Origin of the sequence: Streptomyces sp. NPDC093221 (assembly GCF_044753885.1) — a bacterium.
GTDB lineage: Bacteria > Actinomycetota > Actinomycetes > Streptomycetales > Streptomycetaceae > Actinacidiphila.
This window is the reverse complement of record NZ_JBIVOA010000002.1, coordinates 1-230686: the sequence shown is the minus strand read 5'-3', so window position 1 is coordinate 230686 and position 230686 is coordinate 1. Positions and strand designations below refer to the sequence as shown.

The 230686-nt window shown below is 72.2% G+C and carries 197 protein-coding genes, 3 tRNA genes, 3 pseudogenes and 1 riboswitch (1 of these 204 cut by a window edge); of the genes and pseudogenes, 142 read left to right on the top strand and 61 right to left on the bottom strand.

Annotated elements, in window-relative coordinates; translation table 11 throughout:
• The 12 genes from ACIQCJ_RS07195 to ACIQCJ_RS07140 all read left to right on the top strand — a co-directional run.
• On the top strand, positions 1-296 hold the end of the coding sequence (locus tag ACIQCJ_RS07195) for an SDR family oxidoreductase (protein WP_355348071.1). Its footprint begins 394 nt before the window's first position; the window shows 296 of its 690 coding nt (coding positions 395-690); the start codon falls outside the window, past its left edge; its stop codon occupies positions 294-296.
• A 363-nt stretch (positions 297-659) separates the two neighbouring features.
• Positions 660-1874, top strand: coding sequence for a hypothetical protein (locus ACIQCJ_RS07190; RefSeq protein ID WP_391044745.1), 1215 nt, complete (start codon positions 660-662; stop codon positions 1872-1874).
• 58 nt (positions 1875-1932) lie between these two features.
• On the top strand, positions 1933-2943 hold the full coding sequence (locus ACIQCJ_RS07185; RefSeq protein ID WP_355348077.1) for a methionine synthase: 1011 nt from the start codon (positions 1933-1935) through the stop codon (positions 2941-2943).
• Between the two features lie 25 nt (positions 2944-2968).
• Entirely contained in the window at positions 2969-5275 is a 2307-nt protein-coding gene (gene ligA / locus ACIQCJ_RS07180) for an NAD-dependent DNA ligase LigA (protein WP_402710933.1), read from the top strand.
• Between the two features lie 222 nt (positions 5276-5497).
• On the top strand, positions 5498-7636 hold the full coding sequence (locus ACIQCJ_RS07175) for a putative bifunctional diguanylate cyclase/phosphodiesterase (protein ID WP_402710932.1): 2139 nt from the start codon (positions 5498-5500) through the stop codon (positions 7634-7636).
• A gap of 210 nt (positions 7637-7846) precedes the next feature.
• Entirely contained in the window at positions 7847-8143 is a 297-nt protein-coding gene (gene gatC / locus ACIQCJ_RS07170; protein WP_355348086.1) for an Asp-tRNA(Asn)/Glu-tRNA(Gln) amidotransferase subunit GatC, read from the top strand.
• Positions 8144-8147: 4 nt separating this feature from the next.
• Complete coding sequence (gene gatA / locus ACIQCJ_RS07165; RefSeq protein WP_355348089.1) at positions 8148-9641, top strand: Asp-tRNA(Asn)/Glu-tRNA(Gln) amidotransferase subunit GatA; 1494 nt, start codon at positions 8148-8150, stop codon at positions 9639-9641.
• Positions 9638-9862, top strand: coding sequence for a hypothetical protein (locus ACIQCJ_RS07160; RefSeq protein ID WP_355348092.1), 225 nt, complete (start codon positions 9638-9640; stop codon positions 9860-9862). The genes gatA and ACIQCJ_RS07160 overlap by 4 nt, the downstream gene beginning before the upstream one ends.
• Before the next feature lie 29 nt (positions 9863-9891).
• Complete coding sequence (gene gatB, locus ACIQCJ_RS07155) at positions 9892-11400, top strand: Asp-tRNA(Asn)/Glu-tRNA(Gln) amidotransferase subunit GatB (protein ID WP_355348095.1); 1509 nt, start codon at positions 9892-9894, stop codon at positions 11398-11400.
• Between the two features lie 216 nt (positions 11401-11616).
• On the top strand, positions 11617-12261 hold the full coding sequence (locus tag ACIQCJ_RS07150; protein WP_402710931.1) for a hypothetical protein: 645 nt from the start codon (positions 11617-11619) through the stop codon (positions 12259-12261).
• A gap of 161 nt (positions 12262-12422) precedes the next feature.
• Positions 12423-12644, top strand: a complete 222-nt coding sequence (locus ACIQCJ_RS07145; RefSeq protein ID WP_355348101.1) for a hypothetical protein — start codon at positions 12423-12425, stop codon at positions 12642-12644.
• Between the two features lie 161 nt (positions 12645-12805).
• A complete protein-coding gene (locus ACIQCJ_RS07140) occupies positions 12806-15817 on the top strand; it encodes an AAA family ATPase (RefSeq protein ID WP_402710930.1) in 3012 nt (1003 codons plus the stop codon).
• Between the two features lie 15 nt (positions 15818-15832).
• Here the strand turns inward: ACIQCJ_RS07140 and ACIQCJ_RS07135 are convergent, their stop codons facing one another.
• A complete protein-coding gene (locus tag ACIQCJ_RS07135; RefSeq protein WP_401306191.1) occupies positions 15833-16987 on the bottom strand; it encodes a PQQ-dependent sugar dehydrogenase in 1155 nt (384 codons plus the stop codon).
• Between the two features lie 163 nt (positions 16988-17150).
• On the bottom strand, positions 17151-18143 hold the full coding sequence (locus ACIQCJ_RS07130) for an aldo/keto reductase (protein ID WP_355348110.1): 993 nt from the start codon (positions 18141-18143) through the stop codon (positions 17151-17153).
• 92 nt (positions 18144-18235) lie between these two features.
• On the opposite strand from ACIQCJ_RS07130, the gene ACIQCJ_RS07125 reads away from it, so the two are divergent.
• The 6 genes from ACIQCJ_RS07125 to serA all read left to right on the top strand — a co-directional run bounded on the left by ACIQCJ_RS07125 (position 18236) and on the right by serA (position 28060).
• A complete protein-coding gene (locus tag ACIQCJ_RS07125) occupies positions 18236-19180 on the top strand; it encodes a 2-hydroxyacid dehydrogenase (protein ID WP_401723107.1) in 945 nt (314 codons plus the stop codon).
• A gap of 418 nt (positions 19181-19598) precedes the next feature.
• Entirely contained in the window at positions 19599-22427 is a 2829-nt protein-coding gene (locus ACIQCJ_RS07120) for an EAL domain-containing protein (RefSeq protein ID WP_355348113.1), read from the top strand.
• A gap of 216 nt (positions 22428-22643) precedes the next feature.
• Complete coding sequence (locus tag ACIQCJ_RS07115) at positions 22644-24521, top strand: acetolactate synthase large subunit (RefSeq protein ID WP_355348116.1); 1878 nt, start codon at positions 22644-22646, stop codon at positions 24519-24521.
• Between the two features lie 36 nt (positions 24522-24557).
• Positions 24558-25085 carry an acetolactate synthase small subunit gene (ilvN, locus tag ACIQCJ_RS07110; RefSeq protein WP_188284938.1) on the top strand — a complete coding sequence of 176 codons (528 nt, stop codon included), beginning with the start codon at positions 24558-24560 and terminating at the stop codon, positions 25083-25085.
• A gap of 117 nt (positions 25086-25202) precedes the next feature.
• On the top strand, positions 25203-26201 hold the full coding sequence (gene ilvC, locus ACIQCJ_RS07105) for a ketol-acid reductoisomerase (RefSeq protein ID WP_355348120.1): 999 nt from the start codon (positions 25203-25205) through the stop codon (positions 26199-26201).
• A 266-nt stretch (positions 26202-26467) separates the two neighbouring features.
• On the top strand, positions 26468-28060 hold the full coding sequence (gene serA, locus ACIQCJ_RS07100; protein WP_355348123.1) for a phosphoglycerate dehydrogenase: 1593 nt from the start codon (positions 26468-26470) through the stop codon (positions 28058-28060).
• 73 nt (positions 28061-28133) lie between these two features.
• On the opposite strand, the gene ACIQCJ_RS07095 is transcribed toward serA, so the two are convergent.
• Complete coding sequence (locus ACIQCJ_RS07095) at positions 28134-29330, bottom strand: helix-turn-helix domain-containing protein (protein ID WP_355348126.1); 1197 nt, start codon at positions 29328-29330, stop codon at positions 28134-28136.
• A gap of 132 nt (positions 29331-29462) precedes the next feature.
• On the opposite strand from ACIQCJ_RS07095, the gene ACIQCJ_RS07090 reads away from it, so the two are divergent.
• The 3 genes from ACIQCJ_RS07090 (at position 29463) to ACIQCJ_RS07080 (ending at position 32487) form a co-directional block, all read left to right on the top strand.
• Positions 29463-30392 carry a proline dehydrogenase family protein gene (locus ACIQCJ_RS07090; RefSeq protein ID WP_402710929.1) on the top strand — a complete coding sequence of 310 codons (930 nt, stop codon included), beginning with the start codon at positions 29463-29465 and terminating at the stop codon, positions 30390-30392.
• Between the two features lie 85 nt (positions 30393-30477).
• Positions 30478-32109: an L-glutamate gamma-semialdehyde dehydrogenase gene (gene pruA / locus ACIQCJ_RS07085; RefSeq protein WP_355348131.1), complete on the top strand. Its 1632-nt coding sequence runs from the start codon at positions 30478-30480 to the stop codon at positions 32107-32109.
• A gap of 234 nt (positions 32110-32343) precedes the next feature.
• Positions 32344-32487 (top strand): hypothetical protein, encoded by a 144-nt coding sequence (locus tag ACIQCJ_RS07080; protein WP_188284990.1) that lies wholly within the window; start codon positions 32344-32346, stop codon positions 32485-32487.
• Between the two features lie 94 nt (positions 32488-32581).
• On the opposite strand, the gene ACIQCJ_RS07075 is transcribed toward ACIQCJ_RS07080, so the two are convergent.
• On the bottom strand, positions 32582-34195 hold the full coding sequence (locus ACIQCJ_RS07075) for a fibronectin type III domain-containing protein (RefSeq protein WP_402710928.1): 1614 nt from the start codon (positions 34193-34195) through the stop codon (positions 32582-32584).
• Positions 34196-34360: 165 nt separating this feature from the next.
• Here ACIQCJ_RS07075 and ACIQCJ_RS07070 point away from each other — a divergent pair, with 165 nt between their 5' ends.
• From ACIQCJ_RS07070 to ACIQCJ_RS07050, 5 genes are all read left to right on the top strand, one after another.
• On the top strand, positions 34361-35404 hold the full coding sequence (locus ACIQCJ_RS07070) for a 3-isopropylmalate dehydrogenase (RefSeq protein WP_391161487.1): 1044 nt from the start codon (positions 34361-34363) through the stop codon (positions 35402-35404).
• Positions 35405-35647: 243 nt separating this feature from the next.
• Positions 35648-36736, top strand: coding sequence for a branched-chain amino acid aminotransferase (locus ACIQCJ_RS07065; protein ID WP_355348140.1), 1089 nt, complete (start codon positions 35648-35650; stop codon positions 36734-36736).
• Between the two features lie 363 nt (positions 36737-37099).
• Positions 37100-38713 carry a citramalate synthase gene (cimA, locus tag ACIQCJ_RS07060; protein WP_355348143.1) on the top strand — a complete coding sequence of 538 codons (1614 nt, stop codon included), beginning with the start codon at positions 37100-37102 and terminating at the stop codon, positions 38711-38713.
• Between the two features lie 219 nt (positions 38714-38932).
• On the top strand, positions 38933-39451 hold the full coding sequence (locus tag ACIQCJ_RS07055) for a hypothetical protein (protein WP_355348146.1): 519 nt from the start codon (positions 38933-38935) through the stop codon (positions 39449-39451).
• Positions 39452-39768: 317 nt separating this feature from the next.
• A complete protein-coding gene (locus tag ACIQCJ_RS07050; RefSeq protein WP_402710927.1) occupies positions 39769-40707 on the top strand; it encodes a hypothetical protein in 939 nt (312 codons plus the stop codon).
• 21 nt (positions 40708-40728) lie between these two features.
• On the opposite strand, the gene ACIQCJ_RS07045 is transcribed toward ACIQCJ_RS07050, so the two are convergent.
• The 3 genes from ACIQCJ_RS07045 to ACIQCJ_RS07035 are packed head-to-tail and all read right to left on the bottom strand — an operon-like array spanning position 40729 to position 43912.
• Positions 40729-41469, bottom strand: a complete 741-nt coding sequence (locus tag ACIQCJ_RS07045; RefSeq protein WP_402710926.1) for an ABC transporter permease — start codon at positions 41467-41469, stop codon at positions 40729-40731.
• Complete coding sequence (locus ACIQCJ_RS07040; RefSeq protein ID WP_402710925.1) at positions 41466-42968, bottom strand: ABC transporter permease subunit; 1503 nt, start codon at positions 42966-42968, stop codon at positions 41466-41468. The genes ACIQCJ_RS07045 and ACIQCJ_RS07040 overlap by 4 nt, the downstream gene beginning before the upstream one ends.
• Entirely contained in the window at positions 42965-43912 is a 948-nt protein-coding gene (locus ACIQCJ_RS07035) for an ATP-binding cassette domain-containing protein (RefSeq protein ID WP_402710924.1), read from the bottom strand. The genes ACIQCJ_RS07040 and ACIQCJ_RS07035 overlap by 4 nt, the downstream gene beginning before the upstream one ends.
• Positions 43913-44074: 162 nt before the next feature.
• Between ACIQCJ_RS07035 and ACIQCJ_RS07030 the strand changes: the two genes are divergently transcribed.
• The 6 genes from ACIQCJ_RS07030 to ACIQCJ_RS07005 all read left to right on the top strand — a co-directional run bounded on the left by ACIQCJ_RS07030 (position 44075) and on the right by ACIQCJ_RS07005 (position 50415).
• Complete coding sequence (locus tag ACIQCJ_RS07030) at positions 44075-44566, top strand: hypothetical protein (RefSeq protein WP_402710923.1); 492 nt, start codon at positions 44075-44077, stop codon at positions 44564-44566.
• Positions 44567-44655: 89 nt separating this feature from the next.
• Positions 44656-45789, top strand: a complete 1134-nt coding sequence (locus ACIQCJ_RS07025) for a sensor histidine kinase (protein ID WP_402710922.1) — start codon at positions 44656-44658, stop codon at positions 45787-45789.
• On the top strand, positions 45786-46583 hold the full coding sequence (locus tag ACIQCJ_RS07020; protein ID WP_402710921.1) for a response regulator: 798 nt from the start codon (positions 45786-45788) through the stop codon (positions 46581-46583). Before ACIQCJ_RS07025 ends, ACIQCJ_RS07020 begins: the two co-directional genes overlap by 4 nt.
• 238 nt (positions 46584-46821) lie before the next feature.
• Complete coding sequence (locus ACIQCJ_RS07015) at positions 46822-49245, top strand: polysaccharide lyase 8 family protein (RefSeq protein WP_402710920.1); 2424 nt, start codon at positions 46822-46824, stop codon at positions 49243-49245.
• A 156-nt stretch (positions 49246-49401) separates the two neighbouring features.
• Positions 49402-49860: a GNAT family N-acetyltransferase gene (locus ACIQCJ_RS07010; RefSeq protein ID WP_355348151.1), complete on the top strand. Its 459-nt coding sequence runs from the start codon at positions 49402-49404 to the stop codon at positions 49858-49860.
• A gap of 51 nt (positions 49861-49911) precedes the next feature.
• On the top strand, positions 49912-50415 hold the full coding sequence (locus ACIQCJ_RS07005) for a YfbM family protein (protein WP_402710919.1): 504 nt from the start codon (positions 49912-49914) through the stop codon (positions 50413-50415).
• Here ACIQCJ_RS07005 and ACIQCJ_RS07000 read toward each other — a convergent pair.
• From ACIQCJ_RS07000 to ACIQCJ_RS06970, 7 genes are all read right to left on the bottom strand, one after another.
• Positions 50408-50908, bottom strand: a complete 501-nt coding sequence (locus ACIQCJ_RS07000) for a hypothetical protein (protein ID WP_402710918.1) — start codon at positions 50906-50908, stop codon at positions 50408-50410. The two genes, ACIQCJ_RS07005 and ACIQCJ_RS07000, sit on opposite strands and share 8 nt — an antisense overlap.
• Positions 50909-50934: 26 nt before the next feature.
• Positions 50935-51882: an RHS repeat domain-containing protein gene (locus tag ACIQCJ_RS06995; RefSeq protein ID WP_402710917.1), complete on the bottom strand. Its 948-nt coding sequence runs from the start codon at positions 51880-51882 to the stop codon at positions 50935-50937.
• A gap of 67 nt (positions 51883-51949) precedes the next feature.
• Positions 51950-52477 carry a hypothetical protein gene (locus tag ACIQCJ_RS06990; RefSeq protein ID WP_402710916.1) on the bottom strand — a complete coding sequence of 176 codons (528 nt, stop codon included), beginning with the start codon at positions 52475-52477 and terminating at the stop codon, positions 51950-51952.
• A 69-nt stretch (positions 52478-52546) separates the two neighbouring features.
• Entirely contained in the window at positions 52547-53125 is a 579-nt protein-coding gene (locus ACIQCJ_RS06985; protein WP_355349367.1) for an RDD family protein, read from the bottom strand.
• Between the two features lie 82 nt (positions 53126-53207).
• Positions 53208-53684 carry an SRPBCC domain-containing protein gene (locus tag ACIQCJ_RS06980; protein WP_391050378.1) on the bottom strand — a complete coding sequence of 159 codons (477 nt, stop codon included), beginning with the start codon at positions 53682-53684 and terminating at the stop codon, positions 53208-53210.
• 78 nt (positions 53685-53762) lie between these two features.
• Positions 53763-54101, bottom strand: a complete 339-nt coding sequence (locus ACIQCJ_RS06975; protein WP_402710915.1) for a DUF397 domain-containing protein — start codon at positions 54099-54101, stop codon at positions 53763-53765.
• Positions 54098-54922: a helix-turn-helix domain-containing protein gene (locus ACIQCJ_RS06970; RefSeq protein ID WP_402710914.1), complete on the bottom strand. Its 825-nt coding sequence runs from the start codon at positions 54920-54922 to the stop codon at positions 54098-54100. The genes ACIQCJ_RS06975 and ACIQCJ_RS06970 overlap by 4 nt, the downstream gene beginning before the upstream one ends.
• A 140-nt stretch (positions 54923-55062) precedes the next feature.
• On the opposite strand from ACIQCJ_RS06970, the gene ACIQCJ_RS06965 reads away from it, so the two are divergent.
• Genes ACIQCJ_RS06965 through ACIQCJ_RS06955 form a run of 3 tightly spaced genes read left to right on the top strand, consistent with a single transcriptional unit; the run spans position 55063 to position 56911 of the window.
• Complete coding sequence (locus ACIQCJ_RS06965) at positions 55063-55314, top strand: hypothetical protein (protein ID WP_355349376.1); 252 nt, start codon at positions 55063-55065, stop codon at positions 55312-55314.
• Positions 55311-55874: a sigma factor-like helix-turn-helix DNA-binding protein gene (locus tag ACIQCJ_RS06960; protein ID WP_391161472.1), complete on the top strand. Its 564-nt coding sequence runs from the start codon at positions 55311-55313 to the stop codon at positions 55872-55874. The genes ACIQCJ_RS06965 and ACIQCJ_RS06960 overlap by 4 nt, the downstream gene beginning before the upstream one ends.
• Positions 55871-56911, top strand: a complete 1041-nt coding sequence (locus ACIQCJ_RS06955; RefSeq protein ID WP_402710913.1) for a hypothetical protein — start codon at positions 55871-55873, stop codon at positions 56909-56911. Before ACIQCJ_RS06960 ends, ACIQCJ_RS06955 begins: the two co-directional genes overlap by 4 nt.
• 34 nt (positions 56912-56945) lie before the next feature.
• On the opposite strand, the gene ACIQCJ_RS06950 is transcribed toward ACIQCJ_RS06955, so the two are convergent.
• Positions 56946-57368 carry a PIN domain nuclease gene (locus ACIQCJ_RS06950; protein ID WP_402710912.1) on the bottom strand — a complete coding sequence of 141 codons (423 nt, stop codon included), beginning with the start codon at positions 57366-57368 and terminating at the stop codon, positions 56946-56948.
• Complete coding sequence (locus tag ACIQCJ_RS06945; RefSeq protein WP_355349388.1) at positions 57365-57580, bottom strand: type II toxin-antitoxin system VapB family antitoxin; 216 nt, start codon at positions 57578-57580, stop codon at positions 57365-57367. Before ACIQCJ_RS06945 ends, ACIQCJ_RS06950 begins: the two co-directional genes overlap by 4 nt.
• A gap of 211 nt (positions 57581-57791) precedes the next feature.
• Here ACIQCJ_RS06945 and ACIQCJ_RS06940 point away from each other — a divergent pair, with 211 nt between their 5' ends.
• The 4 genes from ACIQCJ_RS06940 to ACIQCJ_RS06925 all read left to right on the top strand — a co-directional run bounded on the left by ACIQCJ_RS06940 (position 57792) and on the right by ACIQCJ_RS06925 (position 61788).
• Positions 57792-58946, top strand: a complete 1155-nt coding sequence (locus tag ACIQCJ_RS06940; RefSeq protein ID WP_402710911.1) for an HpcH/HpaI aldolase/citrate lyase family protein — start codon at positions 57792-57794, stop codon at positions 58944-58946.
• On the top strand, positions 58943-59812 hold the full coding sequence (locus ACIQCJ_RS06935; protein ID WP_355349394.1) for a CoA ester lyase: 870 nt from the start codon (positions 58943-58945) through the stop codon (positions 59810-59812). The genes ACIQCJ_RS06940 and ACIQCJ_RS06935 overlap by 4 nt, the downstream gene beginning before the upstream one ends.
• A 168-nt stretch (positions 59813-59980) precedes the next feature.
• A complete protein-coding gene (locus tag ACIQCJ_RS06930; protein WP_402710910.1) occupies positions 59981-61564 on the top strand; it encodes an acyl-CoA carboxylase subunit beta in 1584 nt (527 codons plus the stop codon).
• Between the two features lie 14 nt (positions 61565-61578).
• The gene (locus ACIQCJ_RS06925) at positions 61579-61788 is read left to right on the top strand and encodes an acyl-CoA carboxylase epsilon subunit (protein WP_391050371.1); all 210 of its coding nucleotides are present in this window, start codon (positions 61579-61581) and stop codon (positions 61786-61788) included.
• Positions 61789-61890: 102 nt separating this feature from the next.
• On the opposite strand, the gene ACIQCJ_RS06920 is transcribed toward ACIQCJ_RS06925, so the two are convergent.
• From ACIQCJ_RS06920 to ACIQCJ_RS06885, 8 genes are all read right to left on the bottom strand, one after another.
• On the bottom strand, positions 61891-62490 hold the full coding sequence (locus ACIQCJ_RS06920; RefSeq protein WP_355349403.1) for an ATP/GTP-binding protein: 600 nt from the start codon (positions 62488-62490) through the stop codon (positions 61891-61893).
• A complete protein-coding gene (locus ACIQCJ_RS06915) occupies positions 62471-63049 on the bottom strand; it encodes a DUF742 domain-containing protein (protein ID WP_401722915.1) in 579 nt (192 codons plus the stop codon). Before ACIQCJ_RS06915 ends, ACIQCJ_RS06920 begins: the two co-directional genes overlap by 20 nt.
• A gap of 94 nt (positions 63050-63143) precedes the next feature.
• The gene (locus ACIQCJ_RS06910) at positions 63144-63557 is read right to left on the bottom strand and encodes a roadblock/LC7 domain-containing protein (protein WP_033173109.1); all 414 of its coding nucleotides are present in this window, start codon (positions 63555-63557) and stop codon (positions 63144-63146) included.
• A 9-nt stretch (positions 63558-63566) separates the two neighbouring features.
• On the bottom strand, positions 63567-66668 hold the full coding sequence (locus ACIQCJ_RS06905; protein ID WP_402710908.1) for a nitrate- and nitrite sensing domain-containing protein: 3102 nt from the start codon (positions 66666-66668) through the stop codon (positions 63567-63569).
• Positions 66669-67157: 489 nt separating this feature from the next.
• A complete protein-coding gene (locus ACIQCJ_RS06900; protein WP_391050368.1) occupies positions 67158-67766 on the bottom strand; it encodes an ATP/GTP-binding protein in 609 nt (202 codons plus the stop codon).
• Complete coding sequence (locus ACIQCJ_RS06895; RefSeq protein ID WP_093717892.1) at positions 67747-68154, bottom strand: DUF742 domain-containing protein; 408 nt, start codon at positions 68152-68154, stop codon at positions 67747-67749. The genes ACIQCJ_RS06900 and ACIQCJ_RS06895 overlap by 20 nt, the downstream gene beginning before the upstream one ends.
• A gap of 73 nt (positions 68155-68227) precedes the next feature.
• On the bottom strand, positions 68228-68641 hold the full coding sequence (locus tag ACIQCJ_RS06890) for a roadblock/LC7 domain-containing protein (RefSeq protein ID WP_317452960.1): 414 nt from the start codon (positions 68639-68641) through the stop codon (positions 68228-68230).
• A 9-nt stretch (positions 68642-68650) separates the two neighbouring features.
• On the bottom strand, positions 68651-72760 hold the full coding sequence (locus ACIQCJ_RS06885) for a nitrate- and nitrite sensing domain-containing protein (protein WP_402710907.1): 4110 nt from the start codon (positions 72758-72760) through the stop codon (positions 68651-68653).
• A gap of 580 nt (positions 72761-73340) precedes the next feature.
• On the opposite strand from ACIQCJ_RS06885, the gene ACIQCJ_RS06880 reads away from it, so the two are divergent.
• The 6 genes from ACIQCJ_RS06880 to ACIQCJ_RS06855 all read left to right on the top strand — a co-directional run bounded on the left by ACIQCJ_RS06880 (position 73341) and on the right by ACIQCJ_RS06855 (position 75529).
• Entirely contained in the window at positions 73341-73544 is a 204-nt protein-coding gene (locus ACIQCJ_RS06880; protein WP_188284971.1) for a hypothetical protein, read from the top strand.
• Positions 73545-73579: 35 nt separating this feature from the next.
• Positions 73580-74395, top strand: a complete 816-nt coding sequence (locus ACIQCJ_RS06875; protein ID WP_401306154.1) for a fumarylacetoacetate hydrolase family protein — start codon at positions 73580-73582, stop codon at positions 74393-74395.
• 22 nt (positions 74396-74417) lie between these two features.
• Positions 74418-75137 (top strand): HAD family hydrolase, encoded by a 720-nt coding sequence (locus ACIQCJ_RS06870; RefSeq protein ID WP_401722926.1) that lies wholly within the window; start codon positions 74418-74420, stop codon positions 75135-75137.
• A gap of 86 nt (positions 75138-75223) precedes the next feature.
• Positions 75224-75295, top strand: a tRNA-Gln gene (locus ACIQCJ_RS06865).
• Between the two features lie 27 nt (positions 75296-75322).
• Positions 75323-75395: transfer RNA gene (locus ACIQCJ_RS06860), tRNA-Glu, on the top strand.
• A gap of 61 nt (positions 75396-75456) precedes the next feature.
• Positions 75457-75529, top strand: a tRNA-Glu gene (locus ACIQCJ_RS06855).
• Between the two features lie 155 nt (positions 75530-75684).
• Here ACIQCJ_RS06855 and ndgR read toward each other — a convergent pair.
• On the bottom strand, positions 75685-76401 hold the full coding sequence (gene ndgR / locus ACIQCJ_RS06850) for an IclR family transcriptional regulator NdgR (RefSeq protein ID WP_188284974.1): 717 nt from the start codon (positions 76399-76401) through the stop codon (positions 75685-75687).
• 183 nt (positions 76402-76584) lie between these two features.
• Here ndgR and leuC point away from each other — a divergent pair, with 183 nt between their 5' ends.
• The 4 genes from leuC to ACIQCJ_RS06830 all read left to right on the top strand — a co-directional run bounded on the left by leuC (position 76585) and on the right by ACIQCJ_RS06830 (position 79816).
• The gene (gene leuC / locus ACIQCJ_RS06845; protein ID WP_355349424.1) at positions 76585-78009 is read left to right on the top strand and encodes a 3-isopropylmalate dehydratase large subunit; all 1425 of its coding nucleotides are present in this window, start codon (positions 76585-76587) and stop codon (positions 78007-78009) included.
• Between the two features lie 6 nt (positions 78010-78015).
• Positions 78016-78621, top strand: coding sequence for a 3-isopropylmalate dehydratase small subunit (gene leuD / locus ACIQCJ_RS06840; RefSeq protein ID WP_355349427.1), 606 nt, complete (start codon positions 78016-78018; stop codon positions 78619-78621).
• A 220-nt stretch (positions 78622-78841) separates the two neighbouring features.
• Positions 78842-79066 (top strand): hypothetical protein, encoded by a 225-nt coding sequence (locus ACIQCJ_RS06835; RefSeq protein WP_188284977.1) that lies wholly within the window; start codon positions 78842-78844, stop codon positions 79064-79066.
• A 132-nt stretch (positions 79067-79198) separates the two neighbouring features.
• Entirely contained in the window at positions 79199-79816 is a 618-nt protein-coding gene (locus ACIQCJ_RS06830) for an HU family DNA-binding protein (protein WP_355349430.1), read from the top strand.
• 224 nt (positions 79817-80040) lie between these two features.
• Here the strand turns inward: ACIQCJ_RS06830 and ACIQCJ_RS06825 are convergent, their stop codons facing one another.
• Entirely contained in the window at positions 80041-80268 is a 228-nt protein-coding gene (locus ACIQCJ_RS06825; protein WP_355349433.1) for a hypothetical protein, read from the bottom strand.
• Positions 80269-80339: 71 nt separating this feature from the next.
• Positions 80340-80993, bottom strand: a complete 654-nt coding sequence (cofC, locus tag ACIQCJ_RS06820) for a 2-phospho-L-lactate guanylyltransferase (RefSeq protein ID WP_355349436.1) — start codon at positions 80991-80993, stop codon at positions 80340-80342.
• A 151-nt stretch (positions 80994-81144) separates the two neighbouring features.
• On the opposite strand from cofC, the gene ACIQCJ_RS06815 reads away from it, so the two are divergent.
• The 3 genes from ACIQCJ_RS06815 to ACIQCJ_RS06805 are packed head-to-tail and all read left to right on the top strand — an operon-like array spanning position 81145 to position 84113.
• Positions 81145-81867 carry a lysophospholipid acyltransferase family protein gene (locus tag ACIQCJ_RS06815; protein ID WP_355349439.1) on the top strand — a complete coding sequence of 241 codons (723 nt, stop codon included), beginning with the start codon at positions 81145-81147 and terminating at the stop codon, positions 81865-81867.
• Positions 81864-82865, top strand: a complete 1002-nt coding sequence (locus ACIQCJ_RS06810; protein ID WP_355349442.1) for an NAD(P)H-dependent glycerol-3-phosphate dehydrogenase — start codon at positions 81864-81866, stop codon at positions 82863-82865. The genes ACIQCJ_RS06815 and ACIQCJ_RS06810 overlap by 4 nt, the downstream gene beginning before the upstream one ends.
• Positions 82866-82877: 12 nt before the next feature.
• Positions 82878-84113, top strand: a complete 1236-nt coding sequence (locus tag ACIQCJ_RS06805) for a D-alanine--D-alanine ligase (protein ID WP_391050363.1) — start codon at positions 82878-82880, stop codon at positions 84111-84113.
• Positions 84114-84170: 57 nt separating this feature from the next.
• Here ACIQCJ_RS06805 and ACIQCJ_RS06800 read toward each other — a convergent pair whose 3' ends face one another.
• Positions 84171-84617, bottom strand: coding sequence for a DUF3515 domain-containing protein (locus ACIQCJ_RS06800; RefSeq protein ID WP_355349448.1), 447 nt, complete (start codon positions 84615-84617; stop codon positions 84171-84173).
• A gap of 51 nt (positions 84618-84668) precedes the next feature.
• A complete protein-coding gene (locus tag ACIQCJ_RS06795) occupies positions 84669-84902 on the bottom strand; it encodes an Lrp/AsnC family transcriptional regulator (RefSeq protein WP_188284985.1) in 234 nt (77 codons plus the stop codon).
• A gap of 179 nt (positions 84903-85081) precedes the next feature.
• Between ACIQCJ_RS06795 and ACIQCJ_RS06790 the strand changes: the two genes are divergently transcribed.
• Together ACIQCJ_RS06790 and thiD are read left to right on the top strand one after the other, a co-directional pair.
• A complete protein-coding gene (locus tag ACIQCJ_RS06790) occupies positions 85082-86047 on the top strand; it encodes a thiamine-phosphate kinase (protein WP_391050361.1) in 966 nt (321 codons plus the stop codon).
• Positions 86048-86178: 131 nt separating this feature from the next.
• Positions 86179-86967 carry a bifunctional hydroxymethylpyrimidine kinase/phosphomethylpyrimidine kinase gene (gene thiD, locus ACIQCJ_RS06785; protein ID WP_402711267.1) on the top strand — a complete coding sequence of 263 codons (789 nt, stop codon included), beginning with the start codon at positions 86179-86181 and terminating at the stop codon, positions 86965-86967.
• Between the two features lie 120 nt (positions 86968-87087).
• Here the strand turns inward: thiD and rpmB are convergent, their stop codons facing one another.
• Positions 87088-87273, bottom strand: a complete 186-nt coding sequence (gene rpmB, locus ACIQCJ_RS06780) for a 50S ribosomal protein L28 (RefSeq protein WP_028426177.1) — start codon at positions 87271-87273, stop codon at positions 87088-87090.
• A 278-nt stretch (positions 87274-87551) separates the two neighbouring features.
• On the opposite strand from rpmB, the gene ACIQCJ_RS06775 reads away from it, so the two are divergent.
• The 9 genes from ACIQCJ_RS06775 to mutM all read left to right on the top strand — a co-directional run bounded on the left by ACIQCJ_RS06775 (position 87552) and on the right by mutM (position 96650).
• A complete protein-coding gene (locus ACIQCJ_RS06775) occupies positions 87552-89201 on the top strand; it encodes a DAK2 domain-containing protein (RefSeq protein WP_355349455.1) in 1650 nt (549 codons plus the stop codon).
• A 76-nt stretch (positions 89202-89277) separates the two neighbouring features.
• Positions 89278-91509 carry an ATP-dependent DNA helicase RecG gene (gene recG / locus ACIQCJ_RS06770; protein ID WP_402710906.1) on the top strand — a complete coding sequence of 744 codons (2232 nt, stop codon included), beginning with the start codon at positions 89278-89280 and terminating at the stop codon, positions 91507-91509.
• 62 nt (positions 91510-91571) lie between these two features.
• Complete coding sequence (gene rsmD / locus ACIQCJ_RS06765; protein WP_402710905.1) at positions 91572-92150, top strand: 16S rRNA (guanine(966)-N(2))-methyltransferase RsmD; 579 nt, start codon at positions 91572-91574, stop codon at positions 92148-92150.
• 70 nt (positions 92151-92220) lie between these two features.
• A complete protein-coding gene (gene coaD / locus ACIQCJ_RS06760; protein WP_355349488.1) occupies positions 92221-92700 on the top strand; it encodes a pantetheine-phosphate adenylyltransferase in 480 nt (159 codons plus the stop codon).
• Between the two features lie 10 nt (positions 92701-92710).
• A complete protein-coding gene (locus ACIQCJ_RS06755) occupies positions 92711-93889 on the top strand; it encodes an ATP synthase F0 subunit B (protein WP_355349464.1) in 1179 nt (392 codons plus the stop codon).
• 175 nt (positions 93890-94064) lie between these two features.
• Positions 94065-94673, top strand: a complete 609-nt coding sequence (locus tag ACIQCJ_RS06750) for a YceD family protein (protein WP_355349491.1) — start codon at positions 94065-94067, stop codon at positions 94671-94673.
• A 2-nt stretch (positions 94674-94675) separates the two neighbouring features.
• Positions 94676-94849, top strand: coding sequence for a 50S ribosomal protein L32 (rpmF, locus tag ACIQCJ_RS06745; protein WP_188281855.1), 174 nt, complete (start codon positions 94676-94678; stop codon positions 94847-94849).
• Between the two features lie 19 nt (positions 94850-94868).
• The gene (rnc, locus tag ACIQCJ_RS06740) at positions 94869-95609 is read left to right on the top strand and encodes a ribonuclease III (protein ID WP_188281856.1); all 741 of its coding nucleotides are present in this window, start codon (positions 94869-94871) and stop codon (positions 95607-95609) included.
• Positions 95610-95783: 174 nt separating this feature from the next.
• Entirely contained in the window at positions 95784-96650 is an 867-nt protein-coding gene (mutM, locus tag ACIQCJ_RS06735) for a bifunctional DNA-formamidopyrimidine glycosylase/DNA-(apurinic or apyrimidinic site) lyase (protein ID WP_402710904.1), read from the top strand.
• On the opposite strand, the gene ACIQCJ_RS06730 is transcribed toward mutM, so the two are convergent.
• Together ACIQCJ_RS06730 and ACIQCJ_RS06725 are read right to left on the bottom strand one after the other, a co-directional pair.
• Positions 96623-97048 (bottom strand): winged helix-turn-helix transcriptional regulator, encoded by a 426-nt coding sequence (locus ACIQCJ_RS06730; RefSeq protein ID WP_402710903.1) that lies wholly within the window; start codon positions 97046-97048, stop codon positions 96623-96625. The genes mutM and ACIQCJ_RS06730 overlap by 28 nt on opposite strands.
• A gap of 199 nt (positions 97049-97247) precedes the next feature.
• A complete protein-coding gene (locus ACIQCJ_RS06725) occupies positions 97248-98132 on the bottom strand; it encodes a CAP domain-containing protein (protein ID WP_402710902.1) in 885 nt (294 codons plus the stop codon).
• 145 nt (positions 98133-98277) lie between these two features.
• Here ACIQCJ_RS06725 and ACIQCJ_RS06720 point away from each other — a divergent pair, with 145 nt between their 5' ends.
• The 4 genes from ACIQCJ_RS06720 to ACIQCJ_RS06705 all read left to right on the top strand — a co-directional run bounded on the left by ACIQCJ_RS06720 (position 98278) and on the right by ACIQCJ_RS06705 (position 104669).
• Positions 98278-98559 carry an acylphosphatase gene (locus ACIQCJ_RS06720; protein WP_355349478.1) on the top strand — a complete coding sequence of 94 codons (282 nt, stop codon included), beginning with the start codon at positions 98278-98280 and terminating at the stop codon, positions 98557-98559.
• A gap of 296 nt (positions 98560-98855) precedes the next feature.
• Complete coding sequence (locus ACIQCJ_RS06715) at positions 98856-99059, top strand: hypothetical protein (RefSeq protein ID WP_188281861.1); 204 nt, start codon at positions 98856-98858, stop codon at positions 99057-99059.
• 210 nt (positions 99060-99269) lie between these two features.
• The gene (locus ACIQCJ_RS06710) at positions 99270-103145 is read left to right on the top strand and encodes an AAA family ATPase (RefSeq protein ID WP_402710901.1); all 3876 of its coding nucleotides are present in this window, start codon (positions 99270-99272) and stop codon (positions 103143-103145) included.
• 108 nt (positions 103146-103253) lie between these two features.
• Entirely contained in the window at positions 103254-104669 is a 1416-nt protein-coding gene (locus ACIQCJ_RS06705) for a sugar porter family MFS transporter (RefSeq protein ID WP_355346347.1), read from the top strand.
• A gap of 121 nt (positions 104670-104790) precedes the next feature.
• On the opposite strand, the gene ACIQCJ_RS06700 is transcribed toward ACIQCJ_RS06705, so the two are convergent.
• Positions 104791-105777, bottom strand: coding sequence for an LLM class flavin-dependent oxidoreductase (locus ACIQCJ_RS06700; RefSeq protein ID WP_188281234.1), 987 nt, complete (start codon positions 105775-105777; stop codon positions 104791-104793).
• A gap of 327 nt (positions 105778-106104) precedes the next feature.
• Between ACIQCJ_RS06700 and ftsY the strand changes: the two genes are divergently transcribed.
• A complete protein-coding gene (gene ftsY, locus ACIQCJ_RS06695; RefSeq protein ID WP_391050355.1) occupies positions 106105-107313 on the top strand; it encodes a signal recognition particle-docking protein FtsY in 1209 nt (402 codons plus the stop codon).
• A gap of 147 nt (positions 107314-107460) precedes the next feature.
• Here the strand turns inward: ftsY and ACIQCJ_RS06690 are convergent, their stop codons facing one another.
• Entirely contained in the window at positions 107461-108159 is a 699-nt protein-coding gene (locus ACIQCJ_RS06690; RefSeq protein WP_402710900.1) for a bifunctional DNA primase/polymerase, read from the bottom strand.
• 311 nt (positions 108160-108470) lie between these two features.
• Between ACIQCJ_RS06690 and ACIQCJ_RS06685 the strand changes: the two genes are divergently transcribed.
• The 6 genes from ACIQCJ_RS06685 (at position 108471) to ACIQCJ_RS06660 (ending at position 116973) form a co-directional block, all read left to right on the top strand.
• Entirely contained in the window at positions 108471-109955 is a 1485-nt protein-coding gene (locus tag ACIQCJ_RS06685) for a hypothetical protein (protein ID WP_355346356.1), read from the top strand.
• A gap of 373 nt (positions 109956-110328) precedes the next feature.
• Positions 110329-111666: an ammonium transporter gene (locus ACIQCJ_RS06680; protein ID WP_391050352.1), complete on the top strand. Its 1338-nt coding sequence runs from the start codon at positions 110329-110331 to the stop codon at positions 111664-111666.
• Positions 111663-112001, top strand: a complete 339-nt coding sequence (locus tag ACIQCJ_RS06675; protein WP_355346362.1) for a P-II family nitrogen regulator — start codon at positions 111663-111665, stop codon at positions 111999-112001. Before ACIQCJ_RS06680 ends, ACIQCJ_RS06675 begins: the two co-directional genes overlap by 4 nt.
• Before the next feature lie 247 nt (positions 112002-112248).
• Entirely contained in the window at positions 112249-114684 is a 2436-nt protein-coding gene (locus tag ACIQCJ_RS06670; RefSeq protein WP_391161456.1) for a [protein-PII] uridylyltransferase, read from the top strand.
• Between the two features lie 132 nt (positions 114685-114816).
• The gene (gene ffh, locus ACIQCJ_RS06665; protein WP_391050350.1) at positions 114817-116376 is read left to right on the top strand and encodes a signal recognition particle protein; all 1560 of its coding nucleotides are present in this window, start codon (positions 114817-114819) and stop codon (positions 116374-116376) included.
• Between the two features lie 72 nt (positions 116377-116448).
• On the top strand, positions 116449-116973 hold the full coding sequence (locus ACIQCJ_RS06660; protein ID WP_391161455.1) for a GNAT family N-acetyltransferase: 525 nt from the start codon (positions 116449-116451) through the stop codon (positions 116971-116973).
• A 64-nt stretch (positions 116974-117037) separates the two neighbouring features.
• Here ACIQCJ_RS06660 and ACIQCJ_RS06655 read toward each other — a convergent pair whose 3' ends face one another.
• Together ACIQCJ_RS06655 and ACIQCJ_RS06650 are read right to left on the bottom strand one after the other, a co-directional pair.
• Positions 117038-117544 carry a DUF402 domain-containing protein gene (locus ACIQCJ_RS06655; protein WP_355346374.1) on the bottom strand — a complete coding sequence of 169 codons (507 nt, stop codon included), beginning with the start codon at positions 117542-117544 and terminating at the stop codon, positions 117038-117040.
• Between the two features lie 253 nt (positions 117545-117797).
• The gene (locus ACIQCJ_RS06650) at positions 117798-118673 is read right to left on the bottom strand and encodes an SAM-dependent methyltransferase (RefSeq protein WP_355346377.1); all 876 of its coding nucleotides are present in this window, start codon (positions 118671-118673) and stop codon (positions 117798-117800) included.
• 212 nt (positions 118674-118885) lie between these two features.
• Here ACIQCJ_RS06650 and proS point away from each other — a divergent pair, with 212 nt between their 5' ends.
• The 18 genes and pseudogenes from proS to ACIQCJ_RS06560 all read left to right on the top strand — a co-directional run bounded on the left by proS (position 118886) and on the right by ACIQCJ_RS06560 (position 133919).
• The gene (gene proS, locus ACIQCJ_RS06645; RefSeq protein ID WP_355346380.1) at positions 118886-120298 is read left to right on the top strand and encodes a proline--tRNA ligase; all 1413 of its coding nucleotides are present in this window, start codon (positions 118886-118888) and stop codon (positions 120296-120298) included.
• Between the two features lie 198 nt (positions 120299-120496).
• Positions 120497-121087 carry a hypothetical protein gene (locus ACIQCJ_RS06640; RefSeq protein WP_402710899.1) on the top strand — a complete coding sequence of 197 codons (591 nt, stop codon included), beginning with the start codon at positions 120497-120499 and terminating at the stop codon, positions 121085-121087.
• 149 nt (positions 121088-121236) lie between these two features.
• Positions 121237-121689: a 30S ribosomal protein S16 gene (gene rpsP / locus ACIQCJ_RS06635; protein ID WP_355346383.1), complete on the top strand. Its 453-nt coding sequence runs from the start codon at positions 121237-121239 to the stop codon at positions 121687-121689.
• 2 nt (positions 121690-121691) lie between these two features.
• Entirely contained in the window at positions 121692-121931 is a 240-nt protein-coding gene (locus ACIQCJ_RS06630) for an RNA-binding protein (protein ID WP_355346386.1), read from the top strand.
• Positions 121932-122045: 114 nt separating this feature from the next.
• Positions 122046-122672: a ribosome maturation factor RimM gene (rimM, locus tag ACIQCJ_RS06625; RefSeq protein ID WP_402710898.1), complete on the top strand. Its 627-nt coding sequence runs from the start codon at positions 122046-122048 to the stop codon at positions 122670-122672.
• Between the two features lies 1 nt (position 122673).
• Positions 122674-123495: a tRNA (guanosine(37)-N1)-methyltransferase TrmD gene (gene trmD / locus ACIQCJ_RS06620; protein WP_402710897.1), complete on the top strand. Its 822-nt coding sequence runs from the start codon at positions 122674-122676 to the stop codon at positions 123493-123495.
• Positions 123496-123635: 140 nt separating this feature from the next.
• On the top strand, positions 123636-123986 hold the full coding sequence (gene rplS / locus ACIQCJ_RS06615; protein WP_093716565.1) for a 50S ribosomal protein L19: 351 nt from the start codon (positions 123636-123638) through the stop codon (positions 123984-123986).
• 32 nt (positions 123987-124018) lie between these two features.
• Positions 124019-124780 carry a signal peptidase I gene (gene lepB, locus ACIQCJ_RS06610; protein ID WP_402710896.1) on the top strand — a complete coding sequence of 254 codons (762 nt, stop codon included), beginning with the start codon at positions 124019-124021 and terminating at the stop codon, positions 124778-124780.
• Positions 124773-126059: a signal peptidase I gene (gene lepB, locus ACIQCJ_RS06605; protein ID WP_402710895.1), complete on the top strand. Its 1287-nt coding sequence runs from the start codon at positions 124773-124775 to the stop codon at positions 126057-126059. Before lepB (ACIQCJ_RS06610) ends, lepB (ACIQCJ_RS06605) begins: the two co-directional genes overlap by 8 nt.
• Positions 126060-126165: 106 nt before the next feature.
• Positions 126166-126930 (top strand): signal peptidase I, encoded by a 765-nt coding sequence (gene lepB / locus ACIQCJ_RS06600; RefSeq protein ID WP_391050382.1) that lies wholly within the window; start codon positions 126166-126168, stop codon positions 126928-126930.
• Positions 126931-127027: 97 nt separating this feature from the next.
• The gene (gene lepB / locus ACIQCJ_RS06595; protein ID WP_355346404.1) at positions 127028-127792 is read left to right on the top strand and encodes a signal peptidase I; all 765 of its coding nucleotides are present in this window, start codon (positions 127028-127030) and stop codon (positions 127790-127792) included.
• A gap of 5 nt (positions 127793-127797) precedes the next feature.
• Positions 127798-128277: an NUDIX hydrolase gene (locus ACIQCJ_RS06590; protein ID WP_355346595.1), complete on the top strand. Its 480-nt coding sequence runs from the start codon at positions 127798-127800 to the stop codon at positions 128275-128277.
• 40 nt (positions 128278-128317) lie between these two features.
• Positions 128318-128644: a DUF2469 domain-containing protein gene (locus ACIQCJ_RS06585; RefSeq protein ID WP_188281213.1), complete on the top strand. Its 327-nt coding sequence runs from the start codon at positions 128318-128320 to the stop codon at positions 128642-128644.
• Positions 128645-128806: 162 nt separating this feature from the next.
• Positions 128807-129191 (top strand): annotated as a pseudogene (locus ACIQCJ_RS06580) (YraN family protein).
• The gene (locus ACIQCJ_RS06575; protein WP_402710894.1) at positions 129191-130822 is read left to right on the top strand and encodes a YifB family Mg chelatase-like AAA ATPase; all 1632 of its coding nucleotides are present in this window, start codon (positions 129191-129193) and stop codon (positions 130820-130822) included. The pseudogene ACIQCJ_RS06580 and the gene ACIQCJ_RS06575 overlap by 1 nt, the downstream one beginning before the upstream one ends.
• Positions 130823-131016: 194 nt before the next feature.
• Positions 131017-132183, top strand: a complete 1167-nt coding sequence (gene dprA, locus ACIQCJ_RS06570; RefSeq protein WP_402710893.1) for a DNA-processing protein DprA — start codon at positions 131017-131019, stop codon at positions 132181-132183.
• A 281-nt stretch (positions 132184-132464) separates the two neighbouring features.
• Positions 132465-133301: an RNA polymerase sigma factor WhiG gene (whiG, locus tag ACIQCJ_RS06565; RefSeq protein WP_355346480.1), complete on the top strand. Its 837-nt coding sequence runs from the start codon at positions 132465-132467 to the stop codon at positions 133299-133301.
• A 30-nt stretch (positions 133302-133331) separates the two neighbouring features.
• Entirely contained in the window at positions 133332-133919 is a 588-nt protein-coding gene (locus tag ACIQCJ_RS06560; protein ID WP_355346483.1) for a helix-turn-helix domain-containing protein, read from the top strand.
• Here ACIQCJ_RS06560 and ACIQCJ_RS06555 read toward each other — a convergent pair.
• Positions 133882-134535: a peptidoglycan DD-metalloendopeptidase family protein gene (locus tag ACIQCJ_RS06555; protein ID WP_402710892.1), complete on the bottom strand. Its 654-nt coding sequence runs from the start codon at positions 134533-134535 to the stop codon at positions 133882-133884. The genes ACIQCJ_RS06560 and ACIQCJ_RS06555 overlap by 38 nt on opposite strands.
• A 265-nt stretch (positions 134536-134800) precedes the next feature.
• Between ACIQCJ_RS06555 and rpsB the strand changes: the two genes are divergently transcribed.
• From rpsB to ACIQCJ_RS06510, 9 genes are all read left to right on the top strand, one after another.
• The gene (gene rpsB / locus ACIQCJ_RS06550) at positions 134801-135718 is read left to right on the top strand and encodes a 30S ribosomal protein S2 (RefSeq protein ID WP_402710891.1); all 918 of its coding nucleotides are present in this window, start codon (positions 134801-134803) and stop codon (positions 135716-135718) included.
• A gap of 173 nt (positions 135719-135891) precedes the next feature.
• Positions 135892-136728: a translation elongation factor Ts gene (gene tsf / locus ACIQCJ_RS06545; RefSeq protein ID WP_391050340.1), complete on the top strand. Its 837-nt coding sequence runs from the start codon at positions 135892-135894 to the stop codon at positions 136726-136728.
• A gap of 166 nt (positions 136729-136894) precedes the next feature.
• Positions 136895-137653: a UMP kinase gene (gene pyrH / locus ACIQCJ_RS06540; RefSeq protein ID WP_355346495.1), complete on the top strand. Its 759-nt coding sequence runs from the start codon at positions 136895-136897 to the stop codon at positions 137651-137653.
• A 145-nt stretch (positions 137654-137798) separates the two neighbouring features.
• Positions 137799-138356, top strand: coding sequence for a ribosome recycling factor (frr, locus tag ACIQCJ_RS06535; RefSeq protein ID WP_188281238.1), 558 nt, complete (start codon positions 137799-137801; stop codon positions 138354-138356).
• A 177-nt stretch (positions 138357-138533) separates the two neighbouring features.
• On the top strand, positions 138534-139559 hold the full coding sequence (locus ACIQCJ_RS06530; RefSeq protein ID WP_391161444.1) for a phosphatidate cytidylyltransferase: 1026 nt from the start codon (positions 138534-138536) through the stop codon (positions 139557-139559).
• Between the two features lie 85 nt (positions 139560-139644).
• The gene (gene rlmN / locus ACIQCJ_RS06525; RefSeq protein ID WP_355346501.1) at positions 139645-140751 is read left to right on the top strand and encodes a 23S rRNA (adenine(2503)-C(2))-methyltransferase RlmN; all 1107 of its coding nucleotides are present in this window, start codon (positions 139645-139647) and stop codon (positions 140749-140751) included.
• A 91-nt stretch (positions 140752-140842) separates the two neighbouring features.
• Positions 140843-140954, top strand: a riboswitch (TPP riboswitch).
• Positions 140948-142045: a thiamine ABC transporter substrate binding subunit gene (locus ACIQCJ_RS06520; RefSeq protein ID WP_402710890.1), complete on the top strand. Its 1098-nt coding sequence runs from the start codon at positions 140948-140950 to the stop codon at positions 142043-142045. (Overlaps the previous riboswitch by 7 nt.)
• Before the next feature lie 176 nt (positions 142046-142221).
• Positions 142222-143859, top strand: a complete 1638-nt coding sequence (locus tag ACIQCJ_RS06515; protein ID WP_402711266.1) for an ABC transporter permease — start codon at positions 142222-142224, stop codon at positions 143857-143859.
• The gene (locus tag ACIQCJ_RS06510) at positions 143859-144899 is read left to right on the top strand and encodes an ABC transporter ATP-binding protein (RefSeq protein WP_402710889.1); all 1041 of its coding nucleotides are present in this window, start codon (positions 143859-143861) and stop codon (positions 144897-144899) included. The genes ACIQCJ_RS06515 and ACIQCJ_RS06510 overlap by 1 nt, the downstream gene beginning before the upstream one ends.
• Positions 144900-145022: 123 nt before the next feature.
• On the opposite strand, the gene ACIQCJ_RS06505 is transcribed toward ACIQCJ_RS06510, so the two are convergent.
• The 5 genes from ACIQCJ_RS06505 to ACIQCJ_RS06485 all read right to left on the bottom strand — a co-directional run bounded on the left by ACIQCJ_RS06505 (position 145023) and on the right by ACIQCJ_RS06485 (position 150289).
• Entirely contained in the window at positions 145023-146165 is a 1143-nt protein-coding gene (locus tag ACIQCJ_RS06505; RefSeq protein ID WP_402710888.1) for an LOG family protein, read from the bottom strand.
• A gap of 26 nt (positions 146166-146191) precedes the next feature.
• Entirely contained in the window at positions 146192-147349 is a 1158-nt protein-coding gene (locus tag ACIQCJ_RS06500) for a hypothetical protein (protein ID WP_402710887.1), read from the bottom strand.
• A gap of 109 nt (positions 147350-147458) precedes the next feature.
• Complete coding sequence (locus ACIQCJ_RS06495) at positions 147459-148202, bottom strand: ATP-binding cassette domain-containing protein (protein ID WP_391161438.1); 744 nt, start codon at positions 148200-148202, stop codon at positions 147459-147461.
• A 216-nt stretch (positions 148203-148418) separates the two neighbouring features.
• A complete protein-coding gene (locus ACIQCJ_RS06490; RefSeq protein WP_355346519.1) occupies positions 148419-149810 on the bottom strand; it encodes an aspartate aminotransferase family protein in 1392 nt (463 codons plus the stop codon).
• Positions 149811-149812: 2 nt separating this feature from the next.
• Entirely contained in the window at positions 149813-150289 is a 477-nt protein-coding gene (locus ACIQCJ_RS06485) for an Lrp/AsnC family transcriptional regulator (protein ID WP_355346522.1), read from the bottom strand.
• 192 nt (positions 150290-150481) lie between these two features.
• On the opposite strand from ACIQCJ_RS06485, the gene ACIQCJ_RS06480 reads away from it, so the two are divergent.
• Entirely contained in the window at positions 150482-151918 is a 1437-nt protein-coding gene (locus ACIQCJ_RS06480; RefSeq protein WP_401306106.1) for a gamma-aminobutyraldehyde dehydrogenase, read from the top strand.
• A gap of 48 nt (positions 151919-151966) precedes the next feature.
• Here the strand turns inward: ACIQCJ_RS06480 and ACIQCJ_RS06475 are convergent, their stop codons facing one another.
• A complete protein-coding gene (locus ACIQCJ_RS06475; RefSeq protein ID WP_402710886.1) occupies positions 151967-152659 on the bottom strand; it encodes a glycerophosphodiester phosphodiesterase in 693 nt (230 codons plus the stop codon).
• On the bottom strand, positions 152650-153693 hold the full coding sequence (locus tag ACIQCJ_RS06470) for an adenosine deaminase (RefSeq protein ID WP_402710885.1): 1044 nt from the start codon (positions 153691-153693) through the stop codon (positions 152650-152652). The genes ACIQCJ_RS06475 and ACIQCJ_RS06470 overlap by 10 nt, the downstream gene beginning before the upstream one ends.
• A gap of 330 nt (positions 153694-154023) precedes the next feature.
• On the opposite strand from ACIQCJ_RS06470, the gene ACIQCJ_RS06465 reads away from it, so the two are divergent.
• The 8 genes from ACIQCJ_RS06465 to ACIQCJ_RS06430 all read left to right on the top strand — a co-directional run bounded on the left by ACIQCJ_RS06465 (position 154024) and on the right by ACIQCJ_RS06430 (position 163449).
• Positions 154024-155538: a gamma-aminobutyraldehyde dehydrogenase gene (locus tag ACIQCJ_RS06465; protein ID WP_402710884.1), complete on the top strand. Its 1515-nt coding sequence runs from the start codon at positions 154024-154026 to the stop codon at positions 155536-155538.
• A gap of 16 nt (positions 155539-155554) precedes the next feature.
• Positions 155555-156787, top strand: a complete 1233-nt coding sequence (locus ACIQCJ_RS06460; RefSeq protein ID WP_355346537.1) for a spermidine/putrescine ABC transporter substrate-binding protein — start codon at positions 155555-155557, stop codon at positions 156785-156787.
• Positions 156788-156834: 47 nt separating this feature from the next.
• Positions 156835-157998, top strand: a complete 1164-nt coding sequence (locus tag ACIQCJ_RS06455; RefSeq protein ID WP_188280859.1) for an ABC transporter ATP-binding protein — start codon at positions 156835-156837, stop codon at positions 157996-157998.
• Positions 157995-158942, top strand: coding sequence for an ABC transporter permease (locus tag ACIQCJ_RS06450; protein WP_355346541.1), 948 nt, complete (start codon positions 157995-157997; stop codon positions 158940-158942). The genes ACIQCJ_RS06455 and ACIQCJ_RS06450 overlap by 4 nt, the downstream gene beginning before the upstream one ends.
• Entirely contained in the window at positions 158942-159742 is an 801-nt protein-coding gene (locus ACIQCJ_RS06445; RefSeq protein ID WP_188280861.1) for an ABC transporter permease, read from the top strand. Before ACIQCJ_RS06450 ends, ACIQCJ_RS06445 begins: the two co-directional genes overlap by 1 nt.
• A gap of 57 nt (positions 159743-159799) precedes the next feature.
• Entirely contained in the window at positions 159800-161194 is a 1395-nt protein-coding gene (locus ACIQCJ_RS06440; protein WP_391161432.1) for an FAD-dependent oxidoreductase, read from the top strand.
• A 201-nt stretch (positions 161195-161395) separates the two neighbouring features.
• Complete coding sequence (locus ACIQCJ_RS06435; RefSeq protein ID WP_355346550.1) at positions 161396-161848, top strand: hypothetical protein; 453 nt, start codon at positions 161396-161398, stop codon at positions 161846-161848.
• 68 nt (positions 161849-161916) lie between these two features.
• Positions 161917-163449, top strand: coding sequence for a CoA-acylating methylmalonate-semialdehyde dehydrogenase (locus ACIQCJ_RS06430; protein ID WP_391050328.1), 1533 nt, complete (start codon positions 161917-161919; stop codon positions 163447-163449).
• Here ACIQCJ_RS06430 and ACIQCJ_RS06425 read toward each other — a convergent pair.
• Together ACIQCJ_RS06425 and gabT are read right to left on the bottom strand one after the other, a co-directional pair.
• Positions 163421-164410 (bottom strand): phosphatase PAP2 family protein, encoded by a 990-nt coding sequence (locus ACIQCJ_RS06425; RefSeq protein ID WP_402710883.1) that lies wholly within the window; start codon positions 164408-164410, stop codon positions 163421-163423. The two genes, ACIQCJ_RS06430 and ACIQCJ_RS06425, sit on opposite strands and share 29 nt — an antisense overlap.
• Before the next feature lie 158 nt (positions 164411-164568).
• Positions 164569-165900 carry a 4-aminobutyrate--2-oxoglutarate transaminase gene (gene gabT / locus ACIQCJ_RS06420; RefSeq protein ID WP_355346559.1) on the bottom strand — a complete coding sequence of 444 codons (1332 nt, stop codon included), beginning with the start codon at positions 165898-165900 and terminating at the stop codon, positions 164569-164571.
• A gap of 278 nt (positions 165901-166178) precedes the next feature.
• Between gabT and ACIQCJ_RS06415 the strand changes: the two genes are divergently transcribed.
• Both ACIQCJ_RS06415 and ACIQCJ_RS06410 read left to right on the top strand, forming a co-directional pair.
• The gene (locus tag ACIQCJ_RS06415; RefSeq protein WP_402710882.1) at positions 166179-168521 is read left to right on the top strand and encodes an ATP/GTP-binding protein; all 2343 of its coding nucleotides are present in this window, start codon (positions 166179-166181) and stop codon (positions 168519-168521) included.
• Between the two features lie 261 nt (positions 168522-168782).
• Positions 168783-170330, top strand: a complete 1548-nt coding sequence (locus tag ACIQCJ_RS06410) for a PucR family transcriptional regulator ligand-binding domain-containing protein (RefSeq protein WP_355346565.1) — start codon at positions 168783-168785, stop codon at positions 170328-170330.
• 15 nt (positions 170331-170345) lie between these two features.
• Here the strand turns inward: ACIQCJ_RS06410 and ACIQCJ_RS06405 are convergent, their stop codons facing one another.
• From ACIQCJ_RS06405 to ACIQCJ_RS06385, 5 genes are read right to left on the bottom strand one after another with little or no spacing between them, the layout of a single operon-like run.
• Complete coding sequence (locus ACIQCJ_RS06405) at positions 170346-175496, bottom strand: SAV_2336 N-terminal domain-related protein (protein WP_402710881.1); 5151 nt, start codon at positions 175494-175496, stop codon at positions 170346-170348.
• 12 nt (positions 175497-175508) lie between these two features.
• A complete protein-coding gene (locus ACIQCJ_RS06400; protein ID WP_355346571.1) occupies positions 175509-176609 on the bottom strand; it encodes a MoxR family ATPase in 1101 nt (366 codons plus the stop codon).
• 54 nt (positions 176610-176663) lie between these two features.
• Positions 176664-178391, bottom strand: a complete 1728-nt coding sequence (locus ACIQCJ_RS06395) for a hypothetical protein (protein WP_402710880.1) — start codon at positions 178389-178391, stop codon at positions 176664-176666.
• A 4-nt stretch (positions 178392-178395) separates the two neighbouring features.
• A complete protein-coding gene (locus ACIQCJ_RS06390) occupies positions 178396-179358 on the bottom strand; it encodes a trypsin-like peptidase domain-containing protein (protein WP_355346577.1) in 963 nt (320 codons plus the stop codon).
• Positions 179355-179897 (bottom strand): CU044_2847 family protein, encoded by a 543-nt coding sequence (locus ACIQCJ_RS06385; protein WP_402710879.1) that lies wholly within the window; start codon positions 179895-179897, stop codon positions 179355-179357. The genes ACIQCJ_RS06390 and ACIQCJ_RS06385 overlap by 4 nt, the downstream gene beginning before the upstream one ends.
• 591 nt (positions 179898-180488) lie before the next feature.
• Here ACIQCJ_RS06385 and ACIQCJ_RS06380 point away from each other — a divergent pair.
• From ACIQCJ_RS06380 to ACIQCJ_RS06345, 8 genes are all read left to right on the top strand, one after another.
• The gene (locus ACIQCJ_RS06380) at positions 180489-181949 is read left to right on the top strand and encodes an aldehyde dehydrogenase family protein (protein WP_391050319.1); all 1461 of its coding nucleotides are present in this window, start codon (positions 180489-180491) and stop codon (positions 181947-181949) included.
• A gap of 170 nt (positions 181950-182119) precedes the next feature.
• Positions 182120-184060 carry an acyl-CoA dehydrogenase family protein gene (locus tag ACIQCJ_RS06375; protein WP_391050318.1) on the top strand — a complete coding sequence of 647 codons (1941 nt, stop codon included), beginning with the start codon at positions 182120-182122 and terminating at the stop codon, positions 184058-184060.
• A 29-nt stretch (positions 184061-184089) separates the two neighbouring features.
• Positions 184090-185400: a 1-deoxy-D-xylulose-5-phosphate reductoisomerase gene (dxr, locus tag ACIQCJ_RS06370; protein ID WP_355346589.1), complete on the top strand. Its 1311-nt coding sequence runs from the start codon at positions 184090-184092 to the stop codon at positions 185398-185400.
• Complete coding sequence (locus ACIQCJ_RS06365) at positions 185397-186713, top strand: site-2 protease family protein (protein WP_391050317.1); 1317 nt, start codon at positions 185397-185399, stop codon at positions 186711-186713. The genes dxr and ACIQCJ_RS06365 overlap by 4 nt, the downstream gene beginning before the upstream one ends.
• Positions 186714-186813: 100 nt before the next feature.
• Positions 186814-187968, top strand: a complete 1155-nt coding sequence (ispG, locus tag ACIQCJ_RS06360; RefSeq protein ID WP_402710878.1) for a flavodoxin-dependent (E)-4-hydroxy-3-methylbut-2-enyl-diphosphate synthase — start codon at positions 186814-186816, stop codon at positions 187966-187968.
• A gap of 172 nt (positions 187969-188140) precedes the next feature.
• The gene (locus ACIQCJ_RS06355; protein ID WP_401306076.1) at positions 188141-188986 is read left to right on the top strand and encodes a GNAT family N-acetyltransferase; all 846 of its coding nucleotides are present in this window, start codon (positions 188141-188143) and stop codon (positions 188984-188986) included.
• 43 nt (positions 188987-189029) lie between these two features.
• Complete coding sequence (locus tag ACIQCJ_RS06350; RefSeq protein ID WP_355350329.1) at positions 189030-189563, top strand: GNAT family N-acetyltransferase; 534 nt, start codon at positions 189030-189032, stop codon at positions 189561-189563.
• 99 nt (positions 189564-189662) lie between these two features.
• Positions 189663-191360 carry a proline--tRNA ligase gene (locus ACIQCJ_RS06345; RefSeq protein WP_402710877.1) on the top strand — a complete coding sequence of 566 codons (1698 nt, stop codon included), beginning with the start codon at positions 189663-189665 and terminating at the stop codon, positions 191358-191360.
• Between the two features lie 234 nt (positions 191361-191594).
• Here the strand turns inward: ACIQCJ_RS06345 and ACIQCJ_RS06340 are convergent, their stop codons facing one another.
• The 3 genes from ACIQCJ_RS06340 to ACIQCJ_RS06330 are packed head-to-tail and all read right to left on the bottom strand — an operon-like array spanning position 191595 to position 193544.
• A complete protein-coding gene (locus tag ACIQCJ_RS06340) occupies positions 191595-192539 on the bottom strand; it encodes an aminoglycoside phosphotransferase family protein (protein ID WP_355350323.1) in 945 nt (314 codons plus the stop codon).
• Between the two features lie 43 nt (positions 192540-192582).
• Positions 192583-193002, bottom strand: a complete 420-nt coding sequence (locus tag ACIQCJ_RS06335) for a ferritin-like domain-containing protein (protein ID WP_355350320.1) — start codon at positions 193000-193002, stop codon at positions 192583-192585.
• Positions 192999-193544: a hypothetical protein gene (locus ACIQCJ_RS06330; RefSeq protein WP_402710876.1), complete on the bottom strand. Its 546-nt coding sequence runs from the start codon at positions 193542-193544 to the stop codon at positions 192999-193001. The genes ACIQCJ_RS06335 and ACIQCJ_RS06330 overlap by 4 nt, the downstream gene beginning before the upstream one ends.
• A gap of 147 nt (positions 193545-193691) precedes the next feature.
• Between ACIQCJ_RS06330 and rimP the strand changes: the two genes are divergently transcribed.
• The 14 genes and pseudogenes from rimP to ACIQCJ_RS06260 all read left to right on the top strand — a co-directional run bounded on the left by rimP (position 193692) and on the right by ACIQCJ_RS06260 (position 211884).
• Positions 193692-194279 (top strand): ribosome maturation factor RimP, encoded by a 588-nt coding sequence (gene rimP, locus ACIQCJ_RS06325; RefSeq protein ID WP_402710875.1) that lies wholly within the window; start codon positions 193692-193694, stop codon positions 194277-194279.
• Between the two features lie 2 nt (positions 194280-194281).
• Positions 194282-195268, top strand: coding sequence for a transcription termination factor NusA (nusA, locus tag ACIQCJ_RS06320; RefSeq protein WP_188279440.1), 987 nt, complete (start codon positions 194282-194284; stop codon positions 195266-195268).
• 138 nt (positions 195269-195406) lie between these two features.
• Complete coding sequence (locus ACIQCJ_RS06315; protein WP_402710874.1) at positions 195407-195685, top strand: YlxR family protein; 279 nt, start codon at positions 195407-195409, stop codon at positions 195683-195685.
• 157 nt (positions 195686-195842) lie between these two features.
• Positions 195843-198989 carry a translation initiation factor IF-2 gene (gene infB / locus ACIQCJ_RS06310; RefSeq protein WP_366823806.1) on the top strand — a complete coding sequence of 1049 codons (3147 nt, stop codon included), beginning with the start codon at positions 195843-195845 and terminating at the stop codon, positions 198987-198989.
• A 116-nt stretch (positions 198990-199105) separates the two neighbouring features.
• Positions 199106-199399 (top strand): DUF503 domain-containing protein, encoded by a 294-nt coding sequence (locus ACIQCJ_RS06305; protein ID WP_355349778.1) that lies wholly within the window; start codon positions 199106-199108, stop codon positions 199397-199399.
• A 34-nt stretch (positions 199400-199433) separates the two neighbouring features.
• Positions 199434-199943 carry a 30S ribosome-binding factor RbfA gene (gene rbfA / locus ACIQCJ_RS06300; RefSeq protein WP_391050311.1) on the top strand — a complete coding sequence of 170 codons (510 nt, stop codon included), beginning with the start codon at positions 199434-199436 and terminating at the stop codon, positions 199941-199943.
• A complete protein-coding gene (truB, locus tag ACIQCJ_RS06295) occupies positions 199940-200878 on the top strand; it encodes a tRNA pseudouridine(55) synthase TruB (RefSeq protein ID WP_355349784.1) in 939 nt (312 codons plus the stop codon). The genes rbfA and truB overlap by 4 nt, the downstream gene beginning before the upstream one ends.
• 291 nt (positions 200879-201169) lie before the next feature.
• Positions 201170-205363 carry a serine protease gene (locus ACIQCJ_RS06290; protein ID WP_402710873.1) on the top strand — a complete coding sequence of 1398 codons (4194 nt, stop codon included), beginning with the start codon at positions 201170-201172 and terminating at the stop codon, positions 205361-205363.
• 318 nt (positions 205364-205681) lie between these two features.
• A pseudogene (locus ACIQCJ_RS06285) lies at positions 205682-206032 on the top strand (PEP/pyruvate-binding domain-containing protein); the annotation flags it as partial.
• 219 nt (positions 206033-206251) lie between these two features.
• Positions 206252-208243 carry a PEP/pyruvate-binding domain-containing protein gene (locus tag ACIQCJ_RS06280; RefSeq protein WP_402711265.1) on the top strand — a complete coding sequence of 664 codons (1992 nt, stop codon included), beginning with the start codon at positions 206252-206254 and terminating at the stop codon, positions 208241-208243.
• Positions 208240-209196 (top strand): hypothetical protein, encoded by a 957-nt coding sequence (locus ACIQCJ_RS06275; protein WP_402710872.1) that lies wholly within the window; start codon positions 208240-208242, stop codon positions 209194-209196. The genes ACIQCJ_RS06280 and ACIQCJ_RS06275 overlap by 4 nt, the downstream gene beginning before the upstream one ends.
• A 154-nt stretch (positions 209197-209350) precedes the next feature.
• Positions 209351-210181 (top strand): dual specificity protein phosphatase family protein, encoded by an 831-nt coding sequence (locus ACIQCJ_RS06270; RefSeq protein WP_402710871.1) that lies wholly within the window; start codon positions 209351-209353, stop codon positions 210179-210181.
• Positions 210182-210475: 294 nt separating this feature from the next.
• Complete coding sequence (locus ACIQCJ_RS06265) at positions 210476-211501, top strand: bifunctional riboflavin kinase/FAD synthetase (RefSeq protein WP_401852049.1); 1026 nt, start codon at positions 210476-210478, stop codon at positions 211499-211501.
• A 50-nt stretch (positions 211502-211551) separates the two neighbouring features.
• Positions 211552-211884, top strand: coding sequence for a DUF664 domain-containing protein (locus tag ACIQCJ_RS06260; RefSeq protein ID WP_391161410.1), 333 nt, complete (start codon positions 211552-211554; stop codon positions 211882-211884).
• Between the two features lie 36 nt (positions 211885-211920).
• Here ACIQCJ_RS06260 and ACIQCJ_RS06255 read toward each other — a convergent pair whose 3' ends face one another.
• The 6 genes and pseudogenes from ACIQCJ_RS06255 to ACIQCJ_RS06230 form a co-directional block, all read right to left on the bottom strand.
• Positions 211921-212541: a response regulator gene (locus ACIQCJ_RS06255; protein ID WP_391161731.1), complete on the bottom strand. Its 621-nt coding sequence runs from the start codon at positions 212539-212541 to the stop codon at positions 211921-211923.
• 134 nt (positions 212542-212675) lie between these two features.
• Positions 212676-213926, bottom strand: a complete 1251-nt coding sequence (locus tag ACIQCJ_RS06250) for a sensor histidine kinase (RefSeq protein ID WP_402710870.1) — start codon at positions 213924-213926, stop codon at positions 212676-212678.
• 165 nt (positions 213927-214091) lie between these two features.
• Positions 214092-214934 (bottom strand): ABC transporter permease subunit, encoded by an 843-nt coding sequence (locus ACIQCJ_RS06245; protein ID WP_391050295.1) that lies wholly within the window; start codon positions 214932-214934, stop codon positions 214092-214094.
• Positions 214931-215866: an ATP-binding cassette domain-containing protein gene (locus ACIQCJ_RS06240; RefSeq protein ID WP_391161405.1), complete on the bottom strand. Its 936-nt coding sequence runs from the start codon at positions 215864-215866 to the stop codon at positions 214931-214933. Before ACIQCJ_RS06240 ends, ACIQCJ_RS06245 begins: the two co-directional genes overlap by 4 nt.
• Positions 215867-216123: 257 nt before the next feature.
• Complete coding sequence (locus ACIQCJ_RS06235; protein WP_402711264.1) at positions 216124-219117, bottom strand: AAA family ATPase; 2994 nt, start codon at positions 219115-219117, stop codon at positions 216124-216126.
• Positions 219118-219768: 651 nt separating this feature from the next.
• Positions 219769-219885, bottom strand: a pseudogene (locus ACIQCJ_RS06230) (SCO5717 family growth-regulating ATPase); the annotation flags it as partial.
• Between the two features lie 411 nt (positions 219886-220296).
• On the opposite strand from ACIQCJ_RS06230, the gene rpsO reads away from it, so the two are divergent.
• From rpsO to ACIQCJ_RS06205, 5 genes are all read left to right on the top strand, one after another.
• A complete protein-coding gene (gene rpsO / locus ACIQCJ_RS06225; protein ID WP_033173003.1) occupies positions 220297-220584 on the top strand; it encodes a 30S ribosomal protein S15 in 288 nt (95 codons plus the stop codon).
• A 346-nt stretch (positions 220585-220930) separates the two neighbouring features.
• On the top strand, positions 220931-223150 hold the full coding sequence (locus ACIQCJ_RS06220; protein WP_355349816.1) for a polyribonucleotide nucleotidyltransferase: 2220 nt from the start codon (positions 220931-220933) through the stop codon (positions 223148-223150).
• Positions 223147-224523 (top strand): M16 family metallopeptidase, encoded by a 1377-nt coding sequence (locus ACIQCJ_RS06215; protein ID WP_402710869.1) that lies wholly within the window; start codon positions 223147-223149, stop codon positions 224521-224523. Before ACIQCJ_RS06220 ends, ACIQCJ_RS06215 begins: the two co-directional genes overlap by 4 nt.
• 75 nt (positions 224524-224598) lie before the next feature.
• Complete coding sequence (gene dapB, locus ACIQCJ_RS06210) at positions 224599-225378, top strand: 4-hydroxy-tetrahydrodipicolinate reductase (RefSeq protein ID WP_355349822.1); 780 nt, start codon at positions 224599-224601, stop codon at positions 225376-225378.
• A gap of 33 nt (positions 225379-225411) precedes the next feature.
• Positions 225412-225870, top strand: coding sequence for a hypothetical protein (locus ACIQCJ_RS06205; protein ID WP_355349825.1), 459 nt, complete (start codon positions 225412-225414; stop codon positions 225868-225870).
• Between the two features lie 90 nt (positions 225871-225960).
• Here ACIQCJ_RS06205 and ACIQCJ_RS06200 read toward each other — a convergent pair whose 3' ends face one another.
• Complete coding sequence (locus tag ACIQCJ_RS06200; RefSeq protein ID WP_355349828.1) at positions 225961-226506, bottom strand: hypothetical protein; 546 nt, start codon at positions 226504-226506, stop codon at positions 225961-225963.
• A 241-nt stretch (positions 226507-226747) separates the two neighbouring features.
• Here ACIQCJ_RS06200 and thyX point away from each other — a divergent pair, with 241 nt between their 5' ends.
• The 3 genes from thyX (at position 226748) to ACIQCJ_RS06185 (ending at position 230451) form a co-directional block, all read left to right on the top strand.
• Positions 226748-227494: an FAD-dependent thymidylate synthase gene (gene thyX / locus ACIQCJ_RS06195; RefSeq protein WP_355349831.1), complete on the top strand. Its 747-nt coding sequence runs from the start codon at positions 226748-226750 to the stop codon at positions 227492-227494.
• Between the two features lie 188 nt (positions 227495-227682).
• Entirely contained in the window at positions 227683-228582 is a 900-nt protein-coding gene (gene dapA / locus ACIQCJ_RS06190) for a 4-hydroxy-tetrahydrodipicolinate synthase (RefSeq protein WP_355349834.1), read from the top strand.
• Between the two features lie 183 nt (positions 228583-228765).
• Entirely contained in the window at positions 228766-230451 is a 1686-nt protein-coding gene (locus ACIQCJ_RS06185; protein WP_355349837.1) for a ribonuclease J, read from the top strand.
• The last annotated feature ends 235 nt before the right edge of the window (positions 230452-230686 follow it).

The window sequence follows — 230686 nt, the reverse complement described above, 5'->3', positions numbered from 1 at the left end:
GCGCCGGACTCGACGCGCACGCGCAGTGGGGCCCGTACGCGGCCAGCAAGCACGGCCTCAAGGCCCTCGCGGACGCCCTGCGCCGCGAGGAGCACGCCAACGGCCTGCGCGTCACCTCCGTCTTCCCCGGCCGCACCGCCACGCCCATGCAGGCCAAGGTGCACCAGCAGGAGGGCAAGCAGTACGACGCCGAGCGCTGGATCGCGCCCGAGTCGGTCGCCACCACGGTCCTCACCGCGATCGACCTGCCCCGGGACGCGGAGATCACCGACCTGACGGTCCGACCGGGCCGGTAACGCCTCGGGCGCGCCTGGCGGCAGCGGTGTGCCGCCTCCGGCACGGCTGACGGCGACGGCTGACGGCGACGGCGGGGTGCGGGCTGTGGCGGGTGGCGCGCGCCGCGCGTGAGGCAGCCGGGCGCCCCGTCGTACGTCGGCCCGGCCCGTCGCGTCGCGTCTCGGCGGCCGGGGGCGCGTCACGTTTCGGGCGGGCGGCCCCCCGCCCCGCCGGTTTCGCTGGGCTTCCCGCAGGGGGCGGTCGCCCAACCGTGTACTTATGCCGGTCGATTGCTCCGGCGCAGCCGATATCCGACCGCTTTCGTCACTTCCGCACCTTAAGGTCATCCGCGCCCCACCCCGATCCGAGGGAGCGGACCGACCATGGCCTCTGCCACCGCAGTACCCCGGCCGAGCAGCGCCGGGCGGGACGTACGGACCCGCGCCGAGGCCGCCCTGCGGCTCGCCGCCCCCGCGCTGCTCGGCTACGGCGCCGCCCGCGCCCTCGGCATCGTCCTGCTCTGCTACTTCGCCGAGCGGCGCGGCCGTTCACCCGGCACGGTGCTGTACGGGTCCTGGGACTCGCGCTGGTACCAGGACGTGGTCGAGCACGGCTACGACCGTACGGTCACCGGAGTGCCCAACGCCTGGCACGGCTGGAGCAACCTCGCGTTCTTCCCGCTGTACCCGGCGCTCTGCCGCGTCGCGGACGCGGTCCTGCCGGTCGGCGACGCCAAGGCGTCCTGGCTGGTCTCGCTGACCGCCTCGATGGCCGCGGCCTGGCTGATCTTCCTGGTCGGCAACCGCCTCCACCGGCGGCGTACCGGCGTCATCCTCGCGGTGCTGTGGGGCTGCCTGCCGCACGCGCTGGTCGAGAGCATGGCGTACACCGAGTCGCTGTTCACCGCGCTCTGCGCCGCCGCCCTCTACGCCACGCTGGCCAAACGCTGGGTGTGGGCCGGGACGTTCGCCGCGCTGGCCGGACTCACCCGGCCCACCGGCGTCGCCATCGCCGCGGCCGTCGGCCTCACCGCCGGGCTCGCCGCGGTCCGGGCACTGCGGCAGCCGCGCGAGGGACCCTGGTGGGGGCCGGTCTGGCGGCCCGCGCTCGGCATGCTGCTCGCGCCCGCCGGATGGCTGGCCTTCGTCGTCTGGGTGGGCGTGCGCGTGCACCGCGCCGACGGCTACTTCGCCGTCCAGGAAGCCTGGGGCAACCGCTTCAGCAAGGGCGGCTACCTGCTGCGTCGCTTCCGCTGGGTCTTCCTCGGCCCGCGCGGCAGCGACGTACCCGTCGCCTTCGTCGTCGTCACCCTCGTCGTCGTGGCCTGCTTCGCGCTCTTCGCCTTCAGCCTCGTCCAGCGCCAGCCGCTGCCGCTGCTGCTCTTCAGCGGCGCGCTCCTCGCCGTCCTCACCCTCGGCGCGGGCGTCTACATCGCCCGCGCCCGTTTCCTGCTCCCCGGCTTCCCCCTGCTGATCCCGCTGGCCCGCGTCCTCGCCCGCACCCACCCGCGCACCATCGCCTGCACCCTCTCCTTCGCCGCCGTCGCCTCCGCGATCTACGGAGTCCACCTGTCGCTGGTGTGGAACGGCCCGCCGTAGGGGAGGGCGACCGCCGCGAGGGAAAGCGACCGGCCGCGGAGCGCATACGCTTTCGGACGTGAGTACCCAGACTGACTTCTCCCTGCCCGCGGGCACCGCGACCGGTGTCGGGTCCATGCCGGGCGGCGACGCCCGGGAGGCGGCGCGGGTGGCCGTGGAGGCCACGGCGGGCATGGCCTTCCTGCCCGAGCTGCCCGGCCGGGGCCCCGGCGCCGACATGATCGGCCGGACCCTCGGCATGCTCGTGGACCTCTACGCCCGCGTGGAGCCCAGCGGCTGGCGCTTCGGCGACCGGCCGGGACGGGACTCGAAGCGGGCCACGTCCTGGCTCGGCGAGGACCTGGACGCGCTGGAGGAGTTCACCCAGGGCTACGAAGGGCCGCTCAAGATCCAGGCGGTCGGCCCGTGGACGCTGGCCGCCGGGGTCGAGACCCGCAACGGCGAGGCCGCGCTGCGCGACCACGGGGCCGTACGCGACCTGGCGGGATCGCTCGCCGAGGGCCTGCGGCTGCACGTCGAGGAGGCGCGGCGCCGGGTCCCCGGCGCCCAGATCGTGCTCCAGCTCGACGAGCCGTCGCTCACCTCCGTGCTGCACGGCAGGATCAGGACGGCCAGCGGCTACCAGACCTACCGCGCGGTGGACCGCGCCGTCATCGAGTCGACGCTGCGCGACCTGATCGCGGCGGTCGGCGCACCGGCCGTCGTCCACTCCTGCGCCCCCGAGGTGCCCTTCGGTCTGCTGCGGCGCGCCGGGGTCGTCGGCATCTCCTTCGACTTCGACCTGCTCACCGAGCGTGACTGGGACGACTTCGGGGAGGCCGCGGAAGGCGGCACCGCGCTCTTCGCCGGTGTCGTCGCCGGCAAGGATGCCCCATTGTCAGACCCTGGCGGTAGCGTCAGTGGTGTTCGGGCGCTGTGGCGCAGGCTGGGGCTGGCGCCGGGGGCATTGGGCTCCTCGGTCGCGGTCACCCCTTCCTGCGGTCTGGCGGGGGCCTCTCCGGCCTATGCCCGTGCCGCCCTGGTGCACTGCGCGAAGGCGGCGCGATCGCTCGTCGACAACCCTGAGTGAGGGAAGGGACAGTTTCGTGGCAGCCGTGGACGACGACGCAAGCCGGGGCGAGGCGAGCTCGGCGGAGATCCCCGCCGAGGCACGCGAGGAGCACGCACGCCTCGCCGAGCAGATCGAGGAGCACCGCTTCCGCTACTACGTCAACGACGCGCCCGTCGTCAGCGACGCCGAATTCGACACGCTGCTGCGCCGACTCGAAGCGGTCGAGGAGGAGCACCCGGGCCTGCGCACCCCCGACTCGCCGACCCAGAAGGTCGCGGGCGCGTACGAGACGGAGTTCACCTCCGTCCAGCACCGCGAGCGGATGCTGTCGCTCGACAACGCCTTCGCGCCGGAGGAGCTGGCCACCTGGGCCGAGCGCGTCGCCGCGGAGCTGGGCCCGCCGGACAACACGCACAGCCCGTACCACTTCCTGTGCGAGCTGAAGGTCGACGGCCTCGCGGTCAATCTGACGTACGAACAGGGCCGCCTCACCCGCGCCGCCACGCGCGGCGACGGCAGGACCGGCGAGGACATCACGCCCAACGTACGGACGATCGCCGACATCCCCGACCGGCTCGCGGGCGACCGCGTGCCCGAACTGGTGGAGATCCGCGGCGAGGTGTACTTCCCCGGCGAGAAGTTCGAGGAGCTGAACGAGCGGCTGGTCGAGGCGGGCGACAAGCCCTTCGCCAACCCGCGCAACGCGGCGGCCGGTTCACTGCGGCAGAAGGACCCGCGGATCACCGCGAGCCGCCCGCTGCGCATGGTGGTGCACGGCATCGGCGCCCGCCAGGGCTTCGACATCGACTGCCAGTCGCACGCGTACGAGCTGCTGCGCGAGTGGGGCCTGCCGACCGCCCGCTACAACAAGGTGGTCGACTCGCTCGCCGAGGTCTCCGACGTCATCGCCTACTACGGCGAGCACCGGCACGACGTCGAGCACGAGATCGACGGCGTCGTGGTCAAGGTGGACGAGATCCCGCTCCAGGGACGGCTCGGCTCCACCTCGCGGGCGCCGCGCTGGGCGATCGCCTGGAAGTACCCGCCCGAGGAGGTCAACACCAAGCTGGTGGACATCCGCGTCGGCGTCGGCCGCACCGGGCGCGTGACGCCGTACGCGGTCGTCGAGCCGGTGACGGTGGCGGGCTCCGAGGTCGAGTTCGCGACGCTGCACAACCAGGACGTGGTGAAGAAGAAGGGCGTCCTGATCGGCGACACCGTCGTGCTGCGCAAGGCGGGCGACGTCATCCCGGAGATCCTCGGGCCGGTCGCGGACCTGCGGGACGGCAGCGAGCGGGAGTTCGTGATGCCCGCCGAGTGCCCGGACTGCGGCACCGCCCTCCAGCCCATGAAGGAAGGGGACATCGACCTGCGGTGCCCCAACGCCCGCTACTGCCCTGCCCAGTTGCGCGAGCGGATCTACTACCTCGCGGGCCGCAAGTGCCTCGACATCGAGAACTTCGGATACGTCGCCGCGACCGCTCTGACGCAGCCGCTGGAGCCTTCCGAGCCGCCGCTGAAGGACGAGGGCGACCTGTTCGGCCTGGAGATCGAGGAGCTGCTGCCGATCCGCTCCTACGTACTCGACCAGGACACCGGCCTGCCCAAGCGGGACGCGGACAGCGGCGACGAGAAGATCGTCACCTTCTTCGCCAACCAGAAGGGCGAGCCGAAGAAGAACGCGCTGGCGATGCTGGAGCACATCGCCGCGGCCAAGGAGCGCCCGCTGGCCCGCATCCTCACCGGTCTGTCGATCCGTCATGTCGGCCCGGTGGCCGCCGAGGCGCTGGCCCGCGAATTCCGCGACCTGGACCGGATCAAGGACGCCGCAGAGGAGGAACTGGCCGCGGTCGACGGCGTCGGCCCGACCATCGCCGCGTCGGTGAAGCAGTGGTTCGCCGAGGACTGGCACCTGGAGATCATCGAGAAGTGGCGGGCCGCGGGCGTCAAGTTCACCGAGGAGGGCTCGGACGAGGGACCGCGTCCCCTCGAAGGACTCACCGTCGTCGTGACCGGAACACTGGCCGGACACACCCGGGACGGCGCCAAGGAGGCCCTGGTCAGCCGCGGTGCGAAGGTCACCGGCTCGGTCTCCAAGAAGACGAGTTTCGTCGTCGTCGGCGACAACCCCGGTTCCAAGTACGACAAGGCGCTCCAGGTGAAGGTGCCGGTGCTGGACGAGCCGGGCTTCGCCGTCCTGCTCGAACAGGGGGCCGAAGCCGCCAGAGCCGTGGCGGTGAATCCGCCGGAGGCGGCGGAAACGGAGGAAGGTGCCGCGGACAAGCCGGTGGCCGAAGACGCGGAAGCGGCGGACGCCGACGGCACAGAAACGGCCGCCGAATCCGGCTGAATGGCCCTGGGATGTCACCCGTTCGGCCTATATCAGAATACGGCGATCGCCCAGGTCGCATTCCGGGAACCCCTGCCGATCGGTGCCCGAGGTGGCGTGTCGCGGCCTACTGTTGAGAAGCGCGCCCGCCGGGCATGAACCTTCCAGCGGCCTCAGCGGGTCCCACCGCGGGCACCGGCGCGGTGGACCTGCTTGCCACACCAGGCTGCGAGAGGGACGGGCATGGAAACGACGGAGGGCGTCGTAGCGGCGCCGCTGCCCAGCAGCCAGGCCGCGACACCGCTCCCGTGCGCGACCCGGCCGTCGATCCGGATAGGGGTGCCGGCGGTGGCCGGTGCCGCGCTCGTCGCGGGCGTCGTCCGCATGGTCGTCAGCGGCCACGCGCTGTTCCCCGGCGGCACCATCGGCTGGGCCCTGGCCGTACTCACCGGCATCGTTGTCGGCCACCTGGTCGCGATGGGCCGCGACCGCTGGTGGGGCGGCACCGGATCCGGCGCCGCCCTCACCCTCGCCATGCTCCTGCTCTACGGCTGGGTGCCCGCCGTCCTCGTCAGCCTCGCCGTGGTCGTCCTGGTCGGGGCCGCCCGCAGGCACCGCTGGCGGGAGGCCGCCCTGCACGGCGCCATCGACATCCTCGGCATCGGCGCGGGCGTGCTCGCCCTCTACTGCTTCGGCGACCACCCCTCCGTCGAGGGCCCCTGGCGGCCCGCCGCCTGGACGCTGTCCGCCGCCCCGGCCATCCTCGTCACCGCGTTGGCCTATCTGACCGCGACCCGGCTGCTGCTGTGGCTCGCGTTCGCCCCGCGCGGCGGCGGCCTGCCCACGGTCGCGCGCACCGCGCTCATCCGGCAGGGCATGGTCGGCGTCGCCCTGCTCGGCATCTCCCCGCTGATCCTGGTCGTCGCCTGCGACATGCCCGTCCTGCTGCCGCTGTTCTCCGTCCCGCTGATCGCGCTGGACTCCACCTTGTGGATCGCGCACGCCCGCGCCGAGGAACAGCTCCGCGACCCGCTCACCGGCCTGCCGAACCGTCAATGGCTCCTGGAACGCGTCCGGTCGGCGCTCGACATCGCCCAGGGACGCGGCGAGCGCAGCGCCCTGATCCTCATCGACCTCGACAAATTCCGCTCGGTCAACGACACGCTCGGGCACCTCGCGGGCGACCGGCTGCTCCTCCAGGTCGCCGACCGGCTGCGGCTCGCGCTGCCGCGCGGCGCCGAGGCCGCCCGGCTCGGCGGCGACGAATTCGCCGTCCTGCTGCCCATCTGCGACTCGCCGACCCGCGCCCAGCGCGTCGCCCGCGCGCTGGCCCTGGCGCTCGGCTCCCCGATCAGCCTGGACGGCCTGACCCTGGTGCTGGAGGCCAGCGCCGGGGTCGCCGTCTTCCCCGACCACGCGGTGGACGCCGAAGGGCTGCTGCGCCGCGCCGACGTCGCGATGTACCAGGCCAAGCTGGACCGCAGCGGCGTCGAGGTCTACGAGGCCAAGCGCGACGGCAACACCCCCGACCGGCTCGGCCTGCTCGGCGACCTGCGCCGCGCCCTGGACGCCGGGGACGTCCAGCTCCACTACCAGCCCAAGGTCCGCTTCGACGGCCAGGTCGCCGGACTCGAAGCGCTGGTGCGGTGGGAGCACCCGGAGCGCGGCCGGGTGAACCCCGAAGAGTTCATCACGATGGCCGAGACGTCCGGGCTCATGCCGCAGCTCACCGAGTACGTCCTCGACACCGCCCTCGCGCAGGTCGCCCGCTGGCGCCGGATGGGCCTCGAAGTCCCCGTCGCCGTCAACGTCTCGCCCCGCGACGTCCACAGCCCCGGCTTCGCGGGCGCCGTCGCCGCCCGCCTCGCCCGGCACCAGGTCCCGCCGGGCTCGCTCCAGTTGGAGATCACCGAGCACGTCCTGCTCGAAGACCCGCAGCGCGCCGCCGACACCCTCAACGGGCTCACCGGACACGGCGTCAAGATGTCCCTCGACGACTTCGGCACCGGCTACTCCTCCCTGGTCCACCTGCGACGGCTCCCCGTCAGCGAACTCAAGATCGACCGCTCCTTCGTCGCCCGCCTGGTCATCGACAACGAGGACGCCGAGATCGTGCGCTGCACCATCGACCTCGCCCACTCCCTCGGCCTCCTCGTCGTCGCCGAGGGCGTCGAGGACGACGAGACCTGGGAACGCCTTCGTGACCTGCGGTGCGACGCCGTCCAGGGGTGGCTCGTCGCCGCCGCCATGCCTCCCGACGAAGCCACGGCGTGGCTGCGCGCCCGCGGTGAACGAGGGTGGCAGCGGCCTGTCGCCGCGCTGGCGGCGACGCCCGAACCCGAGCCCGAGCATTCGGCTCTGCCGGAGATCCGCCGACCCTGACGCGCCCACGGGCACGGCCCTTGTGCGTCCGCTTGCGCAGGTGGGTACGCCCCTGAAAAGCAGGGCCCCGCGTCAGCGCACCGTACCGGGGCCGCGCCCCTGAAGATCGGGTTGCCGCGCGCGGGAGGGAAATGGGGTCTGGGGGCGTGCCCCCGGGCCCGTAGGATGAGGGGTCCACCGACATCTCACCCCGCAGAGGATCGCAATCGCATGCCTGGCATCACGCGCGAGGAGGTCGCCCACCTCGGCAAGCTGGCACGGCTGGAACTGTCCGCCGACGAGCTGGACCACTTCGCCGGACAGCTCGACGACATCATCGGCGCGGTAGCCCGCGTGTCCGAGGTGGCCGGCGAGGACGTACCGCCGACCTCGCACCCGCTGCCCCTGACCAACGTCATGCGCCCGGACGACGTCCGGCCGTCGCTGACCCCGGAGCAGGCCCTGTCGGGCGCCCCGGCGCAGGAGCAGCAGCGCTTCAAGGTGCCGCAGATCCTGGGGGAGGACTAAGACCATGACGGACATCATCAGGCTGACCGCCGCTCAGACGGCGGAGAAGATCGCGTCCGGCGAACTGACCGCGGTCGAGGTCACCGAGGCGCACCTGGCCAGGATCGAGGCCGTCGACGAGAAGGTGCACGCCTTCCTGCACGTCGACCGTGAGGGCGCGCTCAAGCAGGCCCGCGCCGTGGACGCCAAGCGCGCGGCGGGCGAGCCGCTCGGCCCGCTGGCGGGTGTGCCGCTGGCGATGAAGGACATCTTCACCACCGAGGGCGTGCCCACCACCGTGGGCTCGAAGATCCTCGAAGGGTGGATCCCGCCGTACGACGCGACCGTCACGAAGCGGCTGAAGGCCGCCGACGTGGTGATCCTCGGCAAGACCAACATGGACGAGTTCGCGATGGGCTCCTCGACGGAGAACAGCGCGTACGGCCCGACCGGCAACCCGTGGGACCTGACCCGTATCCCCGGCGGCTCCGGCGGCGGTTCGGCCGCGGCGCTCGCCTCGTACCAGGCCCCCCTGGCCATCGGCACCGACACCGGCGGCTCCATCAGGCAGCCCGCCGCGGTGACCGCGACGGTCGGCGTGAAGCCCACCTACGGCGGCGTCTCGCGGTACGGCATGGTCGCCTTCTCGTCCTCGCTCGACCAGGGCGGCCCCTGCGCCCGTACGGTGCTGGACGCCGCGCTGCTGCACGAGGTGATGGCCGGGCACGACCCGCTCGACTCCACCTCCGTCGACGCGCCGGTGCCGCCGGTCGTCGAGGCCGCGCGCAACGGCGGCGTGGCGGGCCTGCGGGTCGGCGTCGTCAAGGAGTTCGGCGGCGAGGGCTACCAGGCCGGTGTCGTCCAGCGGTTCAACGAGTCGGTGGAGCTGCTGCGCGACCTGGGCGCCGAGATCGTGGAGATCTCCTGCCCGTCGTTCACGTACGCGCTCGCCGCGTACTACCTGATCGCGCCGTCGGAGTGCTCCAGCAACCTGGCCCGCTTCGACGCCATGCGCTACGGCCTGCGGGTCGGCGACGACGGCACGAAGTCGGCCGAGGAGGTCACCGCGCTGACCCGTGACGCGGGCTTCGGCCCCGAGGTCAAGCGCCGCATCATGCTCGGCACGTACGCGCTCAGCTCCGGCTACTACGACGCGTACTACGGCTCGGCGCAGAAGGTCCGCACGCTGATCACCCGGGACTTCGAGAAGGCATTCGAGAGCGTCGACGTGATCGTCTCGCCGACGACGCCGACCACCGCCTTCCCGATCGGCGAGCGCGCCGACGACCCGATGGCGATGTACCTCGCGGACCTGTGCACCATCCCCGCGAACCTCGCGGGCAACGCGGCGATGTCGCTGCCCTGCGGACTGGCCCCCGAGGACGGGCTGCCGGTGGGACTCCAGATCATCGCACCCGCACTCAAGGACGACCGGCTCTACCGGGTCGGCGCCGCCGTCGAGGCCGCCTTCGTGAAGAAGTGGGGCCACCCCTTGCTAGAGGAGGCACCCCAGCTATGAGCACCGTGAAGAAGAAGGGCAAGCCGGGCACGTACCTGGCCATCGGCAGCACGCTCTTCGCGGCCTTCAGCAACATCAAGAAGGTCCGCACCGCCCGCGGCGAGCAGGACACCCTCCAGTTGGTCGACGGCCTGATCCGGGTGGCCGCGGTGGCCACCGGCGTCGCCCTGCTCATCCGCGAGCTGCGCCAGGCGAACGACGACGACATCCTGACCGGCTGACCGGACGGACTGAGAAGGTAGAGGGAACTGTGACCGTCACGGAGCTGCTGTCCTACGAGGACGCGCTGGCGTCCTACGACCCGGTGATGGGCCTCGAGGTCCATGTCGAGCTGGGCACCAGGACCAAGATGTTCTGCGGCTGCTCGACCGAACTGGGCGCCGACCCCAACTCGCAGACCTGCCCGACCTGTCTTGGCCTGCCCGGCGCGCTGCCGGTGGTCAACGCGGTCGGCGTGGAGTCCGCGATCAAGATCGGCCTCGCGCTCAACTGCGACATCGCGCAGTGGTGCCGCTTCGCCCGGAAGAACTACTTCTACCCGGACATGCCGAAGAACTTCCAGACCTCGCAGTACGACGAGCCGATCGCGTACAACGGCTATCTGGACGTCCAGTTGGAGGACGGCGAGGTCTTCCGGGTGCAGATCGAACGCGCCCACATGGAGGAGGACACCGGCAAGTCGCTGCACGTCGGCGGCGCCACCGGGCGGATCCACGGCGCCTCGCACTCGCTGCTGGACTACAACCGCGCGGGCATCCCGCTGATCGAGATCGTCACCAAGCCGATCGAGGGAGCGGGCGCGCGCGCCCCCGAGGTCGCCAAGGCGTACGTCGCCGAGCTGCGCGAGCTGATCAAGGCGCTGGGCGTGTCCGAGGCCCGGATGGAGCAGGGCCAGATGCGCTGCGACGTCAACTTGTCGCTGCGCCCGCACGGGCGGGAGAAGTTCGGCACCCGCAGCGAGACCAAGAACGTCAACTCGCTGCGCAGTGTGGAGCGGGCGGCCCGCTTCGAGATCCAGCGGCACGCGGCGGTGCTGTCCTCCGGCGGCACGATCCTCCAGGAGACCCGGCACTTCCACGAGGAGGACGGGTCGACGACCTCCGGCCGGATCAAGGAGGAGGCCGAGGACTACCGGTACTTCCCGGAGCCCGACCTGGTGCCGGTCGCCCCGGCCCGTGACTGGGTCGAGGAGCTGCGCGCCGGGCTGCCCGAGCTGCCGCGGCTGCGCCGCAAGCGGCTCCAGGAGAGCTGGGGCATCGCCGACCACGAGATGCAGTCGGTGCTCAACGCGGGCGCGCTCGACCTGATCCTCGCCACCATCGACGAGGGCGCGGACGCGGCGGCGGCCCGTAAGTGGTGGATGGGCGAGCTGGCCCGGCACGCCAACGAGTCCGGCACCGAGCTGGCCGATGTGCCGATCACCCCGGCGCAGGTGGCCAGGGTCGCGGCGCTGGTCTCGGCGGGCGACCTCAACGACAAGCTGGCCCGCCAGGTCATCGAGGGCGTTCTCGCGGGCGAGGGCGACCCCGACCAGGTGGTCGACAAGCGCGGCCTGAAGGTCGTGTCCGACGACGGCGCCCTGGGCGCGGCCGTGGACGAGGCCATCGCGGCCAACGCGGCGATCGCGGACAAGATCCGTGGCGGCAACCTGGCCGCGGCGGGCGCGCTGATCGGCGCCGTCATGAAGCTCACGCGCGGGCAGGCGGACGCGAAGCGGGTCCGTGAGCTGGTGCTGGAGAAGCTGGGCGTGCAGGGCTGAGGCCAGGCCGCCCGCGCGTGCCCGGACGGTTATACGAGGGCGGTTCCCGGTGGCGGGGGCCGCCCTCGGCCGTGGGCGGTCCCTTCGCGCCGTGGGCGGCTCACGTCGCCGGGGGCGGCCTCGGCCGGGATGTGGACAGTGGATCTCACAGGTTGAGGCGGGCACTCTCAGACGACTCTCAGTCCGCTCTCAGAAAGCATCCCTACGGTGCGGACCATGGAGACCACCAAGCCCCCCACAGTGACCGACGCCGAGACCGAGAGCGGGATTGAGAGCGGGACCGCGAGCGGGACCGAGACCGAGAGCGGGACCGCGTCCGCGCAGGAGAAGCCCGGCACCCCCGCCGCGGAGACCGCGGCCGACCTCGAAGTCGTGGACGAGACCGACTACGAGGTGATCGGCGACGGAGCCGACGCCGAGGAGGAGGACGACGCCCTCGCCGCGGAGCCCGCGGCGCCGTCCGCCGCCTCCGCCATCGTGACCGGCGCCGCCGCCGTCGCGGGCGCCGCGCTCGCGCTGTCCTCGCTCACCGGCACCTGGCTCAGCAACGTCGTCTCCCAGCGGCAGGGCCTGATCGGCCAGATCAAGACGTCCAGCGGCACCGCCAAGCAGCAGATCGCCGCCGGATACGGCACGCCCTGGCACGCGATCGCCCTGGTCAACGGCATCTTCGCGGTCGTCGCGCTGATCGTCTGCGGCGGAGTGCTGCTGCACCCGGCCTCCCGGGCCCGCGCCGCCCGCGGCCACTGGAGCCAGGCGCTGGCCTGGGGCGGTGTCGTCCTGGCCTTCATCGGCCTGCTCATCGCGGGCGCCATGTGGTTCGACGTGTTCGCCGACCTCCCTACGGTCCCCGCGTCCTGACCCCCGCGCGGTGAGCGTCTAAGGCACCCGCACCCCGTACGGGGCGGCCGTCTAAGGCCCCCTGGGGCCGAGAGTTGCGGCAACTGCCCGATGTGGCGGGACCCCCTTGGAGACGAAGCTTGTGGCAGCGGAACAAGCACATCATCCAAGGGGAGAGACCGATGTTCGCTTACGAACTCCAGCAGGCCCGCCGTGACGACCTCCAGCACCGCGCCGACGCCTGGCGGCTGGCCCGGGACGCCAAGGCCGCCCGCGACGCCGCCCGCAGGAACCGCAGGACCACCAGGACCGCCGCCCGCACCGGCACCGAGGCGGACTCGGCCGCGGAGGCCCCCGCCTCCCCGCGCCCGTCCCGCGGCCGAGCCCGCCACCAAGCCGCATGACTGCGCCGCACCCGGCGCCGGCCCGTACCACCGCGACCGCGCTGCCGGGTGCGCGGGCGCAGGGGCCGCCCCCGGCGGGCGGCCCCTCTCCCGCGCCCGGCGGGAGGGACGGGCAAGGCGCCGCCCGGGTAATCGGTGTCGGGGGAAGGCGTGGGCGTGCGATGCTCGGCAGCGTGCAGACGCAGTCGCTGAGTCCCGAGTTCATTGGCCGTGACGCCGAGCTGGCGAAGCTCGGCGCCGCGCTGGCCGCCGCGGCGGCGGGGGAGCCGCAGGCGGTGCTGATCGGCGGGGAGGCGGGGGTCGGCAAGACCCGGCTGACCGAGGAATTCGTGGCCGCCGCGCGGGCGGCCGGCGCGGTCACCGCGGTCGGCGGCTGCGTGGAGATCGGCGCGGACGGACTGCCGTTCGCCCCGATCTCGACGGCGCTGCGCGCCCTGTACCGGGCGCTCGGCGCCGAGCTGACGGCCGCCGCGGCCGGGCAGGAGGCCGAGCTGGCCCGGCTGCTGCCCGAGCTGGCCGAATCCGGCGGCGGCCTGCCGCGCGACCCGCACGACGAGGACGGCCGGGTCCGCCTCTTCGAGCTCACCGCTCGCCTGCTGGAACGGCTCGGCGCCGACCGTACGCTCGTCGTCGTCCTGGAGGACCTGCACTGGGCCGACCGCTCCACCCGCGAGCTGCTGGCGTATCTCTTCCGCTCCCTCCAGCGCGCCCGCGTGCTGATCGCGGGCACCTACCGCGCCGACGACATCCACCGCAGGCACCCGCTGCGGCCCTTCCTCGCCGAGACCGACCGGCTGCGGACCGTCAAGCGCATCGAGCTGCCCCGCTTCAGCCGCGCCGAAGTGCGCCGTCAGCTCGCGTCGATCCTCGGCGCGGAGCCCGCGGACGCCGTCGTGGACGAGGTCTTCACCCGCTCGGACGGCAACCCCTTCTTCGTCGAGGAGCTGGCGTGCAGCATCACCCGCGGCTGCGCCACCGGCATCAGCGAATCCCTCCGCGACCTGCTGCTGGTCCGCGTCGAGGCGCTGTCCGACGACGCCCAGCGGGTGGCGAAATTCGTCGCGGAAGGCGGCAGCACGGTCGAGTACCGGCTGCTCGAAGCCATCACGGGACTGGACGAGGACGCCCTGCTGGACGCGCTGCGCACCGCCGTGGGCGCCAACATCCTGCTGCCCTCCGACAGCGGTGAGGGCTACCGCTTCCGGCACTCCCTGGTCCGCGAGGCCGTCGGCGACGACCTGCTGCCCGGCGAGCGCAGCCGGATCAACCGGCGGTACGCGCGGGCCGTCGAGGCCGACCCGACGCTCGTCCGCGCCGACGAGCGGGCCGCGCGGCTCGCCAGTTACTGGTACGCCGCCCACGACCCGGCCAAGGCGCTGCCCGCCGTCCTGCGCGCCTCCGTCGAGGCCAGGCGGCGGCACGCGTACGCCGAGCAGTACCGGCTGCTGGAACGCGCGCTCGAACTGTGGGACGACGCCCCCGAGGAGACCCGCGCCGAGCTGCGGCCCGCCGACTACGCGGAGGCGTACCCGGCGTGCGGCTGCCACCCCGACACCCCGCTGAGCCTGCTGGACCTGCTCGCCGAGGTCACCGTCGCCGCCCGGCTCGGCGGCGAGCGGGAACGCGCGCACGCGATGGCCAAGCGGGCACTGCGGCTGATGGACCGCGACGACAGCGGCGACGACCCGCTGCGCGCCGCCTGGTTCTGGGCGCAGCGCTCCCGTGTCACCGAGGCGCTCGGCCGCGGCGACGGCTGGGACGAGCTGTCGCGCGCCCGCGAACTGGTCCGCGGCCAGCCGCCGTCCGCCGCGCACGCCGAGGTCCTCACGATGATCGCGAGCTGGATCATGGTGCACAAATCCGGCGCCGAGGGCGTCGACATCGGGCGCCGCGCCGTCGAGTACGCCCGGCAGGCCGGCGCCCGCGACACCGAACTGCACGCCCGCGTCACCCTCGGCCTGCTCCAGGCCGACGGCGGTGACATCGACGGCGGCATCGCGGAGGTCGAGGAGGTACGGCGGCTGCTCAGCGGCGACCACGCGGTGCCCGGCGCCATCGCCCGCACCTACGGCAATCTGTCCTCCGTCCTGGAGGGCGCGGGCCGCTCCCGCGAGGCCGTCGCCGTCGCCCGCGAGGGCCAGCGGCTGATCGGCGCGCGCGTCTCGCTCGGCATCCGCTCGTGGCTGCTCACCAACGAGGGCGAGTCGCTGATCTCGCTCGGCCGGTACGCGGAGGCCGCCGTCGCCCTCGCCGAGGCGCTGCGGTACGCCGACGGCTCGTATCCGCGCGCGGGCATCGAGATGCACCACGGATTCCTCGCCCTGCTGCTCGGCGACACCGAGGCCGCCGTCCGCTACCAGTCCGCCGCCCGGTCCGGTCTCCTCCACGACACGCAGCCGCAGCACCTCATCCCGAGCCGCACCCTCGCGCTCCAACTGGCCTCGGCCCAGGGCCGGTACGACGACGCGCGCCGCGAACTCCTCGGCGCGATCGACAGCGGCTTCGCCACCGGGACCACCCGCTTCGCCTGGCCCCTGCTCGCCGCGGGAGCCGCCGCCGAGGCCGACGGCGCCGCCGAACCGCGCGTCCTGGAACGTATCCGCGCCGCCGCCCGCGAACTGTCCCGGCCGACGCCGCTCGCCGAGGCGTACGCCCTAGTGGTCGACGCCGAACTGGCCCGCGCCGAAGGCCGTACGGAGCCCGACCTGTGGGCCGCCGCCGCGCTCGCCTTCGCCCGCCAGGAACGGCCGTACGAACTGGCCGCCGTACGCCACCGGCACGCCGAGGCGCTGCTGGCCGCGGGGCCCGAGGGCCGTGAGGAGGCCGGGTGCCTGCTCGCGCAGGCGTACGCGACGGCGGACGCCTTCGCCGCGCGCCCCCTGCGCGACCGGATCACCCGACTGGCCCAGCGCGGTCGCCTGCCCCTGGACAGCCCCGCGCCCCCCGCCGCGGACCCCGGCGAATCCCTCGGGCTCACCGCCCGTGAACGCGACGTGCTCCGCCTGGTCGCCGACGGCCTCACCAACCGTCAGGTCGCCGAAGTCCTGTTCATCTCACCCAAGACGGCGAGCGTCCACGTCTCCAACATCCTCGCCAAGCTCTCGCTGTCCACCCGCGGTGAGGCCGCCGCGCTGGCCCACCGGCTGAACCTCTTCGCCCCGGCGGCGTCCTGACGCCGCCCGCGCGGGTCAGCTCACCGTGAGGTGCAGAATGCGGTCGTCGCCCTTGGCGGGGGTGCCGCGGCCGTCGGTGTTGCTGGTCGTCAGGTACAGGGTGCCGTCGTCGGCGGCGACGACGGTGCGCAGGCGGCCGTAGACGCCGGTGAAGAAGGACTGCGGCGCGGCGGCGGCGTGGACGCCGTCGAGGGGGATGCGCCACAGGCGGGCGCCGTGGAGGGCGGCCATCCAGATGGACCCGGCGGCGTAGGCGATCCCGCTGGGCGACGCCTGGTCGGTGTGCCACTGGACGACGGGGTCGACGTACCCCGCGCGGTGCGCGATGCCCTCGACGACCGGCCAGCCGTAGTTCTTGCCGGGCTCGATGAGATTCAGCTCGTCCCAGGTGTCCTGGCCGAACTCCGAGGCCCACAGGCGGCCCTTGTCGTCCCAGGCCAGGCCCTGCACATTGCGGTGGCCGTCGGAGTAGTCGAGGGAGCCGGGCGTGGGGTTGTCCTTCGGCGGCTGCCCGTCGGGCGTCATCCGCAGGATCTTCCCGGCGAGCGAGGACTTGTCCTGCGCGAGCCCGCGCTGGTTGGTCTCGCCGGTCCCGGCGTACAGCATCTTGTCGGGGCCGAAGGCGATCCGCCCGCCGTTGTGGATGGTGCCGCTGGGGATGCCCCGCAGGATCGTGTCGGGGGCGCCGAGCTGCTGGCCCTCGGCGTGCGAGGTGTCGTAGAGCATGCGGACGATGCGGTTGTCCGACGCGGTCGTGAAGTACGCGTAGACCAGCCGGTCGGAGCCGAAGTCGGGGGAGACCGCGAGGCCGAGCAGACCGCCCTCGCCGCCCGCCTGGACGCCGGGCACGGTGCCGACCGCGCTGGTGGTCTTCTTGACCGGGTCCACGCGGACGATCCGGCCGGTGTCGCGGGAGCCGACCAGCATGGTGCCGTCCGGCAGCGTCGCGACGCCCCACGGGGTGTCGAGCCCGGAGGCGACGGTGCCGGTCACCTTCGCGGTGCCCTTGGCGGGCGCGGCGGACTCCGACGGGCTGGCGGGCGGCGCGGTGGTTCCGGCCGTGCCGCCGCTCGGGGAGGGCGCGGACGGCGAGGCGCCACTGCCCGACGGCCGGGGAGTGACGAGATTCGGGCCGTCCGACGAGCAGCCGCCGAGGACGAGTACGGCCACGGCGGCCACAGTCCCGGCCGCCGTCCGGCGGACCGGCCCGCGGCGCACTGCGCTCCAAGACCTCACGGCGCTCACTCCCTCGTTTCGCCCCAGCACATCACACGCGAGCGGCGTCCCGCCCGCCGATCACCCGTACCCGCCGGGGCCGCACGGCAGACCCGCGTCAGTCCCACGAGCCGCGCGCGGCGGGCAGCTCCGCGATCTCCGACAGGTCCTCCGAGGTCAGCCGCAGCCGCGCGGCCCCGGCGTTCTCGGCCGTCCAGCGGGCCGACTTGGCGCCGGGGACCGGCACGACGTGCGGCCCCTGGGCGAGGACCCAGGCCAGGGCGACCTGGGCGGCGGTCGCGTCGTGCCGCTGGGCCACCCGGCGCAGTCCCGCCACCACGGGCTGGTTGGCGGCCATCATCTCGGCGGTGAAGCGCGGATGCCGGGCGCGCAGGTCGTCCGGCTCGAAACCGCCGCCGGGCGTCAGCGTGCCGGTGAGGAAGCCGTTGCCCAGCGGCATCGCGGCCATGAAGCCGATCCCGCGCGCCGCGCACCACGGCAGCAGCGACTCCAGGGCCTCGGCCGCCCACACCGACAGCTCGGCCTGCACACAGCTGACCGGGAAGACCTGCTGGGCGCGTACGAGGTGCCGGATCGTCTCGTCGTGCAGGTGCGCGCCGGTACGGCGGTTGCCGCGCGCGCCGACCGCGCACAGGCCGAGCGCCCGCACCTTGCCCGCCGCGACCAGTTCCGCCATCGCGCCCCAGGTCTCCTCGATGGGCACCTCGGCGTCCACCCGGTGGAGCTGGTAGAGGTCGATGACGTCGGTCTGGAGGCGGCGCAGCGACGCGTCGCAGGCGCGTTTGACGTACCCGGGGCGCCCGTTGGCGACGATGTGCTGCTCGCCGACGAGCAGCCCGCACTTGGTGGAGACGAAGGCGTCGCGCCGCCGCTCCCTCAACACCCGCCCCAGCAGCAGCTCGTTGGTGAACGGGCCGTACATGTCGGCGGTGTCCAGCAGCGTCGAACCCGTGTCGAGCGCGGTGTGCACGGCCCGCAGCGACGTCTCGCCGTCCTGGCGCGAGGTGCTGTACGCCCAGCTCATCGGCATGCATCCCAGGCCCACGGCGCCCACTTCGAGAGCTGCTGCACCGATTGTCCTGCGCTCCACCCGACCGTCCTCCCTCAAAGGGCCGTTCGTGATCCGCCGGACCGATCCCAGCCGCCGCCCCACTGTGTCATAGCCTCCTGACCATGAACGACATGACCCGAGACCGCCGTCCCCAGGTGTGGCTCTCCGTGCCGCCCGAGGGCGTGGACGGACTGCCGGACGCCTTCGAGTACGTCTTCTGGGACGGTGACGGCGACTTCCCCGCCGACCCGGCGGACGCCGCCTTCTACGTCGTCCCCTACATGAAGGGCGCGACCGCGGGAGCGCTGCCGCTGCCGCGGATGACCGGGGTGCGCGCCGTGCAGACGCTCAGCGCCGGAGTGGACCACATCCTGCCGCACCTGGAGCGACTGCCGCCCGGCGTGAGCCTGTGCAACGCGCGCGGGGTGCACGAGGCGAGCACCGCGGAACTCGCCCTCGCGCTCGTCCTCGCCTCGCTGCGCGGCATCCCGCGCTTCGTGCGCGGCCAGGACGCCGAGGAGTGGCACGGCGGTTTCTACCCGGCGCTCGCCGACCGCGAGGTGCTGATCGTCGGGTACGGCTCGATCGGAGCGGCCGTCGAGGAGCGGCTGATCCCGTTCGAGTGCGAGGTGGTGCGGGTGGCGCGCGGCGCCAGGAACGCGCCGCGCGGACCGGTGCACGCCCTCTCCGAGCTGCCGCGCCTCCTTCCGTCCGCCGACGTGGTGGTGCTCACCACTCCGCTGACCGAGCAGACCCGCGGCCTGGCCGGCGCGGAGTTCCTGGCCCGGATGAAGGACGGCGCGCTGCTGGTGAACATGGCGCGCGGCCCGGTCGTCGACACCGAGGCGCTGCTCGCCGAGACCGGGGCGGGGCGGCTGACCGCGGCGCTCGACGTCACCGACCCCGAACCGCTGCCCGCGGGGCACCCGTTGTGGCACGCGCCGGGCGTGCTGATCAGCCCGCACGTGGGCGGCAGCACCTCGGCCTTCCTGCCGCGCGCCCAGCGGCTGATCCGCGAGCAGCTCGTACGCTTCGCGGCCGGTGAACCGCTGGAGAACGTCGTCGCGACGAGCTGACCCGGCTGGCCGAGCGACCGGCCGACCGGCCGATGGGCCGACCGAGACGTCCCGCGCACGGCCGTCGGGGCGCGGCCGACGCGTATGCGTGAGGCGGGACGGGCACGCCTACAGCACGGGGAGGACGGCCCTTCGGCACGCGGCGACCGCACGCGCGTCCGCCATCTTCCCTGTGGTTACGCTGAGTAGAGGAACTATGTCCCTGAGTGACGGATCTGGTGTATCGTCCCGATCGGGGGACTCACCGGGGCCGGGAGGGACGGCCACGGTGATGTGAACGACGAGCAAGTGAAGGGGGGCGACGGGCGATGCACGGCCGATGGATTCACTCCGGTCACTCCAGCGCGCGGGCCCAGAGCGCCGTACTGAGCAGCACACCGCGGCCGTTCGGCCCGCGCCGACGACACCGGACCGCACGGTGAGCTCCACCGGGGCGGTGCTCGCCCGCCCTTCGGCGCGCGGCGGCCGGGCGGGCCTGCTGCCCCAACTCCTGGTCGCGGTCCTGTGCGGCGGCTACACCACCGGCGCCGTGCTCGGCTGGGGCTCCAGCGAAGTCGCCCTGGTCATGGGCGACTTCGGACTCTCCGCCGCCGCGGCCACCGCCACCGTCTCCTCGCTGGTCTACGCGCGCAAGGTCTGCGGCCAACACCGCCCCGCCTGGCTGCTGTTCGCGGTCTCCTCCGCGATGGTCGCGCTCGGCAACGGCATCTGGGGCTGGTACGAGGTGGTGCTGCGCCGCCCGGTGCCGCAGACCTCCGCCGCCGACTTCTGCTTCCTGATGTTCGCGCCGCCCGCCATCATCGGCCTGCTCGTCCTGGCCAAACGCCCGGTCACCAGAGCCGGTTGGGTCTGCCTGGCGCTGGACGCGTCGCTGATCGGCGGCTCGCTGCTCACCTTGTCGTGGAGCCTGGCGCTCGCCCACACCGCGGCCTGGGACGGCCCGAGCACCGCCCGCATGGCGCTCTCGCTGGCCTACCCGCTGCTGGACATCGTCCTGGTCAGCATGGTGCTCGCCCTGCACTTCCGGCGCTCGGCCGCCAACCGCGCCGCGGTCAACACCGCCATCGCCGCGCTCGCCATGACCGTGCTGTGCGACGCCCTGTTCACCTCGCCGATCCTGCGCGAGCACTACCGCTCGGGCCAGATCCTCGACGCGGGCTGGTTCGCGGGCAGCATGCTGCTGGCGTACGCGCCGTGGACCGGCACCCGCACCGACCCGGTGCGGCGCACCGCTACCGCGACCCGCAAGGTCACCGGCTCGCTCGCCGCCCTCACGCCGTATCTGGCCGCCGCCGTCTGCACCCTCGGCATCCTCTACAACGTGATCACCGGCCAGAAGTGCGACCGCGTCGTCCTCTTCACCGGCTGCACCGTCGTCCTCGCCCTCGTCGTACGCCAGGGCATCATGCTGCTCGACAACATCTCGCTCACCCAGGAACTGGCCCAGAAGGAGAACCACTTCCGCTCCCTGGTCCAGGGGTCGAGCGACGTCATCATGATCGCCGCGCCCACCGGAGTGCTGCGCTACGTCAGCCCCGCCGCGCAGGGCGTCTACGGCCGCGACCCGGAGGAACTGGTCGGCACCGAACTGGCCGCGCACATCCACCCCGACGACCTGGGACGCGTCGTCCACGAGGTCCGCAGATTCCTCGCCGCGCCGCCCGGTGACGAACCCGCGACCCGGATCGAGTGCCGCATCCGCTCCGGCCACACCCGCAACCAGGACGGCTCGATGGCCGACGACTGCTGGCTCAGCGTCGAGTCCAGCGTCAACCGCTACCAGGGCGGCCTGATCTTCAACAGCCGGGACGTCACCGAACGCGTCAGGCTCCAGGCCCAGTTGCAGCACAACGCCTCGCACGACCCGCTCACCGACCTGCCCAACCGCGCGCTGTTCACCGAGCGCGTCACCCGCGCCCTGAGCGGCCGGAGGGCCGGTGACGCCCACGCCGCCCTGCTCTACGTCGACCTCGACGGCTTCAAGGCCGTCAACGACACGGTCGGCCACCAGGCGGGCGACGAACTGCTGGTCCAGGCCGCCCGGCGGATACGGGACGCGCTGCGCTCCGGCGACACCGCGGCCCGGCTCGGCGGCGACGAGTTCGCCGCCCTGGTCTGCGGCGCCAGCGCCGACCCGCGTGAGCGCGAGTTCCAGATCCTCGACATCGCGGAGCGCCTGCGGTCGGTGCTCTGCGAGCCGTACCGCGTGGAGGGCGGCGAGGTACGGGTCGCCGCCAGCATCGGCATCGCCTTCGCCGAACCCGGCGCCACCCCCGGCGAGCTGATGCGCAACGCGGACCTGGCGATGTACCGCGCCAAGCAGGCGGGCAAGGGCCGCGTCGAGGTCTACGCGCCGCAGATGCAGGCCGACGTCGTCCGCCGCACCGAACTGGCCGGCAGGCTCCGCAAGGCGCTGCACGACGGCGAGTTCACCCTGCTCCACCAGCCCGTGGTGGAACTGGACAGCGGCCGGGTCACCTCCGTCGAGGCGCAGGCCCGCTGGCGGTCCGCGCAGGGCATCCTCTTCACCCCCGCCGAATTCCTGCGCGCCACCGAGGACACCGACCGTTCCTTAGAGCTGGGGCGGTGGCTGCTGGAACAGGCGGTGGAGCAGGCGGCGCTGCGGTACGGGGCCGGTCACACCGTCCCCGTCGCCGTCCGGCTCCCCGCCCACCGCCTGCTCCACCGCGACCTCCCCGTGTCCGGCATCGAGACCATGCTCACCCGGCACGGACTGCCCCCCGGCGGCCTCGTCCTGGAGCTGGCGGGCGGCGACCCCCGGATCGCCCTGGACGACCTAGAGCGGCGGCTGTCGGCGCTGCGCAGGATGGGCGTACGGATCGCGCTCGGCGGCTTCGGCGGCGGCTACGCCTCGCTCATCGCGCTGCGCAGACTCCCCGTCGACCTCGTCAAGCTCGACCGCTGCTTCGTGGAGGGCGTCGTGGAGTCGGCCCGGCTGCACAAGATCACCCGCGGTCTGCTGCGGATCGCCCACGACCTGGGCGTGGGCAGCGTCGCCGACGGCGTGGACCGCCCCGAGCAGCTGCACGTCCTGCGCGACATGGGCTGTACGCACGGCCAGGGCATGGCCTTCTCGGGGCCGCTGGACGAGCACCGGCTGCGCGGCTCGCTGACCCGCGGCGGCTATCCCGTACCGCGGGAAACACCCCGTGAACAGGTCACATCGAACGGACTTCCGCTGCCCTCGCGTCGCTCAAATACTGAGACGCGTGTCCCACCGGCTTGACACCCGCCGGGGTCCGGGAGGAAGGTCAAGGCCATGCGCACCCGAATTCTCGTACTTGGAAAGCGCGTCGGCTGACCGAGGCCGTACAGCCTCGCACACGCACCGACGCGCTCCCCTCGCTTGCCTCACGGCACGAGGGGTTTTTTGTTGTCCGGCCCCCGTCGGACACCCCCACAAAACCCTCATCACCCCCATCTTCGAGAGAAGAGAACGCAGATGACCGAGCAGGCCAACGGGTCCCACCATCCGCAGCCGCGGACCCGCAGCGCGGCTCCCGCCGCAGCAGCCACCCCCGAGCGCATGACGGGCGCGCAGTCGCTCATCCGCTCCCTCGAGGCCGTTGGCGCCGACACGGTATTCGGCATTCCCGGGGGCGCGATCCTGCCCGCGTACGACCCGCTCATGGACTCCGCGAAGGTCCGGCACATCCTGGTCAGGCACGAGCAGGGCGCCGGTCACGCCGCCACCGGCTACGCGCAGGCCACCGGCAAGGTCGGCGTGTGCATGGCCACCTCGGGCCCCGGCGCGACCAACCTCGTGACGCCGATCGCCGACGCCCACATGGACTCGGTGCCGATCGTCGCCATCACCGGGCAGGTCGCCGCCAAGGCCATCGGGACCGACGCCTTCCAGGAGGCGGACATCTGCGGCATCACCATGCCGATCACCAAGCACAACTTCCTGGTCACCGACGCGGCCGACATCCCGCGCACCATCGCCGAGGCGTTCCACATCGCCTCCACCGGCCGCCCCGGCCCGGTCCTGGTCGACATCGCCAAGGACGCGATGCAGAACGAGACGACGTTCTCCTGGCCGCCGCAGCAGGACCTGCCCGGCTACCGCCCGGTGACCAAGCCGCACGCCAAGCAGATCCGCGAGGCCGCCCGGCTGATCAACGAGGCCAAGCGCCCCGTGCTCTACGTCGGCGGCGGCGTCATGAAGGCCCGCGCCACCGGCGAACTGCGCATCCTCGCGGAACTGACCGGCGCGCCCGTCACCACCACCTTGATGGCGCTCGGCTCCTTCCCCGACAGCCACCCGCAGCACGTCGGCATGCCCGGCATGCACGGCGACGTCGCCGCGGTCACCGCGCTCCAGAAGGCCGACCTGATCGTCGCCCTCGGCGCCCGCTTCGACGACCGCGTCACCGGCCGCCTCGACACCTTCGCGCCGTACGCCAAGGTCGTGCACGCCGACATCGACCCGGCCGAGATCTCCAAGAACCGCGTCGCGGACGTCCCGATCGTCGGTGACGCCCGCGAGGTGCTCGCCGATCTGATCGTCGCCGTCCAGGCCGACCACGAGGCCGGTCACAAGGGCGACTACACCGGCTGGTGGGAGCACCTGAACTTCTGGCGCAACACCTACCCGCTCGGCTACGACCTGCCCTCCGACGGCAGCCTGTCCCCGCAGCAGGTCATCGAGCGGATCGGCCAACTCGCCCCGGAGGGCACCCTGTTCGCCGCGGGCGTCGGCCAGCACCAGATGTGGGCCGCCCAGTTCATCAAGTACGAGAAGCCCTCCACCTGGTTCAACTCCGGCGGCGCGGGCACCATGGGCTACGCGGTCCCGGCCGCCATGGGCGCCAAGGCCGGCCGCCCCGACGCCACGGTCTGGGCGATCGACGGCGACGGCTGCTTCCAGATGACCAACCAGGAACTGGTCACCTGCGCGCTCAACAACATCCCGATCAAGATCGCGATCATCAACAACGGCGCGCTGGGCATGGTCCGCCAGTGGCAGAACCTCTTCTACGGCGAGCGGTTCTCCAACACCGTGCTGCACTCAGGCGCCGAGAACGTCCCCGGCTCCACGCAGGGCGTCGGCTCCATCCAGAACCGCGGCACCCGCGTCCCGGACTTCGTGAAGCTGTCCGAGGCGATGGGCTGCGTGGGCTTGCGCTGCGAGACCCCCGAGGAGCTGGACGCGGTCATCGCCAAGGCCAACTCCATCAACGACCGCCCCGTCGTCGTGGACTTCATCGTCCACGAGGACGCGATGGTGTGGCCGATGGTCGCCGCAGGCACCTCCAACGACGAGATCATGGCCGCCCGCGACGTCCGCCCGGACTTCAGCGACGAGCTGGACGACTGAAGCGACCGCGGACACGTGAGAGAAGGAATCCCGACCATGTCCAAGCACACCCTCTCCGTCCTGGTGGAGAACAAGCCCGGTGTCCTCGCCCGGATCACGGCGCTGTTCTCCCGGCGCGGCTTCAACATCGACTCCCTCGCGGTCGGCACCACCGAGCACCCCGAGATCTCCCGCATCACCATCGTGGTCAACGTGCTGGACGAACTGCCGTTGGAGCAGGTCACCAAGCAGCTCAACAAGCTCGTCAACGTGCTGAAGATCGTCGAACTCGACCCCGCGTCGGCGGTTCAGCGCGAACTCGTTCTGGTGAAGGTGCGGGCCGACAACGACTCGCGCTCCCAGATCGTGGAGATCGTCCAGCTCTTCCGCGCCAAGACCGTGGACGTCTCCCCGGAGGCCGTCACCATCGAGGCCACCGGCGGCGCCGACAAGCTGGAGGCCATGCTCAAGATGCTGGAGCCCTTCGGCATCAAGGAACTCGTCCAGTCCGGCACCATCGCCGTCGGCCGGGGCGCCCGTTCCATCACCGACCGCAGCCTGCGCGCGCTGGACCGCTCCGCGTAGCACCGCGGCGTCACGTAACGCCTCCTCGCCCGAATCCGTATGGCGAGACCCCGCAACCCCCGTGTCCCCACCCGTCGTACGGTGGGCCGTACAACCCGATCCAAGGAGAGACCCGAAGTGGCCGAGCTGTTCTACGACGACGACGCCGACCTGTCCATCATCCAGGGCCGCAAGGTCGCGGTCATCGGATACGGCAGCCAGGGCCACGCCCACGCGCTGTCGCTGCGTGACTCGGGCGTCGACGTGCGCGTCGGTCTGCACGAGGGCTCCAAGTCCAAGACCGTGGCCGAGGAGCAGGGCCTGCGCGTGGTGTCGGTGGCCGAGGCCGCCGCCGAGGCCGACGTGATCATGATCCTGGTCCCGGACCCGATCCAGGCCAAGGTCTACGAGGAGTCCATCAAGGACAACCTGAAGGACGGCGACGCCCTCTTCTTCGGCCACGGCCTCAACATCCGGTTCGGCTTCATCAAGCCGCCGGCCGGTGTCGACGTGTGCATGGTCGCCCCCAAGGGCCCCGGCCACCTGGTCCGCCGTCAGTACGAGGAAGGCCGCGGCGTGCCCTGCATCGCCGCCGTCGAGCAGGACGCCACCGGCAAGGGCTTCCCGCTGGCCCTGTCGTACGCCAAGGGCATCGGCGGCACCCGCGCCGGCGTCATCAAGACCACCTTCACCGAGGAGACCGAGACCGACCTCTTCGGTGAGCAGGCGGTCCTGTGCGGCGGCACCTCCGCACTGGTCAAGGCCGGCTTCGAGACCCTGGTCGAGGCGGGCTACCAGCCGGAGATCGCGTACTTCGAGTGCCTCCACGAGCTGAAGCTGATCGTGGACCTCATGTACGAGGGCGGCCTGGAGAAGATGCGCTGGTCGGTCTCCGAGACCGCCGAGTGGGGCGACTACGTCTCCGGCCCGCGGATCATCAACGAGAACACCAAGGCCGAGATGAAGAAGATCCTCGGCGAGATCCAGGACGGCACCTTCGCCAACAACTGGATCGCCGAGTACAACGCCGGTCTGCCGAAGTACAACGAGTACAAGAAGGCCGACGAGGACCACCTGCTGGAGACGACCGGCCGCAAGCTGCGCAAGCTGATGAGCTGGGTCGACGAAGAGGCGTAACACCCCTCACGCGGTCTCGGGGGCTCTCGGCCGCCGGGCGGGCCAAGGGGTCTGTCCGGCGGGTGAGAAGCCCCTTGGCCGTGGCGTACAACCACCTTCGGGTGATCCTTACACCAAGGCGTAGGGTGCCCGTCAACGCGCCGATACACTGCCTTAACAAGCGCGTCAGGCTCACAGCGTCGTGCGTCTTCCACGCGGCATGCCATCCCCTCCCTCCCTGGAGCGACCGCGGGACCGGCCGCCCACGAAGGACAAGTGAGGACCACGTGAGCCAGAAGCCTGTCGTACTCATCGCAGAAGAGCTGTCGCCCGCCACGGTGGACGCGCTCGGCCCGGACTTCGAGATCCGGCACTGCAACGGGGCGGACCGAGCCGACCTGCTGTCCGCGATCACCGATGTCGACGCCATCTTGATCCGCAGCGCCACCAAGGTCGACGCGGAAGCCGTAGCCGCCGCGAGCAAACTCCGGGTCGTCGCCCGCGCGGGCGTCGGCCTCGACAACGTCGACGTCTCCGCCGCCACCAAGGCCGGCGTCATGGTCGTCAACGCGCCGACCTCCAACATCGTGACCGCCGCCGAGCTGGCCTGCGGTCTGATCATCGCCACCGCGCGCAACATCGCCCCGGCCAACGCCGCGCTCAAGAACGGCGAGTGGAAGCGGAACAAGTACACCGGCGTCGAGCTGAGCGAGAAGACCCTCGGCGTCGTCGGCCTCGGCCGGATCGGCGTGCTGGTCGCCCAGCGGATGTCCGCCTTCGGGATGAACATCGTCGCGTACGACCCCTATGTGCAGCCCGCGCGCGCCGCGCAGATGGGCGTCAAGCTGCTCACGCTGGACGAGCTGCTCGAAGCCGCGGACTTCATCACCGTGCACCTGCCCAAGACGCCCGAGACGCTCGGCCTGATCGGTGACGAGGCGCTGCACAAGGTCAAGCCGTCGGTCCGGATCGTGAACGCCGCGCGCGGCGGGATCGTGGACGAGGAGGCGCTGGCCTCGGCGCTCAAGGAGGGCCGGGTCGCGGGCGCGGGTCTGGACGTATACAGCAAGGAGCCGTGCACCGACTCCCCGCTGTTCCAGTTCGACAACGTGGTGGCCACCCCGCACCTGGGCGCCTCCACCGACGAGGCGCAGGAGAAGGCGGGCATCGCCGTCGCCCGCTCGGTGCGCCTCGCGCTCGCCGGTGAGCTGGTCCCGGACGCGGTCAACGTCCAGGGCGGCGTCATCGCCGAGGACGTCAAGCCCGCTCTGCCGCTCGCCGAGAAGCTCGGCCGGATCTTCACCGCGCTGGCCGGGGAGGTCGCGGCCCGCCTCGACGTCGAGGTCTCCGGCGAGATCACCCAGCACGACGTGAAGGTGCTGGAACTCAGCGCGCTCAAGGGCGTGTTCGAGGACGTCGTCGCCGAGACGGTCTCCTACGTCAACGCGCCGCTGTTCGCGCAGGAGCGCGGGGTCGAGGTCCGCCTCACCACCAGCTCCGAGTCGCCCAACCACCGCAATCTGGTGACGGTGCGCGGCACGCTCGCCGACGGCACCGAGGTCTCGGTCTCCGGCACGCTGGCCGGGCCGAAGAACATCCAGAAGATCGTCGCGGTCGGCGACGTCGACACCGACCTGGTGCTCGCCGACCACATGGCCTTCCTGCGCTACACCGACCGCCCCGGCGTGGTCGGCACCCTCGGCCGCATCCTCGGCGAGGTCGGCGTCAACATCGCCGGTATGCAGGTCGCCCGCGCCGCCGCCGGCGGCGACGCGCTGGTCGCCCTCACCGTCGACTCCACGATCCCGGCCGGTGTCCTCAGCGACATCGCGGCGGAGATCGGCGCGACGTCCGCCCGCGCGGTGAACCTGACGGACTGACGGTCCGCACGCGTACGACGGCGCCGCCTCCCACCGGGTGTGGGGGGCGGCGCCGTCGGTATGTCCGGCCGCCCTACAGGCGTGCCGCCTTCAGGGCCATGTGGAGCAGCAGCCGCGACTCGCCGTCGGCCAGGTCGAGGCCGGTCAACTGCTCGATGCGCGAGAGCCGGTAGTAGAGGGTCTGGCGGTGGATGGCCAGTGCGGTGGCGGTGCGGCCGGCCTGCCCGGCGTTGTCGAGGAACGCCTCGGCGGTGTGGGCCAGTTCGCGGTGCGCGGGGGAGAGCAAGGGGGCGATCACCGGGTCCGGCGGGACGTCCGCCGGGAGCGCGGTCAGTAAACGGTAGGGGCCGATACCCGACCACTTCGCGATCGGCCCGTGCAGCGGCTGCGCGAGCGCGGCGCGCGCCGCGTCCCCCGCCTCCCGCCACGCCTCCGGCAGCTCCGCGAGCGACTTGCGCCCGTCGCTGACCCCGGCCACCGCGCCCTCCGAGGCCACCTCCCCGAGCACCCGCGCCGCCGCCGACCTGGCCGTGGCCAGCAGTTGTACGGTGCGCAGCCGCACCAGCAGCGCGACGCAGTCGCCGCGCGGGCCCGGCACGAAACAGAGCGCGGCGGCCGACGGGATCGTCCGCGGCCCCGGCAGGTCGTCCTCGCCGCCGGACGGCGGCCGGATGCAGACCAGCGCGTGCGGCTCGTCGGCGTCCGGGCCGAGCGCCGTCCGCAGCGCGTCCTCCGCGTTGTCGCGGGCGGCGCGGGTGCGGGCGGTCAGCAGGTCGCGCAGCGCCCGGCCGGTGCCCGCGCCCTCGCGGGCCGTCACCGCGAGCCGGTCGCCGATCCTGGCGGCCACCGCCATCGCCGCGTCCAGTTGGGTGGCGGTGTGCTCGGCCTCGTCCAGCAGCCAGACGTAGCCGTGCACCACGCCGCCGTGCCGCACGGGCAGGCAGAGTCTGCCGCGGAAGACGCCCGCCGAGGGCGCGGCCGGAATCCGTACCGGCCCGGTGGCGCGGGTGATGCCGAACTGCTCGAACCAGGCGCGGACCTCGGTGGTGGAGCCGCGCGTGAGGATCGACCGGGTACGCACCGGGTCCGTCGCGCCGTCGTCACCGTCGTGCACGCCGAAGGCGATCAGCCGGAAGTCCCGGTCCTCCAAGGTCGCGGGCGCCCCCAGCAGCGCCGACACCTCGTCGACCAGCTCCTGGAGATCGCCGCCGAAGCCACTGAAACCGCCGCTGCCGCCGTAGTCACTACGCACTCGTCCATTCTCCCTCATACATCTGTATGAGGGACCACACCCTGATGCGTGACAGGTGTCGCTGGTCCAACGGGTAGGCGAATCCTAGATTCGGGGCGACGGCCGGGGACGGCCGTTCCCCCGTACCGCCCTCGTCCCGGAGGAGCCACCGTGCTCGGTCCCGTGTTGCTCGCCGCCTCGCGCAGCGACCGTATGCGCCGCGTCGTCGCCGCCGCACCCGTCACCCGTCCCGTGGTGAACCGCTTCATCGCGGGCGACGAACTGCGCCCCGCGATGGACACCGTGCGTTCGCTGACCGCCTCCGGCCTCGACGTCACCCTCGACCACCTCGGTGAGGACGTCACCGACCGGGCCACCGCGCAGGCCACCAGGGACGCGTATCTGCGGCTGCTGGAAGCGCTGCGGAACGACGGCCTCGGCAGCCGCGCCGAGGTGTCGGTGAAGCTGTCCGCCTTCGGCCAGACGCTGCCCGACGGCGGCCACGACATCGCGCTGGCCAACGTACGGCGGGTCGCCGAACTGGCCGCCGAGGTCGGCACCACCGTCACCCTCGACATGGAGGACCACACCACCGTCGACTCGACGCTGGCGATACTCCACGAGCTGCGCCGCGAGCACCCCGGCACCGGCGCCGTCCTCCAGTCGTATCTCTTCCGCACCGAGGACGACGCCCGCGCGCTGGCGGTCGCGGGCTCGCGCGTACGGCTGGTCAAGGGCGCGTACAAGGAGCCCGCCGAGGTCGCCTTCCAGGCCAAGGCCGACGTGGACAAGGCGTACGTCAGGGCGCTGCGCATCCTCTTCGCGGGCGACGGCTACCCGATGGTCGGCTCGCACGACCCGCGCATGATCGCCATCGCTCAGGACCTGGCGGCGCGCAACCACCGGCTGGCCGGGTCGTACGAGTTCCAGATGCTGTACGGCATCCGGGCCGCGGAGCAGCGGCGGCTCGCGGACGAAGGCGAACGTATGCGCATCTATGTGCCGTACGGCGCAGACTGGTACGGATACTTCATGCGCCGCCTCGCGGAGCGCCCGGCGAACCTCGCCTTCTTCCTCCGCTCCTTCCTCCCCGCCCGCTGATCCGGCCCGCCGGTCCCGGGCCCCTGATCCGCCCGTCGACTCCCGCCCGCTGATCCCCCTTTCTTCACCGAAGGAGAAACGCTTCATGGACGCCGTGACCCAGGTTCCCGCGCCGGTCAACGAGCCGGTGCACTCGTACGCGCCGGGCAGTCCGGAGCGCGCCCGTCTGGAGGCGAAGCTCAAGGAACTGGCGGGCAACCCCGTCGACCTGCCGATGTTCATCGGCGGCGAGCAGCGCATGGGCGGCGGCGAGCGCTCCGACGTCGTGCAGCCGCACAACCACGGCGCCGTGCTCGGCAGCTACGCCGAGGCCACCGCGCAGGACGCGCAGGACGCGGTCGACGCCGCGCTGGCCGCCGCCCCCGCCTGGCGCGCGATGGCCTTCGACGACCGCGCCGCGATCATCCTGCGCGCCGCGGAACTGCTCGCCGGACCCTGGCGCGAGACGATCGTGGCCTCCACGATGCTCGGCCAGGGCAAGACCGCCCAGCAGGCCGAGATCGACAGCCCCTGCGAACTGGTCGACTTCTGGCGGTTCAACGTCCACTTCGCGCGGCAGATCCTCGCCGAGCAGCCGGTCGCCAACGCCCCCGGCGTCTGGAACCGCCTCGACCACCGCCCGCTCGAAGGCTTCGTCTACGCGATCACGCCGTTCAACTTCACGGCCATCGCGGGCAATCTGCCCACCGCGCCCGCCCTGATGGGCAACGTCGTGGTGTGGAAGCCGTCGCCGACGCAGACCCACTCGGCCGTCCTGCTGATGAAGGTGCTGCGCGAGGCCGGGCTGCCCGACGGCGTCATCAACCTGGTGACCGGCAACGGCATCGCCGTCTCCGAGGTCGCCCTGACCCACCCGGACCTCGCCGGTATCCACTTCACCGGCTCCACCAAGACCTTCCAGCACCTGTGGCGCACGGTCGGCGAGCACATCGAGGGCTACAAGTCCTACCCCCGGATCGTCGGCGAGACCGGCGGCAAGGACTTCGTGGTCGCGCACCCGTCCGCCGACCCCGCGATCCTGAAGACCGCGCTGACCCGCGGCTCCTTCGAGTACCAGGGCCAGAAGTGCTCGGCCTCCTCCCGCGCCTACATCCCGCGCTCGATCTGGGACGGCGGCTTCAAGGAGGAGTTCGCGGCCGAGGTCGACGGCATCACCATGGGCGACGTCACCGACCTGTCCAACTTCCTCGGCGCCGTCATCGACGAGCGGTCCTTCGCCAAGAACAAGGCCGCCATCGACCGCGCCAAGGCCGACCCGACGATCGAGGTCGTCGCGGGCGGCACGTACGACGACTCGGTCGGGTACTTCATCCGCCCGACCGTCCTGGTCTCCACCGACCCGGACAACGAGATCTTCCGCGAGGAGTACTTCGGCCCGGTGCTCGGTGTGTACGTCTACGAGGACGCCGACTTCGAGACGATGCTCGCGCAGATGGAGTCGGTCTCGGCGTACGGCCTGACCGGCTCGGTCATCGCGCAGGACCGGGCCGCGGTGGCCGACGTGATGGAGAAGCTGCGGTTCGCCGCGGGCAACTTCTACATCAACGACAAGTCGACCGGCGCCGTCGTCGGCCAGCAGCCGTTCGGCGGCGGCCGGGCGTCGGGCACCAACGACAAGGCGGGCGCCGCGCAGAATCTGCTGCGCTGGACGTCCACGCGCTCCATCAAGGAGACGCTGGTCCCGCCGACGGACTACCGCTACCCGCACCAGGGCTGACCACGCCCTGCCCTCAGCGGCCCCCGTCACCGGTCCCCATCCGGTGGCGGGGGCCTCCTCATGGGTGACGGTCGTCTCAGATAGTAGGAAGTCCGAGTAATTGTGGCGACAGGACGGCCACGCTGACCTAACTTTGTAAGAAGCCGAACGTCTCGCTCCATCGAGCGAGCGGCGGATGCGAGCAGCGCCCTTCGCGCGGGTCACCCCCGCGGCGCCCGCTCCCCGCCCCGTTCCGTGGCGACCGCCATCCATCTCCTCAAGTTTTCCCTGGAGTTGATCACCATGGACGAGACCGCCCGCCAGAACGCCCTCCGCGCCCTCCAGCGCAGCATGGACCGCCGCGACAACGGCGGCAGCACGGGCCACGAGGCCCGCTGACCGCACCCCGCACGAGCGGCGCGCGGCCCGCGGCCGGCCCCGTGGCCCGGCCTCATGAGACCGGCTCCACACCACCGGTCTCACGGTTCCGGCCCTACCGCGCGCGCCGCGCCACCGTGAAGTGGTCGATCCGCGCACCCGTCTCCGCCAGCGCGGACACGGTCAGGGTCGACTCCCGCCCCGGCCGCGCGGGCTCGACGTCCACGGAGATGAACGAGTAGCCGGTGTAGCGGACCCGCGACCACTCGACGGTGTCGGCGACCTTGCCGCCGCCCTTCGCGGAGTGCCACGTCGTGACCGAGTCCACGTGGTGCTCCGCGCCCTCCACCGAGTCCGGCGCCGGGAAGTCGTACAGGCTGCGGCCCGCGCCGCCCGCGGTCACATAGACGACGCCGTCCGTCTCCGGCCGGGTCGTCGCACCGATCGCCACCTGCCGGGACACCTGCCCGCCGCGGATCGCGTCGGTCCGCTCGTACACGTGGTTGTGGCCGTTGATCACCAGGTCCACCCGGTGCTTCTCGAACAGCGGCACCCACTGCGCCTGCACACCGCCGTCCGAGGCGTGCGCGTTGGTGGTCGAGTACGCGCAGTGGTGGAAGAAGACCACCAGGAAGTCGATGCCGTGCTGCTTGCGGTACTGGCCGAGCGTCCGGTCCAGCCACGCGGTCTGCTTGCCGCCGGTGATCCCGTAGTTGGCCGGGATCTCGTACGAGACGTCGTTGGCGTCCAGCGCGATCACCGCGGTGTTGCCGTAGACGAAGGAGTACGAGCCCGGCTGGTTCTTCGGGTCGTGGCCGTTGCCGGGCAGCGCCCAGCGGGCCTCCTGGCCGCCGTAGCCGTTGGGCGAGTACCAGGCCTCCATGTCGTGGTTGCCGGTGGTCACCATCCACGGCACCCGCGCGGCCACCGACTCGGTCTGCGCGAGGAAGGAGTCCCAGGTGCGCGCGTCGTAGTCCGCGCCGTCCGCGGGCAGGCCCGCGCCGTCCGGGTCGGCGTAGCAGATGTCACCCGCGTGCAGGTGGAAGGCCGGGTTGCGGGCCAGGATCAGCGAGTCGTTGGCCAGCGCGTGGTAGCTGACGCCCTGGTCGCCGAAGGCGGTGAAGGTGAAGCGCTTCCGCTTGCTCTGCGAGGGAGCGGTGGTGAAGGAACCCACGGTCGCGAAGGCGGCGGCGTCCGCCGGGTCGAAGCCCTCGTGGCCGACGCCGTAGTAGTAGGTGGTGTCGGGACGCAGCTTGTCCAGCGCCACGTGCAGGTAGAACTGGTCGACCGGCGGCAGCTTGCTGTTGAGGAGCTGCGGGGTGTGCAGCGCCCGCACCTCCGCCTCGATCTTGTGGCTGAGCGACCAGGGCTGGAGACCGACCCGCAGGAACGGCCTGCGGACCGCGAGCGGCACCTGCCAGGAGACCCGGAACTGGGTCTTCGGGTCGGGGCCGAAGGCGAGGTGGCGGCCGAACGGGGCGACCAGCGCGCCGTCGACGTGGTGCCCGGTGGCGGGCCGGCCGAGCAGCGTCGGGCCCGCGCCGGGGCTCGGGGTGCTCGCGGCGGCGACGCCGCTGAGGAGGCCGGAGGCGGCGATCGTGCCCGCGGCCGCGACACTGCCGCCGATGACCCGGCGGCGGGTCAGCTTGGCGCGCAGGTATTCGTGCTGCTCCGCCATGCTCATCCGACCGGCGAGCCTGGCGTCGATACCCATCTGTGGTGTGTCCATGACGCGCAATCTCCCAGCGCCGTCCTACCGTGGCCCGACTGGCGTCCGTCCGCGCGGTGAACGCGGCGTGGCGACCGGCTGACGCCCAGGATGCCGGATACCTCCGGTCGTCCGGCATGCGGACACGCCGTGTCAGGGGCTGGGACGCGGAGTAGGGTGCACGGCATGTCTCGCAGCATCAGCCTCGCAGTGATCCCCGGTGACGGAATCGGCCAGGAAGTCGTGACGGAGGGCCTCAAGGTCCTCGCCGCCGTGCTTCCGCAGGACGTCAAGCTGGAGACGGAGGAGTTCGACTTCGGCGCGAAGCGCTACCACGCCACCGGTCAGACGCTGACCGACGACGACCTCGGCCGGCTCAAGGCGCACGACGCGATCCTGCTGGGCGCGATCGGCGACCCGTCGGTGCCGTCGGGCGTGCTGGAGCGCGGCTTCCTGCTCAAGCTCCGCTTCGCCTTCGACCACCATGTGAACCTGCGGCCGAGCAAGCTGTTCCCCGGTGTCGCCTCGCCGCTCGCGGGCACCCCGGAGATCGACTTCGTCGTGGTCCGCGAGGGCACCGAGGGCCCGTACACCGGCAACGGCGGCTCGATCAGGACCGGCACCGAGCACGAGGTGGCCACCGAGGTCAGCCTGAACACCGCCTTCGGCATCGAGCGCGTGGTGCGCGACGCGTACGCCCGCGCCCAGGCCCGCCCCCGCAAGAAGCTCACGCTCGTGCACAAGAACAACGTGCTCGTGCACGCGGGCCACCTGTGGACCCGGATCTTCGAGCAGGTCGGCGCCGAGTTCCCCGAGGTCAGCACCGACTACCTGCACGTGGACGCGGCGACGATCTTCCTCGTCACGCAGCCCGAGCGGTTCGACGTGATCGTCACCGACAACCTCTTCGGCGACATCATCACCGACCTGGCCGCGGCCGTCTCCGGCGGCATCGGCGTGGCCGCCAGCGGCAACATCAACCCCAGCCGCGACTTCCCCTCGATGTTCGAGCCGGTGCACGGCTCCGCGCCCGACATCGCGGGCCAGTCCAAGGCCGACCCGACCGCCACCGTGCTCTCGGTCGCCCTGCTCCTGCGGCACCTCGGTTACGAGGCCGAGGCCGAGCGGATCGACGCCGCCGTCCAGGCCGACCTGTCCGAGCGCACCGGACAGCCCGCCCGCAGCACGGTCGCGATCGGCGACGCGCTGGCCGCCCGGGTATCCGCCTGACGCGGCGGTCCGACCTCGAGGCCAGGGGCTGCCCCGGCCCCACCTGTAGGTACCCGGCCCCACCGCTGCGATAATCGGCGGTGGGGCCGCGGTGCGACCGGATGCTCGGACGTCCTAGGACCTGTCCCGGTGTCCCCGCCGCCACGACGGCGAACGACAACGGCTGACCTGCGCTGACATCACCCGCCAGCGCACGACGGCGAACGACGGCGAACGACAGCGAACACGGCGAAGGACACGGACATGACGACACCCACGATCGAGCTGAAGCCCTCCGCCCACCCGCTGGCCGCCGCCGAGCGCGAGGCGATCCTGGCCGACCCCGGCTTCGGGCGGTACTTCACCGACCACATGGTCACCATCAAGTGGACCGAGGGCCGCGGCTGGCACGACGCCCAGCTCGTGCCGTACGCCCCGCTCTCGATCGACCCGGCGAACATGACGCTGCACTACGCGCAGACGATCTTCGAGGGCCTGAAGGCGTACCGCCAGCCCGACGGCACCGTGGCCACCTTCAGGCCCGAGGCCAACGCGCGGCGCTTCCAGTCCTCCGCGCGCCGCCTGTCGATGCCCGAGCTGCCGGTCGAGACCTTCATCGAGGCGTGCGACGTGCTGGTCAGGCAGGAGAAGGCGTGGGTGCCGGACGCGGGCGAGGCGTCCCTGTACCTGCGGCCCTTCATGATCGCCACCGAGGTCGGCCTCGGGGTGCGCCCGGCCAACGAGTACCTCTTCCTGGTGATCGCCTCCCCGGCCGGTTCCTACTTCTCCGGCGGCGTCAAGCCGGTCTCGGTGTGGCTGTCCGAGGAGTACGTGCGCGCCGCGCCCGGCGGCACCGGCGCCGCGAAGGCGGGCGGCAACTACGCCGCCTCCCTCGTCGCCCAGGCCCAGGCCATCGAGCACGGCTGCGACCAGGTGGTCTGGCTCGACGCGATCGAGCGCCGCTGGATCGAGGAGATGGGCGGCATGAACCTGTACTTCGTGTACGGCAACCGCATCGTCACCCCCGAGCTGTCCGGCTCCCTCCTGCCGGGCATCACGCGCGACTCCCTCCTCACCATCGCCGCGGACCTCGGCTACGAGGTCGGCGAGGGCCGGATCTCCGTGGACGACTGGAAGCGGGACGCCGCCGACGGCACCCTCACCGAGGTCTTCGCGTGCGGCACCGCCGCCGTGATCACTCCGGTCGGGTCCGTCAAGTCCACCCGCGCGAGCTGGCCGGTGGCCGACGGCGCACCCGGCGCGGTCACCATGCGCCTACGGGAGGCGCTTCTCGACATCCAGGGCGGCCGGGCCGCCGACCCGTACGGCTGGATGCACCCGCTGGGCGGCTGAGCGCGGGCAGGGGCGGCGCGTCGGACCGCGAGGCGCCGCCCACCAGGGAAGCGACCGAATGGTGAGACCGGCGTCCCGAGCGGGCCGGTTTGTGGCACACTGCCAACGTGCACCCGTACGCCAACGTGATTATTGGCCGCAGGCACGCCGGTCCGCAGTGACTGATCCCCTGACCACAGGGGAGCGTCACCCGCCCAGACCCGCGTGCAGACCTCTCGCATCCGCGAGAGGTTTTTTCGTTTTCCGGCCCACCACCGCCGGGAGGCGGGGCGCGAGGGACGATGGGGGCAAGTGGAGCTGGATCCTCCCGATATCCGCATGTCCGGACGGGAACCCACTCACCCGACAGGAGTTACGACAGCCATGACCGCCGAACTGGACGACAGCTTCCACGTCTTCGACACCACGCTGCGCGACGGCGCCCAGCGCGAGGGAATCAACCTCACCGTCGCCGACAAGCTGACGATCGCCCGGCACCTGGACGACTTCGGAGTGGGGTTCATCGAGGGCGGCTGGCCCGGCGCCAATCCCCGCGACACCGAGTTCTTCGCCCGAGCCGCCACCGAACTGGACCTGAAACACGCGACGCTGGTGGCCTTCGGCGCCACCCGCCGCCCCAACGCGGTCGCCGCGCAGGACCCGCAGGTCAAGGCCCTGCTGGACTCCGGCGCCCCGGTGATCACCCTGGTCGCCAAGTCCCACGACCGGCATGTGGAACTGGCCCTGCGCACCACTCTCGAAGAGAACCTGGCGATGGTGACGGACACCGTCTCCCACCTCGTCGCCCAGGGGCGCCGCGTCTTCGTCGACTGCGAGCACTTCTTCGACGGCTACAAGGCGAACGCCGCCTACGCCACCGCCGTCGTACGGGCCGCGCACGAGGCGGGCGCGTCCGTCGTCGTCCTGTGCGACACCAACGGCGGGATGCTGCCCGCCCAGGTCCAGGCCGTCACCGGGCTGGTCCTGGCCGACACCGGCGCGCGCCTGGGCATCCACGCGCAGGACGACACCGGCTGCGCGGTCGCCAACACCCTGGCCGCCGTGGACGCGGGCGCCACCCACGTCCAGTGCACCGCCAACGGCTACGGCGAGCGCGTCGGCAACTCCAACCTCTTCCCGGTGGTCGCCGCGCTGGAGCTCAAGCACGGCCGCCGCGTCCTGCCGCCCGGCACGCTCGGCGAGATGACCCGCATCTCGCACGCCATCGCCGAGGTCGTCAACCTGCCGCCCTCCACCCACCAGCCCTACGTCGGCGTCTCCGCCTTCGCGCACAAGGCCGGTCTGCACGCCTCCGCGATCAAGGTCGACCCCGACCTCTACCAGCACATCGACCCCGAGCAGGTCGGCAACACGATGCGGATGCTGGTCTCCGACATGGCGGGCCGCGCCTCCATCGAGCTCAAGGGCAAGGAACTCGGCATCGACCTCGGCGGCGACCGCGAGCTGGTCGGCCGGGTCGTCGCGCGCGTCAAGGAACGCGAGCTGAAGGGCTACACCTACGAGGCCGCCGACGCGTCGTTCGCGCTGCTGCTGCGCGAGGAGCTGGAACGCGCTGAGAACGGCGGCCCGCGCCGCTTCTTCCGCACCGAGTCCTGGCGCGTCATCACCGAGGACCGCCCCGACGGCACCCACGCCAACGAGGCGACGGTGAAGATGTGGGCCAAGGGCGAGCGCATCGTCGCCACCGCCGAGGGCAACGGCCCGGTCAACGCCCTGGACCGCGCCCTGCTCGCGGCCCTCGGCCGGATCTACCCGCAGCTCGCCGCCTTCGCGCTGGTCGACTACAAGGTCCGTATCCTCGAAGGCCGTTCGGGCACCGACTCCACCACCCGCGTCCTGATCACCACCACGGACGGCGCCGCCGAGTGGTCCACGGTCGGCGTCGCGGACAACGTGATCGCCGCGTCCTGGGCGGCACTTGACGACGCGTACACGTACGGGCTGCTGCGCGCGGGCCTCGAACCCCAGGAGCAGTAGCGGGATTTCGCCCCCTGGGCGTCACCCCTCGCGGGCCGTATACCGGCCTTTACCGGTCTTTGCCGTGCTCCGGGTCCCGGTCGTGTTCCCCGCGACCGGGACCGTTCATGTGCGGACACTGGCGGACGCGCGTAGAGCTCGGGCACACTCCTCCTGCGCCACCTGCACACCGGTCACCCGCACACCACCCACCCCAGCGGAAACAGCAGGAGGAATCGCATGACGCTACGTCTGCGCGCCCGATCCGTGCTCAGTGTCCTGACTCTCGTCCTCACCGCGGTGTTCGCCCCCGGCATCGGACTGGCCAGCTCCACCGACGCGTTCGCCGTCACCAAGCTCACCCACGCCCAGGCGACGAGCATGTTCAGCGGCGCGGGCATCACCTGGTCGTCCTCCGGCGGCTGCTCCAACCGCAACGTCTCGACGTGTACGTCCTTCGACCAGCTCAACCTCACCACCGCCCAGGGCGCCGTCACCCTCAAGCACGCCAGCGGCTGCGCCCTCAACATCACCGGCGGCACCGAGACCGGCCACGCCAGCGGCACGTACTCCCACTGGAACGGCTACAAGCTCGACTTCGGCAAGAACACCTGCATCACCAACTACATCCACAGCGCCTTCACCTACATCGGTCTCCGCGGTGACGGCTACCCCCAGTACCAGGCTGCCTCCGGCAACATCTACGCCGACGAGGGCAGCCACTGGGACGCCCTCTTCTACACCTGCGGCGGCTGCTGACCCCCTCCGGGGCGCGGGGAACGTGCGCTGCCGCAGCGCAGGGCCTTGTTCTCGGGGGCGCGGGGAACCGCGCGACCAGCCCCCACCGGGCTGTCAGCCCGAAGACAGCGGCATCTGCCCCGCTGGCGCCGGTCTTCAAAAGGCCGCGCCACCGTCGGCGGCTGAGCGCGCGGTTCCCCGCGCCCCTCAAAAGATCGGCGAACCGCCCCACAGCAGAGGAACCGCACGGGGCCGCGCCCCGGGAAGGATGAGTACGGATGCTCAGGCCCGCGCCGGAGGCGGACGGCTAGCGTCGGGGTAGGCGAAAGGAGCCCCCCGTGCTGTGGTTGGTGATGCTGCTCGGAGCGGCGACAGGTCTGCTCGGCACGCGGCGGCACCGCCGCACGGCGGCCCGCATGGGCGACCGCCTCTTCCCCGGCCGACTGGCCGTCTACGGCGCGCGTTCCCGCTTCCCCGCGGCCGGCGGCGCCGAGGTGATGTTCCGGGTGACGGACGACCCGGACGCCGTCGTGCGGCTGAGGGTGGACCGGGCGGAGCCGGAAGAGGACGAGCTGCGGAAGGCGGTGGCGGACGCCCTGGACCGGGCGCGGACCTGGCGCGGCCTCGACGCGGCGTTCCGCGCAGGCGGTTACGAGGTGTACGCCCTCGGCAACGTCGTCGCCGAGCCGTGGATCGCGGCCGACCCCCGGAACGGAACGGTCGACGACCTCCTCACCCGTATCGCCGCGTGCCTGACCCGCTGGTCCGGCGCCACGCCCACGACCGTACTGATCGCCCACCCCGACCTGGTGGCGGGCCTGAAGGAGCGGGACCCGAGCGCCCCGACGCTGCTGCGGGTGACCGCGAGGCGGCGGCTCGCCGCTCTGTCCGGCCAACGCCCGTACTACCGCGCCTGGTTCGAATGGCGCGACGGCGTCCCCGTCCCCGGCTCGGGGCGCCTCGACCTCGTCCGCCCCTTCGACGACAGCCAGCGCTTCGCCGCCGCCGTGGAGGCGAGCGCCGCCGCGTGGCTGGCCGAGGCGGTCCCGGAGGCGACGGTGTGTTCCGCGACCGGCGTGTGGCGGCTGCTCCCGAACCGCGTCGACCGCGTCACCGGCTTCGTCCTCTACCGCGACGAGCCCGAGCCGGGCCCCGTCTACCTCGGCAAACACGCCCTGCGCGTGACGACGGACCTGGACGGTGCGCTGGTCGGCGACCCGACCGTCCTGCCCCACGTGCGGGAGGGCCGGGGCCGCCTGCACCTGCCCGCCCTGTGAGGAGCGCGGCCCCCTGCTCCGTCACGCGTTCCGTCCCCGCAGCAGCACCCCGCCCCCGAGCAGGGCCGCCGCCGCCCACGCGGCCAGCACCCCGAGCCCCGCCCACGGCGGCAGCGGCAGCGCGCCCACGTCGACCGTGGCCTGGACGCCCAGCCCGGCCGTCATCGGCTCGACCCGCTGGAGCCGCCGCTGCCAGTCCTGGTCGGTGACGAGTTGGGCGACCAGCGGCAGCGCGTAGAGCAGGCCGAGCACGACCGCCACGGCGGCGGCCGAGTCCCGTACCGCCGTCGCCGCGCCCAGGCTGAGCAGCGCGATCAGGGCGAGGTACAGCACGGAACCGGCCGCCGCCCGCAGCACGGACCCGTCAGTCAGCGAGATCGGCACCAGCAGCCGGGCCGTCACCAGGCAGCCCGCGACGGTGACGGCCCCGGTCACCAGCACCAGCCCGGTGAGGACGAGCGCCTTCGCGGTCAGTACGACGTGCCGCCGGGGCACCGCCGTGAGCGTCGTCCGGATCATTCCGCTGCTGTACTCGCCGCTGATCGTCAGCACGGCCAGCACCGCCACGACCGCCTGGCCGACGTAGATCCCGGTCAGCGCCGTCCTCGCCACGTCCTGGCGGCACCCGGCCGCCGTGCAGTCCGCCGTACCGGCCGCGAGCGCGCTGACCAGCACCGTCAGCGTCAGCACCGCGAGCAGCAGCCACCCGGTGCCGGGCACCGTCCTCGCCTTCGTCCACTCGGCGTGCAGCGCGCGCTTCATACGTCCCTCCGCCGCAGCAGGACCGAGGCCACGCAGAGCGCCGCCGCCGTCCACGCGGCCAGGACGGCGAGTCCGCCCCACGGCGGGAGCGGGAAGTAGCCGAACGCGGGGGTGTACGTGCTGTCCACCCAGCCGTAGCGCGGCATGTTCTGCTGGATCGCGAAGCCCGCGGCCGGGGTGGTCCTGAGCAGCCAGCGGGCCGGTCCTTCGGGGAGGACGGAGCCGGTGGCGAGCAGGTAGGGGACGACGGTGGCGGCGAAGACCGCCGTCACGGCGGCCACGCTGCGGCGCAGGGCCGCGCCCACGGCAAGGGCGAGCACGGCGCAGAGCGCGAGAAGCGCGGCGGTGCCCGCGATGACCCGCACCTGGGTGAGCGCGGTCACCGGGAAGGTGAAACCGTTCGGCCGGACCAGCCACTTGCCCAGGAGCACGGCCGCGGCGGCGGCGGGCAGCGCGGCGGCGAAGGTGACGGCGCCGATGACGACGGCCTTCGCGGCCAGCGCACGGCCGCGCCGGGGGCTCGCGGTGAGAGTGGTACGGATCAGCCCGCGCCGGTACTCGGCGGTGATGAACGTCGTACCGATCACGATCACCACGATCAGCCCGGTGAAGGTGCCGAGGAGGCTGCGCTCGATGGTCTCGCCGCCGCCGGCGGACGGTCCGCCGACGTTCGGCGCGATGTCGCCGGTACCGGAGACGGTGAAGCTGCCGTCGGACTGTTCGCGGTAGCCGGAGGGCCCTGCCGTCTCGCCCGCGATGTCGCCGCCGATCTGCTCGCCGCGCCAAGCGCCCTCGGTGGCACCGCCGTTGAGGGTGACGTGGTCGAAGGTGCCGGTGGCGCGGGTGGCCTGGTCGGTGCTGTTCACGCCGCCGTAGCGCTGGCGGGACGCCTCGGTCAGCGGGGGAGAGGTGGTGAACAGGCCCGCCTGGACCGGGGCCGAGGCGGACGGCAGCCCGGTCAGCCGCGCCGTTCCGACCGCCGTCCAGTGCGTACCGTCCGTCGACTCCTCACCGGTCAGCGTGGCGCCCGACCTGGTCAGCCGCAGCCAGCGCGGGGACGCGGCCGATACGGCGCCGGGCGCGCCGGCCGTGTCGTGCGTGAAGTCGTGCTGGAGGCGGACGCCGTGGGCGGCCGTCACCATCAACGCGGCGTAGGAAGAGCCCTGTTGGGTGCCCGCCTTCACGAGAATCCCGGTTTTGGCCCAGGGGGCGGGAGAGCCGGTCAGTGAGGTGACGCGGACGGTGAGGCCGCCGTGGTCCGCGAGCGTCCGGTGCACGAAGTAGAAGGAGTCCGTCACGGCCTGGCCGCCGGGCGCCCTCGGGCCCGTGCAGGGCTGGTCGGGACGCTGGCCCGGGCAGGTGGCGTGCGAGGTCTGCGCGCTGAGCACGCCCACGACGACGGTCACGAGCGCGGCGGCGGCGAGGCCGATCACCCAGCCCCGTACCGTGCGGAATTTGGTCCATTCGGCGCGGAGTTGACGCAGGACGGGGGCGCTCACCGGGCCGTCTCCCCACCGGGGAGGTCGTGGCGTACGGGCTCGGCGGCCCGGAACTCCACGGCGTCACGGGTGAGTTCCATGTACGCCTCCTCCAACGTCGCCCGGTGCGACGACACTTCGGAGAACGGCACGCCGCTCCCGCCGAGCAGCCGTACGACGTCCTCGGGCGCGAGCCCCTCGACGGTCAGCGTCTCGCGGTCGATGGCCGCCACGGTCGCCCCGGCCCGTGCCAGGACCGTCATCGCGTCGGAGCGCGCCGTCGTCCGCAGCGTCACCCGGTCGCCGGACGCGGCCCCGATCAGTTCGCTCACGCTCGTGTCCGCGATGACCTTGCCCCGGCCCACCACCACGAGGTGGTCCGCCGTGTCCTGCAACTCGCTCATGAGATGACTCGACAGCAGGACGGAACGGCCTTGTGCGGCGAGCGACTTGAGGAAGCCGCGCATCCAGGCGATGCCTTCGGGGTCGAGCCCGTTGAACGGCTCGTCCAGCATCAGCACCTGCGGGTCGCCGAGCAGGGCCGCCGCGATCCCCAGGCGTTGCCGCATCCCCAGCGAGAACCCCGACGCCTTCCGCCGCCCCGCCGGTCCCAGACCCGCCTGCTCGATCACCTCGTCCACCCGGCGCGCCCCCAGGCCCTGCGCGTGCGCCAGCCACAGCAGATGGTTCCGCGCGCTCCTGCTCGGCTGGAGGGCCGCCGCGTCCAGCAGCGCCCCCACCTTCCGCAGCGGATCCCGCAGCTTCCCGTACGGCGTCCCCCCGATCAACGCCGTCCCCTCGTCCGCCTCGTCAAGGCCCAGCACCACCCGCATCGTCGTCGACTTCCCGGCCCCGTTCGGCCCGACAAACCCCGTCACTTCCCCCTCCCTCACCCCGAACGTCATCCCGTCCAACGCCGCCGTCCCCCCGTACCGCTTCCGCAGCCCCCGCACCTCAATCTCCATGCCGCCCAAGCTATGCACCCCCCGCCCCCCGGTCGTCCCCCACCGGAGCGACCCCCTGCGGGCGACCTCGCTCCCGCGGCGAGCCGCTCTCTCCAGGGCCGCGGCGAACCGCGCGCGGAAACCCAGGTGCGTACGCCTCGGTGACGGGGTCAGCATGGGCAGGTGTCCGAGCTGCAGTGGGATGACGTGAAGCCCTTCTTCGACCTCGAGTGGGAGGGACGCCTTCCTGACGTGTGGATCGAACAGACCACGGTCGAGGACTGGCAGAAGGTCTTTGACCTGGTCGGGGAGACCGGCTGGCGGAGCGAGTACGCCGAGGGTGGCGCGGTCATGCCGCTGCCGCGCGCCGAAGCGGTCCTGTCCCGGCCTGACGACGCCGACTGCGCGGACCTGCGCGTCCGGCCGACGCGGGACGTGCTGGCGATCTTCCGGATGGAGTCGGCCGACGAGATCGGCTTCGACGTGGACCTGCGAGAACTCCAGGGCCAGGAGCGGCTGGACGTGCTCTGCGGATTCCTTCGTGCCCTCGGACGTCGGCTGGGCAAGCCGGTGGTGATGACACCCGAGGGCGACGTGGACCGACGCCACCCGGTCCTCGGGTTCGACGTCGAAGCCGACCGAGTCGTGCTGCTGGCGGCCCCGTCGGCCGGCTGACGGCCGCCGTCCGTGCCCTGCCCGCCCCCACCGGACGGGTCCCTCGCGTGGGGGATGGCGGGGGAGGGAGGGGTGGGGAGAATGAGGGGGTGAGGGAAGCGGACCGCTGGGTGGGGGTGGGGGCAGCGGTGGCCGCGGCGGGCGCGGTGGGGGAGTGCGTCGCGCGGACGAGTGCCAGCGGGGTGAGCGGGAGGTTCGCCGCCGCGATGGTGCTGCTCGCGCTGGCGACGACGGTGCCGCTCGCGTTCGTACGGCAGAATCCCGCCGTGGCGGCGGCGACCGTGACGGCGGCGACGACGGTGGCCGTGACACCGTTCCACGCCCTGACGGTGGGCGGCGCCTGCGCCCAGGCGGCGGTGCTCCACGAGCTGGGCCGCAGAGGCCCACCGGTGGCGGCGGCGCTGCTGGCCCTGCCGTACGTGGCGCTGGCCCTGGCCCACGAGACGGCGGTCCTGACGCTGCTGCTCGCGGCGGCGGCCCCGGCGGCGGCCTGGTCGGGGATCGCGCGCCGGGCGCGCGACGAGGCGAAGGCGCACAGCGCGGTGCGGGAGCGGCTGACCGGATCGCTGGTCGAGCACACCGCGCGGGGCGAACGGGCCCGGATCGCACGGGAGTTGCACGACGTCGTGGCGCACCACATCTCGATGGTCGCGGTCCAGGCGGAGACGGCGCGGCTCACGACGCCGGGAATGCCGGAGGCGGGAGCCGCGAAGCTGTCGGCGATCGGCGACACGGCACGGTCGGCCCTGACCGAGATGCGGCGGCTGCTCGGCGTCCTGCGCGAGGACGCCGAAGCCGAGCCGCCGCGCGAGCCGCAACCCGGCCTGCTCCAGCTCAACGAGCTGCTGGACGACGCGCGCGACACCTCGGGCACGGGCGCTCGCCTCATCGTTCGCGGCGCGGCCCTGGAACTGGACCCGGGCGTCGAACTGGCCGCGTACCGCATCGTCCAGGAAGCCCTGACCAACGCCAGACGGCACGCCCCCGGCGCCGCCGTGGACGTCGAACTGCACTACGACGAAGGGACGTTGGCGCTGCGCATCCGGGACAACGGGCCGGGTCCGCCTCCCGCGTCACCGCCCGGCGGCGGCCTCGGCCTGCTCGGCATGCGTGAACGCGCGGCGGCCGTCGGCGGCGAGCTGCGCACCGGCCCCGCGTACGGCGGCGGCTTCCTCGTCGAGACGATCCTGCCCGCCAACTCCGCCCCGGAGCAGCCCCGATGACCCCGGACCGGGCCACACCCACACCCGCACCCGATGCCGCACCCTCACCCGCACCCGATGCCGCGCCCGCGCCGGACGCTATCCGTCTCGTCGTGGCCGACGACCACCACGTCGTCCGCACCGGCTTCGCCGCCCTGCTCGACTCGCAACCCGACTTCACCGTCGTCGGCACGGCGCGCGACGGCGCCGAGGCCGTACGCGTCTGCGCCGAACTGCGCCCGGACGTCGTCCTGATGGACGTACGGATGCCGACCATGGACGGCATCGAGGCGACGCGGCGGCTGGCCGCCCAGCCCGGCTCCGCGCAGGGCCCGCGCGTCCTCATCCTGACCACCTTCGACCTGGACGAGTACGTGTACGACGCCCTGCGCGCGGGCGCGAGCGGCTTTCTGCTCAAGGACGTCACCGCGGAGCGCCTCTTCGACGCGGTGCGGGTCGTCGCGGAGGGCCAGGCCCTGCTGGCCCCCACGGTGACCCGTCGGCTGATCAGCGAATTCGCCAACCGCCGCCCGGAGCAAGGCGATTCAGGGCAAGCGGACCCGGAGCCACCGAAGGCCCCGAGCGTGCATACGGCCCTCGCCACCCTCACTCCCCGCGAGACGCAGGTGCTGCGCCTGGTCGCGGAGGGCCTGTCCAACCCGGAGGTCGGCAAGCGGCTGCTGATCACGGAGGAGACGGTGAAGACGCATGTCAGCCGGGTGCTGATGAAGTTGGGGCTGCGCGACCGCACGCAGGCGGTCGTGGCCGCGTACGAGTCCGGGCTCGTGGTGCCCGGCGCGCGCGACCGAGCCTGACGCCCAGGGCCGAGCCCAGGCCCAAGCCCAGCCTCAGTGCCAGCCCCAGCCCAAGGGCCGGGCCCACGCCAACGCCCACGCCACGCCCTCGCGCCCGAAGGCCGCCCGCCCGCACCTCCCCGCCCCCACCTCCCCGCACCCACGTTGTCCAGACCATTGCTGTCCTGTGCGCCGCCGTGTTAGAAACCGTTTGCACTTGAGCGGAAACACTCCCGATGCGCCCGGAGGTTCCCCCGACATGCCCCCGACCTGGTCTCGCCGCACCCTCATCCAGTCGCTGAGCGCCGCGGCCCTCGCCGTACCCCTCACGAATCTGCCGTCCACGGTAACCGCTTACGCGGCAACGACGGCCGACGCGACGACAGTGGCCCCCGACGCCTACGACACCCTGCGCGCCCGGTGGCGCACCCTCCTTCTCGGCACCGGCTTCGACCCGGCCGCCGCCCCCTACGCCGCCAAGCTCACCGCCCTCGGCGCCAACGCCCGTACGTACGCGGCGAGCATGGCCCCGGCCACCGGCTCGCTCTGGCCCGACTACCCCTTCCTGACCGCCTCGGCCGGCGTCACCAACAGCTACGCCCGGCTCAGCACGATGGCCCAGGCGTGGGCCCAGCCCGGCACCGGCTCCACCGCCGACCCCGCCCTGCTCGCCAAGGTCGTGACCGGCCTCGACCACCTCCACACCCAGGCGTACAACGCGACCCGGACCACGTACGACAACTGGTGGGACTGGCAGATCGGCAGCCCGCGCCTGCTCCTGGACATCTGCGCCCTCGCCTACGACAGCGGCAGCCTCTCGGCGGACCGGATATCCGCCTGGACAGCGGCGGTTGACCACTTCGTGCCGGACTCGGCGGTCGCGTCGTACGCGGGTACGAGCACGGGCGCCAACCGCGTCGACCTGTGCCGGGTGCTGGCGCTGCGCGGGGTGATCGGCAAGAGCGACGCGAAGCTCGCGCTGGCCAGGGACGCGCTGTCGCCGGTGTTCCCGTACGTGACGACGGGCGACGGCTTCTACGCGGACGGGTCGTTCATCCAGCACACATGGGTGCCGTACACGGGGTCGTACGGGCAGGTGCTCATCGACGGGCTCGGACGGCTCTTCGCCCTGCTGGGCGGCTCCGGTTGGGCGGTGACCGACCCGAACCGGCAGCTCTTCCTGGACATGGTCGAGAAGGCGTACGCGCCGTGGATCTACAACGGTCTGCTGATGGACCCGGTGGTCGGCCGCGCCCAGAGCCGGGGGGTCTCGGCGGCCGACGCGCAGCACGTCAAGCAGGACGACCACCTGCGCGGCCACACCCTGCTGGCCAACATCGCCGTCCTCGCGCAGGGCGCGTCCACCGCGGAACAAGCCCGCTGGAAGGGCCTGTTGAAGGGCTGGATCGGCCGCGACGCCTTCAGCCCGGTGCTGTCCGATCCCCAACTCGGCGTCGCCGACCTGTCCCGGCTGAAGGCCGTCGCCGACGCCACGGGCACGGCGGCCGTCGCCGAACCCGTCGCGCACCGGCTGTTCGGCTCCATGGACCGTGCCGTGCACCGCCGTTCGGGCTGGGCGGCATCGATCAGCATGTGCTCGGCCCGCACGACGTTCTACGAGACCGGCAACGGCGAGAATCTGCGGGGCTGGCACACCAACAACGGCATGCTGAGCTGGTGGGGCGCCGACTTCGGCAACGGCCAGTACAGCGACGACTTCTGGCCCACCGTCAACCCGTATCGGCTGCCCGGCACCACCGTCTCGACGAAGCCGCTCGCCGACGCGTACGGCGGCGCGTGGGGTGCGGCGCGGCCGGACACGGTGTGGGCGGGCGGCGCCACGGACGGCGAATTCGCGGCGGTCGGGCAGTACGTGAAGGGCCTCGGCTCCACGATGCTCGGCAAGAAGTCGTGGTTCTGCCTGGACGACGCGATCGTCTGCCTCGGCGCCGGGATCAAGGCCACCGACGGCGTACGGATCGAGAGCGTCATCGACAACCGCAACCTCGGCGCGAGCGGCACCCACGCCTTCACCGTCGACGGCACCGCCCAACCCGCCACCCTCGGCTGGACGAAGACCTTCACCGGCGCCAAGTGGGCCCAGCTCGCGGGCTTCGGCGGCTACGTCTTCCCCGGCGGCGCCACCTTCAGCGCCCTGCGCGAGGCCCGCACCGGCTCCTGGCACGACATCAACACCGGCGGCACGACGGACGCCGTCACCCGCCGCTACCTCACCACGTGGTACGACCACGGTGTCGATCCGACCGCCGGTACGTACGCCTATCTGCTCATGCCCGGCGCCACGACCGCCGCGACCGCGGCCCGCGCCGCCGCCTCCTCCTGGCTCACCGTCCTCGCCAACAACGCGGCCCAGCAGGCCATTTCGGTCCCCTCGCTCGGCGTGACCGCCGCCAACTTCTGGAACGCGGGGACCGTCGGCGCCCTCACCGTCACGGCACCGGCCGCCATTCTCATCCGGGTGACCGGCTCCACCGCCACCGTGTCCGTCAGCGACCCCACGCACACCGGCACCGCCTTCGACCTGACCTGGTCCCGGGCGGTCACCGCCGTCACCGCCCACGACCCGACGGTGACGGTCGCCGCGACCGGGGCCGCTCTCCGGCTCACCGTCGCGCCGGGGAAGGCGGGGGCGTCCCACCACGCGACGGTCACGCTGGCGTAGCCGATCGCGTGAGGACAGATCGCGCGAGGGCCCATCGCGTGCGGGCAGATCGTGCGAGGGCCGATCCTGCGAAGGACCGTCCCGGGCGGGGCCGTCCTGGCAGGGGTGACGGAAAATGGGTCGAGCCCACGGCCCCCGATACGTAAGGTCACGCGGGTGACAGACACCCCCGAGACCATCGTCAGGGACGCGGTGGCGGCCGACGCCGCCGCCATCGCGCACGTCCACGTCACCTCGCGCGAGGTGACCATGCCGTACCTGCCGCCGCGCAAGCGGACGGACGCCCAAGTGGAGGCGTGGGTGCGGGACATCGTGCTGCCCGGCTCGGCGGTGTGGGTGGCCGAGCAGGGCGGCGCCGTCGTCGGCTACGCGTCCGTCGAGGACGGGGTCCTCGACGCCCTCTACCTCCTGGCGGAGGTGCGCCGCCAGGGCATCGGCAGCCGCCTCCTCGCCCGCGCCAAGGCGCACAGCCCCGCCGGCCTCACCCTCTTCGCCTTCCAGCGCAACACCGACGCCCGCGCCTTCTACGAGCACCACGGCTTCACGCTGGTCGACACCAACGACGGCTCCCGCAACATGGAGAAGGAGCCCGACCTCTCCATGCGCTGGCCGTAACCCCCTGTCCGGGGGCGGCGGGTGTCAGACCCCGGCCCTAGCATGCGACGCATGGGCATGATTGAGAACTACGCACGTCTGACACCCGCCGAACTCGACCGCGCCGTCCGGGAACCGGACTGGACGCAGGAGTTCGTCTTCGACCTGATGTACGCCGAATCGGAGGAGACCACGGGCGCGGGTCAGCCGCGCTGTCTCGACATCGACAAGGCGTGGGACGCCCTGGACTTCCTGTTCCGGCGGATCGAGTTCCCGCTCGACATCGTCCACGGCGGCCAGCCGATACCCGGCGCCGGCGACTGGGGCTACGGCCCGCCCCGTTACCTCACCCCCGACCAGGTCCGCACGGCCGCCGCCGCCCTGACCGCACTCCCCGCCGCCGCCCTCACCAAGGACCTCGCCGAAGCCGAGGTCGAAGAGGGCGTCCTCTACCCGAGCGTCGAGGGCGAGGCCCTCGAAACGCTCGAATACGCGACCCAGCACTACGAGGCCCTCGTCCCCTTCTTCCAAGCGGCAGCCGCCGAAGGCGACGCGATAGCCCTCTGGCTCAGCTAGCCCCTCCCAGCGCCTCCCACCCCTCACGCACCGCCCTCCCCACAGCCTCCGGTGTAGCCGTGTCCTCGACGGACTCCATTCCCAACAGCCCGAGCGGAAACAGCAGTACGTCCACTCGCGGCACCTCCCCGCCCGCGTTCCACTCCCGCACCGCCTCGAGCGCCCGCGACACCCCGAAATACGCGGGGCTGACGTCGGCGTACTCCGGCCGCACCACCGGTCGCCCCTCGCCGTCCAGCATCGCCGGGCGCGTGGCGGGCACCACGACAAGACCCGGATAACCGTCCCCCCGCACGTTCCGCAAAATCTGCGCCCGCCCCGGCGTCGGCCTCCCCCCGTACCGCCCGTGCGCGAACACCCCGGCCACCATCACGGCGTCAGCGCCCACATCCCGGGCCTCGGCCTCCCACAACTCCACCGGCAGGCCATCCCCCAAATGCCGCCGCCACACCTCAAGAAGCCGTGCGTTGTCCGAAACGATGATGATGTCCACGTCGCGTTCCACTCAGAAGGGGTGCATCAGGGCAGGGGCATGAAGGGAAGGACGCGAACTCGTCCCGCGTGGGCCATCTCTTCCACGGACAGGGCCAGAGCGTCGATTCCGCCGCCCGCGTCCGCCAGGTGGTCGATCAGGCTCTCGGGGTTGATCGCGTCCTTGTGGATCACCGATCTGACCAGGGTATAAGGACCTTCTTCCTTGTACGCCTTGAACGCGGCCCGGGCATAAGCCGCCGCGCCCTCCATCGTCGTCGAGAAGTACTTGGTCTCGATGCCGAGGACGTTCTCGAACCGCCGCGTCTTGAGCAGCTGTGCCAGCTCCTTGGCCTGGACGGCACGGTAGATGAAGATCTCGCCCGGCTTGAGGGCGCGACCCAGTTCCGTACAGGGACTCAGGCCGAACGGGTCGATCTCGTCGTATGGATTCTCCACATACGTGTGGTGGTTGGGAGCCGGGACCAGGCCGAGGGGATCGGGGCTCTGATAGCGGGCGGTGACCGGGTCGTAATACCGCAGATGGTTGTAGTGGAGTCCGGTCTCGGCGTCGGCGTACTGGCCGGGGAAGCGCAGCGGGCAGTCGGTCTGCCCGCCGACGGCTGGTTGCCGGTCCCATACCGTGCGCGTGCTCCGCCACGCCACATCGCCGTCGGAGCCGATGAGTTCGCTGGGGGCACCAATGAGATCGGTGACGATGGCGTAGAAGCGTTCGTCGATCAGGGCCAGCGGACGGTGTGTGCCAGGCGCGTACTCCCAGGTCGTGGCGGCCTGCCCCGTCACCTCTTCCGTCATGCGCGCGCCGTCCCAGACGAACACGGTCTCCGCGATGAGGCCGCTGTCGTCCCACTGCTGCTTGGCGATCCGGCGGCCCAGCGCGTCGTACAGATAGCGCCAGACGCTGCCGTCCGGCGTGGTGACGCCCGTCCCCCCGTGGTCCCCGTCAGCTCCGGGGCATTGTTTCACCTCGGTCATGAGTGACGTGTGGGAACTGCGGCGGGGTTCCCGATGACCGGAACAGGTGGTCGCGGCCTGCGGATCACTACTCCAGCAGGGGAGGGGGTGGGGTGAGGTGGGCTTCGGTGCGGGCCAGGCGGTGGGTGGTGCGGCGGGTGGAGGGGAGGGCGGTGAGGAGAAGGAGGGCGGCGAGGGCCAGGTAGATGGCGGCGAGGTCCTTGGCGGTGGGGCCCCACAGGAGCACGGCGGCGCCCAGGGCGCCGAAGAGGGTGGCGAGGGCGAGCGCCAGACGGCGGGTGGTACGGGCTGCCCGGCGTTGGCGGTGCAGGAGGAGGGTCATGGCGTGGCGGGCCGCGGGGTCGGAGGGGATGACCTCCTTGCGCATGAGGCGGGCGGCCACGGCGACCTGCCGGGGGGTGAGCCCGGTCTCTGAGGCGATGTGCCGCCGGCTTCTCAGGTCTCGCCACGCGAACACCAAGCCGCCGGCCATGCCGCCGACGAGCGGGACGGTGGGGGCGGGCAGCCAGAACAGGCACACGGCGACGTAGAGCACGGCGGGCGCGAGGCGGACCCATATGTTGTCGCGCCAGGGACGTTCGCGGTCCCAGTCCATGGAGGCGGGCCTATCCGTGTCCGGGCGCCCCGGCGGCAGGGCCGGGGCACACGGACAACAGGGTGCGGGTCAGGGCTTGATGACGACGGAGTGGACGATCTTGTCCGCGAAGGTCTGCTTCTTGGCATCCCAGGCGGGCCACAGGAAGCCGAGGTAGCAGGGCAGAGCGTCCAGGATGTGCAGCAGGCGCCGGCCGAAGGCCAGACCGAAGCCGAGGACCTGGCCGTCCGCCTCGCGCAGCGTGCGGGTGCCCACGACCTTCTTGCCCGGCGTCTGCCCGGTCGTACCCTCCATGTAGGAGAAGTAGATCGAACCGGCCAGGGCGACGACCGCGCCCAGCAGGGCCCCGGCCGTGCCGCCGATGCCGAAGCGCAGGATCGCGTACGGGACACCGAGGATGAGCGCGTCGATGAGATACGAACCCGCCCGCGCCCCCCAGTTGGCCAACGGGGGCATTCCGGTCGGCTGTTGACCGTAGTTCGCGACGTCAGGCTGGCCGCCGCCGGGGTAGGACGGTATGGGTCCCTGCCCGTAAGGGCCGGGCTGGCCATAGGGGTTGGGCTGTTGCTGCCCCTGCGGGTTGTGCTCCCAGGGGCCGGACTGTCCGCCGTTGTCGCCGTCGTATGGAGGTGGCTGTCTGTCACTCATGCCGCCGAGTACACAGGGCCTACCGGCAGGAGACAACCCTCTACCTGCAACGATTGCGTACCACTCGCCCAGCCGGGGCCGGTCAGCCGATCGGTTCGACGTACGTGGCGAGGTTGGCGAGCGAGGAGGCGATGCCGGTTTCGTGGTCGGCCTGGTCGATACCGGGCGGTACGTCGGTGGCGGTGACGGCGACCTCGGTGGCGTCGCCGGCGTCGTCGGTGGGCGTGAGAGACCAGGTCATCGTCATGGTGCCCGCGTACAGAGGGTCGTCCGCCTCGAAGACGGCCTGCTGGACGACGCGGCGGTGCGGGACCAATTGCGTGAAGGCGACCGTGACGACGTCCGTCGCGTCCGAGGACTTGCCCGGGCTGTCGGCCGCGTCGAGATACGTGAGCACCATACGGAAGCCGCCGCCGGGGCGGGGGTCCCAGTGCTCGATCCGGCCGCGCATACCGTCCGGCGGCAGCCAGGCTTCGAGGGAGTCGCGGTCGATGAGGGCGCCGTAGATGGTCGCCGGTGGTGCCGCGATCACCCGGCTGGCGCGGTCGGTCCTACCCATGAGCCGAGTCTAGGACCGCAACGGCGGCGCCCGCACTCACGCCGTGCGGGCGATCCGTCGGACATGTCGCCCGATACGTCAGAGCGCGGGCTGCTGCGCGGCGGCGAACGTCACGAACGCCGACCACGCGGCGGGCGTGACGGTGAGCGCCGGGCCCTCGGGGTCCTTCGAGTCGCGGATGTGAATCGCCTGCGGATGCGCGGCGACCTCGACGCAGTTGCCGCCGTCGCCGGTGCTGTGTGAGGACTTGTGCCAGTCGCACGCGACCTCGACGCAGTTCCCGCCCGCATCACTGCTGTACGAGGACTTGCGCCAGTCGTAGGCGAATTCGATGCAGTTCCCGCCCTCGCCGCTGCTGAAGCTGGACTTGACCCAGACGAGGTCGGGGGAGGGGCTTGGCCGTGCTGCGCGGTTCATTGGTCTCCTAGCAGATCGTCCATCAGGCGCATGCTCTCCTCGGGCGTGAGGGCCTGTGAACGCAGCATCCCATACCTCTGCTGGAGCACGCTCACATCATCCGGATCATCGATGAGTGAGCTGACGTCGTGCACTTCGAAGTACGCCAGGTGCTCGTGGGCGGGCGTCTCCAAGAGGACGATCGGCCCGGCGAGAGACGCGTGCTCGACGCGGTCGAGCGGCATGATCTGGAGGATGACGTGGGGAAGTTGGGCCACTTCCCGCAGCCGCCTGATTTGGCGGCGCATAGCTTCCGGCCCGCCCATGGGCCGCCGCAGGATGGACTCCTCGATGATGTAGGTCATGAGCGGTGGCGATGGCTCACGCTGGAAGATCGCTTGGCGCGTCAGCCGGTCCGCGAGCCGTTGGTCGACGTCATCTGGGCTCAGGGGTTGGTACTGCTCTTTGAACACCGCCTTCGCGTACTCCTCGATCTGGAGGAGGCCCGGTACCACCTGGGTCTCGTACGACATCAGGCTCAGCGCCAGCGGCTCCTCCTCCATGTAGTCCTGCGCGAACAGCGGATACCGCTCCGCCTGCGGGACTTCGGCGACGGCCACCTCCAGCGTCTGGCTCGTGCGGAGCAACTGGTCGAGCTGGCGGGCCAGCCGCAGGCCGAGCGGTCTGCGGCCCTGCTCGATCGATGCGATCTGGTCCAGGCTGAGGTTCACCTCGTCGGCGAGCCGCTGCTGCGACATACCGCTCGCACGCCTGAACTGGCCGACCGTGGCGCCGATGACGCGCCACGCTGAGTTTTTTCGTGGTCGCTTTCCGTAGGGCATGCGATCTCTATTTCCGTCCCAAACCCGCGCCACCCTCGTCCGGCTCGTACAGTCCGGTTGTACGGGTTCACGCGGGGTACGGTCCCGCGCCTCTTCTTCTGTAGCGGGCCGAAATCCACGGCCCCTCGGGGAGGGACACCATGGACCGGGCCACGCTTGCCGTCACCGTTCTCTCGGTTCTCACGGCCAAGGGGTGCGCGCTGCTGGGGTATTGGCTGCGGCTGCGCTGGCGGGCGCGTTACGAGCACGCGCGCGCCGCGTATCTCGCCGAGGCCGTCAACGGCCTCGGGGCGGGGGACCGGCTGGAACTGGACGACGCACGCGGTGGCGGCCACCGGCTCCACCTGACGATCAGCCGCGCGGCGGGCCGAAGGGACGATGAGAGCACGTGACCGACCATGAACCGCCGACCACCGCGTCGGCACAGCGCTTACCGGGGGAGACCGGCGCCCCCGAGCGCGTACGCGGCACCGTGGACGAGGAGTTCTCGGACTTCTACCGCGCCGAGATACGCGGCCTTGTCGTCTTTCTGCTGCACCACGGGGCCGCGCTGGCCGTCGCGGCCGACATGGCGCAGGAGGCGATGATCCAGGTCCACCGCTACTGGACCACGGTCCGCACTCCGCGCGCGTACGTCCGCACCGTCGCCGCCCGCGCGCTCGCCCGCAAGACGGCGGCGGTCCGCGAGGACCCGGTGGACGAGGTGCCGGAACCCACCTCGCTGCTGCCGCGTCCGGACGCGTACGCCGACTGGGAGGAGCGGCATGTGACGCTCGCCCTGCTCAGGAGTCTTCCGCCGCGCCAACGGCAGATCCTGGCCTGGACGTTGGACGGGTACGCTCCCGCCGAGATCGCCGAGCAACTGACGATGACTCCCGAGGCCGTACGCGCCAGTCTGAAGAAGGCGCGGCGCGCCGCCGTGCGTCTCCTCGCCGAGGAGGACGACCGGTGACCGCGGAACACCACCACGACGAGCGGCTGCTCGCCGAGCACGCCCGCTCCCTCGCCGGGGACCTCGACGGCGTCCTCGACATCGAGGCGGGTCTGTCCGAGGTGCTGCTCCAGTCCCGCCACGCGGCTCTCACACAGGACGTGCCCCTCGACGTCGACGCGGGCCTCGCGTCCGTACTCCCCGCGCCGGACCCGGACCGGATTCCCGGCGCGCCGCCGCCACCCGCCCCGACCACGAAGTACGCCCCGCCCAGGAGTCCGAACCTCGTGGAGGCGATGCTGCACGTCAACTTCCCTGCTGGCATGGCCAAGTTTGAATCCACGCTGACCCCGGCCGTCGGGCGCATGGAAGTGCGGAGCCAGCCGCAGATCGCCGCCGGTACGCGGGCCGTCTTCCTGGCACAGCGCCTCGCGGACGACGACGGCGGAGACTGGGGGCGCGCCCTCGACCGCGTCGATCTGCTCGCGGCGGTCCTCGATTTCGCCCGGCATATGGTCAGGGAACCCGAGTTCGTCAGCGCTTTCCGCCGTGCGGCGACCTTCCTCGGGCGTGCTGAACCGGCGCCCGGCCGGCCCCTGACCGCGGACGGCTATCTCAGGGAGGCTCTGCGACTCGCCCGCGAGGCGACGCACGGGATGGCCGCCGGAGGAGACTCCTACCTGTCGCGGACGGCTGATCTGGCCTACGAAATCGCCGCCGCCCCCGGCCTCGACCGGGCCCTGGCCGAACGCGCCGCCCGCATCCTCGGCGCGGTCCGGATCGCCCTGGTGCGGCGCCAGTTCGCCACTCACCTGGTCACCCACGACGACCAGCGGATGGCGCTGCTCCTGGACGACTTCACCGTCACCGACCTCACCTCGGTCGACCTGCGCGGCGCCGACCTCACCGCCGTCCGCTGGACCGAGACCGGCACCCGCTGGCCCCCCGGCTTCGACCTCGCCGACCTCCGTTCCCGCTCGGACGAGTCCCCGCCGGGCAGCGCCATCTACGTCGTCCGAGGCGACTCGGCCACCGTCTCCGACTCCGTGGACCCGTAGGAGGCCCCCAGAGCCCGGCTTGCCCTGGGGCCGACTACTTCCCGGCCGGAGGCCCGTACCACTGGAGTGCCTGGCCGGTAACGGCCGCGACGCGCTCGAAGTCGCGGTCGCGGTGCAGGAGGGTGAGGCCCTGCAGTTCCGCTGTGGCGGCGACCACCAAGTCCACGGCGCCGGTGCTGCGGTGCTCTCCGCGTTCCGTGAGGAGGCCCTGCACTTGCCAGGCGCGGTCGTACGCGCGGTCGTCCACGGGCACCCGGCCGAACAGCATGCGCATGTCCGCGGTGGCTTGCGCACGGTCGGCGGCCGACCCTGCGCTGTAGAAGAACTCCAACTCGGTGATCGGGCAGGTGGCGATCAGACCGGCCGCTGCCGCTTGGTCCCAGCCGAACTGCTCCGCGTCGCCGCGCATGATCCGTGCGAGGGCGCTGGTGTCGATCAGAAACTGCGCCGCGCTCACCGGCGGTAGTTCGTCTTGTCCTCGAAGATCTCCAAGTCGAAGGCCCCGTTGGCGGCTTGGGCACGCAAACGCGTGAGGGCGAGCGCTCGTCTCCGGTTCTCCAAAACCTCACGCAGGGCTGTGTTGACGGTCTCTCTCTTCGTGCCCGTGCCAAGGGCCTGGGCCACATCGGCGAGCAGTTCGTCGTCCAGGTCGATCACGGTCCGGCTCATATGATGCACCTCTGGTGATATCAACTTAGGTGTCGAGTATATCTCGCTCGATATCGAAAACGGGCCGGTGACGAACGGCACACGTACTGTCGGGTAACCCGGAGAGGGGCGCGGTCATAAGGTGAGCGGCGTACGGATGGGCGCGGGCGGGCTCATACGTGCGGGCACAGACGTAGGCTCCCCACCCTCGATCGATGAAACGGGAGATGGCATGCGCTCGGCGAAGGACTTCTTTCGGCCGTTGGCCGTGGGGGCACCGGCCCCCGTGCGGGAGGTGCCGTTCCGGCCCTCGCGGATGATCCACTTCTTTGATCCCGGCAACGAGAAGATGGCGGCGAAGGTGCCGACGCTGGCGCCGCAGGTCGACGTGCTGCTGGGGAATCTGGAGGACGCCGTACAGGCGGACCGCAAGGTGGTGGCGCGCGAGGGCCTGGTGGCGGTCGCGAAGGCGAACGACTTCGGCGACACGCAGTTGTGGACGCGGATCAACAGCCTGGACTCGCCGTGGGCGCTGGACGACCTGCTGACGCTGGTGACGGAGATCGGCGACCGCCTCGACGTCATCATGGTGCCGAAGGTGGAGGGCGCGGCGGACATCCACTACGTGGACCGGCTGCTGGCGCAGCTCGAGGCCAAGGCACACGTCGAACGGCCGATCCTGGTGCACGCGATCCTGGAGACAGCGACCGGCGTGGCCAATGTGGAGGAGATCGCGGGCGCGAGCCCCCGGATGCAGGGGCTGTCGCTCGGCCCGGCCGACCTCGCCGCGAGCCGCCGGATGAAGACCACCAGGGTCGGCGGGGGACACCCCGGCTACCTGGTGCGGGAGGACCCGAAGGGCGACGGCGCGCCCCGGGCGACGTACCAGCAGGACCTGTGGCACTACACGATCGCCCGAATGGTCGATGCCTGCGCCGCGCACGGGATTCTGCCGTACTACGGGCCCTTCGGGGACATCCAGGACGTGACGGCCTGCGAGGACCAGTTCCGCAACGCCTTCCTGCTCGGGTGCGTCGGCGCGTGGTCGCTGCACCCGGTGCAGATCGCCGTCGCCAAGCGGGTCTTCTCGCCCGCCCCCGAGGACGTGGCCTGGGCGCGCCGGGTGATCGACGCCATGGGCGACGGTACGGGCGCGGTGATGATCGACGGCAAGATGCAGGACGACGCCACGTACAAGCAGTGCCTGGTGGTGTCGGAACTGGCGGACGCCCTCGCCGCCCGCGACCCGGAGCTGGCCGACGCCTACGCGGCGGCGGAGAAGGCGGAGAAGGCGGAGAACGCCGAGCAGGCGGAGCAGGCCGAGCAATCGGAGAAGGCCGAGCAAGTGGAGAAGGCCGGGCAGGCCGAGAAGGAGGACACCCGATGAACGACCGGATCACCCCCCGCCGCTCCGTCCTCTACATGCCCGGCGCCAACGACCGCGCCCTGGAGAAGGCCAAGACCCTCCCCACCGACGCCCTCATCCTCGACCTGGAGGACTCCGTCGCCCCCGACGCCAAGGCCGACGCCCGCAAGCGCGTCGCCGAGGCCGCGGCGAGCGGCGAGTACGGCTACCGCGAGGTGACCGTCCGGGTCAACGCGCCCGGCACCCCCTGGCACGCCGACGACGTGAAGGCCGCGGCGGAAGCGGCCCCGGACGCCGTCGTCGTACCGAAGGTCGACTCCCCGGAGACCGTACGGGAGGTCGAGGAGGCCCTGGTGAGGGCCGGGGCCCCGGACCGCACCGCGATCTGGGCGATGATCGAGACCCCGCGGGCCGTCTTCGCCGCAGCGGCCATCGCGGCGGCCTCCCCGCGGCTCACCGTCCTCGTCATGGGCACCAACGACCTCGCCAAGGAACTGCGCGCCGAGCACGTACCGGGCAGGGCCCCGCTGCTCACCGGTCTGTCGCTCGCCCTGCTCGCGGCCCGCGCCAGCGGCAAGGCCGTCTTGGACGGTGTCTACAACGACGTACGTGATCTGCCCGGCTTCGAAGCCGAGACCCGACAAGCCAGGCAGCTCGGCTTCGACGGCAAAACGCTGATCCACCCCACGCAGCTCGAACCGTGCAACCGGATCTTCGCCCCCGCGCAGGAGGAGATCGACAGGTCCCGCCGGATCGTCGAAGCCTTCGAAGAGGCCACGTCACAGGGGCGAGGCGTGGTCACCGTGGACGGCAGGATGATCGAGAATCTGCACGTGGAAGAGGCCCGCAGGGTCCTCGCCCTGGCCGAGGCCGTCGCCGGACGCTGACCCGAATGCCCGTCAAGGACGGGCAAAAAGCGACAAGAAGCGGGGCCCGGCCGACCGGCGGCGGGGCCCCGCCCGCATGCGCTTCTGTTGGGATCCACCATGAAGTGCGGACGGACACTGTACGAAGTAGATGGCCCGTTATTCGGTTCCCGCTCGTACTGTCGAGGCATGACCACATCGCAAGAGGTGCCTGCGGACGTGAACGACGCCCGCGGTCGCGTAGCCGATCTGCTCGCCATCCGCGAGCAGGTCCGTCGCGGGCCGAGCGAGCGGGCGACCGAGGCCCAGAAGGCCAAGGGCAAGCTCACCGCCCGCGAGCGGATCGATCTGCTGCTCGACGAGGACAGCTTCCGCGAGGTGGAACCGCTGCGGCGGCACCGTGCGGTCGGCTTCGGTCTCGAAGCCAAGCGGCCCTACACCGACGGCGTCATCACCGGCTGGGGCACCGTCCACGGCCGTACGGTCTTCGTCTACGCCCACGACTTCCGGATCTTCGGCGGCGCGCTCGGCGAAGCGCACGCCACCAAGATCCACAAGATCATGGACATGGCCATCTCGGCCGGCGCGCCCCTGATCTCCCTCAACGACGGTGCCGGAGCCCGCATCCAGGAGGGCGTCTCGGCGCTCGCCGGATACGGCGGCATCTTCCAGCGCAACACCAAGGCGTCGGGCGTGATCCCGCAGATCTCGGTGATGCTCGGCCCGTGCGCGGGCGGCGCGGCGTACAGCCCGGCGCTCACGGACTTCGTGTTCATGGTCCGCGAGACCTCGCAGATGTTCATCACCGGTCCCGACGTCGTCCAGGCCGTGACCGGCGAGAAGATCACGCAGAACGGACTCGGCGGCGCCGACGTCCACTCCGAGGTCTCCGGCGTCTCGCACTTCGCGTACGACGACGAGCAGACCTGCCTCGAAGAGGTGCGCTACCTGCTCTCGCTGCTCCCGCAGAACAACCGCGAGAACCCGCCCGCCGTCGAGAGCCACGACCCGGCCGACCGGCGCGGCGACGTCCTGCTCGACCTGGTGCTGGCCGACGGCAGCCGCGGTTACGACATGCGCAAGGTCATCGAGGAGATCGTCGACGAGGGCGAGTTCCTGGAGATCCACGAGCGCTGGGCGACCAACATCATCTGCGCGCTGTCCCGGCTCGACGGACAGGTGGTCGGCATCATCGCCAACCAGCCGATGTCGCTGGCCGGTGTGCTGGACATCGAGGCGTCCGAGAAGGCCGCCCGCTTCGTCCAGATGTGCGACGCCTTCAACATCCCGCTGGTCACGCTGCTGGACGTGCCGGGCTTCCTGCCCGGCGTCTCCCAGGAGCACGGCGGCATCATCCGGCACGGCGCGAAGCTGCTGTACGCGTACTGCAACGCCACCGTGCCGCGCATCTCGATCATCCTGCGCAAGGCGTACGGCGGCGCGTACATCGTCATGGACTCACAGTCCATCGGCGCCGACCTGACCTACGCCTGGCCCACCAACGAGATCGCGGTGATGGGAGCGGAAGGCGCCGCCAACGTCATCTTCCGCCGCCAGATCGCGGAGGCCGACGACCCCGAGGCGATGCGGACGCGCATGGTCAAGGAGTACAAGTCCGAGCTGATGCACCCGTACTACGCGGCCGAGCGCGGCCTCGTCGACGACGTGATCGACCCCGCGGACACCCGCGCGGTGCTGATCAGCTCGCTGGCGATGCTCCGCACCAAGCACGCGGACCTGCCGTCGCGCAAGCACGGCAACCCGCCCCAGTAGTCATGGAGACCACCTTGAGCACTCCCGCCGATTCCCTCGTGCGCGTCGAGAAGGGGCACGCCGCTCCTGAGGAGCTGGCCGCGCTCACCGCCATCCTGCTGGCGCGTGCCGCCGCCGGTGACGCCCCCGAGGCCGCCGACACCCCCAAGCGCCGCTCCACGGCCGGCTGGCGCCGCCTGGAGCGCACCCCCGGCTTCCGCGCCCCGCACTCCTGGCAGGGCTGAGCCGCACCTTCCACGGGCCGCCCGGCGCGACCCACGACGGCTTCGGGCCCCACCGCTTTCGCGGTGGGGCCCGAAGCCGTTACGGGAGAGCGGACCCGGCGCCTACCGCAGCCGCGCCATCAGGGCGTGCTCGACCAGCGTGATGAGCGCGCTCTTGGCGTCGCCGCGGTTGCGCGCGTCCGTCGTGATGATGGGGGCCTCGGGCCCGATCTGGAGGGCCTCACGGACCTCCTCGGGACCGTACGGCTGGTGTCCGTCGAAGCCGTTGAGGGCGATGACGAACGGCAGGCCGCTGTTCTCGAAGTAGTCGACGGCCGGGAAGCAGTCCGCCAGGCGCCGCGTGTCGACCAGCACGATCGCACCGATCGCGCCGCGCACGAGGTCGTCCCACATGAACCAGAAACGGTCCTGCCCCGGCGTCCCGAACAGATAGAGGATCAGATCCTCGTCGAGCGTGATGCGGCCGAAGTCCATCGCCACGGTCGTCGTGGTCTTGTCCGGCGCGTGCGTCAGATCGTCGATCCCGGCCGACGCGGACGTCATCACTGCTTCGGTGCGCAACGGATTGATCTCCGACACGGCCCCGACGAACGTGGTCTTGCCCACGCCGAACCCGCCGGCCACCACGATCTTCGCAGACGTGGTCGACCGGCGGACCGTATCGCCCCCGCTGGAGCCCCCGCTAGAGCTTCCGAAGTCCACTGAGCACCCTTTCAAGCAATGTCACGGCTGGCTGTCCGCCCGAGGACTCGTCGCCGCCGGGCTGGTGGATCTGGACCAGTCCGGCCTCAGCCAGGTCGGCCACGAGAATCCGGACCACACCGAGCGGAATCGTCAGCAGAGCGGAGATCTCCGCGATCGACTTGATCTCCCGGCAGAGCAGGCAGATCCGCTGGTGTTCCGGCAACTGCCCACGCAGTCGCTCGGGGTCGGCGGTGGTACTGACCAGCGCCTCTATGGCGAGCTGGTAACGCGGCCTGGTACGGCCGCCGGTCATCGCGTAAGGGCGGACGAGCCCGGAAGGGGCGGGGGGCCGCTTGCTCGCGCCGCCGCTCCCACCGCCGTTCCCGTAACTGCCGCCGCCCCCGTGACCGCCGCTGCCGCCGCCGTGGCGGGGGCCCTGCGGCGGCGCGTAGGGCTGGATACGCGGTTGCCGGTACTGCGGCTCGGGCTCCGGAGAGGGCGCCGAGGGGAAGGTGTAGGGGTTGAGGGGCGGCTGATGCTGGCTGCCGTACGGGTCTCCACCGGGGGACGTGCTCACGAGTCCTCCTCCTGATACGGCTGCGATCCCCCGTCCGAGTACCCGGCTGGTACTCGGACGACCGCTGCCCTTCGCTTTGTTGACGCTGTTCGAGCTAGTTGAGCAGGCTGCCCTGAAGCTCGGCCCGCAGGTCCGGGGTGAGGACGGTGCCCGCTCGGTCGACGAGCAGGGCCATTTCGTAGCCGACCAGGCCGATGTCGCACTCGGGGTGCGCCAGTACGGCCAGCGAGGATCCGTCGGAGACGGACATGATGAAGAGGAAGCCGCGCTCCATCTCCACCACGGTCTGGTTGACGGAGCCGCCCTCGAAGATGCGGGAGGCTCCGGCGGTGAGCGACGTCAGCCCGGAGGCGACGGCGGCGAGCTGGTCGGCGCGGTCGCGGGGGAATCCGTCGGACATCGCGAGCAGCAGGCCGTCGGCGGAGACCACCACCGTGTGGGACACCCCGGGGGTGTTGTCCACGAAGTTGGTGATCAACCAGTTCAGGTTCTGTGCCGCCTGGCTCATCGGACTCAACTAGCGCTCCTGGTTCTGGGGGCCGCCGAATGGGTGCTCGGTGGCCTGTCCGTTCGTATCAGTTCCAGCAGTGCGTCCCTTCTGGACGCCACGCCGCAGGTTACTCAACCTGCCGCGTACGTCCTCGGGGGCGCGGGAGACCTGTGGGCCGCCCTGCGGGGTCTGCGCCGCGGTACCCGGGACCAGATTGGCCTTGGGCACCCGTCGGGGCAGGCCCGAGGGGGTGACCCCGCCCGCCTTGGGCTCGCGGACCTGCTCGGCCCGGTGCCAGTTCTCGTCATTCGTCGACCGCCATTCGGTCGTCGGCTCCGGTTCCCGGTGCTGCCGGGGCTCTGGAGCCTCCTGGGCAGGCTGTTCCTGAGGTGGTTCCGGCCGCTGGCGGTCACGGCGCGGCAAACCCGCGTCCGTCAGCGAAGGGGAGCCTACGCTCTCGGACGGCCGCTGGGGGAGCGGCGGAGCGGATTCCGTTACGTCCGCCCGCGGCTCGGGCTCCTGCGGGGGCTCCGGAACCGGCCACTCCTGCGACGGGGCCTGGTAACCGGTGAACTCCGGCTGGAAGCTCTGGCCGTACGCGGGGTCGTAGGGCTGGTCGAAGCCCTGGTCGAAGCCCTGCGGGACGCCCTGGTCATAGCCCTGCTGAGCGCCCTGGCCGTACCCCGGCACCGCGCCGTCGTCGAAGGCCCGCGCGCTCTCGGGGAAACCGTTCCGCTGGTAGCCCTGCTGCTCGTAACCGGACTGGAAGCCCTGCTCGTAGGTCTGCTGCTGATAGCCGGGGTCGAAGCTCGGGTCGTACGCGGGCTGCGCCTGCCGGCCCTGCTCCGGGTAGCCGTTCTGCTCCGCCTGCTCCGGGTAGCCGCCCTGTCCGGGGAAACCGTTCTGCTCCGGGAAGCCGGGCTCGTCGCCCTGGCGGTCCGACGTGGCCGCTTCGAGCTGGGCGCGGCGCTCCTCGCGGACCAGCGACCGGCCCACCGGGTCGAGCGTCGGCGCCGCCGTACCGTCGGCGGTCTCGTAACGCGAGTCGTCGAAGCCCAGCTCGGCCGCGGTCGGCATGTGGCCGACGTCCTGCACCGACTGCTCGGGCACGATCCGCGAGACGGTGAAGTCGCGCTCGTCGTCCTCCGGCAGCAGGGCCTCGCCGCCACCGCCGTGGGTGATCGGCTCGGGCAGCATCACCAGCGAGGTCGTACCCGCCTGCTCGCCCGACGGCCTGAGCTGCACCCGGATGCCGTGCCGGTCGGACAGCCGCCCGACCACGAACAGGCCCATCCGCTTGGCGATCTCGACATCGACCGTCGGCGGGTCGGCCAGCTTGTGGTTGATGTCGGCGAAGTCCTCGGCGGTCAGGCCGATGCCCTTGTCGTGGATCTCCACCATCACCCGGCCGTCCGGCAGCCGGGTCGCGGTCACCCGCACCTTGGTCTGCGGCGAGGAGAACGTCGTCGCGTTCTCCAGCAGCTCGGCCAGCAGGTGCACCAGGTCGGTCACGGCGCTGCCGTGGATGTCCGTCTCCGGGATGCCGACCAGCTCTATACGGTCGTACGCCTCCACCTCGGACGCGGCGGCGCGGAGCACGTCGACCAGCGGAATCGGCTGATTCCACTGCCGGCCCGGCTCCTCACCCGCGAGGACCAGCAGATTCTCGCCGTTGCGGCGCATGCGGGTGGCGAGGTGGTCCATCTGGAAGAGGTGCTCGAGCTGGTCGGGGTCGGCCTCGTTGTTCTCCAGCTCGGTGATCAGGGTGAGCTGGCGCTGGATGAGGCCCTGGTTGCGCTGCGAGAGGTTGGTGAAGATCGCGTTGACGTTGCCCCGCAGCAGCGCCTGCTCCGCGGCGAGCCGCACGGCCTCGCGGTGCACCTGGTCGAAGGCGCGCGCGACCTCGCCGATCTCGTCCTGGCTGTTGATCGGGATCGGCGCCACGGTGGTGTCCACCCGGCCCGGGTCGGTCCGCGAGAGCTGGTCGACCATCGACGGCAGCCGCGTCTCGGCGATCTCGAAGGCCGCGCCGCGCAGCCGCCGCATCGCCCGGCTCATCGAGCGGGCCATCATGCCCGCCACGATGAAGGCCAGGATCAGCGCCACGATCACGATCGCGGAGTTCACGATCGCGTCCCGCTTGGCGTTCGACGCGATCGTCGAGGCGTCGGCGGCGGCCTGGTCGGCCAGCGAGTTCTCGACCGTGTGATACGCGTCGAAGGAGAGCGTGGAGGCGGCGAAGTACGACTCGGGCGTGATGCCCTCGGCGCGCAGCTGCGCGACGGTCTTCCCCGGTGTGGCGATCTCGGTGACCATCTTCGGCAGGTCCGGCGGTACGACGAACGCCGTGTGCGCGGCCTCCGCCTTGCGCTGCGCCTCGCCGATCAGGTCGGTGCCCTTCTTCTCCGCCGCGGCCTGCGCGTCCTTCAGCCGCTGCACGTCCGCGGCCGTACCGCTGCCGTTGTACTCCGCGACCGAGATGCCCTGGAGGTACTGGTACGAGCCCAATGCGGTCTTCTGGAGGGCCAGCTCCTTGTCGGAGACCGGCTTCTGCACCAGGATGTGTGTGCCGATCGACCTGGTCAGGGACTCGGCGGCCTTGGCCAGCGACACCGCGTAGAGGGTGCGGCCGTAGGCGGTGACATTGCTGGTGCCGTAACCCAGCTCATTGTCCAGTTCCAACAGCGGGTGCTGGATCTTGACGTAGAACTCCTCGGTCTGCACCCCGGAGAGCTGACGGGTGTACGCGACCTTGCGGAGCGTGGCGAGCTGCGGCTCGACGGTCCTGAAGTTGGCCATCCGGCGCTTGAGCCCGGCCTCGTTCGGCATCTTGGCCGCGGCGGCGTCGAATTCGCGGGCCGCCTCGTCGGTGGCGGCGCGGGCGGTGGAGACCGCCGGATCGTCACGTTTTCCCGCCAGCAGCGGAACCGCGGTGACATCACGTTCGTTGATCAGTGCGTGACTGTAGGTCGTGGCGGCGCGTACCAGATTCGCGGTACGTACGGCGTCGTCGGCCTGGCTCCAGGTGTCGACCGAGCTCTTGACCCGGAAGCCGCCGAAGACGAGGGCGACCAGGACCGGGATCAGCAGGATGACGTTGAGGCGGGTCGCGACCCGCCAGTTGCGCATGCTCAGCCGGGTGCCCGGGTCGTCCGGCGGCTCGGGAGCCGAGATGGCGGGTGCGCCCCCGGGACGTTGGGGCGGCGTGAAGTTCCCCCGCGGACCCTGAGCAGGGCCCGCTTCTGCTCGCCTCGTGTTCCTCACTGGACCAACAACCTCTCGGCGACGGCACGAACGAAGGCCGTTACTACTCTCGGGTTCTGCGAATTCCAGCACGTCATGTAGGCCCCAGCCAAACGTCCGGCATATGGGACGCGGCACAGTAACGGCGAAGATAAAACGGGCATAAGTAAAATCCCCCGTCAAACCATATGACAGATGTACGCGCTGCGACACCGGCTGAGCGCGAGCCGTGTTCGACGCCCGCCGAAACTCTCTCGAAATGTTATGAAGACGGGGACCGGCCGTGTCTCCTGACACAGCCGGTCCCCGTGGCTTGTTTTCACCAGCAACTCGCCGCTGGCGCCTGTCTGTTGAGCCTTCTTCCGAGCCTGCCCGCTACTTCAGCCGGGCAAGCAGCGCGTGCTCGACCAGCGTGATCAGCGCGCTCTTCGCCTCGCCGCGATGGCGGGCGTCGGTCGTGATGATCGGTGCCTCGGGCCCGATCTGGAGGGCCTCGCGCACCTCCTCCGGACGGTACGGCTGGTGTCCGTCGAAGCCGTTGAGGGCGATGACGAACGGCAGGCCGCTGTTCTCGAAGTAGTCGACGGCCGGGAAACAGTCCGCGAGCCTGCGGGTGTCCACCAGCACCACGGCGCCGATCGCACCGCGCACCAGGTCGTCCCACATGAACCAGAAACGGTCCTGGCCGGGCGTCCCGAACAGGTACAGGATCAGGTCGTCGTCCAGGGTGATACGGCCGAAGTCCATGGCCACCGTGGTGGTGGTCTTGTCCTGGACGTGGCTCAGGTCGTCGATCCCGGCCGAGGCCGAGGTCATCACGGCCTCGGTGCGCAGCGGGTTGATCTCCGACACGGCACCCACGAACGTGGTCTTGCCGACACCGAAGCCACCCGCCACCACGATCTTCGCAGACGTGGTGGACCGCACCGATTGCTGCGCGCCGTACGCCGGCTGCGGCTGCGGCCTAGAGCTTCCGAAGTCCACTGAGCACCCTCTCAAGCAGTGTCACATCAGGCTGGCCGCCCGCCTCGCCGCTGCCCGGCTGATGGATGGCGACCATGCCGGCCTCGGCGAGGTCGGCCACAAGAATCCTGGCCACACCGAGCGGGATGGCGAGCAGAGCGGAGATCTCCGCGACCGACTTGATCTCGCGCGTGAGATGGCAGATCCGCTGGTGTTCCGGCAGCAGCCCCGCGTACTGCCCCGGGTCGGCGGTCGTGCTGACCAGCGCCTCGATGGCGAGCTGGTAGCGGGGCCGAGTGCGGCCACCTGTCATGGCGTACGGCCGAACCAGCGGCTGATCGCCTTCCACCCCGTACGGCGCGTGGTGGGACGCGCCGTACGGGCCCGGCGAAGCGGGTGGCGGGGTCATGAGGGTCCTCCGTGTCCGGGCAGTGCTGTCGCGGTGCGGGAAGTACGGAAAAACATGGGGGGAGACGGATGGTTCAGTGCATGAGGCTGCCCTGGAGCTCTGCACGGAGATCCGGGGTGAGGACGGTGCCCGCTCGGTCGACGAGCAGGGCCATTTCGTAGCCGACCAGGCCGATGTCGCACTCGGGGTGCGCCAGCACGGCGATGGAGGAACCCTCGGAGACCGACATGATGAAGAGGAAGCCGCGCTCCATCTCCACCACGGTCTGGTTGACCGCGCCGCCCTCGAAGATCCGGGACGCCCCGGCCGTGAGGGAGGTCAGCCCGGAGGCGACGGCGGCGAGCTGGTCGGCGCGGTCGCGGGGGAATCCGTCGGACATCGCGAGCAGCAGGCCGTCGGCGGAGACCACCACCGTGTGGGACACCCCGGGGGTGTTGTCCACGAAGTTGGTGATCAACCAGTTCAGGTTCTGTGCCGCCTGGCTCATCGCACTCAACTAACGCTCCTGATTCGTACCGAAACCACGGCCGTCGGTGTTGCCCCCGGCCTCGCGGCCCTGCTGGATACCACGGCGGAGGTTGGTCAGACGTCCGCGTACGTCGTCGGGCGCCCGCGAGATCTGCGGGCCGCCCTGCGGCGCTTGCTGCGGCGCCGCGCCACCGGCGACGAGGTTGGCCCTCGGCACCCGGCGCGGCAGCCCCGACGGAGTGACCCCGCCGGCCGAAGGTTCGCGGATCTGCTCGGCCCGCTGACGCAGCGCGTCGTTGGGCGAGGTCCGCCAGTTCGGGGTCTCCCTGGGCAGCGGCTGCGCCACCGGAGCGGCGGGCGCCTGGCCCTGGTACTGCGCCGAAGCGGGCACGGAGGCGGGCGGCGCCTGTACGGGCTGCTGCTGACCGCCGCCGGGGCGCTGGACGCCGTTCCCGTTGCCGTTCCCGCCGTTGCCGCCGTTTCCATTGCCGTTGCCGTTGGCGACACCGGGCGCCGTCGTGCCGGGGCGCTGCGGGCGGAACCGCTGCGGGGCCGCGGGCGGAGCTGTACGGCCCACCGGGCGGACCGGCGGGGCCTCCTGGCCGCGCGCGCTCTGCTCCACGTGGATCTGCTGCATCCGCTCGGCCTGGCCGGTGCGGAACCAGTCCGACTCGATCGACGAGAAGATCGGCGTCGGCTCGTCCCCGCGGGTCGGGGCCGGGGGCAGCGCCATCGGCTCGGCGGGCTGCTGGGGCTGCTGGGGCTGCTGCTGAGGCTGCGGCGCCTGGGGCTGCTGCGGGCTCTGCATCGGCTGCTGGACCGGGTACTGACCGGTGTTGCCCTGCTGCGGCTGCTGCGGCTGCACGGGGAACTGCCCGGTCCCGTACGGGTCCTGGTACTGCTGCTGGTTCTGGTCGTAGCCCTGGCCGCCGTTGCCCTGCTGGGGGCCGCCGCGCTGCGGCAGACCCTGGCCGGGGAAGGCGTCGGGGCGCGGGCCGCTGGGGGGCGGGCCCTGGTACTGGTTGCTGCCGGGGAAGCCCTGCTGCTGACCGGGCTGACCGCCCTGTCCCTGCTGACCGCCCTGGCCCGGACGGCCCTGCGGCTGCTGGCCGGGCATCCGGAACTCGCCGGTGCCGTCGGCCTGCACGGCCGGGAACTGCGCCGTGTCGCCGGGACCGCCCTGGCCCTGGCCGCCCTGCGGCTGGCCGGGCATCGCGAACTGACCCGTGCTGTACGTCTCTTCGGGGCTGCGGGCGCCGCGCTGCGGCAGGCCCGGGTTGGGGCCGCCCTGCACCGGGAACTGCCCGGTGTCGCTGGTGCCGCGACCGCCGCCCTGGTTGCCCTGGTTGCCGTGACCCTGGCCGCCCTGGCTCTGGTTGCCCTGGCCGGTCGGTGCGAAGTCGTCGTCGCGGACCGGCGGGAACTGCGTGGTGTCAGCGGGGCCGTTCTGCCGCGGCGCGGGGCCCGAGCGACCGCCGAACACGTCGGAACGGAAGCCGGAGGGGCCGGTGCTCTGCGGCTGCGGCGGCGGGAACTGGCCCGGCTGCTGCTGGCCGCCTTGCTGACCGCCCTGCCGGCCGCCGAAGTTCTGGCCGCCCTGACCGCCCTGACCGCCCTGGCCGAAGTCCTGACCGCCGCCGGGGGGACGGCCGAAGGCGCCACCGGGCTGCTGGAAGTCGCCGCGCGGGCCCTGTCCGGGAGCGTCGAAGGCGGAGGCCGCCTCGACGTCCTCGTGGCCGCGCGGGGTGTCCTGGAGACCGCGGTCGTCGGGGAAGCCCTGCTGGCCGCCGTTCTGGTCCTGCGCCCAGCGCGGTGTGCCGCCCTGCTGCGGGGGACCGCCGGGACGGCCCGCTCCGGGGCTCAGCGCCGGACGCTGCTGGCCGCCCGCGACCGGGGTGCGCTGCGGCGGCCGGTTGACCGGCGCGGAGTTGGGCGAGTTGCCGAACGCGCCGGCGATGCCGGAGCCCGCGGCGGCCGGGGGAGCGCCCGCGGGGCGCCCGCCGCCCATCTGGCCGATGTTCTTGGGGTTACGGCCGCCCTGCGTGACGTCCACGGGCAGCATGACCAGCGCGGTCGTACCGCCGGAGTCGGACGGGCGGAGCTGGATCCGGATGCCGTGCCGCAGGGACAGGCGGCCGACCACGAACAGACCCATGCGGCGGGAGACGGAGACGTCCACCGTCGGCGGGTTCGCCAGCCGCTCGTTGATGTCCGCGAGGTCCTCGGGCGACAGGCCGATACCGGTGTCGTGGATCTCGATCAGCACCCGGCCGTCCGGCAGCGAGTGACCGGTGACCTTCACCTTGGTCTGCGGCGAGGAGAACGACGTCGCGTTCTCCAGCAGCTCGGCGAGCAGGTGGACGAGGTCGTTGACGATACGGCCGGTGACCTCGGCCGACGGTACCGACGTCAGTTCGATCCGCTCGTACTGCTCCACCTCGGACGCGGCGGCGCGCAGCACGTCGACCAGCGGGACCGGGCGGGTCCACCGGCGGCCCGGCTCCTCACCGGCGAGGACCAGCAGATTCTCACCGTTACGGCGCATGCGGGTCGCGAGGTGGTCGAGCTTGAAGAGCGAGGAGAGCTGGTCCGGGTCGGCCTCGCGGGACTCCAGTTCGGAGATGAGCGAGAGCTGACGCTGGATGAGGCCCTGGCTGCGGCGCGAGAGGTTGGTGAACATCGCGTTGACGTTCCCTCGCAGGAGGGCCTGCTCGGCGGCGAGTCGTACGGCCTCGCTGTGGACCTCGTCGAAGGCCCGCGCCACCTGGCCGATCTCGTCGCGGCTGTTGATGCCGATCGACTCGACCGAGGTGTCGACGTCCTGCGGGTCGGTCTCGGAGAGCTGCTTGACCAGCTCGGGCAGCCGCTTCTGGGCCACGTCGTTGGCGGTCTGCTGGAGCCTGCGCAGCGACCGGATCATCGAGCGGGCCACGATGAAGGCGCCGACCACGGCGACGCCGAGGACCAGCAGGATGATCGCGCCGGAGATCAGCGCGGACTGCTTGGCCTCGCTCTGCAGCTTGAGGGCCTTCTGCTGCATCTCGTTGAGCAGCGACCGCTCGATCTGGCTCATCGCCTGGATCTTGGTCTTGGCCGCGTCGTCCCAGTCGAGGTACGAGCTGTCGATCTTGGTGATCGCGTTCTGCGAGGCGGCGATGCGCTGGCGCGTGGTGTCGTGCGCGCTGATCGTGAGGTTGCCGCCCTCGATCGGGGTCAGCAGCGCCGCGCTCTTGGGTCCGTAGATCTTCTGGAACCGGGTGAGCGCGGTGTCCTCGTTCGCGGCGCCGTACTTCACCGACTGGTAGTCGTTGGCGTTCAGCTTGCCGCCGGTGGCCAGCGCGGCGCTGATCACCGCGCGCTGGATCGACTCGTACTCCTTGGCGGAGGAGAAGGCAGCCAGCGCGCGGGTGCTCTGGATCATCTCGGGGTTGTTGGTCGCCTGCGCCATGTCCTGGGACAGCGAGAGCAGGGACTGCACCAGGTCGTCGTACTGCGAGACCGTCTGCGAGATGGTGGAGGTCGAGGTGTACGCCTCGTCGCGGATCTCCGCCAGGTTGGCGAGCTGCGTGCCGATCGCCAGCAGGGTGGCGCGGACGCCGGAGAAGACCGGGTCGCGCTCGGAGACGTTGTCGCTGGCGTTCAGATACTGCTTGTACTCGCGGTCGGTGGCCTGCCGGGAGGCCTCCACCGCGTCGTTGGTCTTGTCGCCGGACGACAGCGGTCCGGCCGAGCTGTCCCGTTCCTCCTGGAGCGCGGCGGCGAGCTGCGTCGCGTGCTCGGTGATGTCGGTCAGCGTCTTCATGTGCTCGAGCTGGTTGATGTTGTCCAGCGAGCTGTTGATGCGCATGCCGCCCAGGACGGTGGCCGTGACCACCGGGAGGGCGAGCAGGGAGACGAGTCTGGTGCTGATGCGCCAGTTGCGCATGGCTATTCGGGGCCCCGGCTTGCCCGCGAGACCGGTGATCTTGCCCGCCTCGATGCCGCTGGGCGTGCTCGGTCGTCCGGTGGCAGCCGTCGTGCCCGGCGCAGTGCTCGCCGAGTCACCCGCCTGCTGCGGTGTCGGGCCGTTGCCGGTCCCGCCGGGCTGCTGCTCCGGGTCGCCCGCAGCGCCGCTGTCCCTCTTGAAACGTCCCTGCACTAGCGTCGCAACCTCTGGACCAGGCGTCCCCCGCGATGAAGCGGACAGGACGGTGTCGAGTCATGGGGGCTCAGGCCGCCCCGGGTTGCGAGGAGGCCGATTGATGCCCTTCACCACCGCTCGGTGCTCGAACGCGCCCCCTGCGCGCCGGCTCGATGTGATGCGGCGGTCCGGGGAATTCCAGCACAGTGCTGGATCTCCCAACAAGGGCCGTAGCCGACCTGTTGGAATCCGTTACTCGTCGCGTCGAGCCAAGCACTGAGTGTTGACATCTGATGTGGTGAAAGCGGGGGATTCCGGACCTAGCACCCCCCTGTTCGCACGAGTCACTCGCTGTCCCAGCCGGGTCGATGACAGCTGAATCGTACGACTGTGTGGGACTTGACCGGTTTGAGTCTGCCGGTCGGATGCGCGCAATGCCTGCTTTGCGACTCACTTAGTGAGCAAAATCACAGCCTGGTGCATGTCTGGGCCACGTTGTTCCGGGAAAGGGCCGCACTAGCCTGGTGCTTTACACATCGCGGTTTTCTGTCAACCCGCGCCCTGCGGGCGCCCCGAGTCACCGAGGTCCACACGGCCGATGAAGACCACCATGCTGTTCCGTCCGATCGCGAACCCGCGCCGCACCACCCTCGCGCACCTCAAGGACGCCGCTGAACTCGGGGTCCCCGCCGCGTCGGACACCGAAGCCGCCACGACCGCCGAGCAGGCCGTCGCCGAGCCCCTGCCGCAGGTCACCGCGAACCCGCGCCGCACCGTCCTGCACGAGCTGCCCACCGCCTGATCGGCGCGTATGGGCCCGGCCACTAAGCTGGGCCCATGCGTATCGCGAGGTTCTCGATCGACGGCAATGTCGCCTTTGGGGCTGTCGAAGCGGCCGAAGGCACCGACGGCGGCGAAGGCGACGGCGTAACAGCCGGCCACGACGGCCTCGTCATCAACATCATGAAGGGCATCCCCTTCGCGGACTTCGAGCTGTCCGGTACGCGGGTCCCGCTCGACAAGGTGCGGCTGCTGCCGCCCGTGCTGCCGAACAAGGTCGTCGCCATCGGCCGCAACTACGCGGACCACGCGAAGGAGTTGGGCCACGAGGTGCCGACGGCGCCCTGGGCCTTCTTCAAGCCCTCCACCTCCGTGATCGGCCACGGCGACCCGATCGTGTACCCCTCCTTCTCGCAGGAGGTGCACCACGAGGCCGAACTGGCCGTCGTCATCAGCCGGTTGTGCCGCGAGGTGCCGCGCGAGCGGGTCCGCGACGTCATCCTCGGCTACACCTGCGCCAACGACGTGACGGCCCGCGACACCCAGCGGACCGAGAAGCAGTGGGCGCGCGCCAAGGGCTTCGACTCCTCCTGCCCGCTCGGCCCCTGGATCGAGACCGACCTCGACCCCTCCGACCTCGCCATCACCGCGACGGTCAACGGCGAGCTGCGCCAGGCGGGCCGCACCGCGCAGATGATCAACTCGATCGAGGACCTGATCGTCAACATCACCGAGGCGATGACGCTGCTCCCCGGTGACGTGCTGCTCACCGGCACCCCCGCGGGCGTCGGCCCGATCCGGCCGGGTGACGAGGTCTCCGTGACGGTCGAGGGCATCGGCACCCTGACCAACAAGGTCGTCGCGCGGAGCTGACCCGCTTCGTACCCTGGGCGTTATGCCGATACGAGCGGTTCTCTGGGACATCGACGACACGATCTTCGACTACGCGAGCGCCGACCGGGTCGGCCTGCGGGCCCATCTGGCCGTCGAGGGACTGCCGGACGGTTGCGGGAGCGTGGACGCCGCCGTGCTGCGCTGGGCCGAGCTGACCGAGCTCCACTGGGCGCGGTTCTCGGCGGGGGAGTGCGACTTCGAGGCGCAGCGCAGGGACCGCGTGCGCGACTTCCTGGGGCTGCCGCTGACGGACGCGGAGGCCGAGGAGTGGTTCGACCGCCACCGCACGCACTACGAGGCCGCCTGGTCCCTCTTCCCCGACGCCGTACCCGCCCTGGACGGCCTCACCCCCCACTACCGGCACGCGGTGCTGTCCAACTCCGCCTTCGTCGTACAGGACCGCAAGCTGCGCGCGCTGGGCGTACGGGACCGCTTCGAGGTGCTGCTGTGCGCCGCGGAGCTGGGGGTCTCCAAGCCCGCCGCCGCGGCCTTCCACGCGGCCTGCGAGGCGCTGTCCCTGGAGCCGCACGAGGTCGCGTACGTGGGCAACGAGCCGGACATCGACGCCCGCGGCGCGGCCGACGCGGGCCTGGTCGGCATCTGGCTGGACCGCCACGACCTCGGCTCCCGTCCCGACCTCACCCGCATCACCGGTCTCGCCGAGCTTGCTGACCTGCTGCGCGGCGATACTCGTTTTGGAGCGGTGTCCCGCATCGGGTAATGTTCTTCCTGCGCCGCCCGAGAGGGCCGAAAGGTCCGGCAGGGGGGCGTGATCCAAGCACAATCCCGCAAGGGGTTGCGTTTTGATGGGGTATGGTGTAATTGGCAACACGGCTGATTCTGGTTCAGTTGTTCTAGGTTCGAGTCCTGGTACCCCAGCGCATAGTTCAGTGCATTGCAGTGCGAGCCCCCGTTGTGTAGCGGCCTAGCACGCCGCCCTCTCAAGGCGGTAGCGCCGGTTCGAATCCGGTCGGGGGTACAGATCCTTCCCGCGTGATCACCTGGGTCGCACCCGTTGGTCATGATGCAGGATCGCTAGGGCCCCCGTTGTGTAGCGGCCTAGCACGCCGCCCTCTCAAGGCGGTAGCGCCGGTTCGAATCCGGTCGGGGGTACGCAAGCAGAGAAGTAACGGTACGGCCGAGGTCCTCACTCAGGTGGGGGCCTTTTTCGTTTCCGGCCGCCGTTCCCGGCCTTCGCCCTCTCCCGCGGTCCAACCGCCGTACCGGGCAGGGGCGTTCGCGCACCGGCGGCCCCTGCCGAGGACGGTTCAGCCGCTGCGGCGCAGCGCCTCGCTCAGCCGGGCCGCGGCGTCGATGACGGCCTGCGCGTGCATCCGCCCCGGGTGCCGGGTCAGCCGCTCGATCGGTCCCGAGACGGAGACGGCGGCGACCACGCGGTTGGAGGGGCCGCGGACGGGCGCGGACACCGAGGCGACACCGGGCTCCCGCTCGCCGATCGACTGCGACCAGCCGCGGCGGCGTACGCCCGACAGCGCGGTGGCGGTGAAGCGCGCGCCCTGGAGGCCGCGGTGCAGCCGCTCGGGCTCCTCCCAGGCCATCAGGACCTGCGCGGCGGACCCGGCCTTCATCGGGAGCGTGGAGCCGACCGGCACGGTGTCCCGCAGGCCGGAAAGGCGCTCCGCCGCGGCCACGCAGATGCGCATGTCGCCCTGACGGCGGTAGAGCTGGGCACTTTCTCCCGTGACGTCCCGCAGGTGGGTCAGGACCGGGCCCGCCGTCGCCAGCAGCCGGTCCTCGCCCGCGGCGGCGGCCAGCTCCGACAGCCGCGGTCCCAGGATGAAACGGCCCTGCATGTCGCGGGCCACCATGCGGTGGTGTTCGAGCGCGACCGCCAGGCGGTGCGCGGTGGGGCGGGCCAGGCCCGTGGCGCCGACGAGGCCGGCCAGGGTGGCCGGTCCCGACTCCAGTGCGCTGAGCACCAGAGCCGCCTTGTCGAGAACGCCGACGCCGCTAGAATTGTCCATGCAACGATATTCGCGTCTCACACTGTGAAACGCAAGCTCAATTTTCCGGGGAAGCCGTCAGGCTGGGGGCACAGGGCAGGACCGCCGTGCTCCCGCGGAGACACCAGGGGAACCGACGGCGTCCGGCATACACGTGCACCACACACGAGTTGGCCCGCGAGGGTGCGGGCCGGAGGGACAGCGATGGGTAGGACACTCGCGGAAAAAGTCTGGGACGACCATGTCGTCCGCCGCGTCGAGGGCGAGCCCGATCTGCTCTTCATCGATCTTCACCTGCTCCACGAGGTGACCAGCCCCCAGGCGTTCGACGGGCTGCGGATGAACGGCCGACCGGTGCGGCGTACCGACCTCACCATCGCCACCGAGGACCACAACACCCCCACCCTCGACATCGACAAGCCCATCGCGGACCCGGTCTCCCGCACCCAGCTCGAAACGCTGCGCAAGAACTGCGCGGAGTTCGGCGTACGGCTGCACCCGCTGGGCGACGTCGAGCAGGGCGTCGTCCACGTGGTGGGCCCGCAGCTCGGGCTGACCCAGCCGGGCACCACCGTGGTCTGCGGCGACTCGCACACCTCCACGCACGGCGCCTTCGGCGCGCTGGCGTTCGGCATCGGCACCTCCCAGGTCGAACACGTGCTGGCCACCCAGACGCTGCCGCTCGCGCCGTTCAAGACGATGGCGATCACCGTGGACGGCGAACTGCCCCCCGGCGTCACCGCCAAGGACCTGATCCTCGCCGTGATCACGCAGATCGGCACCGGCGGCGGCCAGGGCTATGTCATCGAATACCGCGGCTCCGCCATCGAGAAGCTGTCGATGGAATCGCGGATGACCGTCTGCAACATGTCGATCGAGGCGGGCGCGCGGGCCGGCATGATCGCCCCCGACCAGACCACGTTCGACTACCTGGAAGGGCGCGTGCACGCCCCCAAGGGCGCGGACTGGGACGCGGCGGTGGCGTACTGGAAGACGCTGCGCACCGACGACGACGCGGTCTTCGACCACGAGGTGCGGATCGACGCCGCCACCCTGGCGCCGTTCGTCACCTGGGGCACCAACCCCGGCCAGGGCGCGCCGCTGAGCGCGGCCGTGCCGGACCCGGCGTCCTTCGCCGACCCCGGCGACCGGCTCTCCGCCGAGAAGGCGCTGGAGTACATGGGCCTGTCCGCGGGCCAGCCGCTGCGCGAGGTCGCCGTGGACACCGTCTTCGTCGGCTCCTGCACCAACGGCCGGATCGAGGACCTGCGGGCCGCCGCGTCGGTCGTCGAGGGCCGCAAGGTGGCCGACGGCGTCCGCATGCTGGTCGTGCCGGGCTCCGTACGGGTCGCGTTGCAGGCCGTCGAGGAGGGCCTGGACAAGGTGTTCACCGCCGCCGGCGCCGAATGGCGGCACGCGGGTTGCTCGATGTGCCTGGGTATGAACCCGGACCAACTCGCCCCCGGCGAGCGCTCCGCGTCCACCTCGAACCGCAACTTCGAGGGACGGCAGGGCAAGGGCGGCCGTACGCACCTGGTCTCGCCGCAGGTGGCCGCCGCCACCGCGGTGCTCGGCCACCTCGCCTCGCCCGCCGACCTGTCCGACGCCCCTGTCCTGACGGAGGTCTGAGCCCCCATGGAAGCCTTCACCACGCACACCGGCCGGGCCGTACCGCTGCGCCGCGGCAATGTGGACACCGACCAGATCATCCCCGCGCACTGGCTGAAGAAGGTCACGCGCAACGGATTCGAGGACGGCCTGTTCGAAGCCTGGCGCAAGGACGAGAACTTCGTCCTCAACGCCCCCGAGCGGCAGGGCGCCACCGTGCTCGTCGCCGGACCCGACTTCGGCACCGGTTCGTCGCGCGAACATGCGGTCTGGGCCTTGCAGAACTACGGCTTCAAGACCGTGATCTCGTCCCGCTTCGCGGACATCTTCCGCGGCAATTCGCTGAAGAACGGCCTGCTCACGGTCGTATTGCCGCAGGAGACGGTGGAATCGCTCTGGAAGCTGGTCGAGGCCGACCCGCAGGCCGAGATCACCGTCGACCTGGTGGCCCGCGAGGTGCGCGCCGAGGGCCCCGGTGTGTCGCTGACCGAGGCGTTCGAGCTGGACGACAACGCCCGCTGGCGGCTGCTGGAAGGGCTGGACGACATCAGCCTGACCCTCGCCAACGAGGCCGACATCTCGGCGTTCGAAGCCGGCCGCCCGTCCTTCAAGCCGAGCACCGTGCAGGTCTGACCGACCCGTTCGGCCCTGTTCGGCCCCAAGAAGCGCCCTCTGCCCGTCCGCAGAGGGCGCTTCTGCGTGTCCGGGCGATGTCTGGGCCGGTCCCGAAGTGCCCGTGGGGGCGGCCCAGGAGGGTCCGTCCGGGCGGTCCAGGAGTGTCCGGAAAACGGCCCGGAACACCCGGTTGGCCCTGTCGCTCCCGACAACTCGCCGCAGATGGCACAATCGACGCATGGAACGCGACGGCCAACTCCAGCTCTACGGGGTTCTCGCCGCGCGTCTGAAGCAGGCGCATCTGCGCGTCGCGAATCCCGAAGTCCCTGATGGGACACGGCGGGAGTTGAGTCGCCGGCTGCTCGCGGTGACCGCTGTGGCGAAGCACGATCTCGCCGACGCGGCACGGCGCCTGGACGTGTTAACGGCTGAGTTGGACGACCTCGGAATCCCGGATCGCTGATCCCGTAGAGCACCGAGTTCGTTGCGGCACAAGGGTGATTCGCCGGTTTCGTATTTGATTTGCGGTATATATCCGCCTAGCGTGCGAAAAAGCCCGCACTCATTCGCCGGGCAAGTTTCCGAAGGGGAAGACGTGAACAAGGCGCAGCTCGTAGAAGCGATTGCCGACAAGGTAGGTGGCCGCCAGGCCGCCGCGGACGCGGTTGACGCGGTTCTCGACGCGATCGTCCGTGCGACGGTCTCGGGCGACCGGGTCTCGGTCACCGGTTTCGGTTCGTTCGAGAAGGTGGAGCGTCCGGCCCGTTACGCCCGCAATCCCCAGACCGGGGAGCGGGTCCGGGTCAAGAAGACCTCGGTGCCGCGGTTCCGCGCGGGTCAGGGCTTCAAGGACCTGGTCAGCGGCACCAAGAAGCTCCCGAAGAACGACGTCGCGGTGAAGAAGGCGCCCAAGGGCAGCCTCAGCGGCGGCGCTTCCACCACCACGAGGACCACCACCAAGAAGGCGGCGGCCAAGAAGGTCACCGCGGCCAAGAAGACGGTCGCGAAGAAGGCCTCCGCCGCCAAGAAGACCGCCGCGGCCAAGACCACGGCGGCCAAGAAGACCACCGCCAAGAAGGCCACGGCGAAGAAGACCACCGCCAAGAAGGCGGCGGCCAAGAAGGCCCCGGCCAAGAAGGTCGCCGCGAAGAAGGCCCCGGCCAAGCGCGCGACCGCCCGCAAGACCGCCGCCAAGCGGAGCGCCACCAGGTAGTAGTCCGTCCCACGGACCGCGACGGGCCGGGTTCCCCCAGGGGAGCCCGGCCCGCGCTCGTTTTTTTCGCCGCCTTCTCTCCTCCGGCGGCTTAGACCCGGTGTCGACGCTCCTCTTCGACGGTCGCTCGTTCCTCGCTCCCTGCTCATCGTCGCTTTCGACACCGGCGCCGCCTTCGGCTCGCCGGCTACCGGCGAACCGCCCTGCGTCAGGGAGCCCCTTCGCTACACCTTCGGTTCCGTCGAGTCCGGGAAGGTCTGGAGGGTGATGAAGACCACCCGGCGGGTGTCGGCGGAGCCGTCGGTGCGGATGCGGACGCGCTGGCCGGGGCGCAGGAGGCGCAGGCCGCCCGCGTCGAAGGCGGCGGCGTCGAAGGGCAGCGGCGTCCCGTCGTCGAGGAGCACGCTGCCGCCGCGGGTCTCGGGGTCGTAGGTGAACGCGGTTGCCTGCATGGGCCGCAGCCTAGTGCCCGGCCCGGGGGAGACCGCCGGTCACGGCACGGGTGCCCGGCCCGGCCGGTGGTTCAGTCCGCGATCAGCAGCCCGGCGGCGGCCAGCGCCGTACGCTCGCCGACGCCCAGGGCCAGGGCCGCGCGCAGGTCGTCGCCGGTGTCCACGTCCTGCCGCACCGACGGCACCCGCCGCAGGGCGATCTCGCGGGCCCCGGTGGCCAGGTGGCGGGCGCGGGAGGCGCCGCCGAAGGCGGGGGAGAGGGCCGAACCGCGCGGAGCGGCGAGCAAGGTTGTCCCCACACCGGCCGCGTCGGCCAGAAAAGCCCGCTCCTGGCCGCCCGCGGCCTCCCGGAGCACCCACGCCAGCTCAGCGGGCCGCAAGGCCGGGAGATCGCCGTTCAGCGCCGCGACCGCCGCGTACGGATCGCGGGCCCGCACCCGGTCCGCCCCGTACCGCAGCGCGGCGTTCAGCCCCGCCGCCGGGGCGTCGGGCACCACGAAGGCACCCAGGGCGGCCAGCTCCGCCCCGGCCCGCTCGTCGTCCGTGACCACGGTCACGTCGGCCACCTCGGCGCAGGCCAGCGCCGCCGCGACCGTGTCCAGCGCGAACGCCAGGGCCAGCGCGGGCCGTACCGCACCGGCCGCCGTGGCCAACCGGCTCTTGGCCACGGCCAGCGGCTTCAGCGGCACGACAAGGGACCACTTCCAGGTCACATCTATCGCCACCGCACCATTGTGCGGCCTTCCCCAGGCGCCCCACGGGCCGCCGGGCCCTGGCGTTAACGTGTCCATAGCCGCAGACTTGTGCGGCTGCCGCACGGGTGGTGCTGCGCGAGCCTCTACGAGCGCGGCGTCACAGCAACGAAGAGGAGTCCTGGTGTCCCGCCGCAGAATCGGTTTCTGGTACCGCCTGGCGGCCGTCATCGCGAAACCGCCGCTCATTGTGCTGTTCAAGCGGGACTGGCACGGAATGGAGCACATTCCGGCCGACGGCGGTTTCATCACGGCGGTGAACCACAACTCGTACCTGGACCCGCTGTCGTACGCGCATTTCCAGTACAACACCGGCCGCGTCCCCCGCTTCCTGGCCAAGGCGGGGCTCTTCAAGCCCTTCTTCGTCGGCACGATGCTGCGCGGCACCGGCCAGATCCCCGTCTTCCGCGAGACCACCGACGCCGCGAACGCCTTCCGCGCCGCCGTCGACGCCATCAACTCCGGCGAGTGCGTCGCCTTCTACCCCGAAGGCACCCTCACCCGTGACCCCGACATGTGGCCGATGGTCTCCAAGACCGGCGTCGCCCGCGTCGCGCTGCTCACCAAGGCGCCCGTGATCCCCGTCGCCCAGTGGGGCGCCAACGAGGCCGTGCCGCCGTACGCCAAGAGCAAGCGCGTACGCCTGCTGCCGCGCAAGACGCTGCGGGTCCTCGCGGGCGAACCCGTCGACCTGACCGCGTTCTACGGCCAGGACCCCACCCCCGACGTGCTGCGCGCCGTCACCGAGACCATCATGCTCGCGGTCACCGCGCTCCTCGCCGAGGTACGCCAGGAACCCGCGCCCGCCGGTCTCTACGACCCGCGCAAGGCACGGGAGGGCGCATGACGGTCCGCTGCGCCGTCTACGGCACCGGCTCCTGGGGCACCGCCTTCTCGATGGTCCTCGCCGACGCCGGGTGCGAGGTGGCGCTCTGGGGCCGCCGCCCCGAGCTGACCGCGGCGATCAACGCCGACCGCAGGAACCCCGAATACCTCCCCGACCTCGAACTGCCCGCCGCCGTCACCGCCACCGCGGACCCCGCGGAAGCCGCCGCCGACGCCGAATTCGTCATCCTGTGCGTCCCGTCCCAGACGCTGCGCGCCAACCTCGCCGACTGGGCACCGCTGCTGCGCCCCGACGCGGTCCTGGTCAGCCTGATGAAGGGCGTCGAACTGGGCACCGCCAAGCTGATGAGCGAGGTGATCGAGGAGGTCGCCAAGGCAGGACCCGACCGCGTCGCCGTCCTGTCGGGCCCCAACCTCGCCCCGGAGATCGCCGCCAGGCAGCCCGCCGCCGCCGTCGTCGCCAGCCGCGACGAAGCCGTCGCCCGCCGCTTCCAGGCCGCCTGCCACACCGGCTACTTCCGCCCGTACACCAACACCGACGTCGTCGGCGTCGAACTGGGCGGCGCCGTCAAGAACGTCATCGGCCTCGCGGTCGGCATCGCCGACGGCATGGGCCTGGGCGACAACACCAAGGCGTCCCTGATCACCCGCGGCCTGGCCGAGACCACCAGGCTCGGCATGGCGATGGGCGCCGACGCGCACACCTTCGCCGGCCTCGCGGGCATGGGCGACCTGGTCGCCACCTGCTCCTCACCGCTGTCGCGCAACCACACCTTCGGCATGAACCTCGGCCGCGGCATGACCCTGGCCGAGACCATCGCCGTCACCAGCCAGACGGCCGAGGGCGTCAAGTCCTGCGAGTCCGTGGCCGATCTGGCCCGCAGGCACGGCGTCGACATGCCGCTGACGGACACCGTGGTCGACATCGTGCACAACGGGAAACCGCCCGTCGTGGCCGTACAGGAGTTGATGTCACGCTCCGCCAAGCCGGAACGGTAGGGTCATCGCGACATGAGCAACCTTGCATCCCACGACAGCTCCCAGAGCCCTGACCGGCGCGAATCCGGCCCGGACCGGCCCGCGGACCCGTACGCGGACCGGCGCGTGGTAGGCCACGCGAGCGAGAACTACCCGCGCAAGCCGCGGGTCGCGGTCGTCTTCGGCGGACGCAGCTCCGAGCACGGCGTCTCGGTGGTCACCGCGGCCAGCGTGCTCAGCGCCATCGACCGCGACAAGTACGACGTCCTGCCCATCGGCATCACCACCGAGGGCCGCTGGGCACTGACCGCGGACGCCCCCGAGCGGATGGCCATCGCCGACCGCCGGATGCCGACCGTCGAACAGGTCACCGACCACGAGGGCGCCGTCATGCTCCCGGTCGACCCGGCCAACCGCGAGGTCGTCTACACCGAAGCGGGCGCCGTCCCCAAGGCGCTCGGCGAGGTCGACGTCGTCTTCCCCATGCTGCACGGCCCGTACGGCGAGGACGGCACCCTCCAGGGCCTGCTCGAACTCTCCGGCGTCCCGTACGTCGGCGCGGGCGTGCTCGCCTCCGCCGTCGGCATGGACAAGGAGTACATGAAGCGCGTCTTCACCTCCTTCGGCCTGGCCGTCGGCCCCTACACCGTCATCCGCCCCCGCGAATGGGAACGCGACAGCGACGCCGTACGCCGCAAGGTCACCGACTTCGCCGCCGAGCACGGCTGGCCGCTGTTCGTGAAGCCCGCCCGCGCCGGATCGTCCTTCGGCATCACCAAGGTCGAAGGCCCGGAAGGGCTCGACGCGGCCATCACCGAGGCCAGGCGGCACGACCCCAAGGTCATCGTCGAGGCGCTGCTGCGCGGACGCGAGATCGAATGCGGCGTCCTGGAGTTCGAGGACGGCCCGCGCGCCTCCGTACCGGCCGAGATCCCGCCGGTCACCAGCCACGCGTTCTACGACTTCGAGGCGAAGTACATCGACTCCGCCGAGGGAATCGTTCCTGCGCCGCTCACCGAGGAGCAGACCGCCGAGGTACGGCGGCTCGCCGTCGAGGCGTTCGAGGCCGCGTCCTGCGAGGGCCTGGTCCGCGCCGACTTCTTCCTGCTGGACAGCGGGGAGTTCGTCATCAACGAGATCAACACGATGCCGGGCTTCACCCCGATCTCGATGTACCCGCGGATGTGGCAGGAGACGGGCGTCGACTACCGGCAACTGGTCGACCTGCTCATCCAGGCGGCGCTGCGCCGCTCGACCGGCCTGCGCTAGCCCGCCGGGGCCGCGCCTGCGCGCGGCCTTCGGACGGACAGCCGAACCCCGAGGGGGTCAGACCCCCTCGGGGATCGTGCGCTTGATCGCGTCCGCGAGATCCGTCAGCGGACTGATGTCATGGGCGAAACGCTTCGGCAGAGCCACCTCGACATACGCCTTGCGCAGCGTCGTCGTCATCAGCACCCCACCGTCGGCTCCCTGCTCCACCGACCAGGAGACGCCGTCCACCTCGGCGCCGTAAGTGGAGGGGTCCGCGTCGGCGGCGGGCCGCGGGACACCGCAGCGCAACACGATCGGCGGATTGCCCCACCCGGCTGTCAGCTCCGATTCCGGCTTGAGATCATGCCGGGAGAGACCGTCGACCTTCGCGGGCAGATCGCCGTACAGCGCGTGACAGTATCCGGCGACACGTGCGTCAGGAACCGGTACGGCGATCGCTTCGTCCGTACCGGACGTGAACGCGTAGACCGCCGCCGCAGAAAGGCACGCGACGGCGGACACGGCGGTCAGTACAACTCGGCGATACAGCATCACCGGTGAGCATAGTGGGGGCTAGATATGGACGACGGGGCAGGTCAACGTTCGAGTGATGCCGTCCGCCTGCTGGACTTTGGCGACCACCATGCGGCCGAGATCATCGACCGTGTCTGCTTGGGCCCTGACGATGACGTCATAAGGACCGGTGACGTCCTCGGCCTGAATGACTCCTTCGATCTTGGAGATCACCTCCGCTACTGCCGAGGCTTTGCCGACCTCGGTCTGGATCAGGATGTACGCCTGTACCACGGAACCTCCAGGGCGGCTTCGAGGATCATGTGGGAAGGGGGACGCCACGTTATCGCGTCGTCGCGCACAGCGGGGAGACCCGCGCGGTACCTGACCCCCGTATTGACGGGTCTCACGCCCGTATTGACGGGAAACACGCAGCAGAACCGGCTCAGGCCGCGACTCGAGGGGACGTTGGGATGAAGGGGACTGTGGGCGAGTTGGGCGAGTTCGGGCTCATCAGGGAGTTGACCTCCCGGCTCACCACCACACCCGCGGTGAAAATCGGACCGGGTGACGACGCGGCCGTGGTCGCCGCGCCCGACCGCCGGGTGGTCGCCACCACGGACGTCCTCATCGAGGGCCGCCACTTCCGCCGCGACTGGTCCACCGCCTACGACGTGGGCCGCAAGGCCGCCGCGCAGAACCTCGCCGACATCGCCGCCATGGGCGCCTTCCCCACCGCCGTGCTGCTCGGCCTCGTCGTCCCCGCCGAACTCCCCGCCACCTGGGCCGTCGAACTGATGGACGGCATCCGCGACGAGTGCCAGGTCGCGGGAGCGGCCGTGGTCGGCGGCGACGTCGTACGCGGCGACACCATCACGGTGGCCGTCACCGCGCTCGGCGACCTCCGCAGCCGCGAGGCCATCACCCGATCGGGTGCCCGCGCGGGCGACATCATCGCCGTCACCGGCTGGCTCGGCTGGTCGGCCGCCGGACTCGCCGTGCTCTCCCGCGGCTTCCGCTCCCCGCGCGCCTTCGTGGAGGCCCACCGCCGCCCGGAACCGCCGTACCACGCGGGCCCCGCGGCGGCCGAACTCGGCGCCACCGCCATGACCGACGTCAGCGACGGCCTGGTCGCCGACCTCGGCCACATCGCCGCCGCCAGCGGCGTCGACATCGATTTGCGCTCCGCCGACATCGACGTACCCGCCCAGATGTCCGACATCGGGCAGGCCGTGGGCGTCGACCCGCTGCACTGGGTGCTCACCGGCGGCGAGGACCACGCGATCGTCGCCGCCTTCCCCCGCGATGTGAAGCTGCCCGCCCGCTGGCGGGTCATCGGCGCCGTCAGCGCCCCCGGGGGCCGCACCCCGCAGGTCACCGTGGACGGCGCGCCCTGGGACAAGGCGGGCGGCTGGGACCACTTCGGGGACGAGGAGTGACCCTCCCGAACCCCGGCCTCCCGAACCCCGGCCTCCCGAACCCCGGCCTCCCGCGCCCCGCCGTCCCAGACCCCGGCCTCCCGAACCCCGGCCTCCCGAACCCCGCGCCTGTGCGGGCCGCCCCCGTCCGGGTGCTCACCGTCGCCGGATCCGACTCCGGCGGCGGCGCGGGCATCCAGGCCGACCTCAAGACGATGCTCGCCCTCGGCGTGCACGGCATGAGCGTGCTCACCGCCGTCACCGCGCAGAATTCGCTGGGCGTGCACGGCGTCTGGGACCTGCCGGAGGCGGCCGTACGCGCCCAGTTCCACGCCGTCGTCGGCGACATCGGGGTGGCGGCGGTCAAGACCGGCATGCTCTCCTCGGCGGCCCTCACCGAGACCGTCGCCGGTCTCCTCGCCGCTCTGGACGGCGGTGTCCCCGTCGTCGTCGACCCGGTCGGGATCTCCAAGCACGGCGACGCGCTGCTCGCCGAGGAAGCCGTCGAGACCGTACGCACCCGGCTGCTGCCGCTCGCCACCGTCGCCACCCCCAACCTGGACGAGGTCACCCAGCTCACCGGTCGTACCGTGCACGACGAGGCCGGCATGCGGGCCGCCGCCGACGCCGTACTCGCCCACGGGCCGCGCTGGGTCCTGGTCAAGGGCGGCCACCTCGCCGACAGCCGCTCGGCCGAGGCCGTCGACCTGCTCACCGACGGCGCCGCCGAGCACTGGTACCGCGCCCCGCGGCTCGACAACCGGCACACCCACGGGACCGGCTGCACTCTGGCCAGCGCGATCGCCTGCCACCTCGCCCTCGGCCGCGACGTGCCGGACGCCGTCGGACGGGCGAAGACGTACGTGACCGGCGCCATCGCGGCGGGCTTCCCGCTCGGCGCCGGGACCGGCCCCGTCGACCACGGCTGGCGCACGCGCTGAGCCGTCACCCGAGCCGCACGGGCACCCGTACAACGCAAGAAAACCGGCCCACCCTGAGGTGGACCGGCATTCGAGTAGCCGCTAAGGCTGCGCTGCTACGACGTGATGTACGACGACGCGTCAGCGCGAGACCTTACCGGCCTTGATGCACGAGGTGCAGACATTGAGGCGCTTCGGCGTCCGCCCGACCACTGCACGCACGCGCTGGATGTTGGGGTTCCAACGACGCGGGGTACGGCGGTGCGAGTGGGAGATGCTGTTGCCGAAGCCCGGCCCCTTGCCGCAGACGTCGCAGTTGGCAGCCACGGGTCACTCCAAAGACTTCAGATGCACTTACGATGAAAAGCCTGAGAGAGCCCCAGGCAACCGGAGCAGCATACAACGACCGCTCCCGTACAACGAAACTACCATGGTCCGCGGGTGCCCAGATCCGGACGCCCGCCCCCGTGACCGGGGTCACCACCAGGCCGTTTCCGCGCGGTCACGGGCGGCCCCGTCGCCGCCCGGCCCGCTCCCGACCGCCCCGAAAGGGCCTAGGCTCACCTGGCAGTTCCCGATATCCCGGTGTTCCGCAGGAGGACCTGTTGCCGCCCTCGCTCGACGCTTCCGCGGTGCTCGCCTGGTGCCGCCTCTCGCTCCAGGCACTGGGCAGGGCCCGCGAGGAGATCGACGCGATCAACGTCTATCCCGTCGCGGACGGGGACACCGGCACCAATCTGTACCTGACGTTCGAGTCCGCCGCCCAGGCCGTGGAAGCGGTCTTCGACGCGCACGCGACGGCCGCCGCCCCCGCGACCCGGCCGACCCTCCCCGACGTGCTCCGCGCCATGTCGCACGGCGCCCTCATCGGCGCCCGCGGCAATTCCGGCACGATCCTCGCCCAGCTCCTGCGCGGTATGAACGAGGCGGTCGCCTCGCCCGCCGACGCCCCTGAACGGATCGGGGCCGCCGAACTGCGGCGGGCCCTGCGGATCGCCGCGGAATCGGCGTACGACGCGGTCGCCCGGCCGGTCGAGGGCACGATGCTCACGGTGGCCGTCGGCGCGGCCGACGCCGCGGAGGCCGCGACGGGCGGCGTCGACGAGGTCGTACGGGCCGCGTACGCCGGAGCGCGCGCCGCGCTGGCCGCCACCCCGGGACAGCTCGGCGTGCTGCGCCGCGCGGGAGTGGTCGACGCGGGCGGCCTCGGCCTGGTCGCCGTGCTCGGCGCGCTGGCCGACGCCGTGACCGGCGACGCCCCGGAACAGCCCCTGGCCGGAACGGACTTCCGCGCCGGGCACACCGTCCCGGTCGAGGACGAGGACCTGTGCCCCGACGACGCGGTCCCCGACGGCCCCGCCTTCGAGGTGATCTTCCTGCTGGAGGCCGCCGACTCCGCCGTCACCCTGCTGCGGGCCCGGCTCGACGCGCTCGGCGACTCCCTCGTCGTCGTCGGCGGCGACGGGCTCTTCCACGTGCACGTCCACGTGGACGACGTCGGCGCCGCCATCGAGGCGGGCATCGAGGCCGGCCGCCCGTACCGCATCCGCGTCACCCACTTCGCCGACCAGACCAGGCCGCGCACCGAACCCGCGCACCGCGCCGTCGTCGCCGTCGTCCGCGGCGACGGCCTGTCGGAACTGTGCGCCCGCGCCGGGGCCACCGTCGTCGCCGTCCGCCCCGGCGAACAGCCCGCCAGCGGCGAGATCGCCGCCGCCATCCGCCGCGCCCACGCCCTTGAGGTCGTCCTGCTGCCCAACGACCGCGACCTGCGGCACGCGGCGGGCGCCGCCGCGGAACAGGCCCGCGCCGACGGCGTCCGGGTCGCCCTCATCCCCACCCGCTCCGCCGTCCAGGGCCTGGCCGCCCTCGCCGTCCACGAGCCCTCCCGGCGCTTCGACGAGGACGTCGTCGCCATGACCTCCGCCGCCGGAGCCACCCGCTACGCCGAACTCGCCGTCGCCGAGCACCGCTCCTGGACCTCGGCCGGCATCTGCCAGGCCGGCGACATCCTCGGCCTCATCGACGGCGACGTCTCCGTCATCGGCACCACGCTCGCCGGTACCGCCACCGCCGTCCTGGACCGCATGCTCGCCGCCGGCGGCGAACTCGTCACCCTCATCCCGGGACCCGACGCCCCCGCCGACCTCACCGCCCACATCGAGTCCCACGTCCGCGAGGCCCACCTGGCGGTGGACACCGTGACCTACGAGGGCGGCCAGGGCACCTGCCCCCTGCTGGTGGGGGTCGAGTAACCCGCCCCTCCCGCGGACCGCCGCGCGGACCTGCCCGAGGGGGATTTGTCGGTGGGGTGCGCCAAGATAGATCCCGATGTCGAACCCCATGGACGATCCGCTGCGGAAAATCGTCGGTGACCGTACCGCGAAGGTGCTCGCCGACCACCTCGGGCTGCACACCGCCGGTGACCTGCTGCATCACTATCCGCGCCGGTACGCCGAGCGCGGGGAGCTGACGCGGCTGGCGGATCTGCCGGTGGACGAGTACGTCACGGTGGTGGCGCAGATCGCGAAGGCGGACAAGCGGACGTACGGCCGCGGGTCCGGGGTGCGGCTCGAAGTCGTGGTGACCGACGGCAGCGGTTCGCTGACCCTGGTGTTCTTCAGCAAGGCGGCGCACGCGCACGCCCACCGGCTGATCCCGGGGCGGCGGGGGATGTTCTCGGGGAAGGTCTCGGTCTTCAACCGGACGCGCCAACTGGCCCACCCGGATTACCAGTTGCTGGACGCGGACGAGGGGGCGGAGAAGGACGCGCTGGACGCGTTCGCGAACCGGCTGATCCCGCTGTATCCGGCGTGCAAGCAGATCACCTCGTGGCGGATCGGGCAGGCGGTGGACACCGCGCTCAACTCGCTGACGGCGATCGGCTGGGAGGGCGTGGGGGAGCCGCTGCCCGCGGCGCTGCGCGAGGCGCGCGGGCTCGCGCCGCTGCCGGAGGCGCTGGAGCGTATCCACCGGCCGCGGACGAAGGCGGACATCGCGGCGGCCAGGGACCGGCTGAAGTGGGACGAGGCGTTCGTGCTCCAGGTGGCGCTGGCCCGCCGCAGGGCGGCGGACTCCGCGCTGCCCGCGGTGCCGCGCCGGCCGGGCCGGGACGGGCTGCTGACGGCGTTCGACGTGAAGCTGCCGTTCACGCTGACCGACGGCCAGCGGAGGGTGTCGGGCGAGATCTTCGAGGACCTTGCGGCCGAGCACCCGATGCACCGGCTGCTCCAGGGCGAGGTCGGCTCGGGCAAGACGATGGTGGCGCTGCGGGCGATGCTCGGGGTGGTGGACGCGGGCGGCCAGGCGGCGATGCTCGCGCCGACCGAGGTGCTGGCCCAGCAGCACCACCGCTCCGTCACCGAGATGATGGGCGAACTGGCCGAGTCCTCGGGCATGCTGGGCGGCTCGGACCTCGGGACGAAGGTCGTGCTGCTGACCGGTTCCATGGGGACGCCCGCGCGGCGGCAGGCGCTGCTCGACCTGGTGACGGGCGAGGCCGGGATCGTGATCGGCACGCACGCGCTGATCGAGGACAAGGTGAAGTTCCACGACCTGGGCCTGGTCGTGGTCGACGAACAGCACCGCTTCGGCGTGGAGCAGCGGGACGCGCTGCGCGCCAAGGCCGCCCAGCCGCCGCACCTGCTGGTGATGACGGCCACCCCGATCCCGCGGACCGTCGCCATGACGGTCTTCGGCGACCTGGAGACGTCCGTACTGGACCAACTGCCCGCCGGGCGCTCGCCGATCGCCACCCATGTCGTACCGGCGGCCGAGAAGCCGCACTTCCTCAGCCGGGCCTGGGAGCGGGTACGGGAGGAGGTCGAGGGCGGCCACCAGGCGTACGTGGTGTGCCCGCGGATCGGCGACGAGGAGGAGGGCAAGGGGAGCGGCAAGGCCAAGGCGGCCAAGAAGGACAAGGAGCCGGGGCCCGACGACGACGAGCGCAGGCCGCCGCTGGCGGTGCTGGACGTCGCCGAGCAGATCGCCCAGGGGGCCCTGCGCGGGCTGCGCGTCGAGGTGCTGCACGGCCGGATGCAGCCGGACGCCAAGGACGACGTGATGCGCCGCTTCACCGCGGGCGAGGTGGACGTCCTGGTCGCCACCACGGTCATCGAGGTCGGGGTGAACGTGCCGAACGCCACCGCCATGGTGATCATGGACGCCGACCGCTTCGGCGTCTCGCAACTCCACCAGCTGCGCGGCCGGGTCGGCCGCGGCTCCGCGCCCGGCCTGTGCCTGCTGGTCTCCGAGGCGCCCGAGGCGACCCCGGCCCGAATGCGCCTGGACGCGGTGGCCGGGACGCTGGACGGCTTCGAACTCTCCGAGATCGACCTCCAGCAGCGCCGCGAGGGCGACGTCCTCGGCCAGGCCCAGTCCGGCAGCCGCTCCTCGCTGCGGGTGCTCACCGTCATGGACGACCGCGACGTCATCGAGGCCGCCCGCGAGGAGGCCACCGCGGTCGTGACCGCCGATCCCGAACTCACCGCGCACCCCGATCTCCGCAGCGCCCTGGACAGCCTGCTGGACGCGGACCGCGAGGAGTATCTGGAAAAGGGGTAGCCGGGCCGGGGCCCGTATCGTGGGGCGCGTCGGACCAGGTCCCCGCACCGGAAGTGAGTTCCATGACCCGCGTGATCGCCGGCGCCGCCGGGGGGCGGCGCCTCGCCGTACCGCCGGGCGACGGCACCAGGCCGACGTCCGACCGCGCCAAGGAGGGGCTGTTCTCCACCCTTCAGTCGCTGCGCGGCACGCTGGAGGGGGCCAGGGTGCTCGACCTCTACGCGGGCTCCGGCGCGGTCGGCCTCGAAGCGCTCTCGCGCGGCGCCGAACACGTCCTGCTGGCCGAGGCCGAGCCGCGGGCGGCTCGGGTGATCAGGGAGAACGTGGCGGCGCTGAAACTGCCCGGCGCCGAGGTGCGCTCGGGACGCGCGGAGAAGATCGTCGCGGGACCGGCGCCGCGGCCGTACGACGTGGTCTTCCTCGACCCGCCGTACGACGTCGAGGACGGCGAACTGCGGGAGATCCTGCTCACACTCCTGGCCAATGACTGGCTGACGGAGGAAGCGCTGGCCACCGTGGAGCGCAGGACCCGGGGCGGCGAATTCGGCTGGCCCCCGGGTTTCACGGGCCTGCGGTCCCGGCGGTACGGCGAAGCGACGCTTTGGTACGGTCGCGCCGCCCGGGTCACCGCCGGGTCATGAGCCCGCGGAGTCGACATGAACCCGCACCATGAGCCGTAGCACCCGCCGTACGGAGAGCGAGGAACCACTCTTGCGCCGCGCCGTCTGTCCGGGGTCCTTCGACCCCATCACCAACGGACACCTCGACATCATCGCCCGCGCCTCACGGCTGTACGACACCGTGTACGTCGCCGTGATGATCAACCAGTCCAAGCAGGGCCTGTTCACCATCGAGGAGCGCATCGCGCTGATCGAGGAGGTCACGGGCGACCTGGGCAACGTCAAGGTCGAGTCGTTCCACGGCCTGCTGGTGGACTTCTGCAAGCAGCGCGAGATCCCGGCCATCGTGAAGGGCCTGCGCGCGGTCAGCGACTTCGACTACGAGTTGCAGATGGCCCAGATGAACATCGGCCTCACCGGTGTCGAGACCCTCTTCGTCCCCACCAACCCCGCCTACAGCTTCCTGTCCTCGAGTCTGGTCAAGGAAGTCGCCCAATGGGGCGGCGACATCTCCCACTTGGTGCCGTCCGTCGTCCTCGACGCGCTCAAGCCCAAACTCCGACAGCGCTAGGCTCTCCCCCGTGGACGTCCAGAAGAAGCTCGATGAGATCGCGGCCACCGTGGCTAACGCCCGGTCGATGCCGATGTCGGCCTCCTGCGTGGTGAACCGTGCCGAGCTGCTCGCCATGCTCGACGAGGTCGCCGCCGCGCTTCCCGACTCCCTCTCCCAGGCGCAGGCACTGCTCGGCGACCGGGAGACGATGGTCGGGGAGGCCCGAGCCGAAGCCCAGCGGATCATCGAATCGGCCCACGCCGAACGCGGATCGCTGGTCTCCGACACCCAGGTGGCCCGCCAGTCGCAGGACGAGGCGGAGCGGATCGTCGCCGAGGCGCGCCGCGAGGCCGCCGAGATCCGCGCCGAGGCCGACGACTACGTCGACAGCAAGCTCGCCAACTTCGAAGTGGTCCTCACCAAGACCATCGGCTCGGTCGACCGCGGCCGGGAGAAGCTGCTCGGCCACGACCCCAACGGCTACGACCAGGGTTACGACCAGGCCGAGGAGGACGCGGACGCCCCCGAGCGCAGCGCCGACCCGGAGACCCTGCGCCGCCGCGCCGACGAGTACGTGGACGCCAAGCTGGGCGCCTTCGAGGCCGTCCTGAGCAAGACCCTGGAGGCCGTCGGCCGCGGGCGCCTGAAGCTCACCGGCCACAATCCGATCGACGACCTCGCCGCGCAGATGGCCGCGCAGGACGCCGCGGACGGCGACGGCGAGCACGGCGGGCAGCGGCAGAGCGACGCCGACTACATGGCGGGCCTGGCCGCGCCCACCGCCCCCGAGCAGGCCGACCTGGCGCAGTACGGCTACGACCCGGCCCCGCAGCAGGCCGCCGCCGCGGCGGCTCCCGGCTACGGCTATTCGCAGCAGGACACCGCGTACCAGCAGGGCGGCTACCAGGGCGACAGCGGCTACCGGCCCGAGTACCAGCAGGCCGCCGCCGACTCCGGCGCCTACGTCGACTACGGCACCCAGGCCCAGGACCCGTACGGCCAGCAGCAGCCCGCGTACCAGCAGGACCCGGCGGCCGGCTACGGCTACGAGCAGCAGCAGTACGACCAGCAGATCCCGTACCAGCAGCAGGGCTATCCGCAGCAGCAGCCGCAGGGGCAGCAGCCCGCGGCGCTGGACGAGACCAGCTTCTTCGACACCGGACTGATCGACCTCAACCGGCTGAGAGAGCTGGAGCAGGGCCGCTGAGGACGCCCGCGGGAGCCTGCCGGCGGCCCCGGACAGGCTCCGTTTGGGTGCGGGCGGGGTGGTCCAGTATCCTGTCACTTCCAGCCGTGTGAATTCCCGGCGCTTTGGCCTGCCCGCCCGCAAGGGTCGCCCGCGAGGGCCGCGGGGCAGGCCGTACCGATGAAAGCAGGAAGCCCTGAACACCCGCCTCGACCACCGCAACCCACTCGTGTTCGACACACACGAGCTGGGTCGGCGTCCTGGTGCGATGAGGAAGGTCTCCCGCTCGGTGCCGGCCCCCAAGGACCTCGGCCTCGTCGATGTCATCGGGGTGCCGGAGGGCGCCACGGTCGAGCTGGAGCTCCGCCTGGAGTCGGTCATGGAGGGTGTGCTGGTCACCGGCACCGCCCATGCGCCGGTCACGGGGGAGTGCGTAAGGTGTCTGGAGCCCGTCGAGCGTGAGCTGGACGCGGAATTCCAGGAGATGTTCTCCTACCCCGACGCCGACACCAGGACCGCCCGCAAGGACGAAGCCGGTGACGACGCCGAGGACGAGGACGCGCTGGAACTCGAGGACGATCTCTTCGACCTCGAACCCGTACTGCGCGACGCGGTGGTGCTCGCACTGCCGTTGCAGCCGGTGTGCCGGGAGGACTGCGAAGGGCTGTGCTCCGAATGCGGAGTTCGCCTCGCGGACGACCCGGACCACCACCACGAGGTCACCGACATCCGGTGGGCGGCCTTGAAGGATCTCAACCAGAGTTTCGGTACCGACCATGGTGCCGACGAGAACCAGGAGAAGTAGCCGTGGCTGTTCCGAAGCGGAAGATGTCGCGCAGCAACACGCGCCACCGCCGTTCGCAGTGGAAGGCTGCGCCCGTGAGCCTGGTGGCGTGCGAGCGCTGCCACGAGCCGAAGCTCCAGCACATCGCGTGCCCGAGCTGCGGCACGTACAACCGCCGTCAGGTCATCGACGTCTGATCGGCAGGTGACAGGCTCCATGTCAGACGCCTCAGCGCCACAGTCGGCCACGGCGGACAAAGCCTCGTCCCCCACGCTTCTGGAAGGGCGGCTCGGGTACACCCTCGAGCCCGCCCTTCTGGTGCGTGCGCTGACCCACCGCTCGTACGCGTACGAGAACGGCGGGCTGCCCACCAACGAGCGGCTGGAGTTCCTCGGGGACTCCGTGCTCGGCCTGGTGGTCACCGACACCCTCTACCGCACCCACCCCGACCTGCCCGAGGGCCAACTGGCCAAGCTGCGGGCCGCGGTGGTCAACTCGCGTGCCCTGGCGGGCGTGAGCCGCGGGCTCGACCTCGGCGCGTTCATCCGCCTGGGCCGGGGCGAAGAGGGCACCGGCGGCCGGGACAAGGCATCCATCCTCGCGGACACCCTGGAAGCCGTCATCGGCGCGGTCTATCTCGACCAGGGGCTCGAAGCGGCCTCCGAGCTGGTGCACCGGCTCTTCGACCCGCTCATCGAGCAGTCCTCCAACCTCGGTGCGGGACTGGACTGGAAGACCAGCCTCCAGGAACTCACCGCAGCCGAAGGGCTCGGCGTTCCCGAGTACGTGGTCACCGAATCAGGACCCGACCACGAGAAGACCTTCACGGCTGCCGCCCGCGTCAGTGGCGTCGAGTACGGCACCGGCACCGGCCGCAGCAAGAAGGAAGCCGAGCAGCAGGCGGCGGAGTCCGCCTGGCGCTCCATCCGCGAAGCCGCCGCCTCAGCGGCGAGCTGAGCCCCGAAGGGGCGCGGGAACCGCGCGATCGGCCGCGACGCGGCCGCAGGTCACCACCGGCCCCGGCGGGGCGGGCCGGTCGTCTCCCGACCACCGGCCGTGGGGGGCCTGTCGCGCGGTTCCCCGCGCCCATGGCTGGGGCACACGCACCCGCGTGGACCATGAGGGGATGTCATGCCGGAGCTGCCGGAGGTGGAGGTCGTCCGGCGCGGACTCTCGCGCTGGGTCTCGGGCCGCACCGTCGAGACGGCCACCGTTTTCCATCCGCGGGCCGTACGGCGGCACGTGGCCGGGCCCGAGGACTTCGCGGCGCGGCTCAAGGGCGCGGCGATGGGCGAGGCGCACCGCAGGGGCAAGTATCTGTGGCTGCCGGTCACCGAGGACCTGTCGCTCATGGCCCACCTGGGGATGAGCGGTCAGCTCCTGGTGCAGCCGGAAACCGCGGCGGCCGAGACCCACCTGCGGATCCGTATCCGATTCCAGGACACCCTCGGCACCGAACTGCGCTTCGTCGACCAGCGCACCTTCGGCGGGCTGTCCCTGCACGAGGCGGTGCCGGGCGCGGCGGACGGCCTCCCGGCGGTCCTGGCGCACATCGCGCGCGACCCGCTGGACGACGCCTTCGACGAGGACGCCTTCCACACGGCGCTGCGCCGCAAGCGCACCACGATCAAGCGGGCGCTGCTCGACCAGTCGCTGATCAGCGGGGTCGGCAACATCTACGCCGACGAGGCGCTGTGGCGCACGCGGCTGCACTACGAGCGGCCGACGGCGTCGATGACCAGGCCGCGTACGGCGGAGCTGGTCACGCACATCCGCGAGGTGATGGGCGACGCGCTCGCCGCGGGCGGCACCAGCTTCGACAGCCTGTACGTCAATGTGAACGGTGAATCGGGCTACTTCGACCGGTCGCTGGACGCGTACGGCCGTGAGGACGAGCCGTGCCGCCGCTGCGGCACACCGATCAGGCGCCGGCCGTGGATGAACAGGTCGAGCTACTTCTGCCCGCGCTGTCAGCCGGTGCCGCGCTCCGCGTCGTAGCGTTCGCGCGCGGCCAGTACCTCCGGCATCCGGCCCTCGACCAGCGCGATCAGTGACAGCAGGCGCGCGGCGGTGTCCCGGCCGAGCGGGGTGAGCCGGTATTCGACGTGCGGCGGATTCGTCGGCCGAGCGTCCCTGACGACCAGGCCGTCGCGCTCCAGCGCGTGCAGCGTCTGCGACAGCATCTTCTCGCTGACCCCGTCCACGCGGCGGCGCAGCGCGTTGAACCGCAGCGTGTCCTCGTAGAGCGCGCCCAGCGTCAGGCCGCCCCACCGCCCGGTGACGTGCTCCAGCGTCCCGCGCGACGGGCAGGAGCGCGCGAAGACGTCGAAGGCGAGCCTGCCGTCGTCCTTCACGGTGGCCCCGGCGCACTCCGCCGTCCGGTCGCTGTCTGCCATACGCCCAGCGTACCCCCGCACAGCGCTCACCTCAGGGGTGCGCGATCCCCCGGTTAGCGCCCTGGCCAGGGCGGCTCCGGCTCCCACGGCTCCCACGGCTCCACAGGCCGCGACGGCTCCAGCGGCTCTCACGGCTCCACAGGCCGCGACGGCTCCAGCGGCTCTCACGGCTCCACAGGCCGCGACGGCTCCAGCGGCCTCAGAAGCCGAAGTCCTGGGTCCACCAGGGGCCGCCGCTGCCGTAGTGGATGCCGACGCCGAGGGTTTTGTAGTCGCAGTTGAGGATGTTGGCGCGGTGGCCGGGGCTGTTCATCCAGGCGTCCATGACGGCCTGGGCGGTGGCCTGGCCGCGGGCGATGTTCTCGCCACCGAGGTTGGTGATGCCCAGGGCCTTGGCGCGGTCCCACGGGGTCTTGCCGTCGGGGTCGGTGTGGTCGAAGAAGCCGCGGGCGGCCATGTCCTCGCTGAACGCCTGCGCGAGGCCGTCGAGGGAGGAACTGGCGGTGAGCGGCGAGCAGCCCGCGCTCGCCCGCTGGGTGTTGACCAGGGAGAGGATCGCCGCGCGGGCCGCCGTGATGGCGTCGGCGGAGGCCGGGGCGGCGGTCGTGGGCGGCTGGGTGCGGGCCGCGGTGGTGGTCGGCACCGGGGTGGTGGGCGCGGCCGTCGTACGGGTCGGCGTGGGGGCGGCGGCCGGGCTGGTGGCCGTACGGGACGGCGTCGCCGTGTTCGACCGCATCGTGCCCGGCTTCGACGGCGTACCGGAGGACGGGGTGCCGGGGGAGCCGGTGGTCTGCCCGGGGGTCGGCACCGTGCTGTCGCCCAGCGGCGAGGGCATGTCGCTGCCGTCGCGCGACGGGTCCGCCGGGCCGTCGGCCTGCGTGTGGCCCGCGTCGCCCTGGCGGTAGTCGAGACCGGCGGTGAGGCCGCTGAGCATCCCGGAGGACGCGGCGACCGCGCCCACGGCCATCGCGGCCGACGTGGCGAGCAGTCCGGTACGGACCGGGTGGTGCTTACGGCGCCCGCGGTGCGAGCGGGGTCCCGTCTCCGGCGCTGCCGGTTGCGCATGACGGCTGTGACGGCCCATCCTTCGCGCTCCTCTGGTCGGCTCGGTTCTGGCGGCCCGATTCGGCGGATTAACCCGAACGGGTGACCCCGTTGTCGGGTGACTGTAGCGAATGACGCCGCCCGCCGATGTGCTGCTGATCCAACTGGCGGGATAGCGTGCGGACATGAACGAAGATGTCCGGCTCACCGCGTGGGTGCGCGGCCGCGTCCAGGGCGTCGGCTTCCGGTGGTGGACCCGGGCCACCGCCCTGGAACTGGGCGGCCTCGTCGGCTACGCGGGCAATCTGGGCGACGGCCGGGTCCAGGTCGTGGCCGAGGGCACGCGCGAACAGTGCGAGCGGCTGCTGGAGTGGCTGCGCCGCGGGGACACGCCCGGACGGGTCGACGGAGTGACCGAGATCTGGGGCCGGCCGCGGGGCGGATACGAAGGTTTCGAGATCCGCTGAGCAATTTGGTTGCCATACGACGATCGCCGTGTCAGGCTGCCCCCATCGAGCATGATCCCTATGCCACGCGGGCAGCCCGCGGCGCCGTCAGCGCCGTGTTTTCTGAGGCGGACCCGACGACTGGGCTGTGATCGTGTTGACCGTCCCGTTATTTGGTGAGACTCTGGAAGCCCCGCGCATCGTGGCTCCAGGATTGTTCAGCGGCGGTCACGGCACTCACCCTGCGCGGGCGAGCAACCCTCACCCACGACCCAAACCGCATTCGGTCGGTCACTCAGCGTGGAGGACCATCCATCATGGCAAAGGCGCTTCTCGGTTACGTCGGCGGTCCCGACCCGCGACTTCTCGCCGAGATGCGAAGGCTCCAGCAGCGCGTTCAGGATCTGGAATCCGAGCTTGTCCGGATGCAGGCCGAGAACGACGCTCTGACTGTCGCATCGCACGAAGAGTCGCTGCTCAGCAGCATCGACGTATCTCGCGCGGAGCCCGTGCTCGCCTGAACCGGTCCCCGGCCCGGACAGGTGTCCCCGGACACCGCCTGAGAATTTGCAGAATCCGCGAGGGACGCTTCGGCGTCCCTTTCGTCATTCCGCGCGCTGTCCCCTCGCCCTGCTCCCCACCCGCTCCCCGCCTGGACGTCGCTTCTTAACGCATGATGTGCCCTGCGCCTTCCTCGGTGAAACCGAGGACGGCTAGTAGAGTCGACCGGCGTGCATCTCAAGAGCCTCACGCTGCGCGGTTTCAAGTCGTTCGCCTCGGCGACGACCCTGCGCTTCGAACCCGGAATCACCTGCGTCGTCGGCCCCAACGGGTCCGGCAAGTCCAATGTGGTCGACGCGCTGTCCTGGGTCATGGGCGAGCAGGGGGCCAAGTCGCTGCGCGGCGGCAAGATGGAGGACGTCATCTTCGCCGGCACCACGGGCCGCCCCCCGCTGGGCCGCGCCGAGGTGTCCCTGACCATCGACAACAGCGACGGCGTCCTGCCGATCGAGTACGCCGAGGTCACCATCACGCGGATCATGTTCCGCAACGGCGGCAGCGAGTACCAGCTCAACGGCGACACCTGCCGCCTGCTGGACATCCAGGAACTTCTCTCCGACTCCGGTATCGGCCGCGAGATGCACGTCATCGTCGGCCAGGGCCAGCTCGACTCCGTACTGCACGCCGACCCGATGGGCCGCCGCGCCTTCATCGAGGAGGCCGCGGGTGTGCTCAAGCACCGCAAGCGCAAGGAGAAGGCGCTGCGGAAACTGGACGCGATGCAGGCCAATCTCGCCCGTGTGACGGACCTCACCGGTGAGCTGCGCCGCCAGCTCAAACCGCTCGGCCGCCAGGCCCAGGTCGCCCGCCGCGCCGCCGTCATCCAGGCCGACCTGCGCGACGCCCGGCTGCGGCTGCTCGCCGACGACCTGGTCACGCTGCGGGAGGCGCTGAGCGCCGAGGTCGCCGACGAGGCCGCGCTCAAGGAGCGCCGCGACGCCGTCGAGACGGAACTGGCCGCCGCCGTCCAGCGCGAGGCCCGCCTGGAGGAGCAGGTACGCGCCCTGTCGCCGCGGCTGACCGACGCGCAGGCCACCTGGTACGCGCTGTCCCAGCTCGCCGAACGCGTACGCGGCACGATCGGCCTCGCCGAGCAGCGGCACCGGCACGCCACGTCCCAGCCCGCCGAGGAGCGGCGCGGCCGGGACCCGGAGGACATGGAACGCGAGGCCGCCCGCATCCGCGAGCAGGAGGCCGAGCTGTCCGAGGCGCTGGACGCGGCCCAGCGCGCCCTGGACGACACCGTCGACCACCGCGCCGAGCTGGAGCGCCGGCTCGCCGAGGAGGAGGCCCGGCTCAGGACCGCCGCCCGCGCCATCGCCGACCGCCGTGAGGGCCTGGCCCGGCTGCACGCCCAGGTCAACGCCGCCCGCTCCAAGGCCGCCTCCGCCGAGGCCGAGATCGGCCGCCTGGCCGCCGCCCGCGACGAGGCCCGCGACCGGGCGGAGTCCGCGCAGGGCGAGTACGAGGAACTGCGCGCGCAGGTCGACGGCCTGGACGCCGACGACTCGGAGCTGGAGGAGCGGTTCCAGGCCGCGCGCCGCGAACAGGCCGCGGCGGAGGAGGCGTTCAGCGCCGCGCGCGAGGCCGCCACCGCGGCGGAGCGCCGCCGCGCCGCCGTCGCCGCCCGCCGGGACGCGCTCGCGCCGTCGCTCCGCCGCAAGGACGGCACCGGCGCGCTGCTCAGCGCGGGCGAGGGGCGCGACGCCCTGCCCGGCATCCTGGGCTCGGCCGCCGCGCTGCTCCGCGTCACCCCCGGCTACGAGATCCCGCTCGCCGCCGCGCTCGGTGCCGCCGCCGACGCCGTCGCGGTCACCGGCCCCTCCGCCGCCGCGGACGCGCTGCGCCTGCTCCGCAAAGAGGACGCGGGCCGCGCGGCCCTCCTCCTCGCGGCCCCGGCCGCCGAGCCCGTCGTCGCCCGCGACCACCGCCCGCCGACGGAGGCCGCCCGCGACGCGGCCGACGGGGACGGTCAGGGCCTCGCGAGCGGGGGCGTTTCCGGGGGCGGCGCGGGGCCCGGCGGGTCGGGCCCGGGCCCGGCAGACGCGGGCGTTTCCGGCGACCCGGGGCCGGACGCGGCCGAAGCGGGCGGGCGGCGTGCCGCGCTGCCGGGGCAGGCGGGCGGCGGCTCCGCCGTGGCCGGTGACGGGGGTCGCCTTCCGGCGGCGACGGCGGGCGCCGGTGTGCCGGGTCCGAGGCCGGAGGCCGCAGGGCTGCCCGGGCAGGCGCGGTGGGCCGTGGAACTGGTCGCCGCGGACGGGGAACTGCTGCCCGCGGTGCGGCGGCTGCTGGACGGGATCGTCGTCGTGGAGTCGCTGGAGGAGGCCGAGGCACTGGTCGGACGGCGTCCCGAGCTGACCGCGGTGACCGCGGAGGGCGATGTGCTGTCCGCGCATCTCGCGCAGGGCGGCTCGGCGAAGGCGCCCAGCCTGCTGGAAGTGCAGGCGCAGGTGGACGAGGCGACGGCCGAACTGGAACAGCTCGACGCGCGCTGTGCGGCGCTGGCGGCCGAGCAGCAGGACGCCAAGGAGCGCCGGGCGGTGGCGACGCGCGAGGTCGAGGCGCTGACCCAGCTGCGCCGCGCGGCGGAGAAGGAGAAGTCCTCGGTCGCGCAGCAGCTGGGCCGGTTCGGCGGCCAGGCCAGGGCGGCGGCGGGGGAGGCGGACCGGGCCGCCGCGGCCGTGGGCCGCTCCGAGGAGGCGCTGGCGGCGGCCCGCGAGGAGTTCGAGGAGCTGTCGTACCGGCTGAGCGAGGCCGAGGAGGAGCCCGGCGAGGAGGAGCCGGACACCTCCGTACGGGACCGGCTGTCCGCCGACGGCGCGAACGCCCGGCAGACCGAGATGGAGGCGCGGCTCCAGGTCCGTACGCACGAGGAGCGGGTCAAGGGACTGGCGGGCCGGGCCGACGGCCTGGACCGGGCGGCGCGCGCCGAGCGCGAGACCCGGGCCCGCGCCCAGCAGCGCAGGGCCCGGCTCGCCTACGAGGCGTCCGTCGCGGCAGCCGTGGTGGAGGGCGCCCGCGCGCTGCTGGACTGCGTCCAGATCTCGCTGGGCCGCGCCGAGGAGGAGCGGGCCGCCGCCGAGCACGCGAGGGCGGAGCGCGAGGCGGAGCTGGGCCAGGAGCGGCGGCGCGGCCGGGACCTGAAGAGCGAGCTGGACCGGCTGACCGGCGACGTCCACAAGGGCGAGGTGCTGGGCGCGGAGAAGCGCATGCGGATCGAGCAGCTGGAGGCCAAGGCGCTGGAGGAGCACGGCATGGAGCCCGCGGGGCTCGTCGCGGAGTACGGCCCCGACCAGCTCGTGCCGCCGTCGCCGCCCGCCGAGGGCGAGATCCTGCCCGAGGACCCGGAGGACCCGCGCAACCAGCCGCGCCCGTACCACCGCCCCGAGCAGGAGAAGCGGCTGAAGGCGGCGGAGAAGGCGTACGCCCAGCTCGGCAAGGTCAACCCGCTCGCGCTTGAGGAGTTCGCGGCGCTGGAGGAGCGGCACAAATTCCTCACCGAGCAGCTGGAGGACCTGCGCAGGACGCGGGCCGACCTGCTCCAGGTGATCAAGGACGTGGACGAGCGGGTGGAGCAGGTCTTCACCGCCGCCTTCCATGACACCGCCCGCGAGTTCGAGGGCGTCTTCTCGCGGCTTTTCCCAGGTGGGGAGGGTCGGCTGCTGCTCACCGACCCGGACAACATGCTGACCACAGGTGTGGAGGTTGAGGCGCGTCCGCCCGGGAAGAAGGTCAAGCGGTTGTCGCTCCTGTCGGGCGGTGAGCGCTCGCTGACCGCGGTGGCGATGCTGGTGTCGATCTTCAAGGCACGGCCGAGTCCGTTCTATGTGATGGACGAGGTCGAGGCCGCGCTGGACGACACCAATCTCCAGCGGCTCATCCGGATCATGGAGGAGCTTCAGGAGAGCTCGCAGCTCATCGTGATCACGCACCAGAAGCGGACGATGGAGGTCGCCGATGCCCTGTACGGCGTATCGATGCAGGGCGACGGTGTCTCCAAGGTGATCAGCCAACGGCTGCGGAACGGCAAGCAGCCGGCCGCGTAGGGCTCCGGGTCAGGCCCGGTTCCCGAGTGGTGGTGACCGACGCGTCGGCTGACACTCGAAGATCCAGACCCTCATGTGAGGGCTCACCGCCGAGCCCGAGGAGCCATCTTGACCAGCACCGCACGAGCCTCCGCCTCGGCAGATCACAACCCGCTGCCGGAGCACATCGGCCACATCATCTTCATCACGGCCGCCGCCGCCATGGGCGGCTTTCTCTTCGGCTACGACAGCTCCGTCATCAACGGCGCCGTCGAGGCCATCCGTGACAAGTACAACATCGGCTCCGGCACGCTCGCCCAGGTCATCGCCATCGCCCTGATCGGCTGTGCCATCGGCGCCGCGACCGCGGGCCGGATCGCCGACCGGATCGGCCGTATCCGCTGCATGCAGATCGCCGCGGTGATGTTCACCGTCAGCGCCGTCGGCTCGGCACTGCCCTTCGCGCTGTGGGACCTGGCCCTGTGGCGGATCATCGGCGGCTTCGCGATCGGCATGGCCTCGGTCATCGGCCCGGCCTACATCGCCGAGGTCTCGCCGCCCGCCTACCGCGGCAGGCTCGCCTCGTTCCAGCAGGCCGCCATCGTGCTCGGCATCGCGGTCTCACAGCTCGTCAACTACGCCATCCTCAAGGGCGCCCACGGCGACCAGCGCGGCCACATCGTCGGCCTGGAGGCGTGGCAGGTCATGCTCGGTGTGATGGTCATCCCCGCGGTGGTCTACGGGCTGCTGTCGTTCGCGATCCCCGAATCGCCGCGCTTCCTGATCTCCGTGGGGCGCGAGCAGGACGCCAAGGCCGTACTCGCCGATGTCGAGGGCTCGGACACCGACCTGGACGCCCGTGTCGCCGAGATCGAGACCGCCATGCGGCGCGAGCACAAGTCGACCTTCAAGGACCTGCTCGGCTCCCGCGGCGGTTTCCTGCCGATCGTCTGGATCGGTATCGGCCTGTCGGTCTTCCAGCAGCTCGTCGGCATCAACGTGGCCTTCTACTACTCGTCCACGCTCTGGCAGTCGGTCGGCATCAACCCCAGCAGCTCGTTCTTCTACTCCTTCACCACGTCGATCGTGAACATCATCGGCACGGTGATCGCGATGATCTTCGTGGACCGGATCGGCCGCAAGCCGCTGGCGCTGATCGGCTCCACCGGCATGGCCGTCGCGCTCGCCCTGGAGGCGTGGGCCTTCTCGTCCAAGTCCGGTGCCACCCTGCCGAACACCGAGGGCACGGTCGCCCTGATCGCCGCCCACTGCTTCGTGCTCTTCTTCGCCCTGTCGTGGGGCGTCATCGTCTGGGTCTTCCTCGGCGAGATGTTCCCCAACAAGATCCGGGCCGCGGCGCTCGGCGTCGCCGCCTCCGCGCAGTGGATCGCCAACTGGGCCATCACCGCGAGCTTCCCGAGCCTGGCGGACTGGAATCTGTCGGGCACGTACGTCATCTACGCGTGCTTCGCGACGCTCTCCATCCCGTTCGTGCTGGTGTTCGTGAAGGAGACGAAGGGCAAGACGCTGGAGGAGATGGGATAGCCGGGCGCCAAGCTCGCCGGGTGCCGGGTGCCGGGTGCCGGGTGCCGGGTGCCGGGTGCCGAGTGCCGAGTGCCGAGTGCCGAGTGCCGAGTGCCGGGTGCCGGGCCGCGGTCCCCGGAGGCTACGCGGCGAGCTTGGGGAGCACCTGCTCCGCGAGCAGCCGCAGGCTCCGCCAGCCCTCGTCGACGGGCATGCCCCCGCACAGCGGGTGCAGCACCAGGCTCGCCTGGTCACCGCCCGCCTCGGCGAGGGCGACGCACTGCGCCGGTGTGACGATCCGGTAGACGCCCTCCGCGCGCAGCTCCGCCACTCCCGACGCGGCCGAGCGGACCGCCGAGTGGATGTCGCCCGACTGCCAGGACGCGTAGGTACGCGCCTCGTGCAGCAGGTGCCCGCCGTACTCGGCCCAGGCCCGGTCCGGGTCCTCCGCGATGTGCAGCAGCGGCACGTCGGCAGGGGGCATCAGGCACCAGCCCTCCGTGCCGTACGCGGCCAGCCGCTCCTCGTAGTACGCCGCCAGCTCCGGCAGGTGCGCGCTGGGGAAGAACGGCAGGCCGAGCCGGGCCGCCCTGCGGGCCGCGGCCCGTGAGCTGCCGCCGATCAGCAGCGGCGGATGCGGCCGGGAGTACGGACGGGGCGTGACGCGTACGGTCCGGCCGCGGTAGTCGAAGGGCTCGCCGGTCCAGGCCGCGATCAGCGTATCGAGCACCTCGTCCTGGAGGGCGCCGCGCCGGTGCCAGTCCTGGCCGAAGGCCGCGTACTCCTCCGGGCGGTAGCCGATCCCGGCCACCGTGACCAGCCGCCCGCCGCTGACCAGGTCCAGTACGGCCAGGTCCTCCGCCAGCCGCAGCGGGTCGTGCAGCGGCCCGATCAGCGCGGACACCGTCACCGAGATCCGGCTGGTGGCGCCGAGCACCGCTCCCGCGAAGGCCAGCGGCGCCGAGAGCCAGTTGTTCTCCGCGCCGTGGTGCTCCTCGGTCTGCACGGTGGTGACACCGTGCTCGTCGGCGTACCTGGCCATCTCCAGGGCCGCCCGGTACCGTGCGCCGAGTGCCTTCGGCTCGGCCCCCGGATCGATCAGATTCATGCGCACGACGGTCACGGTCATGGCGGACGGCCCCCTTCGCCGGATGCGGGCGACCGGAGATTAGCTGACGCAGCGTCAGATTCACAGGGCCGCGACGGTCCGGGGACGGCTGGGGCGGGCCGGGAAGGCCGCGGTCCGCCGCTCGCGCGGCGCTCGCTCGCCGCTCGCTCGGCGCCCGCGCGCCGCCCGCGCGGCGCGGATACGGGCGCGGGTCCTGGGCGGGCGAGGGGTTTCCCGTACGGTTGACGTGCGCGTGTGCCTGACCGAGCCGTGACGCCTCGGTGGTCCCGAGCGTCGGTGGGCTAGCATGCACACGCCCTGACCTGGTGAAAGGCTCCGAAAGAAACCATGGAAATCGTCGTCCTTGCCGTAGTCATCGCCCTGGTCGTGATCCTCGGCGCCGGTGGACTGGTCGTCGGCAGCCGCCGCAAGAAGCGGCAGCTCCCGCCGACGCCGCCGAGCAGCCCGTCCGTCACCGCGCCTCCCGCGGAACCGCACGTCGGTGACGAGGCCGAGGCCCCGCGGGAGGAGCCCCGCAGGACCATCGAAGAGGTCGCCCTGCCCGGCGCGACCGCCGCGCCCGACGCCGTGGAGGAGGTGCAGGTCCCCCAGGCGCCGGTGCTCGAACAGCCGGAGCCCACGGCGGGACGCCTCGTCCGGCTGCGCTCACGCCTGTCGCGCTCGCAGAACTCGCTGGGCAAGGGCCTGCTCACGCTGCTCTCCCGCGAACGCCTCGACGAGGACACGTGGGAGGAGATCGAGGAGATCCTGCTCACCGCGGACGTCGGCGTCGCGCCCACCCAGGAACTGGTGGAGCGGCTGCGCACCCGCGTGCGGGTGCTCGGCACCCGGACCCCGGACGAGCTGCGCGGGCTGCTCCGTGAGGAGCTGATCACGCTCCTCGACCCGGAGCTGGACCGCACCCTGCACACCGAGAGCCACGAGACGTCCCCGGCCGTCCTGATGGTCGTCGGCGTCAACGGCACCGGCAAGACCACCACCACGGGCAAGCTCGCCCGCGTGCTGGTCGCCGACGGCCACAGCGTCGTGCTCGGCGCGGCCGACACCTTCCGCGCCGCCGCCGCCGACCAGCTCCAGACCTGGGGCGAGCGCGTCGGGGCGCGTACGGTACGCGGCCCCGAGGGCGGCGACCCCGCCTCCATCGCCTTCGACGCGGTCAAGGAAGGCATCGCCGAGGGCGCCGACGCGGTGCTCATCGACACCGCGGGCCGCCTGCACACCAAGACCGGCCTGATGGACGAACTGGGCAAGGTCAAGCGCGTCGTGGAGAAGCACGGCCCGGTCGACGAGGTGCTGCTCGTCCTCGACGCCACCACCGGCCAGAACGGCCTCGTCCAGGCCCGCGTCTTCGCCGAGGTCGTCGACATCACCGGCATCGTCCTCACCAAGCTCGACGGCACCGCCAAGGGCGGCATCGTCGTCGCCGTCCAGCGCGAGCTGGGCGTCCCGGTCAAGCTCATCGGCCTCGGCGAGGGCGCCGACGACCTTGCCCCGTTCGAGCCGGGCGCCTTCGTGGACGCGCTCATCGGGGACTAGGGCCCGTCGTACGGCTGCGGTAAGGGGCGCTCACCCAGGTGGGCGTCCCTTACTCGTACCTGGTTGTGTACGGCAGGCGGCAGGCGGCAGGCGGCAGGCGGCAGGCGGTGAGGAGCGAGCGCCGAGCGCCGAGCGGGACGGCAGGGCTCAGGCGAAGGCGCTGTCGCGGTGGCTGACGTACGCCAGAGTGCCGAGCAGGAGGCGGGCCTCGGGGGGCTGGGCGGCCGAGTCGAGGACCGGCTCGCGCAGCCAGCGGACCGGGCCGTGGCCGCCGAGGTCGGACGGGGGAGCCGTCACATGGTCGCCGGGGCCCAGGCAGCGCAGGTCGAGGCGCGCGTCGTCCCAGCCCATCCGGTAGAGCAGGTGCGGCAGCTCGGCGGCGGCGCCCGGCGCGACGAAGAACTGCGCGCGCCCCGTCGGCGTCAGCAGGACCGGACCGAGCCGCAGTCCCATCCGCTCCAGCCGTACCAGCGCCCGGCGCCCGGACGCCTCGGCCACGTCGAGCACGTCGAAGGTCCGCCCCGCGGGCAGCAGCACCGCGGCCCCCGGCACCTGTGACCAGGCATGGGCGGCCCGCTCAAGCGTGGTGCCCGCAGGGATCTCGTCGGCGAAGGGCAGCGGATGCGCGCCCGGCTCCTTGCAGTCGTCCGCGCCGCACGAGCACGAACCGCCGCCGCGCGTGGCCCGCGCACCGGGCACCACGGCCCAGCCGCACAACCCCGTGTACTCCGCGACAGTGGTGCACACGGCGGCGCGCGTTCGCCGGCGCGCGCCGGGCCGAACCCCGGACCGCCCTCCGGTCCGCTGCTGCCGGATCTCCCGCATGCTGCCGATCGTGAACACCATGACACCTCCAACGGATCGCCGCGCCCGATGGTTACGCACCCGCCTGACCTCGTCCGACCGGCATGTGTCAAGTGAATCGCCTGTCGCCATAGTCGAGTTCATTCGAAGGGGTGGCGAATGGTGGCGTTTCCGCAACAACGGTCGCGGACGGGTGATCGTAGGATTACTTTCGGTTCGTAGGCCGACGAGGGCCGTCCGCACGCCTGCTCGGTTGTGCCGCAGGCATGCCTACGGCGGTGCGTGCGGTGTCGACAGGACTCAACCAGCCCTGGTATCCAAAGGGTTGAGCTAGTTCGGATGGGGGCTTGACCGTGGGCGGCACACAAGAGAAGCAGCCCAACGCGCAGTTGACCTCCTGGTTCGTGCGCAGCGGCTGGTCCAAGGGCGAGCTGGCCCGTCAGGTGAACCGCAGGGCACGCCAGTTGGGCGCCCACCACGTCAGCACCGACACCTCACGCGTGCGCCGCTGGCTCGACGGCGAGCAGCCCCGCGAGCCCATCCCGCGCATCCTGTCCGAGCTGTTCTCCGAGCGCTTCGGCTGCGTGGTGCCCGTCGAGGACCTGGGGCTGCGCTCCGCGCACCAGCCCGCCGCGGGCGGCGACGTCGACCTGCCGTGGGCGGGCCCGCAGACCGTCCAGTTGATCAACGAGTTCTCCCGCAGCGACCTGATGCTCGGCCGCCGCGGCTTCCTCGGCGCCTCGCTCGCGCTGTCCGCGGGCCCCGCGCTCATCGAGCCCATGCAGCGCTGGCTGGTGCCCACCGGCTCCGCCGCGGGCGGCCCGCAGGGCCCATCGGGGGCCGACGGACCGCTGCTCACCGCGCCCCGCGACACCGCGGGACGCCCCTCAAGGCTGTCGGAACAGGAGTTGCAGCTCCTGGAGTCCACCACCGTGATGTTCCGCGAGTGGGACAATCAGTGCGGTGGCGGCCTGCGCCGCAAAGCCGTCGTCGGCCAGCTCCACGAGGTCACGGACCTGCTCCAGGAACCGCAGCCCGAGGCCGTGGCCCGCAGGCTGTACCGGATCACCGCCGACCTCGCCGCGCTCGCCGGATGGATGAGCTACGACGTCGGACTCCAGCCCACCGCCCAGAAGTACCTGGTCCTCGCGCTGCACGCGGCCAAGGAAGCGGGCGACCGGCCGCTCGGCGCCTTCATCCTGTCCTCGATGAGCCGTCAGATGATCCACCTGGACCGGCCGGACGACGCCCTGGAGCTCATCCACCTCGCGCAGTACGGCAGTCGGGATTCGGCCACCGCCACCACCCAGGCGATGCTGCACTCGCTGGAGGCCCGCGCGTACGCCAACATGGGCCAGGTCAACAAATGCCACCGCGCCGTCCGGATGGCCGAGGACACCTGGAGCGACTCCCGCCCGGCCGAGGACCCGTCCTGGATCAGCTTCTTCAACGAGGCCGAACTGAACGCGGAAAACGCGCACTCCTACCGCGACCTCGCCTACATCGCGGGCCGCAGCCCCACGTACGCCTCCCTCGCGCACCCCGTCATGGAGCGCGCCGTCGAGCTGTTCAGCGACGACCCGGTGCACCAACGCGCGTACGCGCTCAATCTGGTGGGCATGGCCACCGTGCACCTGCTCCAGCAGAACCCCGAGCAGGCCGCGCACTTCACCGAGCACGCCATCACCGTCGCCAAGCGGGTCCGCTCCGAGCGCGTCAACACCCGTATCCGCAAGACCACCCAGTCCGCGGTACGCGACTACGGCGATGTCGCCGAGGTCGTCGCGCTCTCCGACCGGCTCTCGGCGGAGCTCCCGGAAGTCGCCGCGTCCGCGTGAACGTCGCCGCGTCCGTACACGTCAACGCGTCCGCGTAAACGCCGCCGCGTCCGCTGTGGCCTGGCCCTCCGCGTAACGCGGCATTACTGTCACGCCTGTCCCGGCCGTCCCGTATACCGACGGGTATCCGACCGGCTTCCCCGACTCGTGGCCGGTCCGTATCCGCTTCGTATCCCATCCCACGTCACACGCGTATACAGCCTTCCGGTCACGTACGGCCGGTTCACCTTCACGTAACACGCGCGACTTCTTCGTCACGGCGCCGAAACACCGTGCGGCATCGTCGGAAACCCGCCTGAGCGAATCTCTTGGCGAAAACCGGCCCAACCCTTGCACCGCCCGCACGGGCCGTTCGGATGACGAGGAGACGCCGATGGCACCAGCCATCATCACGCTGGCCGCGGATGCGCCCAAGCTCGATACCGGAAGTACGGCGTTCATGCTGATCAGCGCCGCCCTAGTGATGGTGATGACCCCAGGTCTCGCCTTCTTCTACGGCGGCATGGTGCGCGTCAAGAGCGCCCTGAACATGTTGATGATGAGTTTTATCAGTCTGGGCATCATCACCATTCTCTGGACGCTGTACGGATTCAGTTTCGCCTTCGACAGCGGTAGCGGCTTCATGGGCGGCACCGACTGGCTGGGCATGCGCGGTATCGGTATCTCGGAGCTCTGGCCCGGATACGGCATCCCGGTCTATGTCTTCGCCGTCTTCCAGCTCATGTTCGCGATCATCACCCCGGCGCTGATCAGCGGCGCCCTCGCCGACCGCGTCAAGTTCACCGCATGGGCGCTGTTCATCACCCTGTGGGCCACGGTCGTCTACTTCCCGGTCGCGCACTGGGTGTGGGCCTCCGACGGCTGGCTGTTCAAGAAGGGTGTCATCGACTTCGCCGGTGGTACCGCGGTGCACATCAACGCCGGCGCCGCGGCCCTCGGAGTCATCCTCGTGATCGGCAAGCGCAACGGGTTCAAGAAGGACCCGATGCGCCCGCACAGCCTCCCGCTGGTCATGCTCGGCTGCGGCCTGCTGTGGTTCGGCTGGTTCGGCTTCAACGCGGGCTCCTGGCTCGGCTCCGACGGCGTCGCCGCCGTGGCCTTCACCAACACCCAGGTCGCCACCGCCGCCGCGATGCTCGGCTGGCTGATCTACGAGCGGATCAGGCACGGCTCCTTCACCACCCTGGGCGCCGCGTCCGGCGCGGTCTCCGGTCTGGTCGCCATCACCCCGGCCTGCGGCTCGGTCTCCCCGCTCGGCGCCATCGCCGTCGGTCTGATCGCCGGTGTCGCCTGCGCCGCGGCCGTCGGCCTGAAGTACCGCTTCAACTACGACGACTCGCTCGACGTCGTCGGCGTCCACATGGTCGGCGGCATCGTCGGCTCCCTGCTCATCGGCTTCTTCGCCACCGGCGGCGTCGGCCAGACCGCCAAGGGCGTCTTCTACGGGGGCGGCTGGCACCAGCTCGGCCTCCAGTTCATCGGCGTCGGCGCGGTCCTCGGCTACTCCCTGGTGTGCGCCGCGATCCTCGCCAAGCTCATCGATGTCACCATGGGCTTCCGGGTCACCGACGACGAAGAGGTCACCGGCGTCGACCAGGTCCTGCACGCCGAGACCGCGTACGACTTCGCGGGTGTCGGCGGCCGGTCCTCCGTCCCCGTGCCCGGTGCGAACAGCGAGGCGGACGCCTCCAGCAAGAAGGTGGACGCGTGAAGCTCATCACCGCCGTCGTGAAGCCCCACCGGCTCGACGAGATCAAGGAAGCACTCCAGGCGTTCGGCGTCCACGGCCTCACGGTCACCGAGGCCAGCGGCTACGGTCGGCAGCGTGGACACACCGAGGTCTACCGGGGCGCGGAGTACACCGTCGACCTGGTGCCGAAGATCCGCATAGAGGTACTGGCGGAGGACGCGGACGCCGAACAGCTCATCGAAGTGATCGTGAAAGCGGCCAGAACCGGCAAGATCGGTGACGGCAAGGTGTGGAGTCTGCCGGTCGACACGGCCGTCAGGGTCCGCACCGGCGAGCGCGGCCCCGACGCGCTCTAGGGCGTGTCCGTAAAGTCGCGTCGTCCGCCCGGAGGGCGGGGCTGGCGGTGTCTGGTGCGTGCGATCGCAAGGCGGAGGGTCGTCCTCATAGTGGGCCTATTCGGATGAGCCCGACAACGCAGCGAGCGTGCGTGCCAGGCGCCGCCAGCCAGGCGAGACTTTACGGATACGCCCTAGTGCCGTGACCGGCGGTGTTCGCCGGGAGGGGCACCAGGACCACACCATTGGCCCCCAGCGTGGAGAACGAGTGACCGACAGCGTCGAAGCGCAGGACAGCAGTTACGCGGCGGCCCGGCTGCGTCTCCTCAACGAGGAGGCGCGGTCCGGGCCGCCGCGCCGTGCGGCCCTGGCCGCCCTCACCGACCAGTGGCTCGCGCAGCTCGCCACCGAGGCCGCGGCGGCCACCGGCACCACGGGCTTCGCCCTGCTGGCCGTCGGCGGCTACGGGCGCGGCGAGCTGTCACCGCGCAGCGACCTCGACCTGGTGCTGCTGCACGACTCGCAGAAGACCGTCGCGGCCCTCGCGGACCGCATCTGGTACCCGGTCTGGGACCTCGGCCTGGCCCTGGACCACTCGGTACGCACCCCGGCGGAGGCCCGGCAGACCGCGGGGGAGGACCTCAAGGTCCAGCTCGGCCTGCTCGACGCCCGGCACATCGCGGGCGACTCCGCGCTCACCGCGGCCCTGCGCAGCAGCGTCCTGGCCGACTGGCGCAATCAGGCACCCAAGCGGCTGCCCGCGCTGCACGAGATGTGCCAGGAGCGCGCCGAACGCCAGGGCGAGCTGTCGTACCTGCTGGAACCCGACCTCAAGGAGGCCCGCGGCGGCCTGCGCGACGCCACCGCCCTGCGGGCCGTCGCCGCCTCCTGGCTCGCCGACGCGCCCCGCGAGGGCCTCGAAGAGGCCCGCACCACCCTGCTGGACGCCCGCGACGCCCTGCACCTGGCCACCGGCCGCGCCACCGACCGGCTCGCCCTCCAGGAGCAGGACCAGGTAGCCGACGCGCTCGGCCTGCTCGACGCCGACGCGCTGCTGCGCCAGGTCTACGAGGCCGCCCGGCGGATCGCGTACGCCTCCGACGTCACCTGGCGCGAGGTCGGCCGTGTCCTGCGCTCACGCCAGCAGCGGCCCCGCCGCCGCGGACTGCTCGGCCGCGGCCGTACGACCCCCGCCGCCGTCCACACCCCCGAGCGCGTACCGCTGGCCGACGGCGTCGTGGAGCAGGAGGGCGAGGCCGTGCTGGCGCTGGCCGCCAGACCCGACCGCGACCCCGTACTGGCGCTGCGCGCCGCGGCGGCCGCGGCCCAGGCCGGGCTGCCGCTGTCGCTGCACGCCGTCCGCAGGCTCGCCGCGTCGGCCAAGCCGCTGCCCGTGCCGTGGCCGGGGGAGGCCCGCGAACAGCTCGTGACGCTGCTGGGCGCCGGTGAGTCCACCGTCCAGGTCTGGGAGGCGCTGGAGGCCGAAGGGCTGATCACCCGGCTCCTGCCCGACTGGGAGCGGGTCCGCTGCCGCCCGCAGCGCAACGCCGTACACCGCTTCACCGTCGACCGGCACCTGGTCGAGACCGCTGTGCAGGCCGCCGAGCTGACCCGCCGCGTCGGCCGCCCCGACCTGCTGCTGACCGCCGCGCTGCTGCACGACATCGGCAAGGGCTGGCCCGGCGACCACAGCGAGGCGGGCGAGGTCATCGCCCGCGACGTCGCCACCCGGATCGGCTTCCACGAGGCCGACGTCGACACCCTCGCCCTGCTGGTCCGCCACCACCTGCTGCTCATCGACACCGCGACCCGCCGCGACCTCGACGACCCCGAGACCATCCGGTCGGTCGCCGAGACCGTACGGGACACCTCCACGCTGGAACTGCTCGCCGCCCTCACCGAGGCCGACGCGCTGGCCACCGGGCCCGCCGCCTGGAGCACCTGGCGGGCCTCGCTCCTGGCCGACCTGGTCGACCGGGTCGCCGGGGCGCTCGACAGCGGCGCGCTGCCGCAGGTCGCCGACCGCGAGCCCACCGCCGAGGAGGAACGCCTGGTCATCGAGGCCGCCCGCACCGGCGGCCCGGTGCTGGCGCTGCACGCCCACACCGAGCCCGAGGCCGAGGGCGACGCCCAGGACGAGGCGCTGGGCGTGGAACTCGTCCTCGCCGTCCCCGACCGGCCCGGCCTGGTCGCCCAGGCCGCGGGCGTCCTCGCCCTGCACCGGCTCACCGTCAGAGCCGCCGACCTGCGCGCCGTCGACCCCCTCGGCGAGGGCCCGATCGCGCTGCTGACCTGGCGGGTCTCCGCCGAGTACGGCGCGCTGCCCGAGGCCGCCAGGCTCCGCGCCGACCTCGCCCGCGCCGTCGAGGGCACCCTGGACATCGAGGCCAGGCTCGCCGAGCGGGAGGCCGCCTATCCGCGGCGGCGCGGCATCACCCCGCCGCCGCCCCGCGTCAGCGTCGCCCCCGGCGGCACCTCGCAGACCGCCACCGTCCTCGAAGTCCGCGCCCACGACGCCCCCGGCCTGCTGCACCGCATCGGCCTCGCCCTGACCGCCACCGCCGTCACCGTCCGCTCCGCGCGCATCTCCACCCTGGGCGCGAACGCGGTCGACGCCTTCTACGTCGTCGGCAAGGACGGCGAGCCGCTGCCGCCCGCCCGCGCGGCCGAGGTGGCCCGCCAGGTCGAGAAGGCGCTGCGGTGACGGGGCGGTCGCGGCGGCAATGAATCGCGGTCACGGCGGCGACAATGAATCCGGGGCGAACCGAACGGGGGTCGGCCAAGTACCCTTGAGGACGACCACCGCCCACCCCCGACGCGAGGATCCACGACCGACGTGTTCGATACCCTCTCCGACCGCCTTGCAGCAACCTTCAAAAACCTCCGGGGCAAAGGCCGTCTGTCCGAGGCGGATATCGATGCCACCGCGCGCGAGATCCGGATCGCGCTGCTCGAAGCCGACGTCGCCCTCCCCGCGGTGCGCTCCTTCATCGCGAACGTCAAGGAGCGCGCCCTGGGCGCGGAGGTCTCCAAGGCGCTCAATCCCGCGCAGCAGATCGTCAAGATCGTCAACGAGGAACTGGTCGGCATCCTCGGCGGCGAGACCCGCCGCCTGAGGTTCGCCAAGCAGCCGCCGACCGTGATCATGCTCGCGGGCCTCCAGGGCGCCGGTAAGACGACGCTCGCAGGAAAGCTCGGCAAGTGGCTCCAGGGCCAGGGACACACCCCGCTGCTGGTCGCCTGCGACCTCCAGCGCCCCAACGCCGTCAACCAGCTCAGCGTCGTCGCCGAGCGCGCGGGCGTCGCCGTCTACGCGCCCGAGCCGGGCAACGGGGTGGGCGACCCCGTCAAGGTCGCCGGGGACTCCATCGAGTTCGCGAAGACCCAGCAGTACGACATCGTCGTGATCGACACCGCGGGCCGCCTCGGTGTCGACGAGGAGCTGATGCGGCAGGCCGCGGACATCCGCGACGCCGTACGCCCCGACGAGATCCTCTTCGTCGTCGACGCGATGATCGGCCAGGACGCGGTCAACACCGCGGAGGCGTTCCGCGACGGCGTCGGCTTCGACGGCGTGGTGCTGTCCAAGCTGGACGGCGACGCCCGAGGCGGCGCCGCGCTGTCGATCGCGCACGTCACCGGCAAGCAGATCATGTTCGCGTCGAACGGCGAGAAGCTGGACGACTTCGACGCGTTCCACCCGGACCGGATGGCCTCCCGGATCCTGGGCATGGGCGACATGCTGTCGCTGATCGAGAAGGCCGAGCAGACCTTCAGCCAGGCCGAGGCCGAGAAGATGGCCGCCAAGCTGCAGAGCAGCAAGGGCGGCAAGGACTTCACGCTCGACGACTTCCTGGCCCAGATGGAGCAGGTCCGCAAGATGGGCTCCATCTCCAAGCTGCTCGGCATGCTGCCGGGCATGGGCCAGATCAAGGACCAGATCAACAATCTGGACGAGAAGGACGTCGACCGCACCGCCGCGATCATCAAGTCGATGACGCCCGGCGAGCGGCAGGACCCGCACATCATCAACGGCTCGCGCCGCGCCCGTATCGCCAAGGGCTCCGGCGTCGAGGTCAGCGCGGTCAAGGGCCTGGTGGAGCGGTTCTTCGAGGCGCGCAAGATGATGTCGCGGATGGCCCAGGGCGGCGGTATGCCCGGAATGCCGGGGATGCCCGGCATGGGCGGCGGTCCGGGGCGGCAGAAGAAGCAGCAGAAGCAGGCCAAGGGCAAGCGGCAGTCGGGCAACCCGATGAAGCGCAAGGCGGAGGCCGCGGCTGCCGCCGCCCGCCGCGAGCAGCAGGGCCAGGGGCAGGAGGGCGACAGCCCGTTCGGTCTGCCCCCGGGCGGCGAGAACTTCGAACTGCCCGACGAGTTCAAGAAGTTCATGGGCTGAGCCCGGTGACGGGACCCGGCGGCGTGCGCATCCCGCAGGCGCGCACGCCGTCCGGGAGGCGATGATGGGCGCATGCGCGTTTCCATTCGAGAGCCCAGGCCCGCAGACGCCGAAGCCCACCGCGCGGCCGTGCTGCGCTCGGCGGAACACCTCAGACCGTGGAATCCGGTGGACCCGGACGGCTTCCACGAGCTGCTGCGGCAGCAGGGCGGCGAGCTGCGGACCTTCCTCATCGTCAACGACGAGGACGGCGGCCTGGTCGGCAAGTGCAATGTCGCCAACATCGTGCGGGCCCGCTTCCGCAACGCCGCGCTGGGCTACGACAGTTACCTGCCGTACAACGGCACCGGCCGGATGAGCGAGGGGCTGCGGCTGGTGGTGGACCGCTGCTTCACCAGCTATCCGAACGGGCTCGGGCTGCACCGCCTGGAGATCAACGTCCAGCCGGACAACAGCCGTTCGGTCGCGATGGCCAAGCGGCTCGGTTTCCGCCACGAGGGCTTCTCGCCGCGCATGCTCTTCATCAACGACGCGTGGCGCGACCACGAGCGGTTCGCGCTCACCGCCGAGGAGTGGCCGGGCCTGCCGTCCGACTGACGACCGGCCGCCGTACGCGTACCCGTATCCGTATCCGTAGGGGTGCGGTCGCAGGGCCCGGCGCTCAGGCCAGCAGCCCGCGCAGCCCTCCGGCCCGTGCCAGCGCCTCCAGTTCGTCCAGCGCGCGGACGGCCCGCCCCGCGGCCTCGGGGTCGGTGCCCGGCAGGCCGCTCGCCGCGAACTCGTCCTCGTCCAGGCGCAGTACGGCCGTGCCGTCGGCGGACACCCACAGGTCGAGGTCCAGATCCTCGACGGTGAGGCCGTCGGCGGCCACGAGCGCGGGCCTGGCGATGTCGCAGTACCAGCCCTTGAGGCAGCCGCGCCCGTCGCGCACCTCCTTCACGGCGTACCAGCGGTCGCGCCAGTAGGTCTCGGTGAACACGTCGCCGGGCTCGAAGCGGACGAAGCCGAAGTCCCTGGCCTCGGGCGCCGCCCAGTCGGCGCGTACGGTCACGCGTACGCCGTCGTCGTGCAGCACGGTCGCGGGATAGCGGCGCTTCTCGCGGCCGGCCTTCGTCAGGCGGACGGTGGTCGGGGCGGCGGCCGGGAGCGGCGGGGGAGTGTCGGGCATGCCGCCGACCCTGTCCGACGCGCGGCGGGGCGAGCCACCGAATTTCCGCGGACCGCCTGGTTCTGCGCGAGCCACCGGATGCCCGCGGACCGCCAGGTTCCCCGCGAGCCACCGGATGCCCGCGGACCACCGGATTCCTACGGCCCCGCGCGGTTTCGGCGGGTGGGCCGGCCGGACCGCGTGCGCCGCTTCGTATACGACGCCGGCGCGGGTTCGGACGCGGACCCGTTATCGGAGCGGGGCAAGATTTTACCTACGCCCGCCTCCGCGCGGCCTGCCCGCCGGGCCGGTCTCCGCCGGGATCACCCGCGTCCGGCGTGCGGACGATCAGATACCGGAAGACGTTCTCCATCCGCACCGAGCCGTCCGGCCGCCGGTACGGGTGCAGCGCCTCGGCGATCTCCTTGTCGACCTGCTGCCGGTCGGTGGCCTCGACCGCCGCGTCGAAGAGCCCGGTGGAGAGCAGACCGCGCACCGCGCTCGGCAGATCCGGGTAGCCGAAGGGGCAGGACACCCGCCCCGAGCCGTCAGGGCGCAGCCCCGCGGCGAGCGCCAGATTCTCCAGGTCGTCCCGGCCGCTGAGCCGTACCTCCCGGGCGGCGGGCCCGCGCGGCTCCGCCAGCCGGGTCGCCACCCGCAGGACCCGCGAGGTCGCGCACCGCTCGGGCGGACCCCAGCCCGCCAGGACGATCGCGGTGTCCGGGTCCGCCGTGGCCGCGGCGGCGCACAGCGACGGCAGCAACTCGGCCGCGGGAGCCGCCGGGTCGAAGGCCGTGACCAGGTCGAAGCCGCCGGTGAGCCGGTGCGGAACACCCGCCGTCAGCCGCGTCCTGCCCCGGGCGCGCGCCGGTCCGCCCCAGGGATGCGCGGGAAGCAGCCGCTCGCGGGCCAGCGCCAGCCGCTGCTCGTCCGTCTCGAAGCCGGTGACGGCCGCGCCCCGGTCCGCCGCCAGCAGCAGCGCGAGCCCCGCGCCGCAGCCGAGGCCCAGTAACCGGGTGTCCGCGCCGACCTCCAGCCGGTCGTACACGCTCTCGTACAGCGGGACGAGCATCCTTTCCTGGATCTCCGCCCAGTCCCGCGCCCTGCTCTCCGCGTCGGACCTGGTTCCGCGATAGAGCGTAGAAGCCATCGACCGCCCCAATCAGATGTGCGCCGTCGTTTTGCCCCCGTGGTGCCGTACCTGCCGCTTGCGTCCCCGAAAGCCAGACAACTGCTGAATCCCGACGCCGTCCAGGGTCCGGAGTGCCCATTTTTGGAACTACCCGCCCAGGCGCCGCACCGGTCCCGGGGCCGACCGGACCGATTCACGCTCGGGGCGGGCGGGGCCGTAACATCTGCGTCATGGCAAAGGCTCCCGTTCTCACCCCCCAGGCGGACGATTTCCCGCGCTGGTACCAGGACCTGATCAGCAAGGCCGAGTTGGCCGACAACGGCCCGGTGCGCGGCACCATGGTCATCCGGCCTTACGGCTACGGGCTGTGGGAGCGGATGCAGCAGGACATGGACGCGCGGATCAAGGAAGCGGGCGCGCAGAACGCGTACTTCCCGCTCTTCATCCCGCAGTCGTACCTGACGCGCGAGGCCGAGCACGTCGAGGGCTTCGCGCCCGAGCTCGCGGTCGTCACGCACGCCGGCGGCAAGGAGCTGGAAGAGCCGATCGTCGTCCGGCCCACGTCCGAGACGATCATCAACGAGTACTTCTCCAAGTGGGTGCAGAGCTACCGCGACCTGCCGCTGCTGATCAACCAGTGGGCGAACGTGGTCCGTTGGGAGCTGCGCCCGCGGCTGTTCCTGCGCACCACCGAATTCCTCTGGCAGGAGGGCCACACCGCCCACGCCACGTACGAGGACGCGCGCGCCTACGCCGCCCGGATCCAGAAGGACGTCTACGCGGACTTCATGGAGAACGTGCTGGCGATGGACGTCGTCCTCGGCCGCAAGACCGCCAAGGAGCGGTTCGCGGGCGCGATCAACACCCTCACCCTGGAAGGGATGATGGGTGACGGCAAGGCGCTCCAGCTCGGCACCAGCCACGAACTGGGGCAGAACTTCGCCAAGGCGTTCCACACGCAGTACCTGTCGAAGGACGGCACGCAGGAGCACGTCTGGCAGACGTCCTGGGGCAGCACGACGCGGATGATCGGCGCCCTGGTGATGACGCACGGCGACGACAACGGGCTGCGGGTGCCGCCGAGGCTCGCGCAGACCCAGGTCGTGGTGCTGGCGATCAAGGGCGACGAGGCGGTCGTCGCCAAGGTGCGGGAGATCGGCGAGACGCTGCGCGCGGCCGGGCTGCGCGTGCACGTGGACGACCGCACCGACACCCCCTTCGGCCGCCGCGCGGTCGACTGGGAGCTGAAGGGCGTGCCCGTCCGCGTCGAGATCGGGCCGCGCGACCTAGAGGCGGGCACCGCGATGCTGGCCCGCCGGATTCCCGGCGGCAAGGAGCCGGTCGCGATCGACACCCTGGCCGACCTGCTGCCCAAGGTGCTCGAAGAGGACCAGGCGACGCTGCTGCGCGAGTCCCGCGAGCGCCGGACGTCCCGCACCGTGGACGTCACGACGATCGAGGAGGCCGCCGAGGCCGCCGCCACCGGCTGGGCCCGCATCCCCTGGGCCGACCTCGGTCCCGAGGGCGAGGCCAAGCTGGCTGAGCAGGGCGTTTCCGTACGCTGCCTGGTCGCGCCCGACGGTTCGGTGCCGGACGCCGACGACACTCCGGGCACGCTGGCGATCGTCGCGCGCGCCTACTGAGGCCGCTCGCGTCCGCTGACCGAAAAGCGGCGTGCGTTATATGTGAATCGTCCGTCGATGGGGCGGGTGCGCGGGTTCTCCACAGACCTGCACACCCGCCCTTCGTCATGCGCATCATCCGGAACTGACCGATCAGTGCAAATTATTTACGGTAGCCCGGTATCGGAACACCGGGAGCGCCCGGCTCGTTGTCACGGCGTGAGCACGACACCACCTGTTCTCGCCGCCGAGCTGGCAGTCGCCTGGGCCGATATTCAACGGCACCATCCCGAGCTGCCCGACCTGGCCGCGCCCGAGTCCCTGATCGGAGAGTCGTCGTCCGCCTGCGGCAACGCGCTCTCCTTCGAAAGGCTGCTGCACGAGGCCGTGCACGGGATCGCCGCTGCCCGCGGAATCCGTGACACCTCGCGTGCCGGCCGCTACCACAACCGCCGATTCCTGGCCATCGCCGACGAAATGGGCCTCGATCACGCGGAGGAGCCGCACCCGAGCAGCGGCTTCTCCCTCGTGGTGATGCGCCCGGACACCCGGAAGCGTTACCGGGTCACCATCGACCGGCTACAGCGCGCCCTCAAGGCGCACACCGTGGCCACCACCGCCGACACCGCACGCTCCTTCCGCGGGCCGGCCGCCAGGCACGGCTCGTCGGGCGGCGGGGTACGGGTCAAGGCCGTGTGCGACTGCGGGCGCAATGTCCGGGTCGTCCCGTCGGTGCTGGCCCAGGCGCCCATCATGTGCGGGGCCTGCGGGCAGCCGTTCCGGATCCCGGAGGTCGTCGGGGTCGGCTGAGTGTGGCAGAATGTCCAGTCGAGAACTCGACAGCCGTGCAGGAACCCTCTCTCCTTCGGCTGACGCGTCCACCGGGCGCGACGACTCCCACAACCCCACGTGGAAGTCCGCCGTGCCCAAACACGTCAATTCCAGGAGAACCCACTCCCGTGGCAGTCAAGATCAAGCTGAAGCGTCTGGGCAAGATCCGTTCGCCTCACTACCGCATCGTCGTCGCCGACTCCCGTACCCGCCGTGACGGCCGGGCCATCGAGGAGATCGGCCTGTACCACCCGGTGCAGAACCCCTCGCGCATCGAGGTCGACTCGGACCGCGCGCAGTACTGGCTCTCCGTCGGCGCCCAGCCGACCGAGCCCGTGCTCGCCATCCTGAAGCTCACCGGCGACTGGCAGAAGTACAAGGGCCTCGACGCCCCGGCACCGCTGCTCGTCGCCGAGCCGAAGGCCGACAAGCGCGCCCTCTTCGAGGCCGCCGCCAAGGACAGCGCGGACGAGCCCAAGGGTGAGGCGATCACCCCGAAGGCGAAGAAGTCCGAGAAGTCCGAGAAGAAGGCCGATGACACCGCCGAGGCTCCGGCCGCGGCCGAGTCGACCGAGGCCTGAGCATGCTCGAGGAGGCCCTTGAGCACCTCGTGAAGGGCATCGTCGACAATCCTGACGATGTGCACGTGGGTATGCGCACCCTGCGTCGCGGCAGCGTGCTCGAGGTCCGGGTGCACCCCGACGACCTCGGCAAGGTGATCGGCCGCAACGGCCGTACCGCCCGCGCGCTGCGTACCGTCGTGGGCGCCCTCGGCGGCCGTGGTGTCCGTGTCGACCTCGTCGACGTGGACCAGGTTCGCTGAGCGGGCCGACACAGAGAACACCGGCGCGGGCCGGGGGTGGCAGTCGCCGCTCCCGGCCCGCGCCGCGTTCGTACCCTTTTCATCCCTGTTCCGGAGTCGGAGAGTGAGCCGTACATGCAGTTGGTAGTCGGCAGGATCGGCCGCGCCCACGGCATCAAGGGCGAGGTCAGCGTCGAGGTGCGGACCGACGAGCCGGAGTTGCGGCTCGCGCCCGGAGCCGTCCTCGCCACCGACCCGGCCGCCACGGGCCCGCTGACCATCGCCACCGGACGCGTGCACAGCGGCCGGCTGATGCTGCGCTTCGAGGGCGTCGCCGACCGCACCGCCGCCGAAGCGCTGCGCAATACGCTGCTGATCGCCGAGGTCGACCCGGAGCAGACGCCGGAGGACCCCGAGGAGTTCTACGACCATCAGCTCATCGACCTCGACGTCGTGACGGTCGACGGGCGCGAGGTCGGCCGGATCGCCGAGATCAGCCATCTCCCGTACCAGGACCTGCTGATCGTCCGGCGGCCTGACGGCACCGAGGTGCTCATCCCGTTCGTCGGCGAGATCGTGCCGGAGATCGACCTGGAGGAGCAGCGCGCGGTGATCGACCCGCCGCCAGGGCTGCTGGACGAGGCCGACGCGGAAGTGGCGACGTCCGGCGAGGGCGCGGGCGGCGCCACGTCCGGCGGCGCCACGGATGACGGCGCCACTGATGCCGACGCCACGTCCGGCGACGACGCGGGCGGCGTGTGACATGCGGATCGACGTCGTCACGATCTTCCCCGAGTACCTGGAGCCGCTGAACGTCTCGCTGGTCGGCAAGGCGCGGGCGAGCGGGCGGCTCGACGTGCGGGTGCACGACCTGCGCGGGTGGGCGTACGACCGGCACAACACGGTGGACGACACCCCGTACGGCGGCGGACCCGGCATGGTCATGAAGACCGGCCCCTGGGGCGAGGCGCTCGACCAGACCCTCGCCGACGGCTACGAGGCGGGCGCCCACTGTCCCGCGCTCGTCGTCCCCACCCCCAGCGGCCGGCCCTTCAGCCAGGCGCTCGCCGTCGAACTCTCCGCCAGCCCCTGGCTGATCTTCACACCCGCCCGCTACGAGGGCATCGACACCCGCGTCACCGACGAGTACGCGGCCCGGCTGCCGGTCCACGAGGTCTCCATCGGCGACTACGTGCTGGCCGGCGGCGAGGCGGCGGTCCTGGTGATCACCGAGGCGGTGGCCCGGCTGCTGCCCGGCGTCCTCGGCAACGCCGAGTCGCACCGCGACGACTCCTTCGCGCCGGGACCGATGGCCAATCTGCTGGAGGGCCCGGTCTACACCAAGCCGCCGCAGTGGCGCGGGCGCGGCATCCCCGACGTGCTGCTCAGCGGCCACCACGGCAAGGTCGCGCGCTGGCGGCGGGACGAGGCGCTGCGCCGTACCGTCGCCAACCGGCCCGACCTGGTGGAGCGTTGCGACCCCGCGGCCTTCGACAAGAAGGACCGCGAGATGCTCTCCATCCTCGGCTGGGGCCCCGGCCCCGACGGCCGATTTGGGCCCAGCCCGGAGGCCGTGGAAGAATGAGCCGCTGCTGTCCGTCCGGCGCGCGCCCCTGCCACAGGGGGAACGACGTCCGTCCGACGCGGCGGCACCCCATTTTTTGGCAAATCCGCATCGCGACATTCCGTCGATGACCTGTGGCATCGGCGAGGAAGCAGAATCTCATGCCCAACCTGATCGACAGCGTCAACAGCGCCTCGCTGCGCACCGACGTCCCGGCCTTCCGCCCCGGCGACACCGTCAACGTCCACGTGCGCGTCATCGAGGGCAACCGCTCCCGTGTGCAGCAGTTCAAGGGTGTTGTCATCCGCCGCCAGGGCGCGGGCATCAGCGAGACCTTCACGGTCCGCAAGGTCAGCTTCTCCGTCGGCGTCGAGCGCACGTTCCCCGTGCACACCCCGATCGTCGAGAAGATCGAGGTCGTCACCCGCGGTGACGTCCGTCGCGCGAAGCTGTACTACCTCCGTGAGCTGCGCGGCAAGGCCGCGAAGATCAAGGAGAAGCGCGACAACTGATCCATGGGAAGGCCGGATAAGCTCTGGCCTCGATGGACAGCGAAGCGACACTTCCGGAACGCGACCGTTCCTCTCCCGCCGACGAGGCGGATACGGAGGAGCGGTCGCGTTTCGTCGTGTCAGGACGCGACGCGGCGGGTCCCGGATCCCGGTTCCCGATGCGGGTCCTCGTGCGCGAGGCCGTGCCGCGCTGGTGGGCGGAGTGGCGGCGTACGGTGCTGCTCGCGGTCGGCTGCGTCGTCGCGCTGCTGCTGGTGAGCACGTATGTCGTGCAGCCCTTCCAAGTGCCCAGCGGCTCCATGGAGAACACGCTGCGGGTCGGCGACCGGGTGCTGGTCAACAAGCTTGCGTACCGTTTCGGCGGCCATCCGCGGCGCGGGGACGTGATCGTCTTCGACGGCGACGGATCGTTCACTCAGCAGGGTGGGACGGACTACGTGAAGCGCGTCATCGGCATCGGCGGCGACCGCGTCACCTGCTGCGACAAGCAGGGCAGGCTGCTGGTCAACGGCCGCCCGCTGGACGAGGGCTACCTCTTCCCCGGCGACGCCCCCTCGCGGGTACCTTTCGACATCGTGGTGCCGGACGGAAGGCTGTGGGTGATGGGCGACCACCGCGACGACTCCCGCGACTCACGGGACCACCTCGGGGAACCGGGCGGCGGCACCGTACCGCTCGGCAAGGTGATCGGCCGGGCCGAGTGGATCGGCTGGCCGTTCGGCCACTGGACCCGGCTCAACCGCCCCGCGACCTTCGCCGCCGTCCCCGCACCCGCCGCGGGTCACCATGGGTAACCGCGGGCGGCCCCGCTACGGCCACCACCGCGCCGCCCCGGTGACGGGCGCGGCGGGCTCCGGCACGGGCGGCGCCCCGGGAAGCGGCACGGGCGACGGCGCGTACGGCGGACCGCCCGGCGGCGGCAGCACTCGTATCGAGCGCCGCAAACTGGCCCGCAAGGTCAAGCGCAAGCGCCGCCGCTCGCTCGCCAGGGAGGTGCCGCTGCTGGTCATGGTGGCCCTGCTGATCGCGCTGGTGCTCAAGACGTTCCTGCTCCAGGCGTTCGTCATCCCGTCCGGGTCGATGGAGCAGACCATCAAGATCGGCGACCGGGTGCTGGTCGACAAGCTCACCCCGTGGTTCGGCGCCGAGCCGCACCGCGGTGACGTCGTGGTCTTCAAGGACCCCGGCGGCTGGCTGCCGCCCGAGGAGCAGAAGAAGCCCGACCCCGTGGTGATCAAGCAGGTGAAGCAGTTCTTCACCTACATCGGCCTGCTGCCGTCCGCCGACGAGCAGGACCTGATCAAGCGGGTCATCGGCGTCGGCGGCGACACCGTGAAGTGCTGCGACGCCGACGGGCGCATCACCGTCAACGGTGTGCCCCTCAGTGAGCCGTATCTTTACGCCGGTAATCCACCCTCAATGATGAAATTCACCGTGCACGTACCGCAGGGCAGGCTGTGGGTGATGGGCGACCACCGGTCGGATTCGGCCGACTCGCGGTACCACACGGACAAGCCCGGAGGCGGCACGATTCCGCTGAATCTGGTGGTGGGAAGGGCCTTCGTCATCGCCTGGCCGTTCGGTCACTGGGAGCGACTGAAGGAACCCGGCACGTTCGCGTCCGTCCCCGACGCGCAGGTGGCGGCGACCGCGGCCACAGCCGGGACGGCTAGGGTGGCCCAGGCCAACAACGGCCAAGGAACGAGCCAGACACCGACTCCTGCGGAACTCCCGCTCGTTATGGGAGTGGCGGGCCTGCGCCGGAAACGGGGCAGGCGGCGGACTGGAGTGAGGAGTGGATGTGGGGGACCTGGTGGTCGGCGCACGGTCTGGATCCGGCGAGCCCGAAAAAGGGGATGTCACGGTGCCGTCTGTCGACAAGTCGGAGGCCGATGGCCGAGTCCCCGAGCCCGCGGACAGTACGGAGTACGGCGGCGGGCAGTACCCGGGCGGCGGGTCGTACCCCGGCAGCCACGCCGATGCGGGTCAGGTTCCCGGCCAGGCTCCGGAGGCCCCCGCGGGGCCGGCGGACGGCACGGACCCGCGGGACCCCGCGGCGGGCGGTCCCGCTGACCGCCCCCAGGGTCCCGGCGGTCCCGGGGACCCCGGCTCGGGTGACGGGCCGCCGTCCCACTCCTCGGGCGGCTCCGCGAGCAAGAACCGGTCGTTCTGGAAGGAACTGCCGCTCCTGATCGGCATCGCGCTGGTCCTGGCGCTGCTGATCAAGACCTTCCTGGTGCAGGCGTTCTCCATCCCGTCCGACTCCATGCAGCACACGCTGGAGCGCGGCGACCGCGTCCTGGTCGACAAGCTCACCCCCTGGTTCGGCTCCAAGCCGAGCCGCGGCGAGGTCGTCGTCTTCCACGACCCGGGCGGCTGGCTCGGCGAGAATCCGCCCGCCAGCGGCAACGCGGTGACCAGGGGCGTGCAAAAGGGCCTCAGCTTCATCGGCCTGATGCCGTCCGCCGAGGAGAAGGACCTGATCAAGCGGGTCATCGGCGTCGGCGGCGACACGGTCGAGTGCAACGGCACGGGACCGGTGAAGGTCAACGGCAAGGCGCTGGACGAGCCGTACGTCTTCGCGGGCAACACCCCCTGCACCCCCGACCGGCCGTTCAAGGTCACCGTGCCCAAGGGCCGGATCTGGGTCATGGGCGACCACCGCCAGGACTCCCTCGACTCCCGGTACCACATGACGCTGCCCGGCGGCGGCACCGTGTCCGACAACGAGGTCGTCGGCCGCGCCGTGACGGTGGCCTGGCCGGTCAACCGCTGGGACTGGCTCTCCATCCCCAGCACCTTCAGCCAGCCGGGCATCAACGCGGCGGGCACCGCGGGCCCGGCCGCGGTGGGCCTCCTCGGTGCCGCGCCGCTGGTGCTGATGCGCCGCCGCAAGCTGCTGCGCGCACAGCCGCCGGTCACTCCGGAGACGGAAGAGGACTGACGGACGTACCCGGCCCGCGGCGGCGGGCGCCCGATCGAGCACCGACGGGCGTCCGGGCCTACGGTCCGGGGCGTACCGCCGGGTAGGGTTCCGGTCCATGAGCAGCAGCAGTGCGATACGCAAGGGTGAGGGCCGGTTCGGACGTACGGTGTCCGGGCTGGCCATCGCTCTTGGCTGTGCCCTGTTCCTCGGCGGCTTCGCCTGGGGAGCGGTCGAGTACCGGCCGTACACAGTGCCCACCAATTCCATGCAGCCGACCGTGCAGCCGGGCGACCGGGTGCTGGCCCAGAAGGTCTCCGGCTCCGATGTGCGCCGCGGCGACGTGGTGGTCTTCCAGGACAAGCTCTGGGGCGACCTGCCCGAGGTCAAGCGGGTCGTCGGCGTCGGCGGCGACGTCGTCAAGTGCTGCGACACCCAGAGCCGCCTCACGGTGAACGGCACGGCGGTCGACGAAGAGGGCTATCTCGACGGCTCCGACGCCTCCGCCGCACCCGGTGGCTCCGGCCTTCCCGGCGTTCCCGCCTCCGTGACGAAGTTCAGCACCACGGTGCCGCGCGGCTCGCTCTTCCTGCTCGGTGACAACCGCGCGGTCTCCCAGGACTCCCGTATCCGCCTCAGCGACGCCCAGCACGGCGCGGTCCCCGTGAGCGCCGTCAAGGGCCGCGTGGACGGCACGGTGTGGCCCATGGGGCGGATGGGGACGCTGTCGCCCACGACCGCCTTCAAGGCCGTGCCGGGCGGCGGTACGTCCGCCGAGGGGCCGCTGCGCTGGATCGTCGTCATGGTGGTCGTGGGCGCCGTGCTGATTCTCGGCGGCGCGGCGTACGGACCGGTGGCCGGGCTGCTGAGGCGGCGCAGGTGACCGTGGTGCGTCGGCGCGTCGCCCGTGTGGTGCTGCTCGACCCGGCGGACCGGATCCTGCTGCTGAACGGCGTCGATCCGGCCGATCCGGCGGTGGGCTCGTGGTTCACGCCGGGCGGCGGGGTCGAGGGCGGTGAGAGCCTGGAGGAGACGGCGCTGCGCGAGCTCGCCGAGGAGACCGGCATCACCGATGTACGGCTCGGCCCGGTGCTGTGGGAGCGGACCAGCTCCTTCAGCTTCGACGGGCGGCGCTGGGAGCAGGACGAGTGGTACCACCTGGGCCGTACCGACACCGTCGACGTCGACACCAGCGGCCAGACGGACCTGGAACGCAGAAGTGTCTCGTCGTTGCGCTGGTGGACCTGCGAGGAACTTTTGCGCACTCGTGAGACTGTGTACCCCATCAGACTCGCTGAGCTGCTGCGTACGCTGCTCGGCGAAGGCCCCCCGCAATCCCCGATCCCCCTGGGGACGGAGCGCGACTGACGCACAATGGGGGGCACGTACGGCTGAAGGGGAACATGCCATGAGCGCCGAGGACCTCGAAAAGTACGAGACCGAGATGGAGCTGAAGCTCTACCGGGAGTACCGCGATGTCGTTGGCCTGTTCAAGTACGTGATCGAGACCGAGCGGCGCTTCTACCTCACCAACGACTACGAGATGCAGGTGCACTCGGTCCAGGGTGAGGTCTTCTTCGAGGTCTCGATGGCCGACGCCTGGGTCTGGGACATGTACAGGCCCGCCCGCTTCGTCAAGCAGGTCCGTGTCCTCACGTTCAAGGACGTGAACATCGAGGAGCTGAACAAGGCGGATCTGGATCTGCCGTCGGACGAGTCGGGCTTCAATAGTTGAAGCTGAGGCCCTTTTGAGGGGCCTTCGGGGGTGCCGGTGCGCTCTTGGTGGGGCGCGGGCCGGGTGCTGGCGCGGGCCCAGGCGCGGGGCGCGGTGCGGGGTCGCGGGGAGTTATCCACAGGCTGGGACCAAGATCATCTTCGGCGGTCGAACTCTGTCACAGTGAGTGACGGAGGTGGTACGCATGAACGCACGAGGTGCGCTGGGGCGGTACGGCGAGGGGCTGGCGGCCCGCAGGCTGGAGGACGCGGGACTGACCGTGCTCGACCGGAATTGGCGGTGCGGGCGCGACGGGGAGATCGACATTCTGGCGTCCGAGGGGGACGCCCTGGTGGTGTGCGAGGTGAAGACCCGCCGTGACGGCGGCTTCCAGCACCCCATGGCGGCGCTCGGGCCGCGGCAGATCCACCGGCTGCGGTCGCTCGCCGACCGCTGGGCGGCGGAACACGGCGGCGCGCCACCGGGCGGCGTGAGAATCGACCTGGTCGGCGTCCTGCTGCCCGCCCGCGGCGCGGCCCGCGTCGAGCATGTGCGGGGGGTGGCGTGATGGGCTTCGCCCGTACGTGCTCGGTCGCGCTGATCGGCGTCGAAGGCGTCGTGGTCGAGGTCCAGGCCGACCTCGAACCCGGCGTGGCGGCCTTCGCCCTGGTCGGACTGCCCGACAAGAGCCTCACCGAGAGCCGCGACCGGGTGCGCGCCGCGATCGTGAACAGCGGCGAGGTCTGGCCGCAGAAGAAGCTCACCGTCGGCCTCAGCCCGGCCTCGGTGCCCAAGGGCGGTTCGGGGTTCGATCTCGCCGTGGCGTGTGCGATCCTCGCCGCCAACGACCGCATCGCCCCCGGATCCATCGCCGATCTCATGATGATCGGTGAGCTGGGACTCGACGGACGGGTCCGCCCGGTCCGGGGGGTGCTGCCCGCCGTCCTGGCGGCGGCCGACGCCGGATACCGGCACGTCGTGGTGCCGGAGCGCACCACGGCCGAGGCATCCCTGGTCCCCGGCGTCTCCGTCCTCGGCATCCGCACCCTGCGGCAGCTCGTCGCCCTCCTCAACGACGAGCTGGCCCCCGAGGAGGACCAAGACCCGGCGCGGGCGGACGGCCGCCCCGACCCGATACTGGCCGGGCTGACCGTGCCGGGCGGCGGCGTCGGGACCGGACTGGCCGGCAGCCTCGGTGACGCCTCGCTCACCGGCCACGGCCCCGACCTGGCCGACGTCGCCGGACAGCGGACCGCCCGCACCGCGCTGGAGGTCGCCGCCGCCGGCGGACACCATCTGTATCTGAAGGGCCCGCCGGGCGCGGGCAAGACGATGCTCGCCGAGCGACTGCCCGGCATCCTGCCGCCGCTCACCCGCCAGGAGTCCCTGGAGGTCACCGCCGTCCACTCGGTGGCGGGCATCCTCCCGCCAGGACGGCCCATGGTCGACGCCCCGCCGTACTGCGCGCCGCACCACTCGGCCACCATGCCCTCGCTGGTCGGCGGCGGCAGCGGACTGCCCCGACCGGGCGCGGTCTCGCTCGCCCATCGCGGGGTGCTGTTCCTTGACGAGGCTCCGGAATTCAGCGTGCGGGCGCTGGAGGCGCTGCGGCAACCGCTCGAATCGGGCCATGTCGTGGTCGCCCGCGCGGCGGGCGTGATGCGGCTCCCGGCCCGCTTCATGCTGGTGCTCGCCGCCAACCCCTGTCCCTGCGGGCGCTACTCGATGCTGGGCGAGGGCTGCGACTGCTCGCCCACCGCCGTCCGCCGCTACCAGGGCAGGCTTTCGGGGCCGCTGCTGGACCGCGTCGACCTGCGCGTCGAAGTGGAATCCGTCAGCAGATCCGACCTCCTCGGCCAGGGCCCCGGCGAATCCACCGCCACCGTCGCCGCCCGGGTCGTCGCCGCCCGCGAGCGTGCCGCGACCCGCTACCGGGACACCCCCTGGAAGCTGAACAGCGAGATCCCCGGCCACGAGATGCGCACCCGCTGGCACGTCGCCCCCGGCGCCCTGCACCCCGCCGAGCGCGACATGGAACGCGGCCTGCTCACCGCCCGCGGCCTCGACCGCGTCCTGCGCGTCGCCTGGTCCCTCGCCGACCTCGCGGGCCACGACCGCCCCGACGTCGACGACGTCTTCCAGGCGCTCCACCTCAGGACCGGTGTCAGCCGCGGGGTGCCCGTAGCGGGAGGTGTGTGATGCGGCGGCGGAAGGGGGCGCCGGGCCCCGATGGGGCCGGGCCGCCGGGGGAGGAGACGGCCACCGGATCGGCCGCCGAGGTTGGCGCAGGGAGGGTCCGGGGTTCGCAGGCCGCCGATGGCTCTCAGGTCGGCGCCGCGGCCGGTGGGGCCGGTCCACCGACGCCGGCGGTGCCCCCGCCGACGGTGCCCGCTTTGGCGGTACCTGCCTTGGCGGCTGCCGTGCCGGAGGCGGAGCGGTTGGCGCGGGTGGCGATCACGCGGATCGCCGATCCCGGGGACGAGGTGGTGGGGCGGGCGCTGCGGGAGAGGGGAGCCGAAGAGGTGCTGCGCGCGCTACGGGAGGGGGAGGCGCTGCCCGGAGCCGGTCCGCGCCGGACCGACGGATACCGGACGCGGTCGGTTCGGGCCGACCCCGAGCGGGATCTGGAGGCCGCACGCCGGGCCGGAGGACGGTTCGTGTGCCCCGAGGACGCCGACTGGCCGGGGCAGTTGGACGACCTCGGGCCGCAGCGCCCGTACGGCCTGTGGGTGCGCGGGCAGCCGTCGCTACGGCTGTGGGCACTGCGCTCGGTGGCCGTGGTCGGCGCACGGGCCTGCACCGACTACGGCGCCCACATGGCGGCGCGGCTCGGCGGGGGACTGGCACGGGCGGGCTGGGTGGTGGTCTCGGGAGCCGCCTACGGGGTGGACGGTGTGGTGCACCGGGGTGCGCTGCGGGCGGGCGGCGCCACCATCGGCGTGGTGGCCAGCGGCGTCGATGTGCCGTACCCGCCGGGCAACGCCCAGTTGATCGGCGAGATCGCCGAACGCGGCCTGCTCGTCGGTGAACTGCCGCCGGGCGACCACCCCACCCGCAGCAGATTCGTGCTGCGGAACCGGGTGATCGCCGCCCTGACCCGCGGCACGGTGGTGGTCGAGGCGCGCTACCGCAGCGGTTCCCTGGTCACCGCGCGGCGGGCCGCCCAGTTGGGGCGGGTGACGATGGGGGTGCCGGGGCCCTGCACGAGCGGTCTGTCGGAAGGGGTGCACGAACTGCTGCGCGGGGACGCCGTGGTGGTGACCGACGCGGCCGAAGTCATCGAGATGGTGGGGGAGATCGGCGCCGACCTCGCACCCGCCCGCCGCGGACCCGTACTGCCGCGCGATCTGCTCGACCCGGCGGCGGCCCGCGTGCTGGAAGCGCTCCCCGGTCAAGGGGACGCCCGCGAAGAGGAGATCGCCCTCGCCGTGGGGTCCACCAGCGACGACACGCTGAGACGGCTCTACGAATTGCAGGCCCTCGGCTTCGTCGAACGCGACGACGGGCGGTGGAAGTTGGTCCGTACCGCGCACGACGGCGCGCCGCGTCGGGAGGGTTGACGCCATCGACACACCATCAGGTGACAGGAAACCGCCGTGACCTGGGACGATCGTAGGACCGGCCGCGGGCGGCCCGGCGGCCCACCATGATGACCCGAGGGGCTCCCGCGCGGGCCCCGTACCGGGCGGTATAGCCGGTCCGGTGAGCGCGCACCGGTAGAGGAACGTATCTGCGCATGTCCCATATGGATGATGTAGCAATAAGCGACACTATGGTCACGCTACGCTCGCGGAGGCTCGATTTCCCGCCCACGTCTCGGCAGAACGGCTCAAAACGGCACATGCCCCAGTACACCCCCGGGTCCGAGCGGGCGACGGCGGCGACCGCCCCCCGCACCTCCCCTCGGCCAGCCGCCCCCACGTCGCTCGACGAACTGTGGCGGACCTATAAGTCCACGGGGGACGCCCGGCTGCGGGAGCAGTTGATCCTGCACTACTCGCCGCTGGTGAAGTACGTGGCGGGCCGGGTCAGCGTCGGACTCCCGGCCAACGTCGAGCAGGCCGACTTCGTCTCCTCCGGGGTGTTCGGACTCATTGACGCGATCGAGAAGTTCGACCCGGAACGCGCGATCAAATTCGAGACCTACGCGATCACCCGTATCCGCGGCGCCATGATCGACGAACTGCGCGCGCTCGACTGGATCCCGCGCTCCGTCCGGCAGAAGGCGCGCGCCGTCGAACGCGCCTACGCCACCCTTGAGGCCAAGCTGCGCCGCACTCCGAGCGAGCCCGAGGTGGCGGCGGAGATGGGCGTCGGGATCGAAGACCTGCACGCGGTGTTCAGCGCGCTGTCCCTGGCCAACGTCGTCGCGCTGGAGGACCTCCTGCACGCGGGCGGCGAGGGCGGCGACCGGCTCAGCCTCGTCGACACCCTGGAGGACACCGGCGCCGACAACCCCGTCGAGGTCGCCGAGGACCGTGAGCTGCGCCGACTGCTCGCCCGCGCGGTCAACACCCTTCCCGAACGCGAGAAGACCGTCGTCACCCTCTACTACTACGAGGGCCTGACACTCGCCGAGATCGGCCAGGTACTCGGCGTCACCGAAAGCAGGGTCAGCCAGATCCACACCAAGTCCGTCCTCCAACTACGGGCAAAGCTGGCCGACGTCGGGCGGTGACAGGCGCGGCACAGTGTCTACAGTGGTGGGATGCCCAGGATTCGAGCGGCCTCGGTGGCCGAACACCGGACGATGCAGCGCCAGGCCCTGCTGGACGCCGCGCGTTCGCTGCTGTCCGAGGGCGGCACGGAGGCGCTGACCTTCCCCGCCCTGGCCGAGCGCACCGGACTGGCGCGCTCCTCGGTCTACGAGTACTTCCGCTCCCGCGCCGCGGTGGTCGAAGAGCTGTGCGCCGTGGACTTCCCCGTCTGGGCCGCCGAGGTCGAGGCCGCCATGCAGGCCGCCGACACCGCAGAGGGCCAGATCGAGGCCTACGTACGCAGCCAGCTCGCGCTGGTCGGCGACCGCCGCCACCGCGCCGTCGTCGCGATCTCCGCCGGTGAACTGGACGCGGGCGCCCGCGAGAAGATCCGCGCCGCCCACGGCGGCCTGGTCACGATGGTCGGCGCCGCCCTCGCGGCCCTCGGCCACGCCGAGCCCCGCCTGACCGCCATGCTCCTGCAAGGCGTGGTCGACGCCGCGGTCCGCCGGATCGAACTCGGCGCCGCAGAAGACCCCGTCCACATCACCGAGTCGGCCGTCACGATGGCGCTGCACGGGGTGACCGGCCGCCCCTGACCCGGGCTGCCGCCTCCGCCTTCCGTACCGTCCCGTCCGCCGCCGCGCCGAACACCGGCAGCAGCCGGGAGGGCCCCGCGCGCAGCAGCCACGGCGGCAGCAGGGTCAACGGGTCGAGGTAGACGTCACCCCGCAGGAGGCCCCAGTGGAGGCAACCGGGTGAGCGGTGGACGGCGGAGTCGGTCACCACTCCCAACGGCCCGCCCGCCGCGAGCCGGGTGCCGACCGCGACCGTCCCCCGTACCGGCTCATAGGTGACGCGCAGGCTCGCGTCCGGCCGGTCGAGCCGCAGCACGACGACATCGGTGCCCGCCACCTTCCCCGCGAAGGTCACCTCGCCGGGAGCCGCCGCCCGCACCACGCTCCCCGGCCCCGCGCGTAAGTCGACCCCGCGGTGTCCCGCGGCATAGGGCGTCGCGGGCGGCTCGAAGGCGCGCAGCACCGCCGGCCGCCCCCGTACTCCCGGCCCTGTCACGGGCCAGCAGCGCGCGTCCGAGCCGGCGCCCGCGCACCCCCCGCCGCTCGCCGTCCCCGTGCCGCCAGCCGTCCCCGTGCCGCCGGGGAGGGCCGTCAGCAGAGCCGTCATCACCACCGTCAACCACATGTGAAGTGCCATGGCACGAGCATCCCGGATCCGGGCGGCGAAAGATGATCATGGTCCTGGCCTGTGGATAACTCGGGTGTCGCCCGGCACTCCACCGGTCCCGTACACTTTCTCTGGCGATCCGGGTCACCGGGTCGACTTCGCACGCCCCGCCACCCACTCCCCTCATCGGGACGGTGGCCGCGCCCCTCGGTCCCTCGTGGCACGGCGCGTCGGGACGTCAGGCGCGACCGCCGTCCGGCGGTCGCGATAACCGAGTACCTCAAGGAGTACGGCCATGGCCGTCGTCACGATGCGGGAGCTGCTGGAGAGCGGCGTCCACTTCGGGCACCAGACCCGTCGCTGGAACCCGAAGATGAAGCGCTTCATCTTCACCGAGCGCAATGGCATCTACATCATCGACCTGCTCCAGTCGCTGTCGTACATCGACCGCGCCTACGAGTTCGTCAAGGAGACCGTCGCGCACGGCGGCTCCATCATGTTCGTCGGCACCAAGAAGCAGGCGCAGGAAGCCATCGCGGAGCAGGCCTCCCGCGTCGGCATGCCCTACGTCAACCAGCGCTGGCTGGGCGGCATGCTCACCAACTTCTCGACCGTCTACAAGCGCCTCCAGCGCCTGAAGGAGCTCGAGGAGATCGACTTCGACGACGTGGCCGCGTCCGGCCTCACGAAGAAGGAGCTGCTGGTCCTCTCCCGCGAGAAGGACAAGCTGGAGAAGACCCTCGGCGGCATCCGCGAGATGCAGAAGGTGCCGAGCGCCGTCTGGATCGTCGACACCAAGAAGGAGCACATCGCCGTCGGTGAGGCGCGCAAGCTCCGCATCCCGGTCGTCGCGATCCTCGACACCAACTGCGACCCCGACGAGGTCGACTACAAGATCCCGGGCAACGACGACGCGATCCGTTCCGTCACGCTGCTCACCCGTGTGATCGCCGACGCCGTCGCCGAGGGCCTCATCGCCCGCTCCGGTGCCGCCACCGGTGACAAGAAGGCCGAAGGCGTCGCCGAGCCGCTCGCCGAGTGGGAGCGTGACCTGCTCGAGGGCGAGAAGAAGGCCGACGAGGCGCCCGCCGCCGACGCGACCGCCGCCGCTGCCGAGGCTCCGGCCGACGCCGCCCCGGCCGACGCCGAGACCGCCGAGGCTCCGGCCGACGCCGCCCCGGCCGCCACGGAGGGCGAGTCCGAGCAGGCCTGAGCCTGTTCCGACCCGTACCGACGGCACACCGGCACCACCGGTCAACCGCACAGCAGCAGGACGCGTATCGCGTACGACGCGTACGACGTGAACCACGCGTGACGACGGCGGGGGCCCATGCCCCCGCCGTCCACCCGTAGATCCACCGACCATTCGGGAAGAGACTTAAACCCATGGCGAACTTCACCGCCGCTGACGTCAAGAAGCTCCGCGAGCTGACCGCCGCGGGCATGATGGACTGCAAGAACGCCCTTGTGGAGGCCGAAGGCGACCTGGACAAGGCCGTCGAGATCCTTCGGGTCAAGGGCCAGAAGGGCGTCACCAAGCGCGAGGGCCGCTCGGCCTCCAACGGTGCGGTCGTCTCCCTGATCGCCGCCGACAACTCCGAGGGCGTCCTCGTCGAGCTGAAGTGCGAGACGGACTTCGTCGCCAAGGGCGACAAGTTCGTCGCCGTGGCCGACGCCATCGCCGCCCACGTCGCCGCCAGCAAGCCGGCCGACATCACGGCGCTGCTCGGCTCCGAGATCAAGGACGGCCAGACCGTCCAGGCGTACGTGGACGAGGCGAACGCCACCCTCGGCGAGAAGATCGTGCTCGACCGCTTCGCCCAGTTCTCCGGCACCTACGTGACCTCCTACCTGCACCGCACCAGCCCCGACCTGCCCCCGCAGGTCGGCGTCCTGGTCGAGCTGGACAAGGCCGACGCGCAGGTCGCCAAGGACGTCGCCCAGCACATCGCCGCCTTCGCGCCGACCGCCCTGTCCCGCGACGAGATCCCGGCCGAGACGGTCGAGAACGAGCGTCGCGTCGCCGAGGCCACCGCCCGCGAGGAGGGCAAGCCCGAGGCCGCCCTGGCGCGCATCGTCGAGGGCCGGGTGAACGGCTTCTTCAAGGAGAACGTCGTCCTGGAGCAGGCCTTCGCGAAGGACTCCAAGAAGACCGTCCAGAAGGTGCTGGACGAGGCCGGCGTCACGCTGAAGCGTTTCGCGCGTTTCCGCGTCGGCGTCTGATCGCGCTGGACACGAAAGCAGCGAATGACCGACGGCCCGGCTAGGGTCGTACGCGGTCGGCCGCCCGCCGACCGGCCGCAGATGTGACGAGGAGGCCATTGCCGTACAGGGAACCCACGAGGACCCGCGGCAATGGCCTCCTTCGTACGTGCACGAGGAGATCTCCATGGACAAAGGCGCCGATACGGCCCACCACACCACCGCCCACCGCCGCTATCTGCTGAAGCTGTCCGGCGAGGCGTTCGCCGGGGGAGGCGGTCTCGGAGTCGATCCCGACGTCGTGCACGCCATCGCCCGCGAGATCGCCGCGGTCGTCGCGGACGGCTACGAGATCGCCCTCGTCGTCGGCGGCGGCAACTTCTTCCGCGGCGCAGAACTCCAGCAGCGCGGCATGGACCGGGCCCGCTCGGACTACATGGGCATGCTCGGCACGGTCATGAACTGCCTGGCCCTCCAGGACTTCCTGGAGAAGGAGGGCGTCGAGACCCGCGTGCAGACCGCGATCACCATGGGCCAGGTCGCCGAGCCGTACATCCCGCTGCGGGCCGTACGGCATCTGGAGAAGGGCCGCGTCGTCATCTTCGGCGCCGGTATGGGCATGCCGTACTTCTCCACCGACACCACCGCCGCCCAGCGGGCCCTGGAGATCGACGCGGCGGCCATGCTGATGGGCAAGAACGGGGTCGACGGGGTCTACGACTCCGACCCCAAGCTGAACCCGGACGCGGTGAAGTTCGACGCCCTGGAGTACGGCGAGGTCATCACCCGCGACCTGCGGGTCGCCGACCTCACCGCGATCACCCTCTGCCAGGACAACAAGCTGCCGATCCTCGTCTTCGAGCTGCTCGCCGAAGGGAACATCGCGCGGGCCGTGAAGGGTGAGAAGATCGGCACGCTGGTCAACGACCGGGGCTCCAGGGCTTAATGACCGCCCGAGCGCCGGGTGGTGACACGTCCCGGTTCGCCCGGTCCGGGGATGGACAACAGGCTGCCGGTCGGACACCGTGCAGGAAAGACGCGCGCAGGGGCCCGACCGTCAGGCTCCGCCTTCTGAATACCAGGAGCACATGGTGATTGAAGAGACCCTCCTCGAGGCCGAGGAGAAGATGGAGAAGGCCGTCGTCGTCGCCAAGGAGGACTTCGCGGCGATCCGTACCGGCCGGGCGCACCCCGCGATGTTCAACAAGATCGTGGCCGAGTACTACGGCGCGCCCACCCCGATCAACCAGCTCGCCTCGTTCGCGGTGCCCGAGCCGCGGATGGCGGTGATCACCCCCTTCGACAGCAGCAGTCTGCGCAACATCGAGGAGGCGATCCGCAACTCCGACCTCGGCGTCAACCCGAGCAACGACGGCCGGATCATCAGGGTGGCGTTCCCGCAGCTCACCGAGGAGCGGCGCCGGGAGTACATCAAGGTCGCCAAGACCAAGGGCGAGGACGCCAAGATCTCGATCCGCAGCGTCCGCCGCAAGGCCAAGGAGACCCTCGACAAGCTCGTCAAGGACGGCGAGTCGGGCGAGGACGAGGTGCGCCGCGCGGAGAAGGAGCTGGACGACACGACGTCGAAGTACGTCGCCCAGGTCGACGAGCTGCTCAAGCACAAGGAAGCCGAGCTGCTGGAGGTCTGACCGGGCCGGGCCCCCGGGCCCGCCCCGGAAACACCGCCCCGGACATCTCAGTCCGTCCGGACACGCCTGTCCGGGCACCGTTCCTGACGCCCGTCCGGACACCGGCAGTACGACCGTATGCACGATCCCGCCCTCAGCCCTTCCCGGCCGACACACGACGACGCGAGGCGAAGCTCAGTGAACGACTCTTCCTGGGGCGCTTCGCCACGCGCCGGTCACTGGGGAGCGCCCGAGGACACGGTCACCAACGGCGCGGCCGACGGCTCGATTGCGGATGACACGATCATCTATCCGGCGGGTTCCGCACCCGATTCCGGGCGCGGCAGGAAGACTCCTCCTATGCCAACCGCCCCGGAGCCGACACCGCCGCCGCAGCCCCCCGCGAAGAAGTCCGCAGGGCGGAATCTGCGCGCGGCGATAGGGGTCGGCCTCGGCCTCGGCGCGGTCATCGTCGCCTCGCTCTTCATCGTGAAGGCGGTGTTCGTCGGCGTCGTGGTCGTCGCCGCCGCCGTCGGCGTCTGGGAGCTGACCTCGCGGCTGGCGGAGCGCAAGGGCATCCGCGCCCCGCTGATCCCGATCGCGGCCGGCGGTACGGCGATGATCATCGCCGGGTATCTGCGCGGCGCGGACGGCGCCTGGGTGGCGATGGCCCTCACCGCGCTCGCCATCCTCGTGTGGCGCATGACGGAGCCGCCCGAGAACTACCTGCGCGATGTCACCGCAGGCGTCTTCGCCGCCTTCTACGTGCCCTTCCTGGCCACCTTCGTGGTCATGATGCTCGCCGCCGACGACGGCCCGCGCCGCGTCCTGGTCTTCCTGCTGCTCACCGTGATCAGCGACACCGGCGCCTACGCCGTCGGCTGGCGCTTCGGCAAGCACAGGCTCGCGCCCCGCATCAGCCCCGGCAAGACCCGCGAGGGCCTGCTCGGCGCGATCTCCTTCGCCATGGTCGCGGGCGCCCTGCTCATGCAGTACGTCATCGACGACGGCCGCTGGTGGCAGGGCCTCCTCCTCGGCCTCGCCGCCGCCGTCAGCGCCACCCTCGGCGACCTCGGCGAATCCATGATCAAGCGCGACCTCGGCATCAAGGACATGGGCACCCTCCTGCCGGGCCACGGCGGCATCATGGACCGCCTCGACTCCCTGCTCCCCACCGCCCCCGTGGTCTGGCTCCTCCTGGCCGTCTTCGTCGGCACCGGCTGACCCCGACGGCCCGCCGCCCGAGCGACAGCCCCCGGACCAGCGGGCGACCGGCCGACCCATTTCGATCTGCGACACTTGTCAGATCATGCCTGTACCCGGAGAACTCACTTTTGCCGCGCCGCGTGGGGCCAAGAAGCCGCCGCGGCACCTTGCCGACCTCACTCCCGTCGAGCGGCGGGAGGCGGTGGCCGCGCTCGGGGAGAAGCCGTTCCGGGCGAAGCAACTGTCGCAGCACTACTTCGCGCGGTACGCCGACGATCCGGCGGCGTGGACGGACATTCCGGCCGCGGCGCGGGGGAAGCTGGCGGAGGACCTGCTGCCGGAGCTGATGACGGTGGTGCGGCACGCGTCGTGCGACGACGGGGACACCCGTAAGACGCTGTGGAAGCTGTTCGACGGGACGCTCGTCGAGTCGGTGCTGATGCGGTACCCGGACCGGGTCACGATGTGCATCTCCTCGCAGGCGGGCTGCGGCATGAACTGCCCGTTCTGCGCGACCGGGCAGGCCGGTCTCGACCGGAATCTGTCCACCGCCGAGATCGTGCACCAGATCGTCGCGGGCATGAAGAGCCTGCGCGACGGCGAGGTGCCCGGGGGGCCCGCGCGGCTGTCGAACATCGTCTTCATGGGGATGGGCGAGCCGCTGGCCAACTACAAGCGCGTGATCGGCGCGATCCGCCGCCTCACCGACCCCGAGCCGGACGGCCTCGGCCTGTCGCAGCGCGGCATCACCGTCTCCACGGTCGGCCTGGTCCCGGCGATCTACCGGTTCGCCGACGAGGGGCTGAAGTGCCGCCTCGCGGTCTCGCTGCACGCGCCCGACGACGAGCTGCGCGACACCCTGGTGCCGGTCAACACCCGCTGGAAGGTCCGCGAGGTGCTGGACGCGGCCTGGCACTACGCCGAGGTCTCCGGCCGCCGGATCTCCATCGAGTACGCGCTGATCCGGGACATCAACGACCAGGCGTGGCGCGCGGACCGGCTCGGCCGGATGCTGAAGAACCACCGGGTGCACGTCAATCTGATCCCGCTCAACCCCACGCCCGGCTCCAAGTGGACGGCCTCCCGGCCGGAGGACGAGCGGGCGTTCGTCGCCGCGCTCGAGTCCCACGGCGTGCCCGTGACCGTACGGGACACCCGCGGCCAGGAGATCGACGGCGCGTGCGGCCAGCTCGCGGCCTCGGAGCGCTGAGGCGCCGGGCGCGATAGGGGCCCGGCGCTGACCAGCCCTTTCGCACCTGCTGCTATCGTGCTCGTGCAATCACACAAGTACGTACAAGTGAACATTCCGACAGGGGAGCGCCTGAGACGGCGCTGAGAGTGCGGCCCACGAGACCGCAGACCCTCGGACCTGATCCGGGTCATACCGGCGTAGGGAGTCTGCACAGATGAACACCATCCGTCGGCGTGCCATCGGCGCGCTCGTCCTGGCCACGGTCGGCGCCACCGCGCTCGCCGCGTGCGGCAGCGACTCGGGCGGCACCAAGACCAGCGGCGGCAGCACGTCCAAGACCGTGACGCTGGTCAGCCACGACTCCTTCGCGGCGTCCGACGCCGTGCTCAAGGACTTCACCAAGGAGACCGGCTACACGGTCAAGGTACTGCGCGGCGGAGACGCGGGCGCGGCCGTCAACCAGGCGATCCTCACCAAGGACCACCCGCAGGGCGACGTCTTCTTCGGCGTCGACAACACGCTGCTGTCCCGCGCGCTCGACAACGGCCTGTTCACCCCGTACGCGGCCAAGGGCCTCGACCAGGTGCCCGCCGACCTCCAACTCGACGCGGCCAAGCACCGGGTGACGCCCATCGACTCCGGTGACGTCTGCGTCAACTACGACCGGGCGTACTTCACCGCGCACAAGCTGGCCCCGCCCGCCACCTTCGCGGACCTGGTCAAGCCGGAGTACAAGAACCTGCTGGTCACCGAGAACGCCGCGACGTCCTCGCCCGGTCTGGCCTTCCTGCTCGGCAGCGCCGCCGCCTACGGGGACTCCGACTGGCAGTCGTACTGGAAGCAGCTCAAGGCCAACGGCGTCGAGGTTGTGGACGGTTGGGAGCAGGCGTACAACGACCGCTTCTCCGGTTCCTCGGCAGGCAAGAAGGCCAAGGGCGACAAGCCGCTGGTCGTGTCGTACGCGTCCAGCCCGCCCGCCGAGGTCGTGGGCGTCACCCCCGCGCCCGCCCAGTCCCCGACCGGGGTCTCCACCGGCACCTGCTTCCGGCAGATCGAATTCGCCGGGCTGCTGCACGGCGCGAAGAACACCGCGGGCGGCCAGGCGCTGATCGACTTCCTGCTGAGCAGGACGTTCCAGGAGGACATGCCCCTCCAGATGTACGTCGACCCGGTGCGCAAGGACGCCGCCGAGCCCGAGGTGTTCACCAAATACGGCGCGAAGATCACCGACCCGAAGACGCTGGCGCCCGACAAGATCGCCGCCAAGCGCGACGAGTGGGTCAAGGCATGGTCGTCGATCGTCCTCAAGTGACGCCCGGCGCCGAAAAGACGGACGCGGCCGATACGTCGGGCCACGCCGATACGTCGGACACGACCGGCACGGCGGACGCGACCGGCACGGCGGACGCGACCGGCACGGCATCGGCGGTACGCGGCAGGGGCCGGTCGCTCGTACCCGGTCGCGGCACCGCGATCCGGCTCGCCCTGATGGCCGTGCCCGCCGCCTTCTTCGGGGTGTTCTTCGCCTACCCCGTGATCTCCATCGTCGGCCGCGGCCTGCACCAGGGCGGCCGGTGGCAGCTCGGCCGGATCGGCGACGTCCTCGGCGACGGCTCCATCCGGCACGTGCTGTGGTTCACCTGCTGGCAGGCCGCCGCGTCCACCGCGCTGACCCTGGCCGTCGCCCTGCCCGGCGCGTACGTCTTCGCGCGGCTCGACTTCCCCGGCAAGCGGCTGCTGCGGGCCGTCGTCACCGTGCCCTTCGTGCTGCCGACCGTGGTCGCCGGTTCGGCCTTCCTCGCGCTGCTCGGCCGCGGCGGCTTCACCGACTCGCTGTGGGGCGTCCGCCTGGACACCACCGTGTGGGCGATCCTCATCGCGCACGTCTTCTTCAACTACGCGGTGGTCGTCCGCACCGTCGGCGGCCTGTGGGCGCAGCTCGATCCGCGTCAGGAAGAGGCCGCGCGGATGCTCGGCGCGAGCCGGCTCGCCGCCTGGCGGCGGGTCACGCTGCCCGCGCTCGGCCCCTCGGTGGCCGCCGCCGGGCTGATGGTGTTCCTGTTCACCTTCACCTCCTTCGGCGTGATCCAGATCCTCGGCGGCCCGCTGTACTCCACCCTCGAAGTGGAGATCTACCGGCAGACCGCGGAACTCCTCGACCTGCCGACCGCCGCCGTGCTGACCCTGCTGCAATTCGCCGCCGTCGCCGCGATCCTCGCCGTGCACGCCTGGACCGTACGCCGCCGGGAGTCCACGCTGCGGCTGGTCGACGCGGCCACCACCGCGCACCGGCCGCGCGGCAGGGGGGAGCGGACGCTGCTCGCCGGAGTGCTCGCCGTCATCGCGCTGCTGATCCTGCTGCCGCTGGGCGTGCTCGTCGCCCGCTCGCTGGACGGCCCGGACGGCTACGGCTTCGCCTTCTACCGCTCGCTCGGCTCCGTCGGCTCGGGTCGGAGCGGCGGCACCTTCACCGTCGCCCCGCTGGAGACGGTCTGGAATTCGCTGCGGTACGCCGCCGTCGCCACCGTCATCGCCTTGACGGTCGGCGGGCTCGCCGCCGCGGCCCTCGTCCGCAGGGCGGGACGGCTGGTCCGCGGCTTCGACGCGCTGCTGATGCTGCCGCTCGGCACCTCCGCCGTCACCGTCGGCTTCGGCTTCCTGATCACCCTCGACAAGCCGCCGCTCGACCTGCGGTCCTCCTGGATCCTGGTGCCGCTCGCCCAGGCGCTGGTCGGTGTGCCGTTCGTCGTACGCGTCATGCTGCCGGTGCTGCGCGCCGTCGACGACCGGCTGCGGGAGGCCGCCGCGGTGCTCGGCGCGTCACCGCTACGGGTCTGGCGCGAGGTCGAACTCCCGCTCGTCGGACGGGCGCTGGCCGTCGCCGCGGGCTTCGCCTTCGCCGTGTCGCTCGGCGAGTTCGGCGCCACCGTCTTCATCGCCCGCCCCGACAGCTCCACCCTCCCGGTCGCCGTCGCCCGCCTGCTCGGCCGCGCGGGCCCGTCCACGTACGGCCAGGCCATGGCACTGAGCACCATCCTCATGCTGGTCTGCGCCGCGTCGCTGCTGGTGCTGGAGAATCTGCGCCCGCGCGGCCGGGGCGCCGACCCCTCACCCGGGGAGTTCTGATGACGCTGCTGCGAGTCGAGGACGCGACCGTACGGTTCGGCGCGCGGGCCGCGCTGGACGCCGTCACGCTGGAGGTGGCCGCGCACGAGACGGTGTGCGTGCTCGGGCCCAGCGGCAGCGGCAAGTCCACGCTGCTGCGGGCCGTCGCCGGACTCCAGCCGCTGGACGGCGGACGGGTGCTGCTCGACGGCGCCGACCAGGCGGGCGTTCCCGCGCACCGGCGCGGCGTCGGCCTGATGTTCCAGGACCACCAGCTCTTTCCGCAGCGCGACGTCGGCGGCAACGTCGCCTTCGGGCCGCGCATGCACAAGGTGCCGCGGGAGCGGCGCGAGGAGCGGGTGCGCGAACTGCTCGACCTCGTCGGGCTGCCCGGCGCGGGCGGGCGCGGCGTCGCCACGCTCTCCGGCGGGGAGCAGCAGCGGGTCGCCCTGGCCCGCGCCCTCGCCCCCGAGCCGCGCCTGCTCATGCTCGACGAGCCGCTGGGACAGCTCGACCGGGCGCTGCGCGAACGGCTTGTCGTGGAGCTGCGCGAACTCTTCCGTCGCCTGGGGACGACGGTCCTGGCCGTCACGCACGACCAGAGCGAGGCGTTCGCCCTCGCGGACCGGGTCGTGGTGATGCGCGACGGGCGCATCGCGCAGTCCGGTACGCCGCTGGAGGTCTGGCAGCGGCCGGTGTCGCCCTTCGTGGCCCGCTTCCTCGGCTTCGACAACATCGTGGACGCCAGCGTCGGGGGTGGCTTCGCCGATACGCCGTGGGGGAAGGTGCCGGTGCCCTCCGGCACCCCGCAGGGGCCCTGCCACCTGCTCATCCGGCCCGCCGGGGTGCGCCTCACCGGACTCGAGTCCGGGCTTCGCTGCACTGTCGTCGCCCGCACGTTTCGTGGCGACCACATCACGCTCGTCCTGGCGCCGGAGGCGGGGCCGCGCCTCGAAGCCGGGTGCCCTTGGCGGGCGGCACCCGAGGTCGGCGCCGAGGTCGCCGTGACCTTCGCCCCCGAAGAGGTCGTCCTCCTCGCGGACGCCCCCCACCGCCCCTAGGGCCGGTCCTTCAGGGGCGCGGGGAACCGCGCGAGCAACCCGCCACCGGCCGGTGGTCCGACGACAACCGATCCGCCCCGTTGGGGAAGAAGACCGGCTGACCGTCTCGGTCAGAGAGCCGTTCTAGGGGGCGGCCAGCTTGGACAGGGCGGCGGGGACTTCCGCGACGGAGTCGACGAGGGCGAGGAGGGGGGACATGGGGCGGCCGGAGGCGAGGGCGGTGAGGAGGGGCCAGGCGGGGAGAGTGGTGGTCCAGTGGACGCGGTCGACGAGGACGAGGGGAACGGGAACCCCTCGGGAGGAGTAGTAGTCGGGGGTGGCGGCGTCGAAGATCTCCTGGACGGTCCCGGCGGCGCCGGGGAGGAAGACGACCCCGCCGGTGCAGCGCGAGAGCAACCCGTCCTCGCGGGTCGCGTTGGCGAAGAACTTGGCGATGCCGGAGGCGAAGGCGTTCGGCGGCTCGTGGCCGTAGAACCAGGTGGGCAGCCCGTAGGAGGGTCCGCCGTCCGGCCAGCGGTCGCGTACCTCGAAGGCGGTACGGGCCCAGTCGCCGACGGAGGGCGCGAAGGACGGGACGCCGGCCAGGACGGCGAGGGCCTTGCGGAGCATCAGGTCGTCGTAGGGCGCGGCGTAGGCGCCGAAGTTGGCGGCCTCCATCGCGCCGGGGCCGCCGCCGGTGGCGACGGTGTGCCCGGCCCTGGCGAGGTCGCGGCCGAGCCGTGCGGCGCCCGCGTAGGCGTCGGAGCCGCGCTCCATGGCGTGGCCGCCCATGACGCCGACCACGCTGAGGCCGCGCAGGCGCTCGTCGAGGGCGTCGGACACGGCGTCGTCGTGGATCGAGCGCAGCATCGAGGCGAGTATGTCGCCCTCCGCCGCGGCGGAGCGCGCCCAGGCGTGCGTACGGGCGTCCGGCGTCCGCTCGTAACCGTCCTCGTCGAGGCCCGCGTACAGCTCGTCGGGGCTGTAGAGCGCGCCCCGGTACGGGTCGAAGGGCAGGTCGGGGACGGGCGGGAAGACCAGCGCGCCGCCCGCGCGCACATGGGCGAGGGCCTGCGGCTCCATCGGGCAGCCGAGGAAGACGGCCTGCGAGGTGTCGGTGACGAGGAGCGCGAACGTACGGTCGGTCAGGTCGACGGCCTGTACGCGGTATCCGGCGAAGGAACCGCTCAGGGCGACCTGGTCGAATTCGGCCAGCGACTCAACTTCCCTGTCCCGTCCGGGAGTTGGGGGAACGTCGGGCGCTGCGGGCGGGATGTCGGCGGGCACGTCTGAACGATAGTCCTCGGTGCGGCTCACCGGCCCGGCGGGACGGTGGTGAGTACGGCGACCAGCGCCGTGAGGGGGACGGCGGCGGCCAGCAGGACGCCCGCCCGCAGCGCGACCGCGCCGCGCAGGAGCGCGGGGGAGGCGCCGACCTGGCGCAGGGCGGCCATCGCGGGCTCCCGGCCGCGCCGGGCCTCCAGCAGCGCGGTGCCCGCGGTGGCCACCACGCACACCACGATCAGGACACCGGCCAGGGCGGTGAGGGGGCCGAAGGGGCGGGCGCCGCCGCGGTGCAGGTCGTACGCGGCCAGGGCCGCGGCGGCGGTGGCGCACAGGGCGCCGAGCGGGCGGCCGATCGCACCGGCCTCCTCCTGGAGGGCCCGTCCGGCCAGCAGCCGGAGCGCGCCGGGGCGGAAGGCGGCGAGCAGCCGTCCGCAGGCGTGCACGAGGCCGGGACCCGCGAGGACCATGCCCGCGGTGGCGACGACCCAGCCGCCGAGCGCGAGCGGCGCGATGGAGCCGAGACCGCCGGGCATCGGCACCTCGTGGCCGTGCGGCGCGGCCACCTCGGCGGCGAGCCCGACGGCGATCAGGGCGACGCCCCAGGGCAGGCCGCCGGGCGGATCGGCCGCGGAGACCTTGCGGGTCGCGGGGGCGGGCGCGGTGGAGACGGTGCGCGGTGGCCACAACTGGGCCGCGCCGATGACGGCGGCGCTCACCGGGACCAGCGCGAGCAGCGTCAACGCGCCCGCGAGCGGCACCTGTTCGCCGCCGCCGAGGAGGTCCGAGGCGGCGCCGTGGAAGGGCAGCGCGCCCGTCAGGTCGCCGCGCAGGTGCAGAAACGCCAGCAGGGCCACCGCGCTGCCGACCGCGCAGGTCAGGGCGGTCGCCGACGCGGCGAGCAGGGCCACGCCGACCCGGCCGAGGCCCACCGCGGCCAGTCCGGGACGCGGCCACCGCGCGGGCACCGCCCGCCCCGCGGCGACCGCGAACTGCACGGTCACCACGACCGGCAGCGCGCACCACGCCAGCCGCGCGGCGGCGTCGGCCGGCCGGTGCGGGTGCCCGAGGGCGTATCCCAGCGCGGCCAGCAGCAGCAGCCCGGTGGCCGCCGACGCGGCGGCGACCAGCACCCACCGCACCAGCGCGGTGTACCGCGCCCCGCGTACGACACGAAAACTCAGCACGCCCGGCTCCCTTCCGACACAGGCCGCCGCCCCGTACGGGCCATGGCCACGGCACCGGCCCCGCCGACGCGGGCACCCGTAAGGGCACGGGCGGTGTGGACAGTCGAGGTCATACGGACGCGGCCCGCGTCGTCGTCGTCGCGGTCGGCTCGGAATCCCGCTCCTGCGCGGGCATCGCGGCGTTGACCCGGCCGTCGAGCAGCGGGATCACGCGGTCCGCGAAGGGCGCGATGTCGTGGTCGCAGGCGCTGAGCACGACGGTGATGCCGTGCGAGCGGGCCGCGCTGGTGAGGGTCCGCATCACCAGGGCGCGGTCGGGGCGGTGCAGCGGCGCGCCCGGGTCGTCGGCGAAGACGATCTCCGGGGTGGTGACCAGGGCGCGGGCCACCGCGATCCGCTGCCGCTCGGCCTGGAGGAGTTCGGCCGGGCGCTTGCGGGCGGCGGCCCCGATGTCGAGCCGGTCAAGCCACTCCTGCGCCGCGGCCCTGGCCGCGCGGTACTTGGTGCCGCGCAGCAGCAGCGGCAGCGCCGCGTTCTCCCAGGCCGTCAGCTCGGGCAGCAGTTGCGAGGTGCTGCCGACCCAGCCGAAGCGGTCCCTGCGCAGCTCGTCCCTGGCCGTCTCGGGGAGGGTGTGGACCGGGGCGCTGTTGAACCACACCTCGCCCTCGTCCGGCACCAACTGCCCCGACAGGCAGCGCAGCAGCGTCGACTTGCCCGCGCCTCGCGGACCCACGACGGCCAGGATCTCGCCCTGCCGTACGCCCAGCGACACACCCAGCAGCGCGGGGGACCCGTCGTGCGCGTGGCGCAGCGAACGGGCCCACAACACGTCATTGTCCGGCGGGGCCACCATGCCGTTACCTCCGCGGTTCGCGAACCAATCCCCTCCGGGGAGGTTAGGCGCCGTCAGCCCCTGCGGCCCGCAGGCACGGCGTACGTCCCCCGCGAGCCGCCCGTCCGGGTGACAAGCCCCCGACGCCTGCCTGACGCAGGCGGGTGACCCAGTTCCCCGCGCCCCCAAAAGAAGCACGGCGAGGGCGTCTCACGCCGAGGGAGCGCGCTGGAAGCGTCAGAGCTTGGTCCACGCCTCGGTCAGGACGCCGCGCAGGATGGCCTCGATGTCGTTGAAGAGGGACTGGTCGGAGGTGAGCGGCGGGGCGAGCTGGACGACGGGGTCGCCGCGGTCGTCGGCGCGGCAGTAGAGGCCGGCGGCGTACAGCTCCTTGGAGAGGAAGCCGTACAGGACGCGCTCGGTCTCCTCGTCGGTGAAGGTCTCCTTGGTGGCCTTGTCCTTGACGAGTTCGATGCCGTAGAAGAAGCCGTTGCCGCGGACGTCGCCCACTATCGGCAGGTCGTTGAGCTTCTTGAGGGTGTCGAAGAACGCGCCCTCGTTGTCCAGGACGTGCTGGTTGAGGCCCTCGCGCTCGAAGATGTCGAGGTTGGCGATGCCGACGGCGGCCGAGACGGGGTGGCCGCCGAAGGTGTACCCGTGGAGGAAGGTGTTGTTGCCCTTGTAGAAGGGCTCGGCGAGCCGGTCGGAGATGATGCAGGCGCCGATGGGGGAGTACCCGGAGGTCATGCCCTTGGCGCAGGTGATCATGTCGGGCACGAAGTCGAACTTGTCGCAGGCGAACATCGTGCCGAGCCGCCCGAAGGCGCAGATGACCTCGTCGGAGACGAGCAGGACGTCGTACTGGTCGCAGATCTCGCGGACGCGCCGGAAGTAGCCGGGGGGCGGCGGGAAGCAGCCGCCCGCGTTCTGCACCGGCTCCAGGAAGACGGCGGCGACGGTGTCGGGGCCCTCGAAGAGGATCTGCTGCTCGATCTGGTCGGCGGCCCAGCGGCCGAACGCCTCGGGGTCGTCACCGTGGATCGGGGCGCGGTAGATGTTGGTGTTGGGCACCTTGCGCGCGCCGGGGACCAGCGGCTCGAAAGGGGCCTTCAGGGCGGGCAGCCCGGTGATCGACAGGGCGCCCTGCGGGGTGCCGTGGTAGGCGACGGCCCGTGAGATCACCTTGTACTTGGTGTGGTTGCCGGTCAGCTTGTGATACTGCTTCGCGAGCTTCCAGGCCGTCTCGACGGCCTCGCCGCCGCCGGTGGTGAAGAAGACCTTGTTGAGGTCGCCGGGCGCGTAGTGCGCGAGCCGCTCGGCCAGTTCGATCGCCTTGGGGTGCGCGTAGCTCCAGATCGGGAAGAAGGCCAGCTCCTGGGCCTGCTTGTACGCGGTCTCGGCCAGCTCGTGCCTGCCGTGCCCGGCGTTGACCACGAAGAGCCCCGACAGACCGTCGATGTACCGCTTGCCGTGGTCGTCGTAGATGTACGTGCCCTCGCCGCGCACGATGGTCGGCACGGGGGCGTTCTCGTACGACGACATGCGGGTGAAGTGCATCCACAGGTGGTCGTGGGCGGTCCTGGAGGAGTCCGAGGCAGTCGCGGACGGTGCGGGGTTCGTGGAGGTCATGGCTATCTGGTTCCCCAGGTGTAGGTCTGCTTCCGCAGCTTGAGGTAGACGAAGGTCTCGGTGGAGCGGACGCCGGGCAGTGCCCGGATCCGCTTGTTCACCAGGTCCAGCAGGTGGTCGTCGTCCTCGCAGACGATCTCCACCATCAGGTCGAAGGAACCGGCGGTGATGACGACGTAGTCGACCTCGTCCAGCGCGGTCAGGGTCTCGGCGACCGGGTCGATGTCGCCGTCCACGTTGATGCCGACCATCGCCTGCCGCCGGAAGCCCACGGTGAGCGGGTCGGTGACGGCGACGATCTGCATGACGCCCTGGTCGAGCAGCTTCTGTACGCGCTGCCGCACCGCCGCCTCGGACAGGCCCACGGCCTTGCCGATCGTCGCGTACGGACGGCGTCCGTCCTGCTGGAGCTGTTCGATGATCGCGTTCGACACCGCGTCTATCGACGGCGCTCCGCCGTTCTTGTCCCGAGTGGCCACGCGCCCCACTGTGCAGGAGAGGTCGACGGTCGCGCAAGCCCTTCACGATGAAAATCGTCGCCGACGGCCCTCTGTGGTACCGAATCGGTTGTTGAGGGGGGATGGGTGTGTCGAATACGGCAGTCCTGCGGCTAAGCTGGGGAACGTCTCAGCCCGTGGACACCGGACTCGTACGACCAGGGAGCAAGCGCCGTGACCGAACTCCGTACTCTGCGCAATTACATCGACGGAGAGTTCCGCGACGCCGCGGACGGCCGGACCACCGAGGTGGTCAGCCCGGTGACCGGCGACGCGTACGCCACCGCGCCGCTGTCCGGCGCGGCCGACGTGGACGCGGCGATGGCCGCCGCGGCGGCCGCCTTCCCCGCGTGGCGCGACGCCACCCCGTCGGAGCGGCAGAAGGCGCTGCTGAAGATCGCCGACGCGATCGAGGCGCGCGCCGATGAGCTTATCGCGGTGGAGAGCGAGAACACCGGCAAGCCGATCGGACTGACCGCCAGCGAGGAAATCCCGCCGATGGTGGACCAGATCCGCTTCTTCGCGGGCGCCGCGCGCATGCTCGAAGGCCGCTCGGCCGGTGAGTACATGGAGGGCATGACGTCCATCGTGCGGCGCGAGCCGGTCGGCGTCTGCGCGCAGGTCGCGCCCTGGAACTACCCGATGATGATGGCCGTGTGGAAGTTCGCCCCGGCCATCGCGGCGGGCAACACCGTCGTCCTCAAGCCGTCCGACACCACGCCCGCCTCCACCGTGCTGCTAGCCGAGATCCTCGGCGGCATCCTCCCCAAGGGCGTCTTCAACGTCGTCTGCGGCGACCGGGACACCGGCCGGGCGATGGTCGAGCACCCGGTGCCCGCGATGGCCTCCATCACCGGTTCGGTACGCGCGGGCATCGAGGTCGCCGGATCGGCCGCCAAGGACGTCAAGCGGGTCCACCTCGAACTGGGCGGCAAGGCCCCCGTCGTGGTCTTCGAGGACACCGACATCGCCAAGGCCGTCGAGGACATCGCCGTCGCCGGATTCTTCAACGCCGGGCAGGACTGCACCGCGGCCACCCGCGTCCTGGTCCAGGAGTCGATCCACGCGGAGTTCACCGCGGCCCTCGCCAAGGCCGCCGCCGAGACCAGGACCGGCCTGCCGGACGACGAGGACGTGCTGTACGGGCCGCTGAACAACGCCAACCAGCTCGCCCAGGTCAGCGGCTTCATCGAGCGGCTGCCCGCGCACGCCAAGGTCGAGACCGGCGGCCACCGGGTCGGCGAGCGCGGCTACTTCTACGCGCCGACCGTCGTGTCCGGGCTGCGGCAGGACGACGAGATCATCCAGCGCGAGGTCTTCGGCCCCGTCATCACCGTCCAGTCCTTCACCGACGAGGAGCAGGCCGTCGCCTGGGCCAACGGCGTGGACTACGCGCTGGCCTCCTCGGTGTGGACCAAGGACCACGGGCGCGCCATGCGGATGTCCAAGCGGCTGGACTTCGGCTGCGTGTGGATCAACACCCACATCCCGCTGGTCGCCGAGATGCCGCACGGCGGCTTCAAGCGGTCCGGCTACGGCAAGGACCTGTCGGGCTACGGCTTCGAGGACTACACGCGGATCAAGCACGTGATGACCTCGCTGGACGGCTGAGCCGGCCGTCCGGCCTCCCCCGCGGCTGGGCCCGCGGGGGAGGGGCGGTCAGGCGCGGCGCCGCAGCAGCCGCTGCAAGGTGTCCAGCCGGTTCGTGGTGATCGCGTCCACGCCCAGGTCGAGCAGCCGGGTCATGTTGCGCTGCCAGTCCGCCGTCCACGCGCCGACCAGCAGCCCGTTGTCCGCGGCCCACCGTACGGTCGTGGCGTCGATCAGCCCGAAGCGCAGATTGATCCACCGCGGCTTCAGCTCGTCCAGGAGCGAGCGCGGCGGCGGGGCCACCGTCGTCCAGGTCATGGCGATCTCCGCCGACGCGTCCAGGTCGCGCACCGTCAGCATCGCGCCGAGCCCGCCGCAGTAGTAGACGCGGTCGCCGACGCCCGCCTCCGCCACCGCGGCCATGGTCGCCTTCACCTGGCCGACCGAGGTCAGGTCCAGCATCATCCGGCCGCCGCCGGGGTGCCGCAGCAGCTCGGCGAAGGCGTCCGCCAGGGTGGGCACACGGCCGTCGGTGAGGTCCACGACGTCGTTCAACGACAGGTCGCCGACCGCCTCCGGCACCTTCCACAGCCGCTCCAGCGTCTCGTCGTGCAGCAGCACCGGCACGCCGTCGGCGGTCAGCTTCACGTCGACCTCCACCGCGCCCGCGCCCTTGAGCAGCGCCGACCGCACGGAGGGCAGGGTGTTCTCGCGCTCGTGGTACGGGTCGCCGCGGTGGGAGACCGCGACGGTCACCGCCACGCCGCCGTGTACGCGTCGATCTCGGCGGCCAGCGCCCGCTTGCCCGCCGGGTCGAGGAAGGAGACCTCGACGGCGTTCTTGGCGAGCGCCGCGACCCCGGTGTGGTCCAGCTCCAGCAGCCGGGCGGCGACCGCGTACTCGGTGTTGAGGTCGGTGCCGAACATCGGCGGGTCGTCGCTGTTGACCGTGACCAGCACGCCCGCGTCGATCATCTCCCTGATCGGGTGCTGGTCGATCTCGGTGACCGCGCGGGTGGCGATGTTGGAGGTGGGGCAGACCTCCAGCGGGATGCGCTGCTCCGCGAGGTGATCGAGCAGCCGCCGGTCGCGTACCGCGCTGGTGCCGTGGCCGATGCGCTCCGCGCCCAGTTCGTTGATCGCGTCCCAGATCGTCTCGGGGCCCGTCGTCTCGCCCGCGTGCGGCACGCTGTGCAGACCTGCGGCGCGCGCCCGGTCGAAGTACGGCTTGAACTGCGGCCTCGGCACGCCCAGTTCCGGGCCGCCCAGACCGAAGGAGACCAGGCCCTCGGGGCGCAGGTCGAGCGCCAGGTGCGTGGTCTGCTCGGCGGACTCAAGACCCGCCTCGCCGGGGATGTCGAAGCACCAGCGCAGGGTCACGCCCAGCTCGGCCTCCGCGGCCTTCCGCGCGTCCTCGATGGCCTCCATGAACGCCTGCTCGTGGATGCCGCGCCGGGTCGAGCTGAACGGGGTGACGGTCAGCTCCGCGTAGCGGATGTTCTGCCGCGCCATGTCCCTGGCCACCTCGAAGGTGAGCAGCCGTACGTCCTCGGCGTCCCTGATCAGGTCGACCACCGACAGGTAGACCTGGATGAAGTGCGCGAAGTCCTTGAAGGTGAAGAAGTCGGCGAGGGCCGCGGGGTCGGCGGGGACCGCGGAGTCCGGGTGCCGGGCGGCCAGTTCCGCGACGATCCGCGGTGACGCGGACCCGACGTGGTGGACATGCAACTCGGCTTTCGGAAGTCCGGCGATGAAGGTGTCGAGGCCGGAGCCGAAGCCGGGCGCGGTGTCGGGCATGCGGGGGTCCTCCCAGGGGTCCGATCGGTGCGGTTCATCGTAAACGGCACCGGGAAACGGCGCTGGGACGGCGGGCGGCGACGCCGTGACGGCGGGCGGGGACGCTGGGACGGCGGGCGGGGACGGCCGACGTCGCACCATGGCCCCCAGACGTCCCCCGGTCACGCCGCCGGGGATCGCCGCGACGGCCGGATTCACACAGAATTCGTCGCGTAACCAAAAGGCAACAACGGAATCACTTGTTGAAGGACAGCTCCTCTGCCAGGATCGGCGATCAATCCAGAGTTTGGCCACGCCGCCAGGAGTGGGCGCGGAGGCGAGGAGAACGTGATGGACCACGTGACGGACGTGGCGAAACGGTTCGCGGGCGGAGCCCAGTACATCGACGGCCGCCCGCGCACCGGCGGCAGCGGCGACACGCACTCCGTCGTGGACCCGGCGACGGGCCGCACGGTGTGGACGTACGCCACCGCGGGACCCGCCGACGTGGACGCCGCCGTCGCCGCCGCGAAGGCCGCGCTGCCCGGCTGGGCGGCCACCGCGCCCGGCGAGCGCTCCGCCGCGCTGCACCGGCTGTCCGCCGCCCTCGACGCGCGCGCCGGCGAACTCGCCCGCGCCGAAACGCTCCAGTGCGGCAAGCCGATCAAGCTCAGCACCGAATTCGACGTGCCGGGCACCGTGGACAACGCCGCGTTCTTCGCCGGGGCCGCCCGCCACCTGGAGGGCAAGGCGGCAGGCGAGTACAGCCCGGACCACACCTCGTACGTGCGCCGCGAGCCGGTCGGCGTCATCGGCTCCGTCGCCCCCTGGAACTACCCGCTCCAGATGGCCGGGTGGAAGATCCTCCCGGCGGTCGCGGCGGGCAACACCATCGTGCTCAAGCCGTCGGAGCTGACCCCGCTGACCGCCCTGATGTTCGCCGAGGCCGCCACCGAGGCCGGAATCCCGGACGGCGTGCTCAACATCGTCACCGGCACGGGGCAGGGCGCGGGCGAGCACCTGGTCACCCACCCCGACGTCGCCATGACGTCCTTCACCGGCTCCACCGCCGTCGGCACCCGGATCGCCCGGCTCACCGCGGGCACCGTCAAGCGCCTGCACCTCGAACTCGGCGGCAAGGCCCCCTTCGTGGTCTTCGCCGACGCCGACCTCGACGCGGCCGTGCACGGCGCGGTCGCCGCCGCCCTGATCAACAGCGGCCAGGACTGCACCGCCGCCACCCGCGCCTACGTCCAGCGCCCGCTGTTCGCCGCCTTCGTGTCTGCCGTCGCCGACCTGATGGCGACCGTACGGCTCGGCGACCCCGCCGACCCGGCCACCGACCTCGGCCCGCTCATCTCCTTCGCGCACCGCGACCGCGTCGCGGCCGTCGTCGAGCGGGCCCGTACGTACGCCACCGTCGTCACCGGCGGCGCGGCGCCCGGCGGCGGGCTCGCGGCGGGCGCGTACTACCGGCCCACGCTGCTCACCGGCGCGCCGCAGCACAGCGAGGCCGTCCAGCAGGAGATCTTCGGCCCGGTACTGGCGGTGCTGCCGTTCGACAGCGACGATCAGGGCCTGGCGTACGCCAACGACACCCCGTACGGCCTGGCCGCCTCCGCCTGGACCCGCGATGTCTACCGGGCCGGGCGGGCCGCGCGGGAGATCACCGCGGGCTGCGTCTGGATCAACGACCACATCCCGATCGTCAGCGAGATGCCGCACGGCGGAGCGAAGTCCTCGAGCTTCGGCAAGGACATGTCCACGTACTCCTTCGAGGAGTACACGCAGGTCAAGCACGTGATGTTCGACAACACCGCGGTGGCGCGCAAGGACTGGCACCGCACCGTCTTCGGAGACCGATAGCGGAAGGGCACCACCCATGGAGCAGTACGAGACCCTGTCCCCGCCGGTGCGCGCGGCGATACTCCGCAGCATGACCGGCGGGCGGGGCGCCCTCGGCCGCCGGACGCTGCTGCGCGCCGCGGGGCTGGGCACCGTCGCCACGGCGGGACTGACGGCGTGCGGCATCCCGGCCGCGGGCCGCAAGGGCGACACCACGGCGTCGACCGACCACTCGGCGCAGGAGAAGGTCGTGAACTTCTCCAACTGGGACCAGTACATCGACGTCACCGACGACGGCAAGCACCGCCCGAGCCTCGACCAGTTCACCAAGGCCACCGGCATCAAGGTCGACTACACCGAGGACATCAACGACAACGTCGAGTTCTTCGGCAAGATCAAGCCGCAACTGTCCGCCGGCCAGGACACCGGCCGCGACCTGATGGTGCTCACCGACTGGCTCGCGGGCCGGATGATCCGGCTCGGCTGGGTCCAGAAGCTCGACCCCTCGAACCTGCCGCACGCCTTCGCCAACCTGGAACAGCGCTTCCGCAGCCCCGACTGGGACCCCGGCCGCGCCTACTCCTACCCCTGGGCCGGCATCCCCACCTGCATCGCCTACAACAAGAAGGTCACCAAGGGCCGCAAGGTCACCTCGGTGTCGCAACTGCTGGACGACCCCGCGCTCAAGGGCAAGGCCGCCATGCTCTCCGAGATGCGCGACACCGTCGGGATGACGCTGCTCGACATGGGCAAGAAGCCGGAGACCGTCACCGACGACGAGTACGACGCCGCGCTCAACCGCATCCAGGGCGCGGTGGACAAGGGGCAGATCCGCAAGTTCACCGGCGGCGAGTACACCGACGGCCTCAGCAAGGGCGACATCGCCGCCTGTATCGCCTGGGCCGGTGACCTGGTGCAGCTCAGGCTCGACGACCCGAACATCGAGTACGCCTTCCCGGCCGCCGGTTACATGACCTCCACGGACAATCTGCTGATCCCCGCCAAGGCGCGGCACAAGACCAACGCCGAGCGGCTGATCGACTGGTACTACCAGCCGCGGATCGCGGCCGAACTGGCCGCCTACACCACCTATGTGTCACCGGTGATGGGCGTCCGCGAGGAACTGGCCAAGATCGATCCGTCGCTCGCCACCAACCCGCTGATCATCCCGAACGCCCAGATGAACGCCACGTCGCACGCCTTCCGCTCGCTCAGCGAGGACGAGGACACCCGGTACGAGGCGAAGTTCTCCAAGCTCACCGGCGCCTGACCGGCGCTCCAGCAGCCCGCACTCCCCGACGACTTCCGGGACACCTCATGACGACCCCCAAGACCCCGGCCGACGACGCCGTCAGCCTCACCGGGATCAGCAAGACCTACGGCTCCTTCACCGCCGTCCACCCGCTGGACCTCGCCGTGCCCGCCGGTTCCTTCTTCGCACTGCTCGGCGCCTCCGGATGCGGCAAGACCACCACCTTGCGCATGATCGCGGGCCTGGAGGACCCCTCCTCCGGCTCCGTACGCCTCGGCGGCCAGGACGTCACCGCCCTGCCGCCGTACAAGCGCCCGGTCAACACCGTCTTCCAGAACTACGCGCTCTTCCCGCACCTCGACGTCTACGAGAACGTCGCCTTCGGACTGCGCCGCCGCGGCATCAAATCCGTCAAGAAGCAGGTCGGCGACATGCTGGACCTCGTCCAGCTCGGCGCGCTCGCCCGCCGCAAGCCGCACCAGCTCTCCGGCGGCCAGCAGCAGCGCGTCGCCGTGGCCCGCGCGCTGATCAACCAGCCGCAGGTGCTGCTGCTCGACGAACCGCTCGGCGCGCTCGACCTCAAGCTGCGCCGCCAGATGCAGCTCGAACTCAAGCGCATCCAGACCGAGGTGGGCATCACCTTCATCCACGTCACCCACGACCAGGAGGAGGCCATGACGATGGCCGACACCGTCGCGGTGATGAACGCCGGACGCGTCGAGCAGATGGGCGCGCCCGCCGACCTCTACGAGAACCCCGCCTCCACCTTCGTCGCCAACTTCCTCGGCACCTCCAACCTCATCGAGACCGAGGTGACCGGCGTCAGCGGCGGCGAACTCCAGCTCACCGCCGCCGGACAGAAGCTGACCCTGCCCGCCGCCCGATGTCGCGTCGACGTGACGACCGGCGGCCGGGTGCTGGCCGGGGTCCGCCCCGAGAAGATCACCCTGGCGCACAGCGACGACGAGCACGAGATAGCCGAGAGCCGCAACCGGGTGCGCGGCCGGATCGTCGACTCCAGCTTCATCGGCGTCTCCACGCAGTACGTCATCGACAGCCCGGTCTGCCCGGAGCTGGAGGTCTTCGTGCCCAACGTGGAGCGCGACGGCCGCCTGGTGCCCGGCGCGCCCGTCGTCCTGCACTGGAACCCCGAGCACACCTTCGGCCTCGACGCCGACCAGGACATCGACGCCGGTACCGACACCGACGAGGGGGAGGCCGCCGCATGAGCGCAGCGACCGCGCCCGTCACCGGGCCGCCGGCCCCGGCCGAGGCGGCCCCGCTGCCCGCCGCCCTGAAGAGGGCCGCCCGCAGACGGCGGCGCATCCCATATCTGCTGCTGCTCGCGGGCGTCGCCTGGCTGCTGGTCTTCTTCGTGGCCCCGATGGTCTACCAGGCGTCGACCTCGGTGCAGACCGGCTCGCTCGACGACGGCTTCAAGGTGACCTGGCACTTCGCCACGTACTGGGACGCCTTCCACGAGTACTGGCCGCAGTTCGTGAAGTCGCTGGTCTACTCCGGCATCGCCACCGTGCTGTGCCTGGGCATCGGCTACCCGCTGGCGTACACCATCGCCTTCCGGGCCGGACGCTGGCGCAATCTGGTGCTGATCCTGGTGATCGCGCCCTTCTTCACCAGCTTCCTGATCCGCACCCTGGCGTGGGAGACGATCCTCGCCGACCAGAGCCCGCTGGTGTCGTTCCTGAACCACATCCACCTGCTGGACGTCACGTCCGCGCTCGGCATCACCGAGGGCAACCGGGTGATGGCCACCCCGCTGGCGGTGGTCTGCGGCCTGACGTACAACTTCCTGCCGTTCATGATCCTGCCGCTCTACACGTCCCTGGAGCGGGTCGACGGCAAGCTGCACGAGGCGGCGGGCGACCTGTACGCGACCCCGTTCACCACCTTCCGCAAGGTGACCTTCCCGCTGTCCATGCCGGGCGTGGTGGCCGGCACCCTGCTCACCTTCATCCCGGCCTCCGGCGACTACATCAACGCCGAGTTGCTGGGCTCCACCAACCAGAAGATGATCGGCAGCGTCATCCAGTCGCAGTTCCTGCGGGTGCTGGACTACCCGACGGCCGCCGCCCTGTCGTTCATCCTCATGGCGGTCATCCTGGCGATCGTCATGGTCTACGTCCGCCGCGCGGGAACGGAGGAACTGGTCTGATGCGTCCGATCCGCTGGCTGCGCAAGAACCTCGTGGTGATCGCCGGGGTGCTCACCCTGACGTACCTGATCGTGCCCAACCTCGTGGTGCTGCTCTTCTCCTTCAACAAGCCCAACGGCCGCTACAACTACACCTGGACGCGGTTCTCCACCGACGCCTGGCAGCACCCCTGCGACGTCGCGGGCATGTGCGACTCCCTCACGCTCAGCCTGAAGCTGGCCGTCTACTCGACCATCGGCGCCACCGTGCTCGGCACGATGACCGCCTTCGCGCTGGCCCGCTACCGCTTCAGGGGCCGCGCCACCACCAACATGCTGATCTTCCTGCCGATGGCGATGCCCGAGGTCGTGATGGGCGCCTCGCTGGGCACCCTCTTCCTCAACATGCGCATCCAGTTCGGCTTCTGGACCATCCTCATCGCGCACATCATGTTCTGCCTGAGCTTCGTCGTCGTCGCCGTCAAGGCCCGCGTGATGAGCATGGACCCCCGTCTGGAGCAGGCCGCGCAGGATCTCTACGCCACCCCGACGCAGACGTTCCTGCGGATCACGCTGCCGCTGGCCGCGCCCGGTATCGCGGCGGGCGCCCTGCTGTCCTTCGCGCTCTCCTTCGACGACTACATCATCACCAGCTTCAACGCGGGCAACACCGTCACCTTCCCGATGTTCGTCTGGGGCTCCGCGCAGCGCGGCACACCCGTGCAGGTCAATGTGATCGGTACGGCGATGTTCGTCATCGCGGTGCTGCTCGTACTGGCCGGGCAGCTTCTCGGCAGCAGCCGCAGGAGGGCGCGCACCTGACCCGTACCGCCCCCGTATTCCGGACGCAGACCCGCGCATCACGAAGGTGTGAGAACCATGGACGCAGCCCGCTCGCTCGCCGAGGCCGAGCCCCGACCGTACTGGCTGGACGACCCCGGCAGGCCGCAGGCGCACCCCGCGCTCACCGGCCACGACAGCTGCGACCTGCTGGTGGTCGGGGGCGGTTACAGCGGGCTGTGGACCGCGCTGCTGGCCAAGGAGCGCGATCCGCAGCGGGACGTGGTGCTGGTCGAGGGGGACAGGATCGGGTGGGCCGCCTCCGGGCGCAACGGCGGCTTCTGCGCCGCGAGCCTCACCCACGGCGCCGCCAACGGACTCGCCCGCTGGCCCGACGAATTCGACGCGCTCCAGCGGCTGGGCGACCGCAATCTCGACGCCATCGAGGAGGCCGTCGCCCGCTACGGCCTGGACTGCGACTTCGAGCGGACCGGCGAGATCGACGTGGCCACCGAGCCGCACCAGTACGACGAACTGCGCGAGGCCGCCCAGGAAGGCGCCGAGCACGGCCTGGACGCGGAACTGCTGGACCGCGACCAGGTCCGCGCCGAAGTCGACTCGCCCACCTTCCTCGGCGGCCTGTACAACCGGCGCGGCGTCGCCATGCTGCACCCCGCCAAGCTCGCCTGGGGCCTGGCCCGCGCCGCCGCCGACGCGGGCGTACGGATCTACGAGCGCACCCCGGCCCGCGACCTGGCCGGCTATGGCACGGCGCTGGGGGTGCGCACCCCGTACGGCAGGGTGACCGCCCGCCAGGTGGCGCTCGGCACCAACGTCTTCCCGTCACTGGTCCGCCGGGCCCGCCCGTACACCGTGCCGGTCTACGACTACGCGCTGATGACGGAGCCGCTGACCGAACAGCGGCTCGCGGCGATCGGCTGGCAGGGCCGCCAGGGACTGAGCGACAGCGCCAACCACTTCCACTACTTCCGGCTCAGCGCGGACAACCGCATCCTGTGGGGCGGCTACGACGCGGTCTATCCGCGCGGCGGCCGGATGCGCGCGGAGTACGACCAGCGGCCCGAGACCTTCCTGAAGCTGGCGGAGCACTTCCGCACCTGCTTCCCGCAGTTGGAGGACGTCCGCTTCACCCACGCCTGGGGCGGCGCGATCGACACCTGCTCGCGCTTCTCCGCCTTCTTCGGCACCGCGTACGGCGGCCGGGTCGCCTACGCGGCCGGGTACACCGGGCTGGGCGTGGGCGCCACCCGCTTCGGCGCCGACGTGATGCTGGACCTGCTGGCGGGGGAGGAGACCGAGCGGACCCGCCTGGAGATGGTCCGCAAAAAGCCGCTGCCGTTCCCGCCGGAGCCGCTGGCCACCGTCGGGATCGGCATCACCCAGTGGTCGCTGGCCCGCGCCGACCGGTCGGGAGGGCGGCGCAATCTGTGGCTGAAGGCGATGGACCGCGCCGGGCTCGGCTTCGACAGCTAGGGCCTGATCCGCCGGACAGGCCCCGGGGCCGCCCGGCGCGGACCCGCGATGATCCCCCGGCGCACAACCGGCATACGGCGTGAGCCACTTCACTACCAATGAGTAGCGAAACCCGCGTAATGATCGGCCCCTAACCCGCTCTCTTCCATGACAGCGACCGTCCACAGCGGTCGTCGGGCGGAAGAGACGGAGGAGCCGGTCATGGTCAGCACCGGTGCGAAAAGCGCGGTCGAGTGGCTGGTGTCGGTGGCGGTGGATCCGGTGAGCTGCCGGTGGGAGTGGGAGCGCAACCCCCTCGGGGTCACGCTGCTGCCCGCCGGGAAACTGTGGGACGTCCTGATCCTCACCGGGGATCTCGGCTACCCCACCCTGGACGTCCTGACCCGGCTCGTGGAGCGGCCGGGCCCGGTGCTCGCCGACTTCGGCGACTCCCGGATGGGGTTCTTCGTACCGCCGGGCACGGCGGCGCGCTGGCTGGCCACCGGCGTACGGACGGCGGGCCGCGGCACCTGGATCGTCGTGCCGTACCCGGGCCGGGCGACCGGCGGGGTGCGGTGGCTGGTGCCGCCGGACGGCAGCGGACACCTCACCGACCCGGTGCTGCTCGAACTGGCCATGCACGAGGCCGCCGCCCAGATCGCGGGCGGCGGCTGAAGGACGCACCGCGGAGCGAGCCCACCGCGCGGTGCTTGTGACCACCTCCCCGGCCTGGGGAGACTGACATGAGACAACGACGGAAGGGTCAGCCCGTGACGACCAAGCACATCACCCACTGGATCGCAGGCAAGGGCTGGACCGGCGGCGCGGAACGGCACGCAGACGTGTACGACCCGGCGACCGGCGCGATCACCGGGCAGGTGGACCTCGCGTCCGCCGACGTCGTGGACGCGGCGGTCGACGCCGCCCTCGACGCGTTCCAGCAGTGGCGGCACACCTCGATCGCCAAGCGCACCGGCGTCCTCTTCGCCTTCCGCGAACTGCTCAACGCCCGCCGCGACGAACTGGCCTCGATCATCGTCGCCGAGCACGGCAAGGTGCACTCCGACGCCCTCGGCGAGGTCGCCCGCGGCATCGAGGTCGTGGAGTACGCGTGCGGCATCCCGCAACTGATCAAGGGCGGCTTCACCGAGCAGGCGTCCACCGGCATCGACGTCTACTCGATCCGCCAGCCGCTCGGCCCGGTCGCGATCATCTCGCCGTTCAACTTCCCCGCCATGGTGCCGATGTGGTTCTTCCCGCTGGCCATCGCCGCGGGCAACACCGTCGTCGTCAAGCCGTCGGAGAAGGACCCCTCCGCCGCCAACTTCATGGCCGGGCTCTGGCAGGAGGCGGGCCTGCCCGACGGCGTCTTCAACGTCGTGCACGGCGACAAACCCGCCGTCGACCGCCTGCTGGAACACCCCGACATCAAGGCCGTCTCCTTCGTCGGCTCCACCCCCATCGCCCGCTACGTGTACGAGACCGGCACCCGGCACGGCAAGCGCGTCCAGGCCCTCGGCGGCGCCAAGAACCACATGCTGGTGCTGCCCGACGCGGACCTGGACCTGGCCGCCGACGCCGCCGTCAACGCGGGCTTCGGCGCCGCGGGCGAACGCTGCATGGCGGTCTCCGTGCTGGTCGCCGTCGACCCGGTCGGCGACGGCCTGGTCGAGCGGATCAAGCAGCGCGTCGCGGGTCTGACCGTGGGACCCGGCTGCGCCGCCAGCTCCGAGATGGGCCCGCTGGTCACCGGCGTGCACCGCGACAAGGTGACCGCGTATCTGGACTCCGGCGTCGCGGACGGCGCGGAACTGGCCGTCGACGGCCGCAAGCACCCGATCTCGGGCGCGGAGACCGCAGACGGCTTCTGGCTCGGCCCCACCCTCTTCGACCGCGTCACGCCCGGCATGTCCGTCTACGACGACGAGATCTTCGGCCCGGTGCTCTCCGTCGTCCGCGTCTCCTCGTACGAGGAGGGCCTGGCGCTGATCAACGCCAACCCGTACGGCAACGGGACCGCGTTGTTCACCAACGACGGCGGCGCCGCGCGGCGCTTCCAGCACGAGGTCGAGGTCGGCATGGTCGGCATCAACGTGCCGATCCCGGTGCCGGTCGCGTACTACTCCTTCGGCGGCTGGAAGTCCTCGCTCTTCGGCGACACCCACGCCTACGGCGAGGACGGGGTCCGCTTCTTCACCCGCGGCAAGGCCGTCACGCAGCGCTGGCTCGACCCTTCGCACGGGGGCATCAATCTGGGCTTCCCGACGAATAGCTGACCGTCGGTCCGTCGGCGTCCGGACCGTCGGCGTCCGGACCGTTGGCGTCCGGACCGTTGGCGTCCGGACCGTTGGCGTCCGGACCGTCGGCGTCCGGTCCGCCGACGCCCGGACGGTCGGCGCTCGAACCGTCGGCGTCCGGTTCGCCGGCTTCCGGCGCGTGGCTGAACAGCCCGGCCGCCGCCACCCACGCCACCAGCGTGACCGTCAGGAACCAGCTCGCCAGCACGTCCAGCGGCCAGTGGTAGTCGCACCACACCAGTGCGACGCCCACGGCCGCCTGGAGGGCGACGGTGAAAACGGTCAGCGCGGTCCTGGCCGCGGGGCGGCGCACGTACGGCAGCAGGAGCAGCAGGGCCAGGCCGTACGCGACGGCGGAGGTCGCGGCGTGACCGGAGGGGAAGTAGCCGTAGCCGTCGAGCCGGGGCAGGAGGCGGCCGGGCGCGGGCCGGTGCACCGCGGACTTGACCGTGTCGACGACGACCGGCAGCAGCGCCATGGCCACGCAGGCGGCCAGCGGCGGCAGCCACCAGCGGACGACGGCCGCCCGCCGCCCGAGCACCGCGGCGGCCACGACCGCGGCGAGCAGGACCGGCACGGCCACCTCGATGTTGCCGAAGTCGCTCACGACCTGCGCGGTGCCGTGCACGCCCGGATGCGCGGCGGACGCCCGCCGGAACCAGCCGAGTACGGTCCAGTCGCGGCCGACCAGCCGCCCGCCGGTCTCGACCTGCCAGGTGAGCAGGGAGAACAGGGCGGCGCCGACGGCGCTCAGCAGCAGGAGAAAAGTCAGCCGCCCCGGAACAGGGGGGAGAGTTCCGGGGCGGCCAGGGCGACCGCCGTGCCGCTCGTCCCGGGGGGTGTGGGACGAACGGCCGACCGATCGGCGAGGAGTGCCGGGGCCTACGGTCCCGGCGGTGTCGTGCGCGAGGGCACTGCTGAGCCGGTGTTGGGGATACACCGGCGCGGTGTCGCCCGTGATGATCTCCTTCGGAGACCGCCCCGAGCGGGGTGTTCTGCTCAGACCGTACGTCACCGGGAGGGCCACAAGGCCAGGGATCACCCCTCCGCCATCAGGCCCGCACACGTTCTTCACGTCCCCCCATTCCTTACCGCCGGTCACACCCCGGCGAAGGCCCCCTCGATGATGTCGAGGCCCTCGTTGAGCAGATCCTCCCCGATAACCAGCGGCGGGAGGAAACGCAACACGTTGCCGTAGGTGCCACAAGTGAGGACAACCAGGCCCGCACTGTGACACGCGCGGGCGATCGCGCCGGTCAGCGCCGCGTCCGGGGTCGTGGTGCCCGGCTCGACCAGTTCCACCGCGATCATCGCGCCGCGCCCGCGGACCTCGCCGATCGCCGGGAACTTCTCCTGGAGCGCGGTCAGCCGCGCCTTCATCACCTCGCCGATCCGCCGCGCCTTCGCCGCGAGGTCCAGCTCCTTCATCGTCTCGATCGCGCCCAGGGCCGCCGCGCACGCCACCGGGTTGCCGCCGTAGGTACCGCCGAGGCCGCCCGCGTGCGCCGCGTCCATGATCTCCGCGCGGCCGGTCACCGCCGCCAGCGGCAGACCGCCCGCGATGCCCTTCGCCGTCGTGATCAGATCCGGCACCACGCCCTCGTCCTCGCACGCGAACCACTGACCGGTACGGCAGAAGCCGGTCTGGATCTCGTCCGCGACGAACACGATCCCGTTGTCCTTCGCGAACTGCGCGATCCGCGGCAGGAAGCCCTTGGCGGGCTCGATGAAGCCGCCCTCGCCCGCGATCGGCTCGATCACGATCGCCGCCACGTGCTCCGCGCCGATCTGCTTGGTGATCATGTCGATCGCCTGCGCCGCCGCCTCCTCCGCCGCGTGCTCCGGCCCGGTCAGCCACCGGAAGCCGTACGCCAGCGGCACCCGGTACACCTCGGGCGCGAACGGCCCGAAGCCCTCCTTGTACGGCATGTTCTTCGCGGTCAGCGCCATCGTCAGATTCGTCCGGCCGTGATAGCCGTGGTCGAACACCACGACCGCCGGACGCTTGGTGTACGAACGCGCGATCTTCACCGCGTTCTCCACCGCCTCCGCCCCCGAGTTGAACAGCGCCGTCTTCTTCGCGTGGCTGCCGGGCGTCAGCTCGTTCAGCGCCTCGGCGACCTCCACGTACCCCTCGTACGGCGTCACCATGAAGCAGGTGTGCGTGAAGTCGGCGAGCTGCGCCGTGGCCCGCCGCACCACGGCCTCCGCGCTGTTGCCCACCGACGTGACCGCGATCCCGGAGCCGAAGTCGATCAGCCGGTTCCCGTCCACGTCCTCCACCACGCCGCCCCCGGCGCGCGTCACGTACACCGGCAGCGTCACCCCCACCCCGTTCGCGACCGCGGCGCTCTTGCGCGCCGACAGCTCCTGCGACTTCGGGCCGGGAATGCTGGTGACCAGCTTGCGTTCCTGCGGAAGTGCGGTCATGGCGGGTGCTCTCCTCAAGCCGGGCGGCGGTGTCTGTGCGGTGTCTCTTCGGATCTCTTCGGACTTTTCAGCTCTTCCCGCAGGCTAGGCCGCGTCCCGGCCCGCCCGCATACGCCGATAGGTAACACTGCCCACCGACGATTCGCCGTAACGGCCAGTGCGCGCGCCGCGGCGTGCCACCGCCCGCCACCGGCAAGATCCTTTTACGGCGGTAGCCGCTCGACTACATTGAGCGCATCGTCGGCGACGAGGGGCGAGGGGCACGCACCATGGATGCCATGGATCACGAGGGCGCGCACGGGTACGGCCACCGGCCCGAGGTGCCGCCCCGGCCCGCCGGGACACCGGCGCGCCCGGCCGCCGCGCCCCCCGTGCCCAAACAGGCACCGCCGATGTCCGAGACCGAGCGCTGGCTGCGCACCCCGCGGATCTCCGACGCGCCCGGCGTGTACGCCTACGGACACGTGCCCAACGAAGCCGACCGGGTCCCCGACGGCCGCGTCCTCGGCCGCGCCGCACTCGCCCTCCTCGCCGGAATCCTCATCTGGTCCCTGCGCAACAACGGCTTCCTGCCCTGGTGGCAGTTCCCGCTCAAGATCCTGACCCCGCACAGCTGGTCCTTCAGCGGCCACCAGTCCCGCCCCGAGGTCTTCACCCAGAACCTCTACAGCGTGCTGTCGGCCGCCGTGATCGTCTGGATCACCGGCAGGCTCGGCAACTGGGGCGAGGCGGCCCGCCGCTTCCTGAACACCCCCGCGCGCCGCGGCTGGTTCGCGCTCGCCGCGGGCGCCCTGGTGTGGCAACTGAGCTGGACGGGCTACGTGCCCCTCCTCGACACGGTGCTCGACCTCTTCCCGTACTCGTGGATAAGCGGTGGCGGCAACCCCAACCGGGCCGCCGCGGTCACCTACGCCATCTACGCCCTCGTCGCCGCGCTGATCGCCTGGCCCTGCGCCACATTCGGCGGCTGGTTCGGCATCCCCGGCTGGCAGCCCGACGACACCGCGGGAGCGCGCCCCGCCGCCCCCTCGTACACCCGCACCGGCACCGACCCCTTCGGGGAGACCCCCGCGGACTGGCCGGAACTGCGCGCGGCCGGGCGCTCCGACGCGGCCGACCGGCTGGCGCGGGACGTGGGCCTGGGCCGGATGAACGACGTGGACTGCGTCCGCGTCCGGCACGCGTGGGACGAGACCCGGCAGCGCCCCCGCGAGGTCCTGGCGTTCACCGACGAGGTCCGGCGCCTCGGCGGCGGCGCCTGCCTCCACCCGTCGGGCGAGCGCGACCTGCCCGCCCGCACCGCCCCGCACGACCTGCTCGGCGGCCAGGTCAGGATCGGCCGCGGCGTCGAGGACGACCGCAACGGCTTCCAGTACCGCGGCTCCGGCATGGCCCTCGACCCCGCACTGCTCGGTACGGGACTGCTCGTCGTCGGCCCGCCCGGCGCCGACAGGACCCGCCGCGTCATGCGCCCGGCGGCCGAGTCGCTCTGCCTCCAGGCGCTCACCGGCACCGCCGCCGTGGTCGTCGTGGCCGGCGCGGACACCGACCTCGGACCGCACGAGGCGTACGACGTCGTCATCGCGCCCGGCGACCCGGCCTCCCGCTACAGCCTCGACCTGTACGGCGGCACCACCGACCCCGACATGGCCGCCTGGCTGCTCGCCGAAGCCCTCGTCGACGGCCCCGAGGCCGAACAGCGCCGAGCCGTCGCCGCCCTCGGCCAGCTCCTCGGCCCCTACGCCGCCGCCCACGGCCGTTTCCCCCCGGTGCCGGTGCTCCGCGAACTGCTGGACGGCGCCCCCGAGGCGTACGAGGACCTGCGCCGCGCCGTGGACGCGGCGGGCGCGCCCGCGCTGCTGCGCGAACTCGACGCCAGGCAGCGGCAGTCCGCCCGCACCGGGGACATCGGCGGCGACCTCGCCAACCGGATCGCGCTGCTCGACCGGCCCGCCTTCGCCGGGTCCTTCGGCGCCCCCGACCGGGCCCGGCCGTTCTCGATGGAAGCGCTCGTCCACCCCATCCGGGTGCGGATCGAACTGCCCGAACGCGGCCACGCCGAAGCCTCCCGGATCCTCGTCCGGCTGCTGCTCGCCCAGTTCACCGCCGCCGTCCGCGCCCAGCGCACCTGGACCCGCTTCGTCTGCCTGATCGTCGACGACATCGGCCAGGCCGTCACCGCGGAGACCGTCCGCGCGCTGGCGGCCCTGCCGTCCACCACGGCGGGCATGGTCCTCGGCCTGCGCACTCTGGCCGACGTGCCCGAGCACCTGCGCGGCCCGCTCGTCGCCGCCGCGGGCTGCCGGATGTCCCTGGCCGGGGTCACGCCGTGGGACGGCAAGTTCTTCGCCGAGTCCTGGGGCACCACGCGGGTGGAGACCCGCGAGGTCACCCGCGCCGACCAGTCGGGCGGCATGGCGCAGCGCGTCAACCGCGTGGCGCGCCGGATGATCACCGGCCGGGTCGTCACCGCCGACGCCGTCACCGTCCGCGAGGTCGAGCGCGAACGCTGGTCGGCCTCCGACCTCGCCCACACCGTGCCCGCCGGGCAGGCCGTCGTCTCGCTCACGACCACCGCGGGGGAGAGCGCCCCGCCGGTCCTGGTGGACCTGCGGGGGTAGCACCGAGGGCGTGCGGGCCCGGCGCCGGGGGGCGGCTGATGGCGTGCGGGCCGGGCGCCGGTGGCACCGGCAGGGCGTGCGGGCCCGTACCGGTCGGGCGTCGGCGGGGCAGTGCGGGTCCGGTCGGGTCGGGCGGCGGCGGGGCGTGCGTGTCCGGTATTGGCGGCTGGCGTCAGGGCAGCGCTGGACGGTGCGGCACAATTGGGGGTGGCGACCGCTCCCGGTCGGCCAAAAATCGGCCTTCTCCCGTACCAGGCACCTATGCCCCTCACGCTCGCGTCCCTCGCCCACCACTCGGTCCTCAAGCTCACCGTCCTCGCCGGAGGCGACCGGCTGGGGGACACCGAAGTGCGCTGGGTCCACACCAGCGAGCTGGACGACCCGGGACCGTACCTGGAGGGCGGCGAACTGCTGCTCACCACCGGCCTGAAACTGCCCGTGGACGACGCGGAGCACATACGCGCGTACGTGACGCGGCTGGCGGCGGCCGGAGTCGTCGGCCTCGGCTTCGGCGTCGGGGTCGGCCACGACGCCGTGCCCCCCGCCCTGGTGGCCGCGGCGGAGACCGCCCGGCTGCCGCTGTTCGAGGTGCCGCGCAAGACCCCGTTCATCGCCATCAGCAAAGCGGTCTCCGCGGCCGTCGCCGCCGACCAGTACAAGGCCGTCACGGCGGGCTTCGAGGCCCAGCGCGAACTGACCCGCGCCGCCCTCGCCCCCGACGGCACCGCCGCGCTCCTCAGCCGCCTCGCCCAGCACCTCGACGGCTGGGCCGCGCTCTACGACGCCTCAGGCGCCGTCCTGGCCGCGGCCCCCGACTGGGCGGGCCGCAGGGCGGCCCGGCTCGCGGGCGAGATCGACCGGCTGCGCGACACCCCCGCCCCGGCCAGCGCCGCCGTCGCGGGACCCGCGGGCAGCGAGGACCGCGTCGAACTCCAGTCGCTGGGCACCGGCCGCCGCCCCCGCGGCTTCCTCGCCGTCGGCACCGAGGAACGCCTCGACACCGCCGCGCGCTACGTCGTGCACGCCGCCGTCGCCCTGCTCACCCTCTCCCTCGAACAGTCCCGCACCCTCCAGGACGCCGAACAGCGCCTGGCCGCGGCCCTGTTGCGGATGCTGCTCGCCGGGGAGCCCGGCCATGCCCGCAGCGTCGCGGGCAAGCTCTACGGCACCCTCCTCGACCACCCGGTCCGCGTGCTCATCGCCGAACCGGCCGAGGCCCACGCCACCGCGGGCGCCGACGCCGTCACCCTCCTCGGCGAACGCGCCGAGGCCGTCGCCTCCCGCTCCGGCGACGCACTCCTCGCCGTCCGCGAGGGCCCCCGGCTGATCGTGCTCGCCGCCGAGGAGTCCATGGCCCTGTCCACCGCCGCCGACCTCGCCGAGGCCGAGGACGCGCTGGCCGCGGGACTGTCCGCGCCCGTACTCCCCGCCGAGGTCCCCGAGGCCCACCGCCAGGCCGAACGCGCCCTCGCCGTCGCCCTGCGCCGCGGCCGCAACCTCGTCGAGCACGGCGAGGTCGGCGCGGGCTCCGTCCTGCCCCTCCTCGCCGACGACGCCGTCCGCGCCTTCTCCGAAGGTCTGCTGCGGCCGCTGCGCGACCACGACGCCACCTCCCGCGGCGACCTCGTCGCCTCCCTGCACGCCTGGCTCTCCCACCACGGCCAATGGGACGCCGCCGCCGCCGACCTGGGCGTCCACCGCCACACGCTCCGCTACCGCATGCGGCGCGTCGAGGAAATCCTGGGCCGCTCGCTGGACGACCCGGACGTGCGGATGGAGCTGTGGCTGGCGCTGAAGACCGGGCCGTGAGGCGCTGGCCCGCGGTCAGCCCTGCCGGTTGTCGGCCAGCAGCCGCGCGGCCATGCTCTGCGCCTGCCGCTCGGCGTCCCGCGCGTCCGAACGCCGCCTCGCCAGCAGGGACTTGGCCCGCAGCGCGGTCACCCGGTCCTGGTGCGGGCGGTCGGCGAAGAGGCTGTCCAGCAGCGACTCGGCGGCGGACAGGTGCCCCTCGGCCCGCGACCGGTCACCCGCCAGTTCACGGGCGCGGGCCAGCAGCAGTTCCAGGCGCGGCAGCAGCGGGCACCGGGAGCCGTAGACGTCCACGGTGGCGTCGCGCGCGCGCAGCAGTTGGACCGCCGCCGCCTGGACGTCCCCGGCCGCCAGCAGCACATGGCCCTCCGCCGTCCTGAACCGCGCGTAGAGATGCGGCCGTTCGACGTTCGCGCGCTCCACGAAGGGCCGCATCGCATCGATGTGCCGTTGGGCGCGGGTGATGGCCCGATACCACCGGTCGTCGCTGTACGGTTCCCGTTCGGCCCACTGCGAGCCGGACGCGTACTGCGCGAGGCTTGTCGCGAGCAATTCGGTGAGGGCCAGGTACAGATCGAAGTGCTCGCGTGTCGCGGCCGTGGCCAGAGACGCGAGGTCGGCCTCGGTGCCGCTGTCGGCGGCGCCGAGGCGCAACCGCAGGAGTGCCTCCTCGGCCAGCGGCACAGCGGCACCGATGGCGGACGATGACACTTCGTCCCTGGCGGCCGCGATCGAGGCGTCGAGGAACGAGTCCCGGCAGCTGTCGAGGAGTTCCGCCGTCATGTCGTCCCTGCGACCTGCCCAGGACGACGGCTCCGCCGACCGGCCGTACGACCGGGACGCCCGGCTGAGGTCGCCGGTCACGAACCCGTGCCTCAGGAGACCCTGGCCGACAAGGCGCCGACCACGCTGAGACACCGTCGGCTCCAGCCTCAGGTATTCCTCCTTCGCCGCATCCAACGAGCCACACCACAGCGCGAGTTCGGCTCTGGCCAGCGCGGCCTCCTCCTTCGCGGAAGGCGAACCGCGCCCGGCGCCGGGAGCCGCCTCGATCTCGGTGCAGCGCTCCAGCGCCTGCCGCACCAGGCCGCGCGCCATCCGTGCCCGCAGGGAGATGATCCGCCAACTCTGGCGCTCGTTGGGGATGAACAGCGACCTCGACAGGGGCCTGTCGTCGCCCAGCGCGATCAGGGCCAGCCGTTCGGCCTCCGCCGCGGAGCCGTGCAGCAGCTGATACCGGCTCCAGTTCACGAGCAGCGTGAGGATGGGGTCGGTGGTGGGGAGCACCTGGTCCTCGCGGGTATCCATGACCCGCCCGACCAACTCGCCGAACGGCGGCCCACTTTCGTACGCGGCCCAGGTCGCGGGATCGGGGGTCGGCTCCGGGTAGAAGCGGGACAGGGTCCCGACCAGCGCGCGCCGGAAGCGCGCGGCGTCCTGGCGGGTCACCCGGGCCCGCACGGCGGTACGGGCCGACTCGGTCAGTCGCAGCGCCGTCCCGTCGGCCTCGGCCAGATTGCCTTCCACCAACCGTGCGGTGTCGACGGGGAGTTCGGAGGACGGACCGCGTCCCTCCGGCCACGACGCCCACAGCGCGGACACCGTGGCTCCTGTGACGCCGTCGCCGGTGTCGAGGAAGTCCAGCAGCCACAGAGTGAGCAGCAGGTCGGGGCTGAGGGGAAGCACCGGAGAGAACGGACCGGCGTCGGCCGCCTCCCGCGCCGTGAAACCCGCCGTCACCGACGCCACGTCCCAGATCCGCGCGCGGCCGAAGGACGAGGCCGTGGCCAACAGGGGCCTGCCGTACGTGCCGTTGAAGGCGGCGACGGCCACCACACGGCTGGTGTCCCCGGTGGCGACGGTGCCGACCGGCTGAGCGGACGCGGTGTCCCAGAGCGTGACCGTGCCCTCGGCGTCGATCGCCGCGACCAGGTCGGGCCGGCCGTGGACGTGGACGGTGGTGAGCGCGTCCACCTGTCCGAGCCGTGCGGGCAGGTCGCTGTCGACCTCCTCGCCGCTGGCGGCGTCCCTGACGTGGACGGTGCGGTTCTCCGGCGGGTGGTCCCCGGTCACGTGGAGGCAGAGCGGCCGTGCGCCGGGGCCGGTGAAGAAGGTGAGGGCGCGGACGCGGCCCACCAGGGGGGTGAGGGCCGAGCCGAATTCGGTGCCGGTCCCGGGGTCCCAGCAGCGCAGGGCGACGTCAGGGCCCGCCGTGACCAGGACGAGCCGTCCGTCCGCGTCGGTGAAGGTCGTCAGGAGGTGCGCCCCGGACGACGGGCCGGCGACGAGCGTGCGCGTCCGTGTGCCCGCAAGGAGGTCCCAGAGGGAGACAGCGCCGCCGATCCCCGCGACGGCGGCCTGCGGACGGCCGTTGGCGTCGGGGAAGACGGTGAGCGTCTGCACGGCGTCGGGGCCGCCCTCCAGCGGTACGCCCGGGCCCGCGCTCCCGGCCGCGTCCCACAGGTGCGCGCCCTGGCCGTAACCGGCCGCCATCAGCCACACGCTGCCGCCCCAGACGTATCCGGCGAGGCCCCGGTCGCCCTTGGCGGTGGCCCACTCGTAGAGCGGCAGGACCGGTTCGTCGGGGCTGCCGAACAGGCGGCCGAACTCGGCCCGTACGTCGATCGCCTGGAGCGCGCCGGGGTTGGTCGGCATGCGCTGGGCCAGTTCGTAGAGCCTGCTCGGGGTGGAGCGGTCCAGCGCCAGCAGGTCCGGCTCGATGTTCGCGGTGAGGTGGTCCATGATCTCGGCGCGGGTCAGCTCGCCGAGGGTGACGACGGTGCCCAGGCTCGACGGGTCGCGAACGCCGTCGAGGGAGGCCACGGTGAACAGCACGGAGCCCCGGCCGTACGGGGGAAGGCATCCCTCCAGCGCCTCGCGCAGGCCCTCGCCGTAGGACCGGACCCGGTCGAAGATCAGCAGCCAGTCGCGGTGTTCGCCCAGGCGTGCCCACAGGTCCGTGGGGGGCGCGGAGCGCTGCTCGCGGTCCGGGGCGAGCGCGGACTCCAGCGCGGTCAGCCCTTCGCGCAGGCTCTGCCGGGTCCGTGCGTCGATCCGGTGGACGAAGCTGTGCCGTGGCCCGTACGTGCGGACGTACTCCTGCACCAGGCGGGTGCGGCCCGACCCGTTCGCGCCGACGACGACGGCCACCGAGGGCATGCTCCAGCCGCGGTCCGCCGTGCGGTCGGCGGGGGAGGGTCGCAACGTCCTTTTCAGGGTGTCCAGTTCGGGGGCGCGGCCGATCATCCGCTCGGGATCGGGCGGGGTGGTGACCGGTGGGACGGGGTGGAGGTGTTCCGGGTGCGGGACGGTGGAGGCGTGCGGCGTCGCTGCTGGCCCCTCCTGCGGCCCGGCGTCGAGCACGTCCAGGGCGCGTCCCTCGGCCGCTGCCGTCAACTGCCGTGCCAGCGCCCGGTGCTGGCCGCCCGCGCCGCTGAGGACGGCGGCGGCGACCTCGGCGAAGGGGAGGCTGCGTTCGGGCAGGAGCCGGCCGGAGGCGCCGTTCTCGGGGGCCGCCGCAGGGGCCGAGGCGGCGTCGACGGCCAGGGAGGCCAGCGCCCGGAAGTCCAGGGTGCCGCCGAAGGTCGCGGCGACGCGGCCGGAGACGCGCGCGAGGACGTCGTCCAGGACGTGCAGGGATTCGGTACGGGTCAGCTCGGCGAGCAGCGCGTCGCGGACGCCGGGGGCGAAGTCGTAGACGACCTCGTCGGGGTCGGTGGGCGGTGCGGGCGCGGGCGCGTCATCGGGGGCGGGGCCGCGGCGCTCGATCAGGCCGGAGAGGAAGAGTTCGGCGAGGTCGGTCTGGCCGGAGCCGGGGACGGTGGCCTGCTGGACGAGCCGCATGACGGGCAGGCTCAGCGGGGCCGCCGCGAGGTGGCAGGCGAGGCGGAAGGCGTCGGGGGAGCAGCCGGAACGGAAGCGGGCGACGCGCTCCGCGGGGCCCGGCGGCTCCGAGGGGGCGGCGGCGCGCGCGGGCCGGGGCGCGCCGTGTACGGGCGCCGCCAGCATCGGGGACCAGCCGGGCACGCGGCCCGCGACCAGACCGGCCCAGGGTGCCAGCCAGGCGCCGTCCACCTCCATCACCGGCAGCCAGCGCACGCCGTGCGGGCGGGCGCCGCGCGGCAGGCCCGGCACGGCGGCGGCCGTCCGTACCTCGGCGACCGGCCGCGCCGCGTCGGGCACCCGCAATTCGACGGGCGCCGTACGCAGCGCGGTGCGGTGCCACAGCCTGCGCGGCAGGACCTGGAGCGCGGCCACCGGGCGTTCCCGGCCCGCGCGGGCCAGGAATTCGGGCAGCTCGTCGCCGTACCAGGCGGGGCCGACGCCGTCGGTGAGCACGAGCAGCAGCGTCCGGCCGGTGGGGTCCTCCAGGGCGCGGCTCCAGCGCGGGCCCGCGGGACCCGCCGGGGCCGCCGGGCGGGCGGACTTGCGGCGGCGGAAGGGGGACAGGCGCGGCGCGGGGCCGTCGGTCGACAGCGACCAGCACCGTACGTCGGCGAAGGCGCCGTGCCGCTCCAGCACTGTGCACAGCTCGGTGGCCAGGCGGTGCCAGACCGCCATCGTGGCGCCGGTGTCGATCAACAGGTCGACGGAGAACCGGCGTTCGCTCGCCGGCCGCCAGACCGGCAGCAGATACTCCGCCTCGCCGGTCGCCTGGGCGGTGGCCTCCTCGTCGAGGACCGCGGGTCCCGGCGCGGACACGGACTGGCGCAGCGGGCGCAGGGCCCGGGCGAGGTCCAGGGAACCGCTGAGCGCGGGCGGCTGGGTGACCCGCACGACATGCGCGGCGGGGCCGCCGGGCGCGGGCGCGGCCTTGGTGAGCGAGTGCAGGCCGACGCGCGGGGCGGGGGTGGCGGGCGCGGCCGGTGGGCGGCGCGGTCCGGGTACGGGGTCCGGTGCGCGCTCCCGCTCCGCCGGTTCGGGGTCCGGCCGTACGGGTTCCGGTTCCGGTGCGACCGCCCGCGGCGGCTCCTCCGGGCCGCCGCCGTCCACCTCGTCGGCCCCGTCTTCCGCCGTCAGTCCGGCCAGCCGTGCCAGCCACACCACATCGGCCATTTCGACAGCCGTGGGGCCGTCCTCGTGGCCGCCGAGGAGCCCGGCCAGTACGGCCCTGAGCCCGTCGGAGTGCTCGGGTGGCCGCGGCGGTGGCGGTGGCGGTGGGGGCATGGCGGGCGCGGGTCAGGACTCGTTGAGGGGGCGGAGGAGGACGCTCTCGATGAACTCGCGGTCCTGCCGGCCCGACCACAGGCCGCGGTCGGCCATCAACAGGGCGTTCAGGAGCTGGTCGTTGGCGAGCTCCGCGCCCTCCTCGCGCTGGCGGCGCAGGAACTCCGCGATGACCGCGGCGCGTTCGGCCGCCGCGCCGGGGGCGCCGGGTCCCAGGTGCGCGGTGACCATCGCGGCGAGCCGGTCCGCGTCCGGCGGCTGGATCTCCAGCCGGACGCAGCGACGCAGGAACGCGGCCGGGAACTCCCGCTCGGCGTTGCTCGTCAAGACGGTGAAGGGGAACTGAGCACAGCGCACCGTCCCGCCAGTGACGGTGGCCGTCCGCGCACCGTCCGCGGTCATGACTTCCTGATCACCCGGCCCCAGCCGGGCGAGTTCCGGAATCCCGAATTCGCCTTCCTCGAAGACGTTCAGCAGGTCATTGGGCAGATCGAGATCACTCTTGTCGATCTCGTCGATGAGCAGCACCCGCGGGTGCCGCCAGGGCAGCAGCGCCGTGCCGAGGGGACCGAGCCGCAGATAGCGGCCGACGGGCGGCGGCTCCTCCCTGCCGGTGCCGCCCCCGGTGCCGTCTCTCCCCGCGCCGCCCGTGCTCCCCGCCGGACCGCGTCCCAAGCCCGCGTCGTGCAGACGGCCGATCGCGTCGTACGCGTACAGGCCGTCGCGCAAGGTGGCGCGGCTGGTGATCGGCCAGCGCAGCACGGGACCGAGGCGCAGTTCGTGGGCGACCGCGTAGGCGAGTGTCGACTTGCCGACTCCCGGCTTGCCCGTGATGAGCAGGGGGCGGCGCAGGTGCAGGGCCAGGTTGACGAGCTGCACCTCGCGCCGGTCGGCCTGATAGGCGACGGCCTGGCGGTCGCGGCCGAGCCGCCGGGCGGTCGCGCCGTCCGCGCCCGGTCCCGTGCCGTCGGCGGGCGGCGGGGGCAGTTCGCCGGGGTCGCCGTACTCGGTGCCGAAGGCCCGCCAGGCGGGGGCCTCCGGCAGGCCGTCGATGCCGTCGTGCGGGGTGCCGGTACCCCGGTACACCCACCAGTCGTCGCCGTTCGCCGTCACCGCACCGCTCCTTGTCCTCTGCGTCCTGTGCGTCCTGTGCGCGTCGTCCGCATGTCAGGCCATCCCCGCGTACGGCGTGTCCTGGTCGGCGTCCACGCTGTCCGGGTCGTCCCAGAGCAGCGTGATGTTGTTCCGCACGTCGTCGGCGCCCGCCGTCCTGCCGTACTTGCGGCAGCGGTGCACGGTCTCCGGCAGGTCGAGCAGCCGGGCCGGGGGGTGGGCGCGCAGCGCCGTCACCAGCTCGCGCGGGTCGCCGGGGTCGCGCCGCCACAGCATGACGGGCACGCCCTCGGTGTACAGCGCGTCCTTCACGGCCGCGAGCAGGTGCGCCGAGAGCCGGTCGTACGGCACGGTCAGGCCGAGGCAGGCCAACTCGGGCTGCCGTACGAGGGATTCGGTCAGCTCAGTCGCGGCGGACCGCCCGTGCAGCCGGGGCCAGGAGATCCTGCCGAGCGCGTCGTCCGCCGGGTCCGCCTCCCGAGCCCCGGTTCCGGCCGTGTCGCCGTTCCCGCCGCCGAGCGGGCTCGCCGCCGCTCGCTGTGGGTCCCGGCGCAGATGCTGCCAGCGCTGCCGCCACGCGCCGATGACCCAGGAGTCGGTGTACCGCTCCAGGGACCGTACGACGACGGGGTGGTGCTGGCCGAGCGGGGTACGGGTCGGCCCGGCCGACCACAGCTCGGCGCTGTACCCCAACAGGGCCTCGGGCAGCAGGAATTCGACCCGGACACCGCCGCCCGCGCCGCGGACCTCGCGGGCCAGTTCCGTCCACGCCGACATCCGCGCGCTGCCCGCGCCGGTCAGCTCGCTGCGGCGGAAGGGCTCGCTGGGCGGCAGCGCCGCCACCCGGCGCAGCGGGCCGCCGTGCACGGCCTGCCGGTAGTAGGCGCCGCGCAGTTCGTAGCTGCCGTCCTCGACATGCTCGGGGCCCGCGGCCTCGACGCGGATCTGCACGATCAGCCGGTCGGCGGCCTCCGGGCTCTCCGCTCCGCCGCCGGCCGTCCCGGTGTCCCCGGCCCGGCCGCCGCCCAGCGCGCCGAGCAGGTCGCGCAGCGCCGCCCAACGGGCGTACGCGGCAAGGTCGGTGTCGGCCGTGACGGAGCCGAGGAAGCGCAGCAGCGGTACCGCCCGGCCCGCGTCGCCGCCGGGGCCCCCGCCCCGCAGATCGGACAGGCGCACCAGGATCTCCGGCAGGGTCTCGCGGCCGGTGAGCAGCGCGGTGCCGGGCGCGCCGTGCGGGACATGGCGCGCGAGCTGGGCGGGGGAGGGGAGATGCGGGAGGTCCGCGCGCAGCGCGGTGAGGACGGTGAGCGAGGCGTCGGGCGGCAGGGGCGCCGCACCGGTCAGGCCCAGGACGGCCAACTCCAGCCACGGCAGGGCCTTGTCGTACGGCGCCTGACCGCGCAGCGCCGCCCGCAGCGCGTCCAGTGCCGCGTCGGGGTCGGGGCGGGTCTCGATCGCGCCGACGAGATTGCGCAGGTGGGCGCGGGCGACGAACTCCTCGCGGACGTCGAGCCGGAAGCGGGCCCGGCGCGCGCCCCGCACGCCGCCCGGACCGTACGGTCGCGGCTCGTGGCGCTCCGCCGCCTCGTCCATCCGCTGGAGCAGGTCGAGCCGGTCGCCGTGCCGGGACAACTGCGGGAAGTCCTCCAGCAGTTCACCCAGCAGCTCGGCCGCGCCGACCGGCCACGGACCCCCGTCGGCCGCCGGACCGGGACCGTCCCCGGCCCTGCCCACCTTGCCCAGCAGGCGCTTCGCCGTCCACTTCCCCTCCACGGAACCCATCGCGCTACGCGTCCCCCCAGCCGCCGATCGCCCGCCCGACCAGGTCGCGCAGCCGCTCCAGGGCCCGGTCGTCCGGCACGATCTCCTCCATCGCCGTGAACAGGGCGCGCCACGCGGCCCCCTCGTCCCGGAACCGGCGGCAGCTCAGCACCAGCCGGAAGAGGTGGTCCCGGCGGCCCGGCCGCTCCTCCACCTCGAAGGAGTACGGCAGGCCGAGGTGGTCGCCCATCCGGTCGAGCAGGTCGTAGCGGTTGTCCGCGCGTCCCAGAGAGGGGAACGCCAGCAGGGCGTCGACCAGTTCCATGTCGGTGGGCGGCGGGCCGGGCGCGGCGGCCGTCGCGGCGGAGCCGGCCGGGGCGTCGGCGATACCGAGGAGGCCGCGCAGGGCTGAGACCGGGGTGCACCAGCCGCCCCGGTCGTCCCGGTACGAGCGGCTGCCCTTCACCACACCGACCACGAGACCGGCCCGGTCGAGCAGCATGCTGCCGCTGAAGCCCTCGCGGACGCCGTCGCCCAGCACCCGGAAGAAGTCGCCTGACCTGGCTCCTGTGCGCAGCGCGAGCGAGTCCGGCTGGACACCGGGGGAGGGGGTGAACTCCGAGTAGCCGAGCGCCGTCACCTCGGTGCCCGGCTCGGGGTCGCTGGCCGCGAGCGACGCGACGGGGTGCCCGGACCACCCGGCCACGGTCAGCAGCGCCAGGTCCGGATACGGGTGGAAGCGCCCGCCGTCGCTGTGCGGAGGCACCGCCCGTACGCCGTCCGCCGCCACGGGACCACCGCCGGACGGGTGACGTACGACGATTCCGGCCGCTCCGGCCACCACGTGCGCGGCCGTGACGACGAGCCCGTCCCGTACGAGGAAGCCGCTGCCCCGGAAGGTCCCGCCGATCTCCAGCCACACCGCGCGTAAGTGCGCCTCGCCGCCCAGCGGCCCGGCGCCCCACCAGGCGACGGCCCCAGCGCTCACGGCTGTCCGCCGGACCCGGAGCCCGTGTCCCCGGCCGGGGAGGTCCCGTCCGCGGCGGCTCCGACCATCGCCGTGACGGCCGCCCCAGCCGCTTCAGCCGCCCCAGCCGCCACGGCCGCCTCGGCCGCTTCCGCGCGGGCTCTGCGCGCCGCCAGGTCCCAGGAGAGCCGTACGGTCAGGCTGGCCTCGCTGCCCGCCTCCGCGATGATCCCGAAGAGCTGGCCGGACTTCACGGCCAGATTGAGGCCGAATTCGACCTCGAAGGCGTCGGGGGAACCGGCGGCGCCGCCCTCCGTCACCGTTTCGGCCGCCCAGCGGCCGACACTGCGGACGGTGTCGCGCACCTGGCCGAGGCTCAGGGCGACGGCCGAGCCCAGCGCGGCGGCGCGGCGGCCGACGTCGACACCGACGTCGCCGTACGCGTCGGCGCCGCCCGCGCCGGAGGCGGCCTCACCGGGCTGCCGGAAGGTGAGGTCGCCGATGACCTCGGCCTCCACCGTCGAGCCGTCGCCCAGGTCGATCGTCACGGTCTCCGTCATGGCGTTCCCTCCCCGTCCCGCCAGCAGGATAGAGGCGCCCGAGGGCACGCCGTGCGGCTTTCCCCACCTGCCCCCCCGACCGAAGCCGCTGCCGCCGACCGGCCGTACCCCGGCCGTACCCCGGCCGTACCCCGGCCCTCCTGGGGCCGTACCCGACGCCGTCCGGCCGCGCGGCCCCGGGCCGGAGGCTCGCCAGCCGCCGCCGGAAGGCTTCCGGTCGCCCCGCCGGGCCGCTGACGAACGCGGCCGGTCCCCGTAAGCCCGGCCCCTGCCGTCCCCGGCACCGGCGGTCCACCGACCGCCGCCGGGCCCCAGGCGGTCCACGTAAGTCCGGCCCCGCCTTCCCCCGGCACCGACGCCCCACCGGACGCCGTCCGGTACACCCCGTCCGGTACGCCCCGACCGGCCGCCGGCGGGGCCCCGGCGGTCCCCGGAAGAAGGGCCCCCTCGCAGCGCCGGGCCATTCCGGCCATTACGGCGCGCGTCAGTGGGCACGTACTACGTCGTGGACAACGTGCGGTGTCCGCGGGCGCGCCTACCGTGAGAGACGGGACGGCAGCACAATCGAACTTCTGAAGGGCGGGACCCACCGTGACAACGACAGGCGCAGCCGCGTACGCGTTCTGGCTGGCGGGCCGTGAGGCCACCGGTACGGACACCTTCGATGTGACCAGCCCGTGGGACGGCGCGGCGGTCGGCCGGGTGAGCGTGCCGACGGACGCGCAGGTCGAGGAGGCGGTGGCGGCGGCAGCGGCGGCGCAGGACGCGTTCTCGGCGACGCCCGCCCATGTGCGCGCGGCGGCGCTCGACCACGTGTCGAAGCGGCTCGCGGAGCGGTCGGAGGAGGTCGCCCGGCTGATCACGGCGGAGAACGGCAAGCCGATGAAGTGGTCGCGCGGCGAGGTCGGCCGCGCCGTGTCCGTCTTCCGCTGGGCCGCGGAGGAGGCCCGCCGCTTCAACAGCGGCGAGGCGCAGCGGCTGGACACCGACGCCGGCGGCGTCGGGCGGCTCGCGCTGACCCGCCGCTTCAGCCGCGGCCCGGTGCTGGGCATCGCGCCGTTCAACTTCCCGCTCAACCTGGTGGCCCACAAGATCGCACCGGCCATCGCGGTCGGCACGCCGATCATCCTCAAGCCCGCCCCCGCGACCCCGCTGTCCGCGCTGCTGCTCGGCGAACTCCTCGCCGAGACCACCGGCCTGCCCGAGGGCGCCTGGAGCGTGCTGCCGGTGGCGAACGACCGGATGTCCTCGCTGGTCCAGGACCCGCGGCTGCCGGTGATCTCCTTCACCGGCTCCGACACCGTCGGCTACCAGATCATGGACTCCGTGCCGCGCAAGCACGTCACCCTCGAACTCGGTGGCAACGCCGCCGCCGTCGTCCTCGCCGACTGGTCGTCCGAGGCCGACCTGGACTGGGCGGCGAGCCGGATCGCCACCTTCGCCAACTACCAGGCGGGCCAGTCCTGCATCTCGGTGCAGCGCGTCATCGCCGACACCGCCGTCTACGACGCGCTCGCCGAGAAGATCGTCGCCAAGGTGCGCGCGCAGGCGGTCGGCGACCCCGGCGACGACGCGACCGACGTCGGTCCGCTGGTCAGCGAGGCCGCCGCCGAGCGCGTCGCCTCCTGGGTCGACGACGCCGTCGGCAAGGGCGCCAAGCTGTTGACCGGCGGGGTGCGGGACGGCGCGAGCTACGCCCCGACCGTCCTGGCCGACCTGCCCGCCGACGCCGTCCTCGCCTCGGCCGAGGCATTCGGCCCCGTCCTGTCGCTGCACCGGGTGAACGGCACCGACGAGGCTTTCGCCGCCGTCAACGACTCCCGCTTCGGCCTCCAGAGCGGCGTGTTCACCCACGACCTCCAGGCCGCCTTCCGCGCCCACCGCGAGCTGGAGGTCGGCGGCGTCATCATCGGCGACGCGCCCTCCTACCGCGCCGACCAGATGCCGTACGGCGGTGTGAAGGACTCCGGCACCGGGCGCGAAGGCGTCAAGTACGCGATGGACGACTACACGTACGAGCGCGTGCTGGTCCTCACCGGCCTGGACCTTTAAACACAGGACCTCCAGACACGGGACCTCCAGACACGGGACCTCCAGGCACCGGCCTCCGGGGCCCGAGGGATTCGGCCGACCTCGCGCCGCGGATGGTCGGGTCGGCCGGATTCGGGTAGTACGGACAAGTAGCACCGGTTGGTAACCGGCTACCCGGAGGTGACGCAACCGTGTCCGCACCCACCGCACGCAAGGTCTCGGAGCGCGAAGCACGTCAGGTGGCGGAGGCCGCCAGAGAACAGGACTGGCGCAAGCCCAGCTTCGCCAAGGAACTGTTCCTCGGCCGCTTCCGCCTCGACCTGATCCACCCCCACCCGCTGCCCGCGGCCGAGGCGGTGGAGAAGGGCGAGGCGTTCCTCGACCTGCTCAAGGGCTTCTGCGAGACGAAGGTCGACGGCGCCAGGATCGAGCGCGAGGCGCGGATTCCCGACGAGACGATCGCGGGCCTGAAGGAAATCGGCGCCTTCGGGATGAAGATCGACACCGCGTACGGCGGCCTCGGCCTCACCCAGGTGTACTACAACAAGGCGCTGGCCCTCGCCGGTTCCGCGAGCCCCGCGATCGGTGCGCTGCTGTCGGCCCATCAGTCGATCGGCGTACCGCAGCCGCTGAAGATGTTCGGCACGCGGGAGCAGAAGGAGAAGTTCCTGCCGCGCTGCGCCCGTACCGACATCAGCGCCTTCCTGCTCACCGAGCCCGATGTCGGCTCCGACCCGGCGCGGCTGGCCACCAGCGCGGTCCGCGACGGCGACGACTACGTACTCGACGGCGTGAAGCTGTGGACCACCAACGGCGTCATCGCGGACCTGCTCGTCGTCATGGCCCGGGTGCCGAAGCCGGACGGCGGCGCCGACACCTACGAGGACCACAGGGGCGGCATCACCGCCTTCGTCGTGGAGGCCGACTCCGCGGGCATCACTGTGGAGAACCGCAACGCCTTCATGGGCCTGCGCGGTCTGGAGAACGGCGTCACCCGCTTCCACCAGGTCCGGGTCCCGGCAGCGAACCGGATCGGCGCCGAGGGCGCGGGCCTGAAGATCGCGCTGACCACCCTGAACACCGGCCGCCTGTCGCTGCCCGCCATGTGCGCGGGCGCGGGCAAGTGGTGCCTGAAGATCGCCCGCGAGTGGTCGGCCGCCCGTGAGCAGTGGGGCAAGCCGATCGCCGAGCACGAGGCCGTCGGCGCGAAGATCGCGTACATCGCCGCCACCACGTTCGCGCTCGAAGCCGTACTGGACCTGTCGTCCCAGATGGCGGACGAGGACCGCAACGACATCCGGATCGAGGCCGCGCTGGCCAAGCTCTTCGGCTCGGAGGCCGCCTGGCTGATGGCCGACGAACTGGTGCAGATCCGCGGCGGGCGCGGCTTCGAGACCGCCGACTCGCTGGCCGCCCGCGGCGAGCGCGCCGTCCCGGCCGAGCAGATGCTCCGTGACCTGCGGATCAACCGGATCTTCGAGGGCTCCACCGAGATCATGCACCTGCTGATCGCCCGCGAGGCCGTCGACGCCCACCTGTCCGTGGCGGGCGACCTCATCGACCCCGACACCACCCTGGGCGACAAGGCCAAGGCGGGCGCCAAGGCCGGCGGCTTCTACGCCCGCTGGCTGCCCAAACTCGTCGCGGGCCCGGGCCAGCTCCCGCACGCGTACGCCGAATTCGGGCCGCTCGCCGGACACCTGCGGTACGTGGAGCGCAGCGCGCGCAAGCTGGCCCGCTGCACCTTCTACGCGATGTCGCGCTGGCAGGGCCGGATGGAGACCAAGCAGAACTTCCTCGCCCGGATCGTCGACATCGGCGCGGAACTCTTCGCGATGAGCGCCGCCTGCGTCCGCGCCCAGCACCTGGCCGCGACCGGCGACCACGGCCGGGAGGCCCGCCGTCTGGCCGACGCCTTCTGCCACCAGTCGCGCATCCGCACCGAGGAGCTGTTCGCCCGGCTGTGGACCAACACCGACAGCACCGACCGCCGCCTCACCCGCTCCGTGCTCAACGGCGACCTCACCTGGCTGGAAGCCGGAATCGTCGACGCCAGCCGCGAGGGCCCGTGGATCGCGGAGGCCGAGCCCGGCCCGTCGCGGGCGGACAACGTCCGCCGACCGGTGCACTGACAGCCGCCACGGCAGGACAGAATGGCCCCATGACGGACGCTCTCGCAGACCCGCACTACCGCCCGTACACGACCGGAGAGGCGGCGGCCGGCGGCCGACGGGACATCGTGATCCTCGGCTCGACCGGCTCTGTCGGCACCCAGGCCATCGACGTGGTGCTCCGCAACCCGGACCGCTTCCGCGTCGTGGCCATCTCCGCCGCGGGCAGCCGCGCGGAACTGCTCGCCGAACAGGCGCACCAGCTTCAGGTGCATACGGTCGCGGTCGCGGACGAGGCCGCCGTGGAGCCGCTGCGACAGGCCCTGACCAGGCACTTCGGCCCCGGCAACGGGCCGGAGCTGCTGGTCGGCCCGGAAGCCGCCACCCAGGCCGCGACCCTGGAGTGCCACGCCGTGCTCAACGGCATCACCGGCTCGATCGGCCTGCGGCCCACGCTGGCGGCGCTGGAGGCCGACCGCGTGCTGATCCTCGCCAACAAGGAGTCGCTGATCGTCGGCGGCCCCCTGGTGAAGGCCGTCGCGAAGCCCGGCCAGATCGTGCCCGTCGACTCCGAGCACTCCGCGCTCTTCCAGGCGATGCTCGGCGGCAGCCGCGCCGAGGTCCGCAAGCTCGTCGTCACCGCCTCCGGCGGCCCCTTCCGCGGCCGTACCCGCGAGGAGCTGGCCGACGTCAAGCCCGCCGACGCCCTCGCGCACCCCACCTGGGACATGGGCCCGGTGATCACCATCAACTCCGCGACCCTGGTCAACAAGGGCCTTGAGGTCATCGAGGCGCACCTGCTCTACGACATCCCGTTCGAGCGGATCGAGGTCGTCGTCCACCCCCAGTCCTACATTCACTCGATGGTGGAATTCGTGGACGGATCGACGCTCGCCCAGGCCAGCCCGCCCGACATGCGGATGCCGATCGCGCTGGGTCTCGGCTGGCCGGACCGGGTCCCGGACGCCGCGCCCGCCTTCGACTGGTCGAAAGCCTCGACATGGGAATTCTTCCCGCTCGACGACGACGCGTTCCCGTCCGTCGCATTGGCGCGACATGTGGGTAGCCTCGGAGGCACCGCACCCGCGGTGTTCAACGCGGCCAACGAGGAGTGCGTCGACGCCTTCCTCGCCGGCCGGCTGCCGTTCACCGGGATCGTGGACACCGTCGCGAAGGTCGTCGAGGAACACGGCGTGCCCGGGACGGGAACTCGACTGACCGTCGAGGACGTCCTCGAAGCGGAGGCGTGGGCCCGTGCCCGTGCCAGGGAACTCGCGAACGTGAACGGGAACAACGGGAGTGCGGACGTGAACGGGAACGTGAACACGAGCGCGTCGACATCGGAGGCAGCAGGCGTATGACCGCTCTCATGACGGTCCTCGGCATAGTGGTCTTCGCCGTGGGCCTGATGGTCTCCATCGCCTGGCACGAGCTGGGCCACCTCTCCACGGCCAAGCTCTTCAAGATCCGCGTGCCGCAGTACATGGTCGGCTTCGGCCCGACGATCTGGTCCCGGCACAAGGGCGAGACCGAGTACGGCTTCAAGGCCGTGCCGCTCGGCGGCTACATCCGCATGATCGGGATGTTCCCGCCGGGGGCGGACGGCAAGGTCTCCGCCCGGTCGACCTCGCCGTGGCGCAGCATGATCGAGGACGCCCGCTCGGCGGCGTACGAGGAGCTCCAGCCCGGCGACGAGACGCGGATGTTCTACACGCGCAAGCCGTGGAAGCGCGTCATCGTGATGTTCGCCGGACCGTTCATGAACCTGATCCTGGCCGTCGCGCTGTTCCTCGGCGTGTTCATGGGCTTCGGCATCAGCATGCGCACCACCGTGGTCAGCCAGGTCAGCGACTGTGTGATCTCGCAGGCGGACACCGCCAAGCGCGACGTGAACAACCCGTGCCTGCCCTCCGACCCGGTCGCGCCCGCCAAGACCGCGGGCTTCAAGGCCGGCGACAAGATCGTGGAGTTCAACGGCCACCCGGTCGGCGACTGGAACGCCCTGTCCAAGGACATCCGCGACGGTATCGGCCCGGCCAGCGTCGTCGTGGTCCGCGACGGACAGCGGCTCACCCTGCACCCCACGATCACCACCAACACCGTCGCCAAGACCGACAGCGACGGCAACTACGTGGACGGCACGGTCAAAGCGGGCTTCCTCGGCTTCAGCCCGGCCAGCCACATCCAGCCGCTGGGCTTCACCGATTCCGTGAACCACATGGGCGACATGGCCAAACAGGGCGTGAATTCTCTGATCAGCCTGCCCAAGCGGATTCCCGACCTGTGGAACGCGGCCTTCAACGGCGCGCAGCGCAAGCCGGACTCCCCGATGGGCGTCGTCGGCGCCGCCCGCGTCGGCGGCGAGGTCTTCGCGCTCCAGGAGCCCGCCATCAACCGCGTCATGACCATGGTCATGCTCGTCGGCGGCTTCAACCTCTCGCTGTTCCTGTTCAACATGCTCCCGCTGCTGCCGCTGGACGGCGGCCACATCGCGGGCGCGCTGTGGGAGTCCGTCCGGCGCAAGGCCGCCAAGGTCTTCCGCAAGCCGGACCCCGGCCCCTTCGACGTCGCCAAGCTCATGCCGATCGCCTATGTCGTGGCCGGAATCTTTGTGTCCTTCACCTTGCTTGTCCTGATCGCCGACGTGGTCAACCCCGTCAAACTGAGTTCGTAATGGGATGAGGGGCGTGTGGGTCGTGGGCGGGGTGCCGTAACCTCGGTTATCGGAGCCCGCCCACGCGGGACCTCGATCCACACCTTGGGGATGCCACGCAATGACCGCGATTTCGCTCGGGATGCCAGATGTTCCGATCAAGCTCGCCGAACGCCGCAAGAGCCGTCAGATCCAGGTCGGGTCGGTCCCGGTGGGCGGGGACGCGCCTGTTTCCGTCCAGTCGATGACGACGACCCGTACCTCTGACATCGGTGCCACTCTTCAGCAGATCGCGGAGCTGACGGCTTCGGGCTGTCAGATCGTGCGGGTGGCGTGTCCGACGCAGGATGACGCCGACGCGTTGGCGACGATCGCGAAGAAGTCGCAGATTCCGGTGATCGCGGACATTCATTTTCAGCCGAAGTACGTGTTCGCGGCGATCGATGCCGGGTGTGCGGCGGTTCGGGTGAATCCGGGGAACATCAAGCAGTTCGACGACAAGGTCAAGGAGATCGCGCGGGCGGCTTCGGACGCGGGGACGCCGATCCGGATCGGTGTGAACGCGGGGTCGCTGGACGCGCGGCTGCTGAAGAAGTACGGGAAGGCGACGCCTGAGGCGCTGGTGGAGTCCGCGCTGTGGGAGGCGTCGCTGTTCGAGGAGCACGGCTTCCGGGACATCAAGATCTCGGTGAAGCACAACGACCCGGTGGTGATGGTCAACGCCTACCGGCTGCTGGCCGCGCAGTCGGACTACCCCCTCCACCTGGGTGTGACGGAGGCGGGTCCGGCGTTCCAGGGGACGATCAAGTCCGCTGTGGCGTTCGGCGCTCTGCTGTCGGAGGGTATCGGGGACACGATCCGGGTGTCGTTGTCGGCTCCTCCGGCGGAGGAGGTCAAGGTCGGTATCCAGATTCTGGAGTCGTTGAATCTGCGGCAGCGGCGGCTGGAGATCGTGTCGTGTCCGTCGTGCGGGCGTGCGCAGGTGGATGTGTACAAGCTGGCGGATCAGGTGTCGGCGGGTCTTGACGGTATGGAGGTCCCGCTGCGGGTCGCGGTGATGGGCTGTGTCGTCAACGGTCCGGGTGAGGCCCGTGAGGCCGACCTCGGTGTGGCGTCGGGCAATGGCAAGGGTCAGATCTTCGTCAAGGGTGAGGTCATCAAGACCGTGCCGGAGTCGAAGATCGTCGAGACGCTGATCGAAGAGGCGATGAAACTCGCCGAGCAGATGGAGGCCGACGGCACCACGTCAGGCGAACCGCAGGTGAGCGTCTCCTGACTGCCGAGCAGCCCGCGCGACCGGCCGCCGGGCCACGCCCGAGCCCCGCGCCCGCCGCCCACCGGTGGCCGGACGCGGGGCGCGGCACGGCCCCGCGCGGTAAAGTGCGCAGATCATCCCAAGCCTGCTGCTCAAGCCAAGCCTGCTGCGGCCCGTACGGTGAGGCACCCACGTGTTGACCACATCGACTGCCAAGGTCCTCGAACCGGGCGATCTCGACGCCGCCCTCGCCGTACTCAACCGCGACCCGGTGGCCAACGCCTTCGTCACCTCCCGGGTCAATGTCGCCGGGCTCGACCCCTGGCGGCTCGGCGGCGAGATGTGGGGCTGGTACAGCGGCGGCAGACTCACCTCGCTCTGTTACGCGGGCGCCAACCTCGTACCGCTGTGCGCCACCCCCGAGGCCATCCGCGCCTTCGCCGAGCGCGCCCGCCGGGCCGGCCGCCGCTGCTCCTCGATCGTCGGCCCCGCGGAACCCACCGCCGACCTGTGGGCGCTCCTCGAACCCCACTGGGGCCCGGCCCGCGAGGTCCGCTCCCACCAGCCGCTGATGACCACCCGCGCGCTGCCCGCCGACATCACGCCCGACCCGCTGGTCCGCCGCGTCCGGCGTGACGAGATGGACGTGATCATGCCCGCGTGCGTGGCCATGTTCACCGAGGAGGTCGGCGTCTCCCCGCTCGCGGGCGACGGCGGCCTGCTCTACCAGGCCCGCGTCGCCGAACTGGTCTCCACCGGACGGGCCTTCGCCCGCATCGAGGACGGCCGGGTCGTCTTCAAGGCCGAGATCGGCGCCGTCACCCGGCACACCTGCCAGATCCAGGGCGTCTGGGTCGCCCCCGAACACCGCGGCAAGGGCCTGTCGGAGACCGGCATGGCCGCCGTCCTGCACTACGCCCTGCGCGATGTCGCCCCGGTCGCCAGCCTCTACGTCAACGACTTCAACGCCCCCGCGCGGGCCGCCTACCAGCGGGTCGGATTCTCCGAAGTCGGCGCGTTCATGAGTGTGTTGTTCTGACCGCGCTCGAAGGCCGCGGGCGCTGGGGGTAGTGTCCCGGCCCATGGAGAACGTGGTGGTCGGACCTGTCGACCTCGGCGCGCGGGTCGACGAAGCCCTCGCCGTACAGGCGCTCGCCTTCGGGCTCGGCCCCGGCGAGGTCGCCATCCGGCGGCAGATCGTGCTCCGGCACCTCAACTACCCCGGTGCGCGGGCCCTCGGCGCGCAGACCGACGACGGACGGCTGGTCGGCTTCGTCTACGGGCTGCCCAACGACCGCGGCCACTGGTGGTCGAGCGTCGTCCAGCCGTACCTGCGGCAGCGCGGCACCGACGGCTGGCTCGACGACTCCTTCGTCATCACCGAACTGCACGTGCTGCCCGACTTCCAGGGCCACCGGGTCGGCCGCCGCCTGATCACCGAGATCACCGACACCGCCACCGAGCCGCGCAGCATCCTCTCCGCGATCGACGGCGACAGCCCCGCCCGCCGCCTCTACCACGCCCTCGGGTACCAGGACCTGGCCCGCCCGGTGCACTTCCCGAGCGCCGCCCGCCCCTACGCCGTGATGGGCGCGCCGCTGCCGCTGCTGCGGTAGAGCGCGGCGCGGGGCGGGCGCGTGTGGGGGAAAAGGGTTGTGCGGGCGCCCGGCGGCCCGGTTACCCTCGCCGCACCCCCGACCTTCACGGAGAACGCCATGGTCCTGCGCATGTCCCGGCTGATGCTCAAGACGCTGCGCGACGCCCCGGCCGACGCGGAGACCGCCAGCCACAAGCTGCTGGTCCGCGCCGGATACGTGCGCCGCTCGTCCGCCGGGATGTGGACCTGGCTGCCGCTCGGCAAACGCGTCCTGGACAACGTCGCCCGCGTCGTACGCGAGGAGATGGAGGCGATCGGCGGCCAGGAGGTGCTGCTGCCCGCGCTCCTGCCCCGCGAGCAGTACGCGGCCACCGGACGCGCCGACGAGTACGGCGACCTGCTCTTCCGGCTCACCGACCGCAAGGGCGCCGACTATGTGCTCGGCCCCACCCACGAGGAGGTCTTCACGCAGATCGTGAAGGACCAGTGCACGTCCTACAAGGACCTGCCCCTGACCCTCTTCCAGATCCAGACCAAGTACCGCGACGAGGCCAGGCCCCGCTCGGGCGTGCTGCGGGGCCGCGAGTTCCAGATGAAGGACGCGTACTCCTTCGACACCGACGACGAAGGGCTCGCGGCGTCGTACCGGCTGCACCGGCAGGCGTACATCCGGATCTTCGAACGCCTCGGCTTCGACTTCCGCGTCGTCTCCGCCGTCTCCGGCGCCATGGGCGGCTCCGCCTCCGAGGAGTTCCTGGCGCCCGCCGCCGCGGGCGAGGACACCTTCGCGGACTGCCCCGCCTGCGACTACGCCGCCAATACGGAGGCGGTCACCTTCACGGCCGCGCCCGGTGACGCGGCTGCCGCTGAGCACGGCCCCGTCGAGGAGCTGGACACCCCCGACACCCCCACCATCGAATCGCTCGCCGCCCGCCTCGGCGTGCCCGCCTCCGCCACACTCAAGAACCTGCTGGTCACGGTGGACGGCGAGATCACCGCGGTCGGCGTCCCCGGCGACCGCGAGGTGGACCTCGGCAAGCTCGCGGAACACCTCGCGCCCGCAGCCGTCGCACTCGTCACCGCCGAGGACTTCGCCGACCGGCCCGATCTCGTACGCGGCTACGTCGGCCCCCAGGGCCTGGGCGTCCGCTACCTCGCCGATCCCCGGATCGCCCCCGGCACCGCGTGGGTCACCGGCGCCAACAAGCCCGGCAGGCACGCCGCCAACGTCGTCTGCGGCCGGGACTTCACCGTCGACCGCTACCTCGACGTGGTCACCGTCCGCGCCGGTGACCCCTGCCCCCGGTGCGGCACCGGGCTCCGCCTCGACCGGGCCATCGAGATCGGCCACATCTTCCAGCTCGGCCGCAAATACTCCGACATCTTCCAGCTCGACGTCCTCGGGCGCGACGGCAAGCCCGTGCGCGTCACCATGGGCTGCTACGGCATCGGCGTCTCGCGCGCCGTCGCCGCCCTCGCCGAACAGACCGCCGACGACGCGGGGCTGTGCTGGCCCGCCGAGGTCGCCCCCGCCGACGTCCACGTCATCGCCGCGGGCAAGGCCGAACAGACCGCTCTCGCGGAGGAGGCCGCCGCCGCGCTGCACGCCGCGGGACTGCGGGTCCTCCTCGACGACCGGCCCTCCCTCTCGCCCGGCGTCAAATTCACCGACGCCGAGCTCATCGGCGTCCCCACCCTCCTCATCGCCGGCCGCCGCGCCCGCGACGCCGTCGTCGAGCTCAAGGACCGCCGCACCGGCACCCGCCGAGAGCTCCCCCTCCCCGAAGCCCTCGCCCTCCTCACCACCCCCCACTGACGGCTCGCCGCCGTGGCTGATCGCCCAGTTAGGGCTCGACCCCGCCGTGCGGTCGGCGCGCCATCGCCGTGGCTGGTCGCGCAGTTCCCCGCGCCCCTTCGGGGCACGAGCCGTGCGGTCGGCGGTCGCGCCGGTCCCCGCACCCCTGGAAAGGCGGCTCCTTGCGCGATCAGCCCCACCCCCCCCCGACTCAGCCCGTCCGGCGATTGAGGACTTGCGGGGAGGGGCGGGGGGCTAGAGCCAGGAGGCGAATTCGAGGAGGAGCTCGGCGGCTTCGCGGTCGCCGACGGAGAGGTACCAGACGCCGGCCTCGACGGCACGGAAGAGGGCCCAGCCGCGAAGGCGCTCGGGCTCGACCTCAAGAGAGGCGGCGAGCTTGGCGAGCCGCCGCCGGGCCGCGGCCCGGGAACCGGGCTGGGCGGCCAGGGTCGGTAGCCGGTCACGGACCAGCCAGGCGAGATCGTAGGCCCGCTCACCGACCAGCGGCTTCGGGTCGATGGCCAGCCACGCCATCCGCTCCCCGGCCAGCACATTGCCGTGGTGATAATCCCCGTGCAGCAGCACCTCCTCGGCGCCCGAGGCGACCAGCTCCGCGTGCACCGACAGCGCCTCGTCGACGAGCCCGACCGCCTCGGCCGCCCAAGGCCGCTCCCGCCGCTCGCGCAGCAGCGCCACCAACGCACCGGTGTAGTCGGCGACCGACGTGAAGGGATGCCCCTCGGCCGGCGGCACCCAGAGCCGCTGAAGAACCCCGGCGGCCTCCAGCATCGCCTTGGGCTCGGCGAGCGACCGCAGCGACACATCCGCCTGAAGCCGCTCCAGCAGCATCGCCCCCTCGCCGGGATCGGCGTCGAGGAGGCGTACGGCGCCCCGCCCGTCCCAGTGCGCGAGCGCCGCGTGCTCGTGCTCGGTCTCCCGCGTGACCATGCCGACCTTCAGCACCGCCGGCACCCCGTCCGCGGTGCGGACCAGCACGATCATGCTGATCTGGCCCCCGGCCGCGAAGACCCGCTCGACGGTCAGCCCCCACCGCTCCAGGAACCGCGCCACCCGGTCGGGGAGTTCGGCCAGCCACACCCGGCCCGCCTCGCCCTCCCAGGCCCCGACGGTGCGGACCAGCCGCTCCGGCGGCTCCAGCCGTACGCCTTCCGGCCCCCCGTGGTGCGCTGCTGAAGCCATCCCTGTGCGTTCCCTCCGTGTCGTGTGCGGCGGGGAACGGTGATCAGCTCCGTTCCGCCAACCCCGGGAAGGCTACGCTGCCGCCGCGCCACCGCACGGCACGCACCGCCGCCTCGCGCATCGCGCCCGCCGCGTCCCGCCTGATGTCCCCGATCGCGGACCGCACCACGTCGCCGTAGGCGCCCGCCACCCGCTCCTCCAGATACGCCGCCAGCCGCAGCGCCGCCGCCGCGTCCGCCACCGGGAACGGCAGCTGGTAACCCGCCGCCGCCGTCACCGGCACTCCGCCCAGATCGCGGACGGTACGGCCCAGCACGTCCCGCCGCGCGCGGTGCGCGTCGTACGCCTGCCGCGCCTCGGGCCGGCGGCTCCCGCCGACCAGGCCGCCCACGACCCCGTAGCCGTACACCGCCGCGTGCTCGGCGGCCAGCGCCGCCTGCGCCGCGTCCAGCACCGCGCTCATCGCACCGCCCCCTTCGTCCCGAGCAGCGCCACGTGCCCGGCGCCCGCCGCCGCCACCGACGCGAACAGCCGGGCCGTCTCGCCCGGCACATTGAGCAGCGCCGTCGCCCGGCTGTCGGCGAGCCGCCGCTCCTCGTCCGCCAGGGACTTCAGGGCCGCGGACGGCGAGGAGGCCGGGGGAGCGGACGGCGAGGAGGCGGGGGTCGCGGCGGACGTCGCGCCGGGGGACGGCGAGCCGGTCGGTACGGGCGCCGCCCGGCCGCCGAACGCGCCCACGTGCAGGGCCACTTCGGCCCGCAGCGGCGCCAGCCGACCGGCGAGCGCCGGATACGCGGCGGCCACCGCGTCGTACCGCGCCAGCAACGCCGCGCTGTCGCGGACCGCCTGGCGCAGCGCCAGTTCGCCCGGTTCGGGCAGCGTGGCCTTGTGTCCGGCCCCGTCCGCGCCCGCTGTTCCACCACCTCCGGAACACCCGGCACTGACGACAACGGCCGCCACCGCCACCACACTCCGCCTGCTGAGCCGAGGCACGTCCGGGATCATTGGGCGAGTGTAAGGGTGCGCGGGAGGGCGCTCGGCGCCGCCTCCCGGCGGCCCGCGATGGCGCGGCGACGTGTGGAAACTCGGGTAATCTCTCCTTTACACGCGACCTTCCACCACAACAGCACACGCGGCCGAGGAGTCACCCGGATGAGCACCACCCAGAGCGAGAGGCTGCGCGGGCTGCTTGAGCCGCTCGTCGTGAGGACGGGACTGGATCTGGAAGAGGTCACGGTGACGGCCGCGGGCAAGCGGCGGCAGTTGCTGGTCGTCGTGGACTCGGACGAGGGCGTGCAGCTCGACGCGGTCGCGGCGCTGAGCCGGGAGATCTCGCAGGCGCTGGACGCCTCGGACGCGATGGGCGACGCGGAGTACGTCCTGGAGGTCACCTCGCCGGGCACCGACCGGCCGCTGACCGAGCCCCGGCACTTCCGGCGCAACAGCGGCCGGCTGGTGAAGCTCCAGCTCAAGGAGCGCGGCGAGCTGATCGCGCGGATCATGACGGTGGACGACGCGGGTCTCGACCTGGAGGTCCCCGGCGTCAAGGGCCGCAAGCCCAAGCCCGCCCGCGCGGACTTCGCCGAGATCGAGAAGGCCCGCGTGGAGGTCGAGTTCAACCGCAAGAACGCGGCCGGTGACGACGTACACGAAGACGACGGCGTACAGGACGACGTGCACGACGAAGACGAAGACGTACACGAAGACGACGAGAACGACGAGAACGACGAGGAGGCGTAGCCGTGGACATCGACATGAAGGCCCTGCGGGGTCTGGTGCAGGAGAGGCAGATCTCGTTCGACCTGCTGGTCGAGGCGATCGAGTCGGCGCTCCTCATCGCGTACCACCGCGAGCCCGGCAGCCACCGCAAGGCCCGCGTGGAGCTGGACCGCACCAGCGGACACGTGACCGTATGGGCGAAGGAGGACCCGGAGGAGGTCGCCGAGGACGCCGAGCCGCGCGAGTTCGACGACACCCCGACCGGCTTCGGCCGGATCGCCGCGTCGACCGCCAAACAGGTGATCCTCCAGCGGCTGCGCGACGCCGAGGACGACATCACCTTCGGGGAGTACGCGGGCCGCGAGGGCGACATCGTCTCCGGCCTGGTCCAGCAGGGCAAGGACCCGAAGAACGTGCTGGTCGACATCGGCAAGCTGGAGGCGATCCTGCCGGTCCAGGAGCAGGTGCCCGGCGAGGACTACCGGCACGGCACCCGGCTGCGGGCGTACGTGGTCCGGGTCGCCAAGGGCGTACGCGGCCCGTCGGTGACCCTGTCGCGGACCCACCCCAACCTGGTGAAGAAGCTCTTCGCGATGGAGGTCCCGGAGATCGCGGACGGCTCGGTGCTGATCGAGGCCATCGCCCGCGAGGCCGGACACCGTACGAAGATCGCGGTCCGCTCGACCCGCTCGGGGCTGAACGCCAAGGGCGCCTGCATCGGCCCGATGGGCGCGCGGGTACGGGCCGTGATGGCCGAGCTGAACAGCGAGAAGATCGACATCGTCGACTGGTCGGACGACCCGGCCGAGATGGTGGCGAACGCGCTGTCCCCGGCCCGCGTCTCCAAGGTCGAGGTGGTCGACGCCGGTGCCAGGTCGGCGCGGGTGACCGTGCCCGACTACCAGCTCTCGCTCGCCATCGGCAAGGAGGGGCAGAACGCCCGCCTGGCCGCCCGGCTGACCGGCTGGCGGATCGACATCCGCCCGGACACCGAGCAGCCGCAGAGCTGAGGGCCGGGCCCGGAACACGGACCGAAAGCGGTCGGCGGCGGGCGATGCATGCCCTCCGCCGACGGCGGGCAGGAAACGAACAACCGTGCGTCGGCACACTCGAAGGAGTGAGGTCGGTGCGGGGAGGTAGACTAAAGAGTGTCTGGTCGGACGCGAACCCCAGCATGCCCGGAGCGAAGTTGCATCGGCTGCCGGGAGCGTGCGGCCAAGAGCGAGCTGCTGCGTATGGCGGTGGACGGTGACACCTGTGTTCCCGATCATCGCGGTACGCTGCCCGGTCGGGGTGCGTATCTGCACCCCGCCCTTGCCTGTCTGGACCTGGCGGTCCGCCGCCGGGCGTTCAACCGGGCCTTCAAAGGCCCGGTGACGCCCGACACCGCGGAGTTGCGCCGGTTCGTCGAGCAGGCAGCCCCGTAAGAAGTAGGAAGAACGGCACGGGTCACCGTGCGGTCAGGTACCTCGCGAGATGGAAGTAGGTCGAGATTGCGATGAGCACTCGATGAGTACGCGATGAGTACGCCCATGAAGTAGCGACGGTCCGGCGGACGATCACCCCGGACCTAAAAGGAGCGAAGTGGCTAAGGTCCGGGTATACGAACTCGCCAAGGAGATGGGAGTCGAGAGCAAGGTCGTCATGGCCAAGCTCCAAGAACTCGGCGAATTCGTCCGTTCGGCGTCCTCGACGATCGAGGCGCCGGTAGTCCGCAAGTTGACTGACGCTTTCCAGGGGCCCGGTGGCAACACCAAGTCCGCTGCGAAGCCCGCGGCGCCGCGCAAGAGCGCGCCCGCCGCCAAGCCGGCCGCGCCCACCCCGGGTGCGCCGGCCCGTCCCGCTGCCCCGGCGCCGAAGCCGGCCGCCGGCGGCCCCGTGACCCCGGCCGCGCCCGCGGCCCCGGTCGCCCCGAGCGCCGGCCCGGCCGCCGGTGCCGGCACCGCACCGACCCCCGCGGGCTCCGGCCCGCGCCCGGGTCCGAAGCCGGCCCCCGCCGCGCCCGCCCCGAAGCCCGCTCCGGCGGCTCCGGTGCCCGCGGCGGAGTTCCAGGCACCCCCGTCGGCGCCCGCGGCCCCGGCCGCGCCGCGCAGCGGTGGCGCCACCCCCGGCCCGCGCCCGGCGCGCCCGGCCCCCGCCCAGAGCGGCGGCACCGGCCAGCGCGACACCCGTGACGGCGGGGCCCGCCCCGCGCGTCCCGCCGGTCCCGGCCAGGGCGGTGCCCGCCCCGGCGGCGCCCGTCCCGCGGGCCCGCGTCCCGGCAACAACCCCTTCACGTCCGGCGGCTCCACCGGAATGCAGCGCCCCGGCGGCGCCCCGCGTCCCGGCGGCGACCGGCGTGACGACCGTCCCGCCCGCCCCGGCGGCCAGGGAGCCCCGGGCGGCATGCCGCGTCCCGGCGGCGCCCCGCGCCCCGGTGGTCAGGCCGGCGGTCCCGGCGGACAGCGTCCGTCCCCCGGCGGCATGCCCCGCCCGCAGTCCTCGGGCCCCCGCCCGAACCCCGGCATGATGCCGCAGCGGCCCGCGCCCTCCCCGGGCGGGCGTCCCGGCGGTGGCCCCGGCGGCCGTAGCGGTGGTCCCGGCGGCCGTCCCGGTGGCGGCGGTCCCGGCGCGCGTCCCGGTGGCGGCGGCGGTTTCGCCGGCCGTCCGGCGGGTCCCGGCGGCGGCGGTCGTCCCGGTGGCGGCGGTGGCGGCTTCGGCGGTCCGCGCCCCGGTGGCGGTGCTCCCGGCGGTGGCGGCGGCTTCGGTCCCCGTCCCGGCGGCTTCGGCGGGCGTCCCGGCGGTCCGGGCGGCCGTGGCGGCACGCAGGGCGCGTTCGGTCGCGGCCCCGGTGGCCGTCCGGCGCGCGGCCGTAAGAGCAAGCGTCAGCGGCGCCAGGAGTACGAGGCCATGCAGGCCCCGTCCGTGGGCGGCGTGCTGCTGCCCCGCGGCAACGGCCAGACCGTGCGCCTGTCGCGCGGTGCCTCGCTCACCGACTTCGCCGAGAAGATCAACGCCAACCCGGCGTCGCTCGTTCAGGTGATGCTCAACCTCGGTGAGATGGTCACGGCGACCCAGTCGGTCTCCGACTCCACGCTGGAGCTGCTCGCCGGCGAGATGAACTACGTGCTGGAGATCGTCAGCCCGGAGGAGGAGGACCGCGAGCTGCTCGAGTCGTTCTCCATCGAGTTCGGTGAGGACGAGGGCGGCGAGGAGATGCTCGTCTCCCGCCCGCCGGTCGTGACCGTCATGGGTCACGTCGACCACGGTAAGACCAGGCTTCTCGACGCGATCCGCAAGACCAACGTGGTCGCGGGCGAGGCCGGTGGCATCACCCAGCACATCGGTGCCTACCAGGTCGCCACCGAGGTCAACGGCGAAGAGCGCGCCATCACCTTCATCGACACCCCGGGCCACGAGGCGTTCACCGCCATGCGTGCCCGCGGCGCCAAGTCCACCGACATCGCGATCCTGGTGGTCGCGGCCAACGACGGTGTGATGCCGCAGACGATCGAGGCGCTGAACCACGCCAAGGCGGCCGACGTGCCGATCGTGGTCGCGGTCAACAAGATCGACGTCGAGGGTGCCGACCCGACCAAGGTGCGCGGACAGCTCACCGAGTTCGGTCTGGTGGCCGAGGAGTACGGCGGCGACACGATGTTCGTCGACATCTCCGCGAAGCAGGGTCTCAACATCGACTCCCTGCTGGAGGCCGTGGTCCTGACCGCGGACGCCTCGCTCGACCTGCGGGCCAACCCGGAGCAGGACGCGCAGGGCATCGCGATCGAGGCGCACCTCGACCGCGGCCGCGGCGCCGTGGCGACCGTCCTGGTCCAGCGCGGCACGCTGCGGGTCGGCGACACCATGGTGGTCGGCGACGCGTACGGCCGAGTCCGCGCGATGCTCGACGACAAGGGCGAGAACGTGGAGGAGGCGACCCCGTCGACCCCCGTCCTCGTGCTCGGTCTCACCAACGTGCCCGGCGCGGGCGACAACTTCCTCGTCGTGGACGAGGACCGCACCGCCCGCCAGATCGCCGAGAAGCGGGCCGCGCGCGAGCGCAACGTCCGCTTCGCCCGCAAGGGTGTCCGGTTCTCCCTGGAGAACCTGGACGAGGCGCTCAAGGCCGGTCTGGTCCAGGAGCTCAACCTCATCATCAAGGGCGACGCGTCCGGTTCGGTGGAGGCTCTCGAGTCCTCGCTGCTCCAGCTCGACGTCGGCGACGAGGTCGACATCCGGGTCCTGCACCGCGGTGTGGGTGCGGTCACCGAGTCGGACATCGACCTGGCGACCGGCTCCGACGCCATCGTCATCGGCTTCAACGTCCGTGCGGCCGGCCGTGCCGCGCAGATGGCGGAGCGCGAGGGTGTCGACGTCCGCTACTACTCGGTGATCTACCAGGCCATCGAGGAGATCGAGGCGGCCCTCAAGGGCATGCTCAAGCCGGAGTACGAGGAGGTCGAGCTGGGCACCGCGGAGATCCGCGAGGTCTTCCGCTCCTCCAAGCTCGGCAACATCGCCGGTGTGCTGGTCCGCTCCGGCGAGGTCAAGCGCAACACCAAGGCCCGTCTGCTCCGCGACGGCAAGGTCATCGCGGAGAACCTCAACATCGACGGCCTGCGCCGCTTCAAGGACGACGTCACCGAGATTCGTGAGGGTTACGAGGGCGGTATCAACCTCGGCAACTACAACGACATCAAGATCGACGACGTCATCGCGACGTACGAGATGCGCGAGAAGCCGCGCGGCTGACGCGGCTGCCCGGCCGTGCGGTACGCCGTACGGCCGGGCGACGGTCCGGGGCCGGGGCCGGTCGGCGGGAGAAATCCCGTCGATCGGCCCCGGCCGTCGGCTGTAACGTCGTACCCATGTACGCAGGCACGCTGTGCTTCGACCTGCTCCTGGGTGACGTACGGTCCCTGAAGGAGAAGCGGTCCCTCGTCCGTCCGATCGTCGCCGAGCTGCACCGCAAATTCGCGGTGAGCGTGGCGGAGACCGGCGACCAGGACCTCTATCGCAGGGCCGAAATAGGAATCGCGGTGGTGTCGGGAGACCTCGGACACCTCAAGGACGTACTCGACCGGTGCGAACGCTGGATGATCGCCCGTCCCGAAGTGGAACTGCTGTCGGCACGGCAGCGTATCCACGGCGACGACGAGTGAGCAGAACGCCCAAGGACACAGAGAGAAGAAGACGATGACCGACACCGCGCGGGCGCGAAAGCTGGCCGACCGCATCCGGGTCGTGGTCGCGGAGACCCTGCAACGGCGGATCAAGGATCCGCGGCTGGGGTACGTGACGATCACCGACACCCGGGTCACCGGCGACCTGCGGGAGGCGACCGTCTTCTACACGGTCTACGGAGACGACGAGGAGCGGGCGGCCTCCGCCGCGGCCCTGGAGAGCGCCAAGGGTGTGCTGCGCTCCGAGGTCGGACGGCAGACCGGGGTGCGGTTCACCCCGAGCCTGGCCTTCGTCGCCGACGCCCTGCCCGACAACGCCAAGACCATCGACGACCTGCTCGCCAAGGCCCGCGCGGCCGACGAGGAGGTCCGCAAGTCCGCCACCGACGCGCAGTACGCGGGCGAGGCGGACCCGTACCGCAAGCCGTCCGACGACGAACTGGACGACGACGACCTCGACGTCCCGGCCGCCGCCGACCCGGACACCCGGCCCGACTCCGAGGGCGGTCCGGCAAGCGCATGACACATACCGGCTCTGAGCGACCGGAGGCGAGCCGGGCGCGGAAGGGGGCCCCGTCCGGGCTTGTCGTCGTCGACAAGCCCGGCGGGCTCACCTCGCACGGGGTGGTGTCGCGGATGCGGCGGCTGGCCGGGACCCGGCGGGTCGGGCACGCGGGCACGCTGGACCCGATGGCGACCGGGGTGCTGATCCTCGGCGTCGAGAAGGCCACCCGGCTGCTCGGCCACCTCGCGCTCACCGAGAAGGAGTACGTCGCCACGATCCGGCTCGGCCGGACGACGGTGACGGACGACGCCGAGGGCGAGATCACCGCCGTCGCCGACGCCACCGGGGTCACCAGGGAGAGCGTGGACGCCGGGATCGCCGCGCTGACCGGCCCGATCCAGCAGGTCCCCTCCAAGGTCAGCGCGATCAAGGTGAACGGCGTGCGGTCGTACACCCGGGTCAGGGAGGGCGAGGAGTTCGAGCTGGCCGCCCGGCCGGTGACGGTCCACTCCTTCACCGTCCAGGACATGCGGCGGGTCGACGAGCCCGAGGACGCCGTCGGCGCCGTCGACCTCGACGTGACCGTCGTCTGCTCCTCCGGCACCTACATCCGGGCCCTCGCCCGCGACCTGGGCGCCGGGCTCGGCGTCGGCGGCCATCTGACCGCGCTGCGCCGCACCCGCGTCGGCCCGTACGGGCTGGACACCGCGCGCACGCTGGAGCAGTTGGAGGAGTCCTGCACGGTCATGCCGATCGAGCAGGCGGCCGACGCGGCCTTCCCGCGCTGGGACGTGGACGCCGACCAGGCCCGGCTGCTGGCCAACGGCGTCCGCATCAAGGCCCCGGCGCTGCCCGACGGGCCGACCGCCGTCTTCGGCCCCGACGGCCGCTTCCTGGCCCTGGTGGAGGAGAAGGACGGCCAGGTGAAGATCGTGGCGGTCTTCCCGGAATAGCCGTCCGTCCCCCCTGCGCCCGTGCCCGGCCCGGTGTGACCGGGCCGGGCTCTGGACACCGTGGAGCGCGGCCGTCTGTCCCCTGAGCGGCCCCGCTCCACGATCCCCCTCGGTCCCCCCTCACGTCTCCCTATCCATCCGGAACCCGGAAATCACCCCAATGGGCGGGCGCTCGGAGTGAAGCGAGGGAGCACAGGGGGGCGCTTTTCCTCCGCGATCTAGGCGGGAGATCATCGGGCACCTACCGTCGAAGCGGGACGAAACGGGGCGCGGCGGTGGGGGAGGTGCCCGATGGCGGTACGCGGGGCCGACGTGGACGACGCGTTGGTGCGGGTCTGTGACCTGGCGGGACGGCCACGCGGGACAGGTTTCCTCGCGGACGCCGACGGCACGATGGTGACCAGTCACGAGGCGGTCGACGGGCTCGCCCGGCTGGTGCTGCACGCGCCGGGGGACCAGGTGTGCCTGGTCGAGGCGGAAGCGATCACCGTACTGCCCGAAGCCGGGCTCGCGCTGGTCGCCACCGAGGGGCTGAATCTGCCGCCGCTGCCGATCGCGCCCCGCGGCCCGGCCCACCCCGAGCGACGGGTACGGCTGAAGGTCCCGCAGTGGACCGACGGCGTCGTCCTCGGCACCGCGTCCGTCACGTACACCGCCACCGACCGCTTCCACCTGCTGGAGGAGGTCTACGAACTGGGCCTCGGCGCCACCGACATGAGCCGGGTCGCGCCCCAGTCCTCCGGCGCGCCGCTGATCGACGCGGCGACCGGCGCGGTACTCGCGGTCGCGGTCACCGCGCTGCACGCGGGACACCGGGCGGCCGGTTTCGCCGTACCGCTGCGGGCCGGGCCCGGCACGCCGGAACCGCTGGCCGCGCTGCTGGCCAGGAACGCGGCGACGGTGCCCGCCTACGGTCCGCACCTCAACCTCGCGGGCGCGCTCCAGCTCACGGGTACGTCGGTCGGCTCCGCGGCCGGGCCCGGCCAGTGGCGGGAGCCGGTCGCCAGGCCCGAAGTCCCCGACGCGCTACGGGACTTCCTCGCGCCGCGGGGCGAGACCGCGCCGCTGGTGCTCGGCCTGGTCGGCGACCCCGGCAGCGGGCGCAGCACCGAACTGGCCGCGCTGGCGGCCCGCCGGGCGCGCGGCGCGGAACCCGCGCCGACCGTCTGGCTGCGCGGCGCCGAACTGCGGCCGGGCGACGGCGGGATCAAGGACGCCGTCGAACGCTCGCTGCGGACCGCCGCCCGGATCGTGTGCGCCGCCGCCGGGCGCGGCGGCGCTGTGGGCGGCGACCCGCCGTTCGCCTCGCCCGACGCCGTCGCGGCGCTCGCGCGGGCCGCGGGACGGCCGCTGCTCGTCCTGCTCGACGCGCCCGAGGAGATGCCCCCGGTCCTCGCGCACGCGCTCGCCGACTGGACGGCGGGCACGGCGAGTTGGCTGCGCGCGGGCGGGGTGCGGCTGATCGTCGGCTGCCGCCCGGAGTTCTGGGAACAGGCCGGGTCGCTGCTGCCCGCGGGAATGGCGTACGCGCCGCCGCCCGCCCCGTACGTCGCCGTCCGCGCGCTGCCGCCCTGCCTGCGGCTCGGCGACCTGACCGACGTCCAGGCGGTCCGCGCGCGGACCCGCCACGGCCTGGCGCCGGACGCCCTGCGGCCCGCCGACGCCGCGCACCCGCTGGCGCTGCGCCTGCTCTCCGAGATCCAGGCGTCGCTGCCCGGCGGCACCGCCACGGACGGCGCCGCGCCGACCCGCGCCGAGATCTTCGCCGCCCACCTGGACCTGGTGTGCCTGCGGATCGCGGTCCGGCTGGCCGCGAGCGCCGAGCGGCCGGTACGCGGCAACGGCGTACGGCGGCTGGCCACGCGGGTGGCCGGGCAGGTGCACGAGGCGGCGCGGCGCTGTCTGGGGCCGGGGCAGGGGGAGTTGGACCGCGAGTCCTTCGAAGACCTCTTCCCGTGGCGTACGGGGTGGGCGTCCGCCGTCCTCACCGAGGGGCTGCTGGTGCCCGCGGGCGCCGGATACCGCTTCGCGCACGAGGAGGTCGCCGACTGGCTCCAGGGCCTCCACCTCGACCTGGACGCGGCCCTGCACGCCCTGGTCCACCGCTGGTTCGCGGCACCGGCGGGCGGCACGGAGGCGCCGGTACGGCTGCCGCAGCGGCCCGCCGCCGTCCACGCGGGCGAGCCGCCCGTCCCGCCCGCCCCGGCCGTCGCCCCGCCCTCGGGGCCGCGCTCCCTCCCCGTCCCGCGCCACCGCCTCGGCCCGGTCCTCCAGGCCATGCTCGCCACCGACCCCGACACCCTGACCCGCCATCTGCGCCACCTCATCCACCGCCTCGACCACCAGGCCATCGCCCCCACCCGCCATGTCAGCGCCCCGGACCCGGACCCGGCCGCGCCGCCGCGCCGCCCGGCCCCCGTGCGCCGCCCCGCGTGGGACGCCTGCACGGACGCCTACCTCGACACCGAGACGGTCCCGAACCCCCGCTCCCGCCGGCGCCCCCGCCCGACGCCCGCGGGTCCGTGCCAGGGAGGCGGGGGCGGCGGAGGCGAGGGGGTGCCGGACGGGGGTACGGGCGGGGGCGTTGGCGGCGGGCCGGTGGGGTTGCTCGCCGGGAGCGCGGGAGCGCCAGGCGGGGGAGCGGGCGTGGTGCCCGCTGGCGGTGCGGGAGGCGGTGCGGGGGTGCCCAGAGGCGGTCCTGCGGGGTGGTCGGTGGCGTGCGGCGGGTGGCCGAGTGGTGGCGGCGGTGGCGGTACGGGCGGGGCCGGGGCTGGTGTCGGCGGGCAGCGGGCCTCCGGCGGCGGTCCTGCGACGGTCGGTTCGGGGCAGCGGCTGGACGGCGGAGACAGCGCGCCGGGTCGGGGGCCGGACGAGGGCGGGGGCGCGGCCACCGGGGGTGCGCCGTGGGGCCACTCCTCGTGCGAAGGCGGAGGACCGTCGTACGCGAGCGGGCCGCGGGCCCGGCGCGGGGACGGGGTGTCGGCGCGGCGGGGGGATGCCGTGTGGTGGGCGGCGCATCTGGTGGGGGAGGTGGTGACGCGGCTCGGGGACGCGCGGAACTACCGGGGTGTGCTGCGGCTGTTGGCCGAACGGGTCGCGGTGCGGTCGGTGGAGCGCGGAGGGTTCACGCCCGAAGGGCTCGGCGGGCTGGGCGAGTTCGGCCCGGCGTTCTGGCGGCGGGTGCCGTTGCCGCTGGGGGAACGGCTCGAACTGCTGCGGCTGCTGCTGCCCGCCGACCGGCCGCCCGTACCCGGTGAACCGGCCGACCCCGAGACCCGCTTCCTGCCCGCCGTCGCGGAGCTGCTGCGGGAGGCGCCGGCCGAGGCCCTGGCGGCGGTGTGCGGGTGGTTCGACGACGACCGGCCGCTCCAGACGGCGCCGGGCGCGGACGGCCCCCGGCTGACCGTCGCGTCCGCCGCGCAGGCGCTGCTGCACACCCACCGGCGGCTCGCCGTGGACGAGTTGACCGAGGCGCTGGTGGCCGCAGGGCACCCCGGCGCCGACGAAGTGCTCGCCGCGCTCGCCGAGGACGAGCCGTCCGCCGTGTGCAGGGCCGTCGACCGGTGGGCGCACGACCCGCGCCCCGACCGCCATGTCGCGGCAGCCTCGTACGGCCGCCGCGCCGCCGCGTTCGTACGCTCGGAGGCCGACCGGGAACTGCTGCGGTACGCGGCCCTCGCGATCCTGGCCCGCCCCGGCGACTGCACTCTGCACGGCGCCGCGCTCGGCCTGCTGGTACGGGATTCGGTGACGCGTTCCCGCCATCTCGACGCGGCGCTGCGGCACTTCGCGGCGGGCGATCCCCACCTGCCCGCGGGCGCACTGGCGGCAGCCCTCGGCACGCACCCCGAACCCGTACTCGCCGCCTTCCAGACCCGGCTGCGCGCCCCCTACCCCGACGGGGGAGCCGCCGAGGTGCTGGACGAACTGGCCGGGGTCACCTCGCCCGCCCTCGCCCGGCGCGCCGCCGCTTTGGCCCAGGACCATCTGCTGCACCACCCGGACGGCGCGGCCGACGTCGCCCGCTTCCTGGACCGGCGGCTGGAACAGGGCCCCGGCGTCCGGGCCGTCCTGCTGCCGCTGGCCGCCGCGCTCATGACCGACCACCCGCCGGACGTCCGCCGCGCACTGCTCCCGGTTTTCGCCGCCCCCGGCACCCACCTGTCCCGGCCGCTGCGCCAGGAACTCCTCGACATGGTGCTTGCGGCGGAACGCGACCCCGGCGTCCTGGACGCCCTGCTCGCCGCCGCGGCGGACGGCTGCCACCGCAGGCCGACCGTCCTCACCCGCGACCTGGTCCACCGGGTCGGCCTGCTTCTCGGCCGTACGCCGGAGGGCGCCGCGCAGTTCGACCGCCGGGTCGTCGAACTGGCCGCTTCCTGGCCCGACTTCGGCCGCCTGGTGCGCGAATGGCTCAAGACGGGCGGCACATGGGACGCGGTGATCGGCCCGAGCGCGAGACGCCGCCTGGAGGCGGCGGCCTGACGGGACCGGCCGGGGATCTCCGTGGCGGCCGCCTCGGATCGCCCGCCCATGACTTCCTGTCACCCTCTGGCGTTGGTGGGGGACAGCCTGCGCAGCCCGTCAGCTCGTCAACTGCCCGGTGACCGGCCGCTGTCAGGGCGGCCGGAAACCGCCGTTTCGAGGGTAGGCGGTCACCTATGAGGCGTTCCTCACGTCACGTTGGTGGATGGGGAAGGTCTCCTGGGTGAAGGGACGTTGTAGTCGAGGAGGCGCGTCCGCCGCGGGCCACGAGCCCGGCGGTGCACGCCTACCCGGGCGGCAGCCGCGGAAGGAGCGCAGATGCGCGTCGACGCTGAAGAGCTGGCAGTGGTGCCCTTGGAATCACCGTTGGCCCACGAGGCCGCGCTGGCCGGGGCCAAGGCGGCGAATCTGGCCCGGGCGGCGGCGCGGGGGCTGCCGGTGCTCCCCGGCTTCGCCCTCGTCCCGGCCGCCCGCGCGCCCGGTGCCCCGGCCGGGACGGCGGCTCTGCGCCGCGCCTGGCAGGAGCTGGGCGGACCGGACGGCGCCGCGCTGGTGGTCCGTTCCTCCTCCGCGCACGAGGACACCGCCGAGTCGTCCATGGCGGGCCGCTTCGAGTCCGTCCTCGACGTACGCGGCTGGGACGCCTTCACCGACGCGGTGCGGGCGGTGCTGGACTCCGCCGCGCGCGTGCCGTCGCCGCCCTGGCCGTCCGCGGAGGACATCTCCGGAACTGGACCCGGAGCCGGAACTGGACCCGGACCCGGACCCGGAGCCGGAACTGGAACTGGAACTGGAGCCGGATTAGGAAGCGCGCCAGGACAGGGGCCCGGTCCTGGGCCAGGACCGGACGCCGACGACGCGGCCGACCCCGCGGTCCTCCCCGGAGACATGGCCGTCCTGGTCCAGCCCATGCTGCGGGCCGCCGCGGGCGGCGTCATGTTCGGCGCGGACCCCGTCGAGGGCCGCTACGACCGCGTCCTGATCAGCGCGGTCCCCGGCGGCCCCGACCGCCTCGTGGACGGCAGCACGCAGGGCGTCCGCTACCAACTGACCCGCCGCGGACGGCTGTTGCGCACCGAACCCGCGCCCTCGGGGCACGGCCGGGTGACCCGGCTGCTCGCACGGCCGCTGCCCGGCCGTCGGGAGCGGCGGCCGGAGCCGGGGACCCTCACCGCGCGGGAGCGGCAGCCGCTCACCCGGCGGCAGTTGGTCCGGCTCGTGCGGCTGGCCCGGCGCGCCGAGCGCGTGTACGGCGGGCCGCAGGACATCGAGTTCGGCTTCGCGGACGACGGGCGGCTGTGGCTGTTCCAGGCGCGGCCGATCACCGCGATGGCGGCCCGACCGCTGCGCGGGGCACGGCTGTTGGGGCCGGGACCGGTGAGCGAGACGCTGCCCGGTGTGCTCCAGCCGCTGGAGGAGGACCTGTGGCTGGCGCCGATGGCGCACGGGCTGACGCTGGCCCTGGACATCGCGGGCGCCGCGTCCCGGCGGCGGCTGCGCAAGCTGCCGGTGGCCCGTACCGTCGAGGGTCGCGCCGCCGCTGACCTGCGGCTGCTCGGCGTGACACCGCCCGCGCACCCGGTGCTGCACTTCATCAACCCGGCCCCCGGCGCCCGCCGCGCCGCCGCGGCCTGGCGGGTCGGACGGCTGCGCGGCGCGCTGCCGCTGCTCGCGCAGGACCTGATGGCCGACGTCGACCGGCAGCTGCACGACTTCAGGGCGCCCCGGAAGATGCTCAGCGGCGAGCTGCTGAACGCCGTCTCCTGGGGACGCAACGCCCTGTCCGCCCTGCACGCCCAGGAGTCCCTGGCGGGCGCGCTGCTGGACACCGGCACCGGTACGGGCGGCGGAGCGAGCGCCGGTACGGGAGGCGCCGCGAGCGCCGGCGCGGGCGGAGGGACGACGGCGGCGGGCGAGGCGCTGGCCGTACTGGCCGAGGGCCGCGGCCGGGGCGCCACCGACGCGGAGCTGATCGCCCACCACCCCGTCCTGCTCACCCTGCTGCCGCCCACCCTCGGCGAGCGCGGCCCGCTGCCCGAGCACGTCGGCTGGAACGGAGTCCCGCGCGGTGTCGGCTTCCTGAGCGTCCGTGAGGGGCTGCGGCTGCGCATCCGCTGGGTGCAGGAGATGCAGGCCGCGATGGTCCGCGAGATCGGCACCCGGATGGACGCGTACTGTCTGGTCGGCGAGCGGCGCAAGATCGCGCTGCTGCGCTGGGACGAACTGCTGGGCGTCGGCGCGGGCCGCGGCCGTCCGGCCGACCTGGCCGAGCGCACCCCGCGCCCCGAGACCCCGCCGCTGCCCGCCGCCTTCCGGCTCGCCGACGGCGCACCGCAGGCGGTGAGCCTGGCCCGCGGCCGTACTGGTCGGGGACAAGGCGAGGGCCAGGGCGCGGGCGGCGGCCAGGGCGCGGGGACCGCCTGGGACGGCGCGGGCGTACGGCCGCCGGACGCCGTGCTCGTCGTCCGCTCGCTCGACCCGGCGCTCGCGCCGCTGCTGCCGGGCCTGTCGGGCCTGGTCGCCGAGACCGGCAGCGTCCTGTCGCACCTGGCGGTGCTGGCCCGCGAGTACCACGTGCCGACCGTCGTGGGCGTCACCGACGCCGTCGGCCGGTTCGCCCCCGGCTCCGGGCTCGCCGTGGACGGCGGTACGGGGGCGGTGGAGCCGACGGGCGGCGGTACGGGGACGGTGGAGCCGACGGGCGGCGGTACGGGGACGGTGGAGCCGACGGGCGGCGGTACGGGGACGGTGGAGCCCACGGGCGGCGCGTCCGACGCACCGGGCGCGGAGCCGGGCGGGTCCGACGACGCCCCCGCCCCCAGGGACGGGCGCGCCGCGCTCGAAGCGCGGGACGAACCGCGCAAGGGGGCCGTCGCGTGAAGTACGTCAGCTACCTCTTCGGCGGCCTGTCCACCCTCGCCGCGGGCATCTACCTGGTGATCTACCTCTACCGCTGGGAGTGGCAGCGCGCCGTCATCTGCGGGGTGCTGCTCCTCGCCGTCGAGGGCTTCCTCGTCTGCGTGATCCTGCTCGGCCGGATGGGCCGTCTGGAACGGCGGCTGAGCGACGCGGACGCCCGGATGGAGGAAGTACGGCAGCGCCTCGAACACGCCAGGGAGACCTCCGCGCACCCCTTCCGCTGGCTCGGCAACGGCAACGGCAACGGCGGTGCGAGCGGCGGCGGTTACGGGGACAGGCGCGACGGCGTGGACGGCGGCAACCGTACGTTCGTCTTCGTACCGATCCTCATGGTCACCGGCGCCGCGCTGTCCGGTGTCGCCTGGGTGATCCAGCGGATCGCGGCGGTCACCGCGCGGCCGGGCGCGGAACGGCGGCTCGCGGGCCGCCTCGCGCCGCTCGCCGCCCCCTCGGGCGGCGTGCACGGCGTCATCACCCAACTGGAGGACAACCCGGCGGTGCCGCCCGCGCGCCGACTGCGCCCGCTGCTGACCGGATTCGGCGCGGCCGCCGGGGTCGTGCTGCTGGTCTACCTCGTCTATGTGCTGTCGGAGGCCACCGAGACCCGCGAGGAGTCCAGGCCCGACGCGGCGGCCAGCACCGTGGTGTTCCGGATCGACGTGCACGGCACCGACGACGCCAGGGCGCGTGAACTGGCCGCCCGCGACCTGTGGGAGAGCTGCCGCCGCTCCACCTCCTCGCTCAACCCCGACGCCAGCCTCGGGCGGCTCGCCGACGGCGTCTTCGCGGGCGTCATCCGGCCCGCGCTCAGTCCGCACGACATGATGCGGCTGCGCGGCTGCCTCTCGGACGCGAGCGTGAACCGGGCCCACGCCAAGGTCCTGGGCACGGGACAGGCGGGAGTCCCGCACTGACCCGCCCTCTGCGCGCCCCCGGCGCGGGGCCCGCGTGCCGGAATCGGGCACTGGCCCCGGAAGCAGCGGCTAGCCTGACGGGACGGCCGCTGCCCTCGGGGAGGGACGGCGGCACCTGTCCCCAGGTTTCCGCTCCCCAGGTGGTGAACCCCGCTTGTCCGAATCGGCCGCTCTCCCGATCCCGGTCCCTGCCCCGACGTCGTTACGGCGGCCCGTACGCGATCCCGTACGTGATCCCGCCCGCGGCCCGGCGCGCGGTCCCGGAACCGACCACGAACCCGATCCCGCGGGCGACTTCGGGCCCGGCTCCCTACCGCCCGCCGCCCCCGGCGCCCGGATCTGGGCGCGGCGGGTGACGAAAGTGCTGCTCGGCTGTCTGCTCGGCTACGGCGTGCTGTGGGCCGCCTCCGCGGGCGGCATGCTCGCGGTCTCCGCGTGGGCGCGGCACGGCGCCTCGGCCGGTTCCGGCGAGCGGACGGCGGGCATCAACCACTTCCTGGCTGTCGACCCGCACGTGTGGCGCGGGTCCGCGCCGACCGCCGCGGGCTACCGGGCATTGGCCGACCGGGGCATCCGTACCGTCGTCGACCTCAGGGCGGAGGATCTGGCGCCCGCGGAACTGGCCCTGCCTTCCGCCGCGGGCCTGCACGCCGTCCGGCTGCCGATCCGCGACGGCCAGACCCCCACGGAGCGGCAGGTCGACACGTTCCTGCGGATCGTCAGGACCTCGCCGGGACCGGTCTTCGTGCACTGCGGCGCGGGCGTCGGCCGTACGGGCTCGATGGCCGCCGCGTATCTGGTCCGCACCGGACAGGCCGACAGCCGCCAGGCCGCGCTGCGTACCCTCGCGGTTGGCCCGCCCTCCATCGAACAGGTCTATTACGTGCTCAACGTGTCGCGCGACGACACCGACCAGCCGCCGCTGCTCGTCCAGGGCGTGAGCCGGTTCCTGGACGCGCCGCGCCGCATCATGGCCTCGCTGTAGACCGCGCCGGCCGCGGACCGGGCCAGGCGTGCGCCGCGCTCGCCGCGGACCGGGCCCGCGCCCGCTCCGCCGGAGCCGTCGCGGAACCGATAAAGTCACGCCCGTGTCGGAGGTCGGCGAGCGGGCGGGATGTCGCGGTCCACATCACATTCGAACGGGCGCCGCAGGTGGGAAGGGCCGACGCCGTACGCGCGGACCGTGCCGATGGGCACGGCATCGCGGCGGCATGGCAGGCTTGGACCCGCAGGACAAGACAACACGGTCAGTGATTCGGCGAAGAAGCGGAGCGTCAAGGTGCAGCGCTGGCGGGGCTTGGACGACGTTCCCGGTGACTGGGGACGCAGCGTCGTCACCATCGGCTCGTACGACGGCGTCCACCGCGGTCACCAGCTCATCATGGGCCGCGCCGTGGAGCGCGCCCGTGAACTGGGGCTGCCCTCGGTCGTCGTGACCTTCGACCCGCACCCCAGCGAAGTCGTACGGCCCGGCAGCCACCCGCCGCTGCTGTCCGCCCACCACCGGCGCGCCGAACTGGTCGCGGACCTCGGCGTGGACGCGCTGCTGATCATCCCCTTCACCAGCGAGTTCTCGAAGCTGACGCCGAGCGAATTCGTCAAGACCGTGCTGGTCGAGGGGCTGCACGCCAAGCACGTGGTCGAGGGCCCCAACTTCCGCTTCGGGCACAAGGCGGCGGGCGACGTCGAATTCCTCTCCGCGCTCGGGCTGAAGTACGACTACGAACTGGAGGTCGTCGACCTCTTCGTGCGCGGTGAAGCGGGCGGCGGCGAGCCGTTCTCCTCCACCCTGACCCGGCGGCTGGTCGGCGAGGGCGACGTCGAGGGCGCCGCCGAGATCCTGGGCCGCCCGCACCGCGTCGAGGGCGTCGTCGTCCGGGGCGCGCAGCGCGGACGCGAACTGGGCTACCCCACCGCCAACGTCGAGACCCTGCCGCACACCGCCATCCCCGCCGACGGGGTCTACGCGGGCTGGCTGCACGTCGACGGCGAGGCCATGCCCGCCGCGATCTCGGTCGGCACCAACCCGACCTTCGACGGCACCGCGCGCACGGTCGAGGCGTACGCGATCGACCGCGTCGGCCTCGACCTGTACGGGCTGCATGTGGCGGTGGACTTCCTCGCCTATCTGCGCGGGATGGAGAAGTTCGACACCATCGACGCGCTGCTGGAGCGGATGGCCGACGACGTGAAGCGGGCCAGGGACCTGGTGGACGCCGCCGACTCGGCCGCCGCCACGCCCCCGCCCACGTCCGCGCCCGAGCCCACGTCCGCGCCGACCGAGCCGTCGCCCGCCGCCGAATAGTCTCGGGCCAGGCCGTTCCACAGCCGCTCTGTCAGTGGTCGCTGCCAGACTTGGCGCATGTCCGAGCAGTACGTACCGTTCTTCGCGGGCTGAGCCTGCACGGCCTCGTACGGCACCTCGCGGGCATCGAGCGGTGGTGGATACGCCAGCACTTCGCGGGCGAGGACCTGCCGATGCTCAACTACTCGGACGAGGACCCCGACCAGGGCTTCGACCGGCTCGACGGGGACGTGGAGGCGGCCTTCGCGGCCTGGCGGGTCGAGCGCAACCGGGCCAGGACCATCGTCGCCGAGGCGCCCTCGCATACGCCCGGCACAACGGGCACGCCGACCTGCTCAGGGAGCGGATCGACGGCGCGACGGGCCTGTGAGACAGCCACCTGACAGCGTTCGGGCGGGAGCGCGGGGGAGCGCCGGGCCTCAGGTGGGGCGGATCAGCCGGGTCTCGTAGGCGAAGACGACGGCCTGCACACGGTCGCGCAGCTCCAACTTGACCAGAATCCGGCTCAGATGGGTCTTCACCGTCGCCTCCGCCAGGTGCAGCGTGCCCGCGATCTCCGTGTTGGACAGGCCGCGGCCGACCTCCACCAGCACCTCGCGCTCGCGGGCGGTCAGCCGGTTCAGCCGCCCGTCGCCCTCGGAGCCGCCGGACGCCGAGGGGAGCTGGTGCGCGAAGTTCTCCAGCAGGCGGCGCGTGATGCGCGGTGCCACCACCGCGTCGCCCGCGGCCACCGAGCGGATGGCGCCCAGCAGTTCCTCGGGCAGCGCGTTCTTCAGCAGGAAGCCGGACGCGCCCGCCTTCAGCCCGGCGAAGGCGTATTCGTCCAGGTCGAAGGTGGTCAGGATCAGCACCTTGGAATCCGGGCAGCGCCGTACGATCCGCGTGGTGGCCTCGATGCCGTCCGTGCCGGGCATCCGGACGTCCATCAGCACCACGTCGGGCCGCAGCGACTCCGTGAGCCGTACCGCTTCCGCGCCGTCGCCCGCCTCGCCGACCGGCCGCATGTCGGACTGCGCGTCCAGCACCATCGTGAACGCCATCCGCAGCAACGGCTCATCGTCCACCAGCAGCACCCTGATCACCCGCCCGCCCCCGTCCTCGTCGGCCCCGCTGTCGTCGGCTCCGCGCCCGTCGTTCCCGCTCCCGCCGGGCGCGGGCTCCGCCGCCCCGCCGGTCATATCGGCTCCGGGGCGCCGAGGACGAGCACCGCCGCGACCCGCCAGCCGCCACCGGGCAGCGGCCCCGCGACCAGCGAACCGCCGTACGCCGCCGCCCGCTCCCGCATGCCGGGTATGCCGTGCCCCGCCGAGGCCGCCGCACCCTCGGCGATCGCGCCGGCGTGCGCGGTGCCGGCCGCCGCGGGGTGCGTGCCCGGGCCGTCGTCGGTGACGGTCACGGTCAGCGCGTCGGGGGCGCAGCCGATCCGCACCTCCGCGCTGGTCCCGGCGGGCGCGTGCTTGAGCGTGTTCGTCAACGCCTCCTGGACCAGCCGGTAGACGGTGAGCTGCGCCGCCACGGGCACCGGGCCCGGATCGCCCGCCACGGACAGCACCGTCGGCAGCCCCGCGGCCCGTACCTGGTCCACCAGCGATTCGAGCTGCGCGATGCCCGGCATCGGATGCCGCAGCGCGTCCGGCTCGTCCGCCCGCAGCACCCCCAGGAAGCGCCGCATGTCCGTGATCGCCTGCCGCCCGGTCGCCGACACCTGCCGCATCGCGGTCGTCGCCCGCTCGGGGGTGCGCTGCTGCGCGAAGACCGCACCGTCCGCGAGCGCCACCATCACCGACAGATTGTGCGTCACGATGTCGTGCATCTCCCGTGCGATCCTGGCCCGTTCGTCGGCCACCGCCAACTGCGCCCGCTGGTCCCGCTCCCGCTCCAGCCGCACCGCCCGGTCCTCCAGGAAGGCCAGACGGTCCCGGCGGCTGCGCATGTTCACGCCGAAGACCGCCGCCGCGACGGCCATCGCCGACAGCGAGACGAAGGTCCCCGCGCTCCGGTCGTGCATCGCCCAGCTCACCGTGGCCAGGACGACCCCGACCTCCAGCACGCCGAAGGCCATCATCAGCCGCCGCCGGTCGCAGTACGCGGCCACCGTGTAGAGCGCCACCAGCAGCGCCACGTCGGCCGGGACCTGGAAGTCCAGCAGCCACTGCACGAAGGCCGTCGCCGCGATGCAGGCGAAGACGGCGAGCGGCGCCCGCCGCCGCCACACCAACGGCGCCGTGAGCCCCGCCCCCAGGGCCAGGAACGGCACCGGATCGTCCCGCAGCGGCGCCCGCGCCAGCATGCTGAGACCCACGTAGAGGGTGGCGGCGAACAGCCCGTCCACCACCATCGGGGGCAGCCGCCGTCCCACCCGCCGCCGGGCCCGCCCGGCCAGCGCCCGCCACGCGGGGGCCGGTCCGGTAGCAGCCGATCGCATGGGCGACGTGCCGGTGCCCATGGGACCAGTGCTCAAGGGGACCGTCGCGCCGGGGTCCGCGGACGCCGGTCCCGGCTGCCGCGGGGCGTTCCCCTGGGCAGCCGGGTCCTGTGCCGTCGCGGTGGACGGCAGCGGGTACGTCATCGCGTCCTCGTCACGCCGTCGTCACGCGTCGCGCCGCTTGAGCAGCACCGCCGCGCCCGCGAGCGCCACCGCCGCGTAGAGGCAGAACACCAGGAACCCCGTCCAGGGCGCGAGGCTCGTGGCGTCCTGGTGCAGCGAGATCAGCGACTGTCCCGCGTTGCTCGGCAGGTACTTGTTGATGTGGTCGGCCCACGAGGTGGGCAGCGCCTCGGCGAGCACCGGCAGGACGAGCAGCAGGCCGAAGACGGTGGCGATACCGCCCGCCGTGTTGCGGACCAGGGCGCCTATCGCGACGCCGAGCAGTCCCACGACCGTCAGGTACAGGCCCGCGCCCAGCACCATCCGGGTCACGCCGGGGTCGCTCAGCGAGGTGCCGATGTGCCGGGAGGACAGCAGCGCCTGACCGACCAGGAAGGCGATCAGCGCGCCCGCCGTCATCACCACCCAGGTCACCGCCGCGTACAGCCCGGCCTTCGCCCACAGCACCGGCAGCCGCCGCGGCACCGCGGACAGCGACGCCCTGATCATGCCGGTCGCGTACTCACCGGTGATCATCAGGACACCGAGCACACCGACCGCGAGCTGCGCGAGGAAGAAGCCGCGCAGACTGGTCAGCGCGGGCTCGAAGTCGGCCCGCTCGTGCGGCGACATGTGCGGCCAGCGGTTCGCGGTGACCGCGCAGAACAGCGCGCCGAAACCGATCAGCGCGACCATGCCCGCGATCAGCGTGTAGAAGGTGGACCGCAGCGTCCGCAGCTTGATCCACTCGGAGTGCAACACGCGGGCGAGGGTGACCTCGCCGCGCGGCGCGGTCCGCCGCGCCCCGGGAGTCTCCGGCGCCTTGTCGATGGTGGCAGTGCTCATGCCGCCTGTCCTTCCCGCTCGCGCACGGGCGCCGGTGCCTGGTACTCCACGGCGTCCCTGGTCAGTTCCATGAACGCCTCTTCCAACGACGCCTGCTGCGGCGTCAGTTCGGCCAGCGCGACGCCCTGGTCGGCCGCGATCCGGCCGATCCGGTCGCTGCTGAGCCCGGTCACCTCCAGCACACCGCGCTCCACCGACGCCACCGACACATCGGGGCCCGCCAGCAGCTTCCGCAGCCGCTCCGCCTCGTCGGTCCGCACCCGCACCGACGTCCCCGCCGCGGCCCGCACGAATTCCGCCACCGACGTGTCGGCGATCAGCCGCCCCCGCCCGATGACGATCAAGTGCTCGGCGGTCAGCGCCATTTCGGACATCAGGTGGGAGGAGAGCAGGACCGTACGGCCCTCCGCCGCCTGGTCCTTGAGGAGATTGCGGATCCAGAGGATGCCCTCCGGGTCCAGGCCGTTGACCGGCTCGTCCAGCACCAGCGTCGCCGGGTCGCCCAGCAGCGCGCTCGCGATGCCGAGGCGCTGCCCCATGCCGAGCGAGAAACCGCCGACCCGCTTGCGGGCCACCTCGCCCAGACCCACGATGTCGATCACCTCGTCCACCCGGCGGCGCGGAATCCCCGTGGTGGCGGCCAGCGACAACAGGTGGTTGTACGCGCTCCTGCCGGTGTGGATGGCGCGCGCCTCCAGCATCGCGCCCACCTCGTGCAGCGGCGCGCGGTGCTCCGCGTACTGCTTGCCGTTGACGGTGACACCGCCCGACGTCGGCGCGTCCAGGCCCAGGATCATCCGCATCGTGGTCGATTTCCCCGCGCCGTTGGGGCCGAGGAATCCGGTCACCACGCCGGGCCGGACGGTGAAACTGAGGTCGGACACGGCGGTGCGCTCGCCGTACCGTTTGGTCAGGGCGTGGGCTTCGATCATCGGATCGTCCTCGGCGGTGCGTCAGCGGGAAGGGATGATTCCATCCTTGTTCTCCGCGCCCGCCGCGGCGACGGTCCACGGGCGGATTCCCGCCCCGCCCGCGTGCGCCTCCGGGGGGACGCCCCGTACACCAACTGTTGTACGCGCCGCCCGGCCGCCGCTGCGGCCGGGGACGACAAGGGCCGCCACCAGCGACAACGCGTGGTGGCGGCCCCTGTGTCCGCGCTGTGCGCCCGTGCGGGCCCGCCTGCCCCCGGCTACTGCGGGGCGGGCGGCGGCGGGTAGCCGTACCCCGGCGGGAGCTGCGGCGCCTGCGGGTTCTGCGGATCCTGCGGCGGCCCGCCGTACGGCTGCTCGCCCTGCGGCGGCGCGGGCTGCTGCGGCCACCCCTGTTGCGGCTGCGGGGCCTGGGGCTGCGGCGACTGCGGCTGGAAGGGCGCGGGCGCCGCCTGCTGGCCCGGCGGGTACGGCTGCGGCGCCTGCGGCGGACCGCCGTACGCACCGGGCTGGCCGGGCTGTCCCGCCTGACCCGGCGCCGGGTAACCGCCGTGCTGCGGTGCCGGATAGCCGCCCTGCTGCGGTTGCTGGGGCTGCGGCGGCGGAGGGTAACCGCCCTGCTGCGGCGGTGGCGGCGCGGGGAAACCGCCCTGCGGAGCGGCGTAGGGGCCGTAGCCGGGACCGGCCTGGCCGCCGCCCTGGACCGGCATCGGCGGCGCCTGGTGCGGCGGCGGGTTGACCCCGTCGGCCGTCCACAGCCCCTGCGCCTGCTGGGCCCGCGTGAAGTCCTCCGCGACCATCGCCGACAGGTTGAAGTACGCCTCGCGGGTCTTGGGCCGCATCATGTCGAGGTCGACCTCCGCGCCCGCGGCGAGGTGTTCGTCGAAGGGCACCACCTGGACACCGCGGCAGCGGGTCTGGAAGTGCGCCACGATGTCGTCGACCTTGATCATCTTGCCGGTCTCCCTGACCCCCGAGATGACCGTGATGCTCCGCGACACCAACTCCGCGTACCCGTGCGCCGACAGCCAGTCCAACGTGGTGCTCGCGCTGGACGCGCCGTCCACCGACGGCGTCGACACGATGATCAACTGGTCGGCCAGGTCGAGGACTCCGCGCATCGCGCTGTACAGCAGACCGGTGCCGGAGTCCGTGAGGATCACCGGGTACTGGCGGCCCAGCACGTCTATCGCCCGCCGGTAGTCCTCGTCGCTGAACGCCGTCGAGACGGCCGGGTCCACGTCGTTCGCGATGATCTCGAGCCCCGACGTCGCCTGCGAGGTGAACCGGCGGATGTCCATATAGCTGTTGAGGTACGGGATCGCCTGTACGAGGTCGCGGATCGTCGCCCCCGTCTCGCGCCGCACCCGGCGGCCGAGGGTGCCCGCGTCCGGGTTGGCGTCGATCGCCAGGATCTTGTCCTGCCGCTCGGAGGCCAGCGTCGAGCCCAGCGCGGTCGTCGTGGTCGTCTTGCCCACGCCGCCCTTGAGGCTGATCACCGCGATCCGGTAGCACGACAGCACCGGCGTACGGATCAGCTCCAGCTTCCGCTGCCGCTCCGCCTCCTCCTTCTTGCCGCCGATCTTGAACCGCGACGGCTGCGCGTTCGCGCCCGCGCGCTTCGCCTTCGGCGGATTGCGCAGCAGCCGGTCCGACGACAGCTCCACGGCCGCCGTGTAGCCGAGCGGCGTGCCGCCCTGCGTCGTGGGCTGCCGCTGGTCGGGCGTGACGGTGGGCCAGCCGCCCATCCGCGGGTCGGCCGGTGCCTGCGGCTGCGGCTGCGGAGGCTGCGGGGCCTGCTGCTGACCCTGCGGGTCGGGCCGCGCGGGCTGCTGCGGCTGGTGCGGCTGCCCCGGCTGCGGGAAGCCGTAACCGCCCTGCTGCGGCAGCGGCTGAAGCGGTGCCGCCTGGTCCTGGCCCGGCTGCGCGTGCTGCGGGAAGCCGTAACCGCTGCCCTGCGCGGGACCCGCGCCCTGCTGCGGCGCCACCGGCTCGTGCGGCAGTCCCGACGGTACGGGGCCCGCCGTGTACGGCTGCGGCCCGCCCTGCGGCGGCGCTCCGAAGCCGGTCGGCGCGGGCAGATTCCGCTCCGGGGTGTCCTGCGGCACCGCGTCGTTCGGCTCGGGCACCGCGTCCTGCGGTTCCGGTGCCCGCTGCGGCTGGACCTGAGCGGGTGCCGGGACCGGGGCGTGCGGCGCCGCGGGCGGCGGGAAGCCGTACCCCTGGCCCTGCGGCGCGTCCGGCGTCCCCGCGACCGGCGCGGGCGGCTGCGCTTGAGGCTGAGGCTGCGACTGCGGGTGGGGCTGCGGCTGCGGCTGCGCGTAGCCGGTCGGCGGCACGGGCTGGCCCGGCTGCTGGACCGGGCCCGGCTGCCCGGCGGCCGGGGGCTCCTGACGGGCAGGGAGATTCACCGGCTGCCCGGTCGGCGGCGGGAAGCTGTGCAACGGCGGCGCCGCCGCAGGACCCGCGTTCCCCTGCCGCGCGGGCTCGGCGGTCGGCGGGGGGAAGCCGTAACCCTGTTGGGGTGCGGGCGGGTTGGGGCCGCCGGGGTGCAGTGGTGCGGCCGGTGGTGCGGCGGGCTCGGCGGTCGGCGGGGGGAAGCCGTAACCGTGTTGGGGTGCGGGCGGGTTGGGGCCGCCGGGGTGCAGCGGCGCTGCCGGTGGTGCGGCGGGGGCGTCGGCTGCCGGGGGGAAGCCGTAGCCCTGTTGGGGTGCGGGCGGGTTGGGGCCGCCGGGGTGCAAGGGGGCGGCCGGAGGTGCCGCCGGAGCGTTGGCCGCCGGGGGATTGCCGTAATCCTGTTGAGGTGCGGGCGGGTTGGGGCCGCTGGGGTGCAGGGGTGCGGCCGGTGCGTCGGCGGCGGGCGGGAAACCGTACCCCTGTCGCGGGGCGGCCGGGGAGCTGTCCGGGGCGGGGTGCGAGGGCTCCGCGCGCTCGAAGTCCGGGGGGAGCGGCGGTACGGGGCCGCGCGGTGCGCCGGGCGCCCACGGGAGGGCGTCCGCCGCGCCGGGCAGCGGCACCCAGACCGGGGCACGAGGCGCGGCCGGGGCCTCCTCGGCCTCGGGCTCCGACGGTGCCGACGGCTTCGCGGCAGCGGCAGCGGCAGCGGCAGGGGCAGCGGGCGCGGGCGCGGCGGCCTTGGCCTCCGCAGGCTCGTCATCGGCGGCGGACGAGGACGTAGAAGACGTAGAAGAGGACGTAGGAGAGGAGACGGCCGGCTCCGGCGGCTTCCGCTTGCCGGCCTCGCGCTCCTCCACCTCCCGCCGCAACGCGGCGGCGGAGAAGCGCACCGTGGCGTCGGGCGCGCCGTCCTCGCGGCCCCCGAAAGCGGGGAATCCCGAACCACCGGGCGTACCGGACCCCGACGCGGAAGCCCGTACCGGCTCCGGCTCCGACGTGGCCGCGGCCTCCGCCGCAGGCGCGGACTCGGGCTCCCGCTGCGCCGCACCTTCCGAGCGGTCCGAGCCGTCCGAACGGTCCGTGCCCGCCGACGCGCGCGCGGGCTCGCCCGCCGACTCGGCCGACGCGGCGCGCGGAACCGGGATCGACGGTACGGCCGCGGCCGACCAGGACGGTTCGGCCGCCGACGCCGAAGGGCCGGGCGTGGGCAGGGGCAGCGACGGCACGGCGGCGGCGGACCACGACGACTCCGACGACTCCGACGAACCCGCCGCGTCACCCGTCAGCCCCGCCCCCGGCTCGGAGCCGGGAACAGAAGCAGGGGAGGAACCTGCGGCACCCGTATCCGAGCGCCGGTCCGACCGCGCGCCCGTCTGCGGGCCCGAGCCCGTGAAGGACCCCGAATCCGTGACAGGAACGGAACCGGAATCGGCGCCAGCGCCGGAATCCGAGCCGCTGTCCGCCGCCTCGTCGGCGTCGTCGGCGTCCGCGGAGCCGCCCGCGTCCCCCATGTACCAGGCGGGCGCCGCGTCGCCCAGGCTGAACTCACCCGTGTAGTCGGCGTCGCCCCGGTCCTCGACAGGGCCGGCCCCGCCCACGCGGCTGTCGTCCCGATCGCTGCTCACAATGCCTCCTGGTCTGCTGCTTCACCGTGTCCCCGCGACGAGTCCGGCCCGTAAAAAGCCGCTCGTCGGCGCGGGACACCGTCGCGGGACCGCACCGCTGCGCGCATACCCACGCATCCCATGTCCGATCCCCCTCCCCGTCAGGGGCAAGACTAATCGTCGGTAGCCTTCCGATGTCAGGCCCGCCCTCATGGGTCAGTGCCCCTCGCACACCACCCTCACGCGCCGGGCGGCGTCCCCGCCCGCGCCCGGAGATGACCCGCGGGTAAGCGGACCGCCGCGGGCTGGTACTCTGGGTGACGGTCACGTGTGTGTACACACCCCGTGATCCCGCGCCTCGCGAGTCAACGAAGCATCCCCCGCGATGAATACCGGGGGCGCTCGGAGGCCACTGATACCTGAGGAGTCCGTATGTCGCTCGACGTCGAGACGAAGAAGCAGATCATCGCCGAGTTCGGTACCAAGGAGGGCGACACGGGCTCCCCCGAGGTCCAGGTCGCTCTGCTCTCGCGCCGTATCTCGGACCTGACCGAGCACCTCAAGACCCACAAGCACGACCACCACTCGCGTCGTGGTCTGCTGATCCTGGTCGGCCAGCGCCGCCGTCTGCTGCAGTACCTGGCCAAGAAGGACATCACGCGCTTCCGTGAGCTCCGCGAGCGCCTCGGCATCCGTGCCGGCGCCGCGGGCGTTCGCTAAGACGCCGTGGAGGGGGAGCGGTACCCGCGAGTCGGGGCCGCTCCCCCTTTGCCGTATACGCGATACGCGCCGTGTACGGCGAAGCATCGCCGTAGTGGCCATATACGCGCCGAGCGACGAAGCGCGCACATGAAGTGCGTGATGTCTCCGTCATCTGGTGCAATGGTTATCAAGTATGAGGAGGAGCGTCCTCCTGATCGCCGAACAGCCGGTCCTCGGTAGTGGCCTCCGGAAGACACACGCCCCGGAGGCTTCGATCGAAGACCGGCACCGGTAACAGGACGCCCCTCCACCGATGGCCCGCCAGGGAAACGCCCTGCGGGCATGGACGAGGAGAATCCCCATAGTGGAGAACGAGACCCACTACGCCGAAGCCGTTATCGACAACGGCACGTTCGGCACCCGCACCATCCGCTTCGAGACGGGCCGCCTGGCCCGTCAGGCCGCCGGCTCCGCCGTGGCCTACCTGGACGACGACACCATGGTGCTGTCGGCCACCAGCGCCTCGAAGCAGCCCAAGGAGCACTTCGACTTCTTCCCCCTCACGGTGGACGTCGAGGAGCGCATGTACGCGGCCGGCCGGATCCCCGGTTCCTTCTTCCGCCGCGAGGGCCGCCCCTCCGAGGACGCGATCCTCACCTGCCGGCTGATCGACCGCCCGCTGCGCCCGTCCTTCGTCAAGGGCCTGCGCAACGAGATCCAGGTCGTCTGCACGGTCATGGCGCTCAACCCCGACCACCTGTACGACGTGGTCGCGATCAACGCCGCCTCCTGCTCCACGCAGCTCGCGGGCCTGCCCTTCTCCGGCCCGATCGGCGGCGTCCGCGTCGCCCTCATCAAGGGCCAGTGGGTCGCGTTCCCGACCCACAGCGAGCTCGAGGACGCCGTCTTCGACATGGTCGTCGCGGGCCGCACCCTCGAGGACGGCGATGTCGCGATCATGATGGTGGAGGCCGAGGCCACCGCCAAGACGATCCAGCTCGTCGCGGGCGGCGCCGAGGCGCCGACCGAGGAGATCGTGGCCGCGGGCCTCGAAGCCGCCAAGCCGTTCATCCGGACGCTCTGCAAGGCGCAGTCCGAGCTGGCCGCCAAGGCCGCCAAGCCCACCGGCGAGTTCCCGATCTTCCTGGACTACCAGGAGGACGTGTTCGAGGCCCTGGAGTCCGCCGTCACCGGCGAGCTGGCCCAGGCGCTCACCATCCCCGGCAAGCAGGCCCGTGAGGCCGAGCTGGACCGCGTCAAGGGTCTGGCCGCCGAGAAGCTCCTCCCGCAGTTCGAGGGTCGCGAGAAGGAGATCTCCGCCGCGTACCGCTCGCTGACCAAGAAGCTGGTCCGCCAGCGCGTCATCAAGGACAAGGTCCGCATCGACGGCCGCGGCGTCACGGACATCCGTACGCTGGCCGCCGAGGTCGAGGCCATCCCGCGCGTGCACGGCTCCGCGCTGTTCGAGCGTGGCGAGACCCAGATCCTGGGCGTCACCACCCTCAACATGCTCCGCATGGAGCAGCAGCTCGACACCCTGGCGCCCGAGACCCGCAAGCGCTACATGCACAACTACAACTTCCCGCCGTACTCGGTCGGCGAGACCGGCCGCGTGGGCTCGCCCAAGCGCCGCGAGATCGGCCACGGTGCGCTCGCCGAGCGCGCCCTGATCCCGGTCCTGCCGACCCGCGAGGAGTTCCCCTACGCGATCCGTCAGGTCTCCGAGGCGCTCGGCTCCAACGGCTCCACGTCGATGGGCTCGGTCTGCGCCTCCACCATGTCGCTGCTGAACGCCGGTGTGCCGCTCAAGGCCCCCGTCGCCGGTATCGCCATGGGCCTGATCTCGCAGGAGATCGACGGCGAGACGCACTACGTGGCGCTCACCGACATCCTCGGCGCCGAGGACGCGTTCGGCGACATGGACTTCAAGGTCGCCGGCACGAAGAACTTCGTGACCGCGCTCCAGCTCGACACCAAGCTCGACGGCATCCCCGCCTCCGTGCTGGCCGCCGCGCTGAAGCAGGCCCGTGACGCCCGCCTCCACATCCTCGATGTGATGAACGAGGCCATCGACGTCCCGGACGAGATGTCCCCCAACGCCCCGCGGATCATCAGCATCAAGATCCCCGTGGACAAGATCGGCGAGGTCATCGGCCCCAAGGGCAAGATGATCAACCAGATCCAGGAGGACACCGGCGCCGACATCTCCATCGAGGACGACGGCACCGTGCTGATCGGCGCCACCGAGGGCTCGCAGGCCGAGGCGGCCCGCGCGGTGATCAACCAGATCGCCAACCCGACGATGCCCGAGGTCGGCGAGCGCTACCTGGGCACGGTCGTGAAGACGACCACCTTCGGCGCGTTCGTCTCGCTGATGCCCGGCAAGGACGGCCTGCTGCACATCTCGCAGATCCGTAAGCTCGCCGGCGGCAAGCGCGTCGAGAACGTCGAGGACGTTCTCGGTGTGGGCGCCAAGGTGCAGGTCGAGATCGCCGAGATCGACCAGCGCGGCAAGCTCTCGCTGATCCCGGTCATCGAGGGCGAAGACGACGCCGAGGACGCGAAGGACGAGTCGGAGAAGTGACGACCCGCTCCACCGCAGTGACGGCCCGCCCCTCCACCAAGGGGCGGGCCGTCCGCACGCGGACCCTCCTCCCGGGCACCGACGGCATCGGCACCGTACGGCGCAGCGTCCTGCCCGGCGGGCTGCGCGTCGTCACCGAGACGCTGCCCACCGTCCGTTCCGCCACCTTCGGCATCTGGGCGGCCGTCGGCTCCCGCGACGAGACCCCGGTGCTCAACGGCGCCACCCACTACCTGGAGCACCTGCTCTTCAAGGGCACGGAGCGCCGCAGCGCACTGGACATCTCCGCGGCCGTGGACGCGGTCGGCGGCGAGATGAACGCCTTCACGTCCAAGGAGTACACCTGCTACTACGCGCGGGTGCTCGACACCGATCTGCCGCTGGCCATCGACGTGGTCTGCGACATGCTCACCGGGTCGCTGATCCGCCAGGAGGACATCGACGCCGAACGCGGCGTCATCCTGGAGGAGATCGCGATGACCGAGGACGACCCCGGTGACCAGGTGCACGACCTGTTCACCACCGCGATGCTCGGCGACACCCCGCTCGGCCGCCCCGTCCTCGGCACCGTCGAGACCATCAACGCGCTCACCCGCGACCAGGTCGCCCGCTTCTACAAGCGGCACTACGACCCCACGCGGCTCGTCGTCGCCGCCGCGGGCAACGTCGACCACGCGGCCGTCGTCCGCCAGGTCCGCCGCGCCTTCGAGAACGCGGGCGCCCTGCACGACACGGACGCCGTCCCGATGGCGCCGCGCTCCGGCAGCCGTACGCTCCGCGCCGCGGGCCACCTCGAACTGCTCGACCGGCGCACCGAGCAGGCCCATGTCGTCCTCGGCATGCCCGGCCTGTCGCGCAACGACGACCGGCGCTGGGCGCTCAGCGTGCTCAACACCGCGCTCGGCGGCGGCATGAGCTCCCGGCTCTTCCAGGAAGTGCGCGAGAAGCGCGGCCTGGCCTACTCGGTGTACTCCTACACCTCGTCCTTCGCGGACTGCGGCCTCTTCGGTGTCTACGCGGGCTGCCAGCCGCGCCGGGTGCCGGAAGTGCTCAAGATCTGCCGGGACGAGCTGCACCAGGTCGCGGAACACGGCCTGACCGACGAGGAGATCGGCCGCGCGATCGGCCAGCTCTCCGGCTCCACGGTGCTCGGTCTCGAGGACACCGGCGCGCTGATGAACCGGCTCGGCAAGAGCGAGCTGTGCTGGGGCGAGCAGTTGTCCGTCGACGACCTGCTCGGCCGGATCGCCGCGGTGACCCCGGACGACGTACGCGCGGTGGCCCGCGATGTACTGGGCCAGCGGCCGTCGCTGGCCGTCATAGGGCCGCTCAAGGAGAAGCAGAGCGCGCGCCTGCGCGAGGCGCTCGCGTAGCGGACCGGCTCGCGGGAGCCGCGGCGCGCGTGCCGTCAACCGATGTGAGATGCGAAGGACGAGGACAGGACAACGATGAGCAAGCTCCGTGTGGCCGTCATCGGCGCCAAGGGCCGGATCGGATCAGAGGCGGCACGCGCGGTCGAGGCGGCCGACGACCTCGACCTCGTCGCGGCGATCGACCGCGACGACCGGCTGGAGACACTGACCGAGTCCGGTACGCAGGTCGCCGTCGACCTGACGCACCCCGACGCCGTCATGGGCAATCTGGAGTTCTGCGTCGGCCACGGCATCCACGCGGTGGTCGGCACCACCGGCTGGACCCCGCAGCGGCTCGACACCCTGCGCGGCCGGCTCGCCGCCTCGCCCGCCACCGGGGTGCTCATCGCGCCGAACTTCTCCATCGGCGCCGTCCTCACCATGCGCTTCGCCCAGCAGGCCGCCCGCTGGTTCGAGAGCGTCGAGGTCATCGAGCTGCACCACAACCGGAAGGCGGACGCCCCCAGCGGCACCGCCACCCGTACCGCGCAGCTCATCGCCGCCGCCCGCGCGGAGGCGGGCCGCGCCCCGCAGGAGGACCCCACCACCCACGCCCTGGACGGCGCCCGCGGCGCGGACGTCGACGGCGTCCCGGTGCACTCGGTACGGCTGCGCGGCCTGCTCGCGCACCAGGAAGTGCTCTTCGGCGACACCGGCGAGACCCTCACCATCCGGCACGACTCGCTGCACCACAGCAGCTTCATGCCGGGCATCCTGCTCGCGGCCCGTACCGTGCCCGGTGTCCCCGGCCTCACCTTCGGCCTGGAACACTTCCTCTCGGACGACCACCGCGCGCTTCAGCCGGACGAGGGCTGACGCGGAGGACCGAACCGGAGGACGGAAACCGAAATGCGCGCCAAACTCAGCTACGCCGTGTCCGCGGTCGTGCTGGTCTTCTACTTCGTGCTGGTCGGCGACCGCGGGGTGCTGCTCATCGCGGACGGCCGCCCGGTCACCGTCGTCTTCGGCGTCGCCGTGCTCGTCCTGCCGCTGATCGGCGCCTGGTTCCTCTGGCACACCACCCAGTTCGCCCGCCACGCCGGACGGCTCGGCCGCGAACTGGAGGCCGAGGGCGGCCTGCCCGTGGACGAACTGGTCCGTACGCCCAGCGGCCGGATCGACCGCGACTCGGCCGACGCGGTGTTCGCCAAGCGGCAGGCGGAGACGGAGGCCGCGCCGGACGACTGGCGCAACTGGTTCCGGCTCGCCGTCGCGTACTTCGACGCACGCGACACCCCGCGGGCCCGCAAGGCGATGCAGCGGGCCATCGCGCTGCACGACGGGCGCGAGGTGCGCGAGCGGGTCTAGGCGGGCCGCGACCGGGCGCGACTCCTCATACGGGTGTGCCCGGTCGAATTCATCCGGCCGTGCACCCGGGAGGGTGAAGCTGAGCGCGGCTCAGCGCAGTTCGGCGGCCCAGCCCTCGATGGCGTCGGCGGCGAGGTCGAACGCCTCGACCCGGCCGAGGAAGTCCGCGTTGTGGTCGGTCAGCATCGGCCGCAGCGGACGGCCGCCGCGCCGGGTGATCACCAGTGCCTGCCCCTGCACACTGCGTGGCAGCCCCAGCACCCGCACGGGCTGCTGCGCCGTGCGCACCGAGACCACCTGGCTCCACGACACCGTCGAGGTGGAGAAGAACTCCACCTGGCGCAGGCCCTTCCCGCTCACCCACACACCTACGCGCAGCAGCCGCAGGGTGACCGCGATGATCACGAACGCCGAGAGCAGGCACGTGACGCCGCCCTGCCCGCTTCCCGCGGCGACCATGATCAGCGCGGCGAACAGCAGGTACGAGGCGAAGACCAGCAGCAGCGCCGCGGTCGCGACCCGCCACGGTCCTGGACGGTAGGGCCGCATCCAGCGGTCCTGGTCGGCGTGCGGCAGCGCACGTCCGGGCGTGAACTCATCGACGAAGGCGGTGGTGGAATTGTGGGGGAGGGACACGCGGGGAATCCTCTTCGGGTCTCCGGCAGCTTCCGGCACGAGCGGGCTATGACGGGTGAGGCTAGCCGCCGTGCGGCGCCGCGGCTACCTCGGGTCGTCCGATCGGCCCTGGCCCGCCCGACGAACGCTGTCATACGGAGCGAATAGGCTGGCGCCGCACGGCAGAACAGCCGCCCGACCGCACACCGGCTCAACCGCACACCAGCTCAACCGCACAGCCGCCAAGCAGGAAGGACCTCGGGTGCCGACCGAGACCACCACCGGGACCACCGTCCCCGTCCAGTTCCGCGACGACGTGACCGTCGACCTCGTGAAGCACAGCGCCTCTGACGGCGACGTCCTGTGGGCGGCCCGGGTCTCCACCGCCGGAGAGCAGTCCCTCGAAGAGCTGACCAAGGACCCCGAGCGCTCCAAGGGCCTGATCAACTACCTGATGCGCGACCGCCACGGCAGCCCCTTCGAGCACAACTCCATGACCTTCTTCATCAGCGCCCCGATCTTCGTCTTCCGCGAGTTCATGCGCCACCGCGTCGGCTGGTCGTACAACGAGGAGTCCGGGCGTTACCGCGAGTTGCAGCCGGTGTTCTACGTGCCGGGGCCCGAGCGGAAGCTGGTGCAGCAGGGGCGGCCGGGGAAGTACGAGTTCGTGCACGGCACCGCGGAGCAGCACGAGGCGGTGCGGGGGGCGATGGAGGAGTCGTACGCGCATTCGTACGCGGCGTACCAGGAGATGCTGGCGGCCGGGGTGGCCAGGGAAGTGGCGCGGGCGACGCTGCCGGTCGGGTTGTTCTCGTCGATGTACGCGACGTGCAACGCGCGCTCGCTGATGCACTTCCTGGGGCTGCGGACGCAGCACGAACTGGCGGCCACGCCGTCGTTCCCGCAGCGGGAGATCGAGATGGTGGGGGAGCGGATGGAGGCCGCGTGGGCGGGTCTGATGCCGCTGACACACGCGGCGTTCAACGCGAACGGCCGGGTGGCACCGTAACGGCCGGAACCGATCGGCGCGACCGCAGTCAAATGTCCGAAGTGTTCAGATTGCAGGCATTCGTGAAGTTCATCTAGGCTGCTGAAACGGACTCCGGCGTTGCTTGAACCCCCGAGCAGGCACCGCCGGAGTCCTTTGCGCAGGTCCCGAGGCTGCATGCCCGTACACACACCGAGTAGCGTGGACCCATGGCTCCGACCTCCACCCCCACGGCCCCCTTCGGGCGGGTCCTGACCGCAATGGTCACGCCGTTCACCGCGGACGGCGCCCTCGATCTCGACGGCGCGCAACGGCTCGCCGCCCACCTCGTGGACGCCGGGAACGACGGTCTCGTCGTCAACGGCACGACCGGGGAGTCGCCCACCACGAGCGACACGGAGAAAGCCCGGCTCGTACGGGCCGTCGTGGAAGCCGTCGGAGACCGCGCCTTCGTCGTCGCCGGAGCCGGCACCAACGACACCCGGCACAGCACGGAACTGGCCCGCCAGGCGGAGAGCGCCGGCGCCCACGCCCTGCTCGCGGTGACGCCGTACTACAACAAGCCCCCGCAGGAGGGCCTGTACCGGCACTTCACCGCCATCGCCGACGCCACCGGGCTGCCCGTCATGCTCTACGACATCCCCGGCCGCAGCGGCGTCCCCATCGACACCGAGACCATCGTCCGGCTGGCCGAACACCCCCGGATCGTCGCCAACAAGGACGCCAAGGGCGACCTCGGCGCCGCGAGCTGGGCGATGTCCCGCAGCGGCCTGGCCTGGTACTCGGGCGACGACATGCTCAATCTGCCGCTGCTCTCCATCGGCGCCGCCGGCTTCGTCTCCGTCGTCGGCCACCTGGTCTCCGCCGAACTGCGCGCACTCCTCGACGCGTACACCAGCGGCGACGTCACCAAGGCCGCCGAGATCCACCAGCGACTGCTGCCGGTCTACACCGGCATGTTCCGCGCCCAGGGCGTCATCACCACCAAGACCGCCCTCGCGCTGCGCGGACTGCCCGCCGGTCCCCTCCGGCTCCCCCTCGTGGAGCTGGACCAGGCCGCCACCGAACAGCTCAGGAGGGATCTCGCCGCAGGCGGGGTAGACCTCTGACCACAGACTTCACAACTTAATAGGTCCGAACACGCACAACCGCACAACCGAACGACTGCACAACCGCACAGCCGAAAGACCGCACAGCCGACGATGCGCACTGCCGCATACGCACGGAAAACACGATGTCACGCGCGCCGCGACCCAGGAGGGTCCGGCGGCGCGCGTGGTAGGGAGAGACTTTTGAGCCATCCGCACCCCGAACTCGGCCCCCCGCGGACCCTGCCCGACGGCGGCCTCCGGATCACCCCGCTCGGCGGCCTCGGAGAAATCGGCCGCAATATGACGGTCTTCGAATTCGGCGGCAAGCTGCTGATCGTCGACTGCGGAGTGCTCTTCCCCGAGGAAGAGCAGCCCGGCGTCGATCTGATCCTGCCGGACTTCACCTCCATCAGGGACCGCCTCGACGACGTCGTCGGCGTGATCCTGACCCACGGCCACGAGGACCACATCGGCGCCGTCCCCTTCCTCCTGCGGGAGAAGGACGACATCCCGCTGATCGGCTCCAAGCTGACCCTCGCCCTGATCGAGGCCAAGCTCCAGGAGCACCGCATCCGGCCGTACGTGCTGGAGGTCAAGGAGGGCGAGCGCGAGCGCATCGGCCCCTTCGACTGCGAATTCGTCGCCGTCAACCACTCCATCCCGGACGCGCTGGCCGTCGCCATCCGCACTCCGGCGGGCATGGTCGTCGTCACGGGCGACTTCAAGATGGACCAGCTCCCGCTGGACGGCCGCCTGACCGACCTGCCGACCTTCGCGCGGCTCGGCGAGGAAGGCATCGACCTGCTCCTCGCGGACTCCACCAACGCCGAGGTCCCCGGCTTCGTCGCACCCGAGCGGGACATCTCGCAGGTGCTCAGGCAGACCTTCGCCAAGGCGGACAAGCGGATCATCGTGGCGAGCTTCGCCAGCCACGTCCACCGCATCCAGCAGGTCCTGGACGCCGCGCACGAACGCGGCCGCAAGGTGGCCTTCGTCGGCCGCTCGATGGTCAGGAACATGGGCATCGCCCGCGACCTGGGCTACCTCAAGGTGCCCAGCGGTCTCGTCGTGGACGTCAAGGTCCTCGACGACCTGCCCGACGAGAAGGTCGTCCTCGTCTGCACCGGCTCCCAGGGCGAGCCCATGGCCGCCCTGTCCCGGATGGCGAACCGCGACCACCAGATCCGGATCGTCGAGGGCGACACCGTCATCCTCGCGTCCTCCCTCATCCCGGGCAACGAGAACGCGGTCTACCGCGTGATCAACGGCCTCACCCGATGGGGTGCCAACGTTGTCCACAAGGGCAACGCCAAGGTCCACGTCTCCGGCCACGCCTCGGCCGGCGAACTGCTGTACTTCTACAACATCTGCAAGCCGCGCAATCTGATGCCGATCCACGGCGAATGGCGACACCTGCGCGCCAACGCCGATCTCGGCCAGCTCACCGGCATCCCCAAGAACCGCTGCGTCATCGCGGAGGACGGCGTGGTCGTCGACCTCATCGACGGCGTCGCCAAAATCGCGGGCAAGGTTCAGGCCGGTTACGTGTACGTCGACGGTCTCTCCGTCGGCGACATCACGGAGTCGTCGCTGAAGGACCGCCGCATCCTCGGGGAAGAAGGCATCGTCTCGGTCTTCGTGGTGGTCGACTCGACCACCGGCAAGATCGTCGGTGGCCCGAACATCCATGCCCGCGGTTCGGGCATCGAGGACGACGCATTCGCCGCCGTCATCCCCAAGATCGAGGAGGGGCTGTCCCGTTCGGCCTCCGACGGGGTGATGGAAGCACGCCAGATCCAGCAGCTCATCCGCCGCTCGGTCGGCAAATGGGTCTCCGACACCTACCGTCGGCGACCGATGATCCTCCCTGTGGTGGTTGAGGTCTGACGCCTCGTCAACCACTGGACCATGAGCGGGCCCCCGGATTTGCATCCGGGGGCCCGCTCCAGTACGTTGGCACAACCGCCTCGACGAGACCCACGGAAACGTGTGTGCTCGGAACGGGGTTGGTAATTCCGACCGAATAGCTTCTGCTAAAGTCGGAGACACGACGAAGGGAAAGCCCGGAGGGCCGGTGAAACGGTCTGAAGGAAGCTTCCGTTCCTTGAGAACTCAACAGCGT

Coding starts and splice junctions, on each gene's coding strand:
- mutM (WP_402710904.1), top strand. CDS start 95,784: ATGCCGGAGCTGCCGGAGGTGGAGGTCGTCCGGCGCGGACTCTCGCGC.
- ACIQCJ_RS06280 (WP_402711265.1), top strand. CDS start 206,252: ATGGCCGTCCTGGTCCAGCCCATGCTGCGGGCCGCCGCGGGCGGCGTC.
- ACIQCJ_RS06240 (WP_391161405.1), bottom strand. CDS start 215,866: ATGATCGAAGCCCACGCCCTGACCAAACGGTACGGCGAGCGCACCGCC.
- ACIQCJ_RS06290 (WP_402710873.1), top strand. CDS start 201,170: ATGGCGGTACGCGGGGCCGACGTGGACGACGCGTTGGTGCGGGTCTGT.
- ftsY (WP_391050355.1), top strand. CDS start 106,105: ATGGAAATCGTCGTCCTTGCCGTAGTCATCGCCCTGGTCGTGATCCTC.
- ACIQCJ_RS06720 (WP_355349478.1), top strand. CDS start 98,278: ATGAACGAAGATGTCCGGCTCACCGCGTGGGTGCGCGGCCGCGTCCAG.
- tsf (WP_391050340.1), top strand. CDS start 135,892: ATGGCGAACTTCACCGCCGCTGACGTCAAGAAGCTCCGCGAGCTGACC.
- ACIQCJ_RS06910 (WP_033173109.1), bottom strand. CDS start 63,557: ATGAGCCAGGCGGCACAGAACCTGAACTGGTTGATCACCAACTTCGTG.
- dapA (WP_355349834.1), top strand. CDS start 227,683: ATGGCTCCGACCTCCACCCCCACGGCCCCCTTCGGGCGGGTCCTGACC.
- ACIQCJ_RS06515 (WP_402711266.1), top strand. CDS start 142,222: ATGGCCGTGCCCGCCGCCTTCTTCGGGGTGTTCTTCGCCTACCCCGTG.
- gatA (WP_355348089.1), top strand. CDS start 8,148: ATGACGGACATCATCAGGCTGACCGCCGCTCAGACGGCGGAGAAGATC.
- ndgR (WP_188284974.1), bottom strand. CDS start 76,401: ATGGACAATTCTAGCGGCGTCGGCGTTCTCGACAAGGCGGCTCTGGTG.
- ACIQCJ_RS06975 (WP_402710915.1), bottom strand. CDS start 54,101: ATGAACCGCGCAGCACGGCCAAGCCCCTCCCCCGACCTCGTCTGGGTC.
- ACIQCJ_RS07015 (WP_402710920.1), top strand. CDS start 46,822: ATGCCCCCGACCTGGTCTCGCCGCACCCTCATCCAGTCGCTGAGCGCC.
- ACIQCJ_RS07175 (WP_402710932.1), top strand. CDS start 5,498: ATGGAAACGACGGAGGGCGTCGTAGCGGCGCCGCTGCCCAGCAGCCAG.
- ACIQCJ_RS06455 (WP_188280859.1), top strand. CDS start 156,835: ATGACGACCCCCAAGACCCCGGCCGACGACGCCGTCAGCCTCACCGGG.
- rpsB (WP_402710891.1), top strand. CDS start 134,801: ATGGCCGTCGTCACGATGCGGGAGCTGCTGGAGAGCGGCGTCCACTTC.
- lepB (WP_355346404.1), top strand. CDS start 127,028: ATGAGCAGCAGCAGTGCGATACGCAAGGGTGAGGGCCGGTTCGGACGT.
- ACIQCJ_RS07065 (WP_355348140.1), top strand. CDS start 35,648: ATGACGACACCCACGATCGAGCTGAAGCCCTCCGCCCACCCGCTGGCC.
- ACIQCJ_RS06965 (WP_355349376.1), top strand. CDS start 55,063: ATGGACCGGGCCACGCTTGCCGTCACCGTTCTCTCGGTTCTCACGGCC.
- ACIQCJ_RS06395 (WP_402710880.1), bottom strand. CDS start 178,391: ATGGGTTCCGTGGAGGGGAAGTGGACGGCGAAGCGCCTGCTGGGCAAG.
- ACIQCJ_RS06465 (WP_402710884.1), top strand. CDS start 154,024: ATGGACCACGTGACGGACGTGGCGAAACGGTTCGCGGGCGGAGCCCAG.
- ACIQCJ_RS06450 (WP_355346541.1), top strand. CDS start 157,995: ATGAGCGCAGCGACCGCGCCCGTCACCGGGCCGCCGGCCCCGGCCGAG.
- ACIQCJ_RS07005 (WP_402710919.1), top strand. CDS start 49,912: ATGGGCATGATTGAGAACTACGCACGTCTGACACCCGCCGAACTCGAC.
- ACIQCJ_RS06715 (WP_188281861.1), top strand. CDS start 98,856: ATGGCAAAGGCGCTTCTCGGTTACGTCGGCGGTCCCGACCCGCGACTT.
- ACIQCJ_RS06445 (WP_188280861.1), top strand. CDS start 158,942: ATGCGTCCGATCCGCTGGCTGCGCAAGAACCTCGTGGTGATCGCCGGG.
- ACIQCJ_RS06245 (WP_391050295.1), bottom strand. CDS start 214,934: ATGAGCACTGCCACCATCGACAAGGCGCCGGAGACTCCCGGGGCGCGG.
- dapB (WP_355349822.1), top strand. CDS start 224,599: ATGAGCAAGCTCCGTGTGGCCGTCATCGGCGCCAAGGGCCGGATCGGA.
- trmD (WP_402710897.1), top strand. CDS start 122,674: ATGCGGATCGACGTCGTCACGATCTTCCCCGAGTACCTGGAGCCGCTG.
- ACIQCJ_RS06730 (WP_402710903.1), bottom strand. CDS start 97,048: ATGGCAGACAGCGACCGGACGGCGGAGTGCGCCGGGGCCACCGTGAAG.
- ACIQCJ_RS06930 (WP_402710910.1), top strand. CDS start 59,981: ATGACCACATCGCAAGAGGTGCCTGCGGACGTGAACGACGCCCGCGGT.
- ACIQCJ_RS06630 (WP_355346386.1), top strand. CDS start 121,692: ATGCTCGAGGAGGCCCTTGAGCACCTCGTGAAGGGCATCGTCGACAAT.
- ACIQCJ_RS06805 (WP_391050363.1), top strand. CDS start 82,878: ATGAGCAACCTTGCATCCCACGACAGCTCCCAGAGCCCTGACCGGCGC.
- rplS (WP_093716565.1), top strand. CDS start 123,636: ATGCCCAACCTGATCGACAGCGTCAACAGCGCCTCGCTGCGCACCGAC.
- dxr (WP_355346589.1), top strand. CDS start 184,090: ATGACGGACGCTCTCGCAGACCCGCACTACCGCCCGTACACGACCGGA.
- ACIQCJ_RS06690 (WP_402710900.1), bottom strand. CDS start 108,159: ATGGTGTTCACGATCGGCAGCATGCGGGAGATCCGGCAGCAGCGGACC.
- ACIQCJ_RS07190 (WP_391044745.1), top strand. CDS start 660: ATGGCCTCTGCCACCGCAGTACCCCGGCCGAGCAGCGCCGGGCGGGAC.
- whiG (WP_355346480.1), top strand. CDS start 132,465: ATGCCCCAGTACACCCCCGGGTCCGAGCGGGCGACGGCGGCGACCGCC.
- ACIQCJ_RS06585 (WP_188281213.1), top strand. CDS start 128,318: ATGAGCGCCGAGGACCTCGAAAAGTACGAGACCGAGATGGAGCTGAAG.
- ACIQCJ_RS06875 (WP_401306154.1), top strand. CDS start 73,580: ATGCGTATCGCGAGGTTCTCGATCGACGGCAATGTCGCCTTTGGGGCT.
- lepB (WP_402710896.1), top strand. CDS start 124,019: ATGGACAGCGAAGCGACACTTCCGGAACGCGACCGTTCCTCTCCCGCC.
- ACIQCJ_RS06410 (WP_355346565.1), top strand. CDS start 168,783: ATGCCCCTCACGCTCGCGTCCCTCGCCCACCACTCGGTCCTCAAGCTC.
- ACIQCJ_RS07020 (WP_402710921.1), top strand. CDS start 45,786: ATGACCCCGGACCGGGCCACACCCACACCCGCACCCGATGCCGCACCC.
- leuC (WP_355349424.1), top strand. CDS start 76,585: ATGGGTAGGACACTCGCGGAAAAAGTCTGGGACGACCATGTCGTCCGC.
- ACIQCJ_RS07125 (WP_401723107.1), top strand. CDS start 18,236: ATGACCCGAGACCGCCGTCCCCAGGTGTGGCTCTCCGTGCCGCCCGAG.
- ACIQCJ_RS06575 (WP_402710894.1), top strand. CDS start 129,191: ATGGGCTTCGCCCGTACGTGCTCGGTCGCGCTGATCGGCGTCGAAGGC.
- ACIQCJ_RS06660 (WP_391161455.1), top strand. CDS start 116,449: ATGCGCGTTTCCATTCGAGAGCCCAGGCCCGCAGACGCCGAAGCCCAC.
- ACIQCJ_RS06350 (WP_355350329.1), top strand. CDS start 189,030: ATGGAGAACGTGGTGGTCGGACCTGTCGACCTCGGCGCGCGGGTCGAC.
- ACIQCJ_RS06365 (WP_391050317.1), top strand. CDS start 185,397: ATGACCGCTCTCATGACGGTCCTCGGCATAGTGGTCTTCGCCGTGGGC.
- ACIQCJ_RS06255 (WP_391161731.1), bottom strand. CDS start 212,541: ATGGCGTTCACGATGGTGCTGGACGCGCAGTCCGACATGCGGCCGGTC.
- ACIQCJ_RS06495 (WP_391161438.1), bottom strand. CDS start 148,202: ATGGTGGCCCCGCCGGACAATGACGTGTTGTGGGCCCGTTCGCTGCGC.
- ACIQCJ_RS07140 (WP_402710930.1), top strand. CDS start 12,806: ATGCTCGGCAGCGTGCAGACGCAGTCGCTGAGTCCCGAGTTCATTGGC.
- ACIQCJ_RS06970 (WP_402710914.1), bottom strand. CDS start 54,922: ATGCCCTACGGAAAGCGACCACGAAAAAACTCAGCGTGGCGCGTCATC.
- ACIQCJ_RS07035 (WP_402710924.1), bottom strand. CDS start 43,912: ATGGAGATTGAGGTGCGGGGGCTGCGGAAGCGGTACGGGGGGACGGCG.
- ACIQCJ_RS06520 (WP_402710890.1), top strand. CDS start 140,948: ATGAACACCATCCGTCGGCGTGCCATCGGCGCGCTCGTCCTGGCCACG.
- ACIQCJ_RS07150 (WP_402710931.1), top strand. CDS start 11,617: ATGGAGACCACCAAGCCCCCCACAGTGACCGACGCCGAGACCGAGAGC.
- ilvN (WP_188284938.1), top strand. CDS start 24,558: ATGTCCAAGCACACCCTCTCCGTCCTGGTGGAGAACAAGCCCGGTGTC.
- ACIQCJ_RS06985 (WP_355349367.1), bottom strand. CDS start 53,125: ATGAGTGACAGACAGCCACCTCCATACGACGGCGACAACGGCGGACAG.
- ACIQCJ_RS07075 (WP_402710928.1), bottom strand. CDS start 34,195: ATGGACACACCACAGATGGGTATCGACGCCAGGCTCGCCGGTCGGATG.
- ACIQCJ_RS06510 (WP_402710889.1), top strand. CDS start 143,859: ATGACGCTGCTGCGAGTCGAGGACGCGACCGTACGGTTCGGCGCGCGG.
- truB (WP_355349784.1), top strand. CDS start 199,940: ATGACACATACCGGCTCTGAGCGACCGGAGGCGAGCCGGGCGCGGAAG.
- ACIQCJ_RS06405 (WP_402710881.1), bottom strand. CDS start 175,496: ATGCCCCCACCGCCACCGCCACCGCCGCGGCCACCCGAGCACTCCGAC.
- ACIQCJ_RS06560 (WP_355346483.1), top strand. CDS start 133,332: ATGCCCAGGATTCGAGCGGCCTCGGTGGCCGAACACCGGACGATGCAG.
- rpsO (WP_033173003.1), top strand. CDS start 220,297: ATGTCGCTCGACGTCGAGACGAAGAAGCAGATCATCGCCGAGTTCGGT.
- ACIQCJ_RS06995 (WP_402710917.1), bottom strand. CDS start 51,882: ATGACCGAGGTGAAACAATGCCCCGGAGCTGACGGGGACCACGGGGGG.
- proS (WP_355346380.1), top strand. CDS start 118,886: ATGGCAAAGGCTCCCGTTCTCACCCCCCAGGCGGACGATTTCCCGCGC.
- rnc (WP_188281856.1), top strand. CDS start 94,869: ATGTCAGACGCCTCAGCGCCACAGTCGGCCACGGCGGACAAAGCCTCG.
- ACIQCJ_RS06345 (WP_402710877.1), top strand. CDS start 189,663: ATGGTCCTGCGCATGTCCCGGCTGATGCTCAAGACGCTGCGCGACGCC.
- ACIQCJ_RS06205 (WP_355349825.1), top strand. CDS start 225,412: ATGCGCGCCAAACTCAGCTACGCCGTGTCCGCGGTCGTGCTGGTCTTC.
- gatC (WP_355348086.1), top strand. CDS start 7,847: ATGCCTGGCATCACGCGCGAGGAGGTCGCCCACCTCGGCAAGCTGGCA.
- rlmN (WP_355346501.1), top strand. CDS start 139,645: ATGCCTGTACCCGGAGAACTCACTTTTGCCGCGCCGCGTGGGGCCAAG.
- ACIQCJ_RS06680 (WP_391050352.1), top strand. CDS start 110,329: ATGGCACCAGCCATCATCACGCTGGCCGCGGATGCGCCCAAGCTCGAT.
- ACIQCJ_RS06940 (WP_402710911.1), top strand. CDS start 57,792: ATGCGCTCGGCGAAGGACTTCTTTCGGCCGTTGGCCGTGGGGGCACCG.
- ACIQCJ_RS06250 (WP_402710870.1), bottom strand. CDS start 213,926: ATGCGATCGGCTGCTACCGGACCGGCCCCCGCGTGGCGGGCGCTGGCC.
- pruA (WP_355348131.1), top strand. CDS start 30,478: ATGGACGCCGTGACCCAGGTTCCCGCGCCGGTCAACGAGCCGGTGCAC.
- ACIQCJ_RS06555 (WP_402710892.1), bottom strand. CDS start 134,535: ATGGCACTTCACATGTGGTTGACGGTGGTGATGACGGCTCTGCTGACG.
- ACIQCJ_RS06440 (WP_391161432.1), top strand. CDS start 159,800: ATGGACGCAGCCCGCTCGCTCGCCGAGGCCGAGCCCCGACCGTACTGG.
- ACIQCJ_RS07095 (WP_355348126.1), bottom strand. CDS start 29,330: ATGAGGGAGAATGGACGAGTGCGTAGTGACTACGGCGGCAGCGGCGGT.
- recG (WP_402710906.1), top strand. CDS start 89,278: ATGTCGAACCCCATGGACGATCCGCTGCGGAAAATCGTCGGTGACCGT.
- ACIQCJ_RS06460 (WP_355346537.1), top strand. CDS start 155,555: ATGGAGCAGTACGAGACCCTGTCCCCGCCGGTGCGCGCGGCGATACTC.
- pyrH (WP_355346495.1), top strand. CDS start 136,895: ATGGACAAAGGCGCCGATACGGCCCACCACACCACCGCCCACCGCCGC.
- ispG (WP_402710878.1), top strand. CDS start 186,814: ATGACCGCGATTTCGCTCGGGATGCCAGATGTTCCGATCAAGCTCGCC.
- ACIQCJ_RS06470 (WP_402710885.1), bottom strand. CDS start 153,693: ATGCCCGACACCGCGCCCGGCTTCGGCTCCGGCCTCGACACCTTCATC.
- ACIQCJ_RS06870 (WP_401722926.1), top strand. CDS start 74,418: ATGCCGATACGAGCGGTTCTCTGGGACATCGACGACACGATCTTCGAC.
- ACIQCJ_RS06945 (WP_355349388.1), bottom strand. CDS start 57,580: ATGAGCCGGACCGTGATCGACCTGGACGACGAACTGCTCGCCGATGTG.
- ACIQCJ_RS06435 (WP_355346550.1), top strand. CDS start 161,396: ATGGTCAGCACCGGTGCGAAAAGCGCGGTCGAGTGGCTGGTGTCGGTG.
- ACIQCJ_RS07160 (WP_355348092.1), top strand. CDS start 9,638: ATGAGCACCGTGAAGAAGAAGGGCAAGCCGGGCACGTACCTGGCCATC.
- ACIQCJ_RS06895 (WP_093717892.1), bottom strand. CDS start 68,154: ATGACCCCGCCACCCGCTTCGCCGGGCCCGTACGGCGCGTCCCACCAC.
- ACIQCJ_RS06790 (WP_391050361.1), top strand. CDS start 85,082: ATGAAGGGGACTGTGGGCGAGTTGGGCGAGTTCGGGCTCATCAGGGAG.
- ACIQCJ_RS07055 (WP_355348146.1), top strand. CDS start 38,933: ATGACGCTACGTCTGCGCGCCCGATCCGTGCTCAGTGTCCTGACTCTC.
- ACIQCJ_RS07070 (WP_391161487.1), top strand. CDS start 34,361: ATGTCTCGCAGCATCAGCCTCGCAGTGATCCCCGGTGACGGAATCGGC.
- ACIQCJ_RS06330 (WP_402710876.1), bottom strand. CDS start 193,544: ATGATCCCGGACGTGCCTCGGCTCAGCAGGCGGAGTGTGGTGGCGGTG.
- ACIQCJ_RS06385 (WP_402710879.1), bottom strand. CDS start 179,897: ATGACGGAGACCGTGACGATCGACCTGGGCGACGGCTCGACGGTGGAG.
- ACIQCJ_RS07045 (WP_402710926.1), bottom strand. CDS start 41,469: ATGAAGCGCGCGCTGCACGCCGAGTGGACGAAGGCGAGGACGGTGCCC.
- ACIQCJ_RS06825 (WP_355349433.1), bottom strand. CDS start 80,268: ATGCAGGCAACCGCGTTCACCTACGACCCCGAGACCCGCGGCGGCAGC.
- ACIQCJ_RS06810 (WP_355349442.1), top strand. CDS start 81,864: ATGACGGTCCGCTGCGCCGTCTACGGCACCGGCTCCTGGGGCACCGCC.
- ACIQCJ_RS06835 (WP_188284977.1), top strand. CDS start 78,842: ATGGAACGCGACGGCCAACTCCAGCTCTACGGGGTTCTCGCCGCGCGT.
- rimP (WP_402710875.1), top strand. CDS start 193,692: ATGAGCACCACCCAGAGCGAGAGGCTGCGCGGGCTGCTTGAGCCGCTC.
- ACIQCJ_RS06335 (WP_355350320.1), bottom strand. CDS start 193,002: ATGAGCGCGGTGCTGGACGCGGCGCAGGCGGCGCTGGCCGCCGAGCAC.
- gabT (WP_355346559.1), bottom strand. CDS start 165,900: ATGACCGCACTTCCGCAGGAACGCAAGCTGGTCACCAGCATTCCCGGC.
- lepB (WP_402710895.1), top strand. CDS start 124,773: ATGGGTAACCGCGGGCGGCCCCGCTACGGCCACCACCGCGCCGCCCCG.
- ACIQCJ_RS07115 (WP_355348116.1), top strand. CDS start 22,644: ATGACCGAGCAGGCCAACGGGTCCCACCATCCGCAGCCGCGGACCCGC.
- rbfA (WP_391050311.1), top strand. CDS start 199,434: ATGACCGACACCGCGCGGGCGCGAAAGCTGGCCGACCGCATCCGGGTC.
- rimM (WP_402710898.1), top strand. CDS start 122,046: ATGCAGTTGGTAGTCGGCAGGATCGGCCGCGCCCACGGCATCAAGGGC.
- ACIQCJ_RS06990 (WP_402710916.1), bottom strand. CDS start 52,477: ATGGACTGGGACCGCGAACGTCCCTGGCGCGACAACATATGGGTCCGC.
- ACIQCJ_RS06980 (WP_391050378.1), bottom strand. CDS start 53,684: ATGGGTAGGACCGACCGCGCCAGCCGGGTGATCGCGGCACCACCGGCG.
- ACIQCJ_RS06490 (WP_355346519.1), bottom strand. CDS start 149,810: ATGACCTCCACGAACCCCGCACCGTCCGCGACTGCCTCGGACTCCTCC.
- ACIQCJ_RS06650 (WP_355346377.1), bottom strand. CDS start 118,673: ATGGCTTCTACGCTCTATCGCGGAACCAGGTCCGACGCGGAGAGCAGG.
- ACIQCJ_RS06725 (WP_402710902.1), bottom strand. CDS start 98,132: ATGGGCCGTCACAGCCGTCATGCGCAACCGGCAGCGCCGGAGACGGGA.
- ACIQCJ_RS06700 (WP_188281234.1), bottom strand. CDS start 105,777: ATGACCGTGACCGTCGTGCGCATGAATCTGATCGATCCGGGGGCCGAG.
- leuD (WP_355349427.1), top strand. CDS start 78,016: ATGGAAGCCTTCACCACGCACACCGGCCGGGCCGTACCGCTGCGCCGC.
- ACIQCJ_RS06430 (WP_391050328.1), top strand. CDS start 161,917: ATGAGACAACGACGGAAGGGTCAGCCCGTGACGACCAAGCACATCACC.
- ACIQCJ_RS06880 (WP_188284971.1), top strand. CDS start 73,341: ATGAAGACCACCATGCTGTTCCGTCCGATCGCGAACCCGCGCCGCACC.
- rsmD (WP_402710905.1), top strand. CDS start 91,572: ATGACCCGCGTGATCGCCGGCGCCGCCGGGGGGCGGCGCCTCGCCGTA.
- ACIQCJ_RS06305 (WP_355349778.1), top strand. CDS start 199,106: ATGTACGCAGGCACGCTGTGCTTCGACCTGCTCCTGGGTGACGTACGG.
- ACIQCJ_RS06890 (WP_317452960.1), bottom strand. CDS start 68,641: ATGAGCCAGGCGGCACAGAACCTGAACTGGTTGATCACCAACTTCGTG.
- ACIQCJ_RS06415 (WP_402710882.1), top strand. CDS start 166,179: ATGGATCACGAGGGCGCGCACGGGTACGGCCACCGGCCCGAGGTGCCG.
- ACIQCJ_RS06340 (WP_355350323.1), bottom strand. CDS start 192,539: ATGGCTTCAGCAGCGCACCACGGGGGGCCGGAAGGCGTACGGCTGGAG.
- ACIQCJ_RS06655 (WP_355346374.1), bottom strand. CDS start 117,544: ATGCCCGACACTCCCCCGCCGCTCCCGGCCGCCGCCCCGACCACCGTC.
- ACIQCJ_RS06905 (WP_402710908.1), bottom strand. CDS start 66,668: ATGCGCAACTGGCGGGTCGCGACCCGCCTCAACGTCATCCTGCTGATC.
- ACIQCJ_RS07145 (WP_355348101.1), top strand. CDS start 12,423: ATGTTCGCTTACGAACTCCAGCAGGCCCGCCGTGACGACCTCCAGCAC.
- cimA (WP_355348143.1), top strand. CDS start 37,100: ATGACCGCCGAACTGGACGACAGCTTCCACGTCTTCGACACCACGCTG.
- ACIQCJ_RS06935 (WP_355349394.1), top strand. CDS start 58,943: ATGAACGACCGGATCACCCCCCGCCGCTCCGTCCTCTACATGCCCGGC.